The sequence below is a fragment of the Rhodococcus sp. NPDC056743 genome (genome assembly GCF_042790355.1).
Classification (GTDB): Bacteria; Actinomycetota; Actinomycetes; order Mycobacteriales; family Mycobacteriaceae; genus Rhodococcus_F.
In genome coordinates this window covers 516456-747141 of the sequence record NZ_JBHTZI010000001.1, presented here as the reverse complement: position 1 = coordinate 747141, position 230686 = coordinate 516456, and the positions used below count along the sequence as shown (strand labels likewise).

The 230686-nt window shown below is 62.1% G+C and carries 226 protein-coding genes and 3 riboswitches (2 of these 229 only partly in view); of the genes, 97 read left to right on the top strand and 129 right to left on the bottom strand.

The window, feature by feature from the left end:
- The 5 genes from ACFRFQ_RS03320 to ACFRFQ_RS03300 all read right to left on the bottom strand — a co-directional run.
- Positions 1–432 carry the 5' end (the start) of an AMP-binding protein gene (locus ACFRFQ_RS03320; RefSeq protein WP_378653032.1) on the bottom strand. 1170 nt of this gene lie to the left of the window's left edge, so only the first 432 of its 1602 coding nucleotides appear in the window; the start codon lies at positions 430–432; its stop codon lies off the left edge, out of view.
- 138 nt (positions 433–570) lie between these two features.
- Complete coding sequence (locus tag ACFRFQ_RS03315) at positions 571–1071, bottom strand: YbjN domain-containing protein (protein WP_378653030.1); 501 nt, start codon at positions 1069–1071, stop codon at positions 571–573.
- Complete coding sequence (gene mshA, locus ACFRFQ_RS03310) at positions 1068–2426, bottom strand: D-inositol-3-phosphate glycosyltransferase (RefSeq protein WP_378653027.1); 1359 nt, start codon at positions 2424–2426, stop codon at positions 1068–1070. Before mshA ends, ACFRFQ_RS03315 begins: the two co-directional genes overlap by 4 nt.
- Positions 2427–2438: 12 nt before the next feature.
- Positions 2439–3266, bottom strand: a complete 828-nt coding sequence (locus ACFRFQ_RS03305; protein ID WP_378653024.1) for an alpha/beta fold hydrolase — start codon at positions 3264–3266, stop codon at positions 2439–2441.
- On the bottom strand, positions 3212–4438 hold the full coding sequence (locus ACFRFQ_RS03300) for an MFS transporter (protein WP_378653022.1): 1227 nt from the start codon (positions 4436–4438) through the stop codon (positions 3212–3214). The genes ACFRFQ_RS03305 and ACFRFQ_RS03300 overlap by 55 nt, the downstream gene beginning before the upstream one ends.
- Before the next feature lie 102 nt (positions 4439–4540).
- On the opposite strand from ACFRFQ_RS03300, the gene ACFRFQ_RS03295 reads away from it, so the two are divergent.
- Genes ACFRFQ_RS03295 through ACFRFQ_RS03285 form a run of 3 tightly spaced genes read left to right on the top strand, consistent with a single transcriptional unit; the run spans position 4541 to position 6753 of the window.
- Positions 4541–5314: a PIG-L family deacetylase gene (locus ACFRFQ_RS03295; protein ID WP_378653019.1), complete on the top strand. Its 774-nt coding sequence runs from the start codon at positions 4541–4543 to the stop codon at positions 5312–5314.
- A 45-nt stretch (positions 5315–5359) separates the two neighbouring features.
- Positions 5360–5752: a PaaI family thioesterase gene (locus ACFRFQ_RS03290; protein ID WP_138869786.1), complete on the top strand. Its 393-nt coding sequence runs from the start codon at positions 5360–5362 to the stop codon at positions 5750–5752.
- Positions 5749–6753: a tocopherol cyclase family protein gene (locus ACFRFQ_RS03285; RefSeq protein ID WP_378653017.1), complete on the top strand. Its 1005-nt coding sequence runs from the start codon at positions 5749–5751 to the stop codon at positions 6751–6753. The genes ACFRFQ_RS03290 and ACFRFQ_RS03285 overlap by 4 nt, the downstream gene beginning before the upstream one ends.
- Here ACFRFQ_RS03285 and ACFRFQ_RS03280 read toward each other — a convergent pair.
- Positions 6719–7588 carry a LysR family transcriptional regulator gene (locus tag ACFRFQ_RS03280; protein WP_378653014.1) on the bottom strand — a complete coding sequence of 290 codons (870 nt, stop codon included), beginning with the start codon at positions 7586–7588 and terminating at the stop codon, positions 6719–6721. The genes ACFRFQ_RS03285 and ACFRFQ_RS03280 overlap by 35 nt on opposite strands.
- Before the next feature lie 70 nt (positions 7589–7658).
- Between ACFRFQ_RS03280 and ACFRFQ_RS03275 the strand changes: the two genes are divergently transcribed.
- Positions 7659–8015: a YybH family protein gene (locus tag ACFRFQ_RS03275; protein ID WP_378653012.1), complete on the top strand. Its 357-nt coding sequence runs from the start codon at positions 7659–7661 to the stop codon at positions 8013–8015.
- A 15-nt stretch (positions 8016–8030) separates the two neighbouring features.
- On the opposite strand, the gene ACFRFQ_RS03270 is transcribed toward ACFRFQ_RS03275, so the two are convergent.
- The gene (locus ACFRFQ_RS03270; RefSeq protein ID WP_378653009.1) at positions 8031–9293 is read right to left on the bottom strand and encodes an ROK family protein; all 1263 of its coding nucleotides are present in this window, start codon (positions 9291–9293) and stop codon (positions 8031–8033) included.
- A gap of 316 nt (positions 9294–9609) precedes the next feature.
- Between ACFRFQ_RS03270 and ACFRFQ_RS03265 the strand changes: the two genes are divergently transcribed.
- Complete coding sequence (locus tag ACFRFQ_RS03265) at positions 9610–11931, top strand: arylsulfatase (RefSeq protein WP_378653006.1); 2322 nt, start codon at positions 9610–9612, stop codon at positions 11929–11931.
- A gap of 15 nt (positions 11932–11946) precedes the next feature.
- On the top strand, positions 11947–12696 hold the full coding sequence (locus tag ACFRFQ_RS03260) for an SDR family NAD(P)-dependent oxidoreductase (protein WP_378653003.1): 750 nt from the start codon (positions 11947–11949) through the stop codon (positions 12694–12696).
- Here ACFRFQ_RS03260 and ACFRFQ_RS03255 read toward each other — a convergent pair whose 3' ends face one another.
- From ACFRFQ_RS03255 to ACFRFQ_RS03240, 4 genes are all read right to left on the bottom strand, one after another.
- Positions 12697–13449: an ESX secretion-associated protein EspG gene (locus ACFRFQ_RS03255; RefSeq protein WP_378653001.1), complete on the bottom strand. Its 753-nt coding sequence runs from the start codon at positions 13447–13449 to the stop codon at positions 12697–12699.
- Positions 13446–14933, bottom strand: coding sequence for a hypothetical protein (locus ACFRFQ_RS03250; protein ID WP_378652998.1), 1488 nt, complete (start codon positions 14931–14933; stop codon positions 13446–13448). The genes ACFRFQ_RS03255 and ACFRFQ_RS03250 overlap by 4 nt, the downstream gene beginning before the upstream one ends.
- Positions 14934–15018: 85 nt before the next feature.
- A complete protein-coding gene (locus ACFRFQ_RS03245) occupies positions 15019–16215 on the bottom strand; it encodes an Ig-like domain-containing protein (protein WP_378652995.1) in 1197 nt (398 codons plus the stop codon).
- Positions 16216–16248: 33 nt separating this feature from the next.
- Positions 16249–17292: a UDP-N-acetylmuramate dehydrogenase gene (locus ACFRFQ_RS03240; RefSeq protein ID WP_378652993.1), complete on the bottom strand. Its 1044-nt coding sequence runs from the start codon at positions 17290–17292 to the stop codon at positions 16249–16251.
- Between the two features lie 74 nt (positions 17293–17366).
- On the opposite strand from ACFRFQ_RS03240, the gene ACFRFQ_RS03235 reads away from it, so the two are divergent.
- Genes ACFRFQ_RS03235 through ACFRFQ_RS03225 form a run of 3 tightly spaced genes read left to right on the top strand, consistent with a single transcriptional unit; the run spans position 17367 to position 19220 of the window.
- Positions 17367–17864 carry a DUF2505 domain-containing protein gene (locus ACFRFQ_RS03235; protein ID WP_378652991.1) on the top strand — a complete coding sequence of 166 codons (498 nt, stop codon included), beginning with the start codon at positions 17367–17369 and terminating at the stop codon, positions 17862–17864.
- 60 nt (positions 17865–17924) lie between these two features.
- Positions 17925–18425, top strand: a complete 501-nt coding sequence (locus tag ACFRFQ_RS03230; RefSeq protein WP_045063896.1) for a DUF2505 domain-containing protein — start codon at positions 17925–17927, stop codon at positions 18423–18425.
- Between the two features lie 6 nt (positions 18426–18431).
- Positions 18432–19220, top strand: a complete 789-nt coding sequence (locus ACFRFQ_RS03225) for a class I SAM-dependent methyltransferase (RefSeq protein WP_378652988.1) — start codon at positions 18432–18434, stop codon at positions 19218–19220.
- Positions 19221–19293: 73 nt separating this feature from the next.
- On the opposite strand, the gene ACFRFQ_RS03220 is transcribed toward ACFRFQ_RS03225, so the two are convergent.
- From ACFRFQ_RS03220 to ACFRFQ_RS03210, 3 genes are all read right to left on the bottom strand, one after another.
- Entirely contained in the window at positions 19294–21324 is a 2031-nt protein-coding gene (locus ACFRFQ_RS03220; protein WP_378652984.1) for an Ig-like domain-containing protein, read from the bottom strand.
- A gap of 81 nt (positions 21325–21405) precedes the next feature.
- Positions 21406–22836: an Ig-like domain-containing protein gene (locus ACFRFQ_RS03215; RefSeq protein ID WP_378652982.1), complete on the bottom strand. Its 1431-nt coding sequence runs from the start codon at positions 22834–22836 to the stop codon at positions 21406–21408.
- A 320-nt stretch (positions 22837–23156) separates the two neighbouring features.
- Positions 23157–23735, bottom strand: a complete 579-nt coding sequence (locus ACFRFQ_RS03210; protein WP_378652979.1) for a hypothetical protein — start codon at positions 23733–23735, stop codon at positions 23157–23159.
- A gap of 126 nt (positions 23736–23861) precedes the next feature.
- Between ACFRFQ_RS03210 and ACFRFQ_RS03205 the strand changes: the two genes are divergently transcribed.
- Positions 23862–24632: a DUF2993 domain-containing protein gene (locus ACFRFQ_RS03205; RefSeq protein WP_378652976.1), complete on the top strand. Its 771-nt coding sequence runs from the start codon at positions 23862–23864 to the stop codon at positions 24630–24632.
- 17 nt (positions 24633–24649) lie between these two features.
- Here the strand turns inward: ACFRFQ_RS03205 and ACFRFQ_RS03200 are convergent, their stop codons facing one another.
- Positions 24650–25798 (bottom strand): SMI1/KNR4 family protein, encoded by a 1149-nt coding sequence (locus tag ACFRFQ_RS03200; protein WP_378652974.1) that lies wholly within the window; start codon positions 25796–25798, stop codon positions 24650–24652.
- A gap of 143 nt (positions 25799–25941) precedes the next feature.
- Here ACFRFQ_RS03200 and ACFRFQ_RS03195 point away from each other — a divergent pair, with 143 nt between their 5' ends.
- Positions 25942–27423: a DUF222 domain-containing protein gene (locus ACFRFQ_RS03195; protein ID WP_378652971.1), complete on the top strand. Its 1482-nt coding sequence runs from the start codon at positions 25942–25944 to the stop codon at positions 27421–27423.
- 17 nt (positions 27424–27440) lie between these two features.
- Here the strand turns inward: ACFRFQ_RS03195 and deoC are convergent, their stop codons facing one another.
- Positions 27441–28106, bottom strand: a complete 666-nt coding sequence (deoC, locus tag ACFRFQ_RS03190; RefSeq protein WP_138873346.1) for a deoxyribose-phosphate aldolase — start codon at positions 28104–28106, stop codon at positions 27441–27443.
- A gap of 64 nt (positions 28107–28170) precedes the next feature.
- Here deoC and purU point away from each other — a divergent pair, with 64 nt between their 5' ends.
- Positions 28171–29058, top strand: coding sequence for a formyltetrahydrofolate deformylase (gene purU, locus ACFRFQ_RS03185; RefSeq protein WP_378652968.1), 888 nt, complete (start codon positions 28171–28173; stop codon positions 29056–29058).
- A 6-nt stretch (positions 29059–29064) separates the two neighbouring features.
- On the opposite strand, the gene ACFRFQ_RS03180 is transcribed toward purU, so the two are convergent.
- From ACFRFQ_RS03180 to ACFRFQ_RS03155, 6 genes are all read right to left on the bottom strand, one after another.
- Positions 29065–30096, bottom strand: a complete 1032-nt coding sequence (locus ACFRFQ_RS03180; protein WP_378652966.1) for an alpha/beta fold hydrolase — start codon at positions 30094–30096, stop codon at positions 29065–29067.
- A 51-nt stretch (positions 30097–30147) separates the two neighbouring features.
- Positions 30148–31083, bottom strand: coding sequence for a diiron oxygenase (locus ACFRFQ_RS03175; protein WP_378652963.1), 936 nt, complete (start codon positions 31081–31083; stop codon positions 30148–30150).
- 105 nt (positions 31084–31188) lie between these two features.
- Positions 31189–31482: a DUF2516 family protein gene (locus ACFRFQ_RS03170; protein WP_033235530.1), complete on the bottom strand. Its 294-nt coding sequence runs from the start codon at positions 31480–31482 to the stop codon at positions 31189–31191.
- Positions 31483–31575: 93 nt separating this feature from the next.
- Positions 31576–32421 (bottom strand): heparin-binding hemagglutinin, encoded by an 846-nt coding sequence (locus tag ACFRFQ_RS03165; RefSeq protein WP_138869806.1) that lies wholly within the window; start codon positions 32419–32421, stop codon positions 31576–31578.
- Entirely contained in the window at positions 32411–32920 is a 510-nt protein-coding gene (locus tag ACFRFQ_RS03160; protein ID WP_378652960.1) for a helix-turn-helix domain-containing protein, read from the bottom strand. Before ACFRFQ_RS03160 ends, ACFRFQ_RS03165 begins: the two co-directional genes overlap by 11 nt.
- A gap of 106 nt (positions 32921–33026) precedes the next feature.
- Positions 33027–34310, bottom strand: a complete 1284-nt coding sequence (locus tag ACFRFQ_RS03155) for a DUF445 domain-containing protein (protein WP_378652957.1) — start codon at positions 34308–34310, stop codon at positions 33027–33029.
- Between the two features lie 136 nt (positions 34311–34446).
- Between ACFRFQ_RS03155 and ACFRFQ_RS03150 the strand changes: the two genes are divergently transcribed.
- Together ACFRFQ_RS03150 and ACFRFQ_RS03145 are read left to right on the top strand one after the other, a co-directional pair.
- Positions 34447–35181 (top strand): TetR/AcrR family transcriptional regulator, encoded by a 735-nt coding sequence (locus ACFRFQ_RS03150; RefSeq protein WP_378652955.1) that lies wholly within the window; start codon positions 34447–34449, stop codon positions 35179–35181.
- A 49-nt stretch (positions 35182–35230) separates the two neighbouring features.
- On the top strand, positions 35231–36085 hold the full coding sequence (locus ACFRFQ_RS03145) for a polyphosphate kinase 2 family protein (RefSeq protein ID WP_378652952.1): 855 nt from the start codon (positions 35231–35233) through the stop codon (positions 36083–36085).
- A 7-nt stretch (positions 36086–36092) separates the two neighbouring features.
- Here the strand turns inward: ACFRFQ_RS03145 and ACFRFQ_RS03140 are convergent, their stop codons facing one another.
- Positions 36093–36314, bottom strand: a complete 222-nt coding sequence (locus tag ACFRFQ_RS03140; protein ID WP_378652949.1) for a hypothetical protein — start codon at positions 36312–36314, stop codon at positions 36093–36095.
- A gap of 101 nt (positions 36315–36415) precedes the next feature.
- Between ACFRFQ_RS03140 and ACFRFQ_RS03135 the strand changes: the two genes are divergently transcribed.
- Positions 36416–36994: a DUF2231 domain-containing protein gene (locus ACFRFQ_RS03135; RefSeq protein ID WP_378652947.1), complete on the top strand. Its 579-nt coding sequence runs from the start codon at positions 36416–36418 to the stop codon at positions 36992–36994.
- A gap of 29 nt (positions 36995–37023) precedes the next feature.
- Here the strand turns inward: ACFRFQ_RS03135 and ACFRFQ_RS03130 are convergent, their stop codons facing one another.
- On the bottom strand, positions 37024–37452 hold the full coding sequence (locus ACFRFQ_RS03130) for a DUF6292 family protein (protein ID WP_378652944.1): 429 nt from the start codon (positions 37450–37452) through the stop codon (positions 37024–37026).
- Between the two features lie 118 nt (positions 37453–37570).
- On the opposite strand from ACFRFQ_RS03130, the gene ACFRFQ_RS03125 reads away from it, so the two are divergent.
- Entirely contained in the window at positions 37571–38842 is a 1272-nt protein-coding gene (locus tag ACFRFQ_RS03125; RefSeq protein WP_378652942.1) for a glycosyltransferase, read from the top strand.
- 74 nt (positions 38843–38916) lie between these two features.
- Here the strand turns inward: ACFRFQ_RS03125 and ACFRFQ_RS03120 are convergent, their stop codons facing one another.
- A complete protein-coding gene (locus ACFRFQ_RS03120; RefSeq protein WP_378652939.1) occupies positions 38917–39390 on the bottom strand; it encodes an STAS domain-containing protein in 474 nt (157 codons plus the stop codon).
- A gap of 444 nt (positions 39391–39834) precedes the next feature.
- Here ACFRFQ_RS03120 and ACFRFQ_RS03115 point away from each other — a divergent pair, with 444 nt between their 5' ends.
- Positions 39835–40266 (top strand): ATP-binding protein, encoded by a 432-nt coding sequence (locus tag ACFRFQ_RS03115; protein WP_378652937.1) that lies wholly within the window; start codon positions 39835–39837, stop codon positions 40264–40266.
- On the top strand, positions 40263–41075 hold the full coding sequence (locus ACFRFQ_RS03110) for a SigB/SigF/SigG family RNA polymerase sigma factor (RefSeq protein ID WP_378652935.1): 813 nt from the start codon (positions 40263–40265) through the stop codon (positions 41073–41075). The genes ACFRFQ_RS03115 and ACFRFQ_RS03110 overlap by 4 nt, the downstream gene beginning before the upstream one ends.
- A 10-nt stretch (positions 41076–41085) precedes the next feature.
- Here the strand turns inward: ACFRFQ_RS03110 and ACFRFQ_RS03105 are convergent, their stop codons facing one another.
- From ACFRFQ_RS03105 to aceA, 4 genes are all read right to left on the bottom strand, one after another.
- Entirely contained in the window at positions 41086–42126 is a 1041-nt protein-coding gene (locus tag ACFRFQ_RS03105) for an NAD(P)-dependent alcohol dehydrogenase (RefSeq protein ID WP_378652932.1), read from the bottom strand.
- Between the two features lie 65 nt (positions 42127–42191).
- Complete coding sequence (gene metE / locus ACFRFQ_RS03100; protein WP_378652930.1) at positions 42192–44498, bottom strand: 5-methyltetrahydropteroyltriglutamate--homocysteine S-methyltransferase; 2307 nt, start codon at positions 44496–44498, stop codon at positions 42192–42194.
- A 91-nt stretch (positions 44499–44589) separates the two neighbouring features.
- Positions 44590–45486, bottom strand: coding sequence for a 3-hydroxybutyryl-CoA dehydrogenase (locus ACFRFQ_RS03095; RefSeq protein ID WP_138869815.1), 897 nt, complete (start codon positions 45484–45486; stop codon positions 44590–44592).
- Between the two features lie 177 nt (positions 45487–45663).
- On the bottom strand, positions 45664–46953 hold the full coding sequence (gene aceA / locus ACFRFQ_RS03090) for an isocitrate lyase (RefSeq protein ID WP_003941533.1): 1290 nt from the start codon (positions 46951–46953) through the stop codon (positions 45664–45666).
- Between the two features lie 520 nt (positions 46954–47473).
- Here aceA and ACFRFQ_RS03085 point away from each other — a divergent pair.
- Positions 47474–47761, top strand: a complete 288-nt coding sequence (locus tag ACFRFQ_RS03085) for an FmdB family zinc ribbon protein (protein ID WP_378653525.1) — start codon at positions 47474–47476, stop codon at positions 47759–47761.
- A 28-nt stretch (positions 47762–47789) separates the two neighbouring features.
- Positions 47790–49049, top strand: coding sequence for a formamidase (gene fmdA, locus ACFRFQ_RS03080; protein WP_378652928.1), 1260 nt, complete (start codon positions 47790–47792; stop codon positions 49047–49049).
- A 25-nt stretch (positions 49050–49074) separates the two neighbouring features.
- Here fmdA and ACFRFQ_RS03075 read toward each other — a convergent pair whose 3' ends face one another.
- From ACFRFQ_RS03075 to ACFRFQ_RS03065, 3 genes are all read right to left on the bottom strand, one after another.
- Positions 49075–49686 carry a hypothetical protein gene (locus ACFRFQ_RS03075; protein WP_378652926.1) on the bottom strand — a complete coding sequence of 204 codons (612 nt, stop codon included), beginning with the start codon at positions 49684–49686 and terminating at the stop codon, positions 49075–49077.
- 167 nt (positions 49687–49853) lie between these two features.
- Positions 49854–50720 carry a hypothetical protein gene (locus ACFRFQ_RS03070; protein WP_378652923.1) on the bottom strand — a complete coding sequence of 289 codons (867 nt, stop codon included), beginning with the start codon at positions 50718–50720 and terminating at the stop codon, positions 49854–49856.
- 14 nt (positions 50721–50734) lie between these two features.
- On the bottom strand, positions 50735–51376 hold the full coding sequence (locus ACFRFQ_RS03065) for a VWA domain-containing protein (protein WP_378652920.1): 642 nt from the start codon (positions 51374–51376) through the stop codon (positions 50735–50737).
- A gap of 139 nt (positions 51377–51515) precedes the next feature.
- Between ACFRFQ_RS03065 and ramB the strand changes: the two genes are divergently transcribed.
- Together ramB and ACFRFQ_RS03055 are read left to right on the top strand one after the other, a co-directional pair.
- Positions 51516–52928: an acetate metabolism transcriptional regulator RamB gene (ramB, locus tag ACFRFQ_RS03060; protein WP_138869818.1), complete on the top strand. Its 1413-nt coding sequence runs from the start codon at positions 51516–51518 to the stop codon at positions 52926–52928.
- Between the two features lie 42 nt (positions 52929–52970).
- Entirely contained in the window at positions 52971–53288 is a 318-nt protein-coding gene (locus ACFRFQ_RS03055) for a hypothetical protein (RefSeq protein ID WP_378652918.1), read from the top strand.
- A gap of 61 nt (positions 53289–53349) precedes the next feature.
- Here the strand turns inward: ACFRFQ_RS03055 and ACFRFQ_RS03050 are convergent, their stop codons facing one another.
- From ACFRFQ_RS03050 to ACFRFQ_RS03010, 9 genes are all read right to left on the bottom strand, one after another.
- Positions 53350–54369, bottom strand: coding sequence for an alpha/beta hydrolase (locus tag ACFRFQ_RS03050; RefSeq protein ID WP_378652915.1), 1020 nt, complete (start codon positions 54367–54369; stop codon positions 53350–53352).
- Positions 54370–54503: 134 nt separating this feature from the next.
- Positions 54504–55502 carry an alpha/beta hydrolase gene (locus ACFRFQ_RS03045; RefSeq protein WP_378652913.1) on the bottom strand — a complete coding sequence of 333 codons (999 nt, stop codon included), beginning with the start codon at positions 55500–55502 and terminating at the stop codon, positions 54504–54506.
- Positions 55503–55570: 68 nt separating this feature from the next.
- Complete coding sequence (locus ACFRFQ_RS03040; RefSeq protein ID WP_378652910.1) at positions 55571–57214, bottom strand: class I adenylate-forming enzyme family protein; 1644 nt, start codon at positions 57212–57214, stop codon at positions 55571–55573.
- A 9-nt stretch (positions 57215–57223) separates the two neighbouring features.
- Complete coding sequence (locus tag ACFRFQ_RS03035; RefSeq protein WP_378652908.1) at positions 57224–57928, bottom strand: ABC transporter ATP-binding protein; 705 nt, start codon at positions 57926–57928, stop codon at positions 57224–57226.
- On the bottom strand, positions 57912–58706 hold the full coding sequence (locus tag ACFRFQ_RS03030) for an ABC transporter ATP-binding protein (protein ID WP_378652905.1): 795 nt from the start codon (positions 58704–58706) through the stop codon (positions 57912–57914). Before ACFRFQ_RS03030 ends, ACFRFQ_RS03035 begins: the two co-directional genes overlap by 17 nt.
- A complete protein-coding gene (locus ACFRFQ_RS03025) occupies positions 58703–59707 on the bottom strand; it encodes a branched-chain amino acid ABC transporter permease (RefSeq protein ID WP_138869824.1) in 1005 nt (334 codons plus the stop codon). The genes ACFRFQ_RS03030 and ACFRFQ_RS03025 overlap by 4 nt, the downstream gene beginning before the upstream one ends.
- Positions 59707–60582, bottom strand: a complete 876-nt coding sequence (locus ACFRFQ_RS03020) for a branched-chain amino acid ABC transporter permease (protein WP_138869825.1) — start codon at positions 60580–60582, stop codon at positions 59707–59709. Before ACFRFQ_RS03020 ends, ACFRFQ_RS03025 begins: the two co-directional genes overlap by 1 nt.
- Positions 60583–60597: 15 nt before the next feature.
- Positions 60598–61782: an ABC transporter substrate-binding protein gene (locus tag ACFRFQ_RS03015; RefSeq protein ID WP_378652902.1), complete on the bottom strand. Its 1185-nt coding sequence runs from the start codon at positions 61780–61782 to the stop codon at positions 60598–60600.
- A 117-nt stretch (positions 61783–61899) separates the two neighbouring features.
- The gene (locus ACFRFQ_RS03010; RefSeq protein ID WP_378652899.1) at positions 61900–62643 is read right to left on the bottom strand and encodes a TetR/AcrR family transcriptional regulator; all 744 of its coding nucleotides are present in this window, start codon (positions 62641–62643) and stop codon (positions 61900–61902) included.
- Between the two features lie 266 nt (positions 62644–62909).
- On the opposite strand from ACFRFQ_RS03010, the gene urtA reads away from it, so the two are divergent.
- The 9 genes from urtA to ACFRFQ_RS02965 all read left to right on the top strand — a co-directional run bounded on the left by urtA (position 62910) and on the right by ACFRFQ_RS02965 (position 71211).
- Positions 62910–64172 (top strand): urea ABC transporter substrate-binding protein, encoded by a 1263-nt coding sequence (urtA, locus tag ACFRFQ_RS03005; protein ID WP_378652896.1) that lies wholly within the window; start codon positions 62910–62912, stop codon positions 64170–64172.
- A gap of 48 nt (positions 64173–64220) precedes the next feature.
- A complete protein-coding gene (gene urtB, locus ACFRFQ_RS03000) occupies positions 64221–65105 on the top strand; it encodes an urea ABC transporter permease subunit UrtB (RefSeq protein WP_138869829.1) in 885 nt (294 codons plus the stop codon).
- A complete protein-coding gene (urtC, locus tag ACFRFQ_RS02995; RefSeq protein WP_378652892.1) occupies positions 65102–66208 on the top strand; it encodes an urea ABC transporter permease subunit UrtC in 1107 nt (368 codons plus the stop codon). The genes urtB and urtC overlap by 4 nt, the downstream gene beginning before the upstream one ends.
- Positions 66205–67023: an urea ABC transporter ATP-binding protein UrtD gene (gene urtD, locus ACFRFQ_RS02990; protein ID WP_378652889.1), complete on the top strand. Its 819-nt coding sequence runs from the start codon at positions 66205–66207 to the stop codon at positions 67021–67023. The genes urtC and urtD overlap by 4 nt, the downstream gene beginning before the upstream one ends.
- 3 nt (positions 67024–67026) lie before the next feature.
- On the top strand, positions 67027–67719 hold the full coding sequence (urtE, locus tag ACFRFQ_RS02985) for an urea ABC transporter ATP-binding subunit UrtE (RefSeq protein WP_378652887.1): 693 nt from the start codon (positions 67027–67029) through the stop codon (positions 67717–67719).
- A 1-nt stretch (position 67720) separates the two neighbouring features.
- Positions 67721–68422, top strand: a complete 702-nt coding sequence (locus ACFRFQ_RS02980; protein ID WP_378652884.1) for a GntR family transcriptional regulator — start codon at positions 67721–67723, stop codon at positions 68420–68422.
- An 87-nt stretch (positions 68423–68509) separates the two neighbouring features.
- Positions 68510–69499 carry an LLM class flavin-dependent oxidoreductase gene (locus tag ACFRFQ_RS02975; protein ID WP_378652881.1) on the top strand — a complete coding sequence of 330 codons (990 nt, stop codon included), beginning with the start codon at positions 68510–68512 and terminating at the stop codon, positions 69497–69499.
- 9 nt (positions 69500–69508) lie between these two features.
- Complete coding sequence (locus ACFRFQ_RS02970) at positions 69509–70681, top strand: MFS transporter (protein WP_378652878.1); 1173 nt, start codon at positions 69509–69511, stop codon at positions 70679–70681.
- Entirely contained in the window at positions 70678–71211 is a 534-nt protein-coding gene (locus ACFRFQ_RS02965; protein ID WP_378652875.1) for a carboxymuconolactone decarboxylase family protein, read from the top strand. The genes ACFRFQ_RS02970 and ACFRFQ_RS02965 overlap by 4 nt, the downstream gene beginning before the upstream one ends.
- Before the next feature lie 6 nt (positions 71212–71217).
- Here ACFRFQ_RS02965 and ACFRFQ_RS02960 read toward each other — a convergent pair whose 3' ends face one another.
- A complete protein-coding gene (locus ACFRFQ_RS02960; RefSeq protein ID WP_378652872.1) occupies positions 71218–71793 on the bottom strand; it encodes a TetR family transcriptional regulator in 576 nt (191 codons plus the stop codon).
- A gap of 68 nt (positions 71794–71861) precedes the next feature.
- Between ACFRFQ_RS02960 and ACFRFQ_RS02955 the strand changes: the two genes are divergently transcribed.
- The gene (locus ACFRFQ_RS02955; RefSeq protein WP_378652869.1) at positions 71862–73460 is read left to right on the top strand and encodes an MFS transporter; all 1599 of its coding nucleotides are present in this window, start codon (positions 71862–71864) and stop codon (positions 73458–73460) included.
- 52 nt (positions 73461–73512) lie between these two features.
- Here the strand turns inward: ACFRFQ_RS02955 and ACFRFQ_RS02950 are convergent, their stop codons facing one another.
- Positions 73513–74364 carry an SDR family oxidoreductase gene (locus tag ACFRFQ_RS02950; protein WP_378652867.1) on the bottom strand — a complete coding sequence of 284 codons (852 nt, stop codon included), beginning with the start codon at positions 74362–74364 and terminating at the stop codon, positions 73513–73515.
- Positions 74365–74481: 117 nt separating this feature from the next.
- On the opposite strand from ACFRFQ_RS02950, the gene ACFRFQ_RS02945 reads away from it, so the two are divergent.
- Positions 74482–74895, top strand: coding sequence for a winged helix-turn-helix transcriptional regulator (locus tag ACFRFQ_RS02945; protein ID WP_378652864.1), 414 nt, complete (start codon positions 74482–74484; stop codon positions 74893–74895).
- Positions 74896–74904: 9 nt separating this feature from the next.
- On the opposite strand, the gene ACFRFQ_RS02940 is transcribed toward ACFRFQ_RS02945, so the two are convergent.
- The 3 genes from ACFRFQ_RS02940 to ACFRFQ_RS02930 form a co-directional block, all read right to left on the bottom strand.
- Complete coding sequence (locus tag ACFRFQ_RS02940) at positions 74905–75897, bottom strand: iron-siderophore ABC transporter substrate-binding protein (protein WP_378652861.1); 993 nt, start codon at positions 75895–75897, stop codon at positions 74905–74907.
- 134 nt (positions 75898–76031) lie between these two features.
- The gene (gene lpdA / locus ACFRFQ_RS02935) at positions 76032–77435 is read right to left on the bottom strand and encodes a dihydrolipoyl dehydrogenase (protein WP_033235567.1); all 1404 of its coding nucleotides are present in this window, start codon (positions 77433–77435) and stop codon (positions 76032–76034) included.
- Between the two features lie 49 nt (positions 77436–77484).
- Positions 77485–78471: a dipeptidase gene (locus tag ACFRFQ_RS02930; protein ID WP_378652857.1), complete on the bottom strand. Its 987-nt coding sequence runs from the start codon at positions 78469–78471 to the stop codon at positions 77485–77487.
- 222 nt (positions 78472–78693) lie between these two features.
- On the opposite strand from ACFRFQ_RS02930, the gene ACFRFQ_RS02925 reads away from it, so the two are divergent.
- From ACFRFQ_RS02925 to ACFRFQ_RS02915, 3 genes are all read left to right on the top strand, one after another.
- Positions 78694–79740, top strand: coding sequence for an alpha/beta hydrolase (locus tag ACFRFQ_RS02925; RefSeq protein ID WP_378652855.1), 1047 nt, complete (start codon positions 78694–78696; stop codon positions 79738–79740).
- 185 nt (positions 79741–79925) lie between these two features.
- Positions 79926–80972: an alpha/beta hydrolase family protein gene (locus tag ACFRFQ_RS02920; protein ID WP_138869845.1), complete on the top strand. Its 1047-nt coding sequence runs from the start codon at positions 79926–79928 to the stop codon at positions 80970–80972.
- Positions 80973–81054: 82 nt separating this feature from the next.
- A complete protein-coding gene (locus tag ACFRFQ_RS02915) occupies positions 81055–83106 on the top strand; it encodes a prolyl oligopeptidase family protein (RefSeq protein WP_378652852.1) in 2052 nt (683 codons plus the stop codon).
- 4 nt (positions 83107–83110) lie between these two features.
- Here the strand turns inward: ACFRFQ_RS02915 and ACFRFQ_RS02910 are convergent, their stop codons facing one another.
- The gene (locus tag ACFRFQ_RS02910) at positions 83111–83944 is read right to left on the bottom strand and encodes an alpha/beta fold hydrolase (protein ID WP_378652850.1); all 834 of its coding nucleotides are present in this window, start codon (positions 83942–83944) and stop codon (positions 83111–83113) included.
- 44 nt (positions 83945–83988) lie between these two features.
- Positions 83989–84903 carry a polyphosphate kinase 2 gene (ppk2, locus tag ACFRFQ_RS02905; RefSeq protein WP_378652847.1) on the bottom strand — a complete coding sequence of 305 codons (915 nt, stop codon included), beginning with the start codon at positions 84901–84903 and terminating at the stop codon, positions 83989–83991.
- Positions 84904–85041: 138 nt separating this feature from the next.
- Here ppk2 and ACFRFQ_RS02900 point away from each other — a divergent pair, with 138 nt between their 5' ends.
- Complete coding sequence (locus ACFRFQ_RS02900) at positions 85042–85245, top strand: PspC domain-containing protein (RefSeq protein WP_378652844.1); 204 nt, start codon at positions 85042–85044, stop codon at positions 85243–85245.
- Positions 85246–85315: 70 nt separating this feature from the next.
- Here the strand turns inward: ACFRFQ_RS02900 and ACFRFQ_RS02895 are convergent, their stop codons facing one another.
- The 4 genes from ACFRFQ_RS02895 to ACFRFQ_RS02880 all read right to left on the bottom strand — a co-directional run bounded on the left by ACFRFQ_RS02895 (position 85316) and on the right by ACFRFQ_RS02880 (position 87952).
- Complete coding sequence (locus ACFRFQ_RS02895) at positions 85316–85459, bottom strand: hypothetical protein (protein WP_378652841.1); 144 nt, start codon at positions 85457–85459, stop codon at positions 85316–85318.
- A 59-nt stretch (positions 85460–85518) separates the two neighbouring features.
- Entirely contained in the window at positions 85519–85710 is a 192-nt protein-coding gene (locus ACFRFQ_RS02890; RefSeq protein WP_378652838.1) for a hypothetical protein, read from the bottom strand.
- Between the two features lie 182 nt (positions 85711–85892).
- The gene (locus ACFRFQ_RS02885; protein ID WP_378652835.1) at positions 85893–86036 is read right to left on the bottom strand and encodes a hypothetical protein; all 144 of its coding nucleotides are present in this window, start codon (positions 86034–86036) and stop codon (positions 85893–85895) included.
- Positions 86037–86509: 473 nt separating this feature from the next.
- Complete coding sequence (locus tag ACFRFQ_RS02880) at positions 86510–87952, bottom strand: wax ester/triacylglycerol synthase domain-containing protein (RefSeq protein WP_378652832.1); 1443 nt, start codon at positions 87950–87952, stop codon at positions 86510–86512.
- Between the two features lie 275 nt (positions 87953–88227).
- Between ACFRFQ_RS02880 and ACFRFQ_RS02875 the strand changes: the two genes are divergently transcribed.
- Positions 88228–89037: an IclR family transcriptional regulator gene (locus ACFRFQ_RS02875; protein WP_378652829.1), complete on the top strand. Its 810-nt coding sequence runs from the start codon at positions 88228–88230 to the stop codon at positions 89035–89037.
- On the opposite strand, the gene ACFRFQ_RS02870 is transcribed toward ACFRFQ_RS02875, so the two are convergent.
- The gene (locus ACFRFQ_RS02870; RefSeq protein ID WP_138869853.1) at positions 89006–89545 is read right to left on the bottom strand and encodes a VOC family protein; all 540 of its coding nucleotides are present in this window, start codon (positions 89543–89545) and stop codon (positions 89006–89008) included. The genes ACFRFQ_RS02875 and ACFRFQ_RS02870 overlap by 32 nt on opposite strands.
- Positions 89546–89727: 182 nt before the next feature.
- On the opposite strand from ACFRFQ_RS02870, the gene ACFRFQ_RS02865 reads away from it, so the two are divergent.
- Entirely contained in the window at positions 89728–90474 is a 747-nt protein-coding gene (locus tag ACFRFQ_RS02865) for a DUF559 domain-containing protein (RefSeq protein WP_378652827.1), read from the top strand.
- A 133-nt stretch (positions 90475–90607) separates the two neighbouring features.
- On the opposite strand, the gene groL (ACFRFQ_RS02860) is transcribed toward ACFRFQ_RS02865, so the two are convergent.
- From groL (ACFRFQ_RS02860) to ACFRFQ_RS02850, 3 genes are all read right to left on the bottom strand, one after another.
- Entirely contained in the window at positions 90608–92230 is a 1623-nt protein-coding gene (gene groL, locus ACFRFQ_RS02860) for a chaperonin GroEL (RefSeq protein ID WP_378652825.1), read from the bottom strand.
- A 245-nt stretch (positions 92231–92475) separates the two neighbouring features.
- Entirely contained in the window at positions 92476–93033 is a 558-nt protein-coding gene (locus ACFRFQ_RS02855) for a DUF6764 family protein (RefSeq protein ID WP_138869854.1), read from the bottom strand.
- Between the two features lie 81 nt (positions 93034–93114).
- Positions 93115–93900, bottom strand: coding sequence for an HAD-IIA family hydrolase (locus ACFRFQ_RS02850; protein ID WP_138869855.1), 786 nt, complete (start codon positions 93898–93900; stop codon positions 93115–93117).
- Positions 93901–93972: 72 nt separating this feature from the next.
- Here ACFRFQ_RS02850 and ACFRFQ_RS02845 point away from each other — a divergent pair, with 72 nt between their 5' ends.
- The 3 genes from ACFRFQ_RS02845 to ACFRFQ_RS02835 all read left to right on the top strand — a co-directional run bounded on the left by ACFRFQ_RS02845 (position 93973) and on the right by ACFRFQ_RS02835 (position 97998).
- Positions 93973–95121 carry a PucR family transcriptional regulator gene (locus tag ACFRFQ_RS02845; protein WP_378652820.1) on the top strand — a complete coding sequence of 383 codons (1149 nt, stop codon included), beginning with the start codon at positions 93973–93975 and terminating at the stop codon, positions 95119–95121.
- Positions 95122–95918: 797 nt separating this feature from the next.
- Positions 95919–96113: a hypothetical protein gene (locus tag ACFRFQ_RS02840; protein WP_378652818.1), complete on the top strand. Its 195-nt coding sequence runs from the start codon at positions 95919–95921 to the stop codon at positions 96111–96113.
- Positions 96114–96537: 424 nt separating this feature from the next.
- A complete protein-coding gene (locus ACFRFQ_RS02835; RefSeq protein WP_378652815.1) occupies positions 96538–97998 on the top strand; it encodes a wax ester/triacylglycerol synthase domain-containing protein in 1461 nt (486 codons plus the stop codon).
- A 473-nt stretch (positions 97999–98471) separates the two neighbouring features.
- On the opposite strand, the gene ACFRFQ_RS02830 is transcribed toward ACFRFQ_RS02835, so the two are convergent.
- Positions 98472–99179, bottom strand: a complete 708-nt coding sequence (locus tag ACFRFQ_RS02830; protein ID WP_378652812.1) for a hypothetical protein — start codon at positions 99177–99179, stop codon at positions 98472–98474.
- 812 nt (positions 99180–99991) lie between these two features.
- Here ACFRFQ_RS02830 and ACFRFQ_RS02825 point away from each other — a divergent pair.
- Positions 99992–101245 carry an NAD(P)/FAD-dependent oxidoreductase gene (locus tag ACFRFQ_RS02825; protein ID WP_378652809.1) on the top strand — a complete coding sequence of 418 codons (1254 nt, stop codon included), beginning with the start codon at positions 99992–99994 and terminating at the stop codon, positions 101243–101245.
- On the opposite strand, the gene ACFRFQ_RS02820 is transcribed toward ACFRFQ_RS02825, so the two are convergent.
- Positions 101211–102614 (bottom strand): amino acid permease, encoded by a 1404-nt coding sequence (locus ACFRFQ_RS02820; RefSeq protein ID WP_378652806.1) that lies wholly within the window; start codon positions 102612–102614, stop codon positions 101211–101213. The genes ACFRFQ_RS02825 and ACFRFQ_RS02820 overlap by 35 nt on opposite strands.
- A 199-nt stretch (positions 102615–102813) precedes the next feature.
- On the opposite strand from ACFRFQ_RS02820, the gene ACFRFQ_RS02815 reads away from it, so the two are divergent.
- The 8 genes from ACFRFQ_RS02815 to ACFRFQ_RS02780 all read left to right on the top strand — a co-directional run bounded on the left by ACFRFQ_RS02815 (position 102814) and on the right by ACFRFQ_RS02780 (position 110877).
- Positions 102814–103281, top strand: a complete 468-nt coding sequence (locus ACFRFQ_RS02815) for an SRPBCC family protein (RefSeq protein ID WP_378652803.1) — start codon at positions 102814–102816, stop codon at positions 103279–103281.
- 35 nt (positions 103282–103316) lie between these two features.
- Positions 103317–103763 (top strand): hypothetical protein, encoded by a 447-nt coding sequence (locus ACFRFQ_RS02810; RefSeq protein ID WP_378653522.1) that lies wholly within the window; start codon positions 103317–103319, stop codon positions 103761–103763.
- A complete protein-coding gene (locus tag ACFRFQ_RS02805) occupies positions 103753–104760 on the top strand; it encodes a MerR family DNA-binding transcriptional regulator (protein ID WP_378652800.1) in 1008 nt (335 codons plus the stop codon). The genes ACFRFQ_RS02810 and ACFRFQ_RS02805 overlap by 11 nt, the downstream gene beginning before the upstream one ends.
- 17 nt (positions 104761–104777) lie before the next feature.
- The gene (locus ACFRFQ_RS02800) at positions 104778–105284 is read left to right on the top strand and encodes a hypothetical protein (RefSeq protein ID WP_378652797.1); all 507 of its coding nucleotides are present in this window, start codon (positions 104778–104780) and stop codon (positions 105282–105284) included.
- A gap of 146 nt (positions 105285–105430) precedes the next feature.
- Positions 105431–106144: a phosphatidylserine decarboxylase gene (locus ACFRFQ_RS02795; protein ID WP_138869865.1), complete on the top strand. Its 714-nt coding sequence runs from the start codon at positions 105431–105433 to the stop codon at positions 106142–106144.
- A gap of 56 nt (positions 106145–106200) precedes the next feature.
- Positions 106201–107037 (top strand): CDP-alcohol phosphatidyltransferase family protein, encoded by an 837-nt coding sequence (locus ACFRFQ_RS02790; protein WP_378653521.1) that lies wholly within the window; start codon positions 106201–106203, stop codon positions 107035–107037.
- Positions 107038–107058: 21 nt separating this feature from the next.
- The gene (locus ACFRFQ_RS02785; protein ID WP_378652794.1) at positions 107059–109245 is read left to right on the top strand and encodes an AAA family ATPase; all 2187 of its coding nucleotides are present in this window, start codon (positions 107059–107061) and stop codon (positions 109243–109245) included.
- A 9-nt stretch (positions 109246–109254) separates the two neighbouring features.
- Entirely contained in the window at positions 109255–110877 is a 1623-nt protein-coding gene (locus tag ACFRFQ_RS02780; RefSeq protein WP_378652792.1) for an amidohydrolase, read from the top strand.
- Positions 110878–110982: 105 nt separating this feature from the next.
- Here ACFRFQ_RS02780 and ACFRFQ_RS02775 read toward each other — a convergent pair whose 3' ends face one another.
- From ACFRFQ_RS02775 to ACFRFQ_RS02765, 3 genes are read right to left on the bottom strand one after another with little or no spacing between them, the layout of a single operon-like run.
- Positions 110983–112002 carry a DUF2804 domain-containing protein gene (locus tag ACFRFQ_RS02775; RefSeq protein WP_378652789.1) on the bottom strand — a complete coding sequence of 340 codons (1020 nt, stop codon included), beginning with the start codon at positions 112000–112002 and terminating at the stop codon, positions 110983–110985.
- A 2-nt stretch (positions 112003–112004) separates the two neighbouring features.
- Entirely contained in the window at positions 112005–112757 is a 753-nt protein-coding gene (locus ACFRFQ_RS02770; protein WP_378652787.1) for an isocitrate lyase/phosphoenolpyruvate mutase family protein, read from the bottom strand.
- A 47-nt stretch (positions 112758–112804) separates the two neighbouring features.
- On the bottom strand, positions 112805–114073 hold the full coding sequence (locus ACFRFQ_RS02765; RefSeq protein ID WP_138869870.1) for a cytochrome P450: 1269 nt from the start codon (positions 114071–114073) through the stop codon (positions 112805–112807).
- 117 nt (positions 114074–114190) lie between these two features.
- Here ACFRFQ_RS02765 and ACFRFQ_RS02760 point away from each other — a divergent pair, with 117 nt between their 5' ends.
- The 3 genes from ACFRFQ_RS02760 to ACFRFQ_RS02750 are packed head-to-tail and all read left to right on the top strand — an operon-like array spanning position 114191 to position 117574.
- Positions 114191–114805 carry a TetR/AcrR family transcriptional regulator gene (locus tag ACFRFQ_RS02760; RefSeq protein WP_378652783.1) on the top strand — a complete coding sequence of 205 codons (615 nt, stop codon included), beginning with the start codon at positions 114191–114193 and terminating at the stop codon, positions 114803–114805.
- Positions 114806–114831: 26 nt separating this feature from the next.
- Positions 114832–116217, top strand: a complete 1386-nt coding sequence (locus tag ACFRFQ_RS02755; RefSeq protein WP_378652780.1) for a hypothetical protein — start codon at positions 114832–114834, stop codon at positions 116215–116217.
- A gap of 13 nt (positions 116218–116230) precedes the next feature.
- The gene (locus ACFRFQ_RS02750) at positions 116231–117574 is read left to right on the top strand and encodes a hypothetical protein (RefSeq protein WP_378652777.1); all 1344 of its coding nucleotides are present in this window, start codon (positions 116231–116233) and stop codon (positions 117572–117574) included.
- On the opposite strand, the gene ACFRFQ_RS02745 is transcribed toward ACFRFQ_RS02750, so the two are convergent.
- Positions 117531–117944 carry an NUDIX domain-containing protein gene (locus tag ACFRFQ_RS02745; protein WP_378652775.1) on the bottom strand — a complete coding sequence of 138 codons (414 nt, stop codon included), beginning with the start codon at positions 117942–117944 and terminating at the stop codon, positions 117531–117533. The two genes, ACFRFQ_RS02750 and ACFRFQ_RS02745, sit on opposite strands and share 44 nt — an antisense overlap.
- Positions 117945–118137: 193 nt before the next feature.
- Between ACFRFQ_RS02745 and ACFRFQ_RS02740 the strand changes: the two genes are divergently transcribed.
- From ACFRFQ_RS02740 to mnhG, 6 genes are read left to right on the top strand one after another with little or no spacing between them, the layout of a single operon-like run.
- Positions 118138–120972 (top strand): Na+/H+ antiporter subunit A, encoded by a 2835-nt coding sequence (locus ACFRFQ_RS02740; protein WP_378652773.1) that lies wholly within the window; start codon positions 118138–118140, stop codon positions 120970–120972.
- A complete protein-coding gene (locus tag ACFRFQ_RS02735; protein ID WP_378652771.1) occupies positions 120969–121586 on the top strand; it encodes a Na(+)/H(+) antiporter subunit C in 618 nt (205 codons plus the stop codon). The genes ACFRFQ_RS02740 and ACFRFQ_RS02735 overlap by 4 nt, the downstream gene beginning before the upstream one ends.
- Positions 121583–123268 (top strand): Na+/H+ antiporter subunit D, encoded by a 1686-nt coding sequence (locus ACFRFQ_RS02730; protein ID WP_378652768.1) that lies wholly within the window; start codon positions 121583–121585, stop codon positions 123266–123268. The genes ACFRFQ_RS02735 and ACFRFQ_RS02730 overlap by 4 nt, the downstream gene beginning before the upstream one ends.
- Positions 123265–123834 carry a Na+/H+ antiporter subunit E gene (locus ACFRFQ_RS02725; protein ID WP_378652765.1) on the top strand — a complete coding sequence of 190 codons (570 nt, stop codon included), beginning with the start codon at positions 123265–123267 and terminating at the stop codon, positions 123832–123834. Before ACFRFQ_RS02730 ends, ACFRFQ_RS02725 begins: the two co-directional genes overlap by 4 nt.
- A complete protein-coding gene (locus ACFRFQ_RS02720) occupies positions 123834–124103 on the top strand; it encodes a monovalent cation/H+ antiporter complex subunit F (RefSeq protein WP_378652762.1) in 270 nt (89 codons plus the stop codon). The genes ACFRFQ_RS02725 and ACFRFQ_RS02720 overlap by 1 nt, the downstream gene beginning before the upstream one ends.
- Positions 124100–124444, top strand: coding sequence for a monovalent cation/H(+) antiporter subunit G (mnhG, locus tag ACFRFQ_RS02715; RefSeq protein WP_378652760.1), 345 nt, complete (start codon positions 124100–124102; stop codon positions 124442–124444). The genes ACFRFQ_RS02720 and mnhG overlap by 4 nt, the downstream gene beginning before the upstream one ends.
- On the opposite strand, the gene ACFRFQ_RS02710 is transcribed toward mnhG, so the two are convergent.
- The 5 genes from ACFRFQ_RS02710 to ACFRFQ_RS02690 form a co-directional block, all read right to left on the bottom strand.
- The gene (locus ACFRFQ_RS02710; protein ID WP_378653519.1) at positions 124410–125714 is read right to left on the bottom strand and encodes a DUF5933 domain-containing protein; all 1305 of its coding nucleotides are present in this window, start codon (positions 125712–125714) and stop codon (positions 124410–124412) included. The two genes, mnhG and ACFRFQ_RS02710, sit on opposite strands and share 35 nt — an antisense overlap.
- Before the next feature lie 185 nt (positions 125715–125899).
- Positions 125900–127024 (bottom strand): glutamate--cysteine ligase, encoded by a 1125-nt coding sequence (locus ACFRFQ_RS02705; RefSeq protein WP_138869880.1) that lies wholly within the window; start codon positions 127022–127024, stop codon positions 125900–125902.
- Positions 127025–127111: 87 nt separating this feature from the next.
- The gene (locus ACFRFQ_RS02700) at positions 127112–127816 is read right to left on the bottom strand and encodes a superoxide dismutase family protein (RefSeq protein ID WP_378652757.1); all 705 of its coding nucleotides are present in this window, start codon (positions 127814–127816) and stop codon (positions 127112–127114) included.
- Positions 127817–127905: 89 nt separating this feature from the next.
- Positions 127906–128493: a LytR C-terminal domain-containing protein gene (locus ACFRFQ_RS02695; protein WP_378652755.1), complete on the bottom strand. Its 588-nt coding sequence runs from the start codon at positions 128491–128493 to the stop codon at positions 127906–127908.
- 71 nt (positions 128494–128564) lie between these two features.
- A complete protein-coding gene (locus tag ACFRFQ_RS02690; protein ID WP_378652753.1) occupies positions 128565–128948 on the bottom strand; it encodes a DUF3263 domain-containing protein in 384 nt (127 codons plus the stop codon).
- Positions 128949–129131: 183 nt separating this feature from the next.
- Here ACFRFQ_RS02690 and ACFRFQ_RS02685 point away from each other — a divergent pair, with 183 nt between their 5' ends.
- The 3 genes from ACFRFQ_RS02685 to ACFRFQ_RS02675 all read left to right on the top strand — a co-directional run bounded on the left by ACFRFQ_RS02685 (position 129132) and on the right by ACFRFQ_RS02675 (position 131429).
- A complete protein-coding gene (locus ACFRFQ_RS02685) occupies positions 129132–129728 on the top strand; it encodes a peptide deformylase (protein ID WP_138869884.1) in 597 nt (198 codons plus the stop codon).
- 71 nt (positions 129729–129799) lie between these two features.
- Positions 129800–130609 (top strand): GNAT family N-acetyltransferase, encoded by an 810-nt coding sequence (locus ACFRFQ_RS02680; protein ID WP_378653517.1) that lies wholly within the window; start codon positions 129800–129802, stop codon positions 130607–130609.
- Positions 130610–130625: 16 nt separating this feature from the next.
- Complete coding sequence (locus ACFRFQ_RS02675) at positions 130626–131429, top strand: exodeoxyribonuclease III (RefSeq protein WP_378652750.1); 804 nt, start codon at positions 130626–130628, stop codon at positions 131427–131429.
- A 23-nt stretch (positions 131430–131452) separates the two neighbouring features.
- On the opposite strand, the gene ACFRFQ_RS02670 is transcribed toward ACFRFQ_RS02675, so the two are convergent.
- The gene (locus ACFRFQ_RS02670; protein ID WP_378652748.1) at positions 131453–131854 is read right to left on the bottom strand and encodes a GNAT family N-acetyltransferase; all 402 of its coding nucleotides are present in this window, start codon (positions 131852–131854) and stop codon (positions 131453–131455) included.
- 152 nt (positions 131855–132006) lie between these two features.
- A riboswitch (TPP riboswitch) is annotated at positions 132007–132114 on the top strand.
- Here ACFRFQ_RS02670 and thiC point away from each other — a divergent pair.
- Together thiC and thiD are read left to right on the top strand one after the other, a co-directional pair.
- The gene (gene thiC / locus ACFRFQ_RS02665) at positions 132107–133717 is read left to right on the top strand and encodes a phosphomethylpyrimidine synthase ThiC (RefSeq protein WP_378652745.1); all 1611 of its coding nucleotides are present in this window, start codon (positions 132107–132109) and stop codon (positions 133715–133717) included. (Overlaps the previous riboswitch by 8 nt.)
- Positions 133714–134556, top strand: coding sequence for a bifunctional hydroxymethylpyrimidine kinase/phosphomethylpyrimidine kinase (thiD, locus tag ACFRFQ_RS02660; RefSeq protein WP_138869888.1), 843 nt, complete (start codon positions 133714–133716; stop codon positions 134554–134556). The genes thiC and thiD overlap by 4 nt, the downstream gene beginning before the upstream one ends.
- 24 nt (positions 134557–134580) lie before the next feature.
- Here thiD and ACFRFQ_RS02655 read toward each other — a convergent pair whose 3' ends face one another.
- The 7 genes from ACFRFQ_RS02655 to thiO all read right to left on the bottom strand — a co-directional run bounded on the left by ACFRFQ_RS02655 (position 134581) and on the right by thiO (position 140911).
- A complete protein-coding gene (locus ACFRFQ_RS02655; protein ID WP_378652741.1) occupies positions 134581–135438 on the bottom strand; it encodes an adenylate/guanylate cyclase domain-containing protein in 858 nt (285 codons plus the stop codon).
- 42 nt (positions 135439–135480) lie between these two features.
- Positions 135481–136938 (bottom strand): M28 family peptidase, encoded by a 1458-nt coding sequence (locus tag ACFRFQ_RS02650; protein WP_378652738.1) that lies wholly within the window; start codon positions 136936–136938, stop codon positions 135481–135483.
- An 84-nt stretch (positions 136939–137022) separates the two neighbouring features.
- Entirely contained in the window at positions 137023–137793 is a 771-nt protein-coding gene (locus tag ACFRFQ_RS02645; protein ID WP_378652736.1) for an ABC transporter permease, read from the bottom strand.
- Positions 137793–138767, bottom strand: coding sequence for an ABC transporter ATP-binding protein (locus ACFRFQ_RS02640; RefSeq protein ID WP_378652733.1), 975 nt, complete (start codon positions 138765–138767; stop codon positions 137793–137795). Before ACFRFQ_RS02640 ends, ACFRFQ_RS02645 begins: the two co-directional genes overlap by 1 nt.
- Positions 138768–138874: 107 nt before the next feature.
- Positions 138875–139627: a thiazole synthase gene (locus ACFRFQ_RS02635; RefSeq protein WP_033235611.1), complete on the bottom strand. Its 753-nt coding sequence runs from the start codon at positions 139625–139627 to the stop codon at positions 138875–138877.
- Positions 139620–139835, bottom strand: a complete 216-nt coding sequence (gene thiS / locus ACFRFQ_RS02630; RefSeq protein WP_138869894.1) for a sulfur carrier protein ThiS — start codon at positions 139833–139835, stop codon at positions 139620–139622. The genes ACFRFQ_RS02635 and thiS overlap by 8 nt, the downstream gene beginning before the upstream one ends.
- A complete protein-coding gene (gene thiO, locus ACFRFQ_RS02625) occupies positions 139832–140911 on the bottom strand; it encodes a glycine oxidase ThiO (RefSeq protein WP_378652730.1) in 1080 nt (359 codons plus the stop codon). Before thiO ends, thiS begins: the two co-directional genes overlap by 4 nt.
- Positions 140912–141058, bottom strand: a riboswitch (TPP riboswitch).
- Positions 141059–141084: 26 nt separating this feature from the next.
- Here thiO and thiE point away from each other — a divergent pair.
- Together thiE and ACFRFQ_RS02615 are read left to right on the top strand one after the other, a co-directional pair.
- Positions 141085–141777: a thiamine phosphate synthase gene (gene thiE / locus ACFRFQ_RS02620; RefSeq protein ID WP_378652728.1), complete on the top strand. Its 693-nt coding sequence runs from the start codon at positions 141085–141087 to the stop codon at positions 141775–141777.
- Between the two features lie 219 nt (positions 141778–141996).
- Positions 141997–142128, top strand: a complete 132-nt coding sequence (locus ACFRFQ_RS02615) for a hypothetical protein (protein ID WP_260684257.1) — start codon at positions 141997–141999, stop codon at positions 142126–142128.
- A gap of 97 nt (positions 142129–142225) precedes the next feature.
- Here the strand turns inward: ACFRFQ_RS02615 and ACFRFQ_RS02610 are convergent, their stop codons facing one another.
- The gene (locus tag ACFRFQ_RS02610) at positions 142226–142831 is read right to left on the bottom strand and encodes an NUDIX domain-containing protein (protein ID WP_378652726.1); all 606 of its coding nucleotides are present in this window, start codon (positions 142829–142831) and stop codon (positions 142226–142228) included.
- Positions 142832–142993: 162 nt separating this feature from the next.
- On the opposite strand from ACFRFQ_RS02610, the gene ACFRFQ_RS02605 reads away from it, so the two are divergent.
- Genes ACFRFQ_RS02605 through ACFRFQ_RS02595 form a run of 3 tightly spaced genes read left to right on the top strand, consistent with a single transcriptional unit; the run spans position 142994 to position 147673 of the window.
- A complete protein-coding gene (locus ACFRFQ_RS02605; RefSeq protein WP_378652723.1) occupies positions 142994–144358 on the top strand; it encodes a hypothetical protein in 1365 nt (454 codons plus the stop codon).
- Entirely contained in the window at positions 144355–145341 is a 987-nt protein-coding gene (locus tag ACFRFQ_RS02600) for a glutamate ABC transporter substrate-binding protein (RefSeq protein WP_378652721.1), read from the top strand. The genes ACFRFQ_RS02605 and ACFRFQ_RS02600 overlap by 4 nt, the downstream gene beginning before the upstream one ends.
- A gap of 7 nt (positions 145342–145348) precedes the next feature.
- Positions 145349–147673 (top strand): tetratricopeptide repeat protein, encoded by a 2325-nt coding sequence (locus ACFRFQ_RS02595; RefSeq protein WP_378652719.1) that lies wholly within the window; start codon positions 145349–145351, stop codon positions 147671–147673.
- Here the strand turns inward: ACFRFQ_RS02595 and ACFRFQ_RS02590 are convergent.
- The 6 genes from ACFRFQ_RS02590 to ACFRFQ_RS02565 all read right to left on the bottom strand — a co-directional run bounded on the left by ACFRFQ_RS02590 (position 147670) and on the right by ACFRFQ_RS02565 (position 153692).
- The gene (locus tag ACFRFQ_RS02590) at positions 147670–148869 is read right to left on the bottom strand and encodes an acetate kinase (protein ID WP_378652716.1); all 1200 of its coding nucleotides are present in this window, start codon (positions 148867–148869) and stop codon (positions 147670–147672) included. The genes ACFRFQ_RS02595 and ACFRFQ_RS02590 overlap by 4 nt on opposite strands.
- Positions 148866–150950 (bottom strand): phosphate acetyltransferase, encoded by a 2085-nt coding sequence (gene pta, locus ACFRFQ_RS02585; RefSeq protein ID WP_378652714.1) that lies wholly within the window; start codon positions 150948–150950, stop codon positions 148866–148868. Before pta ends, ACFRFQ_RS02590 begins: the two co-directional genes overlap by 4 nt.
- 146 nt (positions 150951–151096) lie before the next feature.
- A complete protein-coding gene (fgd, locus tag ACFRFQ_RS02580) occupies positions 151097–152110 on the bottom strand; it encodes a glucose-6-phosphate dehydrogenase (coenzyme-F420) (protein WP_378652712.1) in 1014 nt (337 codons plus the stop codon).
- A gap of 78 nt (positions 152111–152188) precedes the next feature.
- Entirely contained in the window at positions 152189–152536 is a 348-nt protein-coding gene (locus ACFRFQ_RS02575) for a YidH family protein (protein WP_378652709.1), read from the bottom strand.
- The gene (locus ACFRFQ_RS02570) at positions 152533–153009 is read right to left on the bottom strand and encodes an RDD family protein (protein ID WP_378652707.1); all 477 of its coding nucleotides are present in this window, start codon (positions 153007–153009) and stop codon (positions 152533–152535) included. The genes ACFRFQ_RS02575 and ACFRFQ_RS02570 overlap by 4 nt, the downstream gene beginning before the upstream one ends.
- A complete protein-coding gene (locus ACFRFQ_RS02565; RefSeq protein WP_378652705.1) occupies positions 153009–153692 on the bottom strand; it encodes a hypothetical protein in 684 nt (227 codons plus the stop codon). The genes ACFRFQ_RS02570 and ACFRFQ_RS02565 overlap by 1 nt, the downstream gene beginning before the upstream one ends.
- A gap of 157 nt (positions 153693–153849) precedes the next feature.
- Here ACFRFQ_RS02565 and ACFRFQ_RS02560 point away from each other — a divergent pair, with 157 nt between their 5' ends.
- Positions 153850–154758: an alpha/beta hydrolase gene (locus ACFRFQ_RS02560; protein WP_378653515.1), complete on the top strand. Its 909-nt coding sequence runs from the start codon at positions 153850–153852 to the stop codon at positions 154756–154758.
- Positions 154759–154773: 15 nt separating this feature from the next.
- Here ACFRFQ_RS02560 and ACFRFQ_RS02555 read toward each other — a convergent pair whose 3' ends face one another.
- The 14 genes from ACFRFQ_RS02555 to ACFRFQ_RS02490 form a co-directional block, all read right to left on the bottom strand.
- Complete coding sequence (locus ACFRFQ_RS02555; RefSeq protein WP_378652702.1) at positions 154774–155916, bottom strand: LLM class flavin-dependent oxidoreductase; 1143 nt, start codon at positions 155914–155916, stop codon at positions 154774–154776.
- A 1-nt stretch (position 155917) separates the two neighbouring features.
- Positions 155918–156724, bottom strand: a complete 807-nt coding sequence (locus tag ACFRFQ_RS02550) for a DUF1684 domain-containing protein (protein WP_378652699.1) — start codon at positions 156722–156724, stop codon at positions 155918–155920.
- On the bottom strand, positions 156721–158091 hold the full coding sequence (locus ACFRFQ_RS02545; protein ID WP_138869909.1) for an NtaA/DmoA family FMN-dependent monooxygenase: 1371 nt from the start codon (positions 158089–158091) through the stop codon (positions 156721–156723). Before ACFRFQ_RS02545 ends, ACFRFQ_RS02550 begins: the two co-directional genes overlap by 4 nt.
- Before the next feature lie 26 nt (positions 158092–158117).
- Positions 158118–159236, bottom strand: coding sequence for an LLM class flavin-dependent oxidoreductase (locus ACFRFQ_RS02540; protein ID WP_378652696.1), 1119 nt, complete (start codon positions 159234–159236; stop codon positions 158118–158120).
- Positions 159223–160845 carry a dipeptide ABC transporter ATP-binding protein gene (locus ACFRFQ_RS02535; RefSeq protein WP_378652693.1) on the bottom strand — a complete coding sequence of 541 codons (1623 nt, stop codon included), beginning with the start codon at positions 160843–160845 and terminating at the stop codon, positions 159223–159225. Before ACFRFQ_RS02535 ends, ACFRFQ_RS02540 begins: the two co-directional genes overlap by 14 nt.
- On the bottom strand, positions 160842–161732 hold the full coding sequence (locus ACFRFQ_RS02530) for an ABC transporter permease (protein ID WP_378652690.1): 891 nt from the start codon (positions 161730–161732) through the stop codon (positions 160842–160844). Before ACFRFQ_RS02530 ends, ACFRFQ_RS02535 begins: the two co-directional genes overlap by 4 nt.
- Complete coding sequence (locus ACFRFQ_RS02525; protein WP_378652687.1) at positions 161725–162753, bottom strand: ABC transporter permease; 1029 nt, start codon at positions 162751–162753, stop codon at positions 161725–161727. Before ACFRFQ_RS02525 ends, ACFRFQ_RS02530 begins: the two co-directional genes overlap by 8 nt.
- Positions 162754–162755: 2 nt before the next feature.
- Entirely contained in the window at positions 162756–164396 is a 1641-nt protein-coding gene (locus tag ACFRFQ_RS02520; protein WP_378652685.1) for an ABC transporter substrate-binding protein, read from the bottom strand.
- A gap of 167 nt (positions 164397–164563) precedes the next feature.
- A complete protein-coding gene (locus ACFRFQ_RS02515) occupies positions 164564–164653 on the bottom strand; it encodes a putative leader peptide (protein ID WP_317823110.1) in 90 nt (29 codons plus the stop codon).
- Positions 164654–164662: 9 nt separating this feature from the next.
- A riboswitch (SAM riboswitch) is annotated at positions 164663–164757 on the bottom strand.
- A gap of 87 nt (positions 164758–164844) precedes the next feature.
- Positions 164845–165378 carry a GNAT family N-acetyltransferase gene (locus ACFRFQ_RS02510; protein ID WP_378652682.1) on the bottom strand — a complete coding sequence of 178 codons (534 nt, stop codon included), beginning with the start codon at positions 165376–165378 and terminating at the stop codon, positions 164845–164847.
- Entirely contained in the window at positions 165375–166490 is a 1116-nt protein-coding gene (locus ACFRFQ_RS02505) for an FAD-dependent oxidoreductase (RefSeq protein WP_378652679.1), read from the bottom strand. The genes ACFRFQ_RS02510 and ACFRFQ_RS02505 overlap by 4 nt, the downstream gene beginning before the upstream one ends.
- Positions 166491–166500: 10 nt before the next feature.
- A complete protein-coding gene (locus ACFRFQ_RS02500; RefSeq protein WP_378652676.1) occupies positions 166501–167472 on the bottom strand; it encodes an ABC transporter substrate-binding protein in 972 nt (323 codons plus the stop codon).
- Positions 167473–167507: 35 nt separating this feature from the next.
- Positions 167508–168293 carry an amino acid ABC transporter ATP-binding protein gene (locus tag ACFRFQ_RS02495; protein WP_378652673.1) on the bottom strand — a complete coding sequence of 262 codons (786 nt, stop codon included), beginning with the start codon at positions 168291–168293 and terminating at the stop codon, positions 167508–167510.
- Entirely contained in the window at positions 168290–169264 is a 975-nt protein-coding gene (locus ACFRFQ_RS02490; protein WP_378652670.1) for an amino acid ABC transporter permease, read from the bottom strand. The genes ACFRFQ_RS02495 and ACFRFQ_RS02490 overlap by 4 nt, the downstream gene beginning before the upstream one ends.
- Positions 169265–169789: 525 nt before the next feature.
- On the opposite strand from ACFRFQ_RS02490, the gene ACFRFQ_RS02485 reads away from it, so the two are divergent.
- The 8 genes from ACFRFQ_RS02485 (at position 169790) to ACFRFQ_RS02450 (ending at position 176307) form a co-directional block, all read left to right on the top strand.
- Positions 169790–170557 (top strand): sulfite exporter TauE/SafE family protein, encoded by a 768-nt coding sequence (locus ACFRFQ_RS02485; RefSeq protein ID WP_378652668.1) that lies wholly within the window; start codon positions 169790–169792, stop codon positions 170555–170557.
- 76 nt (positions 170558–170633) lie between these two features.
- Positions 170634–171404, top strand: coding sequence for an HAD-IIA family hydrolase (locus ACFRFQ_RS02480; RefSeq protein WP_378653512.1), 771 nt, complete (start codon positions 170634–170636; stop codon positions 171402–171404).
- A 289-nt stretch (positions 171405–171693) separates the two neighbouring features.
- On the top strand, positions 171694–172278 hold the full coding sequence (locus tag ACFRFQ_RS02475) for an alternate-type signal peptide domain-containing protein (RefSeq protein ID WP_378652665.1): 585 nt from the start codon (positions 171694–171696) through the stop codon (positions 172276–172278).
- A 12-nt stretch (positions 172279–172290) separates the two neighbouring features.
- Positions 172291–172875 (top strand): hypothetical protein, encoded by a 585-nt coding sequence (locus ACFRFQ_RS02470; protein WP_378652663.1) that lies wholly within the window; start codon positions 172291–172293, stop codon positions 172873–172875.
- An 11-nt stretch (positions 172876–172886) separates the two neighbouring features.
- Positions 172887–173555, top strand: a complete 669-nt coding sequence (locus tag ACFRFQ_RS02465; RefSeq protein ID WP_378652660.1) for a signal peptidase I — start codon at positions 172887–172889, stop codon at positions 173553–173555.
- 25 nt (positions 173556–173580) lie between these two features.
- On the top strand, positions 173581–174150 hold the full coding sequence (locus ACFRFQ_RS02460; protein WP_378652658.1) for a SipW-dependent-type signal peptide-containing protein: 570 nt from the start codon (positions 173581–173583) through the stop codon (positions 174148–174150).
- 7 nt (positions 174151–174157) lie between these two features.
- Positions 174158–175756, top strand: a complete 1599-nt coding sequence (locus tag ACFRFQ_RS02455) for a signal peptidase I (RefSeq protein ID WP_378652655.1) — start codon at positions 174158–174160, stop codon at positions 175754–175756.
- Positions 175753–176307 (top strand): alternate-type signal peptide domain-containing protein, encoded by a 555-nt coding sequence (locus ACFRFQ_RS02450; RefSeq protein WP_378652652.1) that lies wholly within the window; start codon positions 175753–175755, stop codon positions 176305–176307. The genes ACFRFQ_RS02455 and ACFRFQ_RS02450 overlap by 4 nt, the downstream gene beginning before the upstream one ends.
- A 61-nt stretch (positions 176308–176368) precedes the next feature.
- Here ACFRFQ_RS02450 and ACFRFQ_RS02445 read toward each other — a convergent pair whose 3' ends face one another.
- The 3 genes from ACFRFQ_RS02445 to ACFRFQ_RS02435 are packed head-to-tail and all read right to left on the bottom strand — an operon-like array spanning position 176369 to position 178472.
- Entirely contained in the window at positions 176369–177592 is a 1224-nt protein-coding gene (locus tag ACFRFQ_RS02445) for an O-succinylhomoserine sulfhydrylase (protein WP_378652649.1), read from the bottom strand.
- Positions 177589–178008, bottom strand: coding sequence for a rhodanese-like domain-containing protein (locus tag ACFRFQ_RS02440; RefSeq protein WP_138873359.1), 420 nt, complete (start codon positions 178006–178008; stop codon positions 177589–177591). Before ACFRFQ_RS02440 ends, ACFRFQ_RS02445 begins: the two co-directional genes overlap by 4 nt.
- Positions 178009–178046: 38 nt before the next feature.
- Positions 178047–178472 carry a hypothetical protein gene (locus ACFRFQ_RS02435; RefSeq protein WP_378652647.1) on the bottom strand — a complete coding sequence of 142 codons (426 nt, stop codon included), beginning with the start codon at positions 178470–178472 and terminating at the stop codon, positions 178047–178049.
- A gap of 231 nt (positions 178473–178703) precedes the next feature.
- On the opposite strand from ACFRFQ_RS02435, the gene ACFRFQ_RS02430 reads away from it, so the two are divergent.
- Together ACFRFQ_RS02430 and ACFRFQ_RS02425 are read left to right on the top strand one after the other, a co-directional pair.
- Positions 178704–180098, top strand: coding sequence for an FAD-dependent oxidoreductase (locus ACFRFQ_RS02430; RefSeq protein WP_378652644.1), 1395 nt, complete (start codon positions 178704–178706; stop codon positions 180096–180098).
- 120 nt (positions 180099–180218) lie between these two features.
- Positions 180219–181106 (top strand): amidohydrolase family protein, encoded by an 888-nt coding sequence (locus ACFRFQ_RS02425; protein WP_378653510.1) that lies wholly within the window; start codon positions 180219–180221, stop codon positions 181104–181106.
- Here the strand turns inward: ACFRFQ_RS02425 and ACFRFQ_RS02420 are convergent.
- From ACFRFQ_RS02420 to ACFRFQ_RS02400, 5 genes are all read right to left on the bottom strand, one after another.
- The gene (locus ACFRFQ_RS02420; protein WP_378652642.1) at positions 181010–181492 is read right to left on the bottom strand and encodes a DUF456 domain-containing protein; all 483 of its coding nucleotides are present in this window, start codon (positions 181490–181492) and stop codon (positions 181010–181012) included. The genes ACFRFQ_RS02425 and ACFRFQ_RS02420 overlap by 97 nt on opposite strands.
- Complete coding sequence (gene purT, locus ACFRFQ_RS02415; RefSeq protein WP_378652639.1) at positions 181489–182742, bottom strand: formate-dependent phosphoribosylglycinamide formyltransferase; 1254 nt, start codon at positions 182740–182742, stop codon at positions 181489–181491. Before purT ends, ACFRFQ_RS02420 begins: the two co-directional genes overlap by 4 nt.
- Before the next feature lie 63 nt (positions 182743–182805).
- Complete coding sequence (locus tag ACFRFQ_RS02410) at positions 182806–184224, bottom strand: diguanylate cyclase (RefSeq protein WP_378652637.1); 1419 nt, start codon at positions 184222–184224, stop codon at positions 182806–182808.
- Between the two features lie 681 nt (positions 184225–184905).
- Entirely contained in the window at positions 184906–185028 is a 123-nt protein-coding gene (locus ACFRFQ_RS02405) for a hypothetical protein (protein ID WP_378652634.1), read from the bottom strand.
- Between the two features lie 232 nt (positions 185029–185260).
- Positions 185261–185383, bottom strand: a complete 123-nt coding sequence (locus ACFRFQ_RS02400; protein WP_378652631.1) for a hypothetical protein — start codon at positions 185381–185383, stop codon at positions 185261–185263.
- Between the two features lie 310 nt (positions 185384–185693).
- Here ACFRFQ_RS02400 and ACFRFQ_RS02395 point away from each other — a divergent pair, with 310 nt between their 5' ends.
- From ACFRFQ_RS02395 to ACFRFQ_RS02385, 3 genes are all read left to right on the top strand, one after another.
- Positions 185694–187427 (top strand): ABC transporter ATP-binding protein, encoded by a 1734-nt coding sequence (locus ACFRFQ_RS02395; RefSeq protein ID WP_378652628.1) that lies wholly within the window; start codon positions 185694–185696, stop codon positions 187425–187427.
- Entirely contained in the window at positions 187424–189589 is a 2166-nt protein-coding gene (locus tag ACFRFQ_RS02390) for an ABC transporter ATP-binding protein (RefSeq protein WP_378652625.1), read from the top strand. Before ACFRFQ_RS02395 ends, ACFRFQ_RS02390 begins: the two co-directional genes overlap by 4 nt.
- A 107-nt stretch (positions 189590–189696) precedes the next feature.
- Positions 189697–190797, top strand: coding sequence for a CaiB/BaiF CoA transferase family protein (locus ACFRFQ_RS02385; protein ID WP_378652623.1), 1101 nt, complete (start codon positions 189697–189699; stop codon positions 190795–190797).
- A 52-nt stretch (positions 190798–190849) separates the two neighbouring features.
- Here ACFRFQ_RS02385 and ACFRFQ_RS02380 read toward each other — a convergent pair whose 3' ends face one another.
- Positions 190850–192001: a class I SAM-dependent methyltransferase gene (locus tag ACFRFQ_RS02380; RefSeq protein ID WP_378652620.1), complete on the bottom strand. Its 1152-nt coding sequence runs from the start codon at positions 191999–192001 to the stop codon at positions 190850–190852.
- A 62-nt stretch (positions 192002–192063) separates the two neighbouring features.
- Complete coding sequence (locus tag ACFRFQ_RS02375) at positions 192064–193539, bottom strand: PLP-dependent aminotransferase family protein (RefSeq protein ID WP_378652617.1); 1476 nt, start codon at positions 193537–193539, stop codon at positions 192064–192066.
- Between the two features lie 61 nt (positions 193540–193600).
- Here ACFRFQ_RS02375 and ACFRFQ_RS02370 point away from each other — a divergent pair, with 61 nt between their 5' ends.
- Together ACFRFQ_RS02370 and ACFRFQ_RS02365 are read left to right on the top strand one after the other, a co-directional pair.
- Complete coding sequence (locus ACFRFQ_RS02370) at positions 193601–193831, top strand: hypothetical protein (protein ID WP_378652615.1); 231 nt, start codon at positions 193601–193603, stop codon at positions 193829–193831.
- Between the two features lie 48 nt (positions 193832–193879).
- Entirely contained in the window at positions 193880–194350 is a 471-nt protein-coding gene (locus tag ACFRFQ_RS02365; protein ID WP_378653507.1) for a hypothetical protein, read from the top strand.
- 54 nt (positions 194351–194404) lie between these two features.
- Here ACFRFQ_RS02365 and ACFRFQ_RS02360 read toward each other — a convergent pair whose 3' ends face one another.
- On the bottom strand, positions 194405–195694 hold the full coding sequence (locus tag ACFRFQ_RS02360) for an adenylosuccinate synthase (protein ID WP_033235650.1): 1290 nt from the start codon (positions 195692–195694) through the stop codon (positions 194405–194407).
- A 305-nt stretch (positions 195695–195999) separates the two neighbouring features.
- Here ACFRFQ_RS02360 and ACFRFQ_RS02355 point away from each other — a divergent pair, with 305 nt between their 5' ends.
- From ACFRFQ_RS02355 to ACFRFQ_RS02345, 3 genes are all read left to right on the top strand, one after another.
- Complete coding sequence (locus ACFRFQ_RS02355) at positions 196000–196659, top strand: hypothetical protein (RefSeq protein WP_378653504.1); 660 nt, start codon at positions 196000–196002, stop codon at positions 196657–196659.
- Positions 196656–197426: a site-2 protease family protein gene (locus ACFRFQ_RS02350; protein WP_378652613.1), complete on the top strand. Its 771-nt coding sequence runs from the start codon at positions 196656–196658 to the stop codon at positions 197424–197426. Before ACFRFQ_RS02355 ends, ACFRFQ_RS02350 begins: the two co-directional genes overlap by 4 nt.
- Before the next feature lie 104 nt (positions 197427–197530).
- Positions 197531–198022, top strand: a complete 492-nt coding sequence (locus ACFRFQ_RS02345) for a GNAT family N-acetyltransferase (RefSeq protein WP_138869940.1) — start codon at positions 197531–197533, stop codon at positions 198020–198022.
- Between the two features lie 79 nt (positions 198023–198101).
- Here ACFRFQ_RS02345 and ACFRFQ_RS02340 read toward each other — a convergent pair whose 3' ends face one another.
- Positions 198102–199448: a DUF222 domain-containing protein gene (locus ACFRFQ_RS02340; RefSeq protein ID WP_378652610.1), complete on the bottom strand. Its 1347-nt coding sequence runs from the start codon at positions 199446–199448 to the stop codon at positions 198102–198104.
- 126 nt (positions 199449–199574) lie between these two features.
- Complete coding sequence (locus ACFRFQ_RS02335; protein WP_378652607.1) at positions 199575–200066, bottom strand: winged helix-turn-helix transcriptional regulator; 492 nt, start codon at positions 200064–200066, stop codon at positions 199575–199577.
- Between the two features lie 58 nt (positions 200067–200124).
- On the opposite strand from ACFRFQ_RS02335, the gene ACFRFQ_RS02330 reads away from it, so the two are divergent.
- The 3 genes from ACFRFQ_RS02330 to ACFRFQ_RS02320 all read left to right on the top strand — a co-directional run bounded on the left by ACFRFQ_RS02330 (position 200125) and on the right by ACFRFQ_RS02320 (position 203457).
- Positions 200125–201540 carry an MFS transporter gene (locus ACFRFQ_RS02330; protein WP_378652604.1) on the top strand — a complete coding sequence of 472 codons (1416 nt, stop codon included), beginning with the start codon at positions 200125–200127 and terminating at the stop codon, positions 201538–201540.
- On the top strand, positions 201537–202706 hold the full coding sequence (locus ACFRFQ_RS02325; protein ID WP_378652602.1) for a thiolase family protein: 1170 nt from the start codon (positions 201537–201539) through the stop codon (positions 202704–202706). Before ACFRFQ_RS02330 ends, ACFRFQ_RS02325 begins: the two co-directional genes overlap by 4 nt.
- Before the next feature lie 157 nt (positions 202707–202863).
- Positions 202864–203457, top strand: a complete 594-nt coding sequence (locus ACFRFQ_RS02320; protein ID WP_138869944.1) for a helix-turn-helix domain-containing protein — start codon at positions 202864–202866, stop codon at positions 203455–203457.
- 4 nt (positions 203458–203461) lie between these two features.
- Here the strand turns inward: ACFRFQ_RS02320 and ACFRFQ_RS02315 are convergent, their stop codons facing one another.
- From ACFRFQ_RS02315 to ACFRFQ_RS02290, 6 genes are all read right to left on the bottom strand, one after another.
- A complete protein-coding gene (locus ACFRFQ_RS02315) occupies positions 203462–205288 on the bottom strand; it encodes an ABC transporter ATP-binding protein (RefSeq protein WP_378652599.1) in 1827 nt (608 codons plus the stop codon).
- Positions 205285–206145, bottom strand: a complete 861-nt coding sequence (locus ACFRFQ_RS02310; RefSeq protein ID WP_378652597.1) for an ABC transporter permease — start codon at positions 206143–206145, stop codon at positions 205285–205287. Before ACFRFQ_RS02310 ends, ACFRFQ_RS02315 begins: the two co-directional genes overlap by 4 nt.
- Positions 206142–207101, bottom strand: a complete 960-nt coding sequence (locus ACFRFQ_RS02305) for an ABC transporter permease (protein ID WP_378652594.1) — start codon at positions 207099–207101, stop codon at positions 206142–206144. The genes ACFRFQ_RS02310 and ACFRFQ_RS02305 overlap by 4 nt, the downstream gene beginning before the upstream one ends.
- Positions 207098–209020 (bottom strand): alpha/beta hydrolase family protein, encoded by a 1923-nt coding sequence (locus ACFRFQ_RS02300; RefSeq protein ID WP_378652591.1) that lies wholly within the window; start codon positions 209018–209020, stop codon positions 207098–207100. The genes ACFRFQ_RS02305 and ACFRFQ_RS02300 overlap by 4 nt, the downstream gene beginning before the upstream one ends.
- Positions 209017–210663 carry an ABC transporter substrate-binding protein gene (locus ACFRFQ_RS02295; RefSeq protein WP_378652588.1) on the bottom strand — a complete coding sequence of 549 codons (1647 nt, stop codon included), beginning with the start codon at positions 210661–210663 and terminating at the stop codon, positions 209017–209019. The genes ACFRFQ_RS02300 and ACFRFQ_RS02295 overlap by 4 nt, the downstream gene beginning before the upstream one ends.
- A 200-nt stretch (positions 210664–210863) precedes the next feature.
- Positions 210864–211520 carry a class I SAM-dependent methyltransferase gene (locus ACFRFQ_RS02290; RefSeq protein WP_378652585.1) on the bottom strand — a complete coding sequence of 219 codons (657 nt, stop codon included), beginning with the start codon at positions 211518–211520 and terminating at the stop codon, positions 210864–210866.
- A 250-nt stretch (positions 211521–211770) separates the two neighbouring features.
- Between ACFRFQ_RS02290 and ACFRFQ_RS02285 the strand changes: the two genes are divergently transcribed.
- Entirely contained in the window at positions 211771–212712 is a 942-nt protein-coding gene (locus tag ACFRFQ_RS02285; protein ID WP_378652583.1) for a DUF808 domain-containing protein, read from the top strand.
- On the opposite strand, the gene ACFRFQ_RS02280 is transcribed toward ACFRFQ_RS02285, so the two are convergent.
- The 9 genes from ACFRFQ_RS02280 to ACFRFQ_RS02240 form a co-directional block, all read right to left on the bottom strand.
- Positions 212713–213036, bottom strand: coding sequence for a putative quinol monooxygenase (locus tag ACFRFQ_RS02280; RefSeq protein ID WP_378652581.1), 324 nt, complete (start codon positions 213034–213036; stop codon positions 212713–212715).
- A 100-nt stretch (positions 213037–213136) separates the two neighbouring features.
- On the bottom strand, positions 213137–214786 hold the full coding sequence (groL, locus tag ACFRFQ_RS02275; protein ID WP_378652578.1) for a chaperonin GroEL: 1650 nt from the start codon (positions 214784–214786) through the stop codon (positions 213137–213139).
- A gap of 74 nt (positions 214787–214860) precedes the next feature.
- Positions 214861–215886: an NAD(P)-dependent alcohol dehydrogenase gene (locus ACFRFQ_RS02270; RefSeq protein WP_378652575.1), complete on the bottom strand. Its 1026-nt coding sequence runs from the start codon at positions 215884–215886 to the stop codon at positions 214861–214863.
- Complete coding sequence (locus ACFRFQ_RS02265) at positions 215883–216620, bottom strand: iron-sulfur cluster assembly protein (RefSeq protein WP_378652572.1); 738 nt, start codon at positions 216618–216620, stop codon at positions 215883–215885. The genes ACFRFQ_RS02270 and ACFRFQ_RS02265 overlap by 4 nt, the downstream gene beginning before the upstream one ends.
- Positions 216617–217663, bottom strand: a complete 1047-nt coding sequence (locus ACFRFQ_RS02260; RefSeq protein ID WP_138869954.1) for an amidohydrolase family protein — start codon at positions 217661–217663, stop codon at positions 216617–216619. Before ACFRFQ_RS02260 ends, ACFRFQ_RS02265 begins: the two co-directional genes overlap by 4 nt.
- 45 nt (positions 217664–217708) lie before the next feature.
- Entirely contained in the window at positions 217709–218050 is a 342-nt protein-coding gene (mimD, locus tag ACFRFQ_RS02255) for a propane 2-monooxygenase effector subunit MimD (protein WP_138869955.1), read from the bottom strand.
- Positions 218047–219153, bottom strand: a complete 1107-nt coding sequence (locus ACFRFQ_RS02250) for an aromatic/alkene monooxygenase hydroxylase subunit beta (protein WP_378652568.1) — start codon at positions 219151–219153, stop codon at positions 218047–218049. Before ACFRFQ_RS02250 ends, mimD begins: the two co-directional genes overlap by 4 nt.
- A 29-nt stretch (positions 219154–219182) precedes the next feature.
- The gene (locus tag ACFRFQ_RS02245) at positions 219183–220241 is read right to left on the bottom strand and encodes a 2Fe-2S iron-sulfur cluster-binding protein (protein WP_378652565.1); all 1059 of its coding nucleotides are present in this window, start codon (positions 220239–220241) and stop codon (positions 219183–219185) included.
- 87 nt (positions 220242–220328) lie between these two features.
- The gene (locus ACFRFQ_RS02240; protein ID WP_138869958.1) at positions 220329–221960 is read right to left on the bottom strand and encodes a methane monooxygenase; all 1632 of its coding nucleotides are present in this window, start codon (positions 221958–221960) and stop codon (positions 220329–220331) included.
- Positions 221961–222149: 189 nt separating this feature from the next.
- Between ACFRFQ_RS02240 and ACFRFQ_RS02235 the strand changes: the two genes are divergently transcribed.
- Positions 222150–223934 (top strand): sigma-54-dependent Fis family transcriptional regulator, encoded by a 1785-nt coding sequence (locus tag ACFRFQ_RS02235; RefSeq protein WP_378652562.1) that lies wholly within the window; start codon positions 222150–222152, stop codon positions 223932–223934.
- Between the two features lies 1 nt (position 223935).
- Here ACFRFQ_RS02235 and ACFRFQ_RS02230 read toward each other — a convergent pair whose 3' ends face one another.
- Positions 223936–224892 (bottom strand): helix-turn-helix transcriptional regulator, encoded by a 957-nt coding sequence (locus tag ACFRFQ_RS02230; RefSeq protein ID WP_378652559.1) that lies wholly within the window; start codon positions 224890–224892, stop codon positions 223936–223938.
- 64 nt (positions 224893–224956) lie between these two features.
- On the opposite strand from ACFRFQ_RS02230, the gene ACFRFQ_RS02225 reads away from it, so the two are divergent.
- Positions 224957–225421 (top strand): pyridoxamine 5'-phosphate oxidase family protein, encoded by a 465-nt coding sequence (locus tag ACFRFQ_RS02225; protein WP_378652557.1) that lies wholly within the window; start codon positions 224957–224959, stop codon positions 225419–225421.
- Here ACFRFQ_RS02225 and ACFRFQ_RS02220 read toward each other — a convergent pair.
- From ACFRFQ_RS02220 to ACFRFQ_RS02210, 3 genes are all read right to left on the bottom strand, one after another.
- Positions 225411–226340 (bottom strand): cation diffusion facilitator family transporter, encoded by a 930-nt coding sequence (locus tag ACFRFQ_RS02220; RefSeq protein ID WP_378652554.1) that lies wholly within the window; start codon positions 226338–226340, stop codon positions 225411–225413. The two genes, ACFRFQ_RS02225 and ACFRFQ_RS02220, sit on opposite strands and share 11 nt — an antisense overlap.
- Before the next feature lie 84 nt (positions 226341–226424).
- Entirely contained in the window at positions 226425–227570 is a 1146-nt protein-coding gene (locus ACFRFQ_RS02215; RefSeq protein WP_378652551.1) for an aromatic acid exporter family protein, read from the bottom strand.
- A complete protein-coding gene (locus ACFRFQ_RS02210) occupies positions 227557–227973 on the bottom strand; it encodes a DUF3151 domain-containing protein (RefSeq protein WP_138869964.1) in 417 nt (138 codons plus the stop codon). The genes ACFRFQ_RS02215 and ACFRFQ_RS02210 overlap by 14 nt, the downstream gene beginning before the upstream one ends.
- Positions 227974–228096: 123 nt before the next feature.
- On the opposite strand from ACFRFQ_RS02210, the gene ACFRFQ_RS02205 reads away from it, so the two are divergent.
- Positions 228097–228810: a nuclear transport factor 2 family protein gene (locus ACFRFQ_RS02205; RefSeq protein WP_378652548.1), complete on the top strand. Its 714-nt coding sequence runs from the start codon at positions 228097–228099 to the stop codon at positions 228808–228810.
- 80 nt (positions 228811–228890) lie between these two features.
- Here the strand turns inward: ACFRFQ_RS02205 and fbaA are convergent, their stop codons facing one another.
- Positions 228891–229928, bottom strand: coding sequence for a class II fructose-bisphosphate aldolase (fbaA, locus tag ACFRFQ_RS02200; RefSeq protein ID WP_378652545.1), 1038 nt, complete (start codon positions 229926–229928; stop codon positions 228891–228893).
- 181 nt (positions 229929–230109) lie between these two features.
- Here fbaA and ACFRFQ_RS02195 point away from each other — a divergent pair, with 181 nt between their 5' ends.
- A protein-coding gene (locus ACFRFQ_RS02195; protein ID WP_378652542.1) for a VTT domain-containing protein crosses the window boundary here: on the top strand, positions 230110–230686 show its 5' portion. It continues 158 nt past the right edge of the window; 577 of the gene's 735 nt are visible here — the first part of the coding sequence; it begins with the start codon at positions 230110–230112; its stop codon lies beyond the right edge, outside the window.

Here is a 230686-nt window from a genome sequence, read left to right as displayed (position 1 = left end):
GAATACGTTCTCAGCCGGGATGCCGACCTCATCGGCCGCGGCCTTCGCTTGCGGAAGCAGCGGCGAAACCGTGAAGAGGAACTTGGCCTTCGAGTCGGTGAGCTGTTTGGCGATGTCCTCGGCGGTGTAGAGCGCGTTGATCGTGGTCGCGACGCCACCGCCGCGCAGGATGCCGTGGAAGACGGAACCGAACGCCGGAACATTCGGTGAATGCAGGGCGACGACGTCCCCCACTGCGAGTCCGCGCGCGGCGAGGGCTCCCGCGATGCCGTTGATCTGCGCGATCAGCGATGCGTACGTGGTGACTGCGCCCGAACTACCTTCGACGAATGCCGTCCTGTCGAGGTCTGCGGGGTCGATGTTTCCGAACAGGAAGTCGTAGACGCTGAGGTTGGGGATTTCAACGTCGGGGAACGGACTCTTGAAGCTCAACGGTGCTCCTCGAAAAGTTGCGCGGCAGGGTGGTGACCAACTTACTGTGACTCACAGGAACAGTATTATTCCGTGACGACAGTCACAAGTAAAGGTCACTTTACGTGACACATCCGCGATGTGTCTCACCCTGCGCAGTCAGCTCTGCGCGGGCTCTTCCTCCTCGATGAGGTGCTTGAACGGTTGAAGATTCGCCAGCGACTCCCCCCGCGAGACGCGCCACGCCCACTCACGCTTGATGGACGAGGAGAACCCGAGTTCGAGGATGACGTTGAAATCGCCGTCCGCAGCCTCGAGAACCTGGCCGAGCACTCGATCGAGTTCGTCACCGGTCACCGCGTGCTCGGAGATCTTGCCGACGAGGTAGATGTCCCCGACCTTGTCGAGCGTGTACGCCACCCCGTACAGGCGACGGTTCCGCTTGAGCAGGAACTTGTAGACACCCTCGAAGTTCTCGTCGACCTTGCGGCACACAAAAGCTTCGACCCGCACACCGTGGTTTCCGACGGTCAGCAAAGTCGACGTCTTCAGTTTGTGCTCGCCGGGAAGTTCGACGATGAAATGGGTGCCGTCGCGCTTCGTGAATTCCAGTTCGCGCTCGGTGAGGGCCTGCTCGATTGTGTCGCTGACACTGCTCATGTACGCACTCCTCCGGTCCGCCGCAGACGCCACAGTCCCCGCGCGCGGCGGGGTGAGAAGTCACTGGGACCGGTTCCGTTGTTGTAGTTGACGGCGGCTTTGCGGTAGCTCTCGAGAAGTCCGTCCGCGGTGTGTTCCCACGAAAAGTTCTCCGCGTGACGCGGAGCGTGGTCGGCGAGGGCGGCGAGACGGGTGGGTTCGGTGACCAGCGTTTCGAGAGCGCCTGCCCAATCCGCCGTCTTGTGCCCCTGCACCAGCAGACCCGTCTCACCGTTGCGGACGGCAACACCCAAACCGCCGACGTCAGCGGCGATCACGGGAGTCCCACAGGCTTGAGCCTCGATGGCCACCAGGCCGAAGGATTCCGAATAGCTCGGTACCGCAACAAGATCCGACGCCCGGTACACATCGGCCAGTCGCGTCGGCGCTTGCGGCGGCATAAAGGTCACCTGCGCCGTGATGCCGAGACTGCGCGCCAGTTCGATCAAGACGTCCGGCTGAGCCAGGCCGGTGCCGGAGGGACCACCGACGACCAGGATGCGCAACGGCAGTCCGGGATGGCGGCTGATGACTTCCGCAGCGGCACGCAGCAGGACATCGGGCGCCTTGAGCGGTTGAATGCGACCGACGAACGTCACGATGACTTCGCCGGGATTCAGGCCGAGCGACGCCCTCGCCCGATCACGATCGCCGGGTCGATAGAGCGTCAGATCCGCACCCGGAGCGACGACGTCGATACGCGTCGGGTCGGCCCCGTACAACTCGTGAAGAGCCTTGGCTTCGTCGGTGGTGTTGGCAACAAGCCGATCGGCCTCGGCCACAACCTGTTGCTCACCGATCTGCCGAGCGGCGGGTTCGGGAGTGTCCCCCTCGGCCATCGACAGGTTCTTGACGGCGGCAAGCGTGTGCGCGGTGTGGACGAGCGGAACACCCCAACGGTCGCGCGCCAACCAGCCGACCTGCCCGGACAGCCAGTAGTGCGAGTGAATCAGGCTGTAGTAGCCCGGTTCGCGACGTGCTTCCTCCCGCAGAACTCCGGCGACGAACGCGCAGAGTTGCGTCGGCAGATCTGCCTTGTCGAGGCCCTCGAACGGTCCGGCAGCGACGTTGCGCACCCGAACCCCCGGTGCGGCTTCGACGACGGGCGCGTCTGCCGATGACGTCGCGCGAGTGAAAATCTCCACCTCGACACCACGTTTTGCCAACTGAATCGCGGATTGCAGGACGTAGACGTTCATCCCACCTGCATCACCGGTGCCTGGTTGCGCCAAGGGCGAGGTGTGGACCGACAGTACGGCCACCCGGCGAGGGCGCGAAATGTGCGTGGGTGTCACGGCTCCATAGTGCCCCCTCACCGGGCGCGAACTCTAACCGAGGCTGGAGACGAACGTTCTCACTTCGGACACGAATCGCGTCGGATCCTCCACGAACGGCCCGTGATTGCAGCCGTCCCAGTACGACGCCTGCGACTTCGGAATGAGTTCCTCGGCGTGTTTACCTGCACTCACGTCGACAACGGAGTCCTCGGTGCCGTGCAGCACCAGCGCCGGGATGTCGAGGGAACGGAGCAATTCGTCGTGACCGACCGCACGGTTGAACAGTGCCGCCCGCACGCGAGGGCGGGTCGCGAGGCTCGCGCCGAACAGAGCCTGCGATTGTGCTCCCTTACCGTCCGGCGGGCCCGTGAGCGCGTTGCCGAACGCGCCGAGTGCCCGAATTGCCTCACGCGGATCTTCGGACATCGCACCGGGAACAGCGCTGCGCATCGCGGCACCCACCTTGCCGCCCTTCTCGCCGCGTCCGATGCTCGTGATCGCTCCGACCAGGACAATGCCTGCCACCGCGCCCGTTCCATGTGCTGCCAGGTAATCGCAGATCACCAGTCCGCCGTACGACCACCCGAGCAGCACAGCGTTCTCGGTGATGCCCTCGGCGGCCAGGACAGCGGCAACGTCGCCGGCCCAGTTCGCGCTGTTGTCGTAGCCGGCTTCGGGAGCGTCGGAGTACCCGTGGCCGCGTAGGTCGACGGCGATCAACCGGTGCGAGGCCGCCAGTTCACTCAGAACCTGCTCACCCCAGCACTGTGAGGACTGTGCCCAGCCGTGCAGCAGGACCAACGGAGTTGCTTCCGGGTTTCCCGTTACTCGGTAGACGATGGACGTGCCGTCGACGCTGACGGCTTCACGAATAGACATGCCGTCACGATAGAGGCTGTGACCGCCGCACCGACGGCAAGCGTGTACGCCGACGAAACTCCGTAGCGGTCGATCAGCTGCCCTGCCAGCGCGGATCCGAGCGCCACGCCGACGCCAAGGCCGGTCACCGTCAGCGTCATACCTTCGGTGAGTTTCTCGGGCGGAACGATCTGCTCGACAAGAGCTGTGGCGATGATGAGCGTCGGCGCGATTGTCGCGCCCGCCAGGACGTAGGCAGCTGCCAGTCCCGCGACGTTGCCGACCAGCAGGAGCGGAATGCTCAGCACGGTCACGGCAAGGGACGCGATCATCAACTGTCCCCGGAGAGAGCGGACCGGGTGGCGGGAGCCGAATACCAGTCCCACAACTCCCGATCCACCGGCAAACAGGGCGAGGACGACGGTCGCCGACCCGGGCGAATTCTGTTCCTGGGTGAACGCGATGGCACCCACGTCGATGACGCCGAAGATGGTCCCGAGCATCACCATCACGACGATGACGATCCACATCGCCGGATTCGCGAGAACGGAGCGCCCGCGGCCCGGCCGGCGTGGATGAATCTTGGGTTCCGTCGATCGCTGCGCCACCAGGAGGAGCGTGCCGACCACGAGAAGAATCACTCCCGCCAGCGGACCTGCTTCGGGAAACAGCCCGATACTCAGACCGACCGAGAGCACCGGCCCCACCACGAAACAGAGTTCGTCGACGACGGATTCGAACGCAAAAGCTGTGCGCAACTCGGGTTTACCGACGTAGATCGCAACCCACCTGGCGCGGACCATCGCACCGATCGTCGGAGTCGCGCCGGCCGGGACCACCAGAGCGAACAGCACCCAGTCCGGCGCTTCGAATCTCACGGACAGCAACAGCGCGCCGATGGAGACAGCGCTGACCGCGGCGGCCAGGGGCAGAACCGCGCGCTGCCCGAATCTATCCACTGTGCGGGACACCAACGGCGCAATGACGGCGCAGGACAGCGCAAACACTGCGGCGAGCGCGCCGGCCAGCCCGTAGTCACCACGAAGTTGCGAGATCATCGTCACGATTCCGATGCCGATCATCGCGATCGGCAACCTCGCGATGAAACCGGCTGCGGAGAAGGCAACCGCGCCAGGGGCGGCGAATATTTCGCGATACGCCCCCATCAGGCCTTTATCGCCGGAACTGGTCATGACTGATTCTCGTGCACCACACAAGGTTCACAGAATAAGTGCAGCCACCACAAATCCGCCGCCGGCGTTGACCTGTCGGTAACTTGCCATACCATTGCGCGAATGAGTGTCCTGGTGTGTTTCCACGCCCATCCCGACGACGAAGTATTCATCACGGGTGGCGTCATGAGAATGGCTGCCGACGCGGGTCATCGCGTTGTTGTCGTCACTGCCACCGACGGTGCGCTGGGTGAGTATCCCGACGGCCTGCTGGACGAGCACGAAACGTTGGCACAGCGCCGCAGTCGTGAACTCGAGGCATCCACCGACGCACTCGGCGCCAGCCGGGTCGTGTCGTTGCACTATCCGGATTCCGGAATGGTCGGCACCCCCGAGAACGAGAATCCCGACGCCTTCTGCAACGCCGACGTCGACGAAGCGGCCGAGCGTCTGGCAGAGGTTCTTCGTGAGGAGAACGCCGACATCCTGACGATCTACGACTCCAACGGCGGCTACGGCCACCCGGATCACATTCAGGTCCACCATGTCGGCATTCGGGCGGCCGAGCTTGCGGGTACCCCGCTGGTCTACGAGGCCTCCACCAACCGCGATCACATGAAGATGCTGATGCTGGCCAACCCGGAGTGGACCGAGGAGGCCCAGCCGCCGGATATCGAGTCGTTCGGACTTCCCGCCGAACAACTCACCACCGCCGTCGACGTCAGCTCGGTGATCAACTCGAAGCGTGCAGCCATGTACGCGCACGCCACCCAGGTCGGGGATTTCGGGCCGTTCCTCGAGATGCCCACCGAGCAGCTCACCGCGGCATTCGGTACCGAGTGGTTCCGCCGGCGAGGCGCCCCGGACGGTCTGTCGGAAACTGCGCTTCCGCTGTAGCCGAAGCTCCACATCGCCTTCGACTTCTGGTTAGCATCGGTAGGCATGGACCTCGAACAACTTGTCGCGAGTATGCCTTTTGCCGTTCATACCGGAGTGCAGTTAGATAGCGCGGCAGCCGAAGAGGTTGTGGGGCATCTCGATTGGGACAACCACCGCACCACTGCGGGTAACGGAATGCACGGCGGCGCCTTGATGACGCTGGCTGACAGCGTCGGCGCCGTCTGTGCATTCCTCAACCTGCCCGCTGGTGCAGGCACCTCGACCACGAGTTCGTCGACGGTCTTCACTCGCGGTGTCCGCAAGGGCACCGTCACTGCAACGGCCCGGCCGTTGCATGCCGGCCGCAGCACCATCGCGATAGTCACCGAACTTCGTGACGACGAAGGCCGGTTGGTCGCTCAGGTCACGGCATCACAGGCGGTGTTGGGGCCGTGAAACTTCCCGGGTACCGGTCATCCGGCGCCACCACTCCGTACGGCAATCTGCTTGCCTCGCACGATGTTGCGATGGAGGGTTACTTCTGGCGGTTCACGCTGCCGGAAAGCGGCCGCGTGGTCATCGCACTGGCCGGGATCAATCGGGCCGCCGACGGCCATTGGTCGACGCTTGCGGTTGCCGCGCATCCCGGCGGTTTCCTCAGCGACACAGAGCATCCCAGCGGATATGCCGACCCCGACCGGCTAGGCGCGTACGCGGACGACGCTTTTCGCGGCACGACGCATCAGGTGCACGCCGATCTCGAAGCCGCACGACTGGACGTCCGTATTACGAACCAGCGATTCTGGCCGCGTCGACGGTTCGGCGGATCCAGCTATTTCCAGTCTGTTCCAGCCCTCAATCAGTATTGGCATCCCTGGCTTCTCGGTGGCCGGGCCGAGGGCACCGCGATCATCGACGGTGACGTCTGGGATCTCACCGGCGCTCAGGTGTACGGCGAGAAGAACTGGGGCAAGGGCGGTTTCCCCGAATCCTGGTGGTGGGGCCAGGCGCAGGGATTCACCGATCCGGATGCCTGCGTCGCCTTCGCGGGCGGGCAGATCAGCGCCGGACCGCTACGCACCGAGGTCACCGCTGTTGTTGTTGCTCTGCCCGACGGGACGGTATTCCGGTTGGGGAACCCGGTCACCTCGCCGGTGACCGCGGTGGTTGCCGACGACCGCTGGACACTGCGCGGCCGAAATCATCTCTGGAGCATCGAGATCGAGGGCACCGCACCTTTGTCGGATGCTCATGTTCTCCCGGTCCCCCTTCCCTCGGAACGCCGCAATGTTCCCGGAGCCCTGGAACATCTTGGTGCCACGTTGACCGTGACTGTGCGTCGGCGAGGCGCCGTGTACTGGACCGACACTTCACATCTCGCCGCCCTCGAGCACGGTGGGTTGGACCGCGCCCAGGCTGAAGTCACGAGGCGGGAGCAGATCGCGCCAGATCTATGAGCGCCGACGCCGCCGGGTTCTTACCGCCGCGGGCGCGCCACACCATTTCCAGCCTGGACCGGGATTCGGGTTCGAGGTCGATCCGATGCAGCCGTCCCACTGCGGATTCCGGGAGAACCGCCATCCCCAACCCCTGTGCTGCAAGGGAGACGATTATTCCGAGATTACTGGCCTCGAGCGAAACCACCGGGGTGACGCCGACGGTCGCGCAGGCCGCGTCGAGGCACGTCCTGATACCGGTTCCCGACGGAAGGCAGATCACGGACCGCTCCCCGAGTTCGGTGAACGGCAGGGCATCCCTGTCGGCAAGTGGATGACTCAGGGCGACTCCCGCCACCAATCGCTCGTCGGTGATGACGCGGGATTCGAGTCCCTCCGGCAGATCGCCCGCGATCCCCACGACGGCTATGTCGAACGTTCCGTCCGCGACGCCGGCCAGAAGGTTGTGTGAATCATCTTCGGTGAGAGAGATATCCAGCCCTGGATGCCGTGCGTGCAGCCGAGCCAGGAGATCCGTCAGATCGACCGAGGCGCACGCCGTCACCATTCCGACGGAAACCGATCCGCGAACCAATCCGTTGAGCGCGTCCACGACGTCGCGGGCGCTGTGTACGGAGGCCAGGGCAGCGCGGGCGTGAGGCAGCACGGCGCGCCCCGCTTCGGTCGGACGCACGGTTCGCCCGCTGCGATCGAGCAGTTCCTGACCCAACTCGCGTTCGAGGCGTTTGATCTGGGCACTCACGCCTGGTTGAGCGACATGGAGACGCTCGGCCGCGCGGGTGAAGTTCGCTTCGTCCACCACTGCGACGAAGTATTCGAGCTGCCGAAGTTCCATAACTGTTGATTCTAGCTATGAGACAAACTAGATCTTGGACTTATCGTCAGCTTCGCGCCACGATGGAAACATGACAACTGATACAACTCGAACAGCCCGGACCCCGGAAGATATCGCCCGCCTCTTTGTCGAGTTCGCCAATGCCGGCGACGCCGACGCAGTCGCCGGACTCTACGAAGAGGACGCCGTGATGGCATTTCCGCCCGGATCTCTTACCGTCGGACGTTCGGCCATCCGCGACGTGATCGCACAGATGCTCGCCGCCGCACCCACATTCACCGTCGAGAAGGCACTGCCGACCGTTGTCAGCGGCGATCTCGCGATGACGTCCACTGCCCCGGCCGACGGTACCGGCGGGCGCACTCAGGTTGCGCGCCGCCAGCCCGACGGAGCCTGGTTGCGAGTACTCGACCGACCGGAACTGTAATCGGCGCAGACGAAGTCAGATAACTGCCGCCCGGCGCATCGCTGCTGCCGGATCGGCGAACAACGCGCTCAGCGACACCACTGTCGACGCGTATTCCTGCACCCGATTCCCGAAGCCGGTGATCCGAATGTCCTTACGTTCCAAGGACGACGTCGTCGAAAATGCCTCGGCGACGTACGGCGCACCGGCCGGGTAATCGGTGAAGGCCTGACCACCGAGGATCACCCGATCCGGGTTGAACAGATCACGCAACAGCGCCACCGTACGGCCGAGCACCCGAGCGCGTTCGACCAGAAGTTCATGTGCCGCAGCCGAACCGGCGGTGGCAGCGGCATACACGTCGGCGATGGTGATGCGTTCGCTGCCCTGAACCACCGCACCACTCGACAGCGCTTGCGTCACTATCGCCCGATCACTGATGGTTGCTTCCAAGCAGCCCACGGACCCGCAGACGCACTGCGCCGACGACCCGGTCGGAAGGTGCGCGATCGAACCGGGTCCGCTGGACGGGGTATGCACGCGGCCCTCGAAAGTGATCGCGATGCCGGATGTTTCGCGTGCGTAGAAGTACAGCGCAGTGGTACCGGTAGCCGGAGTCTCCGTGCGATCGGCGCTCAGAAGCAATTCGGATGCCGCCATGGCCTCGACGTGCGCGGCAACAGAAACCGGCAAGCCCAACCCGGCTCCGATGACGGCTCCGACCTTTGCACCCTTCCATCCCAGCCGGGGGTGATCGACCACGCCGGTCGCCGAGTCGACTCGGCCACCGATCGCAACGCCGACAGCAAGCGGTCGACGTTTGTGCCACCGGGACATGAACGATTTTGCCGATCGCGCGATAGTGGCAAGTGCAACAGAAGAATTGGTGGCGGGCGTCGGGATTTCGACGGCGCCGAGTACTCGGCCACGAATATCGCTGGCGATGATGCTGGTGACGGCGGCACCGATGTGGATGCCGACCGTCAGATACGGCTCGTGGTTCACCTCGAACGGAACCTTCGGGCGACCGATGGCACCTGAGGCAATCAGATCAGCTCGCTCACGGACTACTCCGAGGTCGAGCAGGCTGGTGACCTGCCGATTCACGGTTGCAATGCTCAGCCCGGACGCCTTGGCCGCAGTGTCACGCGAAATCGGACCTCGCAGCCGAGCAATGCGGAGGACCGTCGCCGCCGGCCCGTCGGCGATGCGCAGTTCAGGCACAACAACTTGGGGCCGCGGTCCGGAAAGAACGGTTCGTGATCGAAGCAGTGGGGCGGAAAGTGTGGGTGTCGACATAGCAGTCCCTTGCAGAAAGAGGAGAAAGCGCACACTTCAGCCCTCGAACCGGCATCAATGCTGGTCCTGGAAGAAAGACTGGAGAGCGGCGCAGAAAATTAGCTGCAGAAAGAACGGCGGCAACAACACAGTTCGCGTGCCAGAGGCAGACGCGACCCCAGCGCAGCGGTCACATAGGTGACACGCAAAGCGGCAGGCTGGTCGGTCGACATAGATCCAAAAATAGCAGCTCTGCCCGATTTCACCAATCGGTGCGGTAACGATCACAGTGAATACAACTCTGGCCGACCGCACAAACACCTGCTTGAGTGCTGTCATGACCGGCGCAAACACCACTCCTCCACCACACGCACGCGGCTACGAGGGGTTCGGTGGTCGGATCGGCCGAACCGCAGCCGGTTCAGTCCCGTCCTGGCCGTCGACGCCGTCGCCCGCCTCGGAATCACCCAACATCGTCGTCGTCCTGATCGACGACATGGGATACAGCGATATCGGCCCGTTCGGATCGGAAATCGAAACACCCACCCTGGACCGGCTTGCCGCCCAGGGAGTTCGATTCACCAACTACCACACGACACCCCTGTGCTCACCCTCGCGGGCAGCGCTCCTCACCGGTGTCAATCCGCACCGTGCGGGATACGGGTTCGTGGCAAACGCCGATCCCGGCTACCCGGGATTGCGGCTCGAGCTCGGCGACGACATCCTGACTCTTCCCGAAATCCTTCGCGAATCCGGTTACGCCACATACGCCGTCGGAAAATGGCACCTTGTCCGTGACGCAAACCTCGCACCGGGCCGAACCCGAGACTCCTGGCCGACGCAGCGCGGATTCGACCGCTACTACGGATCGCTCGAAGGGCTCAACTCCTTCTACCATCCCAACCAGCTGATCTCAGACAACTCCGTCGTCGACGTCGACGAGTACCCCGAGAACTATTATCTGACAGACGATCTCACCGACAAAGCTGTCAGCTACATCAAAGATCTCCGTGCGCACGACGCGGAGAAGCCGTTTTTCCTCTACTTCGCGCACGTTGCCATGCACGGACCGTTGCAGGCCAAACCCGAAGATCAGGCCAAGTACCGGGGCCGCTACGACGAAGGGTGGGACCGGATCCGGGAGTCTCGCTTTGCCGCTCAGCTCGCGGCGGGACTGTTCCCCGAAGGAACGCGGCAGGCACCGCGTAATTCCGAGCCGGGCTTCGACGTTCCCGAATGGGATTCACTGACGCCGCAGCAGCAGTCACGGTTTGCCCGATACATGGAAGTGTATGCGGGCATGGTGGATTCGGTTGACCAAAGCGTGGGCCGCATTGTCGAGACACTCGAAGAACTCGGCGAGCTGGACAACACCATCATCGTCTTCACCTCCGACAACGGTGGCACCGCGGAGGGCGGGTCGGACGGCACGCGCAGCTACTTCGCGCAATTCGCGCACGTGCAGGATCCCGAGTGGGTGGGCGACGTCCCGCACGACGAGTCGCTGATCGGTGGTCCGCAGTTGGGTGTTCACTACCCTCGCGGCTGGGGACAGACGTCCAACACCCCGTTCCGTTTCTACAAGGGCCAGTCGTTCGCCGGTGGCGTCCGAGTACCGTTTGTCCTGTCGTGGCCGGCAGGTGTCAAGCCAGGCGCAAGCGACAACGGCATTCGAGACCAGTTTGCCTACGTCACCGATCTGACCCCAACTCTCCTCGATCTTGCGGGCATCGACGTTCCCACTGTGCGTCACGGCCTGCCCGCCAAGGAATTCGACGGCGTCTCGGCTGCCCACCTTCTGCACTCACCGGTCGCACCGAGTTCCCACACCGAGCAGTACACCGAGATGACCGGCAACCGCGGGTATTACAAAGACGGCTGGAAACTGCTGGCGCTGGCCCCCGAAAACATCGACGAACCCGACTGGCAACTGTTCGACGTCACCGCCGACCCCACCGAACTGAACAATCTTGCCGCGCAGTACCCGGACAAGGTCCGCGAACTCGCCGGCGCCTGGGACAACTCGGCGTGGGCAAACACCGTCTTCCCACTGTTGGGCTACGGCGTCGGGGCAGTGCGTCGGCCGGAAGAGCAAGTGCTGTCGCGCCCCGTGCGAATCCTGGCCGGCACCCCAACGCTGGAGCGATACCGATCCTCGAGGCTCATCGCCTTCCGCGATTTCGACATCACTGTAGAACTGAGCGGCTACCAGACCGGCGACTCCGGCGTCCTCGTCTCACACGGAGACCCGCAAGGCGGGTACATCCTGTACGTCGCGGACGGCCATCTCCATCTCGGATACAACGCATTCGGGGACTACCGAAGCATCGACACCGGGCCACTCGCGGTGGGCAGCACCCGCATCGACGTGGCGGTGACAGTCGCGCCGCGGCTGCGCTGGAATCTCGACGTCAGCGTCGACGGCGTCCCGGCCGGCCAACTCCGCGATCAGGTCCAACTTGTGGGCATGGCGCCGTGGACCGGCATCTCGGTCGGCGTCGATGCGCGCGGACCGGTGTCCTGGGATCTGCACGGTCGGCATGGCAGCTTCCGCTACAGCGGCGCGCTCCGAGCCGTCACGTACACCCCGGGAGCCGTCCAGGTCCCGGCTCGTCACATCGAATCCATCGAGCGGGAGGCAGAGTACGCGGCCGACTAGCCCTACGATTACGTCATGACCATTTCTTCCGATGCCCGCGTCGCTGTTGTCACCGGAGCCAGCTCCGGAATCGGCGAGGCCACTGCCCGTACACTTGCCGATCAGGGATTTCATGTTGTGATCGGGGCCCGGCGCCTCGATCGCCTCGAGAAGATCGCCGAGGAGATCGGCGGCACTGCCCTCGAACTCGACGTCACCGACGAGGATTCCGTCGACGCCTTTGCCGCTGTCCTGCCGCGGGTCGACGTCCTGATCAACAATGCCGGCGGCGCCAAAGGCCTCGCGACGGTCATGGAGGCCGATCTCGACGACTGGCGCTGGATGTGGGAAACCAACGTGCTCGGCACTTTGCGCGTCACAAAAGCGTTGCTGCCCAAGCTCATCGATTCCGGCGACGGTCTGGTGGTCACCATCACCTCGATCGCTGCACTCGAGGCATACGACAACGGTTCCGGGTACACCACGGCCAAACATGCTCAGGCCGTTCTGCATCGGACTTTGCGCGGCGAATTGTTGGGCAAGCCAGTTCGATTGACAGAGATCGCTCCCGGCGCCGTCGAAACCGAATTCTCCCTGGTCCGTTTCGAGGGTGATCAGGAGAAGGCCGACAAGGTGTACGAAGGCATCACTCCGCTTGTGGCTCAGGACATCGCCGAGATCATCGGGTTTGTCGCGACGCGGCCGTCACACGTGAACCTCGATCAGATCGTCGTACGCCCGCGTGATCAGGCGGGGGCGGGACGCTTCCACCGCACAACCACCTAGCTACCTCTTCGTGACTATCCTCCTCGTGGAAACGGCAGCCATGATCGCCGTTTCCACGTCGAGGCCGGAAGCCGCAACAGCGCTGAGCGTTTCGCCACCTCTCACGATGTACCGACCGTCGTCGGCGAAGTCGTTCCACTGAAAGACCGCATCGCCCCGGTGCGGTCTGCTGTCTACGGCACTACCCGACGAGATGGTGATCTCACCGATCGACGTGCGCGGCCGACGAAAGAACCTCCCCAACTCCTCGGCTGGTCGCCGATCATCAGCTCGACTCAAAATTGACTCTCCCGGAACATGTTTCGCGTTCCGAGTCGACGCAACCAGAACCTTCCCCTCGGGGCATTGCGGTAGGTGCGCGACTATCGCCGGCACCAGCACCGACGCCCGCTGCACCGAAAGAACAACGTCGGAGCCGGAATCAGCTGCCTCACCGGGTAACTGCGCTAGCAGCACACCCCATTCGCCTGCGATCACACCGTGCAGTCGTATCACTGTGTTCATCTGGGGGCCGTGAAATCCTGACACTTCGATGCGTACCGTGGGCTCCGCCAGCATCGCCGTAGCGGCGGTCACACTCTCGTCGAGAATCTGCTGGAGCCGTTGTCCAGCGCTTTTCCGTTGCGCAGTCAGTTCGGGCATGGTTTCGGCCACCGGACAGAATTTCAACGGGTACGGCAGTCTGTCACGACCGGTGGCTTCCCACAGAATCTGGAATTCCAATCCGGTGAAACGCCACTGTGGTGCGTTCACTGCCCCAGCACCGGCGGCGTGACCAGCGGCAGGTCCCCGATCAGTTCGTTTCCGTTGTCGAGAGTGATGAGGTAGCCCGGCGTCTCGTGCATTTTGTCGTCGTCGCCTTGTCCGCGGCCGCCCGCCATGCCTCCCATTCCGCCGGCCATCATGCCGCGGCTACCGGCTGCCCCGAGACTGCCGGCGCCCGCGCCACGGGCACCGCTGCCGCCGGCACTGCCCAGGCCGCCGCCACCCAAAGCACTGCCGGCCAGTCCACCACCCGTGAGACCACCACCTGCCGCACCTGCAGATCCACCGCTGCCAGATCCACCAGTTCCAAATCCACCCGCTCCAGGTCCACCGGTGAGACCGTTGCCTCCACCGAATCCGGTGCCATTTCCGGCTCCGGGGACAGACGCTCCGGGGGCGGGCGGCGGCACAGCGGAAGCCGCCGAGGTAGTGGCCGGCCTGAAATCACCTTCACCCTGGCCGTTTTCCGACCCCGATACCGGTCCGCCATCGCCGACCCCGGCGCCGGGCGTCGCCCCTGATCCACCGGCCGACTCGCTGTTGCTCGTGCCGTCGACCGGCGGTTCAGCCCCGGTACCACCGGCCGAAGCGGCTGCGCGCTGCTCCGGCCCGCCAGATGTTTGGTAGTTGCCCATGGCAGATGCCGTTTGCTCGCGCGACGCCTGATCGGCACCGGCCTGGAAGGGACTACTGCCGCCGGAGGTTCCGCTGCCGGAATTGATGGGATTGAATGCGGGCGGCAGGACGGGAACCTGATCGTCGGCACGCTTCATGTACGGCAGGTACATCTCCTTCATGACGTTCCGCGCCAGTCGCTCCGCTTCCTCGGCTTCATGTTGCGCCTGACGCCACGACTCCCCCGGAATCATGCTGATGACCTGTTCCACAACCGACGCGTCGCTGGGCCGCGGTATCGACTGTTTTGCCTGTCCCAGCGCGATCTTTGCTTCTTCGACTTTGTTGGCAATCAGTTGCACGCGGGTCTGAAGTTCTTGGCCGTCTGCGGAATACGCGATAACCGCCTCCAAAGCCGCAGACCCGCCCTTGCCTTGCCAGCCGTCGCCGATTGCCGATCCCACGGCGTCGTTGAATGCCGAGATCCCCGTCGCGACCCGCCCCGAAATCTCTGTCCACGCGGTGCTGATCGCGGCAAGGACGTCTGGCTTCATCTCGTCGACATGCGCGAAAATCCGAGCATGAGACATGGCGTCGAAAGGATCGTCTTCCATGATGGCGTGTTCGCTGTACTCCAACGCTGTCGCCCGCGGAGTCAGCGCATCACGGATCGCCCAGTTCGTTTCGCGTTCCACGTCAGCGAGCCTCGATGCTGCGGCAATGGTGTCGTCGAACTCGCCGCGATCATCGGTGAAATGCTGGAGCACACTGGTCGGGGCCAATGCGACATCGACGACTCGACCCGGGATCGCCGCCAACTGGCCGAATACACCCGTCACAATTTCCGAACCGCCCACGACCGTCCCCCGAATTCATTCGTGTCTACCTGGGTAGACGCATCGGTGACGCCAGCGGTTCCGTCGCGGGAAAGTTTCTTGTTGCTCAAGCGAGCGCGGACATGGACTTCCAGGTCGGGAGATCGATCGCCCAGTCGTAGATGTCGCCGTCGGCGGCGGAGAGGTCGATCGACGTCCCGGTCACCTCGACGGGATCTCCGTACAGCGCGGTTCCGAAATACTCCTGCGCATCGGACATCGAAAGGTTGATGCATCCGTTGGTGACGTTGGACGAACCCTGAACTCCCGTTGTTTCCGGGTTTGCATGGATGAATTCACCGTTGTTGGAAATGCGGACAGCCCATCGTTCGCGAACGTTCTCGTAGAACGGCGGATTGGACATGAGAAAGTCTTCGTACTTCTCGGTCACCATGTGGATACCGCTGCGCGTGACGTTGCGGGGCTCGTTGCCTTCGCCGTAGCTCACGGGGATGTCCATGATGGTTTGGCCGTCACGGACGACCTGCATGCGGTGGCTGGGCGCGTTTGCCTTCACGATCTGGCTACGCCCGATCGTGAAATCGAGCGTCAGATCCTGATCGCCGTACGCGCCGCCGCCGTAGTTCAGTCCGTACAGCTTCGCGTCCAGGTGAACCACGGTTCCCGGCACCCAGTACTCGGCGGGACGCCAATGCGCTCGCGAGCCCCCGTTATCGTCCGGCAGCCACGCCCACGAACCGGCGGTCGGCGGAACACTCGTGACGACAAGCGCCTTCTCCACTGCCGCTTTGTCGACGACGGAGCTGTCGAACTGAAGAGTGATCGGTGCTGCTATTCCGACTTCTTGGTCGTCGGCGATGTTGAGGGTGCCGCCGGTTTGTGATTCGGGAGTCAGCGTCGTGAAACTGCCGTCGACGGGAATGGTTTTCCCGTCTGTGCCGGTGGCGGAACCGGACCACGAATACGTGGCTGCGTACCCGAGAGGCTCGCTGACGACGAACGACGTCCGGTCTGCAGACAGCTGACCTGCGACGGGTGTGCCCGCCGAGTTGTTCAGCGCGACCCCGTCGAGAGTGCCGCCCGTGACGGTGACGGACACCGGCGCAATCGGGCTGACGTCCCTGGCACCGACAACGGGCGTTGCGACAACCTGCGCAACAGGTGCTTTTTCAGCCGCTGTTGCCTCGCCGGCCGTCTCGGCGCCACCGATGGTGCATCCGGCAAGAGCGAGCATCGTCGCAAGCAGAACAGCTACCAAAGCAGCAAGACGCGAACGTTTTCTCCGAATACCCAGCTGATGCACCTCAACAGGCTACCCGCGCTCACTGCTGTCAGCTCATATCCGGCAACCCACGGTGACCGGTTCCGGCTCGAGACGCACACCGAATGCGGCTTCCACGCCGTCCCGCACGGTGCGGGCGAGAGTCACGATGTCCGAGCACTTCGCGTCACCGCGGTTTGTCAGGGCAAGGGTGTGGCGCGTCGACAACCGAGCCGGTGCGTCCTCACCCGGGTACCCCTTGGAGAAGCCTGCTCGTTCGATCAGCCATCCCGCCGACAGCTTGGTTCCACCAACTCCCGGGTACTGCGGGACCGTCACATCCCCGAGCTGCGCGGTGATCGCGGAAAGAACTGCGGGCATCCGATCCTCGGGCACAACCGGATTGGTGAAGAAGGAACCAGCACTCCACGTGTCGTGATCATAAGGATCGAGCACCATCGCCTTACCGGCGCGCAGACCCAGAACAGCTTCGCGGACCTGCGACGACGGCAATCGATCACCTTCCTGAGCATCGAGTGCCGTAACCAGTTCCCGATAGGCCAGGGGTGCGCTCAGGCCATCGGTTGTCGCGTCGAGTTCGACAGCCAGAACCAGCGCTGCGTCCGAATGCTTGAGGACGCTCGACCGGTAGCCGAGTTGCAGAGTCGACGGGTCGACCCACGACACCTCTCCGGTACGGCGATCGAGCAACTGAACCCGCCGAAGTCGCGAGCCCACCTCGATGCCGTAGGCGCCGACGTTCTGAACCGGGGTCGCACCCGTCGAACCGGGGATTCCCGACAGGGCTTCGAGTCCGCCCAATTCCGCGGCAACGGATTGACCGACCACCTCGTCCCACACGGCTCCTGCCTCGGCGACAACACGATCCGTGTCGAGGGTCACCGTGGTGTTCGCCACACGAACCACAACTCCGTCGAAACCCTCGTCCGAAATGACGAGATTCGACCCGCCCGCCAAGATCAGCGTCGGCACGTTCTCCCGATCGAGAAGCCGAACGACGTCGACCAGAGACTGCGTCGTCGGGCATTCTGCGAGCAGTCGCGCAGGTCCTCCTACCCGGAGCGTCGTCAATCCGGACAGGTCAATGTTCTCGGACACGAAAGCGCCGGAATCTACGACGCGTTGGCCAATGGTTACATCCCACACATCGGTAAACGGTAGCCTCCACAATCGTGAGCCGTCGCATCGAGCATTCATCGAAGTACACCGTCCCTGTCACCAAGGTCCATGAGGCGGTGACGTCGGAGCAGTATTGGCGTGACCGTATCGCCGCAGTAGGTGGCCCTGGCGCCACCATCGACGAACTGACTGTCCGGGACGAAACCGTCGCAGTCACCATGTCTCAGGTCATTCCGGCCGAGCACCTTCCCTCCATGGTCTCGAACTTCATCAAAGGTGACATCGTCATCAAGCGCAGCGAGACCATCGCGCCCCTGAACGACGGAACCGCGACGGGAACCTTCTCGGCGCACGTCGACGGCGTCCCAGCGCGCATCGAGGGCACTCAGGTGCTGAGCGGAGACGACACTGGTTGCACCCTCAGCGCTACCGGTGAGGTCGAGGTCAAGATCCCGATTTTCGGCGGCAAGATCGAAAGCGCGATCGTCGACGAAGTCACCCGTCTGATCGAGGCGGAGCAGAACTTCACACGGGAGTGGATCGCAAAATAGGGCATTGCGGGCGGGGTAGGTTTTTTCTGTAACAGCAGGTAGCCGGTATCGTTTGCGATCATGGCTCGACGCATCGACTACTCCGCCCGCTACCAGCACTCTCCCGAACAGGTCTACGAAGCACTGACCGATCGCGGATACTGGGACGCTCGCGTCGAGGAGATGCGCAAGCATTCCGAAAATCGGGTAGAACATTTCGAGGTCAGCGATTCCGGGATCGAACTTGTCCTGCACCACGTCCTGCCTCGCACCGATCTGCCCGATATCGCGCAGACGGTCATGCGCAACGACCTGATCATCACGCGTACCGAGTCCTACAGCCCGTTCGGTGACACGGTTACGGGAACCTACGAGGCCTCCATCCCGGCCGGACCGGGCAGCCTCACCGGAACCATGGAACTGTTCGGCACTGAAACGGGATGCACCTTGCGGACGTCGTCGGAAGCCAAAGTGCACATCCCCTTTGTCGGCGGAAAATTGGAAGAGCTGATGCTCACCAATCTTGTCGACCTTTTCCGCACCGAAGCTCAGGTCACCGCGACCTGGCTCGCCGCTCGCTGACCCCCGGTGAAGACTGCTCCACCCCCGAGGATCGAGGGTGTCATCACACGCGGCACAACCGGCATCAACCGTCTGCGACGCAGTGACCGCTGGCTCGTGCACAACCGGGCCGTTCAACGTGCACTGCACAACGCTACCGACCCACTGATAGTCGACCTCGGCTACGGCGCTCGCCCCGACACGACATTCGAGATGGCCGACCGCCTCACCGCGGTACGACGCGACCGCAGGGTCATCGGACTCGAAATCGACCCGGCTCGCGTGGTGGAAAGCCGCAACGGCGTCAGTTTCGCGCGCGGTGGGTTCGAATTAGCCGGGCTTTCACCGGTTTTCGTTCGCGCCTTCAACGTGTTGCGCCAGTATCCCGAAGAGGCGGTGGAATCGGCTTGGTCGCACATCCAATCCGGTTTGGCGCCAGGCGGTTTGATACTCGACGGAACGTGCGACGAACTGGGACGGCGGTGCGCCTGGGTGCTGCTCGATGCGCACAGGCCACTGACCCTGACCTTGGCATGGGATCCCTTCGACATCGAGAAACCGTCGGACATCGCAGAACGCTTGCCCAAGGCCCTCATTCACCGCAATGTTCCGGGAGAGCCGATACACGCACTGCTCACCGCCGCCGATCGCGCGTGGGCCACTGCGGCGCCCCACGCGTCGTTCGGCCCCCGGCATCGTTGGGCCGCCTCGCTGGAAATTCTTCGGGCACAAGGCGTTCCCGTTCAACCTGCGCGTCGACGCCTTCGTGACTGCATCTTGACAGTGCCCTGGCACGTCGTAGCGCCGAACCCCTGACCCCGCAAACACACAGCGCCCCGCCGCGGAGAGTACCTCCGCGACGGGGCGCTGTCGTCACTGCTGGTTCGGACTAGGACCCGAAGATGTTGCCCAGGCTGCCCAGTGAACCGGTCGAACTGCCGCCGGTTCCGGGTTCGCCTCCGTCAGACTCTGCCGAGACCTTGACGGTGGCTGCATTCTGCGTCTCGGAACCGAGGTAGCCGTCAGTTCCACTGAACACCGCGGTGATTCGACGATCGCCGACCTCAGTGAAGGTGTGTGAGAGAGTGGCCTTGCCGTTCACTACCGCGACCGGGCCACCGATCGGAGTCGTCCCGTCCAAGAACTGGACCGTTCCGGCGCTGAGCGTGGGGGCAACTGCCACAACAAGATCGACCTTCGCGCCCTTGACTGCGGACGCCGGAGCGCTCACCGTGATGGACGTTGCCTGATCCTCCGCGACCGGAGCGGTAACCGAAACTTCATGCGCGACCGAGGTAGAGGTGAGGAATCCGGTTGCACCCGAGTACACGGCCGTGACCTTGTGAATGCCGACGACAGCGAACTCGTGCATGATCGACGCCTTGCCGCCGACAACCGGCACCGGCGAACCGAGATTGCCCGAGCCGTCCTTGAACTGCACCGTACCGCCCGTCGGTGTCGGCGAGACTGTCACCGAAAATCCCACTGCCGTACCGGTTTTTGCTTCCGACGGGACGATCAAGGCAGTCTGGGTCTGCTGATCGGCGGGAGCCGGCGCTTTGACATTCACAGTCTGGACGTTCGACGTCGAACCCCGGTAGTTGCCCGAACCCGAGAACACCGCAGTGATGTTGTACTCACCCGCTACGTTGAACGTCGGCGTCGTCGTGGCTGTACCCGAGGCGTCCACGGGAATCGGGGCACCCAGATCCCTGGAGCCTTCCTTGAACTGCACCGTGCCGCCCGCAGCACCGGTGGAGACCGCGGCGGTGAACGACACAGCCTCCCCCGTCGATGCGGTCGACGGTCCAGTGAGCGAGGTCGTGGTGCTCTGCTCGACCACGACCGGAGCCACGCTCAGCGTATGCGGCGCCGACGTCGATGTCAGGTAGACACCGGAACCGGAGTACACCGCCGTGATCGAATGTGCGCCGGCCGCATAGGAACTCGTCAGTGACGCCTTGCCGTTTACATCCACGACAACTGCGCCGCCGAGGTCGGTTGTACCGTCTTTGAACTGCACCGTACCGCCCGCCGGAACGGGCGTGACCGTCGCCTCGACGGTCACGGATTCACCCGCCACTGCACTCGCAGGACCGGTGATCGTGGTGGCGGTGTTCTTGTTCGCTTCGGACACGACTACGTCGACCGCCGCCGACGTCGAGGTTGCCACCTTGGCATTACCGAGATATTCGGCCGTCAGGCTGTGGGTGCGTACACCGGCCGGTGTCCAGGACAGTGTTGCAACACCATTGGCGAGCGTGCCCGAACCGATCGCTGCACCGGCATCGAAGAACTGCACCGAATCACCGTCGGCACCACCGGTGACCTTCGCCTCCAGCGACACCGCTTGCCCCACCTGAGCACCACTGACCGGAGACACCGTAGTTGTCGAGACGTTCTTCTGAACATTGATCGACGGACCACGACCATTGGTCGTGTCGTCGACGAACACCGTGCCGTCGAAATGCACCGTCGTCGACAAATCAACGCCACGAGCGCAATCCGCACCGACGCGATACTGGAACTCGAACGTCTTGACGTCACCGCCCCACATCGGCCACTCCGTAGCGCCCGCACTCAACCGAACAGAATCAGCAGCCACCTCGTTGACCCGAAACGGACTATCGTTCACCTTCGCCGAACCATCGACATACGTCATACACGCCGGATGAATATCGCGAACCGCATACAGATGGTGAACTCCGGCAGTTCGCTTGAACACCGTCGTCGAAGTAATCACATCACCCTCCGACGGCGTGCCGTTGCTGATCGTCCGAGTCACCTTGTACCCATCGGAATCGAACTCAGCCTTCACCGGAGCCGCACCTGCGACCCCGGCACCCGCAACCGCGAAACCCGCAGCAACAGCAAAAACACTCAAACCACCGACAACACGACGAACAGAACCCACAGACATAGATTTTCCTTCTCGAGAAGTCATCGAAATGGGTGATGCCCCACCGCGTCAAGCGGGCGGGGCATCACCAGGTGTTGGTTGTCAGGAGCCGAAGATGTTTCCGAGGCTGCCGAGCGATCCGGTTCCGCCGGTGCCAGGCTCTCCACCGTCGACGGGTGCCGCGATCTGAACGGAGACCTGATCGGCCGATGCCGTCACCGTTCCGGCACCCGAGTACTCGGCTGAGACGATTCGCTGCCCCTGAGTTGCCGGCTTCCACGAAATGCTGGCTTTTCCGGAAGAATCGACCGTCGCCGTGCCGATGACCGTCTCACCGTCCTTGAAGGTGACTGTGCCACCGGCATTTGCGGGGCTGATCTGAGCCGAAATGGTCTGCGCTACGCCGACCTGAGCCGCTCCGACACTGAGACCTGTTGTCGAGCTGGTGGTTCCGGCAGGCTGTTCGGCGACTGTCGCATTTGCCGTGGTGCTCGATCCGGCGACACCCGAGCGGCCGGCGAACGTAGCTTCGATCGTCTGCGCACCCGCAGCAGTCGGAACCCAGGCGTAGGTAGCTTCACCGTTTCCGGCCACCGGTACCGAAGCCAGTACAGTTCCACCGATCTTGAACGTGACCGTTCCACCGGTCCCCGGAGCAGACACCGTCGCCTTGAGAGTGGTCGACTTACCCACCTGAGCGCCCGAGATCGGTGCCAGCGTCGTGGTCGAGGAAGAATCCGCCTGCGAAACACTTACGGTTTGCACCAAAGACGTCGAATTGTTGGCCTTCGCCGTGTCCGCGAACTTCGCGGTAATCGCGTGATCTCCGCGGGTGCTCGGTGTCCAGGACAGTGTTGCAACACCATTGGCGAGCGTGCCCGAACCGATCGCTGCACCGGCATCGAAGAACTGCACCGAATCACCGTCGGCACCACCGGTGACCTTCGCTTCCAACGTCACCGCTTTACCTACCTGTGCGCCGCTGACCGGAGACACACTCGTTGTCGAGACGTTCTTCTGAACATTGATCGACGGACCACGACCATTGGTCGTGTCGTCGACGAACACCGTGCCGTCGAAATGCACCGTCGTCGACAAGTCGACGCCACGAGCGCAATCCGCACCGACGCGATACTGGAACTCGAACTTCTTGACGTCACCGCCCCACATCGGCCATTCCGTTAGACCCGCACTCAACCGAACAGAATCAGCAGCCACCTCGTTGACCCGAAACGGACTATCGTTCACCTTCGCCGAACCATCGACATACGTCATACACGCCGGATGAATATCGCGAACCGCATACAGATTGTGAACTCCGGCAGTTCGCGTGAACACCGTCGTCGAAGTAATCACATCACCCTCCGACGGCGTGCCGTTGCTGATCGTTCGAGTCACCTTGTACCCATCGGAATTGAACTCAGCCTTCACCGGAGCCGCACCTGCGACCCCGGCACCCGCAACCGCGAAACCCGCAGCAACAGCAAAAACACTCAAACCACCGACAACACGACGAACACCACTCACGGACATCCACATCCCTCTCGACGACGGGGCAGACAGGCGTCCAGTACAGGTGTCCAGGACAAGCGTCCATCTGCTTTCGATGCCGTGACACTATCCCAATGACTGTAAAGTAACCGCACTTTTCGCGGAATTGGTCTACACAGCGCATGACCGCATTTCAGGGACTGCCGCCAGAAAGTCCCACATGTTCACCCATAGGTCCGTCTACCTGCATGAAAGCCGGAATATTCGCTCGCAATCAGTACCGCTCAATTCTCTGACATTCGTGTCAGATCCGATTTCGGAGGCGATGCCAGAAGGTCGCGGCGGCCCGAAGTCGGTTCCGTCTACAAGCTCGCGGTGAGCGCCAACTCCACTCGAACAGCCACATCGACGGCGGCGTTCTCACACGAGCGGTACAACTCGTGAGCGTCGAGGCGACCGATCGCGACGCCGTCCGACACCACTTCGTTGAGCAGTTCCTGGGAAATGCCACCCGATGCAATGTCGAGGACAGTGCGCACCGGTGTCGTTATTCGGATGGCTCCGAACTGCTCGCATTCCGATTCCGCGAGTGAACACCGATGCAACGCAAGCTGACGGGTTGGCGCTGAGACGGGTACGCCGACCGACAGGTGCATGAACCGTGGCTGCAAGTGGCCGAGACCGTGAAGTTCGGCAGCACTGTAGTGCGAGACGGTTGCCCGGCCGGCAAACCACGTGCACCATTTGGCAAATTCGTCCATCGCGGTGCGGCGTACTCGATCCAGTCGGAACAGCCCCGGACACTCCGAAATCCAGGTTCCGGATTCCAAGAGCCAGTCCCAGTCGTGACCGGAAAAACCCAGGGCGGCGGCCTGATCCGTCGCAACAAACCCGCATTGGCGCAGTGCCAACAATTCGAGTGCTTCGTAGTCTGGAGCCATGACCACCTCCGGTGACCGTCTGGAGCGCTTTCCCGTCAGGCTACGGCATTCTGTGTTTCAGATCACAGTATCGGATGAGCGCGTATTCACAGAGTTCGTTCAGAGTCGTCGGGAAGAATCCCTGAGATGACTGTCGCAGCAAACAACGCGCCCCCGCGCAATCGTGTGCTCATCATCCTGCTCGTCGTGATCGCTGTACTGGTCGCAGCGCTTGTCGGCGGCGAACTCTACGTACGCAATCAAGTCAAAAGCTGCATGGCCGACCAGTTTCAGAGTGAACTCGGCTCACAGGTAGACGTGGGCTTGAGCTGGAAACCCGTTCTACTCCAAGCCATCGACAAAAAGGTCCCGTACATCACCATCGACAGCGACGATTCGTCGTTCGGGCCGGCCACCGGAATGCAGGTCCACGCCAAGGTCAACGACATCAATCTCCAACCGTCCGCCGGAAACAGCGGAACCATCGGAAGCTCGAGCGCCGACGTCAACTGGTCAACTGCCGGAATCCTGGCCACCCTCCAGGAACAGACCTTCGGTGGGCTTGTCACCGGCGTCACGGCCGATTCCGCCGCCGGCACTTTGGCCTTCGACGTCGGACCTGCCGGCCTCGCAAAGCTCACGGTCAAGCCGACCATCTCGAACGGAGTTGTCGACGTGCAAACCGTCGGCGCCGAGATTCTGGGCTTCGGACTGCCGACCGACCTTGTCGACGGCATCGTCCAGACTTTGACGGACAGCTTGCAGACCTACCCGCTGGACATGAAGCCCACAGAGCTCACCGTGACCGACGACGCGATCAAGATTTCACTCGAAGGCGGCGCATACACGATGCCTGTCGCTAATGCATCGGCGCAGAATGCATCTGCGGTTCCCGACAGCTGCGGAATTCTCACCTGACGCGGAAGCGCGCAAGTTCAGGAGTCCTCGAAGCTCCACGTCAGCGTTGCTTGCACGGGGTTAGGTCGCCAACGACCCCGAAACAGAGTCCCAGATTCGAGTGCATTCGCGAGTTCAGTGAGCAAGACCGCCAACGACGGCCACACTGGACCGGCGTCATCGGCGGCGTCGCGGCCATACTCGGTGATACATCCGCGCAACGGACCGGTTCGGGTGTCGCACACGAGTAGGTAGCCGTCGCGTTCAGCGATAGGCACAAACGATTCGAGGTACACCCCGGCAGGAGTCCCCGCGTCGCGTTGTTCAGGTTGACGTTCGGTGATGAACTGGGCGATGTCCGGGTCCTCGTGAGCGAGTTCGTGCGTCAGCGCAAGGTGTCCCTCTTGGAGGGTACGAACACTGTCGAGTGAGAGTAGGTCGTGTTCGGGAAGAATCTGCGCCCAATCCCCGGGGCGAAATCCGTTGTACAGGCGATAGAAGTTGCGTAGGTCGTCGGGCCACGGACGAGGAAACACTGACTCGACCGCATCGACGTCCTGCTGTGAGGCTGGATCGGCGAGTGCAGCGAGGACATCGGGGGCGTGGTGTCCGCACCAATCCGTGATGCGTTGCCAAGTCTCGGAAACTGTTGCGGTACTGACTGTTTTCGAGACAGGGGGCTGGTCTTCGGGGAGGATTGGATAGTTTTCGGTGTACGCCGTTTCGCAGCGCAGGCCGTCGGTGTCGCGAAGTGTGGACGTTGGTGTGTCGGTCTCGGTTTCCGCTAGTTCGATTCGTACACGAGGGGTATCGGAGTCGGCGCGTAGGCGGTGCGCCGCCCCAGCTCTGATCCGATAGGTGCCAGGTTCGAGGGATTCGAGGTTGATGATTATCTCCCCTGTCAGACCTTGCACGCGGGGATTCCGGCCGAGCAGGCGGACGGTTCCTTCTTCGATCACATCCCACTCGTCGCCGAATTCGCCGAGTTCGCTGACGGAATCGCGAAGCTGGACAGCTACGGAAACCGGTCCGGGTTCCTTCGCAGTTCGCAGTACAGCTCCGTTTATGACACCGCCGATGCAGAGCAGCGATCCTTCCATCATCACTTCGCTTGATAAATCATCGTCACGGACAAGGAGGAACGGGTGAGGAAGGTCGGCGATCGCGGAGTACTCCGATAGACGCATGACTTGATCCTAAGCGCTGACATTCCGCCACGAATGAGACTCTTGATCTGCTGACATGTCTTTCCATGGAGGAATATTCAGACATATCCGACTGATTTTGAGGAACCCTCGAATTCGAACAGAATTTCGAATAGGATTGCGGAATGTTCGATCCGGGGGTGGGGATTTTCGGTCGCTCGGCGCAGCTGAGTGGTACCGAAACCGATTGTGCCCTTGTTGATTTGATGGCCGAGTTGCATGCGTGTGAGGCGATGTTGGTCGAGCGGAAGCTGGCGGTGGTGGCGGAGTTCTTCACCCGTCGTAGCGCCGGGCATGTCGAGGGCGGAGCCTGGACGTCGTCGGCGCACGAATTGGCCGAATCCGAGGTCGGCGCGGTGCTCACGATGGGGCGCGCCGCGGCCAGGAAGCTCATCGGGTTGGGTTTTGCACTCAAGACGAGGTTGCATCGCACGCGGGCGGCGATGGCGCGCGGGGAACTCGACTTCTACCGGGTGTCGTTGATCGAATCAGCGACCGCGAATGTCTCCGACGAGTTGATCGACGAGGTCGAACGGCTACTCCTCGAGCAAGTCTTGGCCCCGCCCGTGGACGGCGGGACCGGCCTGACGGGACGGCGGTTGACGGCGGCGATCGATCGGATCGTCGCCCGCGTCGATCCGGAAGGACTGCGGGAACGCCGACGCCGCGCCCTCGCCGACAGGTTCGTTGGGGTCAGTGCCGCCGAAGACGGGATGGCCCGCATCCTGGGCAGTATCCCGGCCGAACAGGCCTGGGCGTTCGACGGGCGGTTGCGGGAATTGGCGATGTCGGTCTGCCGACATGATTCCCGCACCTACGAGCAGCGCCGCGCTGACGCGTTGGGTGTGCTGGTGGGTGGGTCGACGGTGTTGGTGTGTGATTGTGGCCGTGATGATTGTCCGCAGGACCGCAGTGGTCTGATCGTTGTGCGTCGGCCGTTCGTGCATGTGGTGATGTACGAAACCACCCTGGATACGGACTCGGATGAGCCGGCCCATTTGGATGGGTACGGCGTGATTAGTGCCGAGCATGCCCGCGACATCGCCAAGAATGCACAGGTGCGGGAAGTACGAGTCCCGACAGATCCTGAACCGGCCCCAGAGCCTGTGCCGGCGTCGGCGTCGGCGCTTGTCTACCGTCCCGGCGCCGCACTAGACACCTGGCTACGCGTCCTCGCGGGCAGTTGCCAGTGGCCGCACTGCGATGTCCCGGCCTGGAACTGCGACCTCGACCACAACAACCCGTTCAACCACACCGATCCCGCGAACGGTGGGCTGACGGTGGCGTCGAATCTGAGTGCGTTCTGCCGGAACCATCACCGCCTCAAGCATTCCGGATCCTGGCAGCTCGACCCGAATTCGGATCGCAGCATCACCCTGACCTCGCAGACCGGGCATCGCTACCGAACCAGAGCAGCCGGGCTACTCGCGGGCATGCAGGAACCGCCGCCACCGGAAGGCGGCACCCGGCGACGGACTCGGTTGGAGAACAAGGCTGCCCGCATCCGGGCCGAACGCAAACGCCGGACAGCCTGCCGGAAACCCACACCCCGAAAACACGCGCCCCACAAACCCGTCGACTACGGCAACGACCCACCGCCATTCTGAATCAAGGCAACCCGGTGCTACTCCCCCAGACCGTCAAGCACAGCACGAGTTCCCGAAAGTCCGAGGCGGGTGGCACCCGCAGCGATCATGTCGAGCGCTGCCTGCGTGGTGCGGATTCCTCCGCTGGCCTTGACTCCCACCGATGGCCCGACGGTTTTGGCCATCAACGCGACAGCCTCAACACTGGCGCCGCCGGCGGGGTGGAAGCCTGTGGAAGTTTTCACAAAGTTCGCGCCCGCATGCACTGCCGCGCGGCAACATTCGACTATCGCTTCGTCGGGCAATGCCGCAGTTTCGAGGATCACCTTCAGCACCGCGCGCTCGCCCATCGCTTCACGAACCGTGAGTACGTCGGCAAGCACAGCGTTGTAGTCACCAGCGAGTGCGGCTCCGACATCGATGACCATGTCGATTTCGCGTGCACCTTGATCAACAGCGAGACGCGCTTCGGCGCCCTTCACCAGCGAGTGATGCTTGCCGGACGGAAAACCGACCACTGCGGCGGTAATCAGACCGTCGGCGCGAATCGGCAACATCGACGGTGAGACGCACACGGCGAGGACACCCAGCTCCCGAGCCTCGTCGATCAGCGCCGTCACGTCGGCGGCCGTGGCTTCGGGTTTGAGCAAGGTGTGGTCGACCATTGCAGCAACCTGTGAACGAGTGAGCGCAGCATGAGCCATGAAAGAAAGCTTGGCATACGACCATGCGTCGAGCGGCACTGCGACACCTGAGAGACTAGACGACATGACCGCTGCACCGTCGACCGATGATCGACGCTACGTACTCTCCCTCGGCTGCCCCGATACGACGGGTATCGTCGCGCGCATTTCGTCCTTCCTCACCGATGTCGGTGGCTGGATCGTCGAAGCTGCGTATCACGCTGACGCAGACACCGGATGGTTCTTCACCCGTCAGGCTGTGCGGGCGTCGTCGGTGGGCATCAGCATCGAGGAACTGCGTGATCGGTTCAAAGCAGTGGCGGCCGAGATCGGACCCGAAACCGAGTGGACGCTGCACGATTCCGGGGCTCCCAAGAAGATCGTGCTTCTCGTGAGCAAGGAAGGTCATTGCCTGCACGACCTCCTCGGTCGCGCGGCGGGTGGCGAGCTCCCAGCCGAAATCAGCGCCGTCATCGGAAACCACGAGGACTTGCGCAGCGTGACCGAGCGTCACGGGATCGACTTCCACCACGTTCCGTTCGCCAAGGACCCGGCCGAACGCGGACCGTCCTTCGAGAAGGTGCGCGCCCTGGTCGACGCACATAATCCGGACGCTGTTGTGCTGGCTCGGTTCATGCAGGTTCTGCCGCAGTCACTGTGTGAGCACTGGGCGGGCCGCGCGATCAACATTCATCACAGCTTCTTGCCGTCGTTCATCGGGGCCCGCCCGTACCACCAGGCTTTTGCTCGGGGTGTGAAGCTGATCGGTGCGACGTGCCACTACGTCACCGCAGAACTGGATGCCGGCCCGATCATCGAGCAGGACGTGATCCGCGTCGACCATGCCGACGATGTTGCCGACATGGTCCGTCAGGGTCGCGATATTGAAAAGCTTGTTCTTTCCCGCGGATTGCGGTGGCACCTCGAGGATCGAGTGTTGGTGCACGGCCGCAAGACTGTGGTGTTCAGCTAGCTAGAGCTAGAGATTGCGCAACCGCACGATCTCGCGGTCGAATTCGTCGATGCTCTCGATGGACGACATGTGACCGACGCCGGGAATCACGATCAGCCGTTCGAGGTTGCCGGCTTCGTCGAGCACCTGCGCGAGTTTGCGCGCGTGGACGGGTGGTGTGAGCCGATCGAGTGATCCGACGAGAACGGTGGTCGGCACTTCGAGATTGTCGAGACCCTCGTGAATGTCGAGAGTGCTCAGGGCCGCTCCCCAACCGCCACGAATGCGCGGCTTGCACTCTCGAACGATGTTCTCGCAGAACTGAACTTCGGCTTTGGTGGCGTTGGGCGACATCGAGACGTACTGGATTGCCTTGGTCATCGCGCCCGAGGACACGAATGGCACGGGCGAGCTGAGGATGGCGCGGCCGACCGGAACCGGTACCCGCGGGAAGCGTTCCGGCAGCGGAATCACTGTGGTTTCGGCAATCAGACGGTCACTCGCAGTGCTGGCCAGCATCACCGCCGACGCGTACTTCTTGACGTCGTCCGGGTGCTTTCCGGCCCACGCGATGATGCTCATTCCGCCCATGCTGTGTCCGACGATGACGGCTTTCTTGTCTTCACGGACAGTCGCTCCGAGCACTGCCGAGAGGTCGTCGGCCAGTACGTCGGGCCCCAGCGGGAGAGTGCCGACGGTGCTGCGTCCGTGACCGCGCTGGTCGTACGTGATGACGCGGTATTCGCCGGCTAATGCGTTGACCTGTGGGTACCAGAATTCGGTCGAGCAGGTCCAGCCGTGACTCAGCACAATCGGATCACCGTCGGCAGGTCCGTAGGCCCGGATGTTGATGATCGCGCCGTCTTCGGTGGTCAGTTCACTGATGTCCGCTTTGAAGGTCGGGGTCTGCAGGAGTGCGTTTGGTTCGACGTCGGCAACGAGGGTGAGTCCCCTGGTGGAGCTCCGACGACGGATAACGGCGACTGCTGCTGCAAGCGCTCCGGCTCCGGCAACTCCGGCCAATACCCGGAGTGTGGTGGTTCGCGAACTGCTGGACATGCATGTACCCCTGACTGAATTCGAAGAAATTCGATACGGATGATTTGAGTGTCAGATGATGTGCGCTCGGCGCAGCAACATCGTGGACGGGCCGCCGATCAGGCCGACCTCGGTAAGAAATTCGACGGTATTCGCGCATCCTCGACGCACCATGTCGTGGTAGTGGACATTGTTCTTCGCGGCGTGGATTGCCGCTTCGGCGTCCAGTCCGGCGGCTGCGTAAACGTTGTTGTTCACGAGGCTGGTGACCACGAAGTATGCGATGACGGCGAGGACGAACCGGATGCGGGCTTGCTGGAACCGGGTGATGTGGGCTGCTCGTCGGACGGTTTCCTCGCGGGCGAATCTGATGTGGCGGGCTTCTTCGACCACGTGGATTCTGCTGACGGTTCGGGTCAGCGGTTGGACTCGCGTGTCTCGCATGAATTCGCGTTGCATCATGTCGAGAATTTCTTCGGCGAACAGTGTTCCGCCGTAGGCGAGGGATCCTGTGGCCGTTGCCTTGAAGGGGCGTGCGGCGGTGCGGATCCAGGTCTTCGGCCGGTAGGACGGGACGCCGAATTTGGCTGCTGAGCGCGCGAACATCGTGGAGTGCCGGCATTCGTCGGCGATTTCGGTGAGCGCAAATTGCACGTGCGCTGTGGACGGATTGTGGAAGTAGATGTCGCGGACGAGCATCTGCATGAGGATCATTTCGAACCAGATGCCGGTGCCCGCGATGCTGGCTGCTTCGTGGATGGTGAGGGTGATGCGTTGTTGCTGCGTCATCTCGTCCCACATCGGTGTGCCGTAGAGGCTGCACCATTCGGGACTCATCCCGTACAGGTCGTCCGGGACGGGCGCTTCCCAGTCGATCTCGATCAACGGATCGTAGGAGGTGCGGGCAGCTGAGGCGAGGAGCTTGGACGCCGTGTCCTGGCGGTCACCGGCACGGGTCAGTCGGGATTGGCGCCGATCGTTCTTGGATCGGTCAGGCTCGACAGACATCGCAGTTCACTCCCCACGAGGACCGACAATCTATGTGTGACTGCCGTTAACCCACAATAGCACCGCATAGTGCCACTCCGCGGGGGCCGAACTGCGAAAAACGCGCTACCAGCGAGGACCGCGCTGGATGTCGTCCACGCGAGGCCGCACGTCTACGAGATAAACGCAGATTGCGACTACCGCGATGATGCCCAGCATTCCCACCGGAGACGTCACCAACAGCACCAAAGCCGCCACGACAAGGATGCCCAGCCAGATCGGCTTGGTCAGCTTGTTGACTGCGGTGAACGCGTCAGGGCGCTGCCGCACGGCATGCACGATCGCGAAGACAGCACCTGCCAAGGCAAGCAACTTCAGTGCGAGAAAAATCAGGCCGATAATGCCATCCACAGCTACCACGTCTTACATCCTAGTTTCCGTAGTCCGACATCACGAACAGAAGGCTCCCACACCCGAGAGCGCAGGAGCCTTCTTACTGTTCGATCCAGCCGATCAAGCCTTCTTGGTCGGTGCAGCCTTGGTCGGTGCAGCAGCCTTGGCGGGAGCGGCCTTCGCCGGTGCAGCCTTCGCCGGGGCGGCCTTGGCCGGTGCAGCCTTCGCGGGTTCAGCCTTCTTGGCGGCGGTTGCGCGCTCCTGGACATCGGATGCGGCAGCGGTCACGCGAGCTGCAGCTTCCTTGGAAGCCTCGTCTGCCTGGTCGCCGAGGTCGAGGACCTTGAGCGCAGCTTCGTCACCCACATCGGCGATCTTCTCACCGGCGTCGGCGATCTTCTCGCCAACCTCTTCAGCGGTATCGGAAATGCGTCCGGCAGCGCGACCGGCCAGCTTGGCAGCCTGCTCGCCCACGGCGCGGGTCTGACGGGCAACAGTTCCGAGTGCGTCTTCGGTCAGCTCGACGGCGTCACCGAGAGCGGACTCCGCAGCGGCGATACCCTCTTCGACGGCCGGCTGCTTGCGGATGCGCTCAACCGCATCTTCGCCGCGCTCTGCCAGCGAGTTGTACAGATCGCCTGCAACCTTGAGGTAGGCCTCGGCAACCTTGCGGAGCTCCTCGGGTGCAAACTTCTCGCGCAGCTCGGCAAGCTCCTCGGGCAGCTCGGACGGCAGGCCGGCGAGACGCTCACGAAGAGCCTCAACGCTTTCCACGACGTCGCCCTGCACTGCGGCGAACTTTTCACGCGCACCGTCGACGCGGCCGGTAACCTCGTCCTGGCTGGTCTCGGCGCGCTCACGAACCTGGGCAACAACGTCGGCAACGGCCTGGACGACGAGATCGCCGGCTCCGACTGCGGCGTAGATTGAGGTCTTGACGTTGTCGATGGCGGTCTTATCGGTCATGGTGTTCTCCTTCTGGGAGGTCTGAGTCCGGATGTGTGGTGGGGGCTGCGCTCTGGGCTACTGCAGCGGGCCGCGTCGAATCGTTCTCCCGACAGAACGAGTCGTAGATCTCGAGCAGCACTTGTTTCTGTCGCTCGCTGATGGAGGTGTCTGCGAGTACGGCGTCACGGATCGGACTGTGTGGCCGTTGTTCGAGATATCCGGCCTGGACGTAGAGGACTTCCGAAGACACTCGGAGCCCTTTTGCTATTTGCGCGAGCACGTCGGCGGACGGTTTCCGTAACCCTCGTTCGATCTGACTGAGGTACGGATTGCTTACACCGGCGAGCTGCGCAAGTTGGCGCATCGAGACTTGTGCGGCTTCGCGCTGCGCACGAATGAATCCCCCGATGTCATGTGCCGCAGAGCTGACGACGCGCGCTGCCAAGTCACTGGCTCCGGCTGCGGCACCGGATGATTCACGTTCCCCTTCATCGGAGTCCGTCGACTTCGCAGACATTGCGCCTTCCCTTTCCTGTGGACATTTCCCAGAGTAAGAGAGGGTGCTAACTATTGCAAGCACTACTGCTAGCAGTAGGGCGCACGTCACATTCGAGGAGCCACTGCTAACCGAAAATCAGCGTCGACACGGTGTAGATGAACAGACCCGCTATCGCACCGACCACCGTGCCGTTGATGCGGATGAATTGGAGATCGCGACCGACCTGGAGCTCGATCTTCCGACTTGCTTCCTCGGCGTCCCAGCGCTCGACGGTGTCACTGATGACGCCGGTGATCTCGTCGGTGTAGTTCTCCGCGATGTACGTCGTGCCTGCGGCCAACCACCCGTCGACCTTGCCGCGCATCGACTCGTCGTCGCGCAGGCGGATGCCCAATCCGACGACGTTCTCGGCAACCTTGGTCCGCAGAGTGCTGTTGGGGTCGTCGACCGATTCCATGATCAGCCGCTTCGCGACCTTCCACGTCGCCGACGCGAGTCCGGTAACTTCCTCGCGCCCCATGATCTCGGCCTTGATGCCTTCGGCCTTCTTGATCGTCTCCGGATCGTTCTGCAGATCATCCGCAAAATCGATCAGGAAGCGATTGGCCGCGAGCCGCACCTCGTGCTCGGGATTTGCCCTGACCTTCCACGTGAACTCGACCAGTTCCTTGTAGATCTTCTCGCCGAGCATCGCATCGACAAATTTCGGAGACCACGCCGGCGAATCCCGGACGATCACCCGATCGATGGTCTCCTGACTTCCGAGTGCCCACTGATGGGCGCGTTCGGCCAGCAGTTCGATGATCGGCAGTTGCTTGTTTTCCTTCAGAAGCTCACCGAGCACCCGGCCGATCGGTGGGCCCCACATCGGCTCCGCCAAACGCTTGACGATCGTGTGGTCGATGACCTGCGCGATATCCTCGTCGCGCAGCACCTCGACCAGACCGCGCAGGATCGTCGACGTCTCCGCGGCAACACGCGCCGCATTGTCCCGCTCGGCCATCCACGTACCGAGTCGCAGCGGTATCTGCGCTTGCTTCACCTTCGCGGACACAACGTCGGGGGCCAGGAAGTTCTGACCGACAAACGAACTCAAACTAGCCCCGAGCTGGTCTTTCTTGCGTTTGATGATCGCGGTGTGCGGAATCGGTATCCCCATCGGATGGCGAAACAGTGCCGTGACGGCAAACCAGTCGGCCAACGCGCCGACCATGCCCGCCTCGGACGCCGCCCGCACGTACCCGACCCACTCGCCCGCTCCGCGGGATTCCTGCCATCGACAGAACAGATAGACGACCGTCGCGAAACCGAGGAGACCAGTCGCGAAGAACTTCATCTTGCGGAGGTCCCGACGCTTGGCATCGTCGCCGAAAGCCGAGTCGAAAGCGTTAACGCTCAATTGCTGCACCCTTGCCATTGTGCCGAAAGCTCGCCTCGGGCGCGTCGAAGCCGCAGGTGCGTGCCCACCGTAATTGCCCGGACACTAAGCTGAAACGGAATGAGACCGCTCGGACGTGGATCGCACCACAGATATGAGATACCCCGTGGCTAAGAACGCTGTGCAGGACAACGAGCAGGTAGACGGCCCAGTTGTCGCTGACACGAAGCCCGAGAAGTCCGACGGACGCAAACGGCGCTGGCGCGAGCACAAGATCGCCCGACGCGAAGAGCTTGTCGACGGCACCATCGCAGCGATCCGTGCGCGTGGCCGTGAAATCGGCATGGATGAGATCGCGTCCGAAATCGGAGTCTCCAAGACCGTTCTCTACCGCTACTTCACCGACAAGAGTGACCTGACGACTGCCACGATGATGCGGTACGTCGAGACAATTCTCGCGCCGCGCATCTATCAGGCCATCAGCGACGAACTCGACGATTTCGAACTGACACACGCCACGATCACCGCGTACGTCGAGACTGTGGCGTCGGACCCGGCGATCTACCTCTATGTCATGGCAAACGGAGCCGGCGCAAGTCGTGACGTCGTGGCCGACTCGGAGCGCATGATCGCCGAACTCTTGTCGACGGTGCTGGGCAATCGCCTGCGCGAGATGGAAATGGATTCCGGCGGATCGCTGCCGTGGGCGTACGGCATCGTCGGCGGCATCCAGTTGGCGACGCATTGGTGGATCTCCAACAAGTCGATGTCCGCCGAATCGTTGATCGACTACCTGACTATGATGACGTGGGGCGGAATCACCGGTATCGCCGCAGTCAAGGGTTCACCGGCCAAGTTCAAATCCATGCCGCATCCGCTGATCGCACCCGAGAACGACTGAGCCTGAAGTTCCCACGCACGCCACCTCGGCTGTGGCACAGTCTCCGGGTATGACAGACGACTCGCTGTGGGAAACACCGGCCGTGACCATCCTCCGATCAGAGCCTGGCTTCGATCTCGACGGTCTCGACCGCAACAGCACTCCGGGATTCACCGGGAAGAAGGCTGACGGCGAGCGTCTCCTCGAAGAACGCGGCGCCGTGCTGTCCGGCTTGCAGGAAATGTTGTACGCCAACGGACGTTCGGGCGACACGCGATCGGTCCTCCTCGTACTACAAGGAATGGACACCTCGGGCAAGGGTGGAATGGTGCGTCACGTCGTGGGGCACGTCGATCCTCAGGGCGTCGACCATGCGTCGTTCGGGGTTCCGACGGACGAGGAAAAGCAGCATCACTACCTGTGGCGGATCAAGAAGCAACTCCCCCGCGGCGGTTATCTCGGAGTGTTCGACCGCTCCCACTACGAGGAGGTCCTTGTGGTGCGTGTCCACGATCTTGTGCCGCCGGATGTGTGGGGAGCTCGGTACGACGAGATCAATCAGTTCGAGAAGGAACTCGTCGACGCCGGCACCACCATCGTCAAGGTCGCCATGTTCGTGTCATTGGACGAGCAGAAGAAGCGTCTCCAGGAGCGACTCGACCGGCCGGAGAAGTACTGGAAGTACAACCCGGGCGACGTGACCGAACGGAAACTGTGGCCCGCCTATCAAGAGGCCTATCAGGCGATGCTCGACAAGACGTCCACGGAGCACGCCCCGTGGTACGTCGTGCCGTGCGATCGCAAGTGGTACAGCCGCATCGCCGTCACCGAGCTGCTGATCGACGCGTTCGAGAACCTCGACCTGTCATGGCCGCCAGCCGATTTCGACGTCGAGATCGAGAAGGCTCGACTCGCCGAGTCCTGATACCGGCTCAGAACAGGTGCGGCGATTCGCGGTGCACCTTGTGATCGTGGCGGACGGTTCCGGCGTACAGGGCAACCGCAAGAACGATGCAGCCGACGCCTGTCAATCCGGCGATGATCGCCCACATACCGTTGCCCGATCCGGCGGCGACAAGGAATCCGCCCAGACAGACGACGGTGACCAGCACCAGGAAGTACGACGCCCACGCCGCAAAGAGATTGAGCTTCATGATGGCTCCTCGGGTCGGATCTCTTTCGATTCGACCGTACGCCGCAGGCCTGTGGTCTTTCAAGCGTGTTTCCCTGGCCGCACCTGGGGTAGCCGAATTACATGAATATCGGAAACCTTTTCCGCAGAATCGAATCCGCGGACCAACTGGACGGTCCGTCCACAGGTCTTCAGCGAAGAATTCTCGACGCTGCCTCACACTCGCCGACCACGCGCAAAGTCGCGTCGATCCTTCGCGGGTCACCGGTCGAGCACCCGCTGCATCCTGCACTGGTGGCCATCCCCATCGGAGCGTGGACGTCGTCTGTTGTGTTCGATTATGTTGCGCGAGAACCGAAAACAGTGCGCAACCTGATCCTGCTCGGACTGGTCTCGACACCGCCCGCCCTCATCACCGGCTGGCTCGATTGGTCTGAACGCAACACGATCGCGCGCCGCGTCGGGCTGGTTCACGCCGCGAGCAACGCGATAGGAATCGACGCTTTCCTGGTGTCGTACTTCTTGCGCAGCAACGATTCCCCGCCTCCTCCACTCGCGCGGTTGCTCTCCCTGGTCGGGTTGAGCGCAATAGGTGTCGGCGGCGCAATCGGCGGGCACATCGTGTTCCGGCTGATGGACGATTTCGACACGAAGGCTGCGGCAGCGCCGGTCCTCGATCCGGCGCTGAACGTAGTGAATTAGCGGATCCGAAGTTCAGTGCGCGTCAGTTTTCAATGCGCGTCGTGACCGTACTGGCGGAGCAGGCGCGCAGTACGATCCGAATCTGCCAGCGGACGATCGTTGGTCCACGACGCGCGTCGGCGCATCCGGGCATCGGGGGTACCGACGCTCGCTCCGAATGCTGCGACCGCGTCCGGAGCCGGAACTGCGTCGTCCCCTAGATAGCCGAGAACGATCAGATCCTCACCCGATCGGGTTTCCACTGCCAACGCCCAACCGCATGTCTCCTCCCACAGCAATGCAACTTCCCGGCCGGGAAAGCGTGGCACCTCTCGATCGAGGGCGATATACGCCTCCATCGGATGCTCACCCCGGCAGCACCATTGCTCGATTCCTGCGCCGACGCCCTCGGCCACCGACTGGATGTACCGCTGGAATCCGAGCCCCACATTCGCGTCGACAAGCACCTGTTCGGTCATCGATCCACTCCTCACCTTGCGTGCTTGAAATGTGCCCATCCCGGGGCGCAGCGAAACCCGGTTCAGATCATGCGCTGCGGGTATCCGAAGACGAAACAGTCAACCGAGAGGTGCCCAGATGACTTATTCGCCCGCCATCGCACCCGGACGAATGCTCAATATCTCCATGGTGTCGGTCAACGCGGACCCACTGGCTCAAGTGGGCAATTCCGTTGCCGGACGCCAGCATCTGCACGTCGACGAACTGTCATCGGCGCTCGTTCGCGCGGGCCATGACGTAACCGTATACACGCGGCGGCAGAGTGCACACGGTCCCGACCGTGTTCGCGCGCGTGGCGGTTACACCGTCGTGTATGCCGAAGCCGGTCCGCAGCATGCGCTGAGCGACAAGGAACTGCTGCAGTATCTCGGCGAGTTCGGCGGCGAACTACGCAATCTGTGGACTCTGGATCGACCGGACGTTGTACACGCTCATTTTTGGATGTCGGGTATCGCGACGGAATTGGCAACGCGGATCCTCGGCATTCCGGTTTTGCAAACATTCCATTCACTCGGTATCACGGAGCGGCGCCATCTCGGTTTGTCCGACGAAAACCCCTCGGAGCGTTCCCATCTGGAGCAGTTGGTCGCCAAAGGTGCAACGCATGTCATCGCGACGAGTTCCGACGAGGTATTCGATCTTGTCCGACTCGGCTCGCCTCGCTCGCGGACAACCATGGTTCCGTCCGGCGTCGACATCGACCACTTCACCCCCGAGGGGCCGCGGGCAAAACGAAACGCACCGCACCGATTGTTGTGCGTCGGAAGGTTGGTAGAGCAGAAGGGATTCGACATCGCCGTTGCTGCTCTGGCGTCGTTGCCCGATACCGAGTTGGTAGTGGCAGGTGGCCCGCCGTCGTCAGGTCTGCCGACCGACGAGGTCGCAACGCAGTTGCAGAAACTCGCTGAACGACTGGGCGTCGAGGATCGGGTGAAACTTCTCGGCCGCGTTCCGCATCATGCGCTACCGAAATTGATGCGGTCGGCGGATGCACTTCTCTGCACGGCCCGCTACGAACCGTTCGGCATAGTCGCACTCGAGGCTATGGCCTGCGGGGTTCCCGTTGTCGCAACCCCGGTCGGCGGACTGCGAGACACCGTGGTCGACGGGCTGACCGGACACCGCGTTCCGGTCGACAATCCCAAGCAGACCGCGAGGGTTGTGCGGCATTTGCTCGACAACGCCGAGGAAGGCGCTCTGTTCTCCCGCGCGGGCCGGGCCCGGATGTGCGAATCGTACTCGTGGGAACACGTCGCGGGCGAAGTGGTGCGGACCTATGGTCGCTGCGTTACCGCGCCGCCCCGTGCTCGGGCGCACAGAGTCGCTCACCGAAGCGAAGTAGCTCGGTGAGCGACCCGATACTCCTTACTGTGAATAGCTTGAATGACTGTGAATAGCTTGAATGCTGTGCGACTCGGCGCCTTTCAGGCAAGGAAGCGTTTGGTTTCGCCCAAGCCGACTGCGTGCTCCAACGAGGTGTAGCAGTCGAACATGGATTCCTGGCCGGCAGCTTTGAGGAGACGCTGAACCGGTCGACCACAGATCAAGGCAAGGGCACCGCCGGCATCGCGGGTGAGCGTGGCGAGGATCGACAACGACGACAACCCGCACATACCCATGAATTCGAGATCCGACATGTCGACAACCAGGGTCCGATCCGGCGCAACCTGGGTGGACAGATAATCGCGGAATGTGTTGACGCTCAACAAGTCGATTTCGCCGTGAACGGATACCACGACCGTACTGGCACTGACCTTGTGCGCACGAAATGAGGCGGTGGACGTCGCCGATGGCGGCGGACCGTAGTCGAGCGAACCTCTACCTGCATAGGAGAAGCCTGGTTTCGGCTTCCCAGAAACAGGTGATCCTGGAACAGATGATTTTGGAACAACAGTCATGGTTCTCCCATCCCGCAACGGCATACACTGTGCAAAGAAACGGGGGACATCCATCAGGGGCGCACGCGATATCGGGCCCATTATCAATGGATTATCCCTCATCGGCTGTGTGCTCAACCTCGGTTGGAACAGTACCCCGAGATGACGGCCGTCACAACCGCAGTTCGAGCGTTCGGTTCGGTCGCGGAGCACGAACTGGTGGCCGAGATTCTGCACCGCGGTGGCGTGAACTGCGACAACCCCTGGTTGAACTGCCACAAACCTCTGGTTTGGATTGCCCCAAACCTTTGGTTTGAAGTGGACCGATAAGAGGTAATCCCCATAAAGCGTCTGCGCACCGGCGTAGATATTTTCTGTATAGGGGTGTCTGTGATCGTATCGGTCGGTATGGTTCACCGCACCAGCGTCCGGGGCCGGCACCTGGTACGACGATCCGGAGAACTCATGCAACATCTCAGCGCAATCGAACCCGATCAGGATCGCACTCAACCCGTAGTCGAGTTGAGAATCCGGGCAACCCTTGACCAATTGTCGATATTGCGGGCGCTCGCTGCGACCGTCGCAATTCAAGAGAACTTCGATCTCGACTCTATCGCCGACATCAGGCTGGCCATGGATGAGATCTGTACGCATCTCATCGTCCGAGCTCTCCCCGATTCTGTGCTGGTGTGCCGATTTGTCTATGTGGCGTCCCAGCTACATATTTCGGTCTCGACCACGACAGCTGTGTCCGACGGAGCTGACCAGCGATCCTTCGGATGGCACGTCCTGACCGCTCTCACCGACTCGATTTCCCTCGATCAAGAAGAAGATCCGAATGGTGCCGGGTACATCACGACTATGAAGTTCACCAAAGCTGACGGCAGGCGCCAGTGACATCGTCCGCTCATGGGACATCGCCCGAGCATGGCCCACCGCGGCCGCGTCGTCGGTCTACAGACGAGTATCGAGACGTCATAGAAGTTTTCGAGAAGCTGAGCACCCTCGATCGGTCGGGAACCGAGTACGAACGAGTGCGAGCGGCACTCATCACGCGCTGCCTGCCGTTGGCCGAGCACATCGCCCGGCGATTCGACGGCCGCGGCGAAGCACACGACGACCTTGTTCAAGTCGCACGGCTCGGCCTGGTCAACGCGGTCGACCGGTTCGATGTCAGTCGGGGATCCGATTTCGTATCGTTTGCCGTCCCCACGGTCATGGGCGAAGTACGTCGACACTTCCGAGACACCGGTTGGGCAGTCCGCGTTCCTCGCCGCATGAAGGAACTGCACTTCCAACTCGGCCAGGCGATCAGCGAACTGTCACAGCAGTTGGGGCACGCTCCCACCGTTGACGAACTTGCGGCGACACTGGGCGTCGAACGTGAAGAAGTGGCCCAGGCGCTCATCGCCGGAAACGCCTATCAGACTGTGTCGGTCGACGGTGCGGCATCCAATCACACCGACGACCTTCCTCTGGTGGAGACACTGGGTGATTACGACGCCGCCCTCGAAAATGTCGAGAATCACGAGGCTCTGCGTCCGCTGCTCGAGAAGTTGCCGGACCGCGAGAGGACCGTGTTGATGCTGCGGTTCTTCGGCAATCTCACACAGACGCAGATCGCCGAAAAAGTCGGGGTATCGCAGATGCATGTGTCGCGGTTGCTCGCGAAGACCCTCAGCAGCCTTCGCGAGCAACTCGACTGACGAGCAGTGTTCAGATCGTGGCCGTGTCGATGACAAATCGGTAGCGAACGTCGCTTGCGACCACGCGGTCGTAAGCGGCGTTGATGTCACTTGCTGGAATGAGTTCGATTTCGGCCCCGATGCCGTGTTCGGCGCAGAAGTTCAGCATCTCCTGCGTCTGCGGAATGCCGCCGACCATGCTGCCGGCCAAGCTACGACGGTTCGCGGCCAGGGAGAACGCGCGCACCTCGATCGGCTTCTCGGGCAATCCCAATTCGACCAGGGTTCCGTTGAGTGCAAGCAAAGACATGTACGCATCGATGTCGAGATTGACCGACACGGTGTTGAGGATCAGGTCGAACTGTCCGCGCAGTGCCTTGAACGTCGCGGGATCCTTGGTGGCGTAGTAGTGATCCGCACCGAAACGCAGACCGTCGTCCTGCTTGCTCAGTGATTGACTCAGGACCGTGACCTCGGCGCCCATCGCTTTGGCGATCTTCACACCGACGTGGCCGAGACCACCGAAGCCGATGATCGCAACCTTCGTGCCCGGCCCGGTTTTCCAATGCCGCAGTGGCGAGTACAACGTGATGCCGGCGCACAGAAGCGGCGCCGCGGCGTCGAGTTCGATACCGTCGGGAATCGACAGAACGAAGTGCTCGGTGACGACGATGTGCGTCGAGTACCCGCCCTGAGTGCGCTCGCCGTCGCGGCCGGTGGCGTTGTACGTACCGGTCACACCCTTGCGGCAGTACTGCTCTTCCCCGGCGACGCAGGCATCGCATTCCCCGCACGAGTCGACAAAACAGCCGACGCCGACGCGGTCACCGACCTTGTGCTTGGTGACTTCGGAACCCACGGCGGCGACGACGCCGGCGATTTCGTGTCCGGGAACGATCGGGTATTTGGCTCCGCCCCACTCGTTTCGGGCGGTGTGGATGTCGGAGTGGCAGATTCCGGCAAACTTGATGTCGATGAGAATGTCGAGTGGACCGAGCTCGCGTCGTTCGATGGTGGTCTTCTCGAGGGGGCCGTCAGCGGACGTCGCGGCATAGGCAGCAGCAGTAACCATGAGTACATGCCTACTCGCGCAAGAAGGGACCTGCAAATTGCAGGTCCCTCCTTGTACCGATTTGTCTAGTTACCGGTATCCTGAGCGTTCTCGGCCCGGCGACGCAGTCGTCTCGCCGCGGCAACCAAGTTGCGCAGTGACGGCTCCAGCTGCCACGGATGGCGAGTCTTGAGCCCGCCGTCCGGGTTTGCCCACAAGCGATCGAGAGAAATCGATTCGCTTGCCTCCGTGAGCAATTCGTCGAGTTCGTCGATATCCGGGATTCTCGCCGAACGGGACTCGTACACACCGGGGCCGACGCCGTGCGTGAGCGCGCCTTCCTTCAATGCATCGAGCACCCACGTGATGGAGCGGGTCGCGACGATAGCCGTCACATCGGCGTCCAACCGTTCGATGGCGTCGACCACCGACGACCGAGCGGAGTACGTCAGATGTGTGTGGATCTGTGTTTCCGGCTTCGCTCCACCTGTTGCCAGACGGAACGCGTCGACGGCCCACTCCAGGTAGGCCTCCCGGCCGTCCTCACGTAGCGGCAGCAGTTCACGAATTGCCGGTTCGTCCACCTGGATGATGGCGATGCCGGCCGCTTCGAGATCTGCAATTTCGTCCCGAATGACAAGGGCCAGTTGCTCTGCCGTTTCGTAGAGCGGCTGATCCTGACGGACGAAAGAACGGGCGATCATGGTGACCGGTCCGGTGAGCATGCCCTTGACCGGCTTGTCGGTCAGCGACTGCGCGTACGCAATCCACTCGACCGTCATCGGCTTCGGACGCGCGATGTCTCCGTAGAGAATCGGCGGACGCGTACAACGGGATCCATATGCCTGAACCCAACCGTTGTGCGTGAAGGCATACCCTTCGAGCAGTTCGGCGAAGTACTGGATCATGTCGTTGCGCTCGTGCTCACCGTGCACGAGAACATCGAGTCCGATGTCCTCCTGCAGGCGGATGGTGCGTTCGATCTCTTCCTGGATGCGCTTGTAGTAGTCGTCCCAGGCCAACCGGCCTTCACCGAGTTCGTAACGCGCCTGGCGGATTTCGTTGGTCTGCGGGAACGAGCCCAATGTCTGAGCCGGCACCAACGGCAGGTTCAATCGTTCCTGCTGCACCTTGCGACGCTCTTCGTACGGCGCGCGAACACGATCTTCGGGCTTGACGGCGTTGACCCGAGCTCGCACCGCGTGCTTGAGCTTGAAGTGCACCTTCGTCGGGCGCTTGCGCCACTTGTCCGACGGGCCTTCGGTGAGCGCCTTCGCGAGTGAGACGACCTCGCCGACCTTCTGCTTGGCAAAGGCCAGACGATCAGCGACGTCACCCGGAATGTCGTACTCGGAGAGCACGTCGTACGGCACGTGCAGCAGTGAAGACGACGTGGAGACAACAAGATCCGGAACGACGTCCTTGAGCTCGTTGAGGTACGTCAAGGTGTTGAAACGATCGACTCGCCAGACGTTCCGGCCGTCGACCACACCGGCGTAGATGCGCTTGCGCTTGATGTGGGGAACCGCAGCCAGTTCTTCGGCCGTGATTCGGCCGTGCACGAGGTCAAGTCCGAATGCCTCGATCTTGGTGGCAGCCAGAATGTTCAGAGCCTCGCCGAATTTGCCGTACGGTCCCGTGACCAGCAGACGCGGGCGCAGCGGCGCCGTGGACAGCTTCTCGTACGCACGCTTGAGTGCATCAAGTTCTTCTGCCGAGCGATCCTCCGTCACCGAAGGCTCGTCCAGCTGAACGCACGTTGCGCCGGCCTTGGCCAACTGCTCGAACAGCTTCTCGTACACGGGAAGTAGATCGTCGAGCCGGTCGAGCGGTGTGAACTCGGCGTCAACCGCTTCGGTTGCCGGGCCCACCTTCGAGAGCAGAAGCAACGACACCGGTCCCATGATCACGGGACGCAGTTCGATGCCTCGTTCCTTGGCACGCTCGAATTCGTCGAGCAGTGCCTCCGAGTTGAGTGAGAACTCCGTCGCGGCGTCGATCTCGGGCTGACGGTAGTAGTAGTTGGTGCCGAAGAACCGAACCAACTCGAGGGGCGGGAAATCGGGACGTCCACGCGCCATCGTGAAGTAGAAATCAAGTGGGTCCAAAGCGCTTTCGAGCGGCTTGAAGCGCTCGGGGACGGCGCCGAACAGCAAGGCGTTGTCGAGAACGTGATCGTAGAACGAGAAGGTATTGCCGGGAACCTGGCTCAATCCCGTTGCAGCCAATTCGCTCCAGGTCGATTCCTGAAGTTCCTTGGCGACCGCGAGAAGTGCATCCTTGTCGGAATTGCCGTGCCAGTAGGACTCGAGGGCACGCTTGAGCTCCCGCCGCGGACCGATGCGCGGGTACCCCAGGACGCTGGAGCCGAATGCTGCAGTGCTGCTGGACATGCGGTCGACCTTTCTAACCGAGGGGCGCAAGCGCCCTGTGCGCCTTCGTGGTAGCCGTAACTACCGACAAAGGCGCACAGAGCCATTGGCCTTAGCTTGCCTGCTTGGCGGAACGACCGTTGTCGGTGTACTCGTAGAACCCTGCGCCGGACTTCTTACCCGTCAGACCTGCCTCGACCATACGGAGGAGCAGCGGCGGAGCGGAGTACAGCGGCTCCTTGAACTCTTCGTACATGGAGTCGGCGATGGACTTGACGGTATCGAGTCCGACCAGGTCCGTCAGAGCCAGCGGACCCATGGGGTGCGCGAGGCCGAGAACCGTTGCCTTGTCGATGTCTTCCTTCGTGGCGAAGCCGGACTCGACCATGCGGATGGCGGAGAGCAGGTACGGCACCAGGAGTGCGTTGACGACGAAGCCGGAGCGGTCGGCGCTGCGGACAACCTGCTTGCCGAGAATGTCACTGGCAAAAGCCTCGGCGCGCTGACTCACGGTGGAACTCGTCTTGAGCGTCGTCACCAATTCGACGAGCGGCAGAACCGGAACCGGGTTGAAGAAGTGCATACCGATGACGCGCTCGGGACGCTTGGTCGAGATACCGAGCTTCATGATCGGGATCGACGACGTGTTGGATGCGAGAACCGCATCCGGATCCGTCACGACCGCGTCGAGCTCGGCGAAGATTTCGCTCTTGATCTTCTCGTCTTCGACGACGGCCTCCACGACGAGCTGGCGGTCCGCGAAATCTCCCAGATCGGAGGTGAAACGCAGACGCCATGCGGCCTGCTCACGCTCACGTTCTGTGATCTTTCCGCTGCTCACGCCGCGGTCGAGCGAACGCAGGATGCGTGAACGCCCGGCTGCTGCAAGCTCGCGAGTCTGCTCGAAGACCAGAACATCGACATGTGCGCGGGCGCACACCTCGGCGATTCCGGCACCCATGATTCCGGCGCCGATAACGCCGACGCGCTGAATTTTTTCGCTGGTCACGTCAGCTCCTTGTTTGTCTCGTGGAGTGTGTCTGGTGAAGGTGTTGCATAACAAGCACTTCGAACCGCGTCGACGCTGGTGGCCGACGCAATCGGAACTGCCTTGAAGACGAAAGGTCGTGATAAAAAGCAGGGGAGAGACCCGAAGCCGAGCCTCTCCCCCACCCGATGTCAGTTCTTAGTGGAACTGTCCCTCTTCGGTGGAGCCCTTGAGAGCTGCCGTCGAGGTGTTGGGGTCAACGGTGGTGGCGATGGTGTCGAAGTAGCCGGCGCCAACCTCACGCTGGTGCTTGATGGCGGTGAAGCCGCGCTCTTCGGCAGCCTTGAACTCGCGCTCCTGCAGGTCGACGAATGCCGTCATGCCTTCGCGGGCGTAGCCGTAGGCCAGGTCGAACATGCCGTAGTTGAGCGAGTGGAAGCCGGCCAGCGTGATGAACTGGAACTTGAAGCCCATTGCGCCGAGTTCCTTCTGGAACTTCGCGATGGTCGCGTCGTCCAGGTGTGCCTTCCAGTTGAAGGACGGGGAGCAGTTGTAGGCCAGGAGCTGGTCCGGGAATTCGCTGCGAACGGACTCGGCGAACTTCTTTGCAACCTCGAGGTCCGGCACGCCGGTCTCCATCCAGATGAGGTCTGCGTACGGTGCGTAAGCCTTGGCGCGAGCGATGCAGGGCTCGATGCCGTTCTTGACGCCGTAGAAGCCTTCAGCCGTGCGGGTTCCGTCGAGGAACGGGCGGTCACGCTCGTCCACGTCGGAGGTGATGAGGGTTGCAGCCTCGGCGTCGGTGCGGGCGATGATGACGGACGGAACGTCCGCGACATCGGAAGCCAAGCGAGCCGAGGTCAGGGTGCGGATGTGCTGCTGCGTGGGGATGAGCACCTTGCCGCCGAGGTGGCCGCACTTCTTCTCCGAAGCGAGCTGATCCTCCCAGTGGACACCGGCAGCGCCGGCGCCGATCATGGCCTTCTGCAGCTCGTATGCGTTGAGAGCGCCACCGAAGCCGGCTTCGGCGTCGGCAACGATCGGTGCGAGCCAGTTGCTGACGGAGGTGTCACCCTCCGTCTTGGCGATCTCGTCGGCGCGCAGCAGTGCGTTGTTGATGCGACGGACGACGGTCGGCACCGAGTTGGCCGGGTAGAGGCTCTGGTCCGGGTACGTGTGGCCCGAGAGGTTAGCGTCGCCGGCAACCTGCCAGCCGGAGAGGTAGATGGCCTTGAGGCCGGCGCGAACCTGCTGCACAGCCATGTTGCCGGTAAGTGCACCGAGGGAGTTGATGTAGTCCTCGTTGTTCACGAGATCCCAGAGGATCTCGGATCCGCGACGAGCGAGGGTCTGCTCCTCGACGACGGTGCCCTGGAGCTTGACGACCTGATCGGCCGTGTAGTTACGAGTTACGCCCTTCCAGCGGGGGTTGGTGTCCCAATCCTGCTGAAGCTCTGCTGCGGTCTTCGGGGTGCCGGTGGTCGACATCAAGACTCCATCTCTTAGATCTACTGGTCCGGCCCGTTGTGAGCAGTACATGAGCGGTACGTCCGTACTGCTTCACATCCTTGCCAGGCCCTTTTTGTGTACTCATCGAGAATGACACATCGAAAAAGTGCCGTCTACCTGTTGCTAATGCCAATCTTCGCTATCTTTTCAACACACTTTGCTAAGCCTGTGAAGATCCAGTGAGGCTCAAACCTCGCCAATCGGGCAGGTTTCCTACTGGCCAGTAGCAAGAAACTGCAGGCTGTGAACGAAATGCACACAACCTCCTGCGGCGATGCGAGCACCCCGCCGACTAGCAACTCCAGCATCACTCCCAGCAACATTTTCGGGCTCGGAGTGACCGCAATCACGTGGATTTCATGGATTCACCGTTCTGGGCGGGATTTTTTGCACACAAGTTGCCTCGATACCCGGATTCCAGCGCGATTTCACAGTCTTGTGTGCACGCAGGCTCGTCGTTCCGCTGCCGCCGACGCCAACCTCCACTAGCGTGACGCCCATGCCCCTGTACGAGTTTCGCTGCACCGGCTGCGGACCGCTCGAGCGGTCGTTTGCGATGGCCGAGGTCCCCACGTCAATTGTGTGTCCTCAATGCTCCGGCGATTCCCGACGCGTGATGTCCACGCCGAGATTGAGCCACGCATCCTCTGCCGCCATGGGACTCCTGGATGCCACGGCACGATCCGCCCATGAGCCGGCAGTAGTAAGTGGTTCACTACCGGGTGCCCGCCGATCCGCCACCCCGACCACGTCTAATCCTTTGCACCGCAAGCTACCTCGCCCCTGAATGTCCCACCCGATGATGAGGAGTTCACATGCCGGAGTTGCTGTTCCCCCTCGATTCCACCAAGAAGTTCACCGAGCAGGCCATTGTCGGCCATAACCGCTGGCACCCGGATATTCCGGCCGCGGTCACAGTGAAGCCGGGCGACGCGTTCCGTGTTCACTGCCGCGAGTGGTTCGACGGCGCCATTCACAACGACGATTCCGCGGACGACATTCTCAACGCGCCACTCACCACCGTGCACACACTTTCCGGCCCTTTCGCCCTGGAAGGGGCAAAGCCCGGCGACCTCTTGATCGTCGACATTCTCGACATCGGCCCTATCCCCCAAGAAGATTCGGGTCCGTTGGCCGGCCAGGGCTGGGGGTACACCGGCATCTTCCCGCGCAACAACGGCGGCGGATTCCTCACCGAGCAGTTCCCCGACGCATACAAAGCGGTGTGGGATTTCTCGGGGCAAACCGCGACGTCGCGCCACATCCCGCACGTGTCGTTCACCGGAATAGTGCACCCGGGCCTCATGGGCACTGCGCCGTCGGCCGCCCTGCTCTCGAAGTGGAACGCCCGCGAAAGCGCACTGATTGCCACTGATCCCAATCGAGTTCCCCCACTGGCACTTCCGCCCGAGCCCCGGGACGCCGTACTCGGAACACTCACCGGCGACGACTACACCCGCGTTGCCGGCGAAGCTGCCCGCACTGCTCCCCCGCGTGAGAACGGCGGCAACCAGGACATCAAGAACCTGACAAAGGGCAGCCGAATCTTCTACCCCGTATTTGTCGACGGCGCGAACCTGTCCGTCGGAGACCTGCACTTCTCCCAGGGCGACGGTGAGATCACCTTCTGCGGCGCCATCGAGATGGGCGGCTTCATCGATCTGCGCGTCGACATCATCAAAGGCGGCATGGACACCTACGGGGTGTCCGAGAATGCGATCTTCATGCCGGGCAACACAGACCCGCAGTATTCCGAGTGGCTGGCGTTCTCGGGCACATCCGTGACGCTGGACGGTGAGCAGAAGTATCTGGACTCCCACCTGTCCTACCAGCGTGCGTGTCTGCACGCGATCGAGTACCTCACGAAGTTCGGCTACGCCCCGGAGCAGGCGTATCTGCTTCTCGGCGCCGCACCGATCGAAGGCAGACTCTCCGGCGTCGTGGATATTCCGAACTCCTGCTCGACGGTGTATCTCCCGACCGCGATCTTCGACTTCCCGCTTGCTCCGTCTGCGAGCGGGCCATTCCAGATCGATCCGGGTATGGGCGCTCCGCGTTCGGAGAACAAAGGCTGACCAGCAGGGCGATAGGGTTGCGTCCTCAACTCCAGCCCACAGGATTACCGACTTCGACCGCCGCAGTGAACAATGCACGCAAGGACACAAGCGCAAACACATGGTCCCCGACTCGAACATCTCTTCGCTGCAACGCTATTCGATCAGGCACATCCCCGTCAGGTAGCCGCCTGAACGGCAGAGGCACAACCGTTTCGCCTGGGCCGGAAGATCTGTTGTCGATCCGGACCAGGCGATATTTCGTGCCCGTCGGCTCCTGACTGAATTCGTAGGCCTCGAACAGCAACTCGCCACTCTGCCAGACACGAACTGGGGCCGGCATATCGTCGATAACCGCGGTGACATCGATCCATCGCAACCGCTCGCCCTGATACCAGGTGTCGGGTTCGAGAATCGTCTCGAGCACTTCCCCTGTGTCTGCATTTACTAGTTGAACTGCGGGCAAACAGCTCTCGGCCAGCTCATCCAATTCGACCAGCGCATCTGCACAGTGCTCTACCGGAACAGCACCACCGTTGCCTACTCGAACGATGCTGCTGACCAGGGTGGGGAATCTTGATCGGCCAGCCGCAATCAGGACAAATTCCAACCACCGCACCGTCGACCAGTTTCCGATCCGCTCGGCTACCAGCTCCATTTCCTCATGCTCGCAAGCCGTTCCACGCCAATCCCAAAAGGCTTGGTAATCGACAGGGTTGACCACGTCCCAATATCCCTCCCCAGAATTGAAGTAGACCGGCACGGGCGGCGGCACAGTCCGCCCCTCACGCCAACAGTTGCACGAAACAAACGCGTCGAGCCCCATCAGCCGTCACCGCCCTCGATACGCTCTGAAGTCCACTGCACCGGTTGACCGAGACGAACGGCCGTTGTGAATACCCTGTCGAGGACGTCGATATGCCCGCCGAACAGCGACTCGAACGGGATGGCATCCGGCACACTTCGAAGATGCTCCGGCGGGTCCGCTGGTGACAAGGCGCCGGGACCGCGGAGGACGCACGGCGTGGCGATCGCCGGTACCCCATAGGTGAGTCTCACGTTTGTGCCGCCATCTTGTCGGAGAGTTTCTTCACGCACCGTTACCTCGAGCGGCTTCTGGTCGGGATGAACTACGGCAAACGGGCCCGTGCGGAGCCGAGCGTGTTCGCGCAGCTGTGGAATCTGCTGCTCGTCGTCAATGTCGACAAGACCGTAAGCACCGGTTTGTGAAGTATCCGGCAATACCAACTGCAGGAAGTGATGAGACGCGAAGCATGTTGCTGATGCGCCGTCATCAGATCGGCGCTCGACAGCGAAAGCTCGGTAGTCACTGTACGAGGCAGAATCTCTTCCTGCAGAATGGATTGCAACGCTGCAGTAACGCCGACTACGCGCAATCACCCTGCCCGTTCCGGCATCTACAAGACTCGACACCTCAACATCCGAGAGGTGCCCGGACTGCAATTGATGCAACTCGTCGAGCGCTCTCGAGCAGTCCTCCGGCGAGGTACTCGAATACTGACCGCGATTGACGTACCTATCGGGTTCGCCACGCCGATAGAGGTGTGTGATCAGGTACCGGCAACTGGTCCGATACCGGTCGACCAATTCGCCGACCAGGTCGTCAATTCCCGCTTCTGGTCGCTCGACATCCACCGCAACAACTTCGTCACCGACCAAGGCATGCAGCATGGGTATGCGATCCCCTACTTCTTCGTCGCTTCGCGATCGGCATCCGAGAAACCCGCAACCGGCGGAGAGAAAGCGGGTGCGCTGCGCTTGCGGCTGGCGTAGTCGGACGTCGCCTTGAACACCGCGTCGACACCGGTCGACGACGCCGCGTACGTGATGGACTTGTCCGGACTGAATCCGATACGCGAACCTACGGATACGGCATCGATGTTGGCGCCCAGAAACAGGTAGTCCCAGCCGTACTCCGATTCCTGCCGCGAAATTACTTCCTTGACCGACGTCAGATTCCAATCCTGACTCTGGTTCTCCTCGCCGTCGGTGATAACAACGACGATCACCGTTCCGGGGCGATCGCTCTCGTCCAGTGCTGCAAGTTCCTCACCCATTTCGGTGGTGAGCCGGCCGATGCCGTCGAGCAGCGCAGTCCCACCGCGCGGACGCAGGTCCAGAGCTGGCACCTCCGCGACGGGGATATTGGTGTACACGCGCTCGTAGGTGGTGTCGAACTGGGCCAGCGTGACTACCGCAGCGCCGGCTCGAGTGCGCTGCTCGGCGATGAACGCATTGAAGCCGCCCTCGGTATCCGACTTGATGGAATGCATGGAACCCGAACGATCGAGCAGAACTGCGATGAGGGTGAGATCAGGGTTGGTCATTTCTGCTCCTGGCTACGAGGACGAAGAACACCGACCTTGTGGTCTTCTTCAGTGTGGCAGCGGCCACCGACACACTTGAGGGAGTTAAGTCTGCAAACACAAGTTTGCGAACTACTGATACCCCTCGTATCCTGGCTGAATGTCGAAAACCTTTGTCGGTGTCCGGCTCCGCCAACTACGCACCGAGCGTGGGCTGAGCCAAGCGTCGTTGGCAAAGACGCTTGAAATCTCGGCAAGTTACCTCAACCAGATCGAGCATGACGTCCGCCCGCTGACTGTGCCCGTCCTGCTGCGGATCAGTGAGGTGTTCGGTGTCGACACCACCTTCTTCTCGTCGCAGGACGACACCCGTCTGATCGCCGAAATGCGCGAGGTGGCTCTCGACCAGGAAATGGGTATCGACGCCGACGCGCATGAGATCGCCGAGATGGTGTCGAGCCATCCGGGGTTGGCAAAGGCGATGGTCAACATGCACCGCCGCTTCCGCAACACCACGGCGCAGTTGGCCGCAGCCACCGAGGATCGCTTTTCGGACGGCAGTGGCAGTGGTTCCATCACGATGCCGCACGAGGAAGTGCGCGACTACTTCTATCAACGGCAGAACTACATCCACGACCTCGATACCGCTGCGGAAGAGTTGACGTCACGCCTGCGTTTCCACCGCGGCGACATCGCAGGCGAAATTGCCCGCCGTCTGGAAACGATCCACGACGTGCAGATTGTTCGCCGAATCGACCTCGGCGAGAACATCCTGCATCGGTACGACCCCGAGAACCGGGTCCTCGAAATCTCGTCGCACCTCTCCGGCGGTCAGCAGGTATTCAAGTTCGCCACCGAACTGGCCTACCTCGAACACAACGACCTGCTCGACTCTCTCGTCGCGGAAGGCAACTTCACCAGCGAGGAATCGGTATCGCTGGCTCGCCTCGGCCTGGCCAACTACTTCGCCGCGGCCACTGTCCTCCCTTACGGGCAGTTTCACGACGTCGCGGAGGATTTCCGCTACGACATCGAGCGCATGTCGGCGTTCTACTCCGCCAGCTACGAAACGATCTGCCATCGGCTGTCGACGTTGCAGAGACCGAAACTGCGCGGCGTCCCGTTCATGTTCGTGCGTGTCGACCGCGCGGGAAACATGTCGAAGCGTCAGTCCGCCACTGGCTTTCACTTCTCCACCAGTGGCGGCACCTGCCCCCTGTGGAATGTGTACGAAACCTTCTCCTACCCGGGCAAGATCATGCCGCAGATCGCCCAGATGCCCGACGGCAGACGCTACCTATGGGTGGCGCGCACAGTCGAGCGTCGGGCCGCGAGGTACGGCCAGCCACAGAAGATCTTTGCCATCGGGCTGGGCTGCGAAATCCGCCACGCTCATCGACTTGTCTACGGCGACGGTTTGGACTTGGACGAGTCCAATCCCGGCACACCGATCGGCTCGGGTTGCCGAGTGTGTGAACGCTTGAACTGCCCTCAGCGCGCCTTCCCTCCGTTGGGAAAGGCCTTGGATATCAGCGAGCATCGAAGCTCGATCTCGCCGTATGTAATTCGCTAACCAGAAGTATTTCCGCACCATCTCATCTGTACGCTCGAGGGCATGGGGTGGGACTTGTTACTGCTGTTCGCCATGATCGGCCCGTTGGCGCTGCTCGGGTGGGCGGCTGTTCGGGCGAAGCACCGCGGGCTTGGCGGGTCGTTCGTCGGGCCGTTTCAGGAGATGTTCGATCCCGGCGCGGCACGAGCACAGATCGTCATCGAGCAGATCGCGGAACTGCCGGATCCAGCAGGCTCCGGCGACCCGGACAACGACGACGATATGCCGTATACAGTGGTACACAAAGGTGTTCGGCTCCACATCGACCGCGACAAGGCGCGGCAGCGCAGAGATGACGGAACCACCAACCAAGCTGGGTGAGCCCCCGCCTGACTTTGGTCGGTCCGTAAACCTTGGTCAGTCCCCTCAGTTCAATCAAGAACTACGAATACTCCCGGAGAAAGGCAACGGTGCGGTCGAACGCGATCTGCCCGTCGGGAGTTTCAAGATCGAACTGATACTCGTGTTCGAGCGCCGGTTCGTAATCATCGGGATAGAAGAGGGCATCGACGTCGACGCCCAGTCGAATGAGCCTGTCCGCAAACGGTTTCGACTGGCCGGCGGTCAGTTCGTCGGCATTGCCAGCCGTGATGAAGGTCGGCGGAAAAGCTGACGTGACGGCGTTGATCGTCGACATCTGCTCAACTTCCGGCGAGTTCTCGAAGTCTTTGGTTCCGGTGTATGCCCAGATGGATTCGCGATCTGCCGTCCAGCCGAATCTGCCGTCGGAGTTGAGGAACTCGTCCATGTCGTAGACGCCACAATCCAGGACGACACCGCGGACCTGCTGCGGCGTAAGGCTGGGCGTGACTCCGACCTCGGCGGCGTAGTGCGGATCGGTGATCATTGCAGCGATCTGACTCGAGATCTGGCCGCCGGCAGAATCCCCGCCGAGGAAGAGTGCGTTCGGATCGACGTGCAACTGCTCGGCATTGTCGGTGATGTACCGATAGGCGTCGTTCAGTTGATGGAGCACTGTCGGATACGTCGCGTCCGGGCCCAGGGAGTAATCCAGGGAAATGACGGTGAACCCTTCGCCGGCCAGACTCTTGTAGTAGCCCGAGTAATCTTCCTTGTCTCCGTAGACCCAACTGCCACCGTGAGTCCAGATCAGTGTGGGCAGTGCCGGCGACCCCGAATCCGGGAAGTAGGCGTCGAGCAAGGCATCCGGATCGCCGTCGCGGTAGCTCACGTCGGCACGCGTCTCGATGCCAGGCGGAGCCAACTCGGAGAGCGTCGCAGAAACCGAATCTGCACTCCCTTCCGCCATCCACCGCATTGCCAAGGTTCCGGGCCACGGACTGAAGTACGTCGCCAGTCCCCCGACGATCATCAGGGCGAACACCGCGCTCAACAGGCCGAGCGCCCACCGGGGTAATCGGCGTGGGGACGACTTGGGCACAGCAACTCCTGGGCGTCGGAAACGTACATCGCGCACCAGGCTAGCGGAGATGCGGTTCCTGGGAGTTGCCTGGCAATTGCCTACGGCCAGATTGCCGCGAATGTCATATTCTCAAGCAGAACAGGGTAATACGATCAGTCAACTCGTGACGAGAGAAAGTCGACGGTGCGCTCGAATGCCGCCACGCCGTCTGCATTATCGAGGTTGAACTGGTACTCATGCCCGAGCGCCGGCTCGTGATCGTCCGGGTAGAACAACATGTCCACCTTGACTCCGAATCCAGTCAGCTTGTCGGCCAACGGTTTCGACTGCCGAGCGGTCAGCGGGTCGGCATTGCCACCACTGATGTAGACGGGTGGAAAATCCGCGGTGACGTGATGGAGCGTCGACATCTGTTCTGCAGCAGCACTATCGGCAAAACGGCGATCGCCGGTATATGCCCACAGCGAGCGGTCGACACCCCAGCCGACGATGCCGGGACCGCCCACCATATTCGCGACGTCATAGATTCCGCAGTTCAGCACAACGCCGCGTAGTTGATCCGGACGCAAGGCCGGCGTCACACAAACATGTTTCGCGTACTCGGGATTGGTGATGATCGTTGCCAATTGGCTCGATAACTGAGCACCTGCTGAATCACCGGCCAGAAATATCTTGGACGGATCGACGTGCAAACGCTCGGCGTTCTCGAGGATGTACGCGTGCGCGTCGTTGAGTTGACCGATCGCGGTCGGATACCGATGCGCTGGTCCGATGGAATAATCCAGCGACACCACGGTGAAACCCCGAGAGGCAAGCAATTCGAAGTACGTAGCGTTGTTGGACTTGTTGCCGGAAATCCAGGCACCACCGTGTGTCCACACCACGGTGGGGAGCGCGGTCTGCGTACCGGCAGGAAAATACACGTCCAGTCGGGCATCGGAATCACGCGCACGATACTGCTGATCGCGAATGGTGTCGACGCCTCCCGGCGCGTGTTTGCGCAGCGTGTCGGTAACCTTTGCGGCGTCGCGGCCGAAGACCCAGCGCACAACCAGTGCGCCGGGTCTCGGGCTGCGTATCCCCGCGAGGACCGCACCTCCGACGGTGAGTGCCAGTACGGTCCATCGCAATATCCTGAATCGATGTGGCATCGGAGTCCTGACAGCTCGGCACTAGGTCCGAATCAGACTAACCCGACACCGTCGAGGTTGCCGGATTGTCAGGCCGACTCAGCGAGTTTCTCGCGCACGAGTTCCTTGACGGCTCCCTTGGCGACCTTTCCGCCGGCTGCCATCGGCAACTCCGCCAGCGTCATCACGTACTCCGGAATGTATTCGCGCGTGACACCCTGCTCACGCATCCAATCGGTGAGTTCCGCCGCGGACAGTACCTCGTTATCCGTGGTCACGACAACGGCGCACACCTTTTCGCCGAAGAGTGCGTCGTCGACGCCCACTGCGGCAACCAAATCCACCAGCGGGTGCGCGCGGACATATTCCTCGACTTCGACGGCGGAGATGTTCTTGCCGCCCCGAATGATGATGTCGGCCTTACGACCCACCACGCGAACGCGACCGTCCTCGTCGATTTCGACGATGTCGCCGAGCAGCATCCAGCCGTCTCCGGTGTACAACTCGTTGTTGGCCTCGACGTCGCCCCAGTAGCCCTGACACATCAACGGTCCGTTGACCGCCGGTTGGCCGCGGCGCATAGCCCCGACCACTTCTGTTGCCGTGTCGTCGAATACCCGAACCTGCATCCGGTCGATGACGTGTCCGCAGGTACGCAGCCGGGTATCGGAGTCGTCGTCGACAGTGGTGACGGAGACGGCCCCGGTCTCGTTGGAACCGTAGAACTGCAGCACGGCGGCTCCTGTTCGCTCCTCGAACGCCAGGGCCTCCGAATACGGAACCGCTTCTCCCCCGGTGAACATGACACGCAACGAATCGAGATTGGCGTCGGCAGCGGCGCCGGATCGCAACAGCATCTTGAATTGTGTACTCACACAATTCAACACCGTGACGCCCTCACGTTCGATGAGATCGATCATCACCGCGACGTCGAAACGCTCCATGACCACGTTGGGCGCTCCCAGCAACGCGGGCAGGAAGTGCGACGTCCAGAGGCCGAAACCGAACGGGGCCGGAACGGCGCCGAGGAAGACTTCGTCCGGCCCGACATCGGCTGCCTCTGCGCCGATCTCGGAGAACGCAACCCACCGATCTTCCGTCTGGGTCACCAACTTCGGGAGGCCGGTCGTGCCGGAGGTCGAGTTCAGCATGGACACGGCGGCAGTCGAGAAGGTCGGGCTTGTCGCTGCGAATGCCCGCGCCGGCACGGGAAGAGAAACAACACCGCCCGTCGCGGCAGCTCGTTCGAAACTCACGGCTCCGGTGTCGTCGGCAAATACCACGTCCAGAGCGGGATGCGCCTGTCGCAGTTGTGAGATCAACTCCGTGGTGTCGACCCCGCGGAGAGTTCGAGCCGTCACCAGAACTGTGGCGTCGGAACGTTCGATCAGATGTGAGATCTCGCGGAGCCCGGATCGCGATCCGATTCCCACAGCCACCCGGCCGGTGCGGTACGCAGCGCACAGCGCGGCATGGAACACCATGGTGTCCGGAAGCAGCACCGCAACATGGCCGTATCCCTCGCTGGAGAGTTCGAGTGCCGACGCGATGGCGTCGGCGGCCGCGTCGTACTGCGCCCACGAAATTCGCGAAGTCGGGGTGATGAACGCCGTGCGGTCCGGGATGGTCTCCGACCAGTGCCGGACTATTTCACTGATACTGACGCCGGAAAATCGATCCGGATCGAGGGCAAACTCGCCGATTGCCACGTCCAACGTTGTGACTTCCTGCATGATCGTCGTTCATCTCCCCTCGGCGCTGTGCACGCCCATCGATAGTTTGTATGCAGCGTCGAGCGAAGCGGCGGAATCGCATTCGCGCACAATCTCGCCGCGTTGCATCACGTACCCACGGTCCACGACCGCCTTCAATGCAGACAAAGCCGGCTCGGACACAATTACCGTAACCCCTTCCTCTGCCAGTTGTCCTACAAGCGTGCGTAATTCAGCCACGATCTTGGGCGCCAGACCGGTCATCATCTCGTCGAGAAGCAGCAACGACGGTTTTGCCAGCAGCGCCCGGCCAAGAACCAGCATCTGTTGCTCACCACCGCTGAGTACCCCGGCAAAACTTTCGGCACGCTCTTTCAGAATCGGAAAGCGCGCAAATGCCGAATCCACCGCGTCAGCTGTAAGGCCCAGAAGGTCGGCGCCTACCCGGAGATTTTCGCGAACCGACATGCGCATGAACAACTGCCGTCCTTGCGGAACATACGCAAAACCGCTGCGTGCGCGCTGCATCGCCGACATCTTCTCGACACTGCGACCGTCGACGGTTATCCGGCCGGACGCCGGCACGGAACCGTAGATCGCCCCCATCAGCGAAGTCTTGCCCGCACCGTTGGGTCCGACCAGGGCAGTGACCTGACCGGGCGGCGCGACAAAGCTGACGTCGCGCACCGCGATCGCCGATCCGTAACGGACAGTGACCTTATCGACCTCGAGCATTGCTCACACCCTCTTCGTCGTCGGAGCCGAAATAGACCTCACGCATCGCGTTGCTGGACAGGCATTCCTGCGGCGGCCCGTAGAAGGCGACTGAGCCGAAGTTCAGCAGAACCACCGTTGTCGCGAGTTCTGCGATGAGGTCGACGTTGTGATCGACGAGAACAACACCCTTCCCCTGTGCGGCAATGGAACGGACTGCGCCCGAGATTGCGTCGATGCCGTCGTGATCCGCGCCGGCAAACGGTTCGTCCAGGAGCAGCACTTCCGGTCCGGTTGCCATCGCACGCGCAACCTCGACCAACCGCTGAGCACCCAGACTCAGATCACCACATGCGCTTTCGGTGTCGGTGATCGAATACTCCCGCGCCAGCGCCGAAGCCTGATCCGAGGCCTTGTCCCAGTTTTCGAACGGCCCCTTGATCGCCCACCACAGCGAGTGCAGCGGCGAGGTGATCCGGTGTCCGTAGAGTCCCGGGATGATGTTGTCGACGGCATTGAGTTCGAGCGCCAACTGCGGGTGCTGGAAGGTCCGTGAGAGCCCGTGCCTGGCACGACGTTCCGATGGGCCGCTCAGCGTCTTACCGGCCAGACTCACCGTTCCGGAATCGGCTTGCTGGGTACCGAAGATGCAGTCGACGAGTGTTGTCTTGCCCGCGCCGTTGGGGCCGACCAGACCGATGACCTCACCGGGGCCGACGCTGAACGACACGTCGTCGACCGCCCGCACACCGCCGTAGGACTTGTGGAGGCCACGAACCGCGAGTAACGGATCGGTCATCGGGAATCACGCTCCTGGTAGGTAGCAGTCAGCCGGTTGATCAACGCGCGAGTCCAGCCGATCACGCCGCCCGGTGCGACGATCAGAATGACCAGAACCGCACCGGCAAGCAGGAGTTCGCCACTGCCCTGATATCCGGGCATGTTGAGTGTCACGATCACCACGATGAGCGCACCGAGCGGTGCACCCCATGCGGAGCCGCGGCCACCGATGATCGGCATGAAGATAGCGAGGAAGACGATGCTGAGAGTGAAGGTTTCCGGCGTCACCGCTTGAACCGAGACGGTGAAGAGGGATCCACCGGTCGACGCGATCGCAGCACCGATTGCCAGTGCCACGACGGTCAAGTGCATCGGGTTGACACCGGAGGACCTGGCGACGTTCCGGTTGTCCCGCGAAGCCTGCAACATCAGGCCCCACACGGACTTCCGCAGTCGATCGACCGCAATGGCAATGACGCAGACGAACAGAATCGCGAACACGACCAACGCGTATCGCGGCGGTTCCCAACCGAACATCGTGAGAGCTTGAACTCCGGAGATGCCGGCCGAACCGCCGGTGAAGCTGGGTCCGTCGATGAGCCAGTGCTCGAAGGCAATTCCGAACAGCAGAGTCACAGCCGCGAGGTAGAAACCCGAAAGTTTCTGCGTGGCAAGACTGAGGAGCACCGCTACGCACGCTGCAACCAACGCGCCGATCAGCCAGCCCCACCACATCGACATCCCGGTCTTCACAGACATCAAGGCAACCGCGTAGGCACCGATCGCTGCATAGGCGCTGTAGGCCATCGACAGGGAACCTGCCAGAACGAAGGGAACATACATTCCCAGCGCAATCAGCGAGTAGGTGGCGGCAAGGAAGATGAGGTCCTGTCGGTACAGGCTGGGCCCCATCCACAGGAGAACTACCGCAACAACAGTCACCGTTATCAGGGCTTCGCGCGACACGTTGCCCAGCCGCGCTCGCGACCTGATCGCGCGAGGTGTGGTTATCGCACCCATCAGACGCGCACCTTTCTCGAGAGCAGACCTTCCGGGCGGAAGGCGAAGAAGACCAGTGCGATCAGGAGGATCGCGGTCTGAGCGGCGCTGGCACCGAAGTAGTACGGCGCGAACACCTGGACGATGCCCAGCAACATTCCGCCGATCAGCGGCGCCCAGCTACGTCCGGTACCGCCGATGACCAGCGCGATGAAAGCGGTAAGCGTCCAGGACAATCCGCTGGTGAACTGCACACCGGCCTTGGGGGCGAACAACAGTCCCGCGATCGCGGCAATGACGCCCGCGAGTGTGAAGGCGATCAGTCGAACCCGGTCCACCGGCAAGCCGAGCACCCGTGCCGCGTCGGGGTTGTCGCCCACGGCCCGTAGCAATCGGCCGGCAGTGGACGTGTTCAGCCACAGGCCGATTCCGATGAACACCAGCGCAGTACCCACGATCAGAACCACGGTCGCGCTGTCGACGGTGGCGCCGGCAACGGTGATCGGATCGAAGTCGAAGATCTTCTGTCCCGGCAGCGGCGTACGTCCGAACACGGTTCCCGCCAGTTGCTGAATACCGAAGAGCACCGCCGTCACGGCCACCAAAGCCGGTAGCTCACCACGTCCCGAGCGCTTCTGAACCTGCTTCACCACCAGCTTTTCGGTCAGTACCGAAAGCACCACTGCAACAGCAATTCCCAGCGGCATCGCCAGCCACAGAGCCAGTCCGTGGTTGACCGCGATCCAGCTGCTCGCCATAGCCGCTGCCATGGCGTACGGCCCCATGGCGAAGTTGAAGAAATCCGCGCCGACCACCACGAGGTACATCCCCAAGGCGATCAACGAGAAGAAAGCACCGATCTCGATGGCTGCAAGCCAGAGTTGTGCGTCTGTCATGTCAAAGCTCCTCGGTTATCCGCACGGGGGCTGATAGGAATCCCACGGATGGGCGGGCTTGTTGTCGTCACCGAATTCGACGAGCACCAGTCCGCACAGGCTGTCCGGGGCCAAGTGGTCGCCCGGGCTGAAGGACAGCGTCAGATCGTCCTGACCGAAACTGGCGGGCAGACCCGAAACCTGCTGGAGCGCATCCCGAACCGCGGTGCGGTCCTGATGACCACCGGCGATCTCGATGGCCTTCGCCAGCATCATGACGGCGTCATACGCTTGCGCGTCGTAGGCGGTCAGCTGATAGTCGTCGCCCTTGACTGCCCGGACCTTCTCGGTCAACTCCGCAGTACGCATGTTGTCGGCACTGAGCGATCCCATGTAGACCATGCCACTGAGTGCCTTCGGATCAGCCAAAGCCCACGAGGCCGGCTGATTTCCGATGGAGGCCAGCGAGAAGCGCTGCGTCTCGGGGACGATCTTCGAGAGTGTGTTGTGCGCCAGGATCTCGAAGTGGCCACCGATGCTGGCCACCAGAATGGCGTCTGGTTTCGTTTCCGCGAGTCGCGACACCTGCGCCGTGAGGTCCGCGGCGTCTACCGGTGCCTTCTCGACGGCGGTGACCGTTGCGCACTTCTCCAGCGCCGGGCGCAGCGTCTTGATGATGCCGTCGATGGAAGCGCTTGCGTCACCGAGGATTCCGAGCGATGTGTACCCCAGCTTCTCGAACGCTCCGCAATACACCTCGGCGTACTGCTTGAGCGAGTTGGGAATCATGAAGGAGTAGTCGTTGCCGGGAGGGGAGGCAAACGCGTCACTGAGGACAACGGGTGCGATTGCCGGGATCTTCGACTGCTCAAGAATCGACTTCGCCTGCAGGACCGAGCCGCTGCCGGTCGCCAGAATGACGGCACTTGCGCCCTGATCCACCAGCTTCCGAATGATCGACGGAGTCTTGGTGGGACTGCTCTCGTCGTTCTCGACCACCAGTCGTACCGGTTTGCCGTTGATCCCACCTGCCTGGTTGATCAAATCGACGCTCAAGCGGACCGTCTTGCCCGCGATGGTGCTGTACGACGCACCAGGCCCGGTCGAATCCTCGTCCAGACCGATCACGATCTCGTCGTCCGGAATGACCCCGGCGGAGGCACACGCACCGGTCCCGAGCACGACTGCCGCGGCCAAGGCTATCGCCTTTCCGAGTCTCACATCCCACTCCTGTCCAAGCAATATTTGGTAAATCAAACAAGCGCTTGATTTACGAAGCTGGGCAGAAGTATGCACTGGGTCACACCGATAGTCAAAACCGCAGTAAATACGGGGAAATCAGCCCCGTTGCTCGGCCTGCAGATCACGAATCGCGGAGCTCAGATCGCGAATCACCGACTTCAACTCGTCCACATCCGAACGCAGTTCGGCCACCGACCCGGCCGGCGGTACAACGTCGACTTTGTCGGCGGGGGCCTTCACTCGAGCGGGCACCCGAGAACCGTCGCCGCGCAGGGCGAACCCGTCGAGAAACACCAGGATCAAATTCCGCTGCAGTTCCGGTGCCAGCTCAGCCAACTGCGAGCGATATTGAGCCACTGTCGACCACACCGACTCCCGCATCAAGCGATGAAACTGCTCCGGGTCGATGTCTTCGCGAAACTCCCCTTCGGCAATCCCCCGCGCAATTGCCGTGCGCCAGTAGCTGTGTGCTTTCTGGACCGCAACGGTAATGGGAGCATCGGCAGGCTGGGATGACAGAATCGCTTCGCCTTGATAGACCTCGGTGGCGTACGGATGGTCGAGTGCGGTGTTGAACGACACCTCGACCATGGATGCCAACCGGTCGCGAGCCGATCCCGCTGGTTCGATCGAGTTCTCGTATCTGATGTTGAGATCTTCGAGGAACCGCACGACAATTTCGTGCGCCATCGCATCCTTGGATTCGAAGTAGTGATAGAGGCTTCCGGACAGAATTCCGACCTCGTCGGCGATATCTCGCACCGTCGTTGCCGCGATACCACGCTCGCTGAACAATTTGGCAGCGTGAGTGAGTATCTCTTCCCGTCGGGTCGAACGCACTGGTCTAATCCCCCTCGTCAATCGTCAAGCGAATGCTTGATCGAATATCGAGGATGCTAACACCGAGCCTGCTCTGACCTGCGGAGTGAGCATGCGTTCATCAAACCGAAATATCGGACACATGATGGTGATCGAGTCTCATTCTTTCAGAAACACACTCTCCCTACGCTCATCCGCATCGACGAATACAGCGCCGTATACGCGAGCCGGATACATCACTTCCGGCAGTCCGTTTCCCCGAAGTCCTGAAGACGAAAGGCCCGTCTATGCGAACCTTCTCGAAGCGCACCCTTGCCGCTCCGGCAGCTCTTGCCGCTCTGGGTTTGGTACTCACCGGTTGTGGAAGCAAAGCCTCTGACACCACGTCGGGAGACACCACCGCAGCATCGTGTGTCGACACCTCCAGCGACACGATCAAGGTCGGTTCACTGAACTCGTTGTCCGGCACCATGGCCATCAGTGAAGTGACAGTGCGCGATTCGATTGCACTTGCAGTTCAGGAGATCAACGACGCCGGTGGCGTTCTGGGCAAGAAGGTGCAGATCGTCGCCGAGGACGGCGCGTCCGAGCCGACGGTCTTCGCGGAGAAGGCAGAGAAGCTCATCAGCAGCGACTGTGTCGCAGCAGTTTTCGGCGGCTGGACGTCGTCGAGCCGCAAGGCCATGCTCCCGGTCTTCGAAGACAACAATTCGCTCCTCTACTACCCCGTTCAGTACGAGGGCCTCGAGGATTCCAAGAACATCTTCTACACGGGCGCTACGACCAATCAGCAGATCATTCCCGCACTGGACTACCTGAAGGAAAAGGGCGTCAAGTCCCTTTACCTGGTCGGAAGTGACTACGTCTTCCCGCAGACCGCCAATCGCATCATCAAGGCGTACGCCGCGGCCAACGGCATCGAGATCAAGGGCGAGGACTACACGCCGCTCGGTTCGACCGACTTCTCCACCATTGTCAACAAGGTCCGCACGGCAGACGCCGACGCCGTATTCAACACGCTCAACGGCGATTCGAACGTCGCGTTCTTCCGCGAGTACACCAATGTGGGCCTCAAGCCGGCCGACATGCCTGTTGTCTCGGTGTCCATCGCCGAGGAAGAGGTGGGCGGTATCGGCGTCCAGAACGTCGAAGGTCAGCTGACAGCCTGGAACTACTACCAGACCATCGACACCCCGGTGAACAACAAGTTCGTCGCGGCATACAAGGCGAAGTACGGCCAGGACAAGCCCACGTCCGACCCCATGGAAGCTGCCTACACTTCCGTGTACCTGTGGAAGAACACGGTCGAAAAGGCCAATTCCTTTGCTGTCAAGGATATTCAGGACAATGCCGACGGTGTGACCTTCGAGGCTCCCGAAGGCCTGGTCACCATCGACGGCGACAACCACCACATCACCAAGACCGCCCGCATCGGCGAAATCCGAAGCGACGGACTGATCTACACCGTCTGGGACTCCGGCCAGCCGATCAAGCCAGACCCGTACCTCGAGAGCTACCCGTGGGCCTCGGGTCTCGGCAGCAGCAAGTAACTATCCGACCGCAATGAAACCGACTGGTAGAGAGGTGGAACGTCTGTCATGGATGTTGTGATCGGACAGCTGTTCACAGGTTTGAGCATCGGCTCGATTCTGTTGTTGGCTGCATTGGGACTTTCGCTCACGTTCGGCCAAATGGGTGTCATCAACATGGCCCACGGCGAGTTCATCATGGCCGGCTCGTACACGGCCTACGTTGTGCAGCAAGTAATTTCCAATGCAACCGGTTCGTTGATCATCTCTCTACTGGTCGGTTTCGTCGTCGGCGGATTGATGGGCGTGGCGCTGGAAGTGCTTCTGGTGTCACGGATGTACCACCGCCCCCTCGACACGTTGCTGGTGACGTTCGGCGTCGGACTGATCCTTCAGCAGTTGGCGCGCGACATCTTCGGCGCACCCGCCGTCAACACCACCGCCCCGTCCTGGCTTTCGGGTGGAGTCGACATTCTCGGCGCCGTAGTTCCGAAAACCCGCATCTTCATTCTGGTGCTGGCGATCGCTGCAGTGATCGCACTGTCGCTGGCGCTGAAGCAATCGTCGATGGGTAGGCGCATCCGCGCCGTTGTCCAGAACCGGGATTTGGCGGAGACCAGCGGAATATCCTCCCGCCGTACCGATATCACTACCTTCTTCCTCGGATCCGGTCTTGCCGGTGTGGCCGGTGTCGCGTTGACCTTGATCGGTTCCACCAGTCCGACCATCGGGCAGTCGTATCTGATCGACGCATTCCTCGTGGTGGTCGTCGGCGGACTCGGACAGATGAAGGGCGCGGTGATCGCCGCATTTGCACTCGGCATCCTGAACTCCTTCATCGAGTACTCCACCACCGCCTCGATTGCCAAGGTCATCTTGTTCGTCATCATCGTCGTCTTCCTCCAGGTGCGTCCCCAGGGACTGTTTGCAGTCAAGACAAGGAGCCTCGTATGAGCGTCCTGACCAATCCCCGCATCCGGGTCTGGGGCGGATTCGCCATCGCCGCGATCATCCTGTTCGGTGTTGCCCCCGCCGTACTCTCCGACTTCCGGCTCTCCCTGCTGGGGAAGTTCCTGTGCTTCGCGATCGTCGCAGTCGGCATCGGACTTGCCTGGGGCCGAGGCGGAATGCTCACCCTCGGCCAAGGTGTGTTCTTCGGTATCGGCGCCTACGTCATGGCTATGCACCTCAAGATCGCCGACGCCGAACTCAAGGGCGACGCCGTACCCGATTTCATGGCAATCGCCGGCAAGACCGAACTACCGGGCTACTGGCAGCCGTTTGCCTCCCCGTTCGTGGCCATCTTCGCGGTCCTGTTCCTCCCCGCGACGGTTGCGTTTCTCCTCGGACTCGGTGTTTTCAAACGACGCGTCAAGGGTGCGTACTTCGCGATCCTCTCGCAGGCTCTCGCCGCGGCCTTCGCGATCCTGCTGATCGGTCAACAGACCATCGGCGGCAGCAACGGACTCAACCGCTTCCGCACGTTCTTCGGCTTCAATCTCAACGACCCCGCCAACAAGCAGATGCTGTTCTTCATCGCCTCGGGAGTCCTACTCGCCTCCGTCGCCTTGATCCGGCAACTGATGAACTCCCGCTACGGTGAACTGCTTGTCGCAGTACGGGATCAGGAAGAGCGCGTGCGCTTCCTCGGGTACGACCCCGCCAATATCAAATTGGTCGCCTATGTCACCGCTGCCTTCCTGGCCGGTATCGCCGGAGCGTTGTTCGTGCCCATCGTCGGCATCATCTCCCCCGCCGACGTCGGAATCGTTCCCTCCATCGCCTTCCTCATCGGTGTGGCGATCGGCGGCCGCGCAACACTTCTCGGCCCCGTACTCGGTGCCATCGGTGTTGCCTGGGCACAGTCGGCCTTCTCGGAGAAATTGCCGTCCGGCTGGATCTACGCCCAGGGCCTGATGTTCATCGTCGTGGTCGGGTTCTTCCCCGCCGGAGTCGCCGGACTCTTTGCGCTCCTGCGTCACCGTCGCAAGCGCGACAAGTCCGCTCCCGAAACCCCGAAAATCAGCGAACCGGAATCTGTGGAGGTGTCCGTATGACCAACACCGGTACAACTGACACAAGCGCGCCGAGCCCCGTACTGGGCGGCAACGCCGGTATGTCATCCGAATACCTGGAAGTGCGGGATCTGAGCGTCAGCTTCGACGGATTCAAGGCCGTCGACAGCGTGAACCTGACCCTGATGCAGGGTGACCTCCGCTTTCTGATCGGACCCAACGGCGCCGGCAAAACCACGCTTGTCGACGCCATCACCGGGCTGGTACCGGCGACGGGTTCGATCACCAAGTCCGGTGAACAATTGCTGGGCAAGAAGGTTCACAAGATCGCCCGTCTCGGGGTCGGCCGTACCTTCCAGACGGCCAGCGTCTTCGAGGAACTCTCCGTCCTGCAAAACCTGGACATCGCCGCCGGTGCCGGTCGCTCCCCCTGGGAGTTGTTACGCACCCGCAAAACCGTCCTCCCGGAGATCGAAGAAGCCCTCGAAACCACCGGACTCGAAGCGCTACGCGACACGCCCGCCGGGATCCTCGCGCACGGACAGAAACAGTGGCTCGAAATCGGAATGCTTCTGGTGCAGAACTGTTCGGTACTTCTGCTCGACGAACCGGTCGCAGGAATGAGCCTGGAAGAACGCGAGGAAACCGGCAACCTCCTGCGTCGGATCGGTGGCGCGCGCACCGTTGTCGTCGTCGAGCACGACATGGACTTCATGCGAGCATTTGCCACCTCGGTCACCGTCCTCGCGGCCGGCAAGGTGCTTGCCGAAGGAACTGTCGCGCAGGTTCAGGCCGATCCCAAAGTCCAAGAGGTCTACCTCGGCACGGCTGCGGCCGTGCCACACGGCGAGGAGTGAATCATGCTCGAAATCAAGGACGTCCGCGCCGGATACGGACGCACCGAAGTCATCCACGGAATCTCCCTCACCGTTCCGGGTAACGGTGTCGCCGCCGTCATGGGCCACAACGGTGCCGGGAAGACGACATTGCTCCGAGCCGCTGTCGGGTTGATCAAACCGACCGGTGGAACAATTCTCCTGAACGGCGAGGACATCACGACACTGCGGCCGAGCGCCCGCGTCGCGCGGGGACTCGCCTACGTCCCCCAAGGACAACAATCGTTCGGCCAACTCACCACCGCCGAGAATCTTCAGGTTGTCGCGGACGGCCGCAAGCGTGGAAAGGCATTGATCGCAGAAGCATTGGATATGTTTCCCGCACTGACCACGCTCCTCGATCGACGAGCAGGCTTGCTGTCGGGTGGTCAAAGGCAACAGCTCGCCATCGCCCGCGCCCTCATCACCGAACCGAAGATTCTGATCCTCGACGAACCCACCGAAGGCATCCAGCCCAACGTCGTGGCCGAAATCGAACGCACCATCATCGATCTCACCAACCGCGGCGATCTCGGAGTTCTCCTGGTCGAACAGCACATCGGCTTTGCACTCCAGTCGGCGCAGCATTACAGCGTTCTCGCGGCCGGTCATGTGACGTCGATCGGAGAGGGAGGCACCACCTCCACTGACGCCGTCCGCCGAGCGATGGCCATCTGAGATGTCCCCCGTCGAACACTCGACCGGGTCTCTGCGGGATCAGGTGTATCAGTCGATCCGGGACGATCTGATGACCGGGAAAATCACGCCGACAGAACGACTGAGTGAGGAGCGGCTCGCGCAGATCTACGGTGTTTCGAGGACCCCGGTGCGAGAAGCTCTGGCCCGGTTGCAATCTGACGGTTTGGTTCAACGAGGTGAGCACGGGCTGTACCCCTACCGGCCGCGCCTGGAAGACCTCAACGGATTATACGAACTGCGAATACTGCTCGAACTACAGGGAATTCGCCGCGTCCTCGACACCGAGTGCGCCCGGCACAACGCTGATGTTCTGGGAGCCGAACTCGACAAGTGGTATGCGTTGCGCACGCATTCACCTGAACCGGATTCCAGCTTCGTCACCCTCGACGAGGAGTTTCACACGGCACTGCTCGTCTCGGCTGGAAATCCCGCTCTAACCGAGGCCTTGGCAACCGTCAATGCCAAAATCCGGCCGGTACGGATGTTCGACCATCCGACGCCGGCCGGAATCGCGGCTACGGTCGACGAGCACATCGCGATCGCTGAACTCGTCCTCGACAACAAGCTGCCGCAAGCGTTCGAGTCATTGCGGGCGCACATCGACGACGGGCGGCTCGTGGTGGTCGAGCACGCACGCCAGGCACTGTCGTTGGCGGCCCTGGCGAACGCGGTTCGATACTGATTTTGTGGGTAGCGGAAATAGGAATGCACTCCAGGCGGTTGCACCTCACAACAACAGTTTTCTGCCCGCCTGAAAGGTGCCCACTTCATGTCGGTTCCACTCTCCATCCTCGATCTTGCGCACATCGGCCAGAACGAGACCGCCAAAGACAGCTTCGACGCCAGTGTGACGCTGGCGCAGCGAGCCGAGGAGTGGGGCTACCAGCGAATCTGGTACGCAGAGCACCACAACATGGGCTCCATCGCGTCGTCCGCGACCAGTGTCCTGATCGGCCACGTTGCAGCTCACACCACCAAAATCCGGCTTGGCGCCGGTGGCATCATGCTCCCCAACCACGCGCCGCTCACCATCGCCGAACAGTTCGGCACGCTCGAGACACTGCACCCCGGCCGCATAGATCTTGGTCTCGGCCGCGCTCCCGGCAGCGATCAGAAGACGATGCAGGCCCTGCGCCGCGACCCCAGTTCGTCCGACAGCTTCCCGCAGGACGTCCTCGAACTTCAGGGATATCTCGGCGACACATCGCGTATTCCCGGCATCAGTGCGGTGCCCGGTAAGGGCACCCACGTCCCCCTCTACATCCTCGGTTCGTCGCTGTTCGGTGCAAAACTGGCCGCCATGCTCGGCCTCCCCTACGCGTTTGCGTCACATTTTGCGCCCAACGCGCTTCGCGACGCCGTGACCATCTACCGTCGTGAATTCAAGCCGTCGGAGCAGTTGGCCGAGCCGTACGTGATCGCGGGCGTCAATGTGATCGCCGCCGATACCACCGAGCAGGCTCAGCAGGAATTCCTCGAATCCAAGCGCAATCGTGTCAGTCTGCTTCTCGGCCGCGGTCGCACGTTTACCGACGACGAGGCCGACATGCTGCTCGACTCCCCCGCCGGTCAGCAGGTTCTCCAAATGGCCAGGTACAGCGCAGTCGGCACTCCCGCCGAAGTCCGCGCGTACCTGGACGAATTCACCGAGCACGCGCAGGCCGACGAGCTGATCACCGTCTCCACCGGCACCAACCGCGCCGCGTGGCTGCGCACCTTCGAACTACTCGCCGACGTCAGCAACCTGGTGCCCGCCTAAGCTGCGGGCATGGGCGATCCATCCCGTCGCGGGTTCATCTCGGTACTGGCCGTACTTCTCTCGACGGGGTGGGCCGCCAACCACTTTGCCTCCCTCATCCCGGTACTCCGGGAGCATGAGGGCCTCTCGCACGCCGTTCTCGACGGTGTGTTCGGCATCTACGCACTCGGTCTACTTCCCGGACTGTTGACCGGTGGCGTGCTGTCCGATCGTGTCGGCCGAGCGGGCGTTGTCCTGCCCGGAGCGCTTGTCGCCGCGCTGGGCACGGTTTTTCTGCTGCTGTGGCACAACACTTCCGGCCTCCTGGTGGGTCGTCTTGTTGTCGGTATCGGTGCCGGTCTGGCAATCGGCGCGGGCACGGCCTGGGCTGCTGATCTGCGCGGCAAAGCGGGAACCGTGCTGGCGGGTGTGGTCCTCACCGCCGGTTTTGCCCTGGGCCCCTTGATCTCCGGCCTGATGGCCCAGTTCGCAGCCTTTCCCTTGGTCACGCCCTTTGTTGTCTCGGCGTTGCTGTCCGGGTGTTCCGTTGCCGCCGCAGCGATGTGGAGCCGAACACCTTCTCCGGCTTCCGCAGTGCTCCCGTTGCCTGCCGACGGTCGACGATCGGTCCGCTCAGCTCTGATCTGGGCGCTGCCGCTGGCGCCCTGGGTGTTTGCCAGTGCGACAGTCTCGTTCGTGACGATGTCCGCGCGCCTCGGCGACCGCTACTCCGGCCCACTACTCCCCGGAATTGCTGCGGCAATCACACTCGGTGCGGGCATCACCGTTCAAACCGTTGCGCGTCATCGCAATTGGGGCCGGCAAGCCGGAAGCGCAGGTGCCGGGTTGGCAGCGCTCGGATACTGCCTCGTCGCGGCCGGCGGAGCCCACCCGCCACTGGCCCTGTTTGTCGTCTGCGCCCTCGTCCTGGGAACCGCATACGGCTTGTGTCTGCGCAGCGGTCTTCTGGACCTCGAAACCCTTGCGCCACCGGCATCACGCGGAACATTGACGGGTATCTTCTACGTCGGAACGTACCTCGGCTTCGGATTGCCCGTACTTCTTGTCGTCCTCGAACCGAGCCTGGGTCCGTCCGTGCCCATGCTCGCCCTCGCGGCACTGGCCGCGTTGGTTGCCGTGATTCGATTCCGGGCAGTGTTAGCGTCGTACCAGCCCACGACACCCAAGGAGTTCGCGTCATGAACGCTCGCATCCAGCCTGGCCGGTTGAAAGAACTCGGCCCGATCAACTGGGGAATCTGGCGTGTCCTCTCGAAAGCCGCCGGCGCACCGGACGCACACCTCTTCAGTACCTTGGGGCGCACCGGTGGACTCTTCCGCGGTTGGCTGCACTACTCCGGATCTTTGATGCCCGGCGGCAGAATCTCGCGCCACGACACCGAACTGATCATCCTGCGCGTCGCGCATCTACGCGAGTGCGACTACGAAATGGATCACCACATCAGGCTCGGCCGTAAGGCTGGAATCGACGCACAACTCCTCGCCCGAATTATCGAGGGCCCCACAGCTTCCGGGTTGAGTTCTCGCCACCAGGCGATCTTGGCTGCGGTCGACGAGTTGGTCACCACCAAGGACGTCTCCGACTCGACCTGGAATACGTTGTCCCAGCACCTCGACGACCGTCGGCTCATCGAATTCACTTTGCTGGTAACCCAGTACGACGGGTTGGCCACCACGATCGGGACGTTGCGCGTCGAACGCGATTTTTCGTAGCCGCTCTCAGGGCTTGCAGATACGAATTATCGCTTCGCGCACCACTTCACGACGGTGGTCGAGTTCCTGCGCGTCCACAGACTGGTTGTCGGCGATGCCGGGCGCGACTACCCAGGCGAGCACGAGGCCGAAGATCAGCGTGATGAGGTCTTCCGGATTCCAGTGAGCGGCGATGATGCCGTCGTCCTGGGCTTTGCGAATCGCGGCGATCCGCGGGAGCCAACTGGAATGCTCTTCTGCTTGTTTGCGCATCCGAGGTCCTTCACCCTGCAGTTGACCCCAGATCATCATGCGCTGGATGTGCGGCTTCCTGGTCATGGCATCGAACAATTCGACAGCATGCTGCGGTACGTCCCCGCCCACCCATTCGACGGATTCCATGGCTTCGACGAAGTCCGCGTCGAGCACTGCGTGAAAGAGCGCTACCTTGTCCCCGAAGTACGCGTAAAGCCGTTCCTTGCTGGCGTTACCGTTCTTCGCGATGCGATCGATTCGTGCGCCGGCGAGCCCAAAGGTGCCGAACTCTTCCAGGGCAGCGTCGAGGATTCGCTGCTTCGTCGCGGTCACATCTGTGGGAGCCATAGTGATTATCGTAACCGAACGAACTATTTCGTTTGACTCTCGAAGAAGCGCTCACTTACCTTGTAACGATGACCACCACTGACGTCGAAAGCGGCGCAACGCCGCCGTCTCCGGAGATCTCCGAGAACCCGAATCATCAACGACGCTGGCTGGTGCTCTGCATCGTCGCGTTTGCACAACTCATGGTGGTGCTCGACGGCACCATCGTCTCCATCGCCCTGCCCGCCGCGCAGGAAGAACTCGGCATCAGCGACCTCGATCGCGCCTGGGTTGTCACGTCGTACGCGCTGGCATTCGGCGCACTGCTTCTCCTCGGTGGCCGCATCGCCGACTACTGGGGACGTAAGCGCTCCTTCATCGTCGGCATGGCCGGCTTTGCCGTGGCGTCGGGCATCGGCGGCATCGCCCAGTCCGGTATCGAACTCTTCATCGCCCGCGCCGGCCAGGGTGTCTTCGCGGCACTTCTCGCACCCGCCGCACTGTCGATGCTCACCACCACCTTCATCGGAGAAAAGGAGCGCGCCAAGGCTTTTGCCGTCTACGGCGCGATTTCCGGCGGTGGCGCAGCTATCGGCCTGCTGCTCGGCGGCGTCCTGACTCAGTACGTCGACTGGCGCTGGTGCCTGCTCGTGAACATCCCGATCGCACTCATCGCGATTGCTGCTGCCGTCCCGATCGTCAAGGAGACCAAGGCACACGGCGACACGAGCTACGACCTGCCCGGTGCCGTCCTCATCGCACTCGGACTCGGCTCCCTGGTCTACGGATTCACGCGCGCCGAACACGGTTGGGGTCAGACCGACACCCTGCTGTTCATCGCCCTCGGCTTGGTTTTCCTCGCGCTGTTCGTGGTCGTCGAAAGCCGCAGCAAGAATCCGCTTCTGCCACTGAGCGTTCCGTGGCATCGCGACCGCGGCGCGGCACTGATCGGCTCAATGCTCGTCGGCGCAGCCCTTCTCGGCGGCACCCTGTACCTGACGTTCTACCTGCAGATCGTGCTCGGATTCAGCCCCGTCATGGCCGGCGTCGGTTCACTGCCGATGGCCTTCTTCATCGTGCTTGCTTCCACCGCGGCTGCTCAGCTGTCCACCAAGATCGGCCCCAAGCCCCTCATGGTTGTCGGCCCCTTGGTCGCCGCAGTCGGACTTCTTCTGCTCACCCAGATCGAGGTTCACAGCTCGTACTGGACCCACGTGTTCCCGGGCCTTGCCATCTTCGGCTTCGGTTTGGGCCTACTGATGGTGCCCATGCAGAACCTCGCGCTGATCGGTGTTCCGGACCACGACGCCGGCGCAGCCAGCGCCCTCGTCAACGCAACCCTGCAGATCGGCGGCGCTCTGGGAACCGCACTCTTCACCACGATCTACGCGTCGGCCAAGTCCGCATTCACCGCAGACAACGCGGCGCCGATCCCCCCGGAAGGCATGCCTGTCGACTTGTCGAACGCGGCCGTCCCGACCGGGGACCAATTGGCACTGCTCCCCCAGCCGGTGCAGGACTTCATCGCCTCGATGACCGACTACTTCTTCGGCGCCGAGGTTTCGGGATACTCCGCCGCATTCGGTTGGGCCGCAATCCTGTTGGCGATCATCGCACCCGTCGTCGTGGTGCTGGTTCGCGCCAAGAAGGGTGATCTCCCCACCGAAGGCGCGGTACATATGGGCTAAACCCCTGTGCGCCTTTATTAACCGCCCGCGGTTAATAAAGGCGCACAGCAGGTTAGGCCTGCTTCAAGACCTCAGCCACCGGTGTGCTGCTGCGGCCGATCAGTTTCTGCAGGTCACCGGACTCGGTGTCCAATGCTCCCGTGGCGATTGCCGCATCGGAATCGGCAAGAATCTCCGCGACCGGAGCGGGCAATCCGACGCTCTCGAGAATCCCCTTGTATGCGTCCTCGCTCACGAACTGGTACGCGACGGGCTTGCCGGCAAACTCGCTGACCTTCTCCGCGAACTGAGCGTAGGTAAGGCGCTCGTCGCCACCCAATTCGTAGACCGCACCTTCGTGGCCGTCCGTCGTGACTACTGCCGCTGCGGCATCCGCGTAATCCGCCCGCGCTGCGCCGGCGACCTTTCCGTCCGCGCCCGCACCGACTACTGCGCCGCGCTCGATAACGCCGGCCAGGTCGTTGAGGAAGTTCTCCCAGTACCAACCGTTACGCAGCAGTGCGAACGGAACGCCACTCGCGGCCAGTACATCCTCGGTTGCCTTGTGCTCGGCAGCGAGCTTCATCACAGTGTCCTGCGCGTCCAAAATGCTTGTGTACGCGATGAATCCGACGCCTGCGGCCTTTGCTGCGTTGATGATGTTGGTGTGCTGGGCAAGCCGCTGGCCCACTTCGCTGCCCGAGATCAGCACCACTTTGTCGACGCCGGCAAAGGCTGCTTCCAATGCGGCGACATCGGTGTAGTCCGCCTTGCGAACCACCACGCCGCGGGCTGCGAGGTCCGCAGCCTTCTCCGGATTACGAACCACGGCGACGATGTCCGACGCCGGTGTGCCCCGCGTGATGAGTGCCTCGACAACAAGGTGTCCGAGGTTTCCCGTTGCGCCGGTGACTGCGATGCTCATGTGAACTCCCGTTTAGGTTGAAGCGTGAACGTGCTCTGCAACCATCATGCACTAATTTTTCGTAAGTGCAACCACAAGAGTTAGCGCTATCGGTATGTTCAGTAGTACCCTGGGCATATGACCAGCACCGATATCCCTTCCTGTGCTGCCGAAACAGATCAGGATCCCACCCTCGAGGCCGATGTGTTCGCTCGCGGATGCAATTCCCGGGCAGCACTCCAGAACGCAACCGGCCGCTGGGGCGCTCTGGCATTGGCAGCGCTACACGAAGGCCCGTACCGGTTCAGCGCGCTGCGCCGACGCGTCGACGGCGTCAGTGAGCGCATGCTCTCGCAGACCCTGCAAGCACTCGAGCGGGATGGCCTCGTGCACCGTGAAGTGCTCGAAACCATCCCGCCCAAAGTGGAATACAGTTTGACCGAACTCGGCGCCGACGTCGCGGGCAAGATCACCGCACTGATCGAGCTCCTCGAATCGAGGGTGCCGACAATCGTCGAGTCACAAGCGTCTTACGACGCCCGCAATCAGTAACACCCGCAATCAGTCGAGCGCCCCCGAAAGCTGAGCAATGAACTCGTCGAACGCATACGGGACGCTCAAGACCGTCGGCGCGGATGTTGCCATCGCGTAATCCATTCCGACGAGGCGCACGATCCGGCCGTTCGACACCGAAGTCATGTTGGCAAACGGACCGAAGGCCATCAGCTTGTCGAGATTGGTGCCGTCGGCGTCGACGAGAATGAAGACGTCCGCGTCGAGAGTTTCGATGGACTCCATTCCCACGGACACCGAACTGTCGCCGGACGTGCACACCGCGTCCACCCCGGGAGAGGTCTTCAGTCCGAGCTGCCCCAGCAGACGGATGCGGGGATCGGTGTTGCAGAACACGATCAGGCCCTCGTCGGTACGCATCGCGTACGTTGCGGTCTTGCCCGCGAACTGCGGATGCTCGGCAGCTTGCCGCTCGAAATATGCTCCGGTGTCGTCGATCAGCTGCTGCGCGCGGGCCGGCTGGCCGAGCGCCGCCCCGATCATGCTCATCTGCTTGTCCCAGTCGGTGTCCCAAGGCTGATCGGGGAATGCGACGGTGGGTGCGATGTCACGCAGTCGCTGATACTTCTCCGCGGTGATCCCCGAATACACGGCCAGAATCACGTCCGGATCGAGCGCCAGGATCTGCTCGAACGGCACATCCGGGTTGGTGGTCATCAGAACCGGCGTCGCACCGTTCAACAGTGAAGCGTCCCAAGGCAAGATGTTGTTCTCGATACCGTCACCCGAGAAGCTCTCCATCGCGACGGGCACTTTGTTCAGCGCGAGCACCGAATCTTGGCCGCTCCACCCGATAGTCACGATCCGCATGGGTTCGGTGTCGATCGTGGTCGAACCGTAGGCGTGATCGACTGTCACCGGAAACGCCCCCGCTTCGGCGGATCCCGTCGACGAAACGGTCGACTCGGTGCCGGCAGAGCTTCCGCAAGCGGTGAGACCGAGCGCGAAGGCAGCCGCGAGCAGTGCAAAACGAGTTTTCATGTACCGGAACGCTAGTGCTCCACCAGCCCAGACCTGGACTCGAAGTCGCGATCTGGCGCATTGGCAACACAACTAGGCAAAAAAGACCCCGTGCACCCTTCTCGGAAGGGCGCACGGGGCCGAAGGCCGTGCTGTCAGAAGTTGATCATGTGGCCGGCGAGGCCGTGGATCGCTTCCTGGAGCGCCTCACTGAGTGTGGGGTGCGTGTGGACGTTGCGTGCCAACTCGTTGACCGTGAGGTCCCACTTCTGGGCCAGGGTCAGCTCGGGCAGCAGTTCCGAGACGTCCGGTCCGATGAGGTGTCCACCGAGCAGTTCGCCGTGCGTGGTGTCGGCGATCAGCTTCACGAAGCCTGTCGGGTCACCGAGACCGTGGGCTTTGCCGTTGGCAGCGAACGGGAAGTTCGCGACCTTGATGTCGTAGCCCTCGGCCTTGGCCTGCTCTTCGGTCAATCCGAAGGACGCGACCTGCGGCTGGCAGAACGTCGCCCGCGGCATCATCCGGTAGTCACCGAGCGTCTGCGTGTCCGCACCACCGATGGTTTCGGCAGCGACGACGGCCTGCGCTTCTGCGACGTGGGCGAGCTGCAGCTTGGCGGTCACGTCGCCGATGGCGAAGATGTTCTCGACGTTGGTGCGCATGTAGTCGTCGATCGCGATGGCGCCGCGATCGGTCAACGCGACACCGGTGTTCTCGAGACCGAAGCCCTCGACGCGCGGTGCGAAACCGACGGACTGCAGAACCTTGTCCACGACCACGGTTTCGATCTCACCGGACTTGTTGTCCTTGATCGAGACGCTGACCTTGCTGCCGTCGTCGCTGATCGACTGGACAGCGGCGCCGGTCTTGATGGTGACGCCGAGCTTCTTGTACTGCTTGGCGATTTCCTTCGAGACGTCGGCGTCCTCGTTGGGCAGTGCCCGGTCGAGGAACTCCACGATCGTCACGTCGACGCCGTAGTTCTTGAGGACGTAACCGAACTCCATGCCGATCGCGCCGGCGCCGACGATGAGGATCGAGCCCGGCAGGTCGCGGGTGAGGATCTGCTCTTCGTAGGTCACCACGTTCTCGCTCAGCGAGGTGCCCGGCAGCAGCTTGGTGTAGGAACCGGTGGCGATGATCGCGTTGTCGAACGTGATCGTCTCGGTGCCTCCCTTGCTGAGCTCGACGTTGATGGTGTTGGCGTCGGCGAACGTGCCTTTGCCGTCGAATTCGGCGATCTTGTTCTTCTTCATCAAGAAGTGGATGCCCTTGACTCGCCCGTCGGCAACCTTGCGGCTGCGATCGAAGGCGGAGCCGAAATCGAAGGACACGTCTCCGGACATGCCGAACGTCTTCGCTTCTTTTGTAAAGATGTGCGCGAGTTCGGCATTGCGGAGAAGCGCCTTGGACGGGATGCAGCCCACGTTCAGGCACACACCGCCCCAGTACTTCTGCTCGATGATGGCAGTGCTCAGGCCCAGTTGTGCCGCGCGGATAGCAGCGACGTACCCACCGGGGCCGGCTCCGAGGACAACGACGTCATAGTGTGAGGTCACGATGTAACAGGGTAGTCCTGCATCGTTTTCCTGTCCCCGGATGGTCGCCTTACCGGCCAGTAGACCAAACTTCAGCGGCAACTCGGGTGAAATTTCCGCCGTAGATCGCTTCGATCGAGGACTCGTCGAAACCGCGCCGACGCAGAACGACGTCCAAGGTGAGGGTGTCTTCCGGCGGAACCCACTGCAGCGGCCCCCACGCGGTGTACGCCTCGGAGAACGATTCCGCGTGATGGGCGATCTCGTCGAGGAAGTCCTCGGCGTCGAAGGAATAGTCCGATCCGATCCCGACGTGATCGACGCCGACGAGTCCGACGGCTTCCTCGATGTGATCGGCCATTGCCTCGAGCCTGGCTTTGTTGTCGTCCGGGCCGTTGACGCCGAGGAAGATCCCCACGCCGTTGATCCCGATAACTCCCCCGGTATCGGCACACGCCTTGGCCTGATCGTCGGTGATGTTTCGGGGGTGCTCCCACAATCTGCGGAGATTCGAATGGCTGTAGATCATGGGTCGCGCCGTGGCGGCGGCCAGGTCCAGACCGGTCCGAACCGAACAGTGCGAACCGTCCACCATCATGCCGACGCGGTTCATCTCGGCAACGAGTTCGCGGCCGTACGCGGTCAAGCCCGTGTCGACGGCGTCGAGGCACCCACAGCCGGCGGCGTTGACGTGGTTGTACGTCGGCAACATCGACCGGACACCCAGATCGTAGAAGTACGCGATGTTGTCAGGATCGCCGTCCAGCGGGTTGGAATCCTCGAGGTCGAATGCCAGCGCGATTCCGCCGGATCGCTGGACGTCGGCAACATCGAGGATCGTCGAGACGGGTGTGATGTCCGGATACTCGACGCGCGCCTGCCAGGCAAAGCTCTTGACCAGCGCGGTCGAATCCGCGCGTGTGTGAGGCGCATAACCGACATTGACCGAAACGTAACTGCCCTCAGGACGCCGGTACCGCAATAGCTCCGCAATAGAGGCGTTGGACTGCAATGGCAGGCAGCAGTGCTGTTCCCAGATCGGATATGTCCGGTTCACCCGTTGAGCATATAGGTAAACAGTGGGCCGGATTTGAAACTGGTCAATCGTTCAGCAAATCTCCGGTTCACTGGCGAATAGCACGATGATGCTGTAGAAAGATCAAGACTTGCACGCTCTATATGCGTCGGGATGTATAACCCATACGGAGAAGTGTCGACGAAGGATCGTTCCACCCGGGGCGGATCTACAAGGTAATTCAGGTGGAGGGTTCTTAAGCCTATGCGTTCTCGTACATTCAAGCGCGGCCGTGTGATCGCCGCGATTGCAGCGGTATCCGTGCTGCCGATGCTTGTCAGTCCGGCCATGGCTTCTGCCGGTGGTGACACCGCTGCGACTCAGACCACACCGGCGGCGTACTCGACGGATTCCAAACTGACGAGCCGCAAGGACGTCGGCCGCAAGTCCACGATCACCGTGTACTCGCCGTCGATGGGCCGCGACATTCCGCTCGAGGTCATCCTCCCCGCAGACAACAGCGAACCCCGCCCGACGCTTTACCTCCTCAACGGCGCAGGCGGCGGCGAAGACCGTGCGACCTGGCAGCGCCAGACCGATGTCATGGACTTCTTCAACGAGAAGAACGTCAATGTCGTCACGCCGATCGAAGGCGCGTTCAGCTACTACACCGACTGGGTGAACGAAGATCCGGCTCTCGGTGTTCAGAAGTGGCAGACGTTCCTGACGCAGGAACTCCCGCCCGTCATCGACAAGGAATTCAACACCAACAAGGTGCAGTCGATCTCCGCGATCTCCATGACCGCTACCTCGGTGCTCAACCTCGCGATCGCAGCCCCCGGCCTCTACAAGAGTGTCGGCGCGTTCAGTGGTTGTGCCGAGACCAGCACTCCGGTCGGCCAGAGCTCCATCGAACTGGTTGTCGGCATGCGCGGCGACGCAGACGTCACCAACATGTGGGGCCCGCTCGACGGCCAGGGCTGGATCGACAACGACCCCGTTGTCAACGCCGAGAAGCTCCGCGGCACCGACCTGTACATCTCCACCGGATCCGGTCTGCCCGGCCCGCACGACACCCTCGCCAATGAGGCAGTCGACGGCCAGGTCGGCGTGCTCGCCAACCAGATCATCGTCGGCGGCGTCATCGAGGCAGCAGTCAACTACTGCACCCACAACCTCGCGTACCGTCTGAACGAGCTGCAGATCCCGGCAACGTTCGACTTCAAGCCCACCGGCACCCACTCGTGGGGCTACTGGCAGGACGATCTCCACAACTCCTGGCCGATGATCGCCAACTCCATGGGCATCTGACACCACAGATAAACAGGTTTTCCGCCGCACAACCCCGCTCTCCGAATCTTCGAGAGCGGGGTTGTGTGCTGCACGGAAGCTGGAACCACGAAACGCTCTCCTGACCATGGCAATTCTGGTTTACTGGCCAATGACATCGACCCAGGTCACACACCGGGTTACACGTAGTGGAGGTTTCAGTTCGTATGGGCGCTCGTACATTCACGCGGGGACGTTTGGTCGCTGCAGTCGCAGCACTGTCCGTGATTCCGATGCTGATCAGTCCCGCCATCGCCTCAGCGGGCGGCGATTCCTCAGGCACCACGGCACAAGCCACGTCCGGCGCCGCTGGTTCGTACCTTGCGAGTCGTAGCGACGTCGGCCGCAAGTCCACGATCGCCGTGTACTCGGCGTCGATGGGCCGCAACATTCCCCTCGAGGTCATCCTCCCTGCGGACAACAGCGCACCGCGCCCGACGCTCTATCTCCTCAACGGCGCCGGCGGCGGCGAAGACTCCGCGACGTGGCAGCGTAAGACCGACGTGATGAACTTCTTCCAGGACAAGAACCTCAACGTCGTGACGCCGCTCGAAGGCGCGTTCAGCTACTACACCGACTGGGTCAACGACGATCCCGAACTCGGTCGTCAGAAGTGGCAGACGTTCCTGACGCAGGAACTCCCGCCCGTCATCGACAAGGAATTCAACACCAACAAGGTGCAGTCGATCTCCGCGATCTCCATGACCGCCACGTCGGTACTCAACCTCGCGATCGCAGCCCCCGGCCTCTACAAGAGCGTCGGCGCGTACAGCGGTTGCGCCGAGACCAGCACCCCGGTCGGTCAGGGTGCTATTCAGTTGGTCACCGGCGTCCGTGGCGGTGCCGATATCGCGAACATGTGGGGCCCGGTCGGTAGCCAGGGTTGGATCGACAACGATCCGGTTGTCAACGCCGAGAAGCTCCGCGGCACTGAACTGTACGTTTCTACCGGCTCGGGTCTGCCCGGCCCGCACGACACCCTCGCCAACCCTGCGATGAACGGCGAACCCGCCAATCTTGCCAACCAGATCATCGTGGGCGGCCTCATCGAGGCAGCGGTCAACTACTGCACCCATAACCTCGCCTACCGTCTGAACGAGCTGCAGATCCCCGCGCAGTTCGACTTCAAGCCCACCGGCACCCACTCGTGGGGCTACTGGCAGGACGATCTCCACAACTCGTGGCCGATGATCGCGCGTTCGCTGAACGTCTGAGTTCACGACTTTCGACCCCGCTTCCACCGGCTTTCGGGAGCGGGGTCGAATGCTGTCGGCGGGAAGCAGTAAGAATGGAGCCATGACATCCGATCAGCACGCCCCGACAGACAACGATCCGTACCTCTGGCTCGAAGACGTCACGGGCGAGGCCGCTCTTGATTGGGTGCGTGCGCACAACGCTGTCACCGAAGCACAACTCGCAACCGGTGAGCGCTTCGAGCGGATGCAGTCCGATGTCCGCGAGGTCCTCGACACCGACGCCCGCATCCCGTACGTGCGTCGCCGCGGCGAGTATCTGTACAACTTCTGGCGCGACGGCACCAACATTCGCGGGCTGTGGCGTCGAACCACGCTCGAACAGTATCAAAGCGACAACCCCGAGTGGGACGTGTTGGTCGACCTCGACGCGCTGGCCGAATCCGAGGGCGAGAACTGGGTCTGGAAGGGCACACAGTTGCTGCGCCCCCACCGCAATCGCGCCTTGATCAGCTTGTCGCGCGGCGGAGCGGACGCCGCAGTGGTCCGCGAATTCGACATCGAGACAAGGCAATTCCTCTCGCCTGACGGAGAGTATTCGGGTTTCTATCTTCCCGAGGCCAAGACCGATATCGACTGGATCGACATCGACACCGTCTATGTCGGAACCGATACCGGGCCGGGATCACTCACCGATTCCGGTTACCCTCGTCTGGCGCAGCGATGGAAGCGCGGCACTCCCCTCTCCAGCGCCGAGACGCTTTACGAGGGCGAGAGCACCGATGTTGCGATCTCCGCATCACATGATCCGACGCCTGGCTTCGAACGTGATTTCGTGACCCGCTCCGTCGATTTCTACAATTCACGACGGTTCCAGCTCACGCTCGACGACGAACTCGTTCTGATCGAGACACCCGAAGACGCCGGCATCTCGATTCACCACGAGTGGTTGCTGATTCGCACCAAATCACCGTGGACGGTCGAGGGCGCCGAGTACGCGACGGGCACCTTGCTGGCTGCTCGGTACGAGGATTACCTCGCCGGCACTCGCAACCTCACGGTTCTGTTCGAGCCCGACGAGCATTCGTCGCTCGACCACTACAGTTGGACCCGCGATCATCTGATTCTTGTAGTTCTGACCGACGTCCGAACCACCCTGCGGATACTGACTCCCGCCGATAATGCCTGGGACGAGCGGCCTTTCGAGGGGCTACCAGAACTCACCACCATCGAGATCCTGGACACCGACCCCGATTCCGGCAACGAGTACTTCCTCAACGCCAGCGGATACACCTCACCGGCCACGCTGCTGCACGGAGTGATCGGGGAATCGGAACCGACGGTCGTCAAAGCCGCGCCCGCATTTTTTGATGCCACAAACATTGTCACGCAACAGTTCTTCGCAACCTCGTCCGACGGTACCCAGGTTCCCTACTTCGTGGTCGGAACCGAAGACAGCACACCCGGACCCACCCTCCTCTACGGTTACGGCGGATTCGAGGTCTCGCTGACGCCGTCGTACAGCGGTTCCATCGGGCGAGCCTGGCTCACCCGCGGTGGCACGTACGTCGTGGCCAACATCCGCGGCGGCGGCGAGTACGGACCAGGCTGGCACACACAGGTTCTCAAGTCCGGGCGCCACAAGGTGGACGAGGATTTTGCGGCAGTCGCCCGCGATCTGGTCGACCGCGGCATCACCACACCCGAGTTGTTGGCCGCCCAAGGTGGCAGCAACGGCGGACTCCTCATGGGCATCATGCTCACGAAGTACCCAGAACTGTTCGGCGCCATAGTTTGCCAGGTTCCACTCCTCGACATGCGACGGTTCCATCTTCTCCTCGCCGGCGCATCCTGGATGGCGGAGTACGGCGACCCGGACAACGCCGACGAGTGGTCCTTCATCTCGGAGTACAGCCCGTATCAGAACATCGACGCCGATGCGTCGTGCCCGCCGATCCTCATCGCGACGTCCACGCGTGACGACCGCGTCCATCCCGCCCACGCTCGCAAGATGGCCGCACGGCTGGAGGAGCTGGGCAAGCCGGTGCTGTACTTCGAGAACATCGAAGGTGGGCATGGCGGCGCTGCGGACAATGCTCAGTTGGCGTACAAGACCGCGCTCACCTACGAGTTCCTGTGGCAGAAATTCAGCTGAGTTGTCAGCGGTCGCGTAGCCACGCGACGACGCGCTTGGTCACAGCATCCGGTTTCCTGATCCAGCCGTTGTGACCGAGCGGTTCGTCGACGTGCACCATCGTGACCTGTGATCCGGTGAGCTTGTCCACCAAGTTCTTTGCGGATCGGCGCGGAGCGAGATCGTCGCCGTCGATGGTGACGGACAGGACCGGCAAGTTCAGTCGAGCGATCCGCTCCTCGTAGTCGATATCAGCGCCGACGGGGTCGATGGTGCCGGTACGCGCAAATCTGGCCCAGTCGGTGATCAACACCTTCGATTGCCGTCCGAACCCACCGACACTCAGTCGATCGCCGGGCCAGAATCCGGCGATGTTGGCCGTCACCGACATCGCCGACGAACCCAGATACAGCCCCGGAGCACGGATTCCCGGGAAGCCCCGGTGGTAGGGCGAGCCGGACGCCACGAGGATCAAACCGCCGAGGCGTCCGCGAATCCTTGCCGCGTACATCGTCCCCAACTGGCCACCCATACTGTGACCGAGCAGGAATGGTGTACTCGCCGGGAATCTTTCACGCACCACTTCGAACGTGGCCGGGAAATCCACCGACACCAACTCCTGGTACCCGAAGGCCGACGACGCACTCGGCCGTGGCCGACTGTCACCCTGACCGCGCAATTCTCCGATCACAGCGTTGAAGCCCTCGGCAACCAACGCTTCGGCAACCGGATCGTAGAACCCCGCCGGCACGCCCAGACCAGGAAAGATCACGACGACGGGAGCGTCGTCGACCGGTCCCGGAAACAGGCGGATCGGAGTCACGGTTCCATCGGGAAGTTGGATCGGCACGGTCTCCATGCGTCTCACACTATCCACCGCGGAGCCGTCGGTCAGCCGTCTTGCTATTCCAGGCTGCCCACAATCAGCGGGTCAGGCGTTCCGACGATGTCGTGGTCCTTGTTGTCGTAGTCGAACTGGCTCAGCACATGTCGCATCGCGTTGATCCGGGCGCGCTTCTTGTCGTTGCTCTTGATGACGGTCCACGGAGCGGTTGCCGTATCGGTGAACCTGATCATCTCTTCCTTCGCCGCGGTGTACGCATCCCACTTGTCCAGGGACGCGATATCCATCGGGGAAAGTTTCCACTGGCGCACGGGATCGACCTGGCGAATCGCAAACCTCGTCCGCTGCTCGAGCGGCGACACCGAGAACCAGAACTTGATGAGGCTGATGCCGTCGTCGACAAGCATCTGCTCGAAGAGCGGCACCTGACGCAGAAAACGATCGTGCTCCTCGTCCGTGCAAAACCCCATGACGCGCTCGACTCCGGCCCGGTTGTACCAGGAGCGATCGAACATCACGAGCTCACCGGCCGCCGGGAGGTGCTGTACATAGCGCTGGAAATACCACTGCGTCGACTCGCGCGCCGACGGCTTTTCCAGAGCGACGACGCGTGCGCCACGAGGGTTGAGGTGTTCCATGAAGCGCTTGATGGTGCCGCCCTTGCCTGCGGCGTCGCGTCCTTCGAACACAATCGCGTGGCGGGCACCGGTCTCCTTGGACCAATTCTGCAGCTTCAGCAGTTCGATCTGCAGGAGACGCTTGGCGATCTCGTATTCCTCGCGTGACATCCGGGAGTGGTACGGGTATCCCTCGCGCCAGGTATCGACCTCGAAACCCTCTGGTGCCGTGAGCAACACGGGGTCGTCGTCGTCACTGTCGTCGACGGTGAATGCCGTCGTGTCTGTCAGGTCCACCGCGCTCGACAGGTCGGCGAAGGCACTGAGGAAGGGACGGCGCTCTGCTGTTTCGGTCATTCCTGACAGGCTAGCCACCTTCAGCAACCATTGGGTGACGCCCCGGTGAACGGGCGCGTTCGCTGCCGGGCGAAGATCAGGGATAGATGGGGGTGATTCCCGATGGTCGAAGTGGCCTGGTCAGGCCAGACTTGAACCATGACATTCGAGAGCAACACACCACGCCCCTTCACCCGATCCACCGACAACAAAATGTTCGCCGGAGTGTGCGGCGGGATTGCAGAATACTTCGACGTCGACGTCAATTTAGTTCGTGTTCTGGCAGTTATCGCCGCCGTGTGCACTGGCGGAACCGCAGCCTTGGTTTATCTTGCAGCCTGGATGCTGATGCCTTTGGGATAGCGCACTCGAGAATAGAATTGTGGGGCCCACGCATTTCGAACGCGGACCCCACAATCAAGAAATTCTCGACTTACTTGGCAGCTTTGAGCGTTCCGCCACTGAGTTCGGCAAGCGCGGTCAGGCCTTTGACAGCGAGTTCGCTGACACTACCTAATCCTTGGCCGATAATAGTGCCGACGGAACCCGCAGCGTCCATTACGGAGCCTTCAATCATGTTTGTTCTCCTTCTATCCGCACAGTTACGGGGTGGTCAGATAACTCAGAGCTGCAAGACTACGGAGCGACAACGGTGGGCGCGAAACTGATTGCATCAAGCGATCCGGAGACCCCACCGAAGGTGTCACTCAACGATCCAAACAAATTGGCACCGAGGTTATCCAACCCTAACAACACATTCACCAGTGCTTGAGTTGCGGTTTCGCCATTCTCCATGACATAACCGAGGATATTTGCCAGCGACCCCATTTTAACTCCTCAAAAGAAGACTTGCGAACATTGTCTTCCCAGCACATTAGCGTCAAAACCGAAATTCGGCGGTGAAATGGAAAATTGTTTGTCAATCTCGACAAGTGAGAATAAACGAGCAGGTACAGACCATTTTGGGGCCCGGGCGCCGTGCGCCCAGGCCCCAAAACCAAGCCGTTGGGCTACTTCGCGGCCTTGAGCGTTCCGCCACTGAGTTCGGCAAGAGCGGTGAGGCCCTTGACAGCGAGATCGCTGACGCTGCCCATACCCTGGCCGATAATGGTGCCGACGGAACCCGCAGCATCCATGACAGATCCTTCAATCATGTTGTACTCCTATATATCTGTTGAGTGAAGTGGACGTGCCAACTGCTCAGATTGCAGGATCAAGCTGGCGGGATAACTTCAGGCAGGAAACTAATCGTGTCGAGAGATCCGGAGATCCCGCCAAATGTGTCACTCAGCGAGCCGAATAGATTAGCACCCATGTTATCCAAGCCCAGCAGCATATTGAGAAGGCTCCCCAACTGAGTGCCCATCCCGTCTGGTCCAAGAAGAATGTCCATCAAAGAACCCATTGTCTGAACTCCCTATGTAGAAGGCTCCCCACCCGACCGCCAAAGAATCGGTTCCGGCGAAGGTTCACCGTTGATGTGTCATCTGCGACTTTAGTGTTAACCCTAGAACCTGTGTCCGAAATGAACGATTAACGTAGATTTTCCAATTTTTGAAACACTTTCCCGGCCAAGGAACCGCACTGCCCGCAACAATTCCGGCCTGGCGGGCACCTGACCGGAAAATCATTCGGCAGCTGGGACGTCGTACTCCACGGCTTGCCGCAACTCGTCGAAACTCTCGCGCAGCAGCACGACATAGTGCTCGGGATCCGGCATCGCTCCCCGTGCCACGATGACATTGAGCGTCAGGGAACCTCCGGCCGCGGCAATCAGAAAGTGGCGCAGAACATCTCCGTCAACAGGAGCCTGCCCACCCAACACGGCAACAGCGGGCGCACCCTCGAACACGTTCCCGTCGATCGTCACCGGGACATTGCTGATCGTGGTGTGCTGCATGACCTCACGATCCGTGTTCAGCTTGTTGAGGCGCCGCGCCAGCCCGGTCAGCCGCAGCAACGGCGCAGGTGACGTCTCGATGCGTGTGCTGAATTTCCGTACCGCCAAATGTGAGCTACGTTCCTTCGCCACCTGCGCAGAATCCCGGATAAGCGCCAGTTTCTCCACCGGATCCGCAACGTCGGAATGGAGATCGACGGTCAGGAGTGCAAGCTGATTGGCCGACTCCCATTCTGCAATCTGCCGCATCGAGCGCGGAACCATGGCTGCGAGAGGGCGTTCCGGTCGCTCGCCCTTCTCCTCGAGATACTTCTCGAGCGCACCGGCCACCACTGCCAGGAAGATATCGTTCACCGTCGCCCCAGGTACAGCGGCTCGGATCGCCTTGATATCAGCACCGTCGAGTGTCACGAACTCCAGCGCCAGATCGCCCTCCAGCACGTGGTTGAAACGCGTCGGCGGACGGTCTGCGACGTACTTCGCCAACTCTCCGGATTCCTCCGCCTGCGTGATCTCCTCTGCCGCTACCTTTGTCGCCGACAGGCCCTTCCCGAACCGGATCAGTTGCCCCGGGAATCCGAGAACGCTGCGCCCCATCATCTCCACCAGCGGCAGCCCCGACTCCCGCGCAGATGCCTTGGGTTTGGCCGGCCCCGAGAACAATCGGTTGGTGAGATTCCTGATCTCGAGACCGTCGCCCGCGCTGTGGTGCGTCTTGAGCATGATCAAGGTCAGGTCGCCGGGCAGATCGTCAATTCCGCTGATTCCGGTCATGACCTCCAATTCCCAGGGAGGCCGCGTCAGATCCATCGGCGCGCTCAGAGACGCGCCCAACAACGCCCGCACCGGCGCCCACCCCGGCCCCGATGCCTTGTGCACGCGAACATGATCATCGACATTGAAATCAGCGGCCGGTACCCAGTACGGATAGTCCAGATCGAGCGGAACTCGCTGCACTCTGCTCGTGAACAGCGGCCAGTAGCCGAACCGCTCGGAAATCCATCGGACCGCGTCGGCGTGCGTCATGTCGGCCAGCGGATGGCCCGCCGTGTCGAAGAAGTACGCGCACACCATGTGACTGAGGTGCCCCTCGGACTCGTTGTAGATGAACTCCGCATCCCGCGGGCCCATCTGGGATACCCCGGCTGACAACGAGTTCCGAAAGATCATGTGTGCCCCTCACATCCGACGCTGGAAGATTGTCCGGATTGTAACGAGGCGACGCCCGATTATCTGGCGTTTCCCCAAGCTCGCCGTCCGGGCCTGAGTGCACACAAATGCCCGCCGGTACGCGTATCCCGTCCTCTCGAGACGAGTTGTGTGCAACCGTGCAACCGCGAGCCGCGCAGTCATTCCCGCTGGCCGGGCCAAACGATTGCCGACGCGAATCGGGCCACACTAAGGTGACTGCGATCACACAGTTGTGGCGAGGACAGGAGTTCAGGGTGAGAACCACTCGCAAGGTGGACGATCCGGTGTCGGTAGTCGATCGAATTTCAGCCATCCTCGAAACCTTCGAGAACACAGGGCCTCTCACACTCGCGGAGGTAACTCAACGAACGGGGATCCCGCGCTCCACCGCTCACCGATTGCTCGAACAACTCGTCACGAAGCGGTGGATCACTCGACAAGAACACCGCTACGAACTCGGAAGCAAATCCTACGAACTCGGCCAGTGGGCGCTCAACCAGAATCGGCTACGCCACGGAGCCGTGCCTGTTCTGAACCGGCTGGCTCGTTCGACTGGGCTGACGGTACATCTGGCGGCACTGAACAACGGCGACGTCCTGTACTTGGACCGCATCCCAGGACGTACGCCGCTCGCACTCCCCAGCCGTGTGGGCTCACGACTCCCCGCGCACGTCACTGCCGTCGGCAAAGCTATTCTGGCCAATCTCGAGCCCGGCAAGATGCAGAGCGTCACTCGTTCTCCGCTCCGCAAGACAACGCCGTACAGCATCACATCCCCAGAGCACCTCCTCACGGAACTCGAACGCGTCCGCGATCACGGAGCGGCAATGGACCGCGAAGAATCTGTGCTCGGAATCGCCTGTGTGGCAACCTCTATCGGACCTCGGGATCACTACTACGGAAATCGCGCGGCTATCTCGGTGTGCGGGCCGATCGGCGACATGAAGATGAATCAACTCGTGTCAACCGTGCGAATTGCTGCACGCGATATCTGGGACACCTGCGTCGCAAACGACCTCAAGTCGGTTACACCTACTGGTTCTGCTCCGCGGCGCGCGCCATGAGTTGCGCGTAGATCGCACGATCGGTGCGCGGACCACCGGGCGTCGACGCACCGTAACGTTCGATTTCGGCAGCGATATCAAGCGGCCGTGTGTGCGCGACGCCCGGCACGAGTTCACCGTCGAGTTGTCCGTCCGGAACCAGCCAGGTGACCTCGAATTCGATTCCGTCGGGATCGCGGCCGTAGAGGGCTTTAGTCGCAGCGTGATTGGACGCTCCGCTGAGTGCCTTTGCAGCCAGCATCCGATCCCGGCACTCGGCGAGTTCACCGAGTGTCTCCACCTCCCAGGCCAGGTGATAGAGACCTACCGAGCCGTCCCGTGCGCGAGGTGCGTTGGCCTGAAAGAGTCCCAAGTCGTGATCGTTTGCCGAATTAGCTCCCCGCAGGAATGCTCCACCGGGAAATTCGACCGGAAGCTTCTCGAAACCCAGTACCTCGCAATAGAACGACGCACTCCGCTGCACATCAGAGACGAACAGCACCGCATGGTTCAGGCTTCGAATAGCCATTGCACTCCCTCATCTGTACACAGCCGTGTTGGTTGTCCACAGACTAATTTCTCACGTCCGCATATCGGCTTCGATACAGCCACAGTATCTACGTGGACGTCCTCGCCCGGAACCAGCTCCTCGAACGAGGACTCAGCCGAAGCGCAATTGCGCGTGCCACGAACTCGGGCAGACTCCACCGCGTGCTGCCGTCCGTTTACTCCACCGACAATCCCGGATACTTCGAACGTTGCGTCGCGGTCACTCTCTGGAAGCCCGACGCGGTACTCAGTCACTCGAGTGCCGCTTGGCTGTGGGGATTGCTCGACGAGGAGCCGCGGCAGGTTGACGCCACTGTGCTGCGGTCGGCTCAGGTACGCGGGCCGGAATGGGTGCGGCTGCACCGGCGGAATCTGAAGTCGAGTGATCAGTGCATGGGCTTGCCCGTCGTACCCGTCGAACAGTGTTTCATCGACGTCGCGGCCACTCTTCCGCGTCCCCAGTTGGAGGCGTTCTTCGACGCAGCGGTGTCGACGCGGGTGCCGTGGACGTTGATCGCGCTGCGCTGCGACGAGATGAAAGGCCTGCACGGAATCCCTGCTGTGCGCGAACAGCTTCGAACCTGCTGCCCGGGGACGCTGTCGGAGCCGGAGCGCATCGTCGCCCGGGCGTTGTCGCGGCGCCGCTTTCCGCTCGAGATCAACGGCAGGGTCGGCAGGTACTACGGCGACCTGATGTGCCGCAGAGCCCGGGTATTCGTCGAGATCGACGGCCGCGAATTCCATATAGCGCCTGAGGTATTCAACAATGACCGGCGCCGCCAGAATGCGTTGGTTCTCGACGGCTGGCTGGTGCTGCGCTATTCCGCGGCAACTGTGATGGCTCACCTCGACGCGGTGGTGGACGAGATCATCGCGGTGGTGCGCAGACGCCGCCACAACCGGGCCTGAGTGCACACAAATCGCGCGCATGAACGGGAACCCGCACGCCACTCGAACTTGTGCGCAAAAATACTCACCCGCCCACGCAAAAGCCCGGCCCACCAAATGGTGGACCGGGCCTCTAGGAGCTGAGGGGATGGACTTAGAAGTCCATGCCGCCCATGCCGCCGGTGGGATCGCCTGCGGGAGCAGCCTTCTCCGGCTTGTCAGCGACAACAGCTTCGGTCGTCAGGAACAGAGCCGCGATGGACGCTGCGTTCTGCAGTGCCGAGCGGGTGACCTTGACCGGGTCGTTGATGCCTGCAGCGAGCAGGTCGCCGTACTCGTTGGTCGCAGCGTTGAGGCCGTGACCTGCGGGCAGGTTGGAGACCTTGTCCGCAACAACGCCGGGCTCGAGGCCTGCGTTGAATGCGATCTGCTTGAGCGGTGCGGACAGTGCAACGCGAACGATGTTCGCGCCGGTTGCCTCGTCACCTTCGAGCTTGAGGTCGTCCAGGGCGGGCGCTGCCTGGAGAAGTGCAACGCCACCGCCGGCGACGATGCCCTCTTCGACAGCTGCCTTTGCGTTGCGCACTGCATCTTCGATGCGGTGCTTGCGCTCCTTGAGCTCAACCTCGGTTGCAGCGCCGGCCTTGATGACTGCAACGCCGCCGGCCAGCTTGGCCAGACGTTCCTGCAGCTTCTCGCGGTCGTAATCCGAGTCGCTGTTCTCGATCTCAGCGCGGATCTGGCTGACGCGACCGGCGATGGCGTCGGCGTCGCCGGCACCTTCGACGATGGTGGTCTCGTCCTTGGTGATGACAACCTTGCGTGCCTGGCCGAGGAGCTCGAGGCCTGCGGTCTCCAAGGAGAGTCCGACCTCTTCGCTGATGACCTCTCCACCCGTGAGGATGGCGATGTCGGCGAGCTGAGCCTTACGACGGTCACCGAAGCCGGGAGCCTTGACGGCAACAGACTTGAAGGTGCCACGGATCTTGTTGACGACGAGGGTGGAGAGAGCTTCGCCCTCGACGTCCTCGGCGATGATCAGGAGCGGCTTGCCGGACTGGATGACCTTCTCCAGCAGGGGCAGCAGGTCCTTGACCGTGGAGATCTTGGAGCTGACGAGCAGGATGTAGACGTCTTCGAGGACGGCTTCCTGACGCTCTGCATCGGTGGCGAAGTACGCCGAGATGTAGCCCTTGTCGAAGCGCATGCCCTCGGTGAGCTCGAGCTGCAGGCCGAAGGTGTTGGACTCCTCGACCGTGATGACGCCTTCCTTGCCGACCTTGTCCATTGCCTCGGCGATGAGCTCGCCGATGGACGGGTCGCCTGCGGAGATGCCGGCGGTAGCAGCGATCTGCTCCTTGGTGTCGATCTCCTTGGCGGTCTCGAGCAGGCGAGCTGTGACAGCCTCGACAGCCTTCTCGATGCCGCGCTTGAGGCCGAGCGGGTTCGCGCCGGCTGCGACGTTACGCAGGCCTTCGCGGACCAGTGCCTGTGCGAGGACGGTGGCGGTGGTGGTGCCGTCGCCAGCGACGTCGTCAGTCTTCTTGGCGACCTCCTTGACGAGCTCCGCGCCGATCTTCTCGTACGGGTCGTCGAGTTCGATCTCCTTGGCGATGGAAACACCATCGTTGGTGATCGTGGGGGCGCCCCACTTCTTTTCGAGAACGACGTTGCGACCCTTGGGGCCCAACGTCACCTTGACAGCGTCGGCGAGGGCATTGAGGCCTCGCTCGAGGCCGCGACGTGCCTCTTCGTCGAACGCGATGATCTTTGCCATTGCGAAGTGATCCTCCGGATAGGGGGTGACACACAAGGTGACCGCTCGTCGGGTCACCTCATCGGCACAGGGCGACCGAATTTTGCCTGGTCACCCATCTAGCCTGTGGTCTTAAGCCAGTGCCCGCGACGGACGACCGGGGGTGTCGATGGTTCCCGGTCTCACTGACTCGACCTGGCACTCACAGCTCGCGAGTGCCAATTGCATTTTTAGCACTCGAGCGTGCCGAGTGCAAGGTTCAGGACTCAGCCTGCGATGCAGAACTGTCCGTTGGTGAAGTTCACCGCGAAGGACAAGGTGCCCATGCAGTCGACTCCGTTTGCGTCGGCAGTAGCCCCGGCGCCCCAACCGGCGATGGCAACGGTGAAGTTTCCGTCAGCCGCACCGGCCCGGGCGATGCCGCCGCCAAGCGCGTAGGCATGCGCCTGACCGTTGCCGCGCGAAGCACCGAGAGCCGTTCCGAAACCGTTGGCGTAGGTATTGGTGTAGCTATTATCCGCCGAGACGCTGACAGCCGTTCCGCTCTCCATGGCGCCGGCCTGTGAGCGTCCCGCTCCAACAGCCTGCGCGCCACAACTCGCGGTATCGGACACCTGGATGTCATTGACCAACGGCGGCGACACACACGTGACCGGCGCAGCCGAAGCCACTCCCCCGCCGGCCAGCGCCAGACCCGCAACCAAGCCCATCCCCGCAGTCACAACAGCCCCTGTTCTCGCCAGGCGGCCCCCCAACCGATTACTGGTACTTCCGTTTCCTCGCGAGGAAGAGCGGCGGAACCAGACTGACGAGATCAAGGGCATAGAAAACTCCTTCTTGGAACACGTTCATGGATTCGGGCGCGAGAGTACCCGCTCTTATGACGTGCCGTCACGCATTGCAGGTCACGACTCGAGCAAGGTTTCCAGCAGCGCCGGAAGATCCGCCACGGAATCGATGACATAGTCCGGCTGTTGCGTTGCCAATTCGAGCACTGCCTGCCGAAACTTGCCGGTGCGCACCAGAACTCCGGTCAACCCAACCCTTTGCGACGACAGGATGTCGCCGATCAGATCGTCTCCCACCATGACCGTCGCCTCGGCGTCGACGTCCATCAATTCGGTGGCCGCGAGAAAGCCCGTGAGCGACGGCTTGCCGACGGCTGCGATGTTGACTCCGGCCACTTCCTCGAAACCCGGTAGGTATGTTCCGGTGTCGATCCGCAAGCCCGTGTCGGTCTCCCACATCATCCCGCGGTGCATCGCGACCACTGGGACACCGTCGAGCAAATACTCGAGAACCTGACTCAGTGCCTCGTGCGTGAATTCGGGACCCGCGCCGCCGAGAATGACGACATCCGGGTTCTTGTCGACGAGTTCGATCCCCTCGAGGTCGCTGGACACATCGCCGTTGTTGAGCACCCAGGCCTTTGCTTCGGGATACGTGGTGCGCACGTACTCCGCCGTGAGCCGTGCTGCAGTGACAATCTGGCTGGGCTCGACCGCAATTCCCGCATCGCACAGCCCTTCGGCGATCAGCGACGAACTGCGCGAGGTGGTGTTGGTGAGAAACCCGCACGCCAAGCCTCGGTTACGCACATCACGGACCGCCTCGCCGGCGCCCTCGATGGGCTGCCAGGACGTGAGCAGGACTCCGTCGATGTCGAACAGAACACCTTCGATGTCAGCCATTGCACCAGCCTATAGTTGCAACCGCCGACCGTCGCACCACACGAAACGAACCGGCTCAGTAGGCTCAGCCTCATGGACCTGCGCGACGACGATCTCTTCACCGTCGCGGGATCCTTGGCGGAATTGCTCGGAGCTCCCGTCACGATCGAGGACGAGAACTCGACCGTCCTGGCGTACTCCGGCGGCGAACAAGCAGTGGACGAGGCTCGGATCGGCACCATCCTCGGCCGTCAGGTGCCCAGCCGGATACGTGAACTGCTCTCACATGCAGGTGTTTTCGAGCGCCTGCATCGCGAGACGGACCCTATCTACGTCGACCTCGCCGACCCGGCCATCACTCCCCGACTCGTCATCGCGGTGCGGGACAACAACATTGCCGTCGGCTCGATCTGGGTGGCACTGTCCGGACAGCCGACACCGACTCAAGAATCGACACTGCGCGCTGCGGTAGCCGTGGTTGCGGAGCACATCGCGTCCGAGCGCGACCGGATCAACAGCACAAGACGACGGCAGACCGAGCGAGTCAAAGCACTGATCGGCGGCGGGGAGCAGGCATTCCGTGCTGCCGAGGACCTGCGACTGCACGGACCGCTGACCGTTGTAGCTGTCGGCGCGACAACCGGGTTCATGCCGAGCACTGTGGCTGCGTCGTTGGGCCTGTATCTCGACACTCTTGCCGTCGACGCCGTTGTCGCGCAGTTGGTCGACTCGACGTATCTTGTTGTCGCCGCTGACGAAGCAAACACCCGCCGGTTGCTGGAGGACTTTCTCGGCCGGGCCCGAGAACGGGCACAACTTGCCGTTGCCGTGGGTCGCACCGTGAAATCCGCCAGCGAATGCCATCTGTCGCGCGCCGACGCCGACCACGTCCTGGGCGCGCTGCGGCACAACCAGTCCGGCGGGATTGTCGCGGGAATGAAAGACACCTTGGCGTCGGTGCTGGCGTTGCATGTAGCTGACATTTTCGACGGACTGGGCGACGCCACACCGCTGGGCGCCTTGGAAGACCACGATCGCCGGCACGGCAGCGAACTCGTCGCCACAGCACGCACCTTCCTCGACAAGGGCGGGGATGTCGCGAATTCCTCCGCGGCACTGCACGTTCACCCCAATACCCTCCGAAACCGCCTACGCCGATGCAAAGACATGTGCGGGGTCGACCTGACCGACGCGGAGACTCGCCTGATCCTAATGCTTCAGTTCAAACTGCGAACCTCCTGAGCGGACGAGGAAGATATCGGAGAACCGCCGATGCTGCACTGTTTTGGCGAATTTTCGATCAAATATCCGACTAAAGTATTAACAATCCATCCACCAAAAGTACTAATTAATGACCGTCAACGTTGAAATCAGCAATTCGACAATCATCAAGTTGCCAATCTAGTTAGCCTTCCGCAAGATATCCATGCGACAGCCAAAAGAGGCATTTTTGGACGCCTGACCAGCGAGAATGGAACACGTTTCAGTTAGTTCTACAAATTCCTGGTCAAAGTGGACTTGCTCGAGCTAACCTCATCTCGTCACGCCACATAAAGCCTTTAGGAGGCGCTGCAGAGTCTCGGCGACACGATCGCGAGGTTCCGTGAACCACTCAAAGTTGCTGTTTGTGGACCGCATCTGCAAAACCCGTGCAGTTGTGCACATGCATTTTCAAGATATATCGAAAGGGTGGAAATCTGTATGAGCGTAATGTTCCTTCAGGCAACAGCTGCACTGTTCACAGGCTTACTGGACAATGTATTTTGGGGATCTTTTGAGCCTGGCGTTGCTGGCATCACGGGCTCGCTAGCCGGATCAATCGAAACCAATTCATCGCAACCCTGAGCTCTTTCAGAACATTGTCCAACGACAGGAGTAAATGATGGATTTAGGATCAATGGTGCCTTACCTTAAGGAACCTTTCATACAGCAGCTCGTTGCAACGATCATCACTTTCGGTTCCGTACAGTCGATTGACTTCGACTGGCAGCCGATCCCGTAACTATTTTTTACAACAATCCTAAGGAGCGCGAAATATAGTGGATACCGCAAGCCTTATCGACGCCGTCACGAGCATCGATTCACAGTCATTGCTTCCCCCGTTCGTTTATGTGCAGAAGATAGTTGACGGCATCTTCAGCGCCATCTCTGCGTTCATCAACCTGGGCGCTAGCGGCTCCGCAGGTGTTGGCGGAAGCATCCAGACCGCCCTCGGCTCGACCGTCGCCCCGTAATCGGGAGAGGAGGCAACAATGTTCGATCTGTCTATGAGCTACCTGTCAGACCTGGTTGGATTCGGCTCTATCGACCTGGTGGGGACGATTGCGAAGTACCTCGACACCCTGTCCTCATACACTAAGCCCACGCCGTAAGGAAAGGTGATTTACGATGATTCAACGATATCTCACAGGATTGATCACGTGGGCCACTGCGACTATAGGGTTGACCGGCGCTGGAAGTAAGATTCTACAAAAGCCCAACTAAAGTCCGGGGTGCACCGGCTTTCTCGATTTGCTCTTCCGCAAATCGGAACCCTGATCTGTCTCCGAACTCTGATGATCCCCGAGGCTCCAATTAGCCTCGGGGATCATCTGGTTTCCAAGCACGATCGTTCCGACGCTCAGAACTTGACCCAGCACCGCCCTGTGAGGAGTTGACATGAGACTACCCAACCTACTGGATATGGGTATCGCGCAGGTGAATCCGCGTGACGCCGAATTCATCTACTACGAGGCTGACGGGCACCCGAACCATCTGATCGGCGTGTACTTCTTCGAGACCTCTCAACACCCAGCCGCAGAATTCACACACGCGCAAGCCGTCGAGTGGGTCACCGCCCGACTCGGACACAATCGCATGTTCACACACCGAGTCCAGCGCACGCCGCTGGGGCTTGGCCACCCCTACTGGGTCCCGGACTCAGACCTGGATGTTCGCGACCACTTGCGAGTCACCAAAATTGCCGAGCCAGGCTGGGCTCCTTTCCAGAAACAGCTCAGCGAGCTACTGACGTCGCACATGGATCTCAGCCGTCCTCCCTGGGAGATGCACTTCTTCACCGGAATCGAAGGGCTCGACGCACTACCTGGCCGGCTAACAGCAGTGGTTCTCAAGTCTCATCACAGCGGGGCCGACGGAATTGCCATCCGAATGCTGGGTGAAGCCATTTTCTCGGATACTCTGCGGCCGAGAGGGTTCGAGAGGAAAGTGCCTCTCCTGAAGGGACGCCTATTCGCTCGTTCGGTACTGGAATTTCCTGGACGCCTCTTCCAGTTCGCCAAGAGCATTCCCCGCAATCGAGCTGCGGTCCGAGCTGCAGACCAGGCCAAGGCTGCCGGAAAATGGGCCGAAGGACTCCACGAGAGTTCCGGAATTCGATTCAACGGCAAGGTGAGCGGGTCTGCGTTAGTGGAGCCGATCACGCTCTCGGGCGCTGAGGTTCGGTACGTAAAGAATTCAGTTCCTGGGGCGACTGTCAACGATGTTCTTCTGGCAGTCGTGGGTTGTGCACTTGCGCGATATCTGACGGAAAAGGGCGAAGAGCATCAAGCTTCTCTGTTCTCGATGGTTCCGCGGTCCATGCGCAAGCAAGAGGAGTGGGAGTCCGCAAACCAATTGGTGAGTTTGTCAGTTGACATGCACACCAAGGTCGAAGACCCACTGGAACGGCTGGCGCTCATTGCGGAGTCGGCGCGCTCGGAAAAGACCCGCACGTCCCACATCGAGGTACGCCGAATGAGCACTGCGGTGGAGACCTTGCCCCCGCTGATAATGCGATTGTTGGCGTACTCACGGCGACTCTACGATTACAATCTGGATCGGCCACGGTATCAACACACCATGGTGAGCAACATTCCACTATCTGTCGAGGGCCTGACTCTGAACGGGGCACCCGGCGTTGCTGTGCTCGCCAATCAAGCACCAGTCCACGGTGATGGATTGCGTCATTTCATGGTGGCAGCGGTTGGCGGCGGGCTGACACTGAATGTTATTGCGGATGCCGCAATGATGCCGGACCTAGGACACTATCTGGAGTTGCTTCGCGCCAGTTTCGAGGAACTCAAGGAAGCAGCCAACAGTCGTGTGTTGCAAAGTGACTCCGCCGAGATCGCGTCCTGAAACCGTCTCTGTCTAGATCTACTGGCCCGGCTCATCATTTTGATGAGCCGGGCCCTTTATTGTATTTGGCATTTCCGCACATACCCGCCTCCGGATGGCGGGATGCACCTCCTGACACAAGCCTGTGCACTTACGCACGCAAGCTGCGTGGTCCGTCAGCCCAGGCCGCGCGAACAGATCACCGGTGAATACCTCAGGTGCGATATGTAATTCGCGGCCGTTCGAACTACGACCTTGGCGTAGCGCGTAGCGGTCGCCCTGACCTTCATCCAAACGATCAGCTTCCAGATGCGGCCGCTCCGAACAGAATCAATAGATACCTTCAAAGTTGTTATTCGATCTGCATTGGCAAATCCGACCCGCGCAAAACAGCGCTGCCTGTGTGGATCTAGTACAGGCAGCGCTGTTAGTTCAAACATCACCTGGCCGTCACTATAAAAGCACTTTCCAAGGTGACCCGATATCCGGCCTGATTACGGGTGCAGCTGGCCTGCACCCGCATTGAGTGCCGAAGTCGGCGAGTCGGCAGGGATGCAGGAGGTGGGCACAGAGACTGTCCCACCGAGGGGCCCGGTGGCCTTCGACTGGAAACGGAAGCCGTTGTTCGCAAAATTCCCGTAGGTGCCTGCGGCGCCCTGGGTGTCGAGCTTGACATCCAGATTAGGGCTCTTGGTAGTGAACGAAACCGCCGGTACTTGGTATGACGTCGACGTGCCAATCGACCCTGAACCTGTCAGGACCAACTGCGATCCGGTATCGGAGAGAGTGAATGAGCCCGCACTAGTGGAGCCGCTTCCACTCACGATTGCGGCCGAGCCTGCCTTGAAGGTCGCCGGATCGTAGCGATACACGACTCGTACCTGTTCGATACCGGAGAATGTGTAGCCGAAGTAGGTCGTGGCCGGAGGCGTCGTCGCGACACCCGGCTGAATCTTCCAGGTGTTATCCCCGGGAGCAGCTGCCAAAGTAAGGTGGTCAGCCTTCAACGATGCTGTAACTACCTCAGCCTGCTCTGTGTACGGAAACGTTGTAAGCTTGCCGAGGCATGACTGCTGGTAGGTCGTCGTAGTCGCACCGACGGAGTTGGCCGACGCCGGCGCACCTGCTGCGAAGATCAGGCCAGCCGAGGCACCCGCTACTGCGAGAGCAGCCACCGTACGTTTTGCCGTTGAAACATGCATATCTTCTACTCCTCATTCCCTTTCGGGATCGGTTGATAGCGTTGATAGCACTTCCTGCCAAAACGCAGTTCGAGAAAAGTCGGACCACTATATTGGCAGCCTCCGCATCACCGGAAAATTCGCGGCGAAGGGGAAGTCTTTGAATTTTCATAGATTTGAAGCCGTACGCAACCGGATAGTTATTGTTTCACTACCAATGCGCGACCACATTCTCGACGAATGGGAATTGGCGATGCAACATCTCTCAGGTAATCCTGTTTCGATTCCGAACTGGTGATGTCCGAACGCGAGAAATCGCCTCCGATCAGTTGATGTAGTAGCGAAAAATTCTCATGATGAGATCATGATTCACACTCCGAGCGACAACTTGGAACAGCTGATTGAAGATTGAAAGCTATTCAAAATTTATCGCTTATGTGATGGTTGTCACCATAGCTTGTCCGAGTAGAACTTGTAACAGTTTTTGACGGAAATCTTTCCGAAAATCTGAAACAGAAAATTCGGCCACTTCGCCAACCTGCGGGAAATTAACACTAAAGGACCAAGATTGAGCGGACCACTAATACTAAAGTAGTAAGAACGAATTCCATTTCGGCGATTATTAATACTTTAGGATTAATCCAAAGGTGCCCATGCCCACACGAACCGGGCTCAGTGCGATTCGCTTCCCCGACGAGGGTTGTGCACATGCACAACACATCCTCCGAAGCTGTGGCCGAACGGCCACTCCTTTCACCCACTCCCCAGCCCATGCTTGAAGCAGACCCGGTGTGACCGGCGTCTCGGATGTCAGCGGAGCAAAGGAGAAGGTCATGGGAACTCGTCAGAGCCCCGATCGTGTGGTCGTGGTCGGCGCAGGCATGGTCGGATTGTCGACGGCCTGGTTCCTGCAAGAACGAGGAGTCGACGTCACCGTCGTCGATCGGGACGGCGTCGCCGCTGACGCAAGCTGGGGAAATGCCGGCTGGCTAGCACCCGCGCTCACCCTTCCACTCCCCGAACCTGCTGTCCTTCAATACGGCCTGCGCGCGATGCTCAGCCCGTCGTCACCGGTGTATGTCCCACTGACGACGGATCTGAAATTGATCCGGTTCCTGGTCGGCTTCGCCCGTCACTGCACGCCGTCGAAGTGGCAGGAAGCAATGTCCGTCTACACGGAAGTGAACCGAACGGCGCTGGGCGCATTCGACGAACTTGCCGACGGTGGCGTCCGGGAGCACACCCGCTTGGCTGATCCGTTCCTCGCTGCGTTTGCCTCGGAGCAGGATCGCCAGACTTTGGTGGACGAGTTCCACCACGTCGAGGCCGCGGGCGGCGAAGTCGATTTCGATCTCCTCGACCACGACGCGATCCACTCGCTCGAGCCGACCCTCGGCCCGGGAGTTAAGGCCGGAATCCGGCTCCGGGGTCAGCGTTTCATCGATCCGCCGCAGTTCGTGAACTCGCTGGCCGATGCCGTCCGTGAGCGCGGCGCAGACATCGTCACCGGATTTGATGTCGCGTCCATCGATGATCGCGCCGGCGGCGTGAGTGTTCGCTCCGCCCGCGGCGATTCACGCACAGCAGATGCCGTCGTCATTTCCAGCGGCGCTCGGTTGAACAAGCTGGCAGCACCGTTCGGTGTTCGCAAGCTGGTGCAGGCGGGACGCGGATACAGCTTCAGCGTCACACCTGATCATCTGCCGAAGAATCCGGTGTACTTCCCCACCCAGCGCGTCGCCTGCACACCGTTGCATGACCGATTCCGGGTCGCCGGAATGATGGAGTTCCGCAGCCCCGACGCCCCACTGGATCCGCGTCGCGTGCAGGCAATCATCGATGCCGCAAAGCCCATGCTCCGCGGCATCGACTGGACTGCGCGTGAAGAGGAATGGGTCGGCTCACGTCCCTGCACCACCGACGGATTGCCCCTGATCGGGGCTACAAAGTCGCCGCGCGTCCATGTCGCAGGTGGTCACGGAATGTGGGGTATCGCGCTGGGTCCGTTGACCGGAAAGATGATGGCGGAGTCCATGACCGCAGGCACGATGCCTACTGTGATGCGCCACTTCGATCCGCTGCGCTGACGGCGGGTTTCACCCACTTGTAGTACGCGCCGGCCAGCAGGACCAGCCACACTGCCCCGGCCGCCAGCGCAACTCGGGTCTCGGACATGATGCCCAGCAGAATGACAACGAAGGTCAAGAACACGATCGCAAAGATCTGACCGTACGGCCACAGCGGCACTGGAAACTTCAGTGCCGCTGTTTCGTCGGCGCTCATCTGGCGTCGGGAACGGTATTGCGACAGCAGAATCATGACCCACACGAAGATCGTGGCGAAGGTCGCGAGCGACGCGATCACGAGGAAAACCTGATCCGGGATCAGGTAGTTGAGCACCACGCCGACCAACAACGCGACGGTCATGATGACAACTGTCATCCACGGAACTCCGTTGCGCGATACCTTCTTCATGACCTGCGGCGCCTGACCGGCGTGGGACATGCCGAACATCATGCGGCCGGCCCCGAAGACGTCACTGTTGATGGCCGACAGTGCTGCGGTGATGACCACGATGTTGAGTATCGAAGCGGCGGTGCCCAATCCGAGGTTCTCGAAGATCTGCACAAATGGGCTGTTGTCCGAGGTGATGGTCTGCCACGGAATGATGATCATGATGACTGCGAGAGTGCAGACGTAGAACAAAATGATGCGCACCGGAACGGTATTGACCGCTTTCCTGATGGTGCGCGCCGGGTCTTCTGCCTCACCGGCAGTGATTCCGATGATCTCGGTACCGCCGAACGCGAACATGACGATGGCGAAGCACGCCAGGAACCCGCCGATACCGGTAGCGAAGAACCCGCCGTCTGACCACAGGTTGCTCAGGCCCGTGTCGGTCTCGTGGACACCGAAGCCGAACACGATGATGGCGATACCACCTGCAATCATGGCGATAATTGCGGTGATCTTGACGAGCGTGAACCAGAATTCGAGCTCACCGAACACCTTGACGCTCAAGAGGTTCAACGCGCCGATGAAGAAGACGACTGCCAGAACCCAGATCCAGCGCGGCACGTCCGGGAACCAGAACTGCATGTACAGACCGAACGCGGTGACGTCGGCAAGACAGACGATCACCATCTCGAACGTGTACGTCCACCCCGTCATGAATCCGGCGAGCGGCCCCAGATGCTGGTTGGCGTATTCACTGAACGAACCGGAAACGGGGTTTCGCACGGCCATCTCACCGAGAGCGCGCAGCACGAGGTACACCGCTAGGCCGCCGATCAGATAGGCCAGCAGAACCGACGGCCCGGCCCGCTTGATCGCTTCGGCACTGCCGTAGAAGAGTCCCGTTCCGATTGCCGATCCCAGAGCAATGAAACGAATGTGCCGCGCCGTCAGCCCCCTCTTGAGTCCGGCCCGTTTCTCGGGCAAGGCGTCGGTGTTCACTCGGTACTCCAGTCGGGTGGCAGACAATGCATGCGCGGTTTCGCGCGCCGTCTATTGTCCGCTACCGTCCGCCGGCCTCCCGCTCACCCCTGCGACCTGGCCGTAAGGTGACCTGAGGCACATCGGGTATTGACGTATCGCGTACCGTCGGCAAAAGTGTTTGTAACTCGTCGTATCATCAAATTGACTGGAGAAGCCGTTGTCCAACACCCTCGAAGCCAGCATCGACATCAACGCATCCCCGCAGGATGTGTGGGCAATCGTCGCCGACCTCCAGCGGATGGGCGAATGGAGCCCCCAGTGCAAGAAGATGAAGGTCATCGGCGGCACTGTCCGTGAGGGCGCCAAGACCGTGAACATCAACCGCAAGGGCCTGCTCGTCTGGCCGACGACGTCGAAGGTTGTTCGGTTCGAGCCCAACAAGTCCGTCGCCTTCCGCATCGCCGAGAACCGCACGATCTGGTCGTACAACCTCGAAGCGACCGAAACCGGAACCAAGCTCACCGAGCGTCGTGAAGCTCCCACCGGAACATCACAGGTCTCGCAGTTCCTGGTCAAGACCGTTTTCGGTGGTAATGACAGCTTCGAGGTCGAACTCGTCAAGGGCATGAACGCCACTCTCAACCGTGTGAAGAAGGAAGCGGAAGCAGCCAGCGTTCTCGCTTGACCCTCGACCAGGTCGAGGCTTCAGGATCTTCGTTCATGGATCCCGTGATGAACCGAATAATGCAGGCACAGGAATTGGCGAGCTCCGGCGATCGGGCCGGGGCTCGCTCTGCATTCGAGAACGTGTGGCGTGACGTCGGCACTGATCCGCTGCACGTGGTCACCCTCGCGCACTACATGGCCGACGTTCAAGACGATCCCGCCGACGAGCTTGCGTGGGATCTACGCGCGCTCGAGGCGGCTGATTCACTGACCGATGCGCGAGCGCAGAAACACCATGCGTCGTTGCAGGTTGCCGGTTTCTACCCTTCGCTGCATCTCAACCTCGCCGCCGACTACAAGAAGCTCGGCCGGGACGCCGAGGCCCACCTGCATCTCACACAAGCACAAAACGCTGTGGGAGCCCTCGGCGACGACGAGTACGGCCACATGATCCGCGGTGGTATCGAACGACTGCGGGCAGAATTGACTCGTGACCACTAGCCCAGCGCTCCTGACGATCGGTGAGATGGCGAGGGCGTCGGCGCTACCGATCAGCGCGCTGCGGTTCTACGACAAGGAAGGCGTGCTTGTTCCGCACTCCGTCGACCCGCACACCGGTTATCGCTGGTACACCGACAACCAACTCCGCGACGCACGACTGATCGCGGGCATGCGTCGCGTCGGCGTCCCGGTTCGGGAGATGACAGCAGTCCTGACCGGTCCGGACCCACACTCCAGGTTGGACGCACACCTACGCAATCTCGAAGACGGACTCGCTGACGCCCGCGCCGAACTCGACCGAATCCATCGGCTCATCGATTCCCGGCCGACCACGACTGGCGTCGACCTCGATTCCTGGGATGTACGACGCGCACTCGACGCCGTGCTTTTTGCGGTGAACGAGGACTCGGAGTTCCCGATCCTGCGCGGCGTCCACATCGACATTCATGACGGCGTCGCGGCGTTTGTGACCACCGATCGATACCGTCTCGCGGTCGCAGAAGTGCGCGTGCGCGCCGCCCTGACTGTCTCGGCGGTCGTGCCACTCGCCTTTGCCCGACTGATCCGAGACATCGCCGGCGTCGTGACACTCACCTTCTCCACCCGCACAGTGACCGCGTCGTACCCAGGCGGTCAGGTGTCGAGCCCGCTCATCGAGGACGGCGAGTTCCCGGATCACCGGATCCTTCGCGAACACTGTCACGCAGCCGAATTGAGCGGCGACAAACTCGCCGCCCTACTCAACGGCACCGCCAGTACAGCCGTTGTCAGCGTCGACGCCGGCGGTGACACTCGGGTCGATCCGGCAGGGATAGTTCCCGACGAGCAATTCCGGGTGCTGGTCGATCGCCAGCGACTGCGCGAAGCCGCAGCAGCTCAACCCGGTCGGGCACTGGTGATTCGGGCAAGCGGCGCGGCGCTCCCCCTCGCTGTCCGCACCGCCGATCACGCCGGGTACTTCTCGTACTTGATGCCGATTCGGGCTGCACCGACGTAGTAATAGAGTTGCCCTCGATGAAAGCAATGTCGCGGACAGTGTTGTGGCTCGCGTTCGGCATATTTGCCATTGCCTGGATGTGGGTGGCAGCAACAGCAGGCGATGAGATTCCCGGCCAGTTCGGCTCGTCCGGCGCGGTAACCCGGTGGGATTCGAAGTGGTCGTTCCTCGGCCCGATCGGTGGAATCGGTATCGGCTTCACCCTGGCGGCCGCAGCGGCGAGGGTCCTGATCACGCGCGTTCCCCGGCACGCGATCAACCTCCCGAACCAGAACGCGCATCGGTACTGGACGGACCCTGTCAACCGCGCGGAGTTCGATCGAAGAATTTCCGAAGACCTCGAATGGCTCGGAGCTGCCACCGCACTGTTACTCGCCGCGGTGACTGCGGTCGCGGGCACGGTCACGACTGATTCCGTCAGCGTGTGGTTACTCGCCGTTCCGACCGCTCTTTATCTGATCGGTGTGCTCGGCTACTGCGGCTCCATGATCTGGGGCGGACGCTATCGGGTACCGCAGAGATGAGTGCCCGGATACTGTGTCCTGTGCGACTAGCACGTAGGGACTCAGCAGGGCATCACCGAGGCGGTCCTGACGTAATCTAGTGGTGCACGACGCCCCGTACTGTCAGTGCGGCCAGCAGTAAACCGACCGAGTAGTTAGAGGAGCCTGTGGCACGCCGACCCACACCCCCCGGAACCCCGCAACCCACCGGGATCGGACATATCGTCGATCTGGTTCGTCATGCGATTCCGCCGCTTCATCCCGCCGGCCTGCCGTTTGTGCTCGCTCCGCTGGGTGTTGCTGCCCTGGGCCGCAACCGCAAGTGGGTGCGTCGCGCCGGTTTGGCGTCCGCCGCTGCATGCGCCACGTTCTTCCGTCACCCCCATCGGGTGCCGCCGAACCGCATCGGCGTCGTCGTAGCGCCGGCTGACGGTGAGGTCGCGTTGGTCGACAATGCAGTCCCGCCGGCCGAGCTGAATCTGGGCAGCGAACCCCGCCCCCGGGTGAGCATCTTCCTGTCGGTTCTGGACGTACACGTCCAGCGCGCTCCCGTCGGGGGCACCGTCAAAACGGTTGTTCATCAGCCCGGCAAGTTTCTCTCCGCAGACCTTGCCGATGCCAGCGAGGTCAACGAGCGCAACAGCATGCTCATCGAGACCGCAACCGGACACGACGTCGCCGTCGTACAGATCGCCGGCCTGCTCGCGCGTCGTATCGTCTGCTACGCGGGTGTCGGCGACGCTCTCCCCATCGGTGACACCTACGGGCTGATCCGATTCGGCTCACGCGTCGACACGTACTTCCCGGCCGGAACGACCTTGCTGGTCGAACCCGGTCAGCGCACAATCGGTGCTGAAACCGTCATCGCGCAACTACCGTGAAGACACCGAGAATGAAGCCAGCCGTGAAGAGACCGGTGGTGACAACCAGCCCGGCCATGAAGGTGCCCAAACGCACCCAAGCCGTGCGGTTGTTGCCGTCCGTCATCACCATCCTCGCGTTGTGTGCGGGCCTGTCCGCCGTCAAGTTCGCACTCGACGGAGAGCCGGGCACCTCACTCGCGATGATCGGCGCGGCCGCGGTTCTCGATTCACTCGACGGCCGGATCGCCCGACTTCTCGACGCGACCAGCAAGATCGGTGCCGAGCTCGATTCGCTGTCCGATGCCATCTCGTTCGGCGTTGCCCCCGCGTTGGTCCTGTACGTGACGTTGTTGGACGACACCAACTTCGGCTGGATCATCGCGTTGGTCTACGCCGTGAGCATCGTGCTGCGCTTGGCCCGGTTCAACACCCTCCTCGACGAAGACGACGTGCCTGCGTACGCCCGCGAGTACTTCGTCGGAGTGCCCGCCCCCGCTGGCGCCCTGATCGCCCTCACTCCCCTGGCCGCAACCATCCAGTGGGGCGACGGGTGGTGGTCCTCGCAGGTAGTTGTTGTCGTGTGGATGTTGTTCTCCGCAGCTCTGATCGTCAGCCGCATCCCGACCCTGGCCATGAAATCGGTATCCGTACCGCCGCACATGGCTGCTGCGCTGCTGGTGCTCGTGGCCTTGACCGCAGCCGCACTCATCACCTTCCCGTACGTGCTGCTGATCGTTCTCGTTGCGATCTACCTGGTCCACATTCCCTTTGCCGTCCACTCCAAGCGCTGGGTGGCAGCACGCCCGGAAACGTGGGATATCAAGCCGTCGGAACGTCGGGCGATACGCCGTCAGCCCACAGCCGGCGGACGACGCTCGATGGTGCGCCTCGGCTTACGTCGGCCTCGGTAGGTCAGGACGTAGTCTCGGTATGTGACTTCGCCGGAACTCGCCCTGACTGTCCGACTCAACACCTCCGCCGCAGATTTACGACGCGGTGTTGTGCGCCTGCATCCCGAAGCATTGGCCGCGTTGGGTATCCGTGAGTGGGATGCCATCGCCTTGATGGGAGCCCGCGGAACCGCAGCCGTGGCGGGCCGGGCCCCCACCGGAACACCGGCAGGCACGATCTTGCTGGACGACGTCACGATGTCCAACGTGGGACTCACCGAAAACTCCTCCGTCGTGGTGGGTCCGGTGACGGTGTACGGAGCGCGATCCGTCTCCGTCACCGGTTCCACCATGGCAACCCAGTCCATCAGCCCTACCGTTCTACGTCAGGCACTGCTCGGCAAAGTCGTGAGCGTCGGCGATACCGTCTCGCTTCTGCCCCGCGATCTGGGCCCCGGCACCAGCACTTCCGAAGCCACTCAAGCTCTTTCCCGCACCTTCGGTGTCGCCTGGACGTCGGAACTGCTCACCGTCACGGGCGTCGACCCGGCAGGTGGACCGGTCAGTGTTCAGCCGAATTCGGCGGTGGACTGGGGAACAGCCGCCGCTGTATCTACTGCTGTCTCGGCCTCGGCATCTGCCTCAGTTTCCTCTGCCTCAGTTTCCGCCGAGCCCACCCCTTCCGTTCCCCTCGACCACCTCGTCGGCGCTCAGACGCAGGCCGCCAAACTCACCGAATGGCTCGGCCTGGCGCTCGACGAACCGGAACTACTGCGCACCCTCGGTGCCTCCCCACACCTAGGTGTTCTGATCACCGGACCCGCCGGAGTCGGCAAGGCGACGCTGGCCCGATCGGTTCTCTCGGCGCGAAAGCTCGTGGAACTCGACGGCCCCGGAGTTGGTGCAACCGAACCGAATACCCGCCTCCAGCGCATCGTCGACGCCGTAGCCGCAATGCGCGGCGGCGGAGTCCTCCTGATCAGCGACATCGACGCACTACTGCCCGCCACACCGGAGCCCGTCTCCGCACTGATCCTCGAGCAGCTGCGCAGCGCCGTCGCCACTCCCGGGGTCGCATTCGTGGCGACGTCCGCTCACCCCGAAGCCGTCGACGCCCGCGTGCGCGGTCAAGACCTGTGCGACCGTGAACTCTCCCTGAGCCTGCCCGACGGAGCCACCCGCAAAGCGCTCCTCGAACTGCTGCTCCGCAGAGTTCCCACCGGCACACTCGAACTCGACGCCATCGCCTCCCGTGCTCCCGGCTTCGTGGTTGCCGACCTTGCGGCATTGTGCCGCGAAGCCGCACTGCGAGCGGCGACCAGAGCGTCCAAATCCGCCGAAGCCCCGGAGATTACCCAGGACGACCTCGTCGGAGCCCTCGATGTGATCCGGCCGCTGTCCCGGTCCAGCACCGAAGAACTGTCCATCGGCAGTGTCACTCTCGACGACGTCGGCGACATGGTCGAAACCAAGCAGGCACTCACCGAAGCGGTGCTCTGGCCGCTGCAACATCCCGATTCCTTTGCCCGCCTCGGTGTCGACCCGCCCCGCGGCGTACTCCTCTACGGTCCGCCCGGCTGTGGCAAGACGTATCTTGTTCGCGCGCTTGCCAGCTCGGGCCACTTGAGCGTGCACGCCGTCAAGGGTGCCGAGCTGATGGACAAGTGGGTGGGCGCCTCCGAAAAAGCAGTACGTGAATTGTTCCAGCGCGCCCGCGATTCCGCGCCCTCGCTCATCTTCCTCGACGAAATCGACGCCCTCGCCCCGCGCCGCGGGCAGAGTTCCGACTCCGGGGTGTCGGATCGCGTCGTCGCTGCACTGCTGACGGAGATGGACGGCGTCGAACCGCTGCGCGATGTGGTCGTGCTCGGCGCCACCAACCGTCCCGATCTGATCGACCCCGCACTGCTGCGGCCAGGCAGACTGGAACGCCTGGTGTTTGTCCCGCCGCCGGATGCGGACGCACGCAAGGCAATTCTCAAGGCGTCCGGCAAGTCTGTGCCGCTCGCGGAGGATGTCGACCTCGATGCCCTGGCCGTGGATCTGGAAGGCTACTCGGCAGCCGACTGCTCAGCGCTGTTGCGTGAAGCCGCCCTGGCCGCCATGCGCCGCAGCATGGACGCAGCCGACGTGACCGCCGCCGATGTGGCCACCGCGCGCGAAAAGGTCCGCCCATCACTCGATCCCGAGCAAGTCGCCCACCTGCAGGCGTACGCCGACAACCGCTGAGGACTCACCATGGACGCTGATCTTGTTCTGTACGGCGACATCGTCACCATGCACGAGGACGTTCCGCGCGCGAACGCGCTGGCCGTGACCGGTGGCCGGATCACTGCGATGGGTGAGAAAGCCGAGATCGAGTCGTTCATCGGCGACAGCACCCAGGTAGTAGACCTCGGAACCGCCGCCGTACTACCAGGATTCATCGAACCGCACGGGCATCCGCTGGAAGAGGCCATCGTGCTCGGCCCTGCAGTTGTCGACATCCGCCCCGTCACCATCGCCGACGCGGATACCGTCGTTGCCACCGTCATCGACACCGTCGCCGCCCGCGGTGCGGCCGGCGCTTCCCTCAACGGTTGGGATCCGCTGCTGCAGAAGGGGCTACCCGAACCCACCCTCGCGTGGCTCGACATGATCGCTCCTGATCATCCCCTCGTCATCATGCACAACTCGGGCCACGTCGCCTACTTCAACACTGCCGCCGCAGCACAAGCCGGGATCACCCGAGACACCCCCGATCCGATCGGCGGATCGTACGGCCACGATTCATCGGGGGAACTCGACGGCGCAGCGTACGAGACACCCGCCGTGTTTGCCGTTGCCGGCCATGCGATGACCATCGGGAGCGACTACCCTCAACTGTTGGCCGCCGAGTGCGCCCGGCTCAATGCAGCTGGCATCACCACCGTTGCCGAAATGTCGTTCGACCCACGAATGCGCCCGGCTTTGAAAGCAATTGCCGACGCCGGCGGGCTCACCACCCGGTTCCGTCTCTACGAAATGTCGACGCCGGAACGCACCACCGACGCCACCCCCGGCGAGGGTGATGATCTGGTCAAGCAGATCGGCATCAAGGTCTGGTCCGACGGTTCGCCGTGGGTCGGCAACGTCGCGACCAGTTTCCCGTACCTGGACACCGCAGCTACTCGCGGACTCGGAATCGCCTGCACCCACGGCCATGCCAACTACACCGGCGAACAGATCCACGACATCAGCGCCGCCTACTTCGACAAGGGCTGGCAGATTGCGTGCCACGCCCACGGCGACGACGCGATCACCATGGTGCTCGACGCGTGGGAGCAACTGCTGCAGGAATATCCGCGCAGCGATCACCGTTTGCGCCTCGAACACGTCGGTGCCATGCGTGCGGATCAATTCCGCCGGGCCACTGAAATGGGCGTCACCGTCAGTATCTTCATCGATCACCTCCACTACTGGGGCGACGTGCTGGTCGACGACCTGTTCGGCCCCGAGCACGGCGGAGCTTGGGCGGCAGCAGGTTCCGCCCTTGCCGCCGGGCAACGGTTCACCTTCCACAACGACGGCCCGGTCACCCCGGCCAATCCGCTACGGAACATGCAGGACGCGGTCACGCGGCTCTCGCCCAGTGGCCAGGTGCGTGCGCCGGAGGAACGCATTCCCGTCGACGCCGCCCTGCGCGCTCACACCGTCAATGCCGCCTGGCAACTCTTCAGCGAAGAGAGCATCGGCACAATTTTCCCGGGCGCCTACGCGGATCTTGTTGTGCTCTCGGCAAACCCGCTCGATGTGCTGCCCACCGAATTGGCCGGCATCGAGGTACGCGCCACCATTCTGGAAGGGCGAACGGTGTACGGAGAACTCACAGACATCCGGTAACTACGAGTTCGTCGGCGAAGCTAGCACGGTTTGTGCACAGCGAGCACGGCTTCCCGCAGACCGGAAAGAGTGCTCGCCTCACACAAACGGTGCTGGCTTCCTCCCCTACCAGCGGTTGCGCACCTCCTCTGCAAATCCGAGGAGGTCGCGAACTTCCACCGCTGTACCGCCGTCGAGAACCACGGTTCCGGTGAACCTGCCGAACACCTGGTGCTGAATGGACCGCAGCACCCCGACGTCGAAGGTCGCGGCCCTGTCGATGATCGGCTCGAACTTCATCTCGAAGCGGCCGTCGTTGCTACTGAACTTCCACGGCGCACCGTCGTAGGTACCCGATGGGATCTCGAACTCGAGCCGATCCAGTTTGTGCGCAACACCATTCACAAACGCAATGTTCTCACTGGCCGCTGCCGTGTCCCCGAACCCGTAGCCGATGTTGAAGCCGAATCGCTCACCGTTCACCAATCCCGATGCCGAACCCCAGTACCACGTGTTGTCGTAGGTCCAGACTCCGCGACCCCAATCCAGCACTCCGAAAGCATCTTCCGGAGCAAATCCGAACTCCTGGGTGCCAACTCGAACCGTTCCGGTCGCAGGCAGGCAGTTGACCTTCTGGTTGTAGTAGAACGAGCGCGGAGCCTTCGGAAACGGTGTGGCGATCACCATTCGATCATCGTCGGGGCTTTCGAGAAACAGATCCGCATGCAATCCCTTCCCACCGTCGAAAGCCGGGTAGTCCACGATCAGCCGACGACCACCGTCGACGTGTCTGAACTCGAAGCGCGCCTTGCCTTTCGATACGACAACGTCGCCGGAATCCGCGCTGGACGGCAACCCCAGCTTGCCCATCGGGAATGGCAGCATGACGTTTTCCGTCACCTCACGCGGAGTGGTGAAATCCAGCCACGACACCCCGAGCAAACCCATGTATCCGTTGTCCGCGACGGTCAGCGCAATGCCGTATTCCGTTGTGAGAACGCAGTAGTAGTCCCACTCCTTGAGTCGGAACTTCGGTGCCCGAACGGCGGACCGCTGGTAACTCTTGACCTCCGACGGCGCCCAACCCGCCTCTACGAGGTGCCCACGCGCATCGAGAAGCGGGCCTGGCGACATCACATTCTGCATAGTTACTTCCAGCGCCCCAGGATCTCGTTGGCCCGATTCGACAATGCCATCTGGAAAAACGGCCCGAAGCTCACCCGCGCTACGCCGAGCGGCCCGAAACTGGCCGGGTCGTCCTGATCCGGAATACCGATTGCATTGACCGGCAGCGGAAGCTCCGACGTCAGACGACGCTGAACCGCGTCGTCGTGGCGTCCGACGGGGTAGAGAACATCGGCACCCGCGTCCGCGGCCAATTTCAGTCGAGCAATGGCCCGGTCCACCCGATCGGCCTCGTCACCCACCTGCTTGACGAACAAGTCGGTGCGCGCGTTGACAACTACGTGCACACCGGCGGCGTCGGCGGCCTGGCGAAGACCACCCACAAAGTCGGCGTGCTCCTGCGCCTCGCGCAGACGGCCACCCTCACTGTGCACGGTGTCCTCGATGTTGAGACCGACAGCGCCGGCATCGATCAACCCTTCGATGAGCACAGCGGGCTCGAGTCCGTAGCCACTCTCGATGTCCACGGAGATGGGAGCGTCGACGGCCCCCGTGATCTGCTTGATCCGACGCACCAACTCACCGAACGTGATGCCTTCGTTGTCCGGCTTGCCGATGGAATCCGATACGGGGTGGCTGCCCACGGTCAGGGCCGCGAAACCAGCGGCCACCGCAAGATTTGCCGACCACGCATCCCACACCGTGGGGAGAATGACGGGGTTGCCTGGCTGGTGCAATGCGAGTAGAGCGGTGGCCTTGTCGTTGATCGATGTCATGCGGTGGCTCCTTCGGTACGTAGGTGCAAACCTCTCACCTACCGACTCTAGTGAGCTACGGGGCAGCCCGTGCTCTTGTAATCCACCTGGAACTCCTTGATGCCGTTGATCCAACCCGAGCGCAGGCGACGAGGATCACCGATCTTGGTGATGTCCGGGACGTTGTCGGCGAGCGCGTTGAACATCAGGTCGATCTCCATGCGGGCAAGGTTCGCGCCGATGCAGAAGTGCGCACCCGTTCCACCGAAACCCAAGTGAGGATTGGGGTTACGGGTGATGTCGAAGGTCATCGGATCCTCGAACACGTCCTCGTCGAAGTTGGCGGAGCTGTACAGCATGACCACCCGCTGCCCCTTCTTGATCGAGACGCCGGCGAGTTCGGTGTCTTCGAGGGCGGTGCGCTGGAACGCGGTGACCGGTGTTGCCCAGCGGACGATCTCGTCGGCAGTGGTCTTGGGCCGCTCCTTCTTGTACAGCTCCCACTGCTCGGGATTCTCGAGGAACGCAATCATGCCGTGGGTGATGGCATTTCGAGTTGTCTCGTTGCCCGCCACCGCGAGGATCAGGACGAAGAATCCGAACTCTTCGGGGCTCAGGGCGTCGCCGTCGATGTCGGCCTGGACCAGGGTGGTGACGATGTCGTCGGCCGGGCAACTGCGACGCGCATCGGCCATTTGGTAGGCGTATCCGAGCACCTCGGTGGACGCGACAGCCGGATCACCCACGTACTCGGGATCGTCGTAGCCCATCATCTCGTTGGACCACTTGAACAGCTTGTCGCGATCGTCCTGCGGCACACCGATCAGATCCGCGATCGCCTGCAGCGGCAGTTCACTGGCGATCTGCTTCACGAAATCACCCGGGCCTTCGCCCACAGCGGTGTCGACGATGTTGCGAGCGCGGCGGTCCAATTCGTCGCGCATACCGTTGATCGCACGCGGGGTGAACAGCTTGGAAATCAGCTTGCGGAGTTTGGTGTGCTCCGGCGCATCCTTGTTGAGGAGCAGGTGCCGCAGCATCTCGATTGCCTCGCGCGGCATGTCGTCGGCGAAGCGTGCGATGGCGGTGTTCTCCCAGCTCGAGAAGATATCGCTGCGCTGGCTGACCTCTTTGACGTCCGCATGGCGGGAGACAACCCAGTAGCCGTCGTCCTGGAATCCGCCGACGGTGGGCGGTTGTTCGCACCACCAGACCGGTGCATTGCGGCGAAGTTCGGCAAACTCCTCGAACGGAATCCGCTCGCCGAGGAGGCCGGGGTCGGTGACGTCGAATCCGGCTGGCAGGTCAGGTGTGCGCGTTGCGTCCGAGATTGTCATGGCGTCCTCTGATCGGTCGATTGTGCCCTGCACCACAGAGTAGCTTTCACTAACGGCCTGTCAAGTGACAGACGGACAGTCTCGTGCAAACTCGCCGACAGCCGTAAGATTCCTTCAATGACAGACACCGCCGCCAAACCGACTCTGCGCGAAAAGCAGAAGCTGCAGACCCGCGCCGACCTGGTGGCCGCCGCCGACGCTCTGTTCACCGAACGGGGCTACGCAACCGTCACCGTGGAAGACATCGCAGCGGCGGTCGGATGCAGTCGGGCCACGTTCTATCTCCACTTCCCCGGCAAACTCGACATACTCAAAGCCCTCGGCTCCAACTCCGTCGTCATCAGCACACTCGCGATATTCCAGGACCTCGACCACGTCCTCGATTCCGGTTCACGCGCAGAATTTGCGGGGTGGATCAACCGCACACTCGACTGGTGCCGCGATCACCACCACCTGATGCGTGCGTGGGACGAGGCTATGGTTCTCGAACCCGAATTTCGCACCCTCGCCCGCGACGGCATCTCGGCGCTCCCCAATGCGATGACGTCGTACCTTGCCCGGTGGCCGCAGGAGCGCCACGACGAGGCAAAACTCCGAGTTGAACTGCTACTCACCCAGATAGAGCGATTCTTCATCCGCTGGGCAGAGCAGGGCGCAATCACCGCAGGCGCCGACGTCGCCGCCGACGTCCTGACCGACATCTGGTTTCCCGCGTTGACCCCACCGGCCTGAGAGTGCGCCCGCGATAGGTTGGTTCGATGCCAGTCGATTTCCGAGCGATCCTCACCACCCTCGCGGCACTCGCGTCGGGGTCACTTGCCGCCTTCGCCCTGACCAACCCACCACTACAGGACTGGGCGATTGTCGCCTCGCAGTCCGAACTCGACCGCTGGATCAGCAGCGGTCCCACCTCCGTCGCGCTCGGCGCCATCGTAGCCGTCTTCGCCTGTGCGCTGACTCAGCGGAGCGGTTCTCGCCGAGCCGCGTGGATTGCCGTTGCCGTGGCAACAGCGATCATCACACTGATCCGGGTTGCCGTTCCGGAAGTTGCCGTTCTCGACCTACTGATCACTCTCGAAGTGCTCAAGAGCATTGCGGCGGGTGTCATTCTGGGCTGCGCGGTTGCCGCGAGCTGGGATCGGGTCGCCGCCAAGAACGGCGTACTCCTGGGCGTGATCGCCGGATTCTTGTCCGCACGCGCTTTCGGCACCACAACGGGGCGCCTGAGCACCTCCGCGGTGGGCGAACCGGCCTGGATACTCCTCGCAGCAACTGCCGTGCTGGCAATCGCGTGCGCGATAACCGCTCAGTCCGGATTCCGCATCAGACGCCCCGACGCCGGCGAAATCCGTATAGCGCTCATTGCCGTGTTCGCCTTGGCAATCGGTCACCGGGTACTGGGATCCGTGATCGATCGCCAGAAGTATGCGAGTGAAGGCACTGCCTGGGTCGTCATGGTCGTGTGCGCCGCAGCGGCATTGACACTGACAGCCATTGCAGCGCATCGGCTCGGCGACCAGTCCGGCGCAGGCGGTAAGTTCCTCTGGGCTGCAACAGCTCTCGCGGCCGCATCGGCCCCGACGCTGGTGCTCCTCAATGGCGGATTCGACCAGTGGGCGTCGCTGCAATCTCCTTGGATTGCGGTGCTCGCCACCGGTGTGGCCGTCGCGCTGGGGTTGCGGCTGTGCAAGCTCGTCCCCACTACCGTCGCCGTGGTCATTCTTGCCGCGGTGCCCTTGTCCGTGCTTGTCCCTTTCGCCTCTGCGCACGGAACCGCCTCCGTCGTGGTGAAGCTCGCTGCCTTGGGGTTCGGCGGAGCGGCATTGCTCGGCGCATTTGCCCCCGGCAGCCTGATCGACGCCACCCTCGGACTCGCGATCCCGTTCGCGGCAATGACGTTCACCTCGATCGCTGTACTCACTGATCAACTCTCCACAGTGACGATTTATGTAGGGAGTTACTTGAAATCCGATTCCGATCCGACTGCGGAATCATTCCCCACGTTCCCCGTCGACTACATCACCGCCGAGACAATCGGAACCGCACTCCTCTTCACCGCAATCGTCGTGGTGTGCGGCGCCGCTGTCAGACGAGCGCCGCACAACTCCAATTCAGCAGAATCCGGCGTTTCCGACGCTCATTGACTACCGTGAAGTGGTGCCCGTCAAAAGCAGGACGCCCCGCCTGATACTCGGCGGTCTGACGGCATTCGTAGTCACCGTGGTTGGCCTGGCGCCCTTCCTCGAAAGCCAGTCCCGGTCGATTTGGTCGGGCGATCGGTTCTGGTCCATCGGCACGATCGGGGCCGGTGTTCTGGCGGTTGTTGCCGTCGGCACTGCGGCCGGTCTCGCTCGCACCCGCATTCGGACGGCTGCCTTGGTGACGCTCGGCGGCCTCTTGCTGGAACTACCGGGCCTGTATCACCAGGCATTCGAGGCCCTGTCCCCTGTCGGGGCCGGTGTGGCGCTCGGAGCCGTGACGGTCACGATTCCCCGAATGGTGCGAGCAGCCACTGTCGCGGGTGTGCTTGTGGCCGTGTTTGTTTCGGACACACTGCTCGACCCCACCGCTGTTCCCCGACGCTATGCGGACTACCTCGCGCAGGACACCGCACAGTTTCAGCCGCCGATCGTGGCCGCCACGCTCACTGCTCTCGGGCTCACCACACTGACGACACTCATCTGGTGGCGCAGCAACGCCGACCGACATCGAGACGAGCCACCGGAACGGATGGCGGTGCGGCCTGTAGTGATCTCGGCAGTGCTGACGCTCATGGGCGTGGCACTGAATTGGTGGATCACCATCAACACCGTGTGGGCGGCAATTCCCCTTGTCGCCTGTGCTCTTCTGGTCACCGTCGTCGCCGCGCGGGTGTTGGAGAACGGCGGTCAGATCCTGCTGATGGCGACTGCCGCTGCGGCCATGCTGGCAACCTCCGTGGCGAACAGCCTGTCGTCGTCCGTCAGCACCGAGGTATCGGCGCCCCTACCGACAGCGATATTTCTGACGGTCCTCATCATCGCTGCAGCAACTCTCGCCGCGTTCCGCCCCTCACTCGTGATCGGCTACGCCTTGCTCGTCGCACTCTCGGTTGCCGGAATTGTGAGCTACGTGGCGACAACCACATTCTCGTTGGACAGCGCCATGTCGGTCAGCGACATCCTGATCCGTGTCTGCGGCGCCGGCGCGGCGTACACGATTGTCAGCGCCATGCAGTCCGAACCGGCGCGGACGGGTGCTTCGCGACTACTGGTCGGACTTGGTGTGATCTTCGGACCCACGGCATTTGCGTTGCTGGTGTATCCGCAATTCTCCTACGGGTGGACCGACTACACGCCCATCACCGGAGACACCGCCGCCAGTCGGTTCGAACCCTCCGGCGATGTCCTGATCCTCAACGGTGCAGCTCTCGCGATCGTGGTCATCTGCGCCTACGCCAGCCACCGACTGCGTCTGATCAGTCAATCAGGTCCATCGACACCAAGCGTCGAAACACTTTGAGCGAGCCTGGCGCCACCTCGTCCATCGCTTCGTACTCGGCCGAAGTGAAGTAGCGAATCTCGGCTATCTCACTCGTCGGACGGGGTTCGCCGTCCATTTCGGCGCGATAGCAACTCATGTGCAGGGCCGTTCCGACCGAATGACCGAATGCCTGGGCCTCGAACACGTCCAGAAACTCGACGCTGCCCGGGACCAGGCCGACATCGAGTTCCTCACGAATCTCGCGATGCAGCGCCTGTTCCGTCGTCTCACCCGGATCGATTTTGCCGCCGGCCATGTAGAACGCTGTCTTACCGACCGACCGGGTCTGAATCAGTCGGCGATCCCGAATATGAGCAAGGGCGGCGGTGCGGATGATCTGCGATTTCACCTGGTCCAACATACGTGTATCAGTTCACACGGTTGTAGTTCGAAGCGACGCACTGCACGGCAAAAGAAGACGGGCCGGTAATATATACACGCAGACGATGTCCTTGTGAAGAGGATTCGTCCCGAAAATACCGATAGGTTCGATTTGTTCGGACACCCCGCCGCCCGCTGAACACAACACGACGGAGTGCCTTTTGCTCAGTATTCTGCTTGCCCATGCCGTTGCCGCCCTCTTGGCTCCGCTTGTGGTGCGCAGGTTCGGGCGAAACGGATTTTTCCCACTCTCTCTGGTTCCGCTGATCAGCCTCGGTTGGGTCATCGACAAATGGGGCACAGTCGAGACACTCCACATCACGTGGGCGCCTGGCCTGTCGATGGACATCGACTTCAGATTCGACGCGCTCTCCGCGATCATGGCCGTGCTGGTCCTCGGGGTCGGCACGCTGATCCTGATCTACTGCGCACGATATTTCAACGACGACGAACCCCGCCTCGGCATATTCGCCGCCGAGATGGTGGCGTTCGCCGGGGCCATGTTCGGTCTCGTGACCAGTGACAACATGTTGCTGCTCTACATGTTCTGGGAACTGACCACGGTTCTGTCATTCCTGTTGGTCGGCCACTACGCCGAGCGCGCCACCAGTCGCCGCGCTGCAACCCAGGCACTGTTGGTCACCACCGCGGGTGGTCTCGCGATGTTGGTCGGCATGATCATCCTCGGCCAGGCCGGTGGCAGCTACAACCTGTCCGACCTGGTCGCCTCGCCGCCCACGGGATGGTTGCCATCCGTCGCGATTGTTCTGATCCTGATCGGTGCGCTGTCGAAATCCGCCATCGTCCCGCTGCACTTCTGGCTACCAGGCGCCATGGCCGCACCCACCCCGGTCAGCGGCTATCTCCATGCCGCCGCGATGGTCAAGGCCGGCATCTACCTCGTCGCGCGTCTCGCCCCCGGATACGCGGATTCACCGCCGTGGCGCATCACCATCATCAGCCTCGGTTTGCTGTCGATGATTCTCGCCGGTTGGCGAGCCATGCGGGCGTACGACCTCAAACTCGTCCTGGCGTTCGGCACCGTCAGCCAACTCGGTTTCATGATGGTTCTTGTCGGTCTGGGTACCCGCGACGCGGCCCTCGCCGGTATGACGATGGTGGTGGCGCACGCCATGTTCAAGGCTGCGCTCTTCATGGTGGTCGGCATCATCGACCACACCACTGGAACGCGTGACCTGCGCAAACTTGCTCACCTCGGTAAGACGGCCCCCGCACTGGCGATCATCGCGGCCCTCGCCGCCGCCAGCATGGCCGGGCTACCGCCGCTCCTCGGATTTGTCGGCAAGGAAGCTGCCCTCGAATCGGTCCTCGAAACCGACGTCCTCGGACACTGGTCGTCCATCGCCGTCATCACCGTCATCGTGATGGGCTCGATCCTGACCGTCGGATACAGCATCCGATTCATCTGGGGCGCATTCGGACGCAAGACCCTGAGCAAGCCCAGTCCCGCTGTGAGCAAGATGCATGCGCCCAGCTGGCTGTTCCTGTTCTCCCCCGGCCTGCTCGCCGTTGCCGGACTGGCTGCCGGAATACTGTCCCCGCAGCTCGAGAAGCTGCTCACGCCGTACTCCACCACCCTGCCCGCCGGTCCGCACGCCGACTATCACCTGGCGTTATGGCACGGCGTCAACACGCCACTGCTACTTACCTGCGTGGTCATCGCCGGAGGTTTTGCGCTCTACATCGCACAGCGCCAAATCAGTCGCCTGCACTTCGAGCACCCTCCGCTCGGAAACGCCGACCGAATCTACGACGCGACCCTGCGCGGCATGGACACCATCTCCATGCGTCTGACCGGCGTCACGCAGCGTGGTTCACTACCCCGGACGCAGTCGACTATCCTCGCGACGCTGGTTGTCGTTCCACTGGTCCTGCTGATCATCGACACCGACACGGGCGTCAATTTGCGGTTGTGGGATTCCCCCATTCAGCTGACCATCGCGCTGATGATGATCGCCGCGGCCCTCGCTGCGACCGTCATGCGCAACCGTCTGGCCGCCGTGATCCTGGTCGGGCTCACCGGCTACGGCTCCGGCGTGTTGTTCGCGCTGCACGGTGCCCCTGACCTGGCCCTTACCCAATTCCTGGTCGAGACACTGACTTTGGTCATCTTCGTGCTGGTGCTTCGGAAGTTCCCGGCGGAGATCGACGAGAGCAAGTCGATCGGGTTCAAGTTGCCGCGCGCCCTCCTTGCCGGTGCCGTCGGAATCACGATCACCGCTATCGCGGCGTACGCGGTCAACGCCCGCAATACGCGTCCGATCTACGAACTGCTTCCGGACGCCGCGTACACCATCGGTAACGGCAAGAACGTGGTCAACGTCCTCCTCGTCGACATTCGCGCGTGGGACACTCTCGGCGAGATCTCGGTGCTGCTGGTTGCCGCGACAGGCGTCGCGAGCCTCGTGTTCCGCAACCGCCGCTTCGGTATCGCGCCCCGTGTTTCCGACGCTCCGTCCTTGATCGTCGACAAAGCCGCCGCGAGCACCGACACGACGTGGCTACGCGGCGGCGATCTCATCGATCCGCGTCACCGCTCCCTGGTCCTCGAGGTCACCACCCGATTGGTCTTCCCCACCATCATGGTGCTGTCGATCTACTTCTTCTTCTCCGGCCACAACGCGCCAGGCGGCGGCTTTGCCGGCGGATTGACGGCCGGGCTCGCGCTCGTGTTGCGCTACCTCGCCGGTGGACGATACGAACTCGGTGAAGCAGTTCCCATCGATGCCGGAAAGATCCTCGGCCTGGGCTTGGCCCTCTCGGCCGGAACCGCAATCACCTCGCTGTTCCTCGGTGCCCCGGCACTCTCGTCGGCGGTCTTCGAGTTCACACTCCCCCTCATCGGCCACGTCAAACTGGTCACCGCACTGTTCTTCGACCTCGGCGTCTACCTCATCGTGGTCGGTCTGGTGCTGGACGTACTCCGAAGTCTCGGCGCACGCCTCGACGCAGAAATCGAGGTGAAAGCATCGTGAGCGCAAATATCGGAATGCTCCTCCTGATCGCCGTCCTGACGTCGACAGGTGTGTACCTGCTGATCGAGCGCGGCATCACCCGCATGTTGCTGGGAATGCTTCTGCTCGGCAACGGCATCAACCTCCTGATCCTCACCGTCGGCGGCAGCGACGGCAATCCGCCGATCGTCGGCCGCGACTCCGTGCACGAGGAAATCGCCGACCCCCTGGCGCAGGGCATGATCCTCACCGCGATCGTCATCACGATGGGCATGGCCGCCTTTGTTCTGGCACTGGCGTACCGGTCTTTCAAGATCAACACCGCAGACGCCGTCGAAGACGATCCCGAGGACACCAAGGTCCTCAAGCGCCGACTGCCCGCCGACGCCCCCGACCACGACCGATCCGACGACCCCGTCACCGGTGCGCCCAGCATCGGCGGCGACGCCTTCGACAAGGACGGCAACCCTATCCCCCTCGAACAACTGGTCAACCTCGAAGACATCGAGTGCTACGACGACCTTCACGACGGCGATTTCGAGGACGAACCCGTGCCCGACTGGGCCACCGACCTCGCCCGTAAGAAGGAATCCGAGAAGCGCCAGAAAGACGACAAGGGAGGTGCGCGAACGTGACCATCTCGTCCAACATCATGGGCGCACTTGCGCCCCTGCCCGTCCTGATCCCGATGCTGGGCGCCGCCGCAACACTTGTTGTCGGCCGGCGTCCCCGCTTCCAACGAGTCATCACCCTGATCGCTCTCGTCGGTGTCGTCGCCGTGTCGGCAATGCTGCTCTATCTCGCAGACCGCGACGGCACCACCGCAGTTCAGGTGGGCGGCTGGGATTCGCCGATCGGCATCACCCTCGTCGTCGACCGGCTGTCGGCGATAATGCTGCTGGTCTCGTCGATCGTCCTGCTCACCGTCATGGTGTACGCGATCGGTCAGGGTATTCGCGACGGCAACGAAGCGCAGCCGGTGTCGATCTTCCTACCGACATATCTCGCTCTCACCGCGGGCATTTCCAACGCGTTCCTCGCCGGTGACCTCTTCAACCTGTACGTCGGGTTCGAGGTGCTGCTGTCTGCGAGCTTCGTGCTGCTGACACTGGGAGCGAGCGCCGACCGCGTTCGGGCCGGCGTCTCGTACGTCATGGTCTCGATGGTGTCGTCGCTGATCTTCCTGGCCGGCATCGCCTTCGCGTACGCCGCGACGGGCACTCTCAACATGGCCGACATGGCCCTGCGGTTCGACAACATTCCCGCCGGCACCCGCACCGCGATCTTCGGCGTCCTCCTCGTCGCCTTCGGCATCAAAGCTGCTGTCTTCCCACTCTCGGCCTGGCTTCCCGACTCCTACCCGACAGCACCTGCGCCCATCACCGCAGTTTTTGCCGGCTTGCTCACCAAGGTCGGTGTGTACGCGATCATCCGCGCGCACTCACTCCTGTTCCCGCAAGGTGAACTCGACAACGTCCTGATGGTGTGTGGTCTGTTGACCATGGTGGTCGGCATCATGGGCGCCATCGCCCAGAGCGACATCAAACGATTACTGTCCTTCACCCTGGTCAGCCATATCGGCTACATGATCTTCGGTATCGCGCTCTCCACCACGTCGGGCTTGTCCGGCGCCATCTACTACGTCGCGCACCACATCATCGTGCAGACGACGCTCTTCCTCGTCGTGGGTCTTATCGAACGACAAGCCGGAAGCTCCTCACTGAGGCGCCTCGGCGGTTTGGCCGCGGCCAGCCCGATCCTGGCAATCGTGTTCCTGGTTCCCGCGCTCAATCTTGGTGGTATCCCCCCGTTCTCGGGCTTCATCGGCAAGGTTGCACTTCTGCAAGCCGGCGCCTCCGACGCCAGCGCGCTCGCCTGGATTCTGGTGGCCGGCGGCACCGTCACCAGCCTTCTGACGCTCTACGCTGTGGCCCGAGTGTGGACCAAGGCATTCTGGCGCGCCCGCGCCGACGCCCCCGAAGGTGACCTCGCCGATGTCAGCCCGTCAGCTCTGATCGACGAATCCGAAGAGGACATCGCGTTCGACGACCGCGAGGACGTCGGCAAGATTCCGGCTTTCATGCTGATCCCGACAGTCGCACTGGTCGGTGTGGGCCTGGCGTTGACGGTGTTTGCCGGGCAGATCATCGACATCAGTGACCGCGCGGCGAAGGATCTACAGGATCGCTCCATCTACATCGACGCGGTTCTCGGAGATCACCGGCCGATACCGATGGCTACCGATTCCGGCCAAGAACCTGTCGGCACCGAACCTGTCGGCCCAGAACCTGTCGGCACCGAGGAGGCACCGCGATGAATCGCTCGCACGTACTCCGTATCGGAATTCTCCTGTGGCTCATGATCGTGTGGATCCTGCTGTGGGGCAATGTCAGCTGGGGCAACATCTTCGGTGGACTTGCCGTCGGCCTGGTCATCATGGTTCTCCTGCCGTTGCCCCCGGTCCCCGTGGAAGGTCGAGTGCATGTGCTCTCGATCCTGCGTCTGATCGGCGTGATCGTGTACTACGCGGTCGTCTCCAGCATCCAGGTTGCGTGGCTTGCCATCCGGCCGTCGCCGCCGCCCGTCACCGGTGTTCTGCGCTACCAACTGGGTATCAAGTCGGATCTGGTGCTGACCCTGTGCATCGACGTCTTGAACCTCATCCCGGGAACGATGGTTCTCGAGATCGACCAGAACCGTCGAATCGTCTACGTCCATGTCCTCGATGTGGGTTCGCAGAAAGCGGTGAGCGCGTTCTATCGCTCGGTCGAAGATCTCGAGCGACTGTTCATCGCGTCGTTCGAGCGTGACTCCGACTGGCAACCAAGCCCGTGGCACCAACGCGACTACGAATTCGATGCGCCCCGAGCGGAGGATCAATAATGAACGGTTTCATCACCACCATCCTGGTCATCTCCGGGGTAATGCTCGCGGTCGCCGCAGTGCTGACCACTTTCCGGCTCATCGACGGGCCGAGCTCACTCGACCGTCTGGTCGCGCTGGACACGATTGTCGCCGTTGCGATGTGTGGACTTGCCGTGTGGGCCGCGTACAGCGGAGATACCACGATCGTTCCCGCTATCGTCGCACTCGCTCTGGTCGGATTCATCGGATCCGTCTCCGTCGCACGATTCCGGGTGAGTGACCGATGATCGACAACATTCTCGACGTCATCGGCGTCATCGCGATCTTCCTCGGCTCGGTTCTCGCTCTGACCGCCGCCGTCGGCATCGTACGATTCCCCGACACCTTGCGCCGGATGCACGCGGCCACCAAACCTCAGGTCGTCGGACTCGTGCTTGTTCTCATGGGCGCGGTGTTCCTGCTGCGCGGCAGCGTCGACATCTGGATGCTCGTCCTGGTCGGCATCTTCACCATGTTGACGGCGCCGGTGATCGCGCACAGCGTGGGCCGCGTGGCCTACCGCGAGCAGCGCGAGCAGGACGCCGTCATGAAGATCAACGAACTGGAAGACCCGCCGCAGAATCCGTAGCGTCGGAATCCGTGATGCCGGAGACGTCGGCGCTGCGGCCGCCCCACCGTGCGAGCGCGGTGCCCGGCTTGGCGTAGAACGTCGCGAAGAACGCCACCGACATCGCGATCAGAACTCCGACAAGCAGCGGCCCGAACAGCTCCGGGTACGCCGCCATCTGCACCGACGCAAACCGGTACGACAACAGCAATCCGACGAGTGCCGCGCTGCCGCCGAGCACCAGCCGGATGCGGAACCAACCCCACCCACGTTCCGGATCGTGCAGTGCCGCGTCGAGCGTCAGACACAGAACCGCGCCGGCGATGAGGTCGACGCCGTAGTGGAACCCGAAGCCCAACGTTGCCGTCAAGGTCGCGAGAAGCCAGAACGTACCCAGGGTGCGCAACCACCACGGGCCGCGCCGCGAGTGGGTGAACAGTGCCACCGCCCACGCGGTATGAAGACTCGGCATGCAGTTACGCGGTGCGGCGTCGTCGAACGGCAGCGACGCGGGAGCCGAGAAATCCACGTTCGGAACGATATTCGGCCAGAAATCGCCGATCTGGAATCCGAGGCCGCGCGGACCGAACGCAAATACCGGACCCACAACCGGGAACAGGATGTAGAAGATCGGCCCGATCAACCCGATCAGGAGGAACGTCTGCAGAAGATGATGCGACGGCCAACCCTTACGGCACTGGTACAGCGCGACAACAATGATCGCGACCGGCAATTCGACGTAGATCCAGTCGAGGACGGCCGCTCCCACGGGGCCGAGCGCGTCGACGACCTGACCCATGACCCACGACGGGTTGCCCAGCGCCTGATCGGCCAGGAACACGTACTCGTCCCACACGTCGGTGCCCACCAGAATGGTGAGGCACAGCCACGTTTCGGCTACCTTCGCGGCGATGATCAGCAAAATGCCCAACACCGCTCCGCGCAGGACACTGCTGCGGCGATCGCCGGACAGTTTCCAGAACGCGTAGACCACAACGGCAGTGAGCACCCAGGTGCCGCCGGTACCCATCGTGATCGGCCCGCCGGCGGACCATCGGATAACTCCGACCACCAGATCGATGGCGACAGCAGCGGAGACCGCGTACACACGCTCTCGGTTATCGAGCCCAACCAGGGCCAATGCCAGCCCCACCCAGGGCATCGTGGCCGAACGCGGGACCAGGAAGTAGTCCCCGAAGAGGCTTTCCACCGGACCGAGATACCCGTGGTACGACGCAAAGGCCTGCACACCGAGAACCAGGGCGAGCACCGCTGCGCTGCCCAGGATCAGGACCTTGTGCGACGCTGCCCAGGACTGGCCCGTCTGGCCTGCTGAAGCTCCGCTTCCGGACCCCGCTGAAGCCCCGCTTCGGGACACACTGTCTGTCAACACCGGATAATAGTAAACGGCATGTGAACAGTGCCTGGACGGCGTCTGGACAAATGTACTGTTTGCCCGAAGTGCTCAACGGGGCGTCAGGTACCCAATTCCGCAACCAACGCGTCGACGACAGCCACCAGATCTCCGCCGTGAGCTTCCGCCACGCGCCGTTGACGCTGGTACGACGCTCCGCGTCGGGGAATCTCGGCGACCGATGCCAACTCGTCGGCGCACCCGAGCGACACCGCCACCGGCGTGAGATCTTCGAGCAGTCGCTCCAAGTCGTCGGTGACCAGACATTCGTTCGCGGCCGAGTCCAGAATGATCTCGGCATCGAGACCGTATCTGGCTGCGCGCCACTTGTTTTCCTTCACATGCCACGGCTGCATGTTCGGCAACGTCTCCCCCGCGCTGAGGCGGCGGTCGAGATCAACGATGAGGCAGTGAACCAACGCGACCAGCGCGCCCAGTTCCGCGCGCGTCGATACCCCGTCGAACACCCGGACTTCGATGGTCCCCCACTTGGGCGCCGGGCGAATATCCCAATGCATGCCACCGATCTTGGTGATCACGCCGGTCTTCATCTGGTCGTCGATGAACGACTCGTACTCGGCCCAACTCTCGAACTGGTACGGCAGACCTGCCGTCGGCAACTGCTGGAACATCAGTGCCCGGTTGGACGCATAGCCGGTATCGACACCCGCCCACATCGGCGACGACGCCGAGAGCGCCAACAGATGCGGATACCGCTGTAACAACGCATTGATGATGGGGAACACCCGATCCGCCGAGGACACCCCGACGTGAACATGCACACCCCAGATCAACATCTGACGTCCCCACCACTGCGTACGCTCGATCAACTCGTCGTAATCAGGCGTGCGCGTGACCAACTGAGTCGACCACTGAGCAAACGGATGAGTACCCGCACAAATGAGGTCGACGCCCAGCGGATTCGCGGCGCGGCGCAACAGGTCGAGCGACGCGTCGAGATCGCTCATGGCTTCACCGACAGTGTCGTGAATGCCCGTCACCAACTCGACAGTGTTGCGCAACAACTCTTTGGTGATGTGCGGCGTCTCGGAGCCCGCAAGCTCCTCGACCGCCGAAAACACCTCGGCAGCTGTATTGGAGAGATCTCTGGTCACACGATCGACCAGGGCGATCTCCCATTCCACGCCCAGCGTCGGACGCGGCGAACCCGGAAATGGAACTACCACGCAGAGAATCCAACCACAATGATCGCGAGAACACCGTGCTGGCTACTGCGTGGTAGTTGCCGAAGTGATACAGAACTCAGAGCAGGATCAGCTCTTGGTGATGACACCACACGCAACGCGTGCACCGGCGTCACCGGTATCGAGGGTCTGCTGATCCGGCGCCGGCGCGTAACGCGTCGGAATGTTGCCGAAGTTGTCGGCGCCCGCGTGGATCATGACGGACGTGCCGCCGTTTGCCACCAGGTCGTCGACAGTGAACGCGTCGGTGGTGGTGACGAGGGTGGCAGAGCCGTCCTCGAGAACCTGCACGGACGTCAGGTCGCCGCTGGCCGGATGGCCGGTGTGGCCCTCTGCCTGGAAATGTCCGCCGGCCGAGAGGAAGTTGCCCGGCTCGCCGCCGCTGGGCGCAACCGAGTTGGTCTCGCACTTGGCAACCTGGTGAACGTGGAAGCCGTGGAAGCCCGGCGTCAGGCCCTTCGCATCGAGGGTGACCTTGACGTCACTACCTTCCTGCGTGAACGTGACCGTGCCGACCTTGCTGCCGTCTGCGCCGGTCAGGGTCGAGGTAACCGTCTCGGTTGCGGAGCTACCGGCATGAGCAGTCGACGACGCTCCGTGGCCTTCGCTCTCGTGTGCGCTGGGGTCGGCCGCACCCGTCCACACAGGCGGAGTTGTACCGGGGACGCTGCTGGGCTCTTCGTTGTTACTGCAGGCAGTCAAGCCGAAAGCGGCTAGTGCGACTACGGGGGCAACGACGCGCCAGGACATACGCCGGGTGCTGCTGGGGGCCATCGAACCGCTCCTTTGGGTGGCGAGGAAGTGCAACTGATCATAACGGCGTGAGTAGTACACAGACCCGACGGGTGGTCCGAACCGACGGGTCAGTTGGACGTGACGATGACGATGACACCGGGCGACGCGTTTGCGATACCGGCAAATCGTGGCTCTGCCGTCACACCGAGTTCGGCGGCAATCTGCTGCGCCGCTGCCTTCTCTGCCGCGGAAGATCCGTAGAACACCGTGGTGGTGCTCACCGTTCCTTCGCTGTAGTTACCCGTCTCCTCGACATTCCAACCCGCTGCGGTCAACTCTTCTGCAGTACCTGCCGCGAGACCGGACACCGTGCTGTTGTTGAGAACCCGGACACTGACACTCGAAGGGTCGACGCTCACCGACGCGCCGGCCGAGGCCGAGGTCGTCGTGGCGGACGGGCGTGTCGTCGTAGTTGCCGTCGCAGTTTCTGCGGAATCGGTGTCGGTATTTGCAGCCGGTGCAGTTGTCGCCGGGGCTACCGCCGTTGTGGTCGCGGCTGCTGCGCTCGTCTCGGTCTGCTCGGCCGCCGTGTTGTCGGAATCGGAGCCGCCGAGTGACGCCGCACCGAGCCCGATGAACACGATCGCGAGGGCGATCAGCACCATGGCAATAGCGCGTAGGGGTGGTCCGGACGGCTGCTCTTTCGGGGTACTCACGCTCTCGACCCTATCGCCAGTGGGCGGTTCGACCGTTCATCGACAGAGATTCGAGCGCAGGTTTTGCGACTTCACGTCACCTCGAAGCCGAGGCGACGAGCTGCCCTCGCCTTCTGACGGCTGGCGCGCAACCGACGCAAGCGCTTGACCAGCATCGGATCTGCTGCCAATGATTCGGGGCGATCAACGAGTGCGTTGAGCACCTGGTAGTAGCGGGTTGCCGACATGTCGAACAACTCTTTGATCGCTACTTCCTTCGCGCCGGCGTACTTCCACCACTGGCGTTCGAAGGAGAGGATGTCGTGTTCTCTGCGGGTGAGTCCGTCCTCGCCGACATCATTGATTGCCGGACTGTTGATTCCCGGACTGTTGATTGCCGAGCCGTTGACAGCCGCTGACTCTTCGACTTCGGCGCCATCGGTCTGGCTTCGACTACGCACTACTGCGCTGTCCATGTCACTCCTCGACTGCTGTATTCGCCGTCAGTGAGACTGTGTCCCCCTGTTGCCCACGTTCCCCCGGGCACGTGGCCCGACCGAGCAACAAATCACATCGTTGTTCTTCAGCAACCATTGAACCACGAGGTATCGGACGGGCCGCGATAACCACGCGGGCGCGCCGCAACTATCCTTGACACCATGGCTATCCTCCCCATTCGAATCGTCGGCGACCCGGTACTGCACGAGCCCACAAAGCCGGTTACGCAGTCTCCGGCGGAAATCGCCGAACTGATCGCCGACATGTACGAGACGATGGACGCTGCCAACGGCGTCGGCCTCGCGGCCAATCAGGTCGGTGTTTCACTGCGTCTGTTCGTGTTCGATTGCCCAGGTGACGATCGTAGCGACACCCGCCGACGCGGAGTTGTAGTCAATCCCGTCCTGGAGACGTCGGAAATCCCGGAAACGATGCCTGATCCCGACGACGACTTCGAAGGTTGCCTCTCGGTTCCCGGCGAACAGTTCCCCACCGGCCGCGCCGACTGGGCCAAGGTCACGGGCACCGATGCCGACGGCAATCCCATCGAAATCGAAGGCACCGGTTTCTTCGCCCGGATGCTCCAGCACGAAACCGGCCACCTCGACGGCTTCCTGTACACCGACGTTCTGATCGGCCGGAATGCGCGCGCCGCGAAGAAGGCCATCAAACAGTCCGGTTGGGGTAAGCCCGGATTGACGTGGACTCCCGGCACTGTCGACGATCCGTTCGGCCACGACGACGAATACGAAGACTGAGAAGTTTGCCCATCTCGATCGGTAGCCGGGTGGTGCTGCGATACAAGCTCCCACCCGGTTACTCGCATCCGATGACCGATGTGATCGGCACCCTCGAATCCGCGGACCCGATCACGGTCCGCGGCAACGACGGGCGGGTGGTCACCGTGTCAGCAGATCAGGTGATCGCACTCAAAGTTCTTGCTGCGCGGCCCATTCGAGTGGGTGATATCCGAAACCTCGAGATCGCGGCTGCCACCGGTTCGCCGGGAACCGAGCAGGCCCGGATCGACGGTTGGCTGCTGCGCATCGGGCACTCACCACACGACACGGACTCAGCACTCCCCCTCGGCGAACCCGGTGGCAGTGCGTCACGAACCCCGGAAACGCTGAGCGCCATCCGTTCGTGGTTCACCGATCGGGGACGTCCGACCACTCTGATGCTGCCCGATCGCCTCGGAAGTGCCCCGTCCACGTGGATTTCCGGCGGCGAGGGCATCATGTTTGCCGCCGATCTCGACAACGTCGCCCCGACGCCGCCACAATTCACGACCACCATCGACGACGCTCGCGCTGGGGACACTCTCGCTCGCGTGGCGATCGGAACGATCGGCAGCGCCGACACGATGATCCTGGCTTCGGTGCGAGCCGCCGTCAGCGATGCCCCCGACGGCCGAAGGTGGGCGGGCCTGCTCGATCTCGAAGTGGCGGAGCCGCATCGACGGCACGGAATCGGCATTCTGATCTGCACGGACTTGCTCGGATGGAGCCGAACTCAGGGCGCAACCCATGCCTACCTGGCGGTTCCCGAAGACAACACGGCGGCGGTCGCTACGGCACGCTCACTCGGCTTCGTCGAGCATCATCGCTACCGGTACGCCACCGCGCCTGTCGGTGCCTGACGCTAGGCTTGCCCGCGTGCGCATAGCTACCTGGAACGTCAACTCCGTCCGTGCCCGTACCGACCGGATCATCGATTGGCTCGACCGATCCGACGTCGACGTCCTGGCGATGCAGGAAACCAAGTGCAAGGACGAGCAGTTCCCGTACGAACGTTTCGAAGAGATCGGCTACAAGGTCGCTCACGTCGGACTCAGTCAGTGGAACGGCGTTGCCATCGCCTCTCGTGTCGGTCTCGACGACGTGCAGATCGGCTTCGAGGATCAGCCGGGGTTCACCAAGGATCCCGAAGCGGAGCAGGTGCGCGAGGCCCGTGCGATCGGCGCGACGTGTGGCGGGGTGCGGGTGTGGAGCCTGTACGTTCCCAACGGCCGTGAACTCGACGATCCCCATTACGCCTACAAGTTGGACTGGCTTGCCAAGCTTCGCGACGACGCCGAAGGCTGGCTCAAGCAGAATCCGGACGAGCAGATCGCCCTCGTCGGCGACTGGAATGTCGCCCCCACCGACGAGGACGTCTGGGATCCCGCTGTCTTCGAAGGCAAGACCCACACGTCGCCGGCCGAACGCGCTGCCTTCGACGCCTTCATCTCGTCCGGTTTCACGGACGTCGTCCGCCCCCACACTCCCGGCCCCGGCGTGTACACGTACTGGGACTACACGCAGCTCCGCTTCCCGAAGAAGCAGGGAATGCGCATCGACTTCATTCTCGGCTCGCCCGCACTCGCAGCGCGGGTCGAGTCGGCAGAGATCGATCGGAACGAGCGTAAAGGCAAGGGCGCCAGCGATCACGCCCCTGTCATCGCACAGCTGGGTGCCTGAATAGCGGAAGCGGCGAGAAGCAGTCAGTCCTCGACGAGCAGATCGAGATATTCGGGATGCTCGCCGAGGTAACGCTGTACGTATGTGCAAACCGGGCGCACCGACCAGTCACGTTCGCGGGCGCAGTCCATCGAGAACTGCACGAGTACGGCCGCCATTCCCTGGCCGCCGTACTCTTCCTTGACGACAGTGTGCATGTACGCAACTACATCGCCGGCTTCGGCGCCGTATCCGAGGATCTCGTCTTCGTCCCGATACCCGAGGATGCCGACCAGTTCGTCGCCCGCGAGTAATTCGAACCGTTCATGTGACGGGTTGTCGACCAGCGTGATGTCGGTGTTGTTCATGGCGGAGTTGTTCCTGGCAGAGTTGTTCATGGTGGAAACCTCCACTGCTGCACGCACGGTACTCAAACTGTGATCCATGCCACTTATAGAAACAGTTACCGACGACGCTGTCCCGGGTTCGCCCAATTTTTGCACCGAGCGTGACGCGACCGCAATGGCACCGAGATTTTCTTTCGGCGCTGAGATAGAGTCGCGCGGTGCCGCTGTGAGCGCGCACACGCACAATTTCATACGACCACCACGGGGGCTCGCACCAGCGGGCTGAGAGGACGGCTAGGGCCGTCGACCGGATGAACCTGACCGGGTAATGCCGGCGTAGGGAGCGCATTAATGCACGAGAAGTCTGTCAACAAGGCTGCCGAAGATATCGCAGCTGTGACTACCGGCCCGATCGAGGGCAGCAGCAAGCACTATCTCGAATCGGATTCGCTACGAATTCCGCTTCGACGCGTCACCCTCACAACTGGTGAGCATCTTGACCTGTACGACACGTCAGGTCCGTACACCGACACGACCGTCGAGATCGACCTCGACGGCGGCCTCCCCCGAACGCGTGACACGTGGGAGCGGAGTTCGAGAAGTTCGACTCAGCTCGAATGTGCCAGAGCCGGCGTGATCACCCCGGAGATGCGGTATTGCGCTGCCCGAGAGGGCGTTTCCGCAGACCTCATCCGTTCCGAGGTCGCCAGAGGCCGGGCGGTAATCCCGGCCAATCATCACCACGGCGAACTGGAACCGATGATCATCGGCAAGAAGTTTGCCGTCAAGATCAATGCAAACATCGGAAACTCTGCCGTAACGTCCTCCGTGGCAGAGGAAGTCGAGAAGATGGTGTGGGCAATCCGGTGGGGCGCCGACACCATCATGGATCTCTCGACGGGCAAGGACATCCATCTCACCCGAGAGTGGATTCTGCGGAACTCACCCGTTCCTGTCGGCACCGTTCCGATCTATCAAGCGCTCGAGAAGGTCAACGGCGACCCCACGGCCCTGACATGGGAGATCTACCGTGACACCGTAATCGAACAGTGTGAGCAGGGTGTGGACTACATGACCGTCCATGCGGGTGTACGAATCGGCTACATCGCTTTGACCGCCGACCGAGTCACCGGGATCGTCTCTCGTGGCGGCGCGATCATGGCTGCGTGGTGCATGCACCATCGTCAGGAGTCGTTCCTGTACACCCACTTCGAGGAACTGTGCGAGATTCTGCGGCGCTACGACGTCACGTTCTCCCTCGGGGACGGTCTTCGCCCCGGTTCGATCGCCGACGCAAACGACGCTGCGCAATTCGCGGAGTTGCGCACGCTGGGTGAGCTCACCCAGATCGCGAAAGCCGCTGGCGTCCAAGTCATGATCGAGGGTCCGGGACATGTCCCCATGGACAAGATCGAAGAGAATGTCCGCCTCGAGGAGGAACTGTGCGACGAGGCACCGTTCTACACGCTCGGACCGCTGGCGACGGACATCGCACCTGCCTACGATCACATAACGTCGGCTATCGGTGCGGCGATGATCGCGCGGGCCGGAACCGCGATGCTCTGTTACGTCACACCCAAGGAACACCTCGGCCTGCCCAACCGCGACGACGTGAAAACTGGAGTGATCACGTACAAGATTGCCGCGCATGCAGCAGACCTCGCCAAAGGACATCCCCATGCCCAGGCCCGGGACGACGCACTGTCCAAGGCGCGCTTCGAGTTTCGCTGGCTCGATCAGTTCGCGTTGTCGCTCGATCCGGATACGGCACGAGAATTCCATGACGAGACACTTCCGGCCGAGCCCGCCAAAACCGCCCATTTCTGTTCGATGTGCGGTCCGAAGTTCTGCTCGATGCGGATCTCGGCGGACGTGCGTGCGTACGCGGATCTCCGGGAAACCGAACCTACCCGGACCGAACTGCCGTTTCCCCAGGTCCGATCGGTAGGCTCGTCGTCGTGAACCTGCTTCCCCTGACGCCCTCCGGCCAGACGCCGATTCGTGCCCTCACCATCGCCGGAACCGATTCCGGCGGCGGCGCCGGCATTCAAGCCGACTCCCGAACGATGGCAATGTGCGGCGTGCACGCCTGCGTAGCCGTTGCGGCCGTCACCGTGCAGAATTCGGTGGGCGTCAGCGGTTTCCACGAGATTCCGCCGCAGGTCGTCGCCGATCAGGTGCGGACCGTGGTCTCGGACATCGGCATCGGCGCCGCCAAGACCGGCATGCTGGCATCGACGACCATCATCGAAGCGGTAGCCGCGGTTGCCGCGGAGGTGGGGATCGGCCGCGACCGGCCGATCCCGCTTGTTGTCGACCCGGTCTGCGCGTCGATGCACGGAGACCCACTCCTGCACGCCGAAGCGCTCGACGCCGTCCGCAACGTCCTCATCCCGGCCGCAACTGTTGTGACACCGAACCTGGACGAAATCCGGTTGATCACCGGAATCGACGTGCAGGACGACGCTACTGCCCGCCGCGCCGCCGAGGCACTGCACGGCCTGGGCGCTCAGTGGTCCATCGTGAAGGGCGGACATCTGCGCACCTCGGACATGAGCACGGACCTGCTGTTCGACGGCGATACCTTCCTCGAGTTCAGTAGTCCCCGCATCCAGACCGGCAACGACCACGGCGGCGGCGACACCCTTGCTGCAGCCATCACGTGCGCACTCGCACATGGTTATTCGGTTCCCGACGCCGTCGCCTTCGGCAAGGAATGGGTGACCAAGTGCCTCGAGGCGTCGTACGACCTCGGAGCCGGTCACGGCCCTGTCTCACCGTTGTGGCGGCTGGAAGTCTAGAAGAACGCTGGAAGGCTGGAAAGACTACGCCTGCCACACGCGCCAGATACCCAGATCCTGCGGCACTCCGTTGGGCGTCGTCGCAAAGAATCCGCGGCGCCACGGCCGGATCTCCAGGTTCAGCTCTTCGAGGGTTCCCGGCGCAAGTTCTTCGAGAGTTGCCGCAGACATCATGACGTTGCCGTCGCCGCCCAATCCCATCATGCGGGCGGCGATGGTCACGTCGACACCCAACCAGTCGTCGCCCAGCTGCCGGGGTGTTCCGGTGTGGAGTCCGACCCGCATTCTGGGCCGATAGCCGTCGAGGTTGACTTGGGCAATGGCGTCCTGCGCCGCAAAGACGGCGGCCACTGCGGCGTCTGGACTGGTGAACACCGCCATGAGTCCGTCGCCCATTCGTTTCACCACGTGACCGTAGCGATCCGTAATCGGCGTTTCGACCGCTTGCGCGACTGCCCGCAGAAGCGCCAGTGTGGCCCCGTCGCCGGCGTGGAGCGACCACGTGGAGAAACCGACGAGGTCGGTGAAGACGATAGTCAGTTCCTGATCACCGCGGCCGCGGCCCATCTTCTCGAGGGCCGCCTGCCACACCTGCAGCGCGCCGAGGCTCATTTCCCTGGTAGCGGCCGGTTTGTGGTCGAGAAAACGATCAGCGACTCGGGCCACCGCACGTGCGCCGCCCGGCCCGGACAGGGAGAGCGGGTCGCCGAACCCCGGGTCACCCGGAAGCAACCGCCGGACGCGTCGTAGCGCGTCGATGAGCTGCTGATGTCCGTTCAGATCCGACGCAGTATTGAGCACGGATCCAATGACCGAGCGGACGCCGACCGGAGCGGCATCGCGCACGTCACCGGGTACTTCACTCGGGATCGGATCGCTCATTACTCGAGAGTAACCCAGAGCTGCGGACTACGCGCCGCATGTTCACTTGGTCCGGGCCGAGGTTCTGGTTTCACCTACCGGAACTCCGTTGACGCCACCGATATCCTGCGCATACGTTGCGACCGCAAATGCCACTGCGGCGGAATTCGCGGCCAGTGCGTCAGAATCGATGTTGGCGAGATCGTCCAGCGCCGTGTGATAGTTCGGATCAAAACTCACTCCGGGCTCGCCGCCCCACTTCAATGCTTGTTCGACGGATTTCAGTTCCTCGGCCCCACTGAACACGCCGCCAGCTGGAATCCCGATCTCGATGAACGGGCCGTAGTCCGATCGTCCGTCGAAGTCCGTTCCGTCTGTCACGATTCCCCGACCGGCGAGAAAGTCGACGAAGGTGCGTTCGATGCCAGCCGAGCCCTCCGGTCCCGGACCTTCGCCGAGACCATCCGAATTGTCGCCGTCGTAGACCAGATATCCGGGGTTGGGTGAGCCGAGCATGTCGAAATTCAGGTACAACGCGATGGCCGCTTGTTCCTCCGGACTGAGCCCGGCAACGTACTCTGTCGAGCCGACGAGGCCCAATTCCTCGGCGCCCCAGAACGCAAACCGCACCGCGTTGGTGATGTCCGGCGAACTCCCCAGCTGCAGCGCCGTCTCCAGAATTGCTGCGCTACCGCTGCCGTTGTCGTTGATACCCGGCCCCTCGGGGACGCTGTCGAGATGAGCGCCGACCATGACCACGTCGCTGGTCGATCCGGTCTTCGTTTGCGCGATGACGTTGCGCGAGCGTGTTGTGGTCGTGACCGTGTCCAGCACCAGTGTGACGACGCCGCCGGCGGAGGCAAGCTGCTGTCCCGACGACAAGCTGATGCCTCCCGTGGGAATTCGCGCGATATCCGGATCGCCCAAGGTTCCGCCGCCCAACATCGCATCTTCGTTGTTGACGACTAACAGTGCAGCAGCGCCCTGATCTGCGGCGATAGTTTGCTTGGCGCCGAACTGGCAGACCCCGCGGGTAACCAGGACGATTGCGCCCGCGGCATCGAGGCCGTCGTAGTCGGAAGCTTCACAACCCGGCGTCTCATCTGCGGGTACCGACACGACGCGTGCGGTGATCCCGTCCGGCCCCGTGGACGTCGAGTAGGTCAGAGCGCGAACTGGAAAATTCATTCCGTCGACTGTGGTCAACGACTCGGTTCCCGGGTCGAAGGAACTGAACGTGAACTCCGGGGTTTGCACGTCGAAACCATTGTCTTCGAGCAGGTTTGCCACGTAGTCGACGCTGGCGTCGTAACCCGGGGTTTCGGTCGACCGTGTACCCCCGTTGGCAGCGGCGATCTTGCCGAATTGCTCGAGATGGCCCATTACGGCGTCGGCGGTGACAGTGTTCGAGAAGGCTTGCGGTTCGATCAATGCAGTATCTGCAGGCCTGGCCCCGGCCGAACATCCACCAAGCACCAGAACCCCGGCTACGCCGATTGCCAACGCGTGATGGAGTCTCATGTGCGACAGGGTAACCGCGCAGGCCGATAAGGAAACTGCTGTGCGCCTTTGTTAACCGCGGGCGGTTAACAAAGGCGCACAGTGTCAGGCGTCTCGACGATTCACAAGGACAATGCTGATACCGAAGATCACCAGGACGAAGACTGCGAAGTAGATCAGGCTCCCCCACGGTCCCCAGTGGAAATCGCTTGTCGTCATTTCCGGGCTGAGGAAGTGGTTTGCGTTGTTGAAGGGCAGGAACGGTGAGATCTTCTGGCCGACGCTGCCGAACAGTCCGAACAGGCTCTCGATGAGCAGTGGCCACAGGAGCAGGAGTGCAATGGCTCCGGCCGACTGGCGAATGATCGCGCCGACACCTACGGCCAGCACCACGCAGAAGAACGCGTAGATCGGGATGCCGTACATCGCACGCCAGTCGTCACCGCTCGAGAGGGTCAGGCCGGTGCTCGCGTCAGCCCCGGCGAAGGCCTTGGCCATGGCGTAAGCGCCGAATGCCAGAGCGAACGTCAGGACTGCACCGAACCCGCCGATCAGGCCGGCTTTGGCGGCGAGGACCGACGCCCGGTTGGGCACTGCCTGGAATGTGGTGCGAATGGTTCCGAAGCGGTATTCACTCGTGATCGCGAGGGCCGCCATGATCATGAGGACCATGATGCCGAAGCCCGAGATTCCGGCGGTGGCAACTGCCGCATCGAGATCGGGGGCGCCCTGGGCGTCCGTCGACGTCAGAGCAGACTTGGATACCGCGCCCATGATGGCGGCAAATCCGAGAGCGAGCACGATGATGATGACCGAGCACCAGAGCGGCGATTTGGTCGTGGTGATCTTGATACGTTCAGCACTGAGAACAGCCATTACAGTGCACCTCCCATGACATTCTGATGAGCATTCGGTTGAGCGACAGCAGGACCGGTGACCCCGGTCGCGTGGTACTGGACATCGTCGCCGGTGAGCTTCATGAAGGCATCCTCGAGCGAACCACGCTGAGAAGCCAACTCGTGCAGCACAATTCCGTGCGACCCCGCCACATCACCCACAATTTCGGTGGTGGAATCGACAACCACCAACGCCGGGACAACTCCCGAGCCGTCTTCACGAACCGTCAGACCCTGCGAAATCAGCGTGCTCCGAAGAGCATCGAGCTGAGGACTACGCACCCGAACCGTCGACTCGGACGAGCGATCGACGAACTCGGCGACAGTCGAATCCGAAATCAATCGGCCACGACCGATGACAACCAACTGCTCCGCAGTCAGCGCCATCTCCGAGAGAAGGTGGCTCGACACGAGAACCGTGCGGCCCTCGGCAGCCAATCGCTGCATGAACTTACGAATCCAGACGATGCCCTCCGGATCGAGACCGTTGACCGGCTCGTCGAACAGGAGCACCTTCGGGTCGCCCAAGAGCGCACCGGCCAGGCCGAGACGCTGCGACATACCGAGCGAGAATCCACCGGCCTTCTTACCGGCAACCTCGGACAGTCCCACCAGGCCGAGAACCTCGTCCACCCGAGACTTCGGAATCCCGTTCGAAGCAGCCATCCACTGCAGATGCGCCCGGGCGCTGCGGTTCGGATGAACCCACTTCGCATCCAGCAGCGCACCGACAGTACGCAGCGGCTCCTTCAGCTCGCGGTACGACTTGCCTTCGATCAACGCCTCACCAGAAGTCGGGCGATCCAACCCCAGGATCATCCGCATCGTCGTGGACTTGCCGGCGCCGTTGGGTCCGAGGAACCCTGTGACGATGCCGGGGCGGACGGTGAACGTCAGATCGTCCACCGCTTTGGTCGGTCCGTAAACCTTGGTCAGTCCCCTCAGTTCAATCATGAGGAGAACTCTGCCTGATCCGGCCCCGCCTGCACATCAGCCGCAGGTCTAGTTCGATGTGGTACCCAGGTAGGACATGGACCCCAGGTACCACCCCGAGGGAACCCCTAGGAGGACGCCTGCGCCCAGAATCGTTTCGGGATCCGGCCGGCATGGCGGGCCTCGAAACCGGCGACGACGGCATGGCGCATCGCCGACGCCATGAGCGCGGGATTCTTGGCCCTGGTGACCGCGGTTGCGAGAAGCACCGCGTCGCAGCCCAGTTCCATGGCCAGTGTTGCGTCGCTGGCCGTTCCGATCCCGGCGTCGAGAATGACCGGCACACCGGCGCGCTCGACGATCATCTCGATATTGTGCGGATTCGCGATACCCAGTCCGGTCCCGATAGGTGAACCGAGCGGCATGACCGCGGCGCAACCGACCTCTTCGAGTCGAAGCGCCAACACCGGGTCGTCCGTTGTGTACGGCAGTACCGTAAATCCGTCGTCCACCAATTGTTCTGCGGCGGAGACGAGTTCGATGGCGTCGGGTAGCAGAGTTCGTTCGTCGGCGATGACTTCGAGTTTCACCCAGCTGGTCTCGAGTGCCTCACGTGCCAACTGCGCCGTCAACACTGCTTCGGCCGCGCCGCGGCAGCCGGCTGTGTTCGGTAGTGGTTCGATTCCGAGGCGCCTGAGCAGATCCAGCACGCCGGTCCCGCCGGCAGCGTCGACGCGTCGCATCGCGACCGTGGTCAGTTCGGTACCGGACGCGACCAGCGCTTCTTCCAGAACAGCGAGGTTGGCAGCGCCGCCGGTGCCGGTGATGAGCCGGGAGCCGAAGGTACGGCCCGCGATAGTCAGGAGATCGTGTTCAGCCACCCTGCACCGCCGTGAGGATCTCGATTTCCCAACCACGCGCGACGGATTCGTCCCAGCGCCCGCGCGGGAATAGCGCACCGTCGACGGCGACGGCAATTCCCTTGCTGGGCAGTTCGAGGTGTGTCAGAAGTTCGGTCACCGTGACGGCTCGATCGAATTCGAGTTCCTCGCCGTTGACGGTGATCCCGATCGGGACCTGCTCACTCATGAATTTTCCTTCACTGCTGCGAACCGCTCGGGTTCGGTTCCTTTGACCTCGACCAATGATGTGCCGTTCAACAACGCGAGTGTCGCGTCTGCCGTGACCGGAGTCAGGAGCACGCCGTTGCGGCCGTGCCCGGTGGAAATGACAACACGCTCCGAGACCCGCCCGATCAGCGGCAGGTTGTCCGGCGTCATCGGACGTAACCCGGCCGCGCACTCGTAGAGTTCGTATTCACCGATCGCCGGCATGAGGGCTTCGGCGTCGTTGATCAGATCTCGCACACCGGCCATGGTGACCTGCGTGTCCTCGCCGGATTCGTATTGTGTTGCGCCGACCACGATTCCGTCGCCGCGCGGCACGAGGTACGCGGGTCGGCCGTGGACGCTGCCTCGGATGGTTCGACTGGGCGCGGGTGTCACTCCCGGCCGGCTGCGCAAACGCAGGATCTCACCTTTGACCGGCCGAACGGGAAGTCCCGGCCACAGCTTCGGTGAGGCGATTCCTGCGCTCAGCACGATCTGGTCGGTGTCGAGTTCCGTGAGATCGTGCACGGCGCGGTTGATCAATTCGACGCCCGACGCCGCGCACGCTGCCTGCAGCGCGGCCAACAACACACGATTGTCGACGGCGGATTCACCGGCGGCCATGAGGCCCGAGCGGATTCCGCGGCCGAGCATCGGTTCGAGTTCACGGATCTGGGCTCGGCCGAGAATCTGCAGTTCGTGTCCCTGCGCGCTGACCCACTCCGCGATGGTCGCCAGGTCTTGGGCGTCGGCGCTGTCGAGAGCAACGGTGAGTGAACTGTCAGTCGTGAACACCGACGGTCCGAATTTCTGGAGATGCGCGCCGAACTCCGGCCATCGCTGCAACGAGGCCGCGCCGACGGTCAATGCTGTTTCCTCGCCCGGCCATCCTTCGGACAACGGGGCAAGCATTCCACCAGCGACCCAGGAGGCGCCGGTTCCGATCGCCGGGTCGTACAGCTGTACTGCCCATCCGTCGCGCGCCGCGTACCAGGCAATGGACAGTCCGATGACTCCCCCGCCGATCACCGCAACCGAGCGTGCGTGCGTGCTCATGACAATTCCACCTTTTCTTCCTGCGCCGGCATGATCCGGGTCAGGTCTGACGGTCGGGATCTTTGTCGCGATCCCCTCTCAGCCCCACGAACTTTGCCTTCGCGACAAATGCGACGGCACAGTTTCGGGACTCCCGTGTCGAACCTTGCTTCCTAGAGGCTACCGTTTGCTTCGTGCACCCCACACATCCCAGTAACCTCTTCGACCGGCGCGAGCGCCTGGCAGCAGCACGGCTGTACCTGTGCACCGACGCACGTCGCGACAAAGGCGACCTCGCACAGTTCGCGGAAGCCGCGTTGTCCGGTGGTGTCGACATCATTCAACTCCGGGACAAAGGCTCTGCGGGTGAGCGCGAATTCGGACCGCTCGAAGCGAAGGACGAACTGATCGCTCTCGGGGTTCTCTCGGCTGCCGCGAGACGTCACGGCGCACTCCTTGCCGTGAACGACCGCGCTGACCTGGCAATGGCGTCGGGCGCCGACGTGTTGCATCTGGGCCAGAACGACATCCCCGTCCCCTACGCGCGGACGGTTGTCGGCAACGACGTCGTCATCGGCCGTTCCACGAGTTCACGCGCTCAGGCCAGCCTGGCTGCCATCGAAGAGGGCGTCGACTACTTCTGCACCGGACCGGTCTGGGCAACACCGACAAAGCCGAACCGCAGTGCTGCCGGCCTGGATCTGGTGCGCTCCACCGCTGATGCAACGCCGACGCGTCCCTGGTTCGCGATCGGCGGTATCGACGAGGCTCGGGTTCCGGAAGTACTGGCGGCAGGAGCCACCCGGATCGTCGTCGTTCGAGCCATCACCGAGGCAGCGGATCCACAGGCTGCCGCACGTCGACTTGCCGACCTACTCGCGACCTAGTTACCTCCCAGTTCAGTCTTTGGTCCCGCACCGTTTGCACTGTGATTGTTCATAGTCCACCTTGTGTTGACCGACAAGAAATAGGCTGCGCGTTTGTCCGATCAACAGCCAAAAAGTTGCCAAATTGTGATTTTCGCCACAGAATTGTCCGTTGGATCCCGACCAATCAGTCTTCTGATATAGCTTATCCCCAGTTAACAATTCGACGTAGGAGTTTTCATGGGATCGTTCGACACCGCCTCGCTGAGCACCGAATCGCTCGAGGATCTGAACCTCGGCAAGATCAGCGAGCTGCTCAAGCTCGGCATCACCGCCGTTTCCTTCATCACCGCCCTGAACTCACTCAGCTGAGCGCAGTTTCGGCCCTTCGCGCCGAAACAACAGCACACAAAAGGGTCGGACTCCTTATGACGCGAGTCCGACCCTTTTATGTGCTGTCTGTGTTGTCTTACGCCTGAGCGCGGGAACTTCCCGATCTGTCCTGGGTAGACCCCGACTGCACGGAATCCGCGTCTCCCGGAGTCCAACCGAAACCACCTCCGGGCAACACGACCGTCCGGGCTCCACCACCGTCGGTTTCCGCGTCGCTCGTAACAACGGACGTTCGCAAACTCGGCCAGGCCGAGTGAAATCCCGGATGTAGCGGCAGGCTCTCGACGTCGTCCTCGCGAACCCATCGCAATTCGGTGCTCTCGCCATTCGCGACCGTCTCCAGCGGACTTTCGACGTCGGCAACCACCGTCGTATACGTCCATCCACTGTCTGCGCGCATGGTGACGACGTCGCCCCGCACGCGTACCGCCGCCGAGTCGATTCCGGCTTCTTCGTGCGCTTCTCGGACGGCTGCATGCGTCGTACTTTCGTGCGAATCACGCGCTCCGCCTGGCAAAGCCCACGTTCCGCCCTGATGGCTCCACGCCGCGCGATGCTGAAGCAGCACCATCGGAGTTCCGTCTATGTCAGGGGCACGCAACAACAATCCGGCGGCGCCATGACGCCCCCAATGCCGAGTTCCGTCCGATCCGACCGACCAACCGTCACCGTCACCACGCATCGACTACCTCGCCCTGCCTTAAGGCCCACTGCCTATTCGCCACTATCCTGACCCACACTAACCCGTTCAATCTGCCCTCGGTGCGGACCATACTTATATGCTCGCGAAGAGGCCGCAATCCAGCGCTCCGCCGGCTCGAGTGCAGAGAGGGAGAGAAGTTCGATGGTCAGCCGTGTGACACCTTCCCTCGAGCCTCGCACCGCACCCGGGACGTCTCGCGACAACCCGGTGGATACAGCCGCCGCGAGGCCGCTGATCGAGAGCGAACTTCGCGGTTTCATGACCTCGACGCCCGGACGACTCACCGCGGTCGGGATCGTCCTGATCCTTCTCACCGTGGCAGCGGGGTTCCTGGCCGCCGCGACCATCGAGAACCGCCAAGCGCGTCTGGGCAACGTCCTGACGGAAACCGAACCTCTCGCCAACTCCGCTCAGAATCTCTACAGCGCTCTGTCGGTAGCCGACGCGGCCGCAGCCACCGCGTTCATCTGGGGTGGCCTGGAACCGGCGGCGGTGCGTGACCGCTATACCCAGTCGATCGGTGAGGCGTCGGCGGAAATAGTGAACGCGTCCGCCGGACTCGACACTCTGGACATGGCGGGCCAAGCCGCCCTCACCTCCATCTCGACCGACCTCACTGTGTACACCGGTCTGGTCGAGACTGCGCGTGCCAACAATCGCGTCGGAAACCCGGTCGGTGCCGCGTATCTCGGTGAGGCGTCGAATCTGATGCAGACATCGCTGCTTCCCACGGCTCAGCACCTGCACTCGGCGCAAGAAGCGCAAGTCACCCAGGTACAGAATGATTTCGTCCGCCCGCCGTGGTGGCCGATCATCGCGTTTGCGCTGGCGCTGTCGATGCTGATCGCGGTTCAGATCCGCATCGCTCAACACAGCCGTCGACGATTCAACCTCGGATTGATCTTCGCCTCGACAGCTGTTGCCGCGGCGCTGATCTGGCTGTTGACGGTCGGGTTGATCTCGGCGATCTCCACCACCCGCGCGCTCGACGCGGGGGCAGGCCCGCTGCACGAGTTGACCGAGGCCCGCATCATGGCCCAGCAAGCGCGAACAGTCGAGACTTTGAGTCTGGCCCAACGCGATTCCGACGGGGATGACAGCACCATCTTCGTCAACAAAGTGAACAACGTCGACGGCATTCTCCGTCAGTTGCACGGTGATCAACGCGCCGGCGTCGATACCGCCGTGCTCTCGCAGGCAATCGACGCCCGCGAGCGATGGGTGGCCGCGCACGGCCGGATGACCGAACGGCTCGGTGTCGGAGATTTCACGGGAGCCGCGAACATCGCTGTCGGATCGGGTGCGGAAGATTCGTCGGCCGAGTACGGTGCGCTCGACGAATCCCTGTGGCAAGCGATTGTCGATTCCCGCGAGAATCTTCGCGCCGACATCTCCCATGCCTCGCGCGTGTTGTCGGCGTCGGCACCCGGAGTGACGATGCTGGCGGTGCTTGCCGTTGTCGGGATCGCCGTCGGATTCTGGCCACGGCTGCGGGAGTACCAGTGAGCGGTGGATCGAGAGTGCGGGCGTGTGTTGCGGTGGGTGCGGCAGCGCTACTGCTGGTTGCGTGCGGCGGAGTTCGCAACGAGGATCTGACGCCGTCCCCGGCCACGTCCTACACGCAGCCGCCGCTACCGGCTGAAGCCACCATCGCGCCAAGCCCTACGCCGACAACACCGACCGACTGTGGAGATCCGACGGCCAGCTTGCGCCCGGTCCCTGCCGACGCGAATCCTCGCCCGCCGCAGCCGAGTGTCGACAAGATTCGCGAACGTGGCCGCCTCATCGTCGGACTCGATACCGGGAGCAACCTCATGAGCTTCCGCGACCCCGCGACCGGACGCCTCGAAGGTTTCGACGTCGATATAGCGCGTGAAGTTGCCCGCGATCTCCTCGGCGATCCGGAGAAGATCGAGTACCGAATCCTGACGTCCAGCGAGCGGATCGAAGCACTCCAGAATTCCACCGTCGATATCGTCGTCAAGACCATGTCCATCACGTGCGAACGCCGGGAGAAGATCGAGTTCTCCAGCGAATACTTCAATGCCCTCCAACGCATTCTGGTTGTACGGGGATCCGATATTCGCGGCATCGACGACCTGGCTGACAAACGTGTCTGTGTCGCGAACGGGACGACGTCTCTGAGCCGCATCCAGAAACTTCAACCGGCGGCCACGGTTGTCACCGTCCCCATGTGGTCGGATTGCCTTGTCGTACTTCAACAAGGACAAGTCGACGCAATCACCACCGACGACACCATCCTCGCCGGCCTGGCCTCGCAGGATCCGTATCTCGACATGGTCGGAAGTTCGTTGGGCATCGAACCGTACGGAATCGGTATCAACATCGGCAACACCGACCTGGTCCGATTCGTGAACGGCACCCTGGACCGGATCCGCACCGACGGCACCTGGAACTCTCTCTACAACCGTTGGCTCACCATGCTCGGACCGACTCCCGGTCCCCCACCTGCGGCATATCGGGATTGAGGCGCTCATGACAGAATCTCGAGACCCGAAGGACGACGATCCCGCCGACACCGAGTCCGAACATGCTGCTACACAGGCGGCGCCGCGATTCGAGCCGGATTTCACCGCGGCCACTGCCCGTCCCGAGCAGACGTCCGCACAGTTGCGTGAGTCCGTTCCGTCCGCTGTGTCGACGCCGACAGGTCGGTCCACTCGTTCCCGACGCTCGCGCTCGACTCGCAAACTCCGTCTGGGCGGCGGACTGGTCGAGGTCCCTCCGGTTCCCCACATAGACCCGGCGTCGGCGGTCATGAGCGATGCAACGGTCCCCGAACGCAAACGTTTCTGTTGGAAGTGCGGAGAACCTGTGGGCCGCAAAGCGGCCGGCACGTCGCCGCGTCAGAGCGGTGTGTGCCCCAAATGTGGTTCGGCCTTCGATTTCCGGCCATTGCTCGAAGAAGGCGAACTGGTTTCCGGTCAATACGAGGTGCAGGGGCCGATAGCGCACGGCGGACTCGGGTGGATCTACCTTGCGATCGACCGCAATGTCAGCGACCGTTGGGTAGTTCTGAAGGGACTCTTGCACTTCGGTGATTCCGAGGCTCAGGCTGTTGCGGTTGCCGAACGGCAGTTCCTGGCAGAAGTAGCGCACCCCAGCATCGTCAAGATTTTCAACTTCGTCGAGCATCCTCGCCCCGACGGCACCCCTATGGGCTATATCGTCATGGAATACGTCGGTGGGCGATCGCTCCGAGAGGTGCTCGCCACGTTCCCGGACGGCCGTCACATGCCGATCGAGCAGGCCATCGGGTACATCCTGGAAATCCTTCCCGCCCTGAGTTATCTGCACTCCACCGGCTTGGCGTACAACGACCTCAAACCCGAGAACGTCATGGTCACCGAGGACCAGTTGAAACTCATCGACCTCGGCGCCGTTTCGGGTATCGAGGATTACGGATATCTGTACGGCACAGCGGGTTACCAGGCCCCCGAAATCATCGAGACCGGCCCGACGGTTGCATCCGATATCTTCACCGTCGGCCGCACACTGGCCGTGCTCACACTCGACATGCCGTCCAAGCACGGTCGTTACCTCGACGGGCTCCCCGATCCCGCCGACGAGCCGGTACTGAGCGAGTACGAGTTCTTTCACCGGTTGCTCCTTCGCGCCACCGATCCGGATCCGAAGAAGCGATTCCAGTCTGCGGACGAGATCGGCGGTCAACTTGTCGGTGTCCTCCGCGAAGTGCTGGCTCAGCAGAGTGGGCAGGAAAACCCGGGGCTCTCACTCGTATTCAGTAGACAGCGAACCTCTTTCGGCACCGACAATCTGGTTGCGCAGACCGACGTGTATGTCGACGGCATTTCCCGCGACAGCGGACTCGATCCTGTCGAAGTTGCGCATGCGCTTCCCATCCCGTTGGTCGACCCCGCCGATCCGAGCGCACCGTTGCTCGCCGCGGCCGTCCACAGCGAACCGTCCCAAACCCTCGACGCACTTCGCCGGGCCCGCGAGGGTGGGATCGATCGGGTGGCCTCGACAACCGAGGTGGCATTTTCCGGAGAGTTCAGACTGGCCGAAGCCAAAGCGCATCTGGATCTGGGCGACCCGGACGCCGCGCACGAGATACTCGACGAGTTGCATTCCACCATCGGCGATCACTGGAAGATCGACTGGTACCGCGGCCTAATGGGGTTGCAGCAGAGCGCATTCGAATCGGCTTTCACGCATTTCGAATCGGTTCTCACGGCCCTGCCTGGCGAACTTGCACCCAAACTCGCACTCGCGGCAACCGCCGAATTGGTACTGCAACAATGGGATTCCGAGGATCCCGACCAATGGTGCCAGTTCGCGAGCAAGTTCTACCACACGGTTTGGCAGACCGACCACAACTACGTCAGCGCGGCATTCGGTTTGGCTCGCCAACTCGCCGAACGCGGAGACACCGCTGCCGCGGTCACAGCGCTGGACGAAGTTCCCACCAGCTCACGCCATTACAACGTTGCCCGCATGACCAGCGCGCTGACGATGCTCTCCGGCACCGAGATAGCGAACCTCGACGAGTCCACTCTGCGGGAGGCGGCCAGACGCGTCCGGGCCCTGCCGGCCGACGAGGGGCGCTGCCTACAGATGCGGACCCTGGTACTGGGTACGGCACTGGACTGGATCAAGGCCGGAAACCGCGCCCACGACGAACTCGAACCGATCCTCGATCTCCCCTTCACCGAGCACGGTTTACGCACGGGTGCCGAAATGTGCCTACGCGCTCTGGCCCGTACCACCGTGTCCCGAACGCATCGCTACGCGCTGGTCGACCTCGCGAACAGCGTCCGTCCGCACAGTAATTTCTAGCGCGCCGTCACGAACTCCTGGGCTGCCCGCGCGATAGCCAACTCCTCGTTGGTGGGAACAACCAGCACGGTCACCGCGGATTCCGCGCCGGAGATCCGACGCTCGTCGCGACTCTTCGTCTCGTTGAGTGCAGCGTCGACCTCGATGCCCAGACGCCCGAGGCCGGCGAGGCTGTCGCGGCGGACGTCGATGTTGTTCTCGCCCACTCCACCGGTGAAGGTGATGACGTCAACGCCGCCCAGTTGAACGATGAAGGCGCCGATGTACTTTCGCAGCATGTGAATGTAGACGTCGTACGCAAGTTTCGCGTGCTCGTCCCCGGCGGCGATCAACTCGAGCAGTGCCCGGAAATCGTTGACACCCGAGAGCCCCTTCAGCCCGGAGCGGCGGTTGAGAAGGTCGTCGATCTCGTCGACCTTCATGCCCGAGTTCCGGTTGAGGTGCAAGATGATGCCGGGGTCGATGTCTCCACTGCGGGTTCCCATGACCAGGCCTTCGAGCGGGGTGAGTCCCATCGTGGTGTCGATGGCCTTGCCACCCTTGATCGCCGATGCCGACGCGCCGTTGCCCAGGTGCAGGACAATCTGATTCAGCTCCGCCGGATCCTGATCGAGGAACGCGGCGACCCGGCCGGATACGTATTCATGGGATGTGCCGTGGAATCCGTATCGCCGAATCTGGTTGGCTTCGGCCACGTCCCGGTCGATCGCGTACGTCGACGCCGCTGCAGGAAGAGTGTGGAAGAACGCGGTGTCGAAGACGGCGACGTGCGGAACGTCGGGCAATTCCTCACGCGCCACCTCGATGCCGATCGCGTTTGCCGGATTGTGCAGTGGTGCAAGAGTCGAGAGATCGGCGATGGCCTTGACAACGGAATCGTCGATCAGTGTCGGTGCGTAGAAGACGTTCCCGCCGTGCACTACCCGGTGTCCAACCGCGATGACGCCGGCCTCGCTCAACGGCCGCCCCACTTCGGCGACAATCTCGAGAACCATCTTCAGTCCGGCCCGATGGTCGGGAATGAACAGGTTGCGGTTCTCGGTTCCGGTGCGGTGATTGTAGACGATATGCCCGTCCGATTCACCGATGCGCTCGATGAGTCCGTGTGCCACCAACTCCGCCGTATCGGGATGCACGAGTTGAAATTTGATGGACGAGGAACCGGAATTGATCACCAGTACGGTGCCGTCGCTCATGCTTGCGCTCCCTGCGCCTGAATGGCCGTGATGGCCACAGTGTTGACAATGTCCTGAACTAGCGCGCCGCGCGAAAGATCGTTGACGGGTTTGTTCAACCCCTGCAGAACGGGGCCGACGGCAATCGCCCCCGCACTGCGTTGCACCGCCTTGTATGTGTTGTTGCCCGTGTTGAGGTCGGGGAACACGAATACGGTGGCCTTACCTGCGACCAGGGAATCCGGCAATTTCTTGTCGGCCACACTCTGCTCGACGGCGGCGTCGTATTGAATGGGACCTTCCACCAACAAGTCCGGGCGTCGCTCGCGCACCAGAGCGGTTGCGGCGCGCACCTTGTCGACGTCGGCGCCGGAACCCGAATCTCCGGTGGAGTACGAGAGCATCGCTATACGTGGATCGATACCGAACTGGCTCGCAGTCTGCGCGGACGAGATAGCGATGTCTGCCAACTGCTGTGCGCTCGGGTCCGGGACCACGGCGCAATCGCCGTACGCCAGCACCCGATCGGCCAGACACATCAGGAAGATGCTCGATACCGTCGACACACCCGGCGCCGTCTTGATGATCTCGAACGACGGCCGGATCGTGTGCGCGGTGGTGTGCGCGGCACCGGAGACCATACCGTCGGCAATTCCCAAGTGAACCATCATGGTTCCGAAGTACGAGATGTCCGCGATCACCTCGCGGGCCCGTTCGACCGTCATGCCCTTGTGGGCTCGAATCGCGGTGTACTCCTGCGCAAATCGTTCCGTGTACTCGGACTGCGCCGGCGCCAGGATGCGCGCCGCGCTGAGGTCGACGCCTAGTTCACCGGCCCGTCGTCGCACGCTTGCCTCGTCACCGAGAATGGTGAGATCGGCAATCTGTCGCTGCAGAACTCGGCCGGCGGCCCGCAGAATACGGTCGTCGCCACCTTCCGGCAGGACGATGTGCTTGCGGTCTTCGCGGGCGCGGTCGATCAGCTTGTACTCGAACATCTGCGGCGTCATCACCGACGGAATGGGTAGTGCCATCCGGCCCAGCAAGGTTTCGGCGTCGACATGACGTTCCATCAGACTGAGCGCGGTGTCGACCTTGCGCTGCGATCCGACGGCAACACGGCCGCGCGTTTGCGCTGCAGCACTGGCGGTGTCGAACGTTCCGAGTGTTGTCGTCAGGATGGGCAGTCGCTGTTTGAGTCCGGCCATCAGGGCGGCGATCGCCGGATGGGGCGTAATTCCACCATTCATGATGATGCCGGCCAGCGACGGAAATCCTTCTGCTTCATGCGCATTCATCAAGGCCAGCAGAACGTCGGAGCGATCACCGGGGGCGATCACCACCATCCCCTCGGTAAGCCGTTCGAGAATATGTTCGGCGGTCATCCCGCCCACCATCACCTTCAGTGCTTCGCGATGCAGCAATTCGGAATCACCCGAATAGAATTCGCCATCGGTGGCCTCCATCAACTCTGCCATCGTGGGCGAGATGAGGAGCGGAATCTCCGGCAGGCTCCACGTGGGAACTCCCAGTCCGGACAACGCGGCGTTCACGTCGTCGAGGGTGGCGGGATCACAGCGATTGGCAACCACGGCCAGCAGATGTGCGTGGTTCGAGGACAATTCGGATGCGCACAGTTGGGCCAGCTGGACTATCTCCGCAGTGGTGCGGCGAGCACCCCGCAGTGCCAACAACACCGGGGAACCCAAATTTGCGGCGATGCGGGCGTTGAAACCCAACTCGCTGGGACTCGCGATATCCGTGTAGTCGCTGCCGATGATCACGACGGCATCGCTGCGCTCGGCCACCTCGTGGTACTTCGCGACGATGTCCGCGAGCGCCGCCTCCGGATCTTCGTGCACCTGCTCGTACGTGACGCCGAGAGCGTCCTCGTACGACAATTCCGCGGTGGTGTGCTCCAGCAGCAATTCGAGGATGTAGTCGGTCTCCGCAGTCGACCGGGCGACGGGGCGGAAGACGCCGACGCGAGCGACCGTCGCGCACAACATCTGCATCACGCCCAATGCAATGGTGGACTTTCCGGTATCACCTTCGGGAGAAGCGATGTAGACACTCGACACGGGTGCAGGCGCGCTGGACATGCCCCACAGCCTAGTGTGGCCGTCCACGCAGCTTGCCCGAACGAGTGGTGACCATCACCGAGAATCAGGTCACCGGTGGCGCTGAGACAGACGAACGGTGCCTGCCACGCGGCGAGTGGCAGACACCGTAAGGATGTTGTTGTCCGTCAGCCCAGTGCGCGCAACCGCGGCGCCAGGTCGCGCTCGAACAGTTCGAGGAAGCGACGCTGATCATGGCCGGGTGCGTGGAACACGAGGTGGTTGAGTCCGGCGTCGACGTAGGCCTTGACCTGTTCGACGGCGTCGTCGGGGTCGGACGCGACGATCCAGCGCTTCGCGACCTGCTCGATGGGAAGGGCGTCGGCTGCTGCTTCCATTTCGATGGGGTCTTCGATGCTGTGCTTCTGCTCGGGGGTGAGCGAGAGCGGCGCCCAGAAACGGGTGTTCTCGAGTGCAGCGTCCGGATCGGTGTCGTAGCTGATCTTGATCTCGATCATCTTGTCGATCTCGGCGACGTCGCGCTCTGCCTTGGCAGCACCTTCTGCCACTGCCGGAAGCAGCTTCTCGGTGTAGAGATCCATGCCCTTGCCGGACGTACAGATGAAACCGTCACCGGCGCGGCCGGCGTACCGTGCGACGACCGGACCACCCGCGGCGATGTACACGGGGATACCCCCCTCGGGGACGTCGTAGATCGACGCGCCACGAGTCGTGAAGTACTCACCCTCGAAGTCGACGCGGTCACCGAGCCACAGCTCGCGCATCAACCGAACCGACTCGCGCAGCCGCGCAAAGCGTTCCTTGAACTCCGGCCATTCGCCCTGGAATCCGGTGGCGATCTCGTTGAGCGCCTCGCCACTGCCCACACCGAGCATGATGCGTCCCGGGTACAGGCAACCCATGGTCGCAAATGCCTGCGCGATGACAGCCGGGTTGTACCGGAACGTCGGAGTCATCACCGACGTTCCGATCTGTACGCGCTCGGTCCGCTCGCCCACTGCCGTCATCCAGGCAAGGGAGAAGGGTGCGTGGCCGCCGTTGTGTCGCCACGGCTGGAAATGATCACTGACCGCAACGGAATCCATGCCGCGCTGTTCCGCGAGAACTGCCAGCTCCACCAGCTCCCGAGGCCCGAACTGCTCCGCCGAGGCCTTGTATCCGAGCTTGAGCTCCTGCGCCACTGTGTGCTCCTTCGTCTTCGTTTTCAATACGACTTCTCTGCACACTATCCAGGCCGCCCGCGGACTTCTACGCGTGGATCAGCGGGCGAGGCTCGTGATGATCGTCGCCACCCCGGCCACAACCGCAACGGCGGCCAAGGCCAGGGCAAACAGCCAGAGCGCATGCGGTTCCGGCATCGGGGCGCCGTCCTCGAGCGCTTTCTTCACCTGCAACCACCGACGCATCCCCACGAGTGCGGCGGCCGCCGCCAACATGATCAGGACAAGTCCGAGTGTGGTGCGCACCCACCCGGTGCTCCATTCGGGAACCAACTGCACTATCGCGATCCCACCGGCCAACAACGCCAACGAACTTCGCATCCACGCCAGAAAGGTTCGCTCGCTGGCGAGAGTAAATCGTTCGTCCGGTCGATTGGGGTCGGTCACGAGTGCTCCACTTCGTGGGTAACGACGATGTCCGGATCCTGGCGCCAGTCGTACACCACCGTCGTCCGCAGCACTATGTCCTGCAACGAGCGTCGACGCCGGTCGATTACGGCCCAGCCGAGACCGAAGGCGAAGAGCACACACGAGATGGCCCGGAGAAGTGCCAGCGGCCAGCGTACGAGCCGATGCCCCGACGTGATGACGCGTAGCCCCATCACCACATTGCCGACAGTTCGGCCGGTCGTCGCCCAACACGCCGTCAAGTACACGGTGGAGACCGTGATGAACGCCGAGGTGGACAGGAAAACCCCGGGCTGGGAGAAGGTGAACGTCTGCGGAGAGAACAGCAGTCGCACAAACGCCACCGCGAGGTATCCACTGCCCATGAGAACAAGTACGACGCCCAGGTCGATCGCTCCGGCGATACCGCGAGTGACAATTCCGGCCGGGCCCGAATTCTGGGATACCGCCACTACTCCTGCCCCGCGATCTTGTCGTTCTTGTCGCGTCCGAACAGTCGACCGACAAAATCCGCCACTGCGTCGTCCGCTTGCTTCCCCTGGACGCGAGCGCCCTGTACCGCTTCGGTGGACAACGACCCGGTGGACTCGCGGATGATCTGGGGCAGATCTACGCCCTCGATGACCTGGTCCGCGATCTTCACCAGATCGACCCGGTAGATCTGGCGTTCGATGTCCACCGAATCGACGATGCCGTCGAGGTCGAGCCGATTGATCACTGCCTCGACGTCCAACCGTCGCGCAATGTCGTCCACGTCGATGCGATCGATGATCGGCTCCAACGACACTCGTTCGGCGATCCTGTCGACGTCGATTGTTTCGGCAATAGTGTCGAGGTCGACGTTGTCGACAACGATCTTCGTGATGTCGACTTCGTCGAGTGCCGCAGTTACCACTGCCTTGATCACCGCCCGCAAGCTTGTGTCGGCAAACGCGATGGTGGATGCGATTGCGTCGTTGCCGAGCTCACTCACCTGCCCGATCGCGTGATCCAGTTGTTCTCCGACAATCGGAATCCGCGGAACCGAGTCCAATGCGGCCGTTGCCGTTCTGCGCGCGGCGCCAAGCGCGATCGACGCCAATCCGAAGCCCAGACGCACAAGGTCGGGCGCCGGACGATCCGACTGCGCGCTCACAAGACCGCCCTCCACCACTCGTTTGCATAACGGACATTCGTTACCTTGCTTCGCATTGTGCCACTGTTGGTATACACAATTCACCAGGACAAAGCTGCGACCGTGGGGAGAGCTGATCGTGACGCGATTCGGGAAACACTTCGGTATCCACCTCACGATGGCAGCGGTGATGGTTGCAGGCTTTCTTGCCCTGACTGCGCCCACCGCGTCCGCGCAGTCCACGGTCACCAGATTCGACGTCTATTCACCGTCGATGGACCGATGGATCAGCAACGACGTCATCTCTCCCGCCGGCGGCGGACCAGCTCCCACGTTCTACCTGTTGACCGGGGTCGGCGGTGGTGAAGACGGGATCTCGTGGTTCAACAACACCGGGGTTCGCGATTTCTTCGACGACAAGCACGTCAACGTGGTGATGCCGATCGGCGGCAAGTACAGCATGTACACCGACTGGAATGCCGACGATCCGGTGCTCGGCCGCAACAAGTGGCAGACGTACCTGACGCAGGAACTCCCCGCAGCGGTGAACTCTCGCTACAACACAACCGGAGTGAACGCCCTCGGCGGCGTGTCGATGGCAGGGGGCCCGGTCCTGGACCTCGCCATTCAGGCGCCAGGGCTGTACCGCGCCGTCGGTTCGTACAGCGGTTGTCCCCGGACCGTCGACGGATTGGGACAGATGGCGGTTCGATCGATGGTGGAAGTTCTCGGACGCGGCAACGTCCACAACATGTGGGGCCGGCCGGGCGGGCCGCAGTGGGCTGCGCACGACCCGCTGGTCAACGCCGAAAAGCTCCGCGGCACACAGCTCTTCATCGCCACGGGTAACGGCATCCCGGGACCGGTGGACGGAATCAACTCGATTCCGGCCATCGCCGGCGTCATTCCTGGCAGCGTGCTCGAGGGGATCACTCAACTGTGTACTGCTGCGCTGCAGGGACGGTTCGCACAGCTCGGCATCCCTGCCACCTTCAGCTACCGCCCCGAGGGCACCCACACATGGGGGCTCTTCGAAGCGGACATGCGCGCGTCCTGGCCGATGATCGCGGGGGCGATCGGAGCGTAGAGGCTTGGCGCGTAATCAGGCCGCCAGTAAGGCGGGTAAACCCCACTCCCTGGCCAGTAGCTCGTACGAGCGCAGACGATCCTCGTGCCGATGAGTGACGCCCGTGATCACCAATTCGTCGGCACCGGTCAGCTTCTGCAGACTGTCGAGCCGGTCCGCAACAGTGCTGGGAGAGCCGACGAACTGCGTGATCAGCCGGTCCTCGACCACCGCGCGGTTACTCTCCGACAACGGGAGTGCTGTCGCCGGGTCCGGGTACGGAATTGCTCCGGCACCACTGCGGATACTGTGCGCCCAGTGCCCGAACGTGGACGCCAACTCCCGGGCTGTTGCGTCGTCCTCTGCCGCGACAACATCGGCGGAGACCACGACGTACGGCTCCGCCAAAGTTTCCGACGGCCGGAATGCCGCGCGGTAGGCCTGCACCGCATCGAGTGTGCTCGACGGCGCCACATGGTAATTCGCGCCGAACGGCAACCCGAGCTTTCCCGCGAGTTCGGCACTCGGTCCGGCGCTGCTGCCGAATACCCACACCTCGACGTCAGCGCCCTCGCCCGGACTTGCGTGCAATTCGATACCGTCGCGGCTGCGATGAGTTCCGTTCAACAGGGCAAGGACCTCGTTGACGTGCTCCTCGAAGTCCGGCGCCTGCGCGCCGGGAAATGACAGCGCCTCGAACGACGCCTGCAGTCGCGGTGACGTGAGCAGTCCCGAAATATCGAAGGGTGCCGGGATCACAACCCCGTCACGCACCACGGTCTCCGTGGGTACATCGCCCAGCGCGCTCTTGCCGGCGGCAACGGCTCGCAGCGCTTCCACCCGGCGCTGGCCGCTACGACCGATACCCAGATCGATCCGGCCCGGGTACAACGCGTCGACGGTACCGAATGCCTCCACCACCGCTGCCGCCGTGTTGTTTCCCAACAGCACGGCAGCGGAGCCGACGCGAATAGTGTTGGTGGCGGCCGCTATCAGCCCGATCAGTACCGCCGGGGACGAACTCGCTACACCGACAAAATGGTGCTCGGCAACCCAATACCGCTTGTAGCCCCAGGTTTCCGCGGACCGGGCAAGATCCAGCGAATTCCGCAGCGCATCTCGCGCGGTACTACCCTCACTGATCGGCGACAGATCCAGAACTGACAGCGGCACCGTCATGTCAGCGCCCTTCTGGGGTCTTCTCGCCGGACTCCACCGCGAACGGCAGACGATTCTCGGCGGGCGCTACCGGGCAGGTTGCATAGTCGGTGAAGGCGCACGGCAGATTCGACGCCCGGTTGAAGTCGAGGACAACCGCGCCACCCGGAGCCGATGCGCCGACGTGGAGCGACCGTGCCGCCGGATAGGTCGACACTCCGCTGGTCGCATCGGTAAACAGAATGTGGAACCCGTTGTCCTGGCCGGCAAACGCAATCAGAGTATGTGTCTGACCGTCGTACTCGAAGGTGACGACTCCCCGCGCGTCGTGGTGGTGCTCGAGGCCCTCGACGACGGCGCCCGTCGTGACCGTGCGAGCCTCGGGATAGGCGCTGAACGAACCCTCGATCACCCACTCCGACTGCGGCTCGAACGTCGGAATGCCACGAAACTGCGCCAGGCCGGGCGCCGACGAATCATGAATCCGCAGAGCAACATCACCGGTTCGGCGGATTACCTCGACCAGACGTGCCCCCTGGTTGACGATGAGTCCCGGTGCCCCTTCGGCCGGTTCGAGGGTGACCGAACCGTCCACCACAACACCGTCGATCGACAGATCGTCCGCCGCCGTTGCCGTCACCACTACGGCATCGGCGTTCGCGCGCCACGCCCCCGGCAGATCCTCGAAAGTGGTATCGGTGTCCACCAACCAGTGCAGGGCGGTCAGGCTCAGCCAGCCGAGCGGTTCGCTGAAAGTGGTGTCGCGCGAGGCATGCCAAGCATTCCATTCGCTGACGAAGGTACTGGTAGCGGTGTCGGTTACGGTCATGATGCGCGGACTCCTTCAGCCTGCTCGTGCGGGTGGCGCAGCCCGAGGTGGCTACGCAGCGTTGTTCCTGTGTATTCGGTTCGGAAGCTGCCGCGGTCCTGCAGTTCCGGTACGACGGTGTCGATGAACTCGTCGAGTCCAGCGGGGGTGAGATGCGGGACGAGAATGAAACCGTCGCTCGCATCGCCCTGGACGTAGCTGTCGATCTCGGCGGCCACTTCGGCTGCGCTGCCCACAAATTGCTGGCGGGCAGTGACATCGATGATCAGTTCACGAATGCTGAGGTTCTCCGCTTCAGCTTTTGCTCGCCACTGATCGGCGACAGCGCGGGGATCCTTGACGTGGCGGACGCGTCCCCGGGTGATGTTGACGTCGTCCGACGGGTCTTCCTTCGGCAGCGGACCTTCGGCGTCGTAGTTGGAAAGGTCTCGGCCCCAGACCTGTTCGAGGAAGGCGATAGCGGTCTGCGGACCGACCTGCTGCCTCCGAATATGATACGCCTTCTCCTGTGCGTCAGCCGCGTTGTCGCCGAGGACAAAGGTGGCGGCGGGGAGAATCTTGAGGTCGGCGTGCGTCCGTCCGTACTTGGCAAGGCGGCCCTTGACGTCCGCATAGAAGGTCTTTCCGGCCTCGAGGGTTCCGTGGCCGGTGAAGATGGCGTCGGCTTTGGCCGCACCGAATTCTCGACCTTCGTCGGAATCACCGGCCTGCAGGAGAACTGGATGCCCCTGCGGGCTTCGGGGTACTTCGAATCGTCCGGAGATGTCGAATTGTTCACCGGTGTGCGAGAACTGGCCGACTTGCTGGTCGGTGGCAAAGATTCCGCGTTCACGGTCGACGAGTGGGCGGGTGACACTCCAACTGTCCCACAGTGTCCGCACTGCGTCGACCAATTCGTTGGCGCGCGCGTATCGCTGCGAGTGCTCCAGATATCCACCGCGGCGGAAGTTCTCACCGGTGAAGGCATCCGACGAGGTGACCAGGTTCCAGGCTGCTCGACCGTCCGAGAGGTGATCGAGGGTGGAGAACTGTTTTGCCAACTCGTAGGGTTCGTTGAACGTGGTGTTGATCGTTCCGGCCAGGCCGAGATGTGTTGTCACACCGGCAATCGCATTGAGAATGCTGAAGGTGTCCGGGCGGCCGACCACGTCGAGGTCGTGGATCTTGCCCTGGTGTTCGCGCAGCCGCAGTCCTTCGGCGAGGAAGAAGAAGTCGAACAATCCGCGTTCGGCGCTGCGTGCAAGGTGCTCGAACGAGCTGAACTCGATCTGACTCTTCGAGGCCGGATCGGCCCAGACGGTGGTGTTGTTCACGCCGGGAAAGTGAGCGCCCAGATGAACTTGCTTACGAATCTTGTTCTGTGTCATCGAAATTCCTGTTCTTCTCTGGCCGGCTATGCAAACTGGTTGACGGGCAACTCGAACCCCAACCGCTCTCGCAGGGTCGGAGCGAGGTTCGGCCGCGGATTGAAAGCCGGCAACACGGTGGTGACGATCTTCTGGACACCGGATGCCAATGCCAGGGGCCGCAGTACCACTCCGTCCAGACCGGCCGAACCACTGATCTCGCGAAGCAGCGTGGTCAACCCAGCGGCGTCGCCGCGATAGAACACCGAATGCGGCGTGTACGGCACTCCCGCCCACTCTTCGAGTTCGGCGAGCGCGTCGTCGGCCGCCGCGCGATCGGCACCGAGCAGGACGTCCACGTCGAGCAGAACGCGCACGGTGCGGCCGATCCTTGCGGCGTGCTCGTGGACCAGGCGGGCTGTTGCCTGCGCCTCACTCAGGTCGGCAGCGGAGATTCGGATGAGATCGGCACGCTCGGTTGCCAGCTCGCGCGCCTCGGGTCGACTCGCGTCCACCACGATCAACGGTTGCCCCTGCGGCGAACGCGGTGTGATGGACGGCCCCTTGACCGAGAAGTTCTTGCCTTCGAAATCTATGTAATGCAGCTTGTCCCGGTCGATGAAACGGCCGGTCGGCACATCTCTGATCTCGGCGTCGTCCTCCCAGCTGTCCCACAACCGGCTCACGACGGTGACAGCCTCCGATGCTTCCTCCCACAGGGACGGCCCACTCTGAACGGCCTTCCGGCCGAACAGCGCGCTCGCCTCGTCGGTATCCGACACCGCCACCTGCCACCCCGCGCGGCCCGAGGACGAGAAGTCGATGCTCGCGATCGCCTTCGAGATGTGGAACGGCTCGGTGTGAGTGACGGTCGCGGTGGGAACCAACCCGATCCGTGATGTCACCGCGCTCAATCGGGCTGCTGTCGCTACGGCTTCCAGACGGCCACGGGTTGCATGCTGTCCTTGGGTCTGCAGCGCAAACGAATCCGGGAAAAAGGCAAGGTCTACGCCTGCCCGGTCGGCCGCGGTCACCAGATCCACCCAGTACGACGAGGTGAACACTTCTTCGGCCCGCGAATCCTGACGGCGCCACGAATGGGGATGCACACCGGTACCCGCGAATTCGAGGCCGATGAGAAATGCTGGGGAATTATGCTCGGACATGTTCGGCCTTTCCTGCTGCGTGATCCCGCCCGGGGATGGCACCGAGCAGCGTTCGGGTGTAGTCGTGGCGGGGATTGTCGAATATCTCCGTGGTGGTGCCGATTTCGACCAGCTGACCGGATTGCATGACTCCGACGATGTCGCTGATCTGCCGCACTACCGCCAGATCGTGTGAGATGAAGAGGTACGTCAATCCGAGATCGCGCTGCAGATCGTCGAGGAGCGCGAGGATCTGCGCTTGCACCGAGACGTCGAGTGCGGATACCGGTTCGTCGAGTACGAGCAGATCCGGCTTCAGCGCGAGTGCACGTGCAATCGCCACTCGCTGCCGCTGTCCACCGGACAGTTCGGCGGGCTTGCGGCTACCGAATTGTCCGGGCAGAGCGACCTGATCGAGTAGTTCCGCGGCGCGGGCCTGCTGTTCGATTCGACTGCCGACCTTGAAGGCTCGCAACGGCTCCGCCACGATGTCGACGATCGAAAGCTTGGGGTCGAGGGACGCGTACGGGTTCTGGTAGACAAGCTGGATCTTGCGTCGCAGTTCACGGAGATCACCGCCCTTGACCCGCGTGATGTCCCGGCCGTCGAAGGTGATGGTGCCTGCATCCGCCTGTTCGAATCGCACGGCAATGCGCGCGGTCGTGGACTTCCCGGAACCGGACTCCCCCACCAGCGACACCGTCTGACCACGCGGTACGGTCAGCGAGACGTCGTTCACCGCGGTTATCGAACTCCCGCGGCCCACGTTGAAGCGCTTGGTGATTCCGGACAGCGTCAGTAGCGGCGTCGTATCCTGACGAACGGGGCGATCGACCGGTCCCGAAGAAAGGCTCGGCGCCGCGCTCAGCAACTTCCTCGTGTACTCGTGTTGTGGATTTTCCAAAATCTCTGCGGTACGGCCGGATTCGACAATCCGGCCACCCTGCATCACCAAAATCCGGTCCGCGCGGTCCGCGGCCACACCCAGGTCATGAGTGATGAGGAGAACTGCGGACCCGGATTCGGCAATCCGCTCGTCCAAGTGGTCGAGGATTCGTCGTTGCACAGTAACGTCCAGGGCGCTGGTGGGCTCGTCGGCAATGATCAGTGCCGGGTTTGCCACCAGCGCGATACCGATCAGAACTCGTTGCCGCATACCGCCGGAGAGCTCGTGTGGGTACTGCCGTGCCCGGATCTCCGGGCGATCGATTCCCGCGCGTTCGAGAACCTCGATGGCATCCAACCGCGCTTTCCGCCGGTCGGCCAGGCCGTGAATGCGAAGTACTTCTGCAACCTGATCCCCGATCCGGGTCACCGGGTTGAGCGACGTGGTGGGATCCTGCGGCACCAAACCGATACGCGCGCCACGGATTTTCTGCCACGCCCGATCCGAGTATTCGTCGATACGTTCGCCCTCGAACTCGACGCCGCCTCCGGTGACGTGGCCGCTACCCGAGAGAAGCCCGAGAATGGCGTGAGCTGTGGTGGACTTTCCTGATCCTGACTCACCCACCACCGCAACAACTTCACCGCGGCCGACCGTGAAGCTCACACCGGTGACGGCAGGGGTGTGTCCGTAGGAGATCTGCAGATCGGTGACGGAAAGCAACTGATCCTCAGTAGTACTCATCGCCGGTTGCTCCTTTCGATTTCGTGACCGATGCGATGCGCCGAGATGACGACGGCAACGATTGCCAGGCCGGGAAGTGTTGTCATCCACCAGGCATTAGCGAGGTAGTTCCGTCCCTCGGACACCAGCGATCCCCACTCCGGGGTGGGTGGTACCGCTCCGAAACCCAGGAAACTCAACGCGGACACCGCAAGTACTGCCTGACCGAACTCCACTGCCGACAGTGCGATCACGGGGGCGTAGGAGTTGGGCAGGATATGCCGGCGCAGAACCCCGAGCCACTGCACTCCCGAACCGAAAGCCGCCTCGACGTACTGGGCACTGCGCACCCGCATCACCTCCGCACGCATCACGCGGGCAAAGTTTGCAACCATTGCCACACCGACAGCGATCGCGACGTTGATGGTGCCGAAACCGAGTGCAGTGACCAGCGCCAGTGACAACAGCAAAGCGGGAATCGAGAGCAGAACGTCGACGATGCGCATCAGCACTGCGTCGACCACGCCACCGACAAATCCTGCAATCAGCCCGACCAACGATCCGACGACCAGCGCAATCCCCACCGCGACCAGCGTCGCCGTCAAGGACAACGCGGCGCCGTGCACGAACCGGGTGTAGAGGTCTCGCCCCAGATTGTCGGTTCCGAACCAGTGCGCCAGGCTCGGGCCCTGCAGTTTGTCCGCGGGGACGCCGGACAGCGGGTCGCCGCTGGCAAACACACCGGGCGCCACGGCAAAACCGATGGCCAGCAACACGATCAGCACCGGAATCACCAGACCCGGCTTGCGGATCAAGCTGATCACGGTGGACTTGCGGCCCGGAGCGACCGGTGTCTTCTCGTCGACGCTCGGATCGAGGAGCAGGGGTTCGATCAGTGTGTCAGACATGTGTCGGCTCCAGATCGGTCGAGCTTTCAGGGTTTGATTTCTCGGCGTTTGATTCTTCGGCGTTCGCTTTTTCGGTGACGGTCTTCTTCGCCTGGATGATGCGTGGATCGATCAGCGGGTAGAAGAGGTCGACCGCGAGGTTGACGAGCACGAACACCAAGGAGGCGAACACGACAACACCCTGAACCACCGGGATGTCCTGCGCCATCACCGAAGTCTGTGTCAAACGACCGACGCCGGCGCGGGAGAACACCGTCTCGACAACCACCGAACCGGCGAGCAATGTTCCGACCAGCACGCCGGCGATGGTGAATGCCGGGATGCTCGCGAGTCGCAACGCGTGACGGGTGTGAACCCGCCAACGGCTTGCCCCTTTTGCGTACGCAGTCTCAGCATGCGGTGAACGCAGCGTCGACTGCAGGCTGGTCGTGAGCACCTGAGCGATCACGGCACCCGTCGGGATGGCCAAGGTGATTGCCGGGAGAATCACTGTCGCGAAGCCCTTGTCACCGAACGCCGGGAAGATGTGCAACCGGAACGAGAAGAGCTGCAGGAGAATCAGTCCCACCCAGAAGGTAGGCACAGCCACTCCGAGTGGCGGCAGCGAGAACAACAGATTCGCGAGCCATCGCTTGCGGGTGTACGTCGCGAAGAAGGCAATCGTCACTCCGAACACCACGGAGAGAACCAGCCCGGTGACGGCCAGTACCAGCGTGCTCGGCAAGGCCGAGAAGATCGCATCGGTGACCGATTGGCCGGTCGCGATCGACGTACCGAAATCGCCGCGAAGTGCATTTGTCAGCGACGTCCAGTACTGCACCCACACCGACTGGTCCAAGCCGTATCGTGCCCGAAGCTGATCGAGCGCAGCTTGATCCACGGCAACACCCTGCCCCGACGATTCTGCCGCCATGCTGACCGGGTCACTGGGCAACAGAAAGAGAATCACGAACGAGATGGTGAAGGCCGCCCAGAGGACCAGTGCGGCTTGGCCCAGTCGGGTGAGTACGTATCGAGTCATGATTACTTACCCGACAACCATGCGTCGTAGAACTGCAGACGTGAGGACGCCTCGAAGTTCAGGTCCTGCACCGACGCTCCGGCTCCCACTGCCTGCGAGAGTTCGATGGTCGGAATCGACAGTCCACGGTCGATGATCAGTTCCTGCGCTTCACTGACCAATTCACCACGCGCAGCGGAGTCGGTTGTTGCCAACTGCTCCGTCAGGACCTTGTCGAGCTCCGGATCTGCGGCACGCTTGTTGAGATTTCGGCCCTCGACACCGAAGGTGGTCCGGAGGATATCCGCATCCGCGCGGGTGGCGTTGTAGTAGACGGCGTCGTAGTCACCCGAGTTCTGCTTCTCGGTCAGTTCCCCGTTGGACAGGAGGTTGAGTTTCAGGTCGACACCCACCTTCTTGAGCTGCTGCTGAACCAGCTCGAGGATTGCCTGGTTGCCGGCGAACACCGGACTGAAGGAAATCGCGAAAGTCAGCTTCTGGCCGTCCTTCTCACGTATTCCGTCGGAGCCGGTCTTCCACCCCGCTGCGTCGAGCAGCTTTCCGGCTTTGTCCGCGTCGTAGGTCACGACTCCGGACTGATCTGCGTAGAGCGGCGTGGTGTGCGCCAGCGGGCTCGTCGCGGGGAAGAAACTCGGATCCAGCACCGTGTCGACGAGTTCCTGCCGGTTGATGGCGGGGATGATCGCTTGTCGGACAGCCTGATCTGCGAGAACTCCGCGACTGACGTTGGGCTGGAAGAAGAACACGATTCCGGGATTCGGACGAGTCAGGACCCGCCCGCCTGCGGCTTCGATCTGGGGAGCGTCCTGCGTCAACGCGTCGCTGACCGCGTCGAGCTGGCCGGAAGCAACGCTGCCGGCCCGAACTCCGGACTCCGGAACGACGGTGAAGTCGACGCCGTCGAGGTATGCCTCACCCTGGTGCGCGGTTGCGTCCGACGCCCAGTTGTACCCGGTTCGCTTCTTGATCGAGACCGAGCGATCCTGCTGCCAATCGGAGTAGACAAACGGACCGGAACCGATCACGGCATTACCGGCGCAACGTTGCTCCGACGGCAGTGCCGTGGTGGAATCCGCCAGTATTCCGAGCTGCGGCGTCGAAGTTGCTTGCAGGAACTGCACATTGGGTCCCGAGAAGTTCACCTTTGCGGTGTGCTCGTCGATGACGTCGGTGCCGGTGTAGGTGGACAGATAACTCTTCGCCAGTGCGGCGTTGGGGCCCAGATCCTTGACGACATCGAAGTTCTTCTTGACCGAAGCCGCGGTGACCGGAGTGCCGTCGCTGAAGGTGACGTCGTCGCGCAGCTTGAATGTGAAGCTTGCGGCGTCGGGGCTGATGTCCCAGCTCTTGGCAAGCCACGGCGTGATCTCGCCGGACTCCACGTTCTGATCCGTCAGCGAATCCACCACGCTGCGAGTGACATACACGGTCTGATTCGTGCCCGCCTGAGCCGGGTCTGCGCAGGTAGGCGCCGTGGAGAGTCCGTAGCGGAGGGTTCCGCCCGACTGGGCGGGACCGGCGTCTGCACTGGTGTCACCGCTACTGGTGCTGCAACCGGCAAGTACGGTGCCGAGGACCGAAATAGCGCCGATACCGGCGACGACGGTGACACGTGAGCGTGCACCGATTGAGCGTGAAGACACCGAGAACTCCTAATGAGGCATGCGGAAAAGCGCGCCTGTCACCACCGGACAACGGGGTAACCAAGCACGAATCAGCTACGAAGAGAATAGAAAACAGGCTTACCCAACTGCGGGGGCCTCGAGATACTGACCAGGGTCACACTACGATGCGAACATCGCTGCCATGGTCAGTGAGTACAGAACGATCCTGCTGTGCGGCACAGGTCTACGTGACGGCGCGACCACGCGGTATCGAAACCGCCTTCAACTGCCTTCATTGCTGCATTCCTCCATCGATCCTGGCGGTAGCACCCTCACGCGATGACGCGAAGGGTTGCTGCGACTTCATTGAGCCAGGTCTCTCTGTCGCTCGAGATGGTCGTTCGCAAGTCTACGAGATGATCGCGAATTGTCAACTTGCTCACTAGGAATTGCAGCGTACGCCACATTTTCGGGAACTCCTCCGCGCTCATGCCGGCACTCTCCGGTCGTAGTCATGCCGAACGTGCAGCTTCTTGTCGAATGGGTGAATTCCCACCTCGAGAGGCGCAAGCGCGGTGTCGTACAGCGGCGTGTATCCACACGAGAGGTACAGGGCAACCGCTTCGGGTTGACGGGGACCGGTCGTGAGAAACACCCGCCGATAACCCCGAGCGGCGATCTCGGCCTCCAGTTCCCTGACGACAACCTTTCCGAGACCACGCTGACGGAAGGAGGCCGACGTCCAGATCCGCTTGAGTTCGGCAGTATCGGAATCGAATTGGCGGAACGCACCACCCGCGATCGGTTGATCCCCGAGAGTCAGAACCAGCAATGCACCTTGTGGCGGCGCAAACTCCTCGGCCGGATACGTTGTCAGGTCTTCGAACACCTCGTCACGAGTGCCGCCGTACCGTGAGCTGTACTCCACTGCCAATTCCTCGATGAGCGGAGCGGCCAGCGGATCGTCCTGCAAGACCGGCCGCACCTCTACGCCGCCGATTCCCGCAATCTCGATTGTCATGAGAGACGCACCCCCAACCGGAATTCCTGCGGTGACAAAGCCTTTCCTTCCACCAGATCGGCCACCAGCTCGCCGAGCGCCGGCCCGAATTTGAATCCGTGCCCGGAAAATCCCGCGGCGACAGTTACGGCGCCAACCCGGTCGATCACGAAATTACTGTCAGGGGTACTGGTGTACAGGCAGGTCAAGGACTCGACCTGCGCCGAATCGACACCGGGCAACCAGGCCTCGGCGTACTCGACCAGACGCTGCTCGCCGTCGGCATCAGGGATGTAGCTACGAGTCTGCGGAGTCACTTCCGGCCCCGTCGCATGCTCGCCGATCTTGATTCCGTCCTCTGATCCGAGTCCGTAGATTCCGGCGGTGCTCAGCTCCGCGCCGGGATGATGCACAAAGCTCGGCCACGCCGTTCCCGGATCGAGTGGCGCAAAGTGCGCCGGTTGTTCCTGCGTCGTACGCAGGGTCGGCAACACGACCTGGCCGCCGAGTTGGCTTCGGTCGATCAATTCCGCAGTCCAGGCGCCGGCTGCAACAACGACGTGCTGAGCTCTCAAAGTCCCGCTGTCCGTGATCACGTCGACGCCGTACGACGCCTCCGCGATTGTCAGCACGCGCGTGCCGTGGCGTACGTCGGCTCCCGCGAATCGTGAACCCGCTTCGAGCGCTACGACGGCACGATCCGCATGCAGCCTGCCCGCATCGGGGTGATGCAGAACTGTCGTGTCGAATCGCAAGCCCGGCCAGCGATCGGATGCCTCGGCGGGAGTGAGGATCTCACCCTTGATGCCCGCTTCGGCGAGCACCCGCGCCTTGGTGACCACAGCCTGCGGCAGGCCGTGATCGATGGCACCCGTCAACTCCAGGAAGCCGATGTCCGTCGTGGTTTCAAGCTCCCGCCACAGCGGGAGAGCCGATGCCGCCAACCCCGTGTACAGGTGATTGTCGTACGCCTGTCGGTAGATCCGGGAAGTGCCGTGCGACGCGCCGTGCTTGTGCCCTGGTGCGTACTGCTCGAGTTGGACGACGCGACGTCCGCGGGCGGCGAGCCGCCAGGCCGCTGAGGACCCGACCAGTCCGCCGCCGATGACGATTACATCGAGAATTTCACTCATCGACGTTGGCTCACTTGGTCTTCGGGAGTCCGGGCGGGTTGATCAGGGAGGTGTCGACGGCTTCGCCGGTGATGTTCCACCGCTCGAGAATCTGCTGGTACGTGCCGTTCTCGATCGCGTGGTTGATGGCGTCGTTGATTGCCTTGATCAGTCCGTTGTCCTTCTTCACCAACACGGCGATCTGCCCTTGCAAGGCGTCACCGGCCCCGGAGAACTCACCGACCACCTCGGTTTCACCCGACTGCTTGGCATGGAACTGCGACGACGGGTTCGGTCCGAAGTAAGCGTCGATCCGGCCGGACTGCAGGGGCAGGTAGTAGTCGGTGGTGTTCTGGTAGTAGGAGATGTCGGTGGGGGCCAGACCGGCGGCGACGTTCTGCTCGTTCCACTTGACCAGCAGCGCTTCCTGATTGGTGCCGGATCCCACCGCGATCTTCAGCCCGGCAATATCCTTGGGCTCCTTGATGGAGACCCCGGCACCCTTCTTGGCTTCGAACGCGAGGGTGTCGAGTCGGTAAGTGGCGAAGTCGTACTTCTCCTTACGTTCCTCTGTCACAGTCACATTGGAGATGAACGCGTCGGCTTCCCCGGAGTCGATCCGAACGAAGTTCTGTGCCCAGTCGGCTGTCTGCAGGTCCACCTTCAACCCGAGAACGTCGCCGATCAGGTAGGCGAAGTCGGTTTCGGAGCCGATGAGCGTCGTGTCGTCGTCGGCGTAGAAGCGAAGCGGCGGAGCGGAACCGGCGCTGCCGGTAACTCGCAGCGTGCCGCGGTCGCGGATTTCCTGGGGCACCTCGGCAGCGATGGAATCCACCTTGTCGGTGGTGATGCGATTCTGCTCCGCAGTGAGGTTGTAACCCGCGGCGGCGGTGACCTGGCTACCGTCGGACTCGGCGTCCGCGCTACTGCAGGCTGCGCTGAGCAGTCCGACTGTGGCGAGAGCCGAGATCAGGACAGTAACGCGGCGGGATCGGGAAAACATCAGTGTGTGCCTTTCGGAAATGTGTCTGTGACGCGTCAGAGGACGCGGGAGAGAAAAGCTTTGGTCCGTTCGTGAACCGGGTTGTCGATCACCTGCGACGGTGGGCCCTGCTCGACGATGACTCCGCCGTCCATGAAGACTGCGGTGTCCGCCACCTCCCGAGCGAATCCGACCTCGTGCGTGACGATCACCAAGGTGGCGCCGTCGCGGGCAAGCTGGGCAAGAACTTCGAGGACTTCACCGACCAATTCGGGATCGAGCGCCGACGTCGGTTCATCGAAGAGAATCACAGCCGGACGCAGTGCCAATGCCCGGGCAATGGCGACACGTTGCTGTTGGCCACCGGAGAGTTGACGGGGATACTCGTCTGCCTTGTCCCCCACGCCCACTCGTTCGAGGAGCGCACGTGCTTCGCGATACACGTCGTCGCGGTCGCGTTTCTGGGCCGACAGCGGTGCTTCCACCACGTTTTCCAGCGCCGTGAGATGGGGAAACAGATTGAAGTTCTGGAACACGAAACCGATGTTCGAGCGCTGCTTCAGAATTTCGCGGTCGCGCAGTTCGTGAAGCCGATTTCCCTTGCGCCGATAGCCGATCAGCTCTCCGTCGATCCGCACGGTGCCGCGATCGACTTTCTCGAGATGATTGAGTGCGCGCAGCAAGGTGGACTTGCCGGAACCCGACGGCCCGAGAATCACGGTGACCTCGCCCTTGCGAACCAGGAGATCAACGCCGGCAAGCACTTCCAGAGCACCGAACGACTTGTGGATACCGCGTGCCTCGACGGCGTACACCGTCTCGTCGGTCAGTTCTACGGTCATCGGGATGCACCTCGCGGAATGTCGAGACGCGCATCGCGGATCTCTTCGAACTTCTTGCGCACCTTCTGCACCGGAGTCAGCGGGAGAGCACGCGCGGACCCTCGTGCGTAGTGCCGCTCGACGTAATACTGGCCGATCGAGAGCAGCGTCGTGAGGATGATGTACCAGATTGTGGCGACCATCAGCAGTGGCACTACTCGTCCGTTGCGCCCGAAGATTACCTGCACCTGGTAGAACAGCTCGGCGATTGCCATGGTGGAAACGATGGAGGTTCCCTTGAAGAGTCCGATGACCTCGTTGGCCGCATTGGGTAGAATTGCCCGCATCGCTTGCGGGAGAACGATCTTGAAGAACTGACGGCTGCGCGGAATACCGAGCGAGTGCGCCGCTTCGATCTGACCGTGATCCACCGAGATGATTCCGGAACGGATGATCTCTGCCGAATATGCGGCCTGATGCAACGCCAAACCGATGACGGCCGCGGTGAATCCACCGATCACACCACTGACCTGGAATGTGAAGAACTCAGGGCCGAAAGGTATTCCGAGAGAGAGCGTCTGGTACAGGTACGTGATGTTGAACCAGAAGAGCAACTGCACGATGAGCGGAATCGAGCGGAACGCCCAGATGTAGGTCCAGGCGATGACCTGCAGGACCGGATTCTTCGACAAGCGACCGAGCGCCAGGAACACGCCGAGTCCGAACCCGAGTATCGTTCCCCACAGGGTCAGCTTGATCGTCATCCACAACGCGGCCAGTACCGATTTCGCGGTGAAGTACTGAGCGAACGTCGGCCAGTCCCAGCCCGGATTGACGACGAGCCCGTGAATGAACTGGGCAAGCAGTACCAGAACGATCGCGCTGATCACCCAACGAAGCGGGTGCCAGGTGCGGGCAACAACAAGCTCGGAGTCGGGAAGTTCCGGCGCGGCCACCCGTTTTTCCGGGCGGATCTCGGTGGGCGCGCTCACGGCGCACTGCCAGGCGGAGTAGACATCACAAAATAGACCTTTCGGAAAATGGGAATGCTGCGCGACGACTTACGAGTGCAGCGAACTTTCGGGTGCCGAGAAGTTCGGTCAGCGACAGTGACACGACGCGGTACGACGCAGGTCGATGTGACGTCGACGGTGCGGTGCGTACGCGTTCGAACCGGCGCACGGAGCGGTACCGGCGCAGCGAGTGATACTCATGTGATGCCTTCCATCGGTCCTGGCAGAAAGCACCCGCTCCCGATCACTCGGGGGGTTGCTGCGACGTCGACGAGCCAGGTCTCTCGGTCGCTCGAGATGGTGAGCAAATACTAGACGCAGAACCCCGAGTCGTCAAATGTTGTATTTCCCTGCGCTGCAAGGGAAATAGCAGCAACCCCGCCTTGAAATCAGGCTGAATTCAACCCTCCCGCAACGGGCAGATGACGTGTTCAATGGATTAGCCGTATCCAATGCCCCGAGCCACCGAGTACCCCCGAATCACCCTGCAGTACCGTCTGCGGAGTGAGCGGACTGGACGCATTTTTTATTCTCGTGGCGGGTATCGGCGCCGGGGCCATCAATGCCGTGGTGGGCAGTGGAACCCTGATCACCTTCCCCACCCTCGTAGCTTTCGGCATGCCTCCGGTCACTGCGACGATGTCCAACGCCGTCGGCCTTGTAGCGGGCGGAGTTTCCGGAACCTGGGGTTACCGCCGCGAATTGTCGGGCCAGTGGGACCGACTGCGGTGGCAGATTCCGGCGTCACTCGCCGGGGCGTTACTCGGCTCGTGGTTGCTGATGCACCTTCCCGAGAAATTGTTCGAGACGATAGTTCCGGTATTGCTGATCCTGGCGCTTGCCCTCGTCCTTCTCCAACCACGCATCCAGGCGTGGGCGAAAAAGCGCTCCACCGAAGAGACGACGCTGTCGACCACGAGGTTGATGCTTCTGACCGCGGGCACGTTTGCCGTCGGTATCTACGGCGGCTATTTCACCGCCGCGCAGGGCATACTCCTGATCGGTGTGATGGGTGCCATCCTTCCCGAAACCCTGCAGCGCATGAACGGAGCGAAGAACCTCCTCTCACTGCTCGTCAACATCGTCGCCGCGGCAATGTACATCACCTTGGCTTTCGACCAGATCAATTGGGCGGCAGCCGGTTTGATCGCAGTCGGCTCACTCGGCGGAGGTGTGCTCGGAGCCCGCTACGGGCGACGCCTGTCTCCCACTGCGCTGCGGTACACGATTGTCGTCGTCGGCCTGATCGGACTGTGGCGTCTTCTCGCTTGACCGCCCACCTCGGACGCGGTTCCCACATACTTGAGACATGACCACAACCGCGAATGAATCCCAGTGGACCTACCTCATGGACATGGACGGAGTCCTCGTTCACGAAGAACACTTGGTGCCGGGAGCGGACACGTTCCTCGCCGAACTGGCATCGAACAACATCCCGTACATGGTGCTGACCAACAACTCGATCAGAACTCCGCGCGACTTGCGTGCACGCCTACTGAACTCCGGCCTCGACATCCCCGAGAAGTCCATCTGGACCTCCGCTCTGGCGACTGCCACCTTCCTCGCCAATCAGCGACCTGGTGGCAGCGCATACGTGGTCGGCGAATCGGGCCTGACCACGGCGCTGCACGATATCGGATACGTCCTGACGGACAGCGATCCCGATTACGTCGTGCTTGGTGAAACCCGCACATACTCGTTCGAGGCCATCACCACCGCCATCAGGTTGGTCGAGCGGGGTTCGCGGTTCATCGCCACCAACCCCGACGCCACCGGACCGTCACGAGACGGCTCCCTGCCTGCCACCGGTTCCGTCGCCGCCTTGATCACCAAAGCCACGGGGCGCGACCCGTACTACGTCGGCAAGCCGAATGCCCTCATGATGCGATCGGCATTACGGTCCATCGGCGCTCATTCCGCCAATACGTTGATGATCGGCGACCGCATGGACACCGACATCGTGTGCGGCCTGGAGGCCGGCCTGCAAACCATCCTCGTGATGACCGGGATCTCGACACCGGCGTCCGTGGAGCTGTATCCGTATCGCCCCACCATCGTTCTGGAATCCGTCGCCGCACTTGTCGGAAATACGACGGACCCTTTTCGAGATACTAAATAATGACAATTCGGACATATCACCCTCGATAGAATGAGTAATTAACCAGCCACATGAATAGCGAAAAACAAAGAAGGCGGTAAACCTTTGTCGAGTTGGACAAACAGGAGGTTTCTTCAACGCTGAACTAACAAACCAGTGACAATCGCCTGGTAGGGCGGCTTTCCCCAGCTCAGACTCGCAATTTCAATTTGGGCGAAATATTCTTTTCAAAACCGGTAACGAATCGTTTGCCATGGCTGATACTCATTTCTGAACGGCCCAATTCGGACTCCCCAGAAATGAGCTCTCCATGAAAAAACAGACAAAGGGCGCAATCGCGGCAGCAGCTGCGGGCGCACTGTTACTCGGCGGCGCAGGTTCACTCGCGTATTGGAACGACAGCACGACGATCGGCGGAAACACCGTCACCGCCGGCGAGTTGCAGATCGGCGATTGCGTCGTAGCTGCAGGCACTAGTGGCTGGGCATCGACGAACCCGACCACGATTGCCATCCCCGCCGCTAACCTTGCTGCGTACAGAATCGTCCCGACCGAGGTTCTCGAGTACAACTGCACAACGTCGATCAACGCAATCGGTGATCGCCTGAACGCAGTCATCGCTGCAGACCCCGCTTCGATCACGGCTGGAACGACAGCGGCAACGGGCGCCACTGCCGGGCAACTCCTCGACAGCTCCGACGTCGTCACTACGGTCACAGTCGACGGCAGCGTCGTCGACGACGACAGCCCGCTGACTGCCGCCAACAACGGTGACGCGGTGGCCGTCACGGTTGTCATCACATTCGACAACGTGGACGATCTTGTTGCTCAGGGTGCGTCGATCAACTTGACGAATCTCGCACTCGAGATCACCCAAACAGAAATCAACCCCTGAGGCTGCGACACCGTGAGAGCTAAAGCCTGGGGGGCACTCGCAGGAGCGTCGGTCATTGTTGTGATGTTTGCATCGGCACAACAGACCGGCGCCCTGTGGCGTGCTGAGACTCCAGTGCCCGGGCTACAGATGACGGCAGACACCTTGGTATTGCGCCTTGGCGCAGATTACGCCAGTGCGACCGAGAGTTACACGCTGACCGGTTTCGGAGGCACCGCCATGAGTCTCGGTGCTTACTCACAGAAGCCCATCACCATCGTGAACCGCACTGCGATGATCATGCAATACGAACTGACTTCGGCAACTCAATCGCAACCGGAACCGAAACTCGACCTCACAGTGTGGCAGGTAGGTAGCAATGCCAACTGCCCCACAACAGGAACTCCCACCGGCACGCAGCTCTACACCGGGACTCTGACGGCAGCCAAGTACCCGTCGACTCCGCTGCCGACACCCCGACCCACTCTCTCACCGAATACGTCGTCAACGTGGTGCCTGCGAGCGACCGTCAATGCAAATGCCGCACAAGGTCAGTCGACCACAGCAACCTTGAACTTCAAGGGCACACAATCCGTTCCCCCGCGCACACAGCCGTAGTGAGGATTCTGATGGACGCAAAGCACCGCACACAACGAAGCGGGCCGATCTGGTGGATCACTTCCATTGTCAGCTGGCTGCTTCTGTTTGTCCTCAGCGCACTGATCATCGCAACAATCGTTGTTCCGTATCTTGCTGGAGCGCAGCGCTATACAGTCCTCACCGGGTCGATGTCGCCGACCTACAAGCCTGGTTCCCTGATTGTCGTCAAGGAGATAGACGCCAGCGATCTCGCGATCGGAACGCCCATCACATTTCAGTTGGAGTCCGGACAACCCACAGTTGTGACACATCGCGTCGTCGCTATCAGCGAGAACACCCGGGGCGAACGAGTTTTCACCACGCAGGGAGATGCCAACTCCATTCCGGACGACAAACCGGTGATCCCTGAACAGATCAGAGGGAAGGTCTGGTACAGCTTTCCGTTCCTCGGTTACGTGCACAGCTGGCTGACCGGTGAGCAACGCAAGATCATCCTGAGTGTTGTCGTCACCGCCCTCGCCGTCTACGCGGTCTACATGTTCATCAGCGGAACGCGTGAAAGCCGCCGAGACCGACGCGGCCGCACCGCGAATATCGACGATGTTCGGTTGGGCGATGTTCAGGTTGACGACGCTCGGATATCCGACACAGCCACCGCGTCACACAACGAAAGCACCGGACATGTCACGACACTCTGAAAATACGCCCAGTCGAGTCCGAACAATGCTCAGCAGTGCAAGGGTTCGAGCGTTACTCGCACTCGGGATGGTTCTGGGAACAGGGGCGGTCGGAACTATGGCCGCGTGGACCGACACAGCCACCGCTACCTCGGGTGCATTCACCACGGGAGCTATCGACCTCCAACTGAACGGAGCTCAAGGAAACCCCACCGCATACGCATTCACAGCACTGACGAAAACCGGTATGTCCCCGGGACAGAGCATTGCAGCCATGCTGCCAGTTCAGAACAAAGGCTCTGTGGCCTTCAACTACACCGCCAATGCAACATCGACGACATCTACCCTCGCTCCGTACCTGAAAGTCTCGACATACGGGGGAGGGACCGCAGCCAACGCCAGCAACGTCGGAACCTGCAGCGGAACGTCGATCATCGCAAATACTTCCCTCGTGAGCGGGGGTACCAGCGCAAACATCATCGGCGCCCGTCCGCTGATCGCCACCACCGGCGTCGACGACATCTGCTTTCTCGTAACGTTGGACGCCGCAGCGCCGACGACAGTCCAAGGCACCACTGTGACAGTTACATTCAACTTCACTGCAACGTCAGCGTGAGTGCGCCATGACTCGAGAGAAGAATTCACATCGACGCGGTCGCGTGCGGGACCTTGCGCTCACGATCGGCGCGTGCGCCGGAGTTCTGTGCATCGCAATCGCAGCGGCAAGCTTGTTTCTCGGGATCACACCTCTCGTATTCCGCTCCGGCTCCATGGAACCTGAGATCAGCACTGGTGCATTGGCATTCTCTCGAACGACACCCGCCGACGAAATTGCCGTCGGTGACGTTGTCAGCGTGATCAATACTCAGGGCACTCGGATTACTCACCGCGTCTACGGAATTGCGCCGCAGTCTGACGGCGTTGTCCTGACGCTGAAAGGCGACGCCAACGCCGAACCGGATGTCGAGACGTACTTCGCCACATCCGTAGATCGCATACTCTTCAGTGTCGACAAACTCGGCTACGTGGTGTCCTGGCTATCCGGACCGATCGGGGTCTTTCTCGGCGGCGTTCTCGCCGGAATCTTGTTGACGATCGCCTTCAGACCCGGCGGGCCTCGGCCGAACCGGCCTGCTCCCCCGACTGGCGAGAGCATCGAGACTGCAAATAGACACGCCTTCTCCTCACCGTCCGATACTTCTTCCGGCACAACCCGATCCAGCACGCTCGCGAAAACCGTGATTGCCGGAGTAACGCTGGTGTCCGTGTCGCTCGGCATCTCACAGACGGTGGGGACCGCGGCAGCATTTCAGGACACGGCTGCGGCCGCTTCAACCTTCTCTGTAGCCACAGCTCCACGAGTACCTAGTGTTACCTGTACAACTGTGAGCCTCTTCGGACTGGCAGCGAGCGCCACACTCACCTGGACTGCACCTGGCGGCGGCCCCTACACGTACAAGGTCATCGTTCGGCAAAACAGCCCCTCGGCCATTGCTAGCACAACGGACAACATCAACGCCCTCACCACGTCAGTAAGCGTCGGCATCCTCGGACTACTTGCTGACGGGGCGTACACGGCCGAGATATACACCAAGATCGGCTCGCTGGTGTCAACCACGTTCTTCCCCGTCCCCCTCACCGTCGGGACACTGGCCGGAACCAAGTGTGTCAAAGAAGGTGCGCAGACCGTTCCGGCCGGGTTTGCAGCTCGCCTGGCTCCCGCCGACACCCCCGCGCCAACCTCGACGACTACGCCCGCACCCACAACTACATCGGCCGGCGAAACGACACCAAACACATCGACCTCGGCTACAGAATCTTCGCCGATGCCGACTACCACCACCGAAACGACAACTACAGCAACGACCGCGCCGACCACAACCACTACTCCGCCAACCACGACCACTGCTACTACCACTGCCCCGCCGACGACGACAACGGCTGTCCCGGTGGGAGTACCGAGCGATTCGGGCAACTACTTTGCTGCGACAGATACTGATGGCACGGGCCAGTTTTTGTCGATCACCGATGCGTCGGGAACCGAGGTCTTCCGCACCGGCATCGAGCCGGGCGACACGGTGCACTGGCTCACCGGCACCGACGAATTGTGGATCCTCGAATCCAGCGGACCTCGCAAGGTCAGTCAGGTCGCGGGGCTGTGGACGTCGACGTCGCCTACCGGAGAGTTGCCCGCCGAAATTTCTGCGCTGGTGAGCAAATGAAGAAACAGCTCAAGGGTGCCCTGGCAGCAACCGCGGCGATCACCGTGCTTCTCGGTGGAAGTGGCACGCTTGCATCGTGGAACGATTCCGCAACAGTGTTGTCCAAGACGGTGACTGCCGGCACTCTATCCCTCGGACCATGCACCTTAGGACCCGGCGGACCCAATGCCACAGGATGGTTCTACCGCAACTTCGATACGGCTCCCTATACAGCGATCCCAGACATCTCGACCTTCCGAACCTTCCCCGGTCAGGACATCTATTACTCCTGCAATTCGAAGGTGTCTGCCACAGGTCCTCGCCTGCAGGCAGACGTGGTCGCACAAACCGGGACAATCGGCGGCGCACTGGCGCCGTACCTGGACGTGACCGTCTTCCTGTCCGACAGTTCCAACGCGGACATCACAGACTTCACGAGCGACTACAACGGTCAGGTCATCAACGTCGTCGTTCTTTTCCAGTTCATGCGAAGCAATGACAATGGCGGTCAGAATCAGAGCATTTCGATTCCGTCGTTCAAGCTGGTCACCCAACAGCAACCGATCGAATAACAAAAATCGCTCTGTTCGTCAGTACTGCACGAACAGAGCGATTTTGGATCTGTGCCGACAACTACCCGAGCGCCCGCTTCAGATCAGCCAGCAGATCTACAGTGTCTTCGAGGCCGACGGACAGACGAACCACGCCATCCGTAAGACCCACTGCCGCACGGCCTTCCGGACCCATGGCCCGATGAGTGGTGGTAGCGGGATGGGTGATCAAAGATTTGGAGTCACCGAGGTTGTTGGAGATATCGATGACCTCGAGTCCGTTGAGAACCTCGAACGCCCGCTTCTTGCCGTCGCCGTCGGGAGCATTGAGCTCGAAGGTGACAACTGTTCCGCCGCCGCTCATTTGAGACTTCGCGAGCTCGTGCTGCGGGTGCGAGGTCAGGTACGGATACTTCACCCACTTGACGCCGGGGTGCGCTTCCAGGAATTCGGCGATCTCGAGGGCCGATGCCACGGAATGCCGAATGCGAACGGGCATGGTCTCTAGCCCCTTGAGCAGAGTCCACGCATTGAACGGGCTGAGCGCAGGTCCGGTGTGCCGCATCAACTCTCGGACGGGACCGCTGATGTATTCCTCGGTTCCGAGGATCGCGCCGCCGAGAACACGACCCTGACCGTCGATGTGCTTGGTTCCGGAGTACACGACGACGTCGGCACCCAAATCGAAGCTGCGCTGCAGGAGCGGCGTCGCGAAGACGTTGTCCAGCACCACCTTTGCACCGGCGGCATGCGCAAGTTCGGAGACGCGTCGTACGTCCACCAAAGACTGCATCGGGTTGGACGGGGTTTCGAAGAACACCGCCGTGGTGGGCACCGAGAGCGCTTCTTCCCACTGCGCGTTGTCTTCGCCGTCGACAAAAACGACCTCGACTCCCCAGCGCGGGAGGATTTCGTTGCACACCACAAAGCAGGAACCGAAGAGACTGCGCGCGGCGACCAACCGGTCTCCGTTGCCCAACAACGCGCCCAATGCCGTGAATACAGCCGACATTCCGCTGGCCGTCGCAAAGCACGCTTCCGCACCCTCGATGAGACGCAGACGCTCTTCGAACATCTTGACCGTCGGATTGCCGTAGCGGGAATAGACAAAATGGTCTACTTCACCGGTGAAGGCCTGTTCGGCGGCTTCTGCACTCTCGTAGACAAATCCGGAGTTGAGGAACAGCGCTTCGGAGGTTTCTTCGAAGCCCGTTCGCATCAATCCACCGCGAACACCGAGTGTGCCGAGACCGACGTCGTCCGGCAACGCCCGTTGAAATGCGCCGCCCTGGGGAATTCCGCTCACTGCTGCCTCCACGGCAGGCCGATGGCCCGCCAACCTACAACTCCACGATGTCCGTCGGCGTCCAAGCCGCCTTCGAACCCGTCGAGCACGTTGTACGACGGACCGATGCCCGCCGCTGTCGCACTTTCTGCAGCCCCGATCGATCGCTGACCGGATCGACACAGGAAGATCACGGGTTTCCCGGACCCAGGAACAACACCGGATTCCTTCAACTCGTCGATGAAGTTGTCGTTGCGTGCACCGTTCGGGTAGCTCACCCATTCGATCTGCACAGCCGAGTTGCCGAGGGAGGTGACATCGGGGATACCGACGTACTTCCACTCAGCGTCGGTGCGCACGTCAACGAGCACTGCTTCGGGGTTTTCGCGGAGCAGCTCCCAGGCTTGCTCCGGCGTCAGATCGCCTGCGTAACTCACGTTGTCCATGTTTTCACAAGACCGGATTGTGTGGGCGATCAGGTGCAGATATTCCAGCTGTCGCCGTCGCGTGTGAGCGTCCAGACCTCGACACGCTGATCCTGGCCGCCGCCGGAGAGCCGAACGTCGGTGGTAGCGCGGTCACCACTGATGGAGGACTGGTTGATGCCCTGCATCTCGACGTCACCTTCGGAATCGGCGAGCGGCCCGGTCTTCGGATCGAAGTTCGCGCAGGTCAGGCTCTGCAGCGTCTTGGTGTCGTTTTCGTTGTGAGCGGCGACGTAGTCCGCAACCACACGGCTGATGCGGTCCTCAGCGGTAACGTTTTCGTCGGCCGGCGACAGCCAGGACGAGACGAAGATTCCGCCGAGGATCAGCGCGACAATTGCCACTGCCAGGATGAACGGCCCCGCTGAGGCTCTCTTGGTTTCGGAGTTGCCGGAATCGTCACGCTGGTCAGTCATGAATCCAATAGTCCCCCACAAACTCAGCTTGTGGCCCGTCAAGTGACGGACCCCTACCGCTTCGAACCGCACTTGCAGGAGAATTAACAGAAAGAAACGGTTTACCGGCGCCCGTTCGAGTGAAAAGGTGAACCGGGCCGAACCGCAAACACTCCACGGTGCTTAGGTTCGGCTAAATTGGATACTTGTCGATACGTTGTCCGAACTTCGAAGAAGGTAGCTGTCTTTACGATGACTGACTCCAACCGCCCACTCCGGGTCGCGATCGTCGGCGCCGGCCCCGCCGGCATCTACGCCGCCGATGCCCTCATGAAGTCCGATACCGCAGTCTCCGGCCGCGGTGTCAGCATCGACCTCTTCGAGCGCATGCCAGCGCCCTTCGGTCTCATCCGCTACGGCGTCGCACCCGATCATCCGCGCATCAAGGGCATCATCACCGCCCTGCACAAGGTTCTCGACAAGCCGCAGGTTCGCCTCCTCGGCAACATCGACTACGGCACCGACATCACCCTCGACGACCTGCAGTCGTTCTACGACGCCGTCATCTTCTCCACCGGCGCCAACGCGGACCGCGCGCTCGGCATCCCGGGCATCGACCTCGACGGCAGCTACGGCGCCGCCGACTTCGTCTCCTGGTACGACGGCCATCCCGACGTCCCCCGCGAATGGCCCCTCACTGCGGAGAAGGTTGCCGTCCTCGGCGTCGGCAACGTCGCCCTCGACATCGCGCGCGTCCTCGCCAAGACCGGCGACGAACTGCTCCCCACCGAGATTCCTGCCAACGTCTACGAGGGCCTCAAGAACAACAAGGCCGTCGAGGTCCACGTCTTCGGACGACGCGGCCCCGCGCAGGCCAAGTTCACGCCGCTCGAACTGCGTGAACTCGACCATTCCCCCACCATCGAGGTCATCGTCGACCCCGAGGACATCGACTACGACGAGGGCTCCGAGCAGGCTCGACGCAACTCCAAGCAGGTCGACATGGTCGCGAACACCCTGCAGGACTGGGCAATCCGCGACGTCGGAAACCGCCCGCACAAGCTGTTCCTGCACTTCTTCGAATCCCCCACCGAGGTTCTCGGTGAAGACGGCAAGGTTGTCGGCCTGCGCACCGAGCGCACAGCACTCGACGGCACCGGCAACGTCAAGGGCACCGGCACCTACAAGGACTGGGACGTCCAGGCCGTGTACCGCGCGGTCGGCTACCTGTCGCAGAACGTCACTCAGCTGCCCTTCGACGACCAGGCCGGAACCGTCCCCAACGACGCCGGGCGCGTTGTCGCCGACGACACCGCCGAAGGCGCGGCCCGGTTCATGCCGGCCACCTACGTCACCGGCTGGATCAAGCGCGGCCCCGTCGGCCTCATCGGCCACACCAAGGGTGACGCCAACGAAACCGTCGCGAATCTGCTCGAGGACTCGGCCACCTTCACCGGCGCCGCACACCCCGACGAGAACGCCGTCATCGAATTCCTCGAAGGCAAGCAGGTGCCGTACACGACGTGGCAGGGCTGGTATCGCCTCGACGCGCACGAGCGCAGCCTCGGCGAGCCCGAAGGCCGCGAGCGCATCAAGGTTGTCGAACGCCACGACATGCTGAAGGCCTCGGAACCAGAGAAGGCCTAAACACCAGGTAGAACAGACCGATCGGCCCGATATGACCGAAATTACTCCCAGGAGCGATCCAGGTCACATCGGGCCGATCGTCTGTTCGAGGTCATAGTGACAGCGTGCAAAATGAATGACGTGTTTGACGCCCATGTTCACATCATCGACCCGCGCTTTCCGCTGGTCGAGAATCACGGCTACCTGCCCGAGCCGTTCACCGTCCCCGACTACCGGTCCAGGGTGGCGGCGCTCGAAGGGCTGAGTGTGGACGGCGGAGCCGTGGTGACGGCGTCGTACCAGGGCACTGATCAGGAGTACCTCAAAACTGCACTCGCGGAACTCGGCCCCGGCTGGGTTGGCGTCACGGCACTCGGTGACGACGTCAGCGACAAAGAGATAGTCGACCTCGACGCGCTCGGTGTTCGCGCAGTCCGATTCAATCTCCGACGCGGTGCAACGGATCTGCGTCAACTCGCCGATCTGGCCAACCGGGCTTTCGATCTGGTCGGCTGGCACGCCGAGTTCTACGTCGACGCGACCCTACTTCTCTCGCTCGAGCCGGTATTTGCAAAGCTGCCGGCCGTGTCGATCGACCACCTGGGCATGTCGACGCGCGGTCTGCCGTACCTCCTCAATCTGGTAGATCGCGGAGTGCGAGTCAAAGCCACCGGATTCGGACGCACCACCATCTCCGATGTCGGCGATGTGCTCCGTCAGATCCACGCCGTCAATCCTCAGGCACTGATGTTCGGCACCGACCTGCCCGGAACCCGCGCCCGCCGGGCCTTCGAGATCCACGACCTCGACGTGATCGCGGACGCCGTCGGGGACGACCTTCCGGCGGTAATGGGTGGCAACGCCCGAGCGTGGTATCGCTGTGAACGGGCCAGTTCTTATCCCAAAACGAGCGCTCACACGAAAACGACTGTTCACACGAAAATGACTGCGCCCAACCAGAGCCCCGCGGCGACCAGCGCACCGAACAACTCGACCACCATCGACAACCCCACTGCTTTCACCGCGTGAAGCGTCGATGCCCACGCGATGTTGACGTTACGCAAGCGCGCTAGTTCAGCGACGTACGTTCCCATGATGAAACCGAGAAACAGACCCACCACCGGAACGACAAAAAATCCGATGATGCCGACGATCCCGCCCACCATCACGGACAGGTTCGGCACTCCCCCGGCCCGCATTCGCTGACCGGGCCACGTGTACTTCACTACGCCGGTGACCACCAGGGCCAATGCCGCCAACGCGAACACCGTCCACGCGGTCGCGCCACCGGTCATCAACGCCCACACCAGAATTGCTGCCGCGATGAGCAACGTTCCCGGAATGATCGGCACAACCACGCCGACCAGCCCGATCAGAATCGCCAACCCGACAACAACTTCCGCAGCCGGACTCATCCGACGGGGCGAACCTTCGACGCCGCTTCGCGTGCACGAGAGCGAGCAGTATCGACATCTGCGGCAGCGGAGACGGCAACGCCCATCCGTCGACGCGTGAAACTTTCCGGCTTACCGAACAGCCGAAGATCGGTCTCGGGAACCGCGAGAGCCTCTGCGACGCCGTCGAATCCGATCGCCTGCGCTTCGACACCGCCGTAGATGACAGCTGAAGCCCCCGGTGAGGTGAGCGTCGTGTCGACCGGGAGTCCCAGGATGGCGCGGGCGTGCAATTCGAATTCGGAGAGCCGCTGGGTGCGCAGCGTGACCAGGCCGGTGTCATGCGGACGTGGGCTCACCTCGGAGAAGTACACGTTGTCGCCCTTGACGAACAACTCGACGCCGAAGATTCCGCGACCGCCGAGCGCCGATGTGACTTTCTCGGACACCTCGCGAGCGGCCGCGAGGGCGAGCGCCGACATCTGCTGCGGTTGCCAGGATTCGACGTAATCTCCCGACTGCTGCAGGTGACCGATAGGTTCACAGAACGACGTTTCGACCTCGCCGCTACTGCCGACTGCCCGAACCGTCAATAGTGTTATCTCGTAATCGAAATCGACAAAACCCTCGACGATGACCCGGCCACGATTGACACGCCCACCGGCCATCGCGTAATCCCACGCTGCCGCAAGTTCATCGGCAGTACGCACCGTCGACTGCCCTTTGCCCGAGGACGACATGACGGGCTTGATCACGCACGGGAATCCGGTGAGTTCGGTGGCAGCGCGAACCTCCTCGAGTGAATCCGCGAACGCATACGGCGAGGTGGGCAAGCCCAATTCCTCGGCCGCAAGCCGCCGGATACCTTCCCGGTTCATGGTCAACTGTGTTGCCCTGGCCGTGGGAATGACTACGGTCTCACCTCGTGCTTCGACGACGGCCAGCGCGTCGGTCGCGATTGCCTCGATCTCGGGCACCACAAAATGCGGCTTCTCGAGTTCGATCACCGCCAATAGTGCATCGGGATCGGTCATGTCGACGGTGTGTGCCCGGTGTGCAACCTGATGCCCGGGTGCGTTCGGGTACCGATCCACCGCGATGACCTCGACACCCAATCGCTGCAACGCGATGACAACTTCCTTGCCCAGTTCACCGGATCCCAACACCATCACTCTGATCGCGTTCTCGGTGAGCGGTGTGCCGAAACGGAGCGGAAGCACGGAAGGGTGCGACGGTGCTGAAGGGTGCGACGGCGTTGAATCAGGCTGCATGGCTGCGACTATATGCCAATCCCGATGCAGGTCAGCGTGTCTGAAAGGACGCGATGACGGAACTCACGCGGTTCTGGTGATCCGCTCGGGCACGACGCCACTGACGTTCTGGGCTTTCACGACATTTCGGCCTGCGCGCTTGGCTTCGTACAGGGCTGCGTCGGCGGAGGCCATCAGCGATGCCAAGGTGGGCGTCGCGTCATCTGTCCAGGCCAGTCCGACACTGACAGTACTGTCATGCCCGGATCGTGCCGAGTCGTGGACCTGAGCATGTCGGATCTCTTCGGCAACTTCGGTTGCACGGGCGAAACCGGAACCGGCGAGCAAGACTGCGAACTCCTCACCGCCGAGTCGACCGACCAGATCGGCATCGGAGAGTCGTTCTGTCATGCGCGCACCGAAATCAGCGAGAACACTGTCGCCGACCATGTGCCCGTACGTGTCGTTGACGGCTTTGAAATGGTCGAGATCGAGCATCAGCAATCCGACAGGCAACGCCGTCTGCGTTGCGTGTTGTAGTCGTTCTTCGGCTTGACGGAGGAAAGGCCCGCGCGAGAGAACCCCGGTGAGGCTGTCGTATTCGACGGCGCGGAACAACTCACGCTCGGCGGCCCGGCGCTCCTGCGTCGCGCACGCCACGGCAATGGGGCCCAACGCAACCAGAGTGACCGCTATGGACGTGATCACCGCCTCGTTCACATTTGCGTCACCCTGTTCCCCGAGTGCCAACCTGCCGGCGTCGGCCATCATGAGCGACCACACCGACCACACTGCCGAAACCAACGCCGTACTCGGAACCGAGATCCGGGTAGCGCACCACAACAGCGCGGGAATGGGAAGAAGAAGCGCAATCGGCCCTTCGATGCTGAGCGCGATCGGCATACAGGCTGCGGTAACCAGTAACGGGACCGCCATGGCCAGAACTGCCCTGACAGTCGTCTTACTCCGGATCTCCGCAATGCTCGACGGAATTGTCATGGACAGAATCAGTGGCAGCACCAGCAGATAGGCCATGAACTCCGTGCTGCCCCAGTGAACAAGCGTGCCGGCAAACGAGTCACCGCGAAAGACCCAATCCATCAGCCCGGCCGCTGTCGCGGTCACACAAGCACTGAGCCCGGAGACGACCACCATCCACATCAGAGACTGCGAATCGACCAGGCGGAACGGAGTTCGTTTGAGGAAGTGGAGCAGGAATACACCAACCGTAATCCCGATCAGGTTTGCACCGTTCAATTGAATTGCCATCGAAACGGTGTTGCCGGTCAGCAGATCGGCGCTCACATAGGCGAGGCCGGCGGCAATCCACGTGGGCCACTCGATCAGAACCGGCCACCTCACCATCATTCCCAGCAGCAACGCGTTTGCGCACCAGAACGTCGCGAGCAGTCCTGGCGGTCGGGTGAGAATTCCGATGAGTGCGGCAAGCAGGACAACGACAAAGACAACGAGCAGCCGCGTTATTCGACCCATTCTCGCCATTTGTCACCTCACCGTCGCTCCAGAAAAGGCGTGTCGGGCGACTGCCGAATCTTATCGTCACGTTCACACCACATTGCCCTCTGACCGATGACGTGGTCAGAGGGCAATGCGAAGTGACCGACCATCACAGTACCGAGCACTCGGCACCTGATAGGTCTTGTTCAGCGGTTGGTCTTATTCAGCAGATCCGCTGGATCCCGAAGATCCCGAGTCGCCCGCGAGCGAAGAGGTGTCTACCGACTTGAGGAAAACGCCGAGTGCTGTGAGCAGGGGTCCGAGTGCGCTGAGTGATCCGAACATAGGAGTTCTCCTGGTGCGTAGAGGTGATGTGAAATGTTCAGCGACGCTTCGGCCGCAGGCGGTGACCGAAACAGTCTGGGAACTCATGCCGCTCAGGGGTGAAATACGCTGTCGCCCCCTGCAGCATCCCGTGCTGTGATGCAGCGCACTAATTGGCGCTGACAGCATTTATAGACCGCAGGAGAGCGCTTGTCCAGCTATCACATGGCTACTAGCCAGTACTTGAAGTAACACCATTCACTAAAACTGCAGTTCACAAGCATAATCAAACGGACATTCGAACATGATTTGTGATGTACATCACAGCTTGAATGCAGAAAGTGTGACTCACAGTCAATTGTGAGCCACACTTTCGGACAAACGGGACTTACTTCTCAGGAATTACTTTTCAGCAGCCGAGCCGGTTCCCGGAGTGAGCGAGCCACCACCGATGGCCGTGAGCAGGTCCTCGAGGACCGGGAACAGATTCTTGATGACGGCGCTGAACTCTTCTTGCGAACCCATGTCGGTTCCTCTTTTCTCAGAAATGCAGTTGATGGATCGGAAAGGCCGGAGAAATCTACTCGGCGGCCGAACCGGTGGAACCCGACGAGTCTGCCGATCCCGCATTCACCTTGGTCACCAAGGCGAGAAGACTCTTGAGGAAAGCGTCGAGATTCTGGATCGAGGTCATATGACAACTCCTGTGTCGTTGCGAAAGCTGCGTTGTTGCGAAAGATTGCCGTGCACGCGAACGTCAGGAGTTCGAACTGGCGGAATCAAGCCCCTGGATGGTCTTGAGCATGTTCACCAGCGGAAGGAGCTTGAGAAGTCCCCAGCCCATACCGTTTGCCTCGAGAAGGTTTTCGACTGATCCCATTACTGAGCTCCTTGCGTGAGATTTATGACGCGGCGCACATTTGGTCGCCACGAGCCTTTGTAGTCATACGAAATACAGACGTCCAGTTTGTTTAAGGACAAAGACTCGCGTGACAGATTGACATGATCTGTAAAGGTCCAGATCAAGACATGTGATTCGAACTCAACTTCAAATTGAGATGTGATCGAGATCACAGTCGAAAGAGACAAAGCGCCGCAAAGGTAAGAGTCGGTGCCCGCGCCGACCACGATCTGTCATACCGTGTGCATGTGATCAATCCTGAACGCGTGGCAACCAGATCGGGATCGCCGTGTTAGCAAAGCTGCTCAAGGCGTACCTGCCGCCGTACCGTTGGTTGCTCGCGGGAGTGCTGGCGCTGCAACTGTTCGGTGCCATCGCGTCGCTGATCCTGCCGACCCTGAATGCCCGGATCATCGACGACGGCGTCGCCCGCGGTGATACCGGATTCATCATGTCCACCGGCGGAATCATGCTGTTGGTCTCGTTGGCGTCGATCATCGCCTCGGTCGCGTCGACGTATCTGGCGGCAAAGTCCTCGATGGGCTTCGGCCACGACGTCCGGGCCGCCGTCTACAAGGCTGTCGGCACTTTCTCCGACCGTGAATTCGCCGGTTTCGGCGCCCCCACCTTGATCACCAGAAACACCAACGACGTCCTCCAGATCCAGACGCTGGTGATGCTGACGTCGTCGATGCTCGTCAGCGCACCGCTCATGTGCATCGGTGGCATAGTCATGGCGCTCCGCGAGAATCTGCAAATGTCGTGGCTCCTGACCATTTCGGTGCCGCTCCTGGGCATCACCGTCGCGGTGGTCGTCGCCCGCCTCATTCCGCACTTCCGGACCATGCAGGCTCGCATCGACAAGATCAACCGCGCACTTCGCGAGCAGCTCACCGGTATGCGTGTGATTCGCGCATTTGTCCGCGAACCCGACGAAACCATGCGTTTCGACCAGGCAAACAAGGAATTGACCGACACCGCGCTGCTCATCGGCCGATACCAAGCCGTTCTCCTGCCGACGGTCATGCTGATCGCGAACCTGACCGGCGTTGCAGTCATGTGGTTCGGCGCTCACCTCGTCGACACCGGTGACATGCAGATCGGACAGATCAGCGCGTTCCTCGCGTACGTCATGCAGATTCTGATGTCCGTCGTGATGGCAACAATGTTGGCCGTCGTGATTCCGCGGGCCGCCGTCTGCGCCGACCGCATCACCGAGGTGATCGACACGGAGCCATCGGTGCCGGCGCCGTCTCAACCGCTTCGCCCTACCAACCCCTACGGCGTCGTCGAATTCGGTGGAGCCGGATTCAGCTACCCCGGTGCCGACACTCCGGTTCTGAGCGGTGTGACGATGCGATGTCTACCCGGAACCGTCACCGCGATCGTCGGCAGCACCGGCAGCGGAAAATCCACCCTCGTCTCTCTCATCCCCCGACTGTTCGACGTCACCGCCGGTGCGGTTCTGATCGACGGACTCGACGTTCGCGGCTGGGATCAGGACGAACTCTTCACCAATTTCGGGTACGTCCCGCAAAAGACCTACCTGTTCGCCGGCACTGTCGCCACCAACATCCGGTACGGAAATCCGTCGGCCACCGATGACGACATCTGGGCGGCACTCGCCGTCGCGCAAGCCGACGGCTTCGTCCGGGAACTTCCGCAGGGACTGGACTCCCCGATAGCCCAAGGTGGCTCGAATCTCTCCGGCGGCCAGCGGCAGCGCTTGGCCATCGCCCGAGCCGTCGTCCGCCGACCGCGGATCTACATCTTCGACGATTCCTTCTCAGCCCTCGACATGCATACCGACGCGGCCGTTCGCGCTGCACTGCGCGCCATCACGACGAACAGCACCGTCATCGTCGTCGCGCAACGCGTGTCTTCGATCATCGACGCCGACCAGATCATGGTTCTCGAGGACGGCGCTCCCGTCGGACTCGGCGACCACAACTTCCTGCTGGCCAATTGCCCGACATACCAAGAGATCGTGGCCTCCCAGATCCCCGCGGAGATGAGCGCATGACCATTCCGCAAGGTCCCGGTTTCGGTCCGGGCAGTCGCCAGTACTTCGACGACGCTCCTACCGTCGTCTTTGCCAAGATCCCCGCGGAGCCGGACACAGCGCAGCCTGCCGAAACTGCGCCCCAGTACGGTCCAGCGCAGGCCGGTCCAGGTCAGGCAGAACCATCGCAGTCCGGGCCCCCGCCTGCCGGTCCCCCACCCGTCGAACCACCCCCTGGCGACGAGCCAAAGCCCGACGCCCCGGCACCGAAGCCTGCATCCACCACACCGGCGACCAAACCGAAGCAGTTCAAAGCCACGATGAAACGGCTGCTCGGCCTGCTGAAGCCACACAAGGTCGCGGTGTTCGTCGTAGTGCTCGCGACGATCGGCAGTATCTCGCTGTCCGTCGCGGTCCCGAAGATCCTGGGCCACGTCACCGACCTCATCTTCGCCGGGTTCATCGGCAAGAGCCTGCCGGCCGGCATCAGTCGTGACGAAGCCGCCGAAGCGATTCGCGCATCCGGTAATTCGACCTTCGCGGATCTGGTTCAGAACTCGGCCGACGTCGTCCCCGGTGTCGGACTGAACTTCGACGCCATCGGCAAGGTCATCGTCATCGCCATCGGTGTGTACCTGATGGCGTCACTGCTCGCCTGGGTGGAAGCGTTCCTGCTCAACATCATCGTGCAGAAAACGATCTACAAGTTGCGTGCGGAGGTCGAAGCAAAAATTCACCGGCTGCCGTTGCCGTACTTCGACAAGACGCCTCGCGGTGAAGTTCTCAGCCGCGTCACCAATGACATCGACAACGTCTCGTCGACCCTGTCCCAAACTCTGACGTCGCTGCTGACCGCGGTGCTGACAGTCATCGGTGTCCTCACCATGATGTTCGTCATCTCGCCGATGCTCTCGCTCATCGCGCTCATCGCCGTTCCCGTATCGGTCGTGTTGGTGGCCCGTGTCGCCAAGCGCGCGCAGGTCCTGTTCAAAGCGCAGTGGGAAGAGACCGGCAAGATCAACGCACAGATCGAAGAGACCTACAGCGGTCGCGATCTGGTGCGCGTCTACGGGCATCAGACCGAAGCCGAGCGCGAATTCGCGGTGCAGAACAAGAAGCTTCTCGACGCATCGTTCGGCGCCCAGTTCCTGTCCAGTCTGATCATGCCCGTCATGAACTTCGTCGGAAACATCACCTACGTGCTGCTCGCCGTGGTGGGTGCCCTGAAGGTGGCCAGCGGCAACATGTCGCTCGGCGACGTCCAGGCCTTCATCGTCTACTCCCGTCAGTTCAGCTCACCGCTCACCCAGATCGCCTCGATGTCGTCGAGCCTGCAGTCCGGCGCCGCGTCGGCGGAACGCGTCTTCGAACTGCTCGACGAAACCGAGCAGACTCCGGACATCGCGAACCCCGTCCTACCCGAGCAGGCCGGCCGCCATCGCACCGTTGGCACGGTCGTGTTCGAGAACGTCTCGTTCCGGTACGACAAGGACGTCCCTCTCATCGAGAACGTCAATCTCACTGCCGAATCCGGACAGACCGTTGCCATCGTCGGCCCGACCGGCGCAGGCAAGACGACGTTGGTGAACCTCATCATGAGGTTCTACGAAGTCGACTCCGGCCGGATCACGATCGACGACGTCGACATCGCACACATGCGGCGCGCCGACCTCCGCGCGCACGTCGGCATGGTTCTGCAGGACACGTGGCTGTTCGGCGGCACCATCCGCGAGAACATCGCCTACGGGCGAACCGGCGCCAGCGAAGCCGAGATCCAAGCCGCAGCCCGCGCCTCGTTCGCTGACCGCTTCATCCACACCCTGCCCGACGGCTACGACACCGTGCTCGACGAGGAAGCGTCCAACATCAGTTCGGGCGAGAAGCAGCTCATCACCATCGCCCGAGCCTTCCTGTCCGAGCCCTCGCTGCTGATTCTCGACGAGGCGACCAGCTCGGTCGACACTCGCACGGAACAGCTTGTCCAACACGCCATGTCAGCACTGCGGGTCGGCCGCACAAGCTTCATCATCGCGCACCGACTGTCCACGATTCGCAATGCCGATCTGATCGTGGTCATGGAGGCAGGCCAGATCGTCGAGCAAGGCACCCACGATCAGCTCATCGCCCATGGCGGTGCGTACTTCCGTCTCTACAACGCCCAGTTCGAGGGCGCCGCCGTCTAGTGATCGACGACTCCCTCAGTAGACACAGTGCCCCGGAGCACACCTGATCGATCCGACAGGTTACCGTCGGGTCACAAGTGTTGTCACCGTCTGAATTGGGAGTTCGTGTGTCTGCAGAAACTGTGGAGAAGAAGGGCCCGCTCGCGGGCATTCGGATCGTGGAATTCGCTGGATTGGGACCGGGACCGCACGCGGCGACTCTTCTCGCCGACATGGGCGCCGACATCGTCATCGTGCAGCGCGCAGGCCAGATCCCACAGGACGCCAACGCCTCCGACCAGATCAAGCGCGGCCGCCGCGTCGTCGAAGCCAACCTGAAGGATCCGGCCGACGTCGCCAAGGTGCTCGATCTGCTCGAGCGGGCCGACGTCCTCATCGAAGGTTTCCGCCCCGGCGTCATGGAACGCATGGGTCTCGGACCCGACGTGGTCTCGGAGCGCAATCCTCGGCTCGTCTACGGCCGCATGACGGGTTGGGGCCAGGAAGGCCCCCTCGCCAACGCAGCCGGACACGACATCAACTACATCTCCCTCACCGGCGTCCTCAACGCCATCGGTCGCAAGGGTGAGCGTCCCGTCCCGCCGCTCAACATGGTCGGCGACTTCGGTGGAGGCTCCATGTTCCTGATCTTCGGCATCCTCTCCGCTCTGGTCGAGCGTTCGGTCTCCGGCAAGGGTCAGGTAGTCGACGCCGCCATGGTCGACGGCACCCTCGCCCTGTCCCACATGATGTGGGCCTTCCGCGGCCGCGGCGTCTGGTCCGACGAGCGTGGCGTCAACCTCCTCGACACCGGCGCCCCCTTCTACGACACCTACGAGACCTCCGACGGCAAGTACATGGCCGTCGGTTCCATCGAGCCACAGTTCTACGCACTGCTCCTCGAAGGCCTCGAACTGGACCCGTCGACGCTTCCCCATCAGATGGATTCCAGCAAGTGGGACGACATGAAGGCGCTCTTCACCGAGAAGTTCCTGTCCAAGTCGCGCGACGAGTGGGCCAAGATCTTCCTCGGCACCGACGCCTGCGTCTCGCCGGTCCTGACCTTCGCCGAGGCACCGTCGAACGAGCACATCGCAGCGCGCGGCTCGCTCCTCGACATCGACGGCGTCACCCAGCACGCTCCGGCGCCGCGTTTCTCCCGTACCCCGGCAGGAGTACCGGCCGCACCGGCACGTGAGGCAACGGATATCGACACGGTCTGGACCTAGGTTGCTGTGCGCCTTTATTAACCGTCCGCGGTTAACAAAGGCGCACAGTGCGTCAGCCCAATCGATAGAACCGCAAGAACTCGTGCTCGATCGGCAGCACATCCACTCTTTCGAAACCTGCTGCCAGAGCGAAACTTTCGAGGGTCGACTTACGCATGACCGTCCCCGTCCCGACGCTCCCCGGGTGCGAGAGACTATCCGGCAGGCAGCAAGTCAGCGAGTACCCGTAAAGCAGTTGCTCCACCTGCCCGGCGCCTGGATCGAAAGAACTCGCAGTGCGCTCGTCCATGACGATCACCGGCGCGCCGGGACGCGCGATCGACCGGGCGGTGGACAGAAACCCGACCGGGTCCGGCACGTCGTGCAGACACTCGAACGCAAAAACAGCGTCGTAGGTGCCCGACTCCACCCGCTCCTGCTCGGGAGCCTGACCGGCCACGTCGACCAACGAGAAATGCACACGCTCGTCTACGCCGTAGTCGCTCGCATGCCGACGCGCCGCAGCCACCGACGCCGCGTCCACGTCGAAGCCATGGACCTCGACTTTCGGGTATCCGATGGCCAGTGCCACAGATGACCATCCCTCCCCCATCCCCAGATCCGCGACCTTCGCCCCGTCCGTCAACGTGGTGTGCAAATCCGGAATGGTCGGCAGAAACTCCTGACACAACTGGCGCAGGAACATCGGGCGGTTCAGCAGCGCTTGCCCCTCACGGGCATCCACTCCCATCGACTCCCAGGTCACCCCGCCGCCGTGGCGGTACGCGTCGAGCAGTCTCGGCATCGATGTTGTTGTCGCCACGAACAGTCGGGCCATCGGCGCCACGTACAGCAGGCTGTCCGGATCTACGAGTACCGCGGCATGCGCTGCGGACAAGGTATATCGGCGGTCGGCATCCGTATCGACGTCCAGATACCCGGCCACAGCCTGCTGTTCGAGCCATTCACGGGCGTACCGTTCCACGGTTGCGGTCCGATCGGCCAGTTCCGTCGACGTGAGGGGTCCGAAGTCGGCCAGGGCGCGATACCAGCCGAGCCGATCGCCGAGGTAGATCGCTTGCAGTTCTGCCGCACCGATCGCAGCCGCGAACACTCGCTCCGCCAAGACCTCCGAGGTGCTGACGTCCTCCGATTCGCTGACACCTTCTGCGCCGGTTCCCCCTGCGCCTGCTCCCTCTGCATTGACTCCCTCGACGGTTGCCATCGAAACCTCCTGGATTCACCTTCGTTTCCAGGTGGGTACCCCAGCGAGCGCAGGCTAGCCGCTCAGACGACGACGAGGCGCTGGTCTGCAGCATCCCGATCGGTGGCAAGGGTGTCGTATGCAGCGGCGATGGACGCAACGCCCCGGATCAGATCTTCCGACGACCGGGCGTACGGCACGCGGATGAACCGCTCGAAAGCACCTTCGACGCCAAATCTCGGGCCGGCTGCGAGAAGCACTCCGAAGTTGGGCGCCACCGCCGCCAAGGCCGTCGACACGGGTGCCGACATGCGCATCCACACCGACATTCCGCCCGAGCCGATGGTGGGACGCCAGTCCGGGAGCCGCTCGGCTACCGCGTCGAGCAGAACCGATCGTTGCTCACGGAGCACCGCGCGACGCTCGTCGAGCAGCGAGTGGTCGTCGGCGAGAAGATACGCCGCGGCAAGCTGATCCATCACTGGAGTACCGAGGTCGACAGCCGCGCGAGCGCCCACCAACTGTGTGATCAATGCCGGATCGGCCCGAATCCAGCCGACGCGCAAGCCACCCCACAGCGACTTCGCGGTGGAACCGAGGGTCACGACATCCGTCTTGGCGGCGCCGCGGCCGTGCGCTGCCACCGGCGCGGGCGGCGGCGCATCGAGCCACAGGTCCACCATGGTCTCGTCGACAACAAGCGTCATCCGCGTCTCGTGTGCGATCTTGGCAAGTTCCGCGCGGCCGGCGGAATCCATGCACAGTCCCGTCGGATTGTGAAAGTCGGGAATCAGGTAGGCCATGCGTGCCGCGGTTTGCCTTGCGGCACTGCGGATTCCTTCGAGATCCCAGGCTCCGGCGGCGGCAAACTCCGGACGGACCGGAACCGGGACAGGTCTGGCTCCGTTGCGCCGAATCGCTTCCAGCGCATTGGGATACGTGGGGTGATCCACCAGCACCCGTTCACCGGGAGAAGTGAGCACCGACAACAACAACCGCAAAGCATGCTGGGCGCCGGAGGTCACCATGATCTGCTCGGGCGTTGTAGGTAGACCACGTTCCGTGTAACGACGGGCAATGACATCTCGCAGCTCACCGATGCCGATCGGCTCCATACCGTGCGTGGGCAGGAACTGTGGAAGTGACTCCAGCGCAGACGCATACGCCTGTTGCACCTGCTCCGCCGGAGCAGCCATCGCGGCATAGCTGAGATCGACGACGGCACCACTCGGTCCGGGTTGGTGCTGGCGGAACATCAGGCCGTTCGGCCGAGCGCCGGCCGGCAACGCGACGGTACTGCGTGAACCCTGACGGCTGATCAGATACCCCTCGTCCCGCAGAACCGAGTACGACGACGTGATCGTGGTTCGACTCAGTTCGAGCACGGTTGCGAGTTCACGCTCACTCGGCAGAGCCACGCCCAGTGGCACCCGCCCGTCGTGCACGAGCAGGCGAATACCGTCGGCGAGCGCACGGTAGGCGGGACGCCGTCCCGATTCCTCCTGCCAGGACCCAAGATCACGCGCGAGGGAACGGGCACCGAGAACTCGAGTCATCATGCGGTCCAGTATCGAGCACTTGGCTATGTAATTCAATACCAGTGGACCTGATGATGGGTTCATGACTACCTTCGCAACGCTTATCGGCATCGGACTCTTTGTAGCCGTCGTGTACTTTTTTGCGCCGGCAGAAGGTGAAGGTACGTACATTCGAGTGGAACAGTTTCGCCTGGCAGCACCCCTCGGCGGCATCTTCGGCGAGGTCGGCGAACGGTCCGGGACCAACTCTGTCGGACCCCCGTGCAATTGTGATGAGGGGGAAGAATTCATTGATCTCAGTCCAGTTCGATAAAACTGGACTCTTTCTGCTCGAAGAAAGGCACTCATGCCTGAATCCAAGATGTCTGGTTCCAAGAAGATTCTCTATATCGACCTCGACAACACGCTGGTCAACTTCCAGTCCGGTATCGATCGTCTTACCGACAACGTGCGCAGGAAATTCGAAAACGACCTCGACGAGGCCCCACACATCTTTTCTCGAATGGATCCCCTCGACGGCGCGATCGAGGCGTACCACCAGCTTGCGCAGCAGTTCGACACCTACATCCTGTCGACTGCGCCCTGGAAGAACGCCACCGCGTGGCACGACAAGGTCTTGTGGGTCCAGGAACACCTCGGACTGGAGGAAGGCAGCGTCGCGTACAAGCGGTTGATCCTCTCGCACCACAAGCACCTCAACCGAGGCGACTTCCTCGTCGACGATCGCGGCGCCAACGGCGCAGACAAGTTCGAGGGCGAGTGGATCCAGTTCGGCACCACCGACTTTCCCGACTGGACGGCCGTCACCGAGCATTTGGCGAAGCGCGCCTGAAACACGAAATCCCCGCGCCTGTTTGAAAGGAACGGGGATTTCGACAAACAATCTCTAGCGGATGACCTCGCGGCGAACGATCGTCTCGTCGCGACCCGGACCGACACCGATGCAGGACATGAACGCACCCGACAATTCTTCGAGGCGAAGCACGTAGTTCTGCGCCGCCTGCGGAAGTTCCTCGAACGTGCGCGCCTTCGAGATGTCCTCGGACCAACCCGGCATCTCTTCGTAGATGGGCTTGGCGTGGTGAATGTCAGTCTGCGACATCGGCATTTCGTCGTGGCGGACACCGTCGACGTCGTAAGCGACACAAATCGGGACCGTCTCGAGACTGCTGAGCACGTCGAGCTTGGTCAGGAAGTAATCGGTAATGCCGTTGACGCGCGTTGCGTAGCGGGCGATCACGGCGTCGAACCAGCCGGTGCGGCGGCCACGACCGGTGGTGACACCGACCTCGCCACCCTTGTCGGCCAGGTACACACCGAACTCGTCGAACAGTTCTGTCGGGAACGGGCCCGAGCCGACGCGTGTGGTGTACGCCTTCAGGATTCCGAGAACGGTGGTGATCTTGGTGGGGCCGATGCCCGAACCAACCGCTGCGCCACCGGAAGTGGGGTTGGACGACGTCACGTACGGGTATGTGCCGTGGTCGACGTCGAGCAGTGTTCCCTGTGAACCCTCGAGCAGGACGGTCTCGCCGCGCTCGAGAGCGAGGTTGAGTTCGAGTCGCGTGTCCGAGATGCGATGCTTGAAACCCTCGGCCTGCGTCAGAACTTCTTCGACCACCTGCTGGGGATCAAGCGCCTTGCGGTTGTAGATCTTGACCAGCACCTGGTTCTTGAATTCGAGTGCCGCCTCGACCTTCTGAGTCAGGATCTTCTCGTCCAGAACATCCGCTGCGCGCACGCCGACGCGAGCGATCTTGTCCTGGTAGCACGGGCCGATTCCGCGACCGGTGGTGCCGATCTTCTTGGCCCCGAGGAAGCGCTCGGTGACCTTGTCGATGGCCACGTGGTACGGCATGATCAGGTGCGCATCGGCGGAAAGCAGCAGGCGGGACGTGTCCACGCCGCGCGATTCCAGGCCCGCGAGCTCGGTGAGCAGCACTCCCGGATCCACCACGACGCCGTTTCCGATGACGTTGGTGACGGCCGGTGTGAGGATTCCGGACGGGATGAGGTGCAGTGCGAATTTTTCACCGTTCGGCAGAACTACGGTGTGTCCGGCATTGTTGCCGCCCTGGTATCGCACGACCCACTGAAGCTGCTCGCCCAGTAGATCTGTAGCTTTGCCCTTACCTTCGTCGCCCCACTGGGCGCCGATCAGGACGATTGCCGGCATGACGTTGTCTCCTACGGTCGACGTGCAGCAGTTGTCCCGCCGCATTGGTACTGCCTGTATCCGCGCACTCTTGTGCAGCCGAGCTGTTGCAGTGACCGAAGGAGAAGTCTAGCCCAGAGCGCAGGATCAAACCCTTCGGTCCAGAAATCGGCTCGTTGTTGTCGCAGTTGTCGGCCGGTACCCGACGTCGCATTAGGATCGTGGTCTGCAATTCTGACGACTGTTCCCCAGCCAGGTGAGCGGTGTCGGTGGTGCGACCACCGCCGACAAAGTCTTGATCGAGCTAGGAGCGCGCGTTGACCCCCGTGGTACTCAGATGTGGCGATTCACCAGTGCCTCTCCCGTTGGGCGAGGTCACGTCGTTCGCGCTGCCGGAGGTGCCCGAAAAAGATGACTTCAGCGAGGTCGTGGCACAACTGAAGGTCGTCTCCGTTCCCCGCTTGATAGTGGTCGGCACGGACGCGGCGTTTGCTGCTGTACTGACGCGATTGATGCGTCTCGAACTGTTGGACGTCGAACTTGCCTACGTCACGGAGAATCGGTCGGACGCCACCGATGCCTACAAGCTGTCCACGGGCGCAAAAGCTGCCCGCGCAGCACTCAAAGGCACCACGCACGTCGTGCCGTTGATCCGCGACGACGCTGGGATAGCGTTGGTCGGTGCTGCCACGATCACCGGGCCCGGCGGGACCGAGGAATTGGTCGGAGAGGCGTACGTGGACGACAACAAACTCTTCTCGGGAACTGTGCCGGGCGTTCGGATAGTTCCCAGCCCCAAGCTGCCGGGCATCCGGGCATCCGTCGATCGCCGCAGTCGCTGGGCGGGACGGCGATGGCTGGAAGGTCGAGCTGTCCAACTGGGAGCGCCCGCTGCCCACCTCGTGCGCGACGGAATTCCGAACCCCCGGGACCTCAAACGGTCGACGTTCTACCGCCACGACAAGACCTGGTTGTTGGTCCGGTGAGAACCGGCGCTGCGAGGTCAGCAGTGCGGCCGAGCCCTGTCTTCTTCGGGGTCGTGGCTGTCACTGTTCTCGGCGGCGTTGTTGCCTGGAATTCCGAAATGGGTTCCGTGTCCGGCCGGGCCGCGGTTTTTGTTCTTGTTGTGGCCGGTTGGGTGGTGACTCTCTGTCTTCACGAGTTTGCGCACGCCTTTCTCGCGTGGCGCCACGGCGACACCGACGTCGCGGCTCGTGGATACCTGACGCTCAATCCGTTGAAGTACAGCCATCCTTTGCTCTCGATCGGACTCCCGGTGTTGTTCATCGCGATGGGCGGTATCGGCCTACCCGGCGGTGCTGTCTATCTGCGCACCGGGATGTTCACACCCAAGGTCCAGGCCCGCATCTCCCTGGCGGGTCCGGCAACCAACGCCCTCGCTGCCATAGTCCTGCTTATCGTCATACGTACGTATGGATCCGGAACCGAACATCTGACATTTTGGGCAGGGTTGAGTTTCCTCGCGTTCCTGCAGGTGATGGCCACTGTCCTCAACCTGTTGCCGGTTCCAGGACTCGACGGCTACGGCGCCGTCGAACCGTTCCTGAAACCCTCGACCCGCGCCCAACTCGACCAGTTCAAACCGTATGGATTACTCCTACTTGTCGCGATTCTCTTCGTCCCTCAGATCCAGGTGATCTTTTTCGACACGATCTATTGGATCTTCGAGCTCAGCGGGGTATCCCGGTACTACGCGGCGGTCGGCAATTCGTTGATGCGTTTCTGGACGTAGCGAGATCCGGACGTGACCCAGATCGCACCCTTCCGAACTATGGCGAACGACGACATGAGAACCTGACATTTCGGTCTATTACTTTTTTCACAGGAGCACCACTGATGATTTCGGCGTCGATAGAGTGCGGCAATTCGGTCTACACCATCCGAAAGGCAGAGCTTCGCGACGTAGGTACCCTGGTGGACCTTCTGGCCGACGACCCCATCGGTTCCACTCGTGAAACAACCAACCCCGACGCACGGACGATCTACGAAAAAGCATTCGAGAAAATCGATGCCGACGACGCACACCTCCTACTTGTCGTCGCCACGGCCGACGACAACGTGATCGGTACCGTGCAACTGACCTTCATCCCCGGACTGAGCCGGATGGGCGCAACGCGGATGCAGATCGAAGCCGTCCGGGTGCACGAGGATCACCGCAGCCAGGGTATCGGGAGCGCGATGCTGCGGTGGGCGTGTGAAGAAGGTGCCCGGCGCGGCGCGTTCCTCGCTCAACTCACCTCCGACCAGACGCGTACCGAAGCTCACGAGTTCTACGAACGCCTCGGCTTTGTCGCCTCACACATCGGGTTCAAGAAGTCATTGAGCTAGTGCATGGGTGTGGGCTTCGCATCGTCTTAGCTGGTGATGCGAAGCCTTCACGCGGTACGTGGTTCCGGCAGAGCCGGTTTCAGTCTCGGTGGACGGGGCCTTGGCGGGTGGTGGAACGTCGGCGTCGTTGTTTCGGGTCGATCGCTGCTGGTGGAATGAACCAGGGTTTGTGATCGGAACCCATCTTGATTTCCCAGATACCGCGGAACCCTGATGTGCTGTGCATCAACGTGTGGTGGCTGCGGCAGAGCAACACGAGGTTGTCCATCACCGTCAAACCGCCCGTTGACCAGGGTTCTATATGGTGCGCGTCGCACCACGCCGGAACGGCATCACAGTTCGGGAAGGCGCAGCCCTTGTCCCGGGCAATCAACGCGATGCGTTGTTCGGCTGTGACGAGACGCTTGAGCGGTGTCGCATCCAGCGGTGCGCCGTTGCCGTCCATCAACACCGTCGAGAGCATGCAGTCACACGCGAGCATCCGGGTTTTGCTGACGCTCAGTGGTCCCATCCAGGGCATGTAGCCGACATCGAGATCCTCGAACACAGACTCGTCATCCAGATCAGGTTCGTCATCACTGTCGGCTCGCATAGTGGCGCATTCCCGATGCTCGGCAAGATCTTTCGCGGTGATGTGCACATTCACATGCGGACGCTGACCACCATCCACACCGGTGGCGGCGTTGTCCAGATAGCGGCGGATCAACTCCGTGAACGCGTCGGCGGTACGTTTCGCTGCCGACCGCGCATCCGGAGTCCCGTCCGCAGCGGGTTTGGGCATCGACAACCCCGACAGCGCCGATAACAGCATTTCACCGGTGAGTGCGTCGAAATCGCCCTTGATCGCCACCCGACCGTTCAATGTCGGCGCGATGCGTAGCGCATTCAGATCGTCGTCCTCACCGGGCGGAGGCTCGTCGGACTCGAAAATCCGCTCCAAAACAGCAATCGCATACCGCACCTTCACCGTCGTCGCTTCTACCCCGGACGCAGCGGCAAGAAGAGTTTTCAGGCTCAGCAGTAACGCGCTCTCCGGCATCCCCTTCGGTGGGGATTCACAGAACGCGGCGATCAACGCCGCATGATCGAACGACAGGTCACCCGCCTCGAACTGCACAGCAATATCGGGAAATGCCCGCAGTGCGGCACCGAGAGCAGCGATCCTGTTGCCGGCCGCGTTCTGCAGCATCGTATTCGCCGCCAACCACCGACCCACACCGCGGTAACACAGCACCTGCTCATCCGGATTCAGTGCCAGCTCGTCGATCGCGGCAACCCTAATCGCTTCCAACCGAAGAATTTCCGCAGACACCGACACCGCAACATCACGAACCTCGGACGGGCGCAACCGCCACAACCTGCCACGCACACCCACAGCCGAACCGGCTACAACATCCCCCACCGCAATAGAATCAAAAACCGTCATCAAGGCCTCCCCACCCGTGACCTAAGTATACTCGAACACCCATTCGAATCAAGGGATATATCGGGCAGGTTTCGATAATTGGCACTCGAGAGCCATTGATGCACAGCGAAATTCAACGATTCGAGATTATCTGCGGACTCGAGCACCGTTCACGGATACCCGCAACTCCCCCAGCGGCACGACGTCGCCGGATTGGTTGCGCACCTCGACCGTCACCGGCTCACCGGTGCTGTCGTCGGCAACATTGAGCGGCCCACCCCGGCCATCGTGCAGGTACTTATCGCCCCATTGCATGAGCGCCAACACCGCCGGCAGCAAATCCCGCCCCATCTCGGTGAGCACGTACTCATGCCTGGTGCGCTTCCCCGGCTCTTTGTACGGCTGACGCTCGAAAATGCCGGCGGCAGTGAGATCCTTCAGGCGCGCCGACGCCACCGCTTCGGTGATGCCGACCCGCGACGCAAAATCGTCGAAACGGGTCGTGCCGTAATAAGCCTCACGCAGAATCAGCATCGCCGACCTCGTGCCGACCACTTCCATTGCGCGCCCGATCGAGCAATGCGTGGCCTGCCACGTGTCCCGATCAGCCAAAACTCCGGTCAGTCGCACTGCCTCCATGACCATCACCATACTCCCTGACTTGCCATTGCCATAGCCAGGGTTTAAGTTCCTGACTATGGAACTCAATAGCCAGCCTACGAGGACAGGTCCACTGCTCGCGATACTGTCGGGTGCGCCGTTTGTCGCCAGCTTGGACCTGTTCGTGGTCAATGTGGCATTCGGCGACATCGCGAAGAGCTACCCGGGGCACTCGCTCGGAGAGTTCAGTTGGATCCTCAACGGGTACGCGATCGTGTATGCAGCACTACTGATTCCCCTCGGTCGATGGGCGGACCGTATCGGTCACAAACGCGCTTTCCTGGCCGGTCTCGCACTGTTCACACTCGCGAGCGCAGCGTGCGCGTTCAGCCCGTCACTGTGGATGCTGGTGGCCTTCCGCATTCTGCAGGCCGTCGGCGCCGCCGCGCTGACTCCCGCGAGTCTCGGACTCCTGATCAACGCACTCCCCGCATCGAAACGTCAATCCGGCGTTCGCATCTGGGCAGCGGCAGGCGCTGCGGCGGCGGCATTCGGTCCCGTTGTCGGCGGTGTCCTCGTCGAAGCCTCGTGGCGATGGGTTTTCCTGATCAACATCCCCATTGGAATCGCCTTGCTGTACTTCGCTGTTCGACTGGTCCCTGACAAGGCCGAGAAGGATACCGAAGCGGGGATCGACATCGCCGGTGCAGCTTTACTGACAGTCGGAATCGGCGCGCTCGCACTGGCTCTCGTTCAGGGTCCGGATTGGGGCTGGACCGACGCACTCGTCTTGATCTCGTTCGCCGTTGCCGCGGCAACCCTTCTCACCTTCTGGTGGAGCAACTCTCGCCATCGAACGCCGTTGATCGCTCCGGACCTTCTGAAGATCCGTTCGTTTGCCTGGTCCAACGTCACGGCCATTCTCTTCAGCGCGACATTCGCAGCCGGACTACTCTCGAACATCTTGTGGCTCCAGGAAGTCTGGGGATACTCGGCACTGCGAACAGGTCTTGCCGTCGCGCCTGGCCCGCTGATGGTCCCGTTGTTCGCCATCGCCGGAGGATCATTGACCCGCAAGTACTCGGCGGGACGCGTCGCCGCACTCGGCAGCGTTCTGTGGGCCGCCGGAACAGTCCTGGTGCTCGTGTCGGTCGGTACGACACCCCACTACGCGACTGAACTCCTGCCCGGCTGGATCATCGCCGGAATCGGTGTCGGCCTTGCCTTGCCGACAATCCTGTCGCAGGCAACTGTTGATCTGGCACCCGCCCGATCTGCCACCGGAAGCGCAATCGTCAGCATGAGCCGACAGATCGGAACCGTTCTCGGCGTAAGCGTTCTGATCGCGGTTCTGGGCTCCTCCGTCGACCCTGACACCTTCCGTCAGGCCTGGTGGGTGATCTTCGCTGTCGCACTCGCCTCCGCTCTGGCATCGCTGGGAATGACCCCAGCAACTTCACCCACCCCGGTTGTTCCCGCTGAATCCGCTATCTCTGAAAGGAATCTGTCATGAGAGACGCAGTTATCGTCGAAGCCGTTCGCACTCCGATCGGCAAGGGAAAGGCGAACGGCGCACTGCACGGTATCAATGCCGTCGACCTCCTCGCCCACAGCCTCAAAGCTGTCGTCGAACGCAGTGGAATCGACCCCGCGCTGATCGACGACGTCATCGGCGGGGCTGTCAGTCAAGTCGGCGAACAGAGCCAGAATGTGACCCGCACAGCGCTACTCGCCGCAGGCTACCCCGAGTCCGTTCCCGGGACGACCGTCGACCGGCAATGCGGCAGCAGCCAGCAAGCGGTCCACTTTGCCGCTCAAGGCGTGATCGCCGGAGCTTACGATATCGTCGTCGCCGCGGGTGTCGAGTCGATGAGCCGAATTCCGATGGGTTCGAGTCGCATCGGCCGAGAATCACTAGGTGTGGGTTTCGAAGACCGCTATCCGGACGGTCTGGTACCGCAGGGCATCAGCGCCGAATTGATCGCCGCCAAATGGGGACTCGGTCGCACACAACTCGACGAGTTCTCGGCGTCGAGTCATCGGAAGGCCGCATTGGCGACCGAAAGTGGCTATTTCACCAAGGAGCTCACCACTCTCCCCCAACTGTCGGTCGACGAGGCAATCCGCGCGGGTACGACGGTCGAGACACTTGCCGGGCTACCGGCCGCATTCGAATCCGACTACTACGCAGAGCGATTCCCACAGATCAACTGGTCCGTCACCGCCGGTAGCAGCAGCCCCCTCTCGGACGGTAGCTCAGCCGTGATGATCACGACCAGCGAGATCGCCGCGAAACTCGGCCTTACCCCGAAGGCCAGGCTGCACAGCTTTGCCGTCGCCGGCGACGATCCGCTCTACATGCTCACCGCCGTCATCCCGGCCACCCGGAAGGTCTTGGCCCGAGCCGGTTTGAGCATCACCGACATCGATCTGTTCGAGGTCAACGAGGCCTTCGCCCCTGTCGTCCTCTCGTGGGCTGCGGACACCGACGTCGACCTCTCCAAGGTAAACGTCCACGGCGGGGCCATCGCACTCGGTCACCCGCTGGGCGGCAGTGGTACCCGAATCATGACCACTCTGGTGAACGCGATGGAGCAGCGCGGCGCCCGATTCGGGCTCCAGACCATGTGTGAGGCGGGCGGACTGGCCAACGCGACCATCCTGGAACGACTGGCCTGAGCAACCCTCGAGGCGGCGGGGGCATAGCCTGCTCCGCCGCCGATTGGCAGCGCCGCGATCCGGCTGGAGCGGTCACGGCGCCGAGCGCAATCCTTATACTCACCGCAATTTGTCGACCCAGTCACATCGGACGGCATCCGGACGGCATAATGGAGCCGTGAGTTCATCGCCGGAATCCGCGTCCGAGCAATCTTCGACGGCAGGTGCCAGTGTCCGGGATGCCGTCGCCACCAACCTGAGACGCGCCCGGATGGCGCGCGGCTACAGTCTGCGTGATCTTGCGGAGCTGACCGGCATCAGCAAGGCACTGTTGTCACAGATGGAACGCCGAGTTGCCAACCCGACTGTCGAGATTCTCGTACGAGCCGGCGCTGCGGTCGACCTGTCGTTTGCCGAACTGACGCGAGCGGCGCTGTTGGCACCGGAAGTCATCCGAGCGCAGGACGGTCCTTCGATGGTGTCCGGTGACGTCACCATCAGGACGTTGTTCGGCACCTCGGATCGACGCCGCTTCGAGATGTCCGAAGGTATTGTGCCCGAGCACACTTCGAGCTCCAAGTCGTCGCACGGGCTGGGATCGATCGAGTACACGTATGTGGTTTCGGGACACTTGCGCGTTGCATCGCAGGATTGGTCGTACGAACTCGGACCAGGAGACTCAGTCAGATTCTCCTGCGAACACGAGCATTCGTACAGCACCGATCATCGCAGTGCCCGCATCCTCACGCTCATCTCGTTCAGCGACGACTGACCCGTCAGTTCTCCTTCAACCAGTTCGCATTGCTGCGCGGAACGCTCGCTATCAGTGCCCGGGTGTAGGTGTGTTGCGGTTGATCCAGCACGCGCCCCGTCGGACCGTCTTCCACGCATTCTCCGTTGCGGAGGACGTAGACGTGATCGGTGACCTGCCGGACCACCGCGAGATCGTGAGTGATGAACAGCAGAGCCATTGACATCTCGCGTCGTAGTTCGGCGAGTAGGTCGATGATCTGAGCCTGCACCGACACGTCGAGCGCCGATACGGATTCGTCGCACACCAGGATCGAAGGGCGGCGCGAGACCGCGCGGGCAAATGCCACCCGCTGCAATTGTCCCCCGGACAACGCAGACGGACGCTTGGTGCTCACCGAGTCCGGTAGTCCCACAAGATCGAGCAGCTCACGGACGTCGCCCGACGAACTCGAACGTCCGGCAGCCTGCAGGGCTTCGGCAAGCGTCGCCTTGACCGTCCTGGCGGGATTGAGGGTGCTGAATGGATCCTGGAATACCATCTGGATACCGGATCGCACGGTCGCCAGATCACGGCGGGAAAGTCCGCGGTAACTCGAGCAATCGATGCCCTCGACGACGATACTGCCGGTGTCGGCGGTTTCGAGCCCGACCAGGCATCTGGCCAAGGTCGTCTTACCCGATCCGGACTCTCCGACGACACCCACCGCCTCGCCGGCCCGGATCTCGAGGTCCATTGATTTCAACGCGAGCTGCGCCGTCGAGGAGAACCGCTTCGACAGGCCGACAACCGAAACCAGCGCGGCGGCATCGGTACGTGTGGTCACGTCGAATCCCGCCACGGGCGCATTGACCGCTGCGATGTCGTCGACGATCTCGTCGATACGAATGCACGATGAACTGTGCTGGCCGGCTTCTGGTTTCAAGGTAGGTCGGTCGGCGACGCAGTTCGGCTGCGCCCAGCGACAACGTTCCGCAAACGCACAGCGGCCCAAAACATCGACGTGTGCCGGCACCCGCCCCGGAACCGAGGGGAGAGTGGCGACTCGGTGTTCCACCGGTGGTTCCGCGAGCAGCAACGCACGGGTATACGGATGGCGTTGGCGATCGAGAACGGTACTCGAGGCACCGCGTTCGAGCATCTGACCGGCATAGAGCACGAGCACCTCGTCACTCATGCTGAATCCGACGCGGAGGTCGTGTGTGATCAGGACGAAGCTCATGCCGCGCTGCGCCTGAATCGTTTTGACGAGAGTGAGTACTTCGCGTTGAGTCGTGACGTCGAGGGCGGTGGTGGGTTCGTCGGCCACCAGTATCTCCGGATCGGCGGCCAGCGCAGCGGCGATGCCGACTCGCTGACGCATCCCGCCGGAAAGTTCGTGCGGGTAACGATCAGCGATCTCGGGAGTGAGCCCGACCTCGGCCAGGCGGCGAACGACTTCCTCCCTGTCGGCCTGCCGTCCCCGGCTTCGGGGAAATCCGTCCGAGATCTGTCGCCCGACGCGCCTCGTGGGATTCAGCAGAGTAAACGGGTCCTGCATGATGAGCGACACCGTCTGACCACGCACATCCGCAAAGTCGCTGGGCCCCTCCATTGTTCGTCCGGCAATCCGAATGCCTCCAGTTGCACTCAACCCCGCCGGAAGTAGCCCGAGTACCGCCCGAACCGTCAAGGATTTTCCCGAGCCGGACTCCCCCACGATCGCCAGTGAGCGCCCACGCGGCACCTCGAAAGAAACCTCGGACAGCAACGGCGTCCCGGTGGCCGTCGTGACGCACAGATTGTCCACCACGAGCGCTGGTTCACCGCCGAACCTGGCAGCGGTTTCCACCAGCGCTGTCACCTCGGTCATCGCTTGCTCCCTACGCTGGATCGAGCGGCAAGCCAGTCGCCGAGGATGTTCACCGACGCTGCGGTGATGATGATCGCGAGTCCGGGCGCGATTGCGGCCCACGGGTTGTCGAAAAGCAACGTGCGGCTTTCCGCGAGGGTGCGCCCCCAGTCCGGTGACCCCGGCCCGACGCCGAGTCCGAGGAAAGACAACGACGCCAAGGCCACGAGCGCAAAGGCGAAGTTGAGGAAAGCATTGGCCAAGGACAGTGGGGCAACATTGGGCCACACGTGCCGGCCCAGAATCCTGGTCGAGGACAAGCCAAGCACCCGAGCAGCTTCGACGTACGGTTTGTGGGTCTGCTCGAGTGCCCCGCTCCTCGCCACCCGTGTGTCACCCGGTGAGAAGAGGATGATGAGAACTCCGATCGCCAAGATGTAGCCACCACCCATGACGCCGGACACCACGATGGCGACGAGCAACGCCGGAATCGAGAACATCAGGTCGGTCCAGCGCATCGCCACCGAGTCGAAACGCCCACCGAAATAACCGGCCGGTGTTCCGATGAGTACGCCGATCAGCATCGACCCGACTGCAATGGCCAAGGCTCCGAGAACCGACGTGGTCGCGCCGGCCAGCAACAGCGAGAAAACATCGCGGCCGAGTTCGTCGGTACCCAACGGGTGACCGTCGCCGGGCGGCGTGACACCGAGTAGAACGTCCTGCTGCGTCGCGTCTTTCAAGAAGATCGGAGCCAGGCAGGCAACAACAAGCACAACGGCGACAACAACAAGTGCACCGATGCGAACCCACGGCGCCCTCGCCAGCGTCCGCCACCCTCGCCGCGCCGGAGCAGTCGTGCCAACGATGCGGTTCACGAGGCGGTCCCCAATTTCACGCGAGGGTCGGCAAAGGCGTATGCGATGTCCACGGCGGTATTGGTGATCGCAATGAGCACCGCCATGAGTATGACAATCGCCTGGACAACCGGAATGTCCTTGAAACTCACCGAGTCGACGAGAAGCGTCCCGAGACCGGGCACCGCAAAGGTGACCTCCACCAACACTGTTCCTACGATCGTCGAGGTGACGACGAGCCCCAACGCAGTGAGTACGGGCATCAGGGAATTACGCATCGCGTAACGGCGAGTGGCCTGCGTCGACAAACCTCTGGCCCTGGCGAAGGTCACGTAATCCTGGTCGAGCTGAGCAATGAGTGCAGTGCGGGTGAAGCGGGCAATCAGTCCGGCGCCCCCGATAGCCAACGTGATCGCGGGGAGCACCAGGTGCCACAGACCGTCGGCCCAGCCGGATCCGATTCCGTAGGACGGGAACCACGGCAGCTGTACCGAGAACAGCAACAGCAACACGAGGCCGAGCGCAAACGGTGGAGCACTGATCCCGGCCACCGCGACGACGGCGATCGAACTGTCAAGCGCACGGCCCTTCTCGAGCGCGGCCGCGACTCCGGACGGCACTCCGATCAGAACGGCGAGAACAACGGACATCACCACCAGCACGCCGGTCCGGCCCAACCGTGATCCGATCATGTCGCTGGTCGATTCACCGGTTCGGATGGAGATACCGAAGTCCCCGCGCAGAGCGCCGCCCAACCACCTCAGGTATTGGGACACAAGCGAATCGTCGAGATGGTACTGCGCACGAACTGCGGCCAACGACTCCGCGGTCACCGGCTTGGTACCCAGCAACGTGCGTTCGACCGAACCCGGTGCGAGGTAAAGCAATCCGAATACCCCGATCGACAACACCAACAACACGACCAGGGTGCCGGCTACTCGGGTAGCGAGAAACCGAGACCAGCCGTGTTTTCTCACCCCAGAACTCCGTGCTCTTCGAGCCAGTTCAGCACCCGATGGGCCGCATCGGCACGGTGGGCGGCGTCGACGAACTCGTGCCCCTCGCCCGGATACACCACCAATTCGGTTGGCACCTCGGCAAACCGGAATGCCCGGTGCAGCATCTCGGCTTGCACCAACGGAGTGGTGCGGTCCAGTTGGCCGTGCAGGATCAGGGTGGGAGTCGATTCCCTGCCGACGCGGTACACCGGCGAGACACTGACAAGCTTTTCGCGACCGTCCGCGGTTCCGGGGCCGATTCCCTGGTGGTACACGTGGTCGTAGCCGCCGCCGAGATTGCTCGTGGTGCGAAAACTCAGCCAATCCGAGACCCCGGACATGACCACGGCAGCGCGGAACTGCCGGATGTCCGTCGCCGCCAACGCTGCCAGATAGCCGCCGTAGCTCGAGCCGATGATCGAGGTTCGCGCAGGATCGACGAGTCCCTGGTGCACCAGAACATCCACCCCGGCGATGACGTCCTCGAGGTCGAGACCGCCGACCTCACCGATCACCCCGCGGGCAAATTCCTGCCCGCGGCCACTGCTGCCCCGCGGATTGGGCAACAGAACGACGGCCCCGGCGTGCACCAGTGGTAGCGCCAAGTTGTTCGACTCGGCCGGCGCAAACGCCTCCGACCACAACCAGGTCGGACCACCATGGGCGATGACCACCAACGGCTGCGGACCGATCGCGTGGGCGCGGCGAATGACGATGCCGTCGATCTCCAGACCGTCGGTGGACACCCAACTCACCGTCTCGGAGATCACCCCGCTCACCAGATGCTCGGTAGCCGCGTTGAGCTCCGTCACTGCCGTCCAGCCGGGTTCACCGAATTGCAGACGCACCACTTCTGCTGGGCTGCCGTGCATTTCGGCCACAGCCAGCGCGTCGCCGTCGGCCGTCAGAGTCAAGGTGGGTTGGCCGTCCGGTCCGTGCACGCTTCCCGGCGACGTCCACCGCTCGATCTTGTTCCCGTCTCGGTCGGCGGTGCCGACCTGTACTCCGGTGCGATGCCAGCCGGCGAACCACATCCGCTCGGTGTCGATCCAGCCGAGATCGGTGACGTCGTCGATATCCGGCCACCGGCACGTTTCTCCGGTACCGACGTCGATGGACAGCACCGGACCGGACACGATCGACAGACCCTCGACGACCAGAGCAGTCCGTCCGTCAGCCGACAGCCGAGGCTGGGCAAGTTGCCATTGAGACTGATAGAGAGGGGTTATCGCACCGGTGACGCCGTCGATCCGAATCAGTTGCGACGCATAGAATCCGGCCTGGCGTGGGTCGCTCGACACGACAGCCACGACGTTACCGTCGTCGTCCCGGTCCGCGGCCCAGACATTGAAGCCGTCTGTGGGCACTTCGGTGCACCGACTGCCGTCCGCTGCAACCACATACAGGCTCCGACGAGCCCGATCGGTACGGTCGATCATCGGGTCACCGGCCGGTCCGACTCGGGTACCCAGATGACTGCCGTCGCGCTCGGTTCCGTATGCCGCGACCAGGACGAGCATTCCGTCGGCGCCGGGACGGATGTCCTCGATGGCACCCGGCATCGACATCGTCCATGCCACTGTCGCGGTTGCCGAGAAACCGAGTGACGGGACGGAAAGGGCTGTCAGTGTGGAGCATTCACCGTCGGAGCCGCGGGTCGCACAGATCAGATCGGCGGGACCCGACCAGCGCAGCAGCCCACAATCGATACCTTCGTCGAGATCGAGTTCGATCGGCGTTCCGAATCCAGGCGCCGACGAGACAAGGTGAACCCGCAACTCACCATCGGGACCAGTGGCAAGCAGACAGGCGGCAATCGGCAGTGCCCGGTGGGCCACCAATTCGAAGGGCGTACGAAGAAGCTCGATCTGGGCGTGAATATCCAGTGCAGTCATCATGCCCGGGCGAAAACCTGAGTCGCCCATGGGCCGATGTAGAAATAGGGGCTGTACGTCGATGTGCCGACGACAGGACCGAAAGCAGTTGCGCCTTCGCCCCACCACAACGGCTGGTACGGCACGTCCGCGGCGGCGAGAACCAGTGCCTCGGACAGCAATTGACCACGGGCAGCCGGGTCGGTTTCGAGACGCTCGCGGCGAAGGAGATCCGTGACGGCATCGTTTCGGTAGTCGGCGATGTTGGTGCCGTTGACGCCTGCGTTGTCAGCGTTGAGCAACTGCTGCGTGTACTCGGCCGGGTCACCGGTGGTCGCGAAGTACCAGCCCAAACTGATACCGGCCTCGTGTTTGCCGAGGTCTGCGATCCACTGCTCCAAGCTCACCTCTTCGACCTCGAGCGTGATCCCGATCTTCTTGACGTTCTCGGCGAGGCTCAGAAGTGCCTTGCCGATCTGCGGGCCGCTGTTGGGATAGGTGACGGTATCGGAGAAGCCGTTCGGCACCGAAGACTGCGCCAATTCGTTGCCGGCCGCGTCGAGGTCGAAGTCGAATTGCGGAATGCGCTGGTAAAGCTCGTCGACTGCGCCGGGATCGAGCACGCCACCCCATTGCTGCCGGGTGGGCAACGTGGCTGCCACCTCTCCGTGGGTACGCAGCACACTCTTGACGATTGCGGCGCGATCGATCGAGTGCGCAACAGCAGCACGAACATGCTTGTCGTTCCAGGGCGCCTTGGCGGTGTTGAACGCAAGCGCTACCACCGAGTTGTCGGACGCAGTTTGTACGTCGACGCCCTCGAGACCGCTCCACTGCTCGAGCTGATCGAAGGGAACGCTCGTGGCCAGGTCGAAGGAATTCTGGCGCATGGCGATCAAGCGCGTCGTTTCATCACTTACAAATTCGATCCGCACCTGTGCGGCCTTCGGAGCCTCACTCCACCAACCGTCGTTGCGCTGCAAGGTCACATGGGAGTCCGGCACGAACTCGGCAATCGCATACGGCCCCGTACCGAGGATCTTCGTTGCGGGGGTGCCGATGCTACCGGCATTCTGCTCGAGAAACGCCCGACTGGTGACCTGTAGTGTGCCCGGGCTCAGCGCCCACGAGAACAACGAATCAGGGGCACTGAGAGTAATCGTCAGTTCTCGATCACCGGTCTGGGTAACCGACACGACATTGGTGTACGCGTAAGCGAAAGCCGACGTCGATCCCTTGACCGAGTGCTGCTCGATCGACGCGATCACGTCGTCGACCGTCAGCAAGGTCCCATCCGAAAAGCGCACGTCCGGCCGGATCTTGTAGACGTAGGTTGTGGCGTCGGGCCTGGTCCAGGATTCGGCCAGGCCGGGCGCGAGGGTGCCGTCGGCAGCCACCGTGACCAGCGCTTCCTGGACGAGCAGCGCCACCGTGAGATTCGCGATACCGGCAGACTTGCTGACGTCGAGCGTGCTGATGGAAGCAGGCAACGCGACAGTGAGCAGATCGATCGGACCATCACTTTGCGTGACCGTCACCCCGCTGCCCGATTTCTCATCAGTGGAACAGGCTGCAAGCAAGCCCGGAACCGCGATCACGCCCGAGGCGATCGCAATGCCTCGCAGAAGATCTCGGCGACTGAGGCGAGGCTGGGGTAGAGCGTCCATGTGCGCAACCTGTCTACTGATGGTGTCCAATCGGGACGTTACACTATACAGATGACCTGTCGCCGTCAACGCGAAAGGGCGCGATCGTGTCCTCCGACACACAGGCGTCGGCGCATTCAGGACCGCGGCAAACCCTGCCCTTAAAAGCACTGTGCGCCTTTGTTAACCGCGGGCGGTTAACAAAGGCGCACAGTAAATGGTCAGTGCCCCAGCGCCGTCCATTCGGGATCCGGCTTGCTTGCCACTATCCGGAACACGACCCCGCCCCGTCCGCTGCGCTGCACTTCGTCGATCAGGAAACCCGCGTCCTCGAGATATCCGATGGGATCACGAGTGAGGTGGTCGGAACCGAAACGCACGAAGAGCGGTTCAACCACCTTCATCACGGCACGCACAACAACATTGGTACTCGGCCCATGTTCTGCCAGTACAAATCGGCCACCGGGCACCAGAACCCGGAAGGCTTCGACTGCGGCTCGGCCCGGATCCGGAATCGTGCAGAACGCGTAGGTGGACAGCAGCGTGTCGACGCACTCGTCGGGAATATCAAGTTCCTGCACGTCGCCGTACCGAAGATCGACGCTGGTGCTCACTCCCTCGAAGACCTTGGCTCTAGCCTGATCGAGCATCGCTTTCGAGATGTCCACACCGATGACGTAGTCGACGTCCTTCCCGTAGTGCGGCAGGTTCAGCCCCGTGCCCACGGCAATCTCGACGACGCGGCCACGAGCTTTGTCGACGGCCCATCTGCGTGCGTCACCGAGCGCAAAGCGTTCGAAGCGTCCGATCTGTCGGTCGTAGTGAGTCGCCATCGCGTCGAAACTCTTGGCGACCTGTGCTGTGTCCGGTTCGCGCATGATGCCCCATTCGCTCGATCCTCTGTGCAGTCTCGCACGCGAACAACAAGCCCGGAAGCCCTTAACGCAACGACGTCTGCAGAGTTTGGGAGCGGGTCTCCGCTACTAACGCTGTGAACTCGCCGGTATCGTTCGAGGTGACCTGCCGCCGCCTCCGACGTTCATGGGATAGAGACCTCGTGCGATCAACCACCAGCGTTACCGGATCCGTCCGGCCACCATTCTCCACTGATTCAACTGGAGGTCTGTGATGGCCGGTGGACTCTTTGCCCTGCTCGACGACGTCGCCGCGCTGGCTCGCATGGCAGCAGCGTCGATCGACGACGTTGCGGCCGCGACAGGTAAGGCAACCGCCAAGGCGGCCGGCGTTGTGATCGACGACGCGGCAGTCACTCCGCAGTACGTGCGCGGTTTGGCGGCCGAACGCGAACTGCCGATCATCAAACGCATCGCGATCGGCTCGCTGCGTAACAAACTGTTGATCATTCTGCCGATCGCTCTGCTGCTCAGCCAGTTTCTCCCCGGCCTGCTGACCCCCCTGCTCATGGTGGGTGGCTGTTACCTCAGCTACGAAGCAGTCCACAAAATCTGGGGAGCGATTTTCGGCCACGGTGACCATCACGAGAGCGCCGACGAGCATCCTCGTGACGAAGCGGCTGTTGTCTCCGGCGCCGTGCGTACCGATCTGATTCTGTCGGCCGAGATCATGGTGATCGCACTCAACACCATCGCGAGCGAAGGTTTCTGGAGCCGACTGGTGATTCTTGCCGTCGTCGCTGTGGTGATCACCGTTGTCGTCTACGGCGTTGTCGGATTGATCGTGAAGATGGACGACATCGGTCTGCGGATCGCCGAGTCGTCGTCCGGTTTCACTCACAAGGTCGGCCGCGGACTCGTTCGCGGCATGCCGCACGTGATGTCTGTGCTCTCCGTCGTCGGCACCGCCGCGATGCTGTGGGTGGGTGGCCACATACTTCTGGTCGGCATCGACGAACTGGGCTTCCATCCGTTGTACGACGCCGTTCATCACGGCGAAGAAGCCGTCAAGGATATTGCCGGCGTCGGTGGTGTCCTGGCGTGGATCGTCAACACTCTTGCGTCCGCAGCTCTCGGCCTGGTGGTCGGCGCCGTGATCGTCGCGGCACAGTTGGGCATCACCAACCTGTTGGCAAAGCGATCTGCCACAGCTTGATCAACTGATCTCGAGCTCCCCCATCCGTGACCAGTCGACGCCGGGAATATCGGCGTTGATGATTCGCGGTGTTTCGCTCAACGCCGGGCGCATGGATTCGAGCCCACGACGAAAGTGATCACTGTTGACGTGATCGGACCCTGCCGCAGGATCCCGGAATGCCTCCACCAGGAGGTACTCTCCGGGATTCTCCGCGCTGTGGAACCAGTCGAACCAGAGGTTGCCAGGTTCCGATCTCGTCGCGTCGGTGAATTCCTTGGTCCGTTCCAGCCAGGTGTCGCGATGTTCGTCGAGCACATCGAACTTCACCACAATGAAGATCATTGCTACCCCAATCTGTGCATTCGCTTCATGCGCGCGGTCTGCCACTTCCCATTCAAGCGTGGCAGACCACGCGCCTTGTCTGATGTCGTTCAGTAGATATTCAGTAGATATTCGAGGGACGAATCATGCCCTCGGCCAAGTCTCCGAAACCAGGCGCCACAATGGCGCCGGGGTTACCGAACACCTCCTCGACCACGGCAGTCTCCGTCGTGATGAGCAGCGCCGCAATTGACGCCGCGCTCTCGAGCGCCGCGCGGGTGACCTTGAACGGATCGATGACGCCGTCTTCGAACAGATCCCCGTACTCCCCGGTGAGCGCGTTGAACCCGTGACCTTGCGGCAACCCCGCAACGGTGTCGACTACCTCGTCGCCGTCGAATCCGGCGTTGATCGCTATCCATCGCAACGGCTCGGCCAACGCCCGGCGAACGATCTCACATCCGATCCCCTCGTCGCCGGGAAGATCGAGTCCTGCCAATGCGCGATGAGCCTGCGTCAGTGCGGTGCCACCGCCGGATACGAGACCCTCTTCCAGCGCAGCCCGGGTAGCTGCCAAGGCGTCTTCGACACGCAACATCCGCTCCTTGAGTTCGACACTTGTCGCGCCGCCGACCCGAATCACGGCGACCCGACCGGTGAGCCTGGCAACCCGCAACTCGAGACTGTCTCGATCGGCGTCGATCTTCGCCCGCTCGAGTTGAGCGGCAATTTGCGCGACCCTCGCATCAACCAGATTCGGATCGCCGTGCCCGCCGACGATCGTCGTCTCGTTCTCGGTAACAGTGATGCGGTCACACGAGCCGAGGTGTTCGAGAGTGATCTCGGACAGTTCGATTCCCGTGTCCTTGGCGATGACGTGTCCACCGAGTGCCACGGCAAGATCCTGCAGTTCCGCGACCCGGCGGTGGCCGAAGCCCGGTGCTCGGACAACCACCGACGCCATGGTCCGGTGCATGTTCCCCCCGACCAGCAACTGTAGGGCTGGCCCGTCGACGTCCTCCGCCAGGACGACAAGGGGTCGATCGGCTCGTTTGGCCACCTCGATGCTGGGCATGATGTCCTGCACCTTGTCGATCTTCTTGTTGGTCAACAGAATCAGTGGACGCTCGTGCACCGCTTCCATTCGTTCGGGGTCGGTGACCATGTAGCCCGAAATGTAGCCGTGGTCGAATTCGATCCCGTCGACGATGTCGACCGACATGCCAAGCGTGTCACTTTCCTCGGTGGTCACGACGCCGGATTTCCCGACGTAGTCGACGGCCTGAGCGATGGCCTGCCCGATGACCTCGTCATCACTGGCCGCCAGACTCGCAACTCTCTGGAGATCGCCCGGACCGGCTACCTGAACAGACTGTGCGCGAAGCGAATCCACGACGACGGGGATGGTTCGTTCGATACCGCGTCGCACCCGCATCGGATTGGCGCCGGCCTCGACCGCGCGCATTCCCTCGCGAACCATCGCCTGAGCCAGCACCGTCGCCGTGGTGGTGCCGTCCCCCACGGCGCCGTTGGTCTTCATGGCAACTTCCTTGACCAACTGCGCGCCCATGTTGGCAAATGGGTCACGCAATTGAATTTCCCGGGCGATGGTAACCCCGTCGTTGGTGATGGTCGGTGGCCCCGTGAGCTTTTCGAGCACCGCGTTCCGTCCCTTCGGGCCGAGCGTCACCTTGACCGCGTCGGCCAGAGCATTGACACCGTGTTCGAGCAGAAGGCGGGCTTCCTTGTTGTACCGCAGTTCCTTGGCCATGTCTGTGTCCTTTTCGATCTGACGGAAGAACTAGCTGACAGAAGTGACTAACTGACAGAGGCGGCTGGCGCCGACTACGGAACGAGGATCGCCCGCCCACGCACACGCCCAGAATCCAGATCGTCGAGTGCGTTCTGGAACTCCTCGAGCGGATATTTGGTTGTATGCAGAGTCACTTTGCCTTGCGCTGCAAGGATCATGAGCTCCTGCAAGTCGTTATAGGAACCGACCAGATTGCCGATGAAGTTGATCTCGGTGGAAATCACGTCGATTGTGGGAACATCGATGTTCTCGCCGTATCCGATGACGTAGTAGTTGCCCGCACGGCGAAGCATGGCAATCCCCTCCGCGGTGGCGCCGCCCTCACCGACAAAGTCGACGACGGCTTCCGCACCGTGACCTCTCGTCAAGTCCAGGACTTGCTGCACATGGGTGCCGTCAGCGACTATCCCGTGGTCGGCGCCGATGTCGAGAGCCAGTTCGACTGCCTCGGGATTTCGGTCGAGTACCACTACCGTCACTCCCGAGATCGCTTTGAGCACTTGGATTCCGATGTGACCGAGCCCGCCGGCACCGATCACCACACACACGTCACCCGGCCTGGTCGCGCCAGCGACCTTCGCGACGGCGTGGTACGCCGTCAGTCCGGCGTCCGCGAGGGCGGCGACATCAGCGGGATTGAGCGAGTCGTCGATCCGCACGACGCTGCGAGCCGTCGTGCGAAGGTATTCCGCGTAGCCGCCGTTGGTGTCGATTCCCGGGAATTGACTGTTCTCACAGTGCACGTCGTCGCCGAACCTGCACGCACGACACAACCCGCACGTGATCAGAGGATGCAGAATCACCGTGTCACCCACCGAAACATTGGTCACGGCATCGCCCACGGCATGAACCCAGCCGGCGTTCTCGTGACCGATCGTGTACGGCAACTCGACCCCGCTCTTTTCCTTCCACTGACCTTCGAGAACGTGAATGTCGGTACGGCACACGCCCGCTCCCCCGATCCGCACTATGACGTCGAGCGGGCTCTCGATCTTCGGCTCCGGAATATCGGTGAGCTGCAACTTGGTGTGATACCCCACAACTTGTACGGCCTTCATTGTGAGCTCCTGAGGTTGGTTATCGAGGGTAGAGCGCCGGCGGGTTCTTCGTCGGCGTAGCGGGTGGCGAGCAGGCCACGACAGAAATGTGCGTTGCCTTCCATCGAAATTCTGACCGACTTGGCGAATCGCAGACGCATGGGCACGTCATCACGGGCAATGACATGCCCATCCTCGTCGACGACGACTCGACTGTTGGGGCACGTGCTCAGACCGATGGCAACACGGCGACGCATCAACGCCGCCTTGTCTTTTCCGGCCGGGAGGTCACGCAACGTCAATGCACTGATCTGGTCCACCGCCAAAGAGGTCCTCTTCAGAAGAGATTCGACGCATCGTTCCATCGCCGCCGTATGCGCCTTGCGGAGGAAAATTCTGCGAAGCTCACTCAGACTTTCCTCCGCCTCGACACCGAAGGTGCCGACATAGCCGGCGTCCGCAGCCAATCCGTTGTTGATCTTGCTGCTGTCGTGGTGATCGTCGAGCATGATCCGCACCTCTCCGACATCATCGACCAACCGCAGAGCGTCCTGAGCGTCGGATGCCATGAGGTAAGCGAAGTTCGGCGAACAGAATGCGGTGGGCAGCCGCAGATGCACGGTGACTCCGTCGTCGTCGATCGCCACCGAGCGCACGAATCCCAATTCGGTGATCGGCTCGTCGAGTTCCGGATCTGTGACAGTCGCGAGGGCCTCGAGGATGTCCTGTTCCACCGAGACCGCAAGTGTGGTCATGACGACACAACCTCTCGCGCTCCAGCTGCGACCTCAACACCCTCCTGCCCTGCCGGCTCGGCCGGCCGCAGTTCAGCGGGAACGTCGATGTCGTAGAGGGCCGCAGCATTGAGCCCGAGGATCTTCTTTTTCTGTTCCACGGTGATCGGAGCGTATTCGGACTGCATGTCTTCCGGAATCTGGAAATCGACGAACTTCTCGATCAGCCACTTCGGCGTCCAAATTCCGTAGTCGCTACTGAAGAGGATCTTGTCTTCGCCGATCCAGTACAGGAGCTCCCCGATGATCTGTGCGAAATACCTTGGGCGAGTGTGGATGAACGGCAATGCAACCGCCAACCCGCCGTACACGTTGGACTCCTGGGTCGCGATCCAGCAGAAGTCCTCCAACCGAGGCAAGCCCACGTGCTCGACGACAAATCGTAGATCGAGGTAGTCGGTCGCAACCTTGTCGACGTCCGCCACGTCGAACGCGTCACGGTCGAGCGGGCGAATCGTCGGACCTTTGTGCACGTGAACATTCTTGATACCCAGCGTGATGCACTCTTCGAGGTACCGCCGCGACCACGGGTCGTCGAGTTTGTATCCGCGAGAGTCGCCATGCCACTCGGCCGTGTAGAGCTTGACGCCCTGCAGGTTCATCCGCTCGGCGTCCCGGCGCAGTTGTTCCAGGCCGGCCTCCTCGTAGCGAGGATCGTAGGCATGGTTGTACGTGAGCTTGTCCGGGTGCTTCTGCGTGAGCGCAAAAGCCTCCTCGGTCTGCCCGAATCCGTTGACGTAGAAGTCACTGAGCAGCGTGGCCTGGAAGATCGCGTGATCGACGTAACCATCCACGAAAAGATCCTTCATCAGCCGATCCGAACCGTAGTAGGTGTAGGTGTCGTAGTCCCACACCTCGTCCTCGGGGCTCAGGTTCTTGTGGTAATCGTAGAAACAGTCGATGAACTGCTTGCCGTGTACGTTCTTGTGGTTCGACTCGCGCCCGTCCCAGAGATGCACGTGCCCGTCGACGATGAAATACTTGTGGCCGTCCTTCTGATACATCGCTTCCCTCGCTTCGCTTTTCAGTTCGTACTGGGTGGGTAACGGTCAGCTCGCCGTGAGATCGAAACCGATGTACTCGGCAGCGTCCTCGGGGCTGGCGAACAACATCGTCTTGTCGTCGAGGTGGACCATGCGTCCGTAGTGGGTGGAGCTGATCTCCTCGAAAATGGAGCCGTCGAATTCCGAACCCAGTGCGTCGGTGAGTTCCTCGTAGTCGAAGTTGAGAAGGCGCTTACCGTCCACACGAATCATGGAGGGGTACTCGGTGAGTTCGACACCGTCCTTGGCTCCCATCACCTCCGCGACGACGCGGCCGGTCGGAGTATTCATCAGGGTGACACCACACATGTTCGAGAACTCAGTGTCGGATCCGAAGTGCATGCTCATTTTGCCAACTCCTTGGGGATATCGAGCCCGAGATCCTCGAGCAGGGAACTGAACTTCGCCGTTGCGGCGTCGAGACTGTCGGCAAACGTGACCGCCTTGTCGGCCGGCTGCGACCAGATCGGTTGCAGAGCACGCGCGGCGTCGAGGCACCGCGGAACCCACGTAGCGAGCCACGTGCCGAAGAGCTCCTTGTTGGACTCGCCGGTCTCGGGGTCCCGTGTCAGCAACTGGAAGAGGTTGCGTGTGTAGGCAAGGTCGCGGTCGTAGTCGTGTTCACCGGTACCGACGATCGTCGGAGTGATGTAATCGCCGTTCCGAGCGGCGATCTGCATGACAAGTTCGCTGCGGAACAGCGATCCCACCAATTGCTCGAACACGATGTTGGTCGCGAACAGTAGCTCGCACCAGTCCGGCACCGCGGTCAACCGCTCCACGACCTCACGGGTGGGCTGCCATTCCGGTGCTGACTGCCACACGTCTTTGTGCGCTCCCCCGTCGAACGTGTCGACGGCTTCGGACAGGTCGAGGTTGAACAGCGCAAGGTCCTGCGCGAATCGCATCTTGTGGACCGCATTGACCGCGACGGCCGTGTTGATCATGTTTGTCGGTCCGGACCGCTGAACTGCCGTGAACACATGCAACGCCAAACCGTTCTCCGCGTGCATCCATGCACCCAGATTGCGCTCGATGAACTTGAGCCACGGCGCATTCCAGCTCTCGTACACCCTGGCCCGCTTGGCGTTGGACAGACACAGCTCCACCTGATGCACAACCTTGGAGTTGTTCCGGAAGATCGTCTGATCCCATTCCTCGTTCGGGTCCAGAAATGCGTGCCAGTTCGACGACGTCGCGGCCGTCCATTCCTTCGGGTATCCGCCCGGACCGTCACCGAAGCCGTAAATCCAGCCCTGCGACAAATGCCGCTCGGGGTCTGGTTGCACGTCGACGGTGACGTCCTCGTACATCGTCGCCCGTCGTTTTGCCGGTGTGTAGTAGTTGTACGTTCTGCTCTTCGAACTCGGGAATTCGAGCGCACCTGCCTCGGAATCCGTGAACTCGATCGAGGGAAAGCTCCGTTGCCTGGTCCCGCTGGTGACGGTCATGTCGTTTCAGTTCCTTTCGGTGGCTGTGGTCAATCGAAAGCCGGGCTGGTGAACTTGTCGTAGAAGACTTGGTCTTTCGGAACCCCATTGGCGTCGAGTAGGGCAAGGGCGGCGTCAACCATGGGCGGCGGCCCGCACAGATAGACCTCGGACTTGCCCAACTCGCTTTCACTACGATCGACGACGTCGGTGACGTTGCCCTCTTCAACGGTCACGGAATCCGGCAACTCCGTACCGGGCAAGGACTGGTCCACGACTTCCGAAAGGCACGCCACAAACCTGAAGTCCTTCAAATGTGTTCCGAGTTCGAGAATCTCGTTCAGGTAGAACAGGTCTCGAGCCGTTCGAGCCCCGTAGTAGAAGTGCACCGGCCGGGTGTTGGCACTCTCACTCAGGTGGCGCAGCAGCGAGAGAATGGGCGCCATCCCGGCCCCACCACCGATGCACACGATCGGAAGCACGTGTCCGTCCTTGATCGTGAAGGACCCGTACGGTCCGGTCAAGGACAGTGCGTCGCCGACCTTCATCGTGTTGTCCAACAAGCCGGCGAACTTTCCCCCGGGGTACTTCTTGATGAGAAACTCCACCTGACCTGGCGTCGATTGTGTTGTCGCCATGGAGAACGAGCGGTGTTCGTCGCCATCCGGGAGATGCAGGTCGGCATACTGCCCCGGTTTGAATTCGAAAATCTCGGGTTCGACGGCCCGCAGGCGCAGCGACACGATGTCCGGTGTCATCGGCTCCAGTGCAATCACTTCGGTGCGCACCGTCTGGATGGGTATACCTCCGAGGAGTTCGTCTTCGTCGAAGTTGAGCAACTCGATCGTGCAATCGCTGTATGCATACGACCGGCAAAGCAATACGTACCCCTCCTCTTCCTCTGCGTCGTTGCAGGCGAAGGTCGAGTAGTTCTCCATCTGAATCTCGCCGTCGAGAAGGTAGGACTTGCACGCCGAGCATCGACCTTCGCGGCAGCCGTGCATCAGATGAATGCCCTGCCGGAAGGCTGCGTCGAGGATGTTCTCGTCCTCGCCTACTTCCATCTCGATATCTACGGGCTCGAAGTTGATCCGGTGAATGTCGGCCACGGGTGTCTCCTGGGCTGATCGAGTGATGGTTGCGTCAGGTGGCGCGCAATGGTGCCACGCGCCACCTGACGAAACTGGATACGGCGCTCAGGCCGGAGTCGCCCCGGCGCGGTATTCCGCGATATGGGCGATGCGTTCGGCGTCGGACATCTGGTTCAAGAGCACATTCGGGCTCATGAACGTGTTGCCACGAACGTCGTCGAGAGTCCACAGCTTCTTCGGGTCGTCCAAGTGCAGGTGCGGCTGGCCGACCAGAGTCTTCCCGTCGTCTCGGACGTAGCCGAGATCCTTGACGATATCTGCGAGATCCTTGTCGTGGTGCAAGGTTTCCCACTCACGAAATCCCGTGAGCCGGCCCATGTTCGGCGTCGGCCTGCCCTGATATTCCTCGCGGAAGGCCACCGCATCGGTCCAGTAGCATGTTTCCGAGCAGTAGGTCCGCCACTGGTTGTCGACCTTCTCCACGACCATGTCTTCACGAATGAGCGCAGGCACCATGCAGGTCCAGCACCGGTGCGGATACTGGTATCCCACTTCCTCGAAGGCAATCGGCTTGTTCCGGCCCGGGTAGGCCAGGCGGTTGTACTCCTCCCACCACTTGCCGTACTTCGAGTACCAACCGGGATACTTGTGCTCGAACCACTCGAAGTCCTTGTCGGTCATCGTGTCGATCCGCCAGTAATTGACCGGCCATCCTGTTGCGAAGAAACGCGCAACCTCGTGAACATATCCCTTGTTGGTGATGCGATTCCAGGCTTCCTCGACCAGATCGTGCGGAATGGTCAGGCCGTACTTCTCCAGCGGAATCAGGTAGCTGCGGTAGTAGTCGTCGTAGATCCACCGACGCCACATTTCGGCGTAACTCTCACGGTCCTTGCGGCGGTCCTTGGTGCCGTATTCGATGAACGTACCGATCGCAGCATCCACCACACAGTGGTTGTTCCACCACGCGTAGCGCAGATCCCGCTCGAGCAGCGGACGGTTGCGCTCGTCGGCCAACGCCATCAACAGAATTGAATAGCCGTTGGAGATGTGCCGCGACTCGTCGGACTGCACCGAGTGAAACACAGTGGGCAGCAGGTAATCACCGTTTGCCGCTGCTTCGTCCGGCATGGCCACGAACAGGGTGTTCGTAAACGCCGTCTCTGCAACAACCGTCAGGTAGATATTGGCCGCCGTGATCGCGTCGCCGGTGATGAAACCTTCACCGAACTGTCGGCCGATGGTGCCCGCGTAGTTGTTCGCGAACGCCTTCTCCGTCATATCGAACCCGGCGGGGTCGATGTAGTTGTTCATGTAGAGCTTCTTGAGATTCATCTGAATCGTCGAGTGTCGGACCTCGTCGATCATCTGTACTGCCAGGCCGTTGTGAATTTCCGGGTTCGGGACGGCGTCGATGGCCATCGGCATCGCTCTGGCTGCAGAGATCTCCGGGAACGGAATGATCGACAGAAACAGCTTCTGCCACTCCATCCAACGCTGTTGGACCTGGCGGAACATGTTGCCGCGGATCGCGCCGTCCATGGCGCCGTAGACCCTGTTGTCCTTCTCTTCCTCCATCGGGAAGTAGGACCGCATGATCTGCTTGAGAGGGTCCTTCTTCGGAGCCTTCTCGAACGTGTAGTCGGTGCCGAATCGGGTAGCCGGGGTGGCGAAAGTCGGATCCCAGGTCAACTCGCTGATCTTCGCGTGGGCCTTTGTCAGGCTCTGCTTACTCAATGTGCGCCTCCTAGATCGAGTGCCGGCCTTGTGCCGACTTGGGGGGACGTTGTGTAATTCACTCAACCCTGTGGTACACATCTCAATCGTCTCAGTTTGAGATTGATGTCACACATATCGCTTTTTACGCTGACCCAGCCAAGAAACAGCACGCATAACGCAGGCAAAGCCAACCCCAGGAGATCGACGATGGCCCACAATCTCGGGACCTCGAAAGTAGCTGTGCCCCCGCACTTTCCTTCGATCGATTCCGCTGACCCTGCCGAGCTCGAACTGCGCCACTGGCTTCGCGTTTCATGGTCGCGTTCGCGAGACGCGCTCGGTGAGACGAACGAGCCGACGGCGGCGTATGTCGAGCAGGTTCCGGTCGACACCGTTCTCACCCGCGCCGCCTATCCCGTTCTATCTGCTCTGTCGGCCGAGATCGACAACGAACCGGTGTCCCTGATTCTCACCGACGCCTCGGGCACCGTGCTCAGCCGCCACGGCGGTGACCGCGGTTTGCTCGCCGCTCTCGACCGCGTCGACCTCGCACCCGGGTTTCGGTACGCGGAATCACAAGTCGGAACCAACGGAATCGGCACCGCTCTCGAAGTCGGCGCTCCCGTCGTCATCGACGGAAGCGAACATTTCAGTGGCCTTCTCCGCTCGTTCTCCTGCGCCGGCGCGCTTGTGACCCACCCCCTCACCGGGGCAGTCCTGGGCGTCGTCGACCTGACCACCAAGTCGGAACACATGAACGCACTGCTGCTCTCGTTTGCCAAACTCGCGGCCGCGCGCATCAAGGAACGCATTCTCGACGACGCCAACGAGCACGACCGAGCCGTGTTGAGCGACTACCACGCAGTCAGTCATACCGGGCAACCGGTGATCGCACTCGGTGACGAAGTCCTGATGATCAACGCGCTGACACAACAACAGTTCGACTCACACGATCAGGCAGCGATCATCGACCGTATCCGAGACGCTCGCGGGCAGGCCAAGTCCTTCACGACGCTCACCGACCTGCCGAGCGGAGCCACCGCCCGGTTGTCGTACCAGCCGACATTCGTGGGCGACAAGTTGGCGGGCGGCATCGTGCGGATCACGGAACAACTTGCGACCCGCACCGCGCAGGTTGTGACCACTCCGATCCTGCGCACCGTAACCGGCAGCAGTGCCGTGTGGCGACGCACGGTTCACGGTGTGGTCGAGAGTTGCCGCCGGCGAGAATGGCTTGTGCTCGAGGGCGAACCCGGCGTCGGCAAGACGACGCTGATTCAGGCAGCACACGAACACGTTTCGGGCACACACCATCTCGCGGTCCTCGACGCGACCACACTCGGCGGGGAAGACCTGCTCACGCATGCCGCAACCGAACTGGCCGGCGGATCGGACTTGGCGGTTCTCCACGCACACACGTTGAGCGACAACGATCTCGACGAACTGAGCCAACTACTGCAAGAAGTCGAACAGGGCTCACTCCCCCGCGAGCCCTGGGTTGCGCTGACGACGTATCCGCAAGAGCCCAGCGCCACATCCGCACTGCTGCGGCTCTTTCCGAAGTCGATCAGTGTGCCGCCCCTGCGCTACCACCTCGAAGACATCCCAGAACTGGTACCGGCGCTACTGCGGACGCTCGGCGCCCCGGACCTCACACTCTCCGCCGCGTCGTTGAACCAACTCAGCCGGCTCGCCTGGCGTGGCAACGTCGCACATCTGCGAAGCGTCCTCTACGAGATTCATCGCCGCCGCCGCTCCGGCGTCGTGGAGCCAGACGCCTTACCCTCGGAATGTCGAGCGACCACCCGCCGGAACCTGACGCAGCTTCAGTCCCTCGAACGTGATGCGATAGTGGACGCGCTTGCGCTCCACTCCGGCGACAAGACAGCTGCCGCACAGGCTTTGGGAATGTCTCGAGCCACGATCTACCGCAAGATCCGCGGCTTCGGCATCATCTACCGAGCCTCGGCAGTCCAGCCCATGCCCGAGTGATTCACCGCCTACGGCGCTGATGGCGCCGCACCATCTGCTGCGCAACCTCGAACACCGCGCCGCGCAGCGACAACGGTTCCAGCACTTCGACATCCGCGCCCAGACCGATCAACTGGGAAAGCGCGATATCAGAGCTTTCCAATCGCAGTTCGACGTCTATCCACCCGGCGTCGTCAGGCAGACCTGGCGTCACCCGCGACGCCTCGACTCCCACCACGTCGGGGAGTCGGCGCCACCCGTTGGGTGACAACCGAATCCGGCATTCGAAGCGCAGCAGCGACTGGTCGAACTGCGCCATGGACGCCGCCCACCACGCTGCCAAGTCGAAATCCACAGGCCGATCGGCTACTTCGTCACACACCACGGGGCCGGTGATACGGCCGACCCGAAACGACAGCGTTCGACTGCCCAGGTGTGCCACCAGATACCAGACCCCGGCCTTGATCACGAGACCGAGCGGATCAACTGTCCGTTCCTTGTCACGATAGGTGAAACGTAGTCGGCGTGAATCCAGCACCGCCGACGCCAGAGTAGGCAGCGCCGCGATGTCGTCGCTGCCGCCGAACCATCCGGGCACGTCTACGAGAATGCGGTCCTGCCACAACCGCGCACCTTTCTGAAGGCTCGGTGGCATCGTGCTCAGTAGTTTTGCCGCCGCCGCTTCCGCGGAATCCGTCCGGCCCAGATCGGCCGCGATGGACGGTACGCCCAGCAACATCAGCGCCGAAGTCTCGTCGTCCGTCATTCCCGAGAGCTTGGACTGCCACCCGTCGAGCAAGCGAATACCCCCGCCCGGTCCACTTTCGGTCCAGATCGGCACACCGGCAGCAGACAACGAGGCAACGTCTCGGTAGATCGTCCGTACCGACACCCCGAACTCACCGGCCAACTGCTCGGCGACGACGCCTCGACTGCCCTGCAGGCGCAGCATGAGCTGAAGCAGGCGCGCGGATCTCATGGATCGAACATTACCCAGAATCACTGACAGAAGTTGTCAGGAATAGGGGTGCACAATGACCGTCATGGTCACTTGGAAGCAGTTCTCCGAAGAAGTTCCCGCCCTAGCCACAGCCGTAGAAGCGCGATTCACAGCCCACAAGCATCACGTCCTCGCAACGCTGCGCAAGGATGGCTCACCGCGGGTCAGTGGCACCGAAGTGGAAATGCTCGACGGGCGCCTGGTTCTCGGCTCGATGTTCGGCGCTCTCAAGGCGAAGGACCTCATCCGCGACGGGCGCTACGCCCTCCACAGCAATCCCGGCGAGCACACGATGGAGGGGGGCGACGCGAAGATCGCCGGAATCGCCCGCGAGGTGTCCGGCGAGGAGTTCGAGACTGTGCTGGCCAGCTACACCTACGAGGTTCCGAAACCTCTGCACCTCTTTGTCCTCGACATCACGGAGGTGGTGCACACGACCGTCGACGACGAGCATATGTACGTCGATCTCTGGAAGCCGGGCAAGGAGATCACCCGCTTCACCAAGTGACGTTCTTCTCGCAATGCTCGCCGTTGGCGCAGGACTCCACCTGCACCGTCGCATGTGAAAGCCCGTGACTTTCCAAGACGGCGCGGGCGGATTCGAGAACGTGCGAAGAATCGGCGTCGCTGGTCAAATGCACTGTCGCAACGTCCATTCCCGTAGTCAGGGTCCAGATATGCAGATCGTGGACGCCCTTGACATTGGGGAGCGCAGCCAAATCGGCTTCGACGGACTCGACATCGACATCGGCCGGCGACGCCTGCGTCAGAATGCGCAGCGACGCGGCCGCCAACTTGAGTGCGCGAGGCACCACCCACAGCGAGATGAGTACACCGACAACGATGTCTGCCCACGTCCAGCCGAACAGAAGGACCACGGCGCCGGCGATCAGAACACCAACGCTGCCAACAGCATCCGCGAGCACTTCGAGGTAGGCGCCGCGCACCGCGAGGCTGTCCTTGGAGTCGCCGCGCAGCATGAGCATGACCACGATATTGGCGAGCAGACCCGCAGCGGCCGTGATGATGAGAGCGCCGCCGGGAATCTCGGGTTCGTCACCGATGCGGCCGATGGCCTCGTACATCACCCACGCCGCGACGGCCAAGAGCATCGCGGCGTTGGCCATTGCCGTGAGAACTTCGGCGCGATGCCAGCCGAAAGTCCGTGCAGCGGTGGTACTCCCCTTCTTCGCAAGCAGAAGTGCTGTCAACCCCATAGCCATTCCGACTACATCGGTGAGCATGTGGCCGGCGTCGGCGAGTAGAGCAAGTGAGCCGATGAGCAAACCGACGGTCGCCTCGAGAACGAGGAAGGCAACCAGGATCGCGAGTGCGATCACCATCTTCCGGATGCGCGTCGGACTCGGACCTACTCCGACCGAATCTGCCGCCGAATGACCGTGAGAATGACCGTGCCCTGACCCCATGTGACCGCTTACCTCCTTAGTTCTCCCGATCATATGCATACATTCGCATATATACAATGGGATGCTCAGTGAGTGGCACGCACGTCAGTGTTCGGGCTGGTACGCGGGATTCTCCACAGTTGGCGGCAACGTGGCGATTGCCGAAATACGCTTCATCCCCGCCACCTGAAGAAGGTCGACAACCAACGATCGGATCTGCGCGAACACCACTGTCGCCGACAGACCGGCGGTCTCGACAATTGCCGGCTTCAGTTCCTTCGCGACCGAACGCAGCACCCGAGCGGCCTCAGCCTGATCGGGCTGCTCCCCCGGTTCCGCGAGGATCATTTCCCGCAAGACCTCGACAGCCTTCGACAATTTCTCCACCTGCGTCACCAGACGCGGATCGAGAATTTCGTCGTCCCGGACCAACGTCAGGGAACGCCGCGACAGAACCCGAATGTTGCGCATCGCATTGTCGATCGGATCGGCCGTCGCCATGAGCCGCTCGAGCCGCGGGCGGGTGTTCCAGTACAGCGGCGAGATCCGGCTGATCTCCTGCCCACCTTTGAGATTGCTGCGCAATCCGTCGATCGCCGACTGCGTCGCGCGGGCCTTACGCAGAGCCTTTACGATCGGCTCGGGATCGTTGGCCCGCAATCCGTCGGCCACCAACGCCAATACCTCCGACGACGTCGTGAGAATCGCCGCCGCATCCTTGCGAGCGCGTCGCACGGGATGGGTGGGGATGATCGCAACCACCGCGATGCCCACCAAACCGCCGACCAATGCGTCGATCATGCGGTCGATCCCGCCGGTGCCCCCTGGCGGGATCAACGTCGCCACCAGCACAGCAGAGTTTCCCGCCTGCATCGAGAAGATGGGGCCACTGTTCAACAGCACAGCCACCGACATCGCCAGCACCACCACGAGGCAGATCTGCCACGGGCCGCTGCCGATACCGGAGATGATCAGATCGCCGATACCGATGCCGACCGTCACACCGGCCACCAACTCGAACGACCGGCGCAGGCGAGCGCCCAACGACAAGCCGAGCGACACGACAGCGGCAATAGGCGCGAAGAAGGGCGAATGATGCCCGATCACCGTGGTGGCAACCCACCACGCCAATCCGGCAGCCAGTGCGCACTGAAGAATCGGCAGCGCCGACGTCCTCAGCCGGCGCACCGACTTACGAGCGCGGTCCTTGATGCTCGACGCGCTTGGACGGAAACTGCTAACCGAGGCCAAGCGCTTCGGCAGCGTTGGGGTCGCAATCCTCGAGCAGATCCAGGCAGCGGGCGTACTCGTCTGCCTCACCGATCGACTGCGCGGCCTTGGCCAGCACCGCTACACAACGGAGGAAACCGCGATTGGGCTCATGGCTGTACGGGACGGGCCCGAAGCCCTTCCAACCATTGCGACGAAGCTGATCGAGTCCACGGTGGTAGCCGGTACGCGCGTAGGCGTACGCGGTGATGGTCGCACCACTCTCGAATGCGGCCTCGGCCAGATAGGCCCACGCGATGGAAGCAGTGGGATGATCGGCCGCAACCTGAGCCGGATCAGCATGGTTGAGCAGGGCTGATTCCGCGTCGTCATCGCCGGGAAGCAAAGTGGGCTTGGGTCCGAGCAGGTCACCGAATTGGGTCATGGGCTTATTGTGCCCGCTCCCGTCCGTGGGCACCCGGGCGCCTCACCCGTGGTCGCCGTTACGGCCGGATTCGACCGATCGTTACGCTGAGGACGCCAATTGCCCCAGACCGAAGGATGACCGGTGCCGGACTCGAACGACGACAACTCGACAAAGAGAACGCCGGAAAGCTCGACGCCGACCGAACCCGCTACCGTCGCGATGCCCAAGGCACAGCCGGCGCCTGAGCCCGCAACGGTGGCCATTCCCAAGACGCCGCAGCCCACGCCGCCGCAGCCCACGCCGCCGCAGCCGGTCCGGGCCGCACCGCAACGCGTCGGAGTGGCCGCGGGAATTCCGGCGCATCAGCCACTTCCCACTCGAATCGAGCCGGTGGAGCCGGAGCCGACCAAGCGCGGCGGCAAGGGTTGGTACATCGCTGCCGGAGCAGCCGCTGTCGCCATCGTGGCGGTAATCGGTGTCGCACTGTACGTCTCGTCCGAGGGCAGCAGCGGGAGCAACTCCCCCGAAGCTCAAGTCCAAACGGCGATCAACACGTACGTCGACGCTCTCGCATCCGGCGACATTGCCGCTCTGCGCACCGCTACGTGCGGTTCTCTCGCCGACTACTACCAGTCCGTCCCGGACGATGCCTTCGCCCAGGTCCACGAGAATGCGGTAACGCAGAAGACGATTCCCCAGGTCAGCGCCGTCGACGCCGTCCGAATTACCGACGACACGGCTATCGCCCAGGTCGAGGCGAGCATCCCGGCCACCGGGGAACGCTCGTGGCGAACCTTCGATCTGGAACGTCAAGACGGAACCTGGAAGGTGTGCGACCCGAGTCAGACCGGTTAAACACTCGAACGGTCAAACAAGCTGGGCGCGCCCACGAAGTCGTCGGCTTCGTGGGCGCGCCCAGTTTTCGAGCGTGCTGCTTAGCTTCCGGACACCGAGCGGCCGGCCGACTTCAGGTCGTTGCATGCCTCGATGACGCGAGCAGTCATGCCTGCTTCGGCCTTCTTGAGGTAGCTACGCGGGTCGTAGGCCTTCTTGTTTCCGACCTCGCCGTCGACCTTGAGGACGCCGTCGTAGTTGGTGAAGAAGTGTCCGGCGATCGGACGGGAGAACGCGTACTGCGTGTCGGTGTCGACATTCATCTTGACGACGCCGAAGTTCAGCGAATCCTCGATCTCGGACTTCAGCGAGCCCGATCCACCGTGGAACACGAAGTCGAACGGCTGTGAACCGGCCGCGAGACCGAGCTTCGCTGCGGCAACGCGCTGACCCTCGTCGAGAACCTCGGGCTTGAGCTTGACGTTGCCCGGCTTGTACACACCGTGCACGTTGCCGAAGGTGGCCGCGAGGAGGTACTTACCCTGCTCGCCGACGCCCAGAGCGTCGACCGTCTTCTCGAAGTCTTCCTTCGAGGTGTACAGCTTGTCGTTGATCTCGGCTTCGACGCCGTCTTCTTCGCCGCCGACAACACCGATCTCGACCTCGAGGATGATGTTTGCAGCCTTCGACAGTGCAAGCAGTTCCTTCGCGATCGCCAGGTTCTCGTCGATCGGGACAGCGGAACCGTCCCACATGTGGGACTGGAACAGCGGGTTACGGCCGGCGTTGACACGTTCCTGCGAGATGGCGAGCAGCGGGCGCACAAACGTGTCCAGCTTGTCCTTCGGGCAGTGGTCGGTGTGCAGCGCGATAGTGACGTCGTACTTGGCGGCGATCACGTGAGCGAACTCGGCGAGTGCAACAGCACCGGTAACCATGTCCTTGACGCCCAGACCGGAACCGAACTCGGCACCGCCGGTCGAGAACTGGATGATGCCGTCACTGCCGGCGTCCGCAAAGCCCTTGATGGCTGCGTTGATGGATTCGGAGCCGACACAGTTGATGGCGGGGAAGGCAAAGGAATGCTCCTTGGCCCGACCAAGCATCTCGGCATAGACCTCGGGAGTTGCGATAGGCACGGCGGGAGTCCTCCATTTACGTGTCGTTCGGAGCGCTCGACGATGTAAAAGCGCTTCGTGTGGTCCTAGCAGTATGGCAAGTCGTGGTCGCCACGTCTCTTTGCGGTCTCGCCGTGACGTGGACGACGCGGTGACCTGCAGCGGTGGGAAACACTCAGATGCTGCCGGTAGTCTGGCCTCCGTGAATGTGCAGGCAGCAACTGAATCCGTGACGAACCTGGCCTTGCTGCCCGGCTTCCTCGATCCCGTGAACCTCTTGAACTCCTTCGGAACGTGGGTTCTGGTGGGATTGCTTCTGGTGGTCTTCATCGAATCCGGCCTACTGTTTCCCCTTCTGCCTGGCGATTCCCTCCTCTTCACCGCAGGGTTGATCGCGGCGTCCAAGTCAACCGAGATCGAACCGTTCGCACCGTTGTGGGTGCTGTTGGTGACCATTCCGATTGCCGCGATCCTGGGTGACCAGGTCGGCTTCTACATCGGCATCAAGGGTGGAACCGCGCTGTTCAAGAACGACGACGCGAAGTTCTTCAAGAAGAAGTACATCGACGAGTCACATGCGTTCTTCGAAAAGCACGGCCCGATCACCATCATCCTGGCCCGCTTCGTACCGATCGTGCGTACCTTCGCTCCGGTTGTCGCCGGCGCTTCGAAAATGAAGTACTCACTGTTCCTGACCTACAACATCGTCGGCGGCATTCTGTGGGGTGCCGGCGTCACGATGCTCGGCTACCTCCTGGGCCAGATCGAATTCATCCGCG

Bases quoted from the DNA above. Each gene is read 5' to 3' on its own strand.
- ACFRFQ_RS03315 (WP_378653030.1), bottom strand. From the start codon at position 1,071: ATGAGCAGTGTCAGCGACACAATCGAGCAGGCCCTCACCGAGCGCGAA.
- ACFRFQ_RS03305 (WP_378653024.1), bottom strand. From the start codon at position 3,266: ATGTCTATTCGTGAAGCCGTCAGCGTCGACGGCACGTCCATCGTCTAC.
- ACFRFQ_RS03300 (WP_378653022.1), bottom strand. From the start codon at position 4,438: ATGACCAGTTCCGGCGATAAAGGCCTGATGGGGGCGTATCGCGAAATA.
- ACFRFQ_RS03295 (WP_378653019.1), top strand. From the start codon at position 4,541: ATGAGTGTCCTGGTGTGTTTCCACGCCCATCCCGACGACGAAGTATTC.
- ACFRFQ_RS03290 (WP_138869786.1), top strand. From the start codon at position 5,360: ATGGACCTCGAACAACTTGTCGCGAGTATGCCTTTTGCCGTTCATACC.
- ACFRFQ_RS03280 (WP_378653014.1), bottom strand. From the start codon at position 7,588: ATGGAACTTCGGCAGCTCGAATACTTCGTCGCAGTGGTGGACGAAGCG.
- ACFRFQ_RS03275 (WP_378653012.1), top strand. From the start codon at position 7,659: ATGACAACTGATACAACTCGAACAGCCCGGACCCCGGAAGATATCGCC.
- ACFRFQ_RS03270 (WP_378653009.1), bottom strand. From the start codon at position 9,293: ATGTCGACACCCACACTTTCCGCCCCACTGCTTCGATCACGAACCGTT.
- ACFRFQ_RS03265 (WP_378653006.1), top strand. From the start codon at position 9,610: ATGACCGGCGCAAACACCACTCCTCCACCACACGCACGCGGCTACGAG.
- ACFRFQ_RS03260 (WP_378653003.1), top strand. From the start codon at position 11,947: ATGACCATTTCTTCCGATGCCCGCGTCGCTGTTGTCACCGGAGCCAGC.
- ACFRFQ_RS03230 (WP_045063896.1), top strand. From the start codon at position 17,925: ATGGCTCGACGCATCGACTACTCCGCCCGCTACCAGCACTCTCCCGAA.
- ACFRFQ_RS03220 (WP_378652984.1), bottom strand. From the start codon at position 21,324: ATGTCTGTGGGTTCTGTTCGTCGTGTTGTCGGTGGTTTGAGTGTTTTT.
- ACFRFQ_RS03215 (WP_378652982.1), bottom strand. From the start codon at position 22,836: ATGTCCGTGAGTGGTGTTCGTCGTGTTGTCGGTGGTTTGAGTGTTTTT.
- ACFRFQ_RS03210 (WP_378652979.1), bottom strand. From the start codon at position 23,735: ATGGCTCCAGACTACGAAGCACTCGAATTGTTGGCACTGCGCCAATGC.
- ACFRFQ_RS03205 (WP_378652976.1), top strand. From the start codon at position 23,862: ATGACTGTCGCAGCAAACAACGCGCCCCCGCGCAATCGTGTGCTCATC.
- ACFRFQ_RS03200 (WP_378652974.1), bottom strand. From the start codon at position 25,798: ATGCGTCTATCGGAGTACTCCGCGATCGCCGACCTTCCTCACCCGTTC.
- ACFRFQ_RS03195 (WP_378652971.1), top strand. From the start codon at position 25,942: ATGTTCGATCCGGGGGTGGGGATTTTCGGTCGCTCGGCGCAGCTGAGT.
- deoC (WP_138873346.1), bottom strand. From the start codon at position 28,106: ATGGCTCATGCTGCGCTCACTCGTTCACAGGTTGCTGCAATGGTCGAC.
- purU (WP_378652968.1), top strand. From the start codon at position 28,171: ATGACCGCTGCACCGTCGACCGATGATCGACGCTACGTACTCTCCCTC.
- ACFRFQ_RS03180 (WP_378652966.1), bottom strand. From the start codon at position 30,096: ATGTCCAGCAGTTCGCGAACCACCACACTCCGGGTATTGGCCGGAGTT.
- ACFRFQ_RS03175 (WP_378652963.1), bottom strand. From the start codon at position 31,083: ATGTCTGTCGAGCCTGACCGATCCAAGAACGATCGGCGCCAATCCCGA.
- ACFRFQ_RS03165 (WP_138869806.1), bottom strand. From the start codon at position 32,421: ATGACCGATAAGACCGCCATCGACAACGTCAAGACCTCAATCTACGCC.
- ACFRFQ_RS03160 (WP_378652960.1), bottom strand. From the start codon at position 32,920: ATGTCTGCGAAGTCGACGGACTCCGATGAAGGGGAACGTGAATCATCC.
- ACFRFQ_RS03145 (WP_378652952.1), top strand. From the start codon at position 35,231: ATGACAGACGACTCGCTGTGGGAAACACCGGCCGTGACCATCCTCCGA.
- ACFRFQ_RS03140 (WP_378652949.1), bottom strand. From the start codon at position 36,314: ATGAAGCTCAATCTCTTTGCGGCGTGGGCGTCGTACTTCCTGGTGCTG.
- ACFRFQ_RS03135 (WP_378652947.1), top strand. From the start codon at position 36,416: ATGAATATCGGAAACCTTTTCCGCAGAATCGAATCCGCGGACCAACTG.
- ACFRFQ_RS03130 (WP_378652944.1), bottom strand. From the start codon at position 37,452: ATGACCGAACAGGTGCTTGTCGACGCGAATGTGGGGCTCGGATTCCAG.
- ACFRFQ_RS03125 (WP_378652942.1), top strand. From the start codon at position 37,571: ATGACTTATTCGCCCGCCATCGCACCCGGACGAATGCTCAATATCTCC.
- ACFRFQ_RS03120 (WP_378652939.1), bottom strand. From the start codon at position 39,390: ATGACTGTTGTTCCAAAATCATCTGTTCCAGGATCACCTGTTTCTGGG.
- ACFRFQ_RS03115 (WP_378652937.1), top strand. From the start codon at position 39,835: ATGCAACATCTCAGCGCAATCGAACCCGATCAGGATCGCACTCAACCC.
- ACFRFQ_RS03105 (WP_378652932.1), bottom strand. From the start codon at position 42,126: ATGGTTACTGCTGCTGCCTATGCCGCGACGTCCGCTGACGGCCCCCTC.
- metE (WP_378652930.1), bottom strand. From the start codon at position 44,498: ATGTCCAGCAGCACTGCAGCATTCGGCTCCAGCGTCCTGGGGTACCCG.
- aceA (WP_003941533.1), bottom strand. From the start codon at position 46,953: ATGTCGACCACCGGCACCCCGAAGACCGCAGCAGAGCTTCAGCAGGAT.
- ACFRFQ_RS03085 (WP_378653525.1), top strand. From the start codon at position 47,474: ATGCCCCTGTACGAGTTTCGCTGCACCGGCTGCGGACCGCTCGAGCGG.
- fmdA (WP_378652928.1), top strand. From the start codon at position 47,790: ATGCCGGAGTTGCTGTTCCCCCTCGATTCCACCAAGAAGTTCACCGAG.
- ACFRFQ_RS03075 (WP_378652926.1), bottom strand. From the start codon at position 49,686: ATGGAGCTGGTAGCCGAGCGGATCGGAAACTGGTCGACGGTGCGGTGG.
- ACFRFQ_RS03070 (WP_378652923.1), bottom strand. From the start codon at position 50,720: ATGCTGCATGCCTTGGTCGGTGACGAAGTTGTTGCGGTGGATGTCGAG.
- ACFRFQ_RS03065 (WP_378652920.1), bottom strand. From the start codon at position 51,376: ATGACCAACCCTGATCTCACCCTCATCGCAGTTCTGCTCGATCGTTCG.
- ramB (WP_138869818.1), top strand. From the start codon at position 51,516: ATGTCGAAAACCTTTGTCGGTGTCCGGCTCCGCCAACTACGCACCGAG.
- ACFRFQ_RS03055 (WP_378652918.1), top strand. From the start codon at position 52,971: ATGGGGTGGGACTTGTTACTGCTGTTCGCCATGATCGGCCCGTTGGCG.
- ACFRFQ_RS03045 (WP_378652913.1), bottom strand. From the start codon at position 55,502: ATGCCACATCGATTCAGGATATTGCGATGGACCGTACTGGCACTCACC.
- ACFRFQ_RS03040 (WP_378652910.1), bottom strand. From the start codon at position 57,214: ATGCAGGAAGTCACAACGTTGGACGTGGCAATCGGCGAGTTTGCCCTC.
- ACFRFQ_RS03035 (WP_378652908.1), bottom strand. From the start codon at position 57,928: ATGCTCGAGGTCGATAAGGTCACTGTCCGTTACGGATCGGCGATCGCG.
- ACFRFQ_RS03030 (WP_378652905.1), bottom strand. From the start codon at position 58,706: ATGACCGATCCGTTACTCGCGGTTCGTGGCCTCCACAAGTCCTACGGC.
- ACFRFQ_RS03025 (WP_138869824.1), bottom strand. From the start codon at position 59,707: ATGGGTGCGATAACCACACCTCGCGCGATCAGGTCGCGAGCGCGGCTG.
- ACFRFQ_RS03020 (WP_138869825.1), bottom strand. From the start codon at position 60,582: ATGACAGACGCACAACTCTGGCTTGCAGCCATCGAGATCGGTGCTTTC.
- urtA (WP_378652896.1), top strand. From the start codon at position 62,910: ATGCGAACCTTCTCGAAGCGCACCCTTGCCGCTCCGGCAGCTCTTGCC.
- urtB (WP_138869829.1), top strand. From the start codon at position 64,221: ATGGATGTTGTGATCGGACAGCTGTTCACAGGTTTGAGCATCGGCTCG.
- urtC (WP_378652892.1), top strand. From the start codon at position 65,102: ATGAGCGTCCTGACCAATCCCCGCATCCGGGTCTGGGGCGGATTCGCC.
- urtD (WP_378652889.1), top strand. From the start codon at position 66,205: ATGACCAACACCGGTACAACTGACACAAGCGCGCCGAGCCCCGTACTG.
- urtE (WP_378652887.1), top strand. From the start codon at position 67,027: ATGCTCGAAATCAAGGACGTCCGCGCCGGATACGGACGCACCGAAGTC.
- ACFRFQ_RS02980 (WP_378652884.1), top strand. From the start codon at position 67,721: ATGTCCCCCGTCGAACACTCGACCGGGTCTCTGCGGGATCAGGTGTAT.
- ACFRFQ_RS02975 (WP_378652881.1), top strand. From the start codon at position 68,510: ATGTCGGTTCCACTCTCCATCCTCGATCTTGCGCACATCGGCCAGAAC.
- ACFRFQ_RS02970 (WP_378652878.1), top strand. From the start codon at position 69,509: ATGGGCGATCCATCCCGTCGCGGGTTCATCTCGGTACTGGCCGTACTT.
- ACFRFQ_RS02965 (WP_378652875.1), top strand. From the start codon at position 70,678: ATGAACGCTCGCATCCAGCCTGGCCGGTTGAAAGAACTCGGCCCGATC.
- ACFRFQ_RS02960 (WP_378652872.1), bottom strand. From the start codon at position 71,793: ATGGCTCCCACAGATGTGACCGCGACGAAGCAGCGAATCCTCGACGCT.
- ACFRFQ_RS02955 (WP_378652869.1), top strand. From the start codon at position 71,862: ATGACCACCACTGACGTCGAAAGCGGCGCAACGCCGCCGTCTCCGGAG.
- ACFRFQ_RS02950 (WP_378652867.1), bottom strand. From the start codon at position 74,364: ATGAGCATCGCAGTCACCGGCGCAACGGGAAACCTCGGACACCTTGTT.
- ACFRFQ_RS02945 (WP_378652864.1), top strand. From the start codon at position 74,482: ATGACCAGCACCGATATCCCTTCCTGTGCTGCCGAAACAGATCAGGAT.
- ACFRFQ_RS02940 (WP_378652861.1), bottom strand. From the start codon at position 75,897: ATGAAAACTCGTTTTGCACTGCTCGCGGCTGCCTTCGCGCTCGGTCTC.
- ACFRFQ_RS02925 (WP_378652855.1), top strand. From the start codon at position 78,694: ATGCGTTCTCGTACATTCAAGCGCGGCCGTGTGATCGCCGCGATTGCA.
- ACFRFQ_RS02920 (WP_138869845.1), top strand. From the start codon at position 79,926: ATGGGCGCTCGTACATTCACGCGGGGACGTTTGGTCGCTGCAGTCGCA.
- ACFRFQ_RS02915 (WP_378652852.1), top strand. From the start codon at position 81,055: ATGACATCCGATCAGCACGCCCCGACAGACAACGATCCGTACCTCTGG.
- ACFRFQ_RS02910 (WP_378652850.1), bottom strand. From the start codon at position 83,944: ATGGAGACCGTGCCGATCCAACTTCCCGATGGAACCGTGACTCCGATC.
- ppk2 (WP_378652847.1), bottom strand. From the start codon at position 84,903: ATGACCGAAACAGCAGAGCGCCGTCCCTTCCTCAGTGCCTTCGCCGAC.
- ACFRFQ_RS02900 (WP_378652844.1), top strand. From the start codon at position 85,042: ATGACATTCGAGAGCAACACACCACGCCCCTTCACCCGATCCACCGAC.
- ACFRFQ_RS02895 (WP_378652841.1), bottom strand. From the start codon at position 85,459: ATGATTGAAGGCTCCGTAATGGACGCTGCGGGTTCCGTCGGCACTATT.
- ACFRFQ_RS02890 (WP_378652838.1), bottom strand. From the start codon at position 85,710: ATGGGGTCGCTGGCAAATATCCTCGGTTATGTCATGGAGAATGGCGAA.
- ACFRFQ_RS02885 (WP_378652835.1), bottom strand. From the start codon at position 86,036: ATGATTGAAGGATCTGTCATGGATGCTGCGGGTTCCGTCGGCACCATT.
- ACFRFQ_RS02880 (WP_378652832.1), bottom strand. From the start codon at position 87,952: ATGATCTTTCGGAACTCGTTGTCAGCCGGGGTATCCCAGATGGGCCCG.
- ACFRFQ_RS02870 (WP_138869853.1), bottom strand. From the start codon at position 89,545: ATGGCTATTCGAAGCCTGAACCATGCGGTGCTGTTCGTCTCTGATGTG.
- groL (WP_378652825.1), bottom strand. From the start codon at position 92,230: ATGGCAAAGATCATCGCGTTCGACGAAGAGGCACGTCGCGGCCTCGAG.
- ACFRFQ_RS02855 (WP_138869854.1), bottom strand. From the start codon at position 93,033: ATGCCCTTGATCTCGTCAGTCTGGTTCCGCCGCTCTTCCTCGCGAGGA.
- ACFRFQ_RS02850 (WP_138869855.1), bottom strand. From the start codon at position 93,900: ATGGCTGACATCGAAGGTGTTCTGTTCGACATCGACGGAGTCCTGCTC.
- ACFRFQ_RS02845 (WP_378652820.1), top strand. From the start codon at position 93,973: ATGGACCTGCGCGACGACGATCTCTTCACCGTCGCGGGATCCTTGGCG.
- ACFRFQ_RS02835 (WP_378652815.1), top strand. From the start codon at position 96,538: ATGAGACTACCCAACCTACTGGATATGGGTATCGCGCAGGTGAATCCG.
- ACFRFQ_RS02830 (WP_378652812.1), bottom strand. From the start codon at position 99,179: ATGCATGTTTCAACGGCAAAACGTACGGTGGCTGCTCTCGCAGTAGCG.
- ACFRFQ_RS02825 (WP_378652809.1), top strand. From the start codon at position 99,992: ATGGGAACTCGTCAGAGCCCCGATCGTGTGGTCGTGGTCGGCGCAGGC.
- ACFRFQ_RS02810 (WP_378653522.1), top strand. From the start codon at position 103,317: ATGGATCCCGTGATGAACCGAATAATGCAGGCACAGGAATTGGCGAGC.
- ACFRFQ_RS02800 (WP_378652797.1), top strand. From the start codon at position 104,778: ATGAAAGCAATGTCGCGGACAGTGTTGTGGCTCGCGTTCGGCATATTT.
- ACFRFQ_RS02790 (WP_378653521.1), top strand. From the start codon at position 106,201: ATGAAGGTGCCCAAACGCACCCAAGCCGTGCGGTTGTTGCCGTCCGTC.
- ACFRFQ_RS02780 (WP_378652792.1), top strand. From the start codon at position 109,255: ATGGACGCTGATCTTGTTCTGTACGGCGACATCGTCACCATGCACGAG.
- ACFRFQ_RS02775 (WP_378652789.1), bottom strand. From the start codon at position 112,002: ATGCAGAATGTGATGTCGCCAGGCCCGCTTCTCGATGCGCGTGGGCAC.
- ACFRFQ_RS02770 (WP_378652787.1), bottom strand. From the start codon at position 112,757: ATGACATCGATCAACGACAAGGCCACCGCTCTACTCGCATTGCACCAG.
- ACFRFQ_RS02765 (WP_138869870.1), bottom strand. From the start codon at position 114,073: ATGACAATCTCGGACGCAACGCGCACACCTGACCTGCCAGCCGGATTC.
- ACFRFQ_RS02760 (WP_378652783.1), top strand. From the start codon at position 114,191: ATGACAGACACCGCCGCCAAACCGACTCTGCGCGAAAAGCAGAAGCTG.
- ACFRFQ_RS02755 (WP_378652780.1), top strand. From the start codon at position 114,832: ATGCCAGTCGATTTCCGAGCGATCCTCACCACCCTCGCGGCACTCGCG.
- ACFRFQ_RS02725 (WP_378652765.1), top strand. From the start codon at position 123,265: ATGAATCGCTCGCACGTACTCCGTATCGGAATTCTCCTGTGGCTCATG.
- ACFRFQ_RS02720 (WP_378652762.1), top strand. From the start codon at position 123,834: ATGAACGGTTTCATCACCACCATCCTGGTCATCTCCGGGGTAATGCTC.
- mnhG (WP_378652760.1), top strand. From the start codon at position 124,100: ATGATCGACAACATTCTCGACGTCATCGGCGTCATCGCGATCTTCCTC.
- ACFRFQ_RS02700 (WP_378652757.1), bottom strand. From the start codon at position 127,816: ATGGCCCCCAGCAGCACCCGGCGTATGTCCTGGCGCGTCGTTGCCCCC.
- ACFRFQ_RS02690 (WP_378652753.1), bottom strand. From the start codon at position 128,948: ATGGACAGCGCAGTAGTGCGTAGTCGAAGCCAGACCGATGGCGCCGAA.
- ACFRFQ_RS02685 (WP_138869884.1), top strand. From the start codon at position 129,132: ATGGCTATCCTCCCCATTCGAATCGTCGGCGACCCGGTACTGCACGAG.
- ACFRFQ_RS02680 (WP_378653517.1), top strand. From the start codon at position 129,800: ATGACCGATGTGATCGGCACCCTCGAATCCGCGGACCCGATCACGGTC.
- ACFRFQ_RS02670 (WP_378652748.1), bottom strand. From the start codon at position 131,854: ATGGATCACAGTTTGAGTACCGTGCGTGCAGCAGTGGAGGTTTCCACC.
- thiC (WP_378652745.1), top strand. From the start codon at position 132,107: ATGCACGAGAAGTCTGTCAACAAGGCTGCCGAAGATATCGCAGCTGTG.
- ACFRFQ_RS02655 (WP_378652741.1), bottom strand. From the start codon at position 135,438: ATGAGCGATCCGATCCCGAGTGAAGTACCCGGTGACGTGCGCGATGCC.
- ACFRFQ_RS02650 (WP_378652738.1), bottom strand. From the start codon at position 136,938: ATGAGACTCCATCACGCGTTGGCAATCGGCGTAGCCGGGGTTCTGGTG.
- ACFRFQ_RS02645 (WP_378652736.1), bottom strand. From the start codon at position 137,793: ATGGCTGTTCTCAGTGCTGAACGTATCAAGATCACCACGACCAAATCG.
- ACFRFQ_RS02640 (WP_378652733.1), bottom strand. From the start codon at position 138,767: ATGATTGAACTGAGGGGACTGACCAAGGTTTACGGACCGACCAAAGCG.
- thiS (WP_138869894.1), bottom strand. From the start codon at position 139,835: ATGAGTGAGCAGGTCCCGATCGGGATCACCGTCAACGGCGAGGAACTC.
- thiO (WP_378652730.1), bottom strand. From the start codon at position 140,911: ATGAGCACGCACGCACGCTCGGTTGCGGTGATCGGCGGGGGAGTCATC.
- ACFRFQ_RS02615 (WP_260684257.1), top strand. From the start codon at position 141,997: ATGGGATCGTTCGACACCGCCTCGCTGAGCACCGAATCGCTCGAGGAT.
- ACFRFQ_RS02610 (WP_378652726.1), bottom strand. From the start codon at position 142,831: ATGCGTGGTGACGGTGACGGTTGGTCGGTCGGATCGGACGGAACTCGG.
- ACFRFQ_RS02605 (WP_378652723.1), top strand. From the start codon at position 142,994: ATGGTCAGCCGTGTGACACCTTCCCTCGAGCCTCGCACCGCACCCGGG.
- ACFRFQ_RS02595 (WP_378652719.1), top strand. From the start codon at position 145,349: ATGACAGAATCTCGAGACCCGAAGGACGACGATCCCGCCGACACCGAG.
- ACFRFQ_RS02590 (WP_378652716.1), bottom strand. From the start codon at position 148,869: ATGAGCGACGGCACCGTACTGGTGATCAATTCCGGTTCCTCGTCCATC.
- pta (WP_378652714.1), bottom strand. From the start codon at position 150,950: ATGTCCAGCGCGCCTGCACCCGTGTCGAGTGTCTACATCGCTTCTCCC.
- ACFRFQ_RS02560 (WP_378653515.1), top strand. From the start codon at position 153,850: ATGGCAGCGGTGATGGTTGCAGGCTTTCTTGCCCTGACTGCGCCCACC.
- ACFRFQ_RS02555 (WP_378652702.1), bottom strand. From the start codon at position 155,916: ATGACGGTGCCGCTGTCAGTTCTGGATCTGTCGCCGATCAGTGAGGGT.
- ACFRFQ_RS02550 (WP_378652699.1), bottom strand. From the start codon at position 156,724: ATGACCGTAACCGACACCGCTACCAGTACCTTCGTCAGCGAATGGAAT.
- ACFRFQ_RS02545 (WP_138869909.1), bottom strand. From the start codon at position 158,091: ATGACACAGAACAAGATTCGTAAGCAAGTTCATCTGGGCGCTCACTTT.
- ACFRFQ_RS02540 (WP_378652696.1), bottom strand. From the start codon at position 159,236: ATGTCCGAGCATAATTCCCCAGCATTTCTCATCGGCCTCGAATTCGCG.
- ACFRFQ_RS02535 (WP_378652693.1), bottom strand. From the start codon at position 160,845: ATGAGTACTACTGAGGATCAGTTGCTTTCCGTCACCGATCTGCAGATC.
- ACFRFQ_RS02530 (WP_378652690.1), bottom strand. From the start codon at position 161,732: ATGTCTGACACACTGATCGAACCCCTGCTCCTCGATCCGAGCGTCGAC.
- ACFRFQ_RS02525 (WP_378652687.1), bottom strand. From the start codon at position 162,753: ATGACTCGATACGTACTCACCCGACTGGGCCAAGCCGCACTGGTCCTC.
- ACFRFQ_RS02515 (WP_317823110.1), bottom strand. From the start codon at position 164,653: ATGAAGGCAGTTGAAGGCGGTTTCGATACCGCGTGGTCGCGCCGTCAC.
- ACFRFQ_RS02510 (WP_378652682.1), bottom strand. From the start codon at position 165,378: ATGACAATCGAGATTGCGGGAATCGGCGGCGTAGAGGTGCGGCCGGTC.
- ACFRFQ_RS02505 (WP_378652679.1), bottom strand. From the start codon at position 166,490: ATGAGTGAAATTCTCGATGTAATCGTCATCGGCGGCGGACTGGTCGGG.
- ACFRFQ_RS02500 (WP_378652676.1), bottom strand. From the start codon at position 167,472: ATGTTTTCCCGATCCCGCCGCGTTACTGTCCTGATCTCGGCTCTCGCC.
- ACFRFQ_RS02495 (WP_378652673.1), bottom strand. From the start codon at position 168,293: ATGACCGTAGAACTGACCGACGAGACGGTGTACGCCGTCGAGGCACGC.
- ACFRFQ_RS02480 (WP_378653512.1), top strand. From the start codon at position 170,634: ATGGACATGGACGGAGTCCTCGTTCACGAAGAACACTTGGTGCCGGGA.
- ACFRFQ_RS02475 (WP_378652665.1), top strand. From the start codon at position 171,694: ATGAAAAAACAGACAAAGGGCGCAATCGCGGCAGCAGCTGCGGGCGCA.
- ACFRFQ_RS02465 (WP_378652660.1), top strand. From the start codon at position 172,887: ATGGACGCAAAGCACCGCACACAACGAAGCGGGCCGATCTGGTGGATC.
- ACFRFQ_RS02460 (WP_378652658.1), top strand. From the start codon at position 173,581: ATGCTCAGCAGTGCAAGGGTTCGAGCGTTACTCGCACTCGGGATGGTT.
- ACFRFQ_RS02455 (WP_378652655.1), top strand. From the start codon at position 174,158: ATGACTCGAGAGAAGAATTCACATCGACGCGGTCGCGTGCGGGACCTT.
- ACFRFQ_RS02450 (WP_378652652.1), top strand. From the start codon at position 175,753: ATGAAGAAACAGCTCAAGGGTGCCCTGGCAGCAACCGCGGCGATCACC.
- ACFRFQ_RS02435 (WP_378652647.1), bottom strand. From the start codon at position 178,472: ATGACTGACCAGCGTGACGATTCCGGCAACTCCGAAACCAAGAGAGCC.
- ACFRFQ_RS02430 (WP_378652644.1), top strand. From the start codon at position 178,704: ATGACTGACTCCAACCGCCCACTCCGGGTCGCGATCGTCGGCGCCGGC.
- ACFRFQ_RS02420 (WP_378652642.1), bottom strand. From the start codon at position 181,492: ATGAGTCCGGCTGCGGAAGTTGTTGTCGGGTTGGCGATTCTGATCGGG.
- purT (WP_378652639.1), bottom strand. From the start codon at position 182,742: ATGCAGCCTGATTCAACGCCGTCGCACCCTTCAGCACCGTCGCACCCT.
- ACFRFQ_RS02410 (WP_378652637.1), bottom strand. From the start codon at position 184,224: ATGGCGAGAATGGGTCGAATAACGCGGCTGCTCGTTGTCTTTGTCGTT.
- ACFRFQ_RS02405 (WP_378652634.1), bottom strand. From the start codon at position 185,028: ATGGGTTCGCAAGAAGAGTTCAGCGCCGTCATCAAGAATCTGTTCCCG.
- ACFRFQ_RS02400 (WP_378652631.1), bottom strand. From the start codon at position 185,383: ATGGGATCAGTCGAAAACCTTCTCGAGGCAAACGGTATGGGCTGGGGA.
- ACFRFQ_RS02390 (WP_378652625.1), top strand. From the start codon at position 187,424: ATGACCATTCCGCAAGGTCCCGGTTTCGGTCCGGGCAGTCGCCAGTAC.
- ACFRFQ_RS02380 (WP_378652620.1), bottom strand. From the start codon at position 192,001: ATGGCAACCGTCGAGGGAGTCAATGCAGAGGGAGCAGGCGCAGGGGGA.
- ACFRFQ_RS02375 (WP_378652617.1), bottom strand. From the start codon at position 193,539: ATGATGACTCGAGTTCTCGGTGCCCGTTCCCTCGCGCGTGATCTTGGG.
- ACFRFQ_RS02370 (WP_378652615.1), top strand. From the start codon at position 193,601: ATGACTACCTTCGCAACGCTTATCGGCATCGGACTCTTTGTAGCCGTC.
- ACFRFQ_RS02365 (WP_378653507.1), top strand. From the start codon at position 193,880: ATGTCTGGTTCCAAGAAGATTCTCTATATCGACCTCGACAACACGCTG.
- ACFRFQ_RS02360 (WP_033235650.1), bottom strand. From the start codon at position 195,694: ATGCCGGCAATCGTCCTGATCGGCGCCCAGTGGGGCGACGAAGGTAAG.
- ACFRFQ_RS02345 (WP_138869940.1), top strand. From the start codon at position 197,531: ATGATTTCGGCGTCGATAGAGTGCGGCAATTCGGTCTACACCATCCGA.
- ACFRFQ_RS02340 (WP_378652610.1), bottom strand. From the start codon at position 199,448: ATGACGGTTTTTGATTCTATTGCGGTGGGGGATGTTGTAGCCGGTTCG.
- ACFRFQ_RS02335 (WP_378652607.1), bottom strand. From the start codon at position 200,066: ATGGAGGCAGTGCGACTGACCGGAGTTTTGGCTGATCGGGACACGTGG.
- ACFRFQ_RS02330 (WP_378652604.1), top strand. From the start codon at position 200,125: ATGGAACTCAATAGCCAGCCTACGAGGACAGGTCCACTGCTCGCGATA.
- ACFRFQ_RS02325 (WP_378652602.1), top strand. From the start codon at position 201,537: ATGAGAGACGCAGTTATCGTCGAAGCCGTTCGCACTCCGATCGGCAAG.
- ACFRFQ_RS02315 (WP_378652599.1), bottom strand. From the start codon at position 205,288: ATGACCGAGGTGACAGCGCTGGTGGAAACCGCTGCCAGGTTCGGCGGT.
- ACFRFQ_RS02300 (WP_378652591.1), bottom strand. From the start codon at position 209,020: ATGATGACTGCACTGGATATTCACGCCCAGATCGAGCTTCTTCGTACG.
- ACFRFQ_RS02295 (WP_378652588.1), bottom strand. From the start codon at position 210,663: ATGGACGCTCTACCCCAGCCTCGCCTCAGTCGCCGAGATCTTCTGCGA.
- ACFRFQ_RS02290 (WP_378652585.1), bottom strand. From the start codon at position 211,520: ATGCGCGAACCGGACACAGCACAGGTCGCCAAGAGTTTCGACGCGATG.
- ACFRFQ_RS02285 (WP_378652583.1), top strand. From the start codon at position 211,771: ATGGCCGGTGGACTCTTTGCCCTGCTCGACGACGTCGCCGCGCTGGCT.
- ACFRFQ_RS02280 (WP_378652581.1), bottom strand. From the start codon at position 213,036: ATGATCTTCATTGTGGTGAAGTTCGATGTGCTCGACGAACATCGCGAC.
- groL (WP_378652578.1), bottom strand. From the start codon at position 214,786: ATGGCCAAGGAACTGCGGTACAACAAGGAAGCCCGCCTTCTGCTCGAA.
- ACFRFQ_RS02270 (WP_378652575.1), bottom strand. From the start codon at position 215,886: ATGAAGGCCGTACAAGTTGTGGGGTATCACACCAAGTTGCAGCTCACC.
- ACFRFQ_RS02265 (WP_378652572.1), bottom strand. From the start codon at position 216,620: ATGACCACACTTGCGGTCTCGGTGGAACAGGACATCCTCGAGGCCCTC.
- ACFRFQ_RS02260 (WP_138869954.1), bottom strand. From the start codon at position 217,663: ATGTATCAGAAGGACGGCCACAAGTATTTCATCGTCGACGGGCACGTG.
- mimD (WP_138869955.1), bottom strand. From the start codon at position 218,050: ATGAGCATGCACTTCGGATCCGACACTGAGTTCTCGAACATGTGTGGT.
- ACFRFQ_RS02250 (WP_378652568.1), bottom strand. From the start codon at position 219,153: ATGACCGTCACCAGCGGGACCAGGCAACGGAGCTTTCCCTCGATCGAG.
- ACFRFQ_RS02235 (WP_378652562.1), top strand. From the start codon at position 222,150: ATGGCCCACAATCTCGGGACCTCGAAAGTAGCTGTGCCCCCGCACTTT.
- ACFRFQ_RS02230 (WP_378652559.1), bottom strand. From the start codon at position 224,892: ATGAGATCCGCGCGCCTGCTTCAGCTCATGCTGCGCCTGCAGGGCAGT.
- ACFRFQ_RS02225 (WP_378652557.1), top strand. From the start codon at position 224,957: ATGGTCACTTGGAAGCAGTTCTCCGAAGAAGTTCCCGCCCTAGCCACA.
- ACFRFQ_RS02220 (WP_378652554.1), bottom strand. From the start codon at position 226,340: ATGGGGTCAGGGCACGGTCATTCTCACGGTCATTCGGCGGCAGATTCG.
- ACFRFQ_RS02210 (WP_138869964.1), bottom strand. From the start codon at position 227,973: ATGACCCAATTCGGTGACCTGCTCGGACCCAAGCCCACTTTGCTTCCC.